We start from the raw sequence: 230,686 nt of genomic DNA, 5'->3' as shown, positions 1-230,686 counted from the left end.
CGTAACCGATGGTCGCCGGGCCGGTCTCGCCCTCGCCCAGGCCTTCGGTCACGGTCTTGGTGGTCACGGCCACGTCCGCGATGTACGCGAGCGGCGTGGTGTACAGCTCCACATGGCGGTTGAGTCCTGCGAAGTTGAAGAAGTCGAAGTTGGGGCGGTTCTGCGGCTTGGCGTAGCGCTTGCCGGCCTCCACGGAGGGGATGCCCGCGTTGTCGGAGCCGAAGAACGCCACGTTGCCCTCGTTGCCGATGGGCAGGGTGGACTGGTTGATGCGGTTGTCCACGGCCACGGTGAGCAGATTGTCTCCGGGCTGGATCTTGCCGGTCACGTCGAACTCGAACGGCAGGAAGCCACCCTTGTGGCTGCCGAGCTTCTCGCCGTTGAGGTACACATCCGCGGCGTGGGTGGCGGCGTCGAAGCGGAGCACCACGCGCTGGCCGGCGATGCTGCGCTCGGGCAGGCTGAACGTGCGCTGGTAGACCACCCAGCCGTACACGGCGTACAGATCGGTGAGGTCGTTCTGATCGTTGTAGGAGCCGGGCACGGCCATGGCGATGGGCTCGGGCAGCGCCTTGCCGGTCCACTCGGCCGGATAGTCGGTCTCACCTGCGGTCCTGAAGTCCCATACGCCGTCGAGGCTGAACACCAGGCGGGCATCGTTGGTCTGAGGGTAAAGCATGTCTGTTTTCCTCCCTGCATTGCTGACGGCTTTGTCTCTTACCCTCTAAGTATACACGCAACTTCGATCAGTTTTGCGCATTTTCCATCAGAAAGTGTCAGAATTTTTGGAAACCAGTTTCTGGAACGGTGCAGACGGTGCGCGATTACATCGTCAGCAGTCCGGCAGAACAGTGGCACGGCAATACGGTATGCCTGCAAAATGGGCGGATCCATTGCAGCAGAAGCCCGGAAGGCCCTTCACCGCAATGGATCCGCCCAATCTGCGCCCTTACATGCCACCAAGCGCCCGCGCCCGGCTATGCCCGCATGGCACGCCTCCGCTCGCGCCACAGACAGTAGCCGCCGAACCCGGCCAGCCACACGAGCCCGGCGATCGCGGAGCCGCGCGTATCCGCCGCGAGGAACAGCGTGGCGTAGATGAACACGAAGAACGCCACGGCCAGCGTGTTGGTCACCTTCCAAGCGGGCATCACGAAGCCGTCGGGGATGAAATCGGCCGAGCGGCGGTAGCGGCGGTGGGCCAGCATGGTGAGGATGTAGATGAAGATGAACACCGCGGAGGATGCGGAAGCGAACAGCACGAACAGGCTGGACACCTTCGGGAACGCGTTGATGACCGGGGAGAGCACGATCAGCCCTGCGGAGATGAGGATGGCTCGGGCCGGCACCTTTCGATCGGATACGGTGGCGATGCGGCGCACGCGCGGGTTGCTCGACTCGCCTGCCAGCTGGAACAGGTGGCGCCCGGCGGAGTAGAGCAGCGAGTTCAGTGCGGAGGACGCGGCGGTGATCACCACGAAGAACACGAGCGCGCTCGCCCAGTTGAGCCCCGCGTACTGGAACACCATGATGAACGGGGAGGCGAAGGAGCCGTCCGCATTGGGCTCGAACGTGCGCCACGGCACGATGAGCATGATCGCCAGCAGTGCGCCCACGTAGAAGATGAGCACGCGCACGATGATCTCGTTGATCGCCTTGGGCAGCACCTGCCGCGGGTTCTCCGTCTCGGAGACGGTCACGCCCACGAATTCGATCATCTGGTAGGCGAAGAACACCATCTGGAAGCTCATGAGGAGCGCCAGCCAGCCGTTGGGCGCCAGCGAAAAGCCGTCCGTCAGGTTCGCGAGCCCCGCCTGCCCGGCCGGTCCGGCGTGGTCCATGCCCTGAATGGTGACGGCCTGATAGTGGTAGCCGATCACCACCATGACCACCGCGGTGACGATCATGGCCACGATGAGCGTGATCTTGATCATGGAGAACCAGAACTCCACCTCGCCGAACACCTTCACGGCAATGAGGTTCACGGACGTGAGCACCACGAGGAAGCACAGCTCGATGAGCCACTTCCACGCGGTCAGGTCGATGCCGAATGTGTCGAAGAACGTGACGAAGTACGTGGAGACGGCGGTGATCTCCGTCATGCCGAGCAGCACGAGCGCCAGCCAGTACGTCCACCCGGCGAAGTGCCCCCAGCCCTTGCCCAGATACTTGGTGATGAAGTTGATGAAGGTGTGCTGGCTCGGATCCTTGTACATCATCTCGCCGATGGCGCGCATGAGCAGGAACATGATGGCCCCCACCACGATGTACACGAATACGATGGACGGGCCGGTCAGGCTGATCGACTTGCCGGAGCCGAGGAACAGGCCGGTACCGATGGTGCCGCCGATGGCGATGAACTGCACGTGCCGGTTGTTGAGGCCTCGGGCCATCTGGTTGGAGGCATCGAGCGCGGCGACGCTGCTCATTTGGGATTGGTTCTCTTCTTGCGTCTGCATAATGCGCCAATCCTACTCCAGCGCATGTGAACGTCCCGCCTCCCGGACCGATCCGTCTCACTCCACGGATTTGAGCGGGTCGGAGACACGCCACCGGTCCGTCAATGCGGCGTCATGCAAATGGGCATACAATCATGCATGTAAATATGCATGCTATCCGGAAGGAGACGCCATGTCGTCCGTCACCGTTCCCGTGGACACCATGGTGCCGATCAGCCGTTTCGGGCGCGGCACTGCCAGCGCCGAATTCGCGAAGGTCGGGGACAACAGGCCCGTGACCGTACTGCGTAACAACGAGCCGGTGTACTTCATCATCAACGAGCACGATTTCCGCCGCTACCGCGAACTTGAGGACGAAGTGCGCGAGCTGCGCAACGCGGAGGCGAGACGGCAGGTGGAACGCCGCGAATACACCCATGAGATGCACGACGTGGAGGAGCTGAAGGATTACTTCGATGCCCTCTAGGATCGAGCGCATCGAAACCGTTCGCGCCTTCGATCAGGATGTCAAGTCGCTCAAGCGCAGACATCGCGACCTCTCGCTCATGCTTGCGCCCATCCGGGCCATTGTGGACGGTGACAGGGAGGCACTTGTGCGATACCGCGACCATGCCCTCACCGGGGACTGGTCCGGCTATCGGGAGCTGCATGTCGCCGCCGACTGGCTGCTGGTGTATTTCATCGACGATGGTGGGCTCATCCTCGTACTGACCAGAACCAGCAGCCACGACGAACTGTATTCTGCGAAGACGCCGAGGAAACTCATCAAGGCATACAGGCAGTCGCCACGACGCCGGTTCCGATGATCCCCCAGCGCATGTGAACGGCCCGTCTCGCCGCCCGATCCGTCTCACTCCACGGATTTGAGCGAGCCGACCGGGTCGATGCGGTCGAGCACCGGATTGGTGAGCAGCTGCACGAGCAACGCGAACGCCAGCGTGGCCGCCGCGGCGATCACGTAGCTCAGCGGCTTGACACTCACCGCGAAATACAGTCCCGGCATGTTCAGCGCGGCCGTGAGCAGCCCGCCCACGAACCGGCCCAGCGGCAGGCCCACCGCCACGCCCATGAGCGTGAGCACGGTCATCTCCTTGTGCACGTACAGGTGCACCTCGCGGTCGAAGAAGCCGAGCACCTTGAGCGTGGCCATTTCGCGCACGCGCTCGGACACGTTCGTGTTGGCGAGCGTGAACAGCACCACGAGGGCGAGCAGACCGGCCAGCAGCGTGATGAGCGCCACCACCGCGCCCATGAGGTCGAACTTGAAGCTGCGTTCCAGATTGTCGCTGCTCATCGCCCGGAGCACGGACGGATCACTCTTCAGCCCGTCCACGTAAGCAATTCGCTCGTCGGCACTGCCGGACAGCGTGGCGTAGACGGCGTTCCACGTGAGCGGCACGACGGTCTGCGCATCAGTCTGCGCATCGGCCTGCGCGCTCACGGTGCCCTCGCCGCCCGCCTGCGCAGTGACGAACAGGCTGCGGTACAGGTCCTCGCTCACGTACACGTTCGTGCCGATGAGGTTGCGCGTCACGGCGGTCGCCTTGGTCTGCGCGTGCTTGCGCGAACCGTTGGTGAGCATGACCGCATCGCCGTCGCGGATGCCGAGCGCATTGGCCGCAGACTGCTCCACGATCACCCCGTCGTCGCCCAGCCGGACCGTGCCGCGGTCGCCGCCCGCCCGGTTCAGCGCCACCATGTCGTTCAGGCGCGCAAGGTCGCCCTCCGGCACCACCACGAGCTGGATCGCGTTGCTCTTGCCGCCCGCATCCGCCATCTGCCCGGTCTCCAGACGCGCGTTCAGGGTCTCGGTGGCCCGCCCGTCACGTTCGATCCGATGGCGCATGGCGTCCGCGTCGGCATCGTCGCCACCGGAGACGGACAGCAGATCGTAGCGGTACAGCTCGCCGTACTGCACGGGCGCGATCGTGTTGATGGTGTCGTTGATCGCCAGTCCGCACACGATGAGCGCCGTGCAGCCTGCCACGCCGAGCACCGTCATGACGAGCCGCGACTTGAAGCGGAAGATGTTGCGCGCAGCCACCTTGTTGAGGAAGCTCATACGGCTCCACAGCGGGCGGATGCGTTCGAGCAGAATGCGCGCGCCGGCCTTGGGCGCCTTGGGACGCATGAGCGTGGCAGGGGTCAGGCGCATCTCCCCGCGGCAGGCGACGGCGGTGGCGGCGAGCGCCCCGACCGCGAACAGCAGCAGGCCGAGCGTGCCCACCGTCCAGTCATACTCGAGTCGCACGTCCGGCACCATGTACATTTCGTCGATCACCAGCCGCAGGAACGCCGAAATGCCGAGGAACCCCACGAGCAGGCCCGCCCCGCCTCCGAGCAGGCAGGCGAGCAGCGCGAACAGTGCGTAGCGCATGGCGATGGCCACATTGCCGTAGCCGAGGCCCATGTAGGTGCCGATCAGCGCGCGATCCTCCTCCACCATGCGGGTCATGGTGGTGAACGCCATGAGCACGGCCACGAGCAGAAACACCACGGGGAACGCGCGGCCGATCGATTCGATGGAGGTCAGGTCCGAGTTCAGCGCGTTGAATCCGCCGATGCTGTCGCGCGTCTGCACATACCACTGGGCGGCGGCGATGTCGTCGATCTTCTGCTGCTGCCTGGCGAATTCGGAGTCCGCGTCCGCACGCTTGGCCTTGAGCTGTTCGCGTGCATCATCGAGCTGCCGCTGGCCGTCGGAAAGCTTCGTTTCGCCGTCCGTGAGCTGCTTGAACCCGACTTCGAGCTGCTGCTTGCCCGAGGTCACCTGGATGGCCTGCGCCTCGAGGGCGGCGGACTGCGTTTCCAGTTGGGTGGACTGGGCTTCCAGTTCGGCGGCCTGTTCGTTGAGCGTGGCCTGTCCGGATGCGGCCTCGCGTTCCTTGGCGCTCAGCTGGGCGTCCTGCTCATTGAGGGTCTTCTCGTTGGCGGCGATCGTCTCCAGCCCGGCCTTGGCCTGATCACGCTGGGCGGCGATCGTGGCGTACGCCTGATCGAGCTGTGTGCGGATGGTGGCCAGCGAGGTGACGTCGGAGGGGTTCTGGGGCACGCTGACGCCAACCCGTGCGAGCAGTGCGGCGAGGCGCTGCCATGTGGCCGCGTCGATCGCGCCTGGGTCCACGGAGGGCAGGCCGTCGAGCAAGGTGCGCACCTGATCGATCACGCCCAGCATCTGCTCGGCCTGCGCCAATCCTTGCTGCGCCTGGGTCTTGGATGCGTTCAGCTCACTGCGGCCGGCATCCAGCTGCGTGCGGGCCGCAGTGAGCTGGCGCTGCCCGTCATCCAGCTGCCGGCGGGCTTCGGCCAGTTGCTGACGGCCTGCGGCTATCTGCTGGCGACCGGACGCGATCTGCGAGCGCGCGGAGGCAATCTGCGTCTCCCCGTCATTGAGCTCGGTCTGCTTGGCTTCCAGCTGCGTGCGCGTGTCCGCGAGCGTTCGCTTGTTGGCGTCGAGGGTGGACTGTTGGCTGTCGAGCTGTTTGGAAGCGTCGTCGAGCTGCGTGTACGCGTCGGTTTTCGCGTCGTCCAGCTTGCGTTGCGCGGCATCCGCGATCGCCTGCCGGCGGGCCTGCTGGCGGTCGGTCTGCACCGCGGATTCGATGCGGTTGGTCACGGCCTTGACGGCGGCGTCGTACCGGTCGTCGAAGGTGTTGAGTGCGGCGGCCCCGGTCACCGTCAGGCTCACGGCCGTGTACACGTTGCCGGTCACGCCGGCGGAGGGGGCGTAGAAGTCGTAGTCGCTGGCGGCGGTGCTGCGGAAGTTGTTGCCGGCGTAGCCGGACGGGTTGCTCAGGTCCATCGGGTCGAGCACCGTGCCCGTGATGGTCAGGTCCGTGGGGAATGCCGGGGCGGATTCTCCGTCGATGCCGGAGGATGTGCCGTCCGCGTCGCCCGCCGTATCACGGCTCGCGGCCTTCACGGTGAGGCAATCGCCCACGGCGAGCTTGCTGTCCTTCAGGAACTTGTCCGTGACCGCGATTTCACCCGCGGCGGACGGCATGCGCCCGGCCTCCAATCGCGGCCGGTTCAGGCCCGCGGTGCCGAGTTCGCGGATCGTCGCGCTTTTCTCGCCGCCGTCCACCGCCACGGTCACGTCCTGCGAGCGCTCGGGCTGCACGGCCCGCACGCCGGAAACGCGCCGCAGCGCCGTCACGTCGTCGTCCGTAAGACCCAAGGTGGAGAGCACCTGCACATCCATGAGCCCCTGCGCGTCGTAGAAGCGGTCCGCCGCCAGGAAGGCGTCCCGGCAGCCGGCGTAGATGCCGGTGAGCACGGCCACGCCGAGCAGCGAGATGAGCGCGAGGGACAGGAAGCGCTTCCACGCCCGCCGCCAGCAGCGCCACGCGTCCCGCACAAAGGCGGATCCGAAAAGGCCGCCGCCCGTACCGTGCCGCGCATCCATCGCTGCCACCGTCCGATCTACCATTCGATGCTCGCCACCGGCGTGGGCGAGGCGTTGTCCTGCTGGGAAACCACGCGCCCGGACTTGAAGCGAATCACGCGGTCCGCCATGGGAGCGATGGCCGAGTTGTGGGTGATGATCATCACCGTCATACCCTCCCGCCGCGCAATGTCCTGCAGCAGGCCGAGCACCTCCTTGCCAGTCTGGTAGTCGAGCGCGCCGGTCGGCTCGTCGCACAGCAGCAGCTTCGGCTTTTTCGCGATCGCCCGCGCGATGGACACGCGCTGCTGCTCGCCGCCGCTCAGCTGCGCCGGGAAATTGTCCAGCCTGTCGGCCAGCCCCACCTTGGCGAGGGTCTCGGCCGGGTCGAAATGATCGGGGCAGATCTGGCTGGCCAGCTCCACGTTCTCCAGCGCGGTCAGGTTGGGCACCAGATTGTAGAACTGGAACACGAAGCCGATGTCCGTGCGCCGGTAGGCCACCAGATCGCGCTTGGACAGCCGCGAGACGTCCCTCCCGCCCACGGTGACCGTTCCGGACGTGACCGTATCCATGCCGCCCAGAATGTTCAACGCCGTGGTCTTGCCCGCACCCGACTGGCCGAGAATGATGGTGAGCCTGCCCTGATCGGCCGTGAAACTCGCGTCGTCCAGCGCACGGATGGCGGCGGATCCCGCGGCATACTCCTTGACCACGTGACTGAATTCGATGTACGCCATGTCCGCCTCCCATCCGCATCCGGCCATCCCTAAGACGCACGCAGTGCCAAATCCTGCTACACTTCTTAAGTGAACCAACACTCTGTTGGTTTCGCAACCGACAGTCGGTTTGCGAACTGTGGGTTTGCGCGCCGCATGCGCCAGGTAGCGCAAGCAGGAAAGGAATACCCATGGCCAAACCGCTCACCGAGAGCCGCCGGACCAGATACACGCGCCAGGCCATGAGCGACGCACTCATCGACATGCTGCACGACCACGCCCTCACCGAAATCAGCGTCACGGCACTGTGCGCACGCGCCGACGTGAACCGTTCCACGTTCTACGCGCATTACGATTCCGTCGAGGAGCTGCTGCGCGACATCGAGGACGACACCATGGCATGGGTCACCGGCATGCTCGACCGCATCACCGCCCGCCCCGACCCCGCAGACATCGAGCGCGACATCCTGCGCATCTGCCGGTACATCGCGGACAACCGCAGCCACCTGCAAATCCTCATGAGCCAGAAAGCCGGCGTCGACTTCCCCGAACGTCTCCTCGGGCTGATCTACGGGCGCAGGGCCGTAGCAGCGCGCATGGGCACCGACGCCGACGACCCCGCAGAACTCAACCGCCGCATGCACTTCGTCGTCTCCGGCAGCATCGGCCTGATCCGCCACTGGATGGACACCGACCTGCACGACTCCCCCGAAGCCATCGCACGCACGATCTACGGCATGACCACCCCCGCCGTCGCAGAGCGTCCGGCGCCGGGCGCGGCAACTCCCACGGCGGCCGCGGAGTGAGTGCCGGGCACGTCGACGCCATACCGAAGCCGTAGAATGCTGCTGTTGCGCAGGAGCGTCAACGGAAGACGAATACGGCAAAAGAGAAAAAGAAGAAGAAACATGACCACACATGAGACCGACGACGTGCCAGTGCCGGCCACGTTGCGCAAATCGCTGAAGAACCGCCATATCCAGCTCATCGCGCTCGGAGGGGCCATCGGCACCGGACTGTTCTACGGCTCGAGCGAATCGATCGCGCTGGCCGGACCGAGCATCCTGGTCGCCTACCTCATCGGCGGGCTCGCGATCTTCATGATCGTGCGCGCGCTTTCGGAAATGAGCGTGGAAGACCCGAAGGCCGGCGCCTTCAGCTACTACGCCACCCGCTACTGGTCCAAGCGCGCCGGCTTCATCTCCGGCTGGAACTACTGGTTCAACTACATCCTCGTGTCCATGGTGGAGCTTGCCGTGGTGGGCAAATTCGTGAACTACTGGTTCCCGACCATCCCGCAGTGGGCGTCCGCCGCGTTCTTCCTCGCGGTGATAGCCGCCGCGAACCTGCTGGGCGTGAGCAAGTTCGGCGAATTCGAATTCTGGTTCGCCATCATCAAGATCGTGGCCGTGATCGCCATGATCCTCGGCGGCCTCGTGGTGCTCGTCATGGGCGTCTCCACCGTCAGCGGCGTGACGCCGTCCTTCGCGAACTGGTTCACCGTGGGCGGCGGCTTCCTTCCCAACGGCTTCATGAGTCAAACGGCGGACGGCCAGTGGACCGGCCTGCTCATGGCGCTCGTGGTGGTCATGTTCAGCTTCGGCGGCACCGAGCTCATCGGCATCACCGCCGGCGAGACCGCGGATCCGCACCGCACCATCCCCAAGGCCACGAACGACATCATCTGGCGCATCCTCGTGTTCTACATCGGCGCGCTCGGCATCATCATGGCCGTGGTGCCGTGGAACACCATCGACGGCGAGACCAGCCCGTTCGTGCAGATCTTCGACTCGGTGGGCGTGCACGCGGCCGCCGGCATTCTCAACTTCGTGTGTCTCACCGCCGTCATGAGCGTGTACAACTCCGGCCTGTACGCCAACTCCCGCATGCTCTACTCGCTCGCCAAGCAGGGCAACGCGCCCGCCTACCTCGGCAAGCTCAACGCGCACGGCGTGCCGGTGGCCGGCGTGCTCACCTCCGCCGTCATCACCGCGCTCGCCGTGGTGGTGGTGTTCCTATGGCCCGACTTCGCATTCAACTACCTCATGTCCATCGCCACCATCGCCGGCGTGATCAACTGGACGATCATCATGATCACCGAAATGCACTTCCGCCGCATGGTCGCCGCCGGCAACGGACCGGGCGAACTTTCCGGACTCACGGGCGCCGAAGCACTGGACGCCCTGCACTTCAAACTGCCGTTCGCGCACGTCACCCCGTGGGCGGTGCTCGCGTTCCTGGCGCTTGTGGTGGTGCTCATGTGCTTCTCCGCGAGCTACCGCGTCGCTGTGATCGCGGGCGTGATCTGGCTGGCCGTGCTGTTCGTGGCCTCCCGGTTCGTGGACCGCAAGTAGCGCCGTTCCGCCCTGCGGCAGTGGTCAAACTTTCCAATCTGTGCGCGCTGTGACGCAGACTGGAAAGTTTGACCGCAAAACAGGGCATTCAGAGCGCTCAGAAGCGGTCATTCTTTCCAGTTTGCGGATTTCGCCTGCGGGGCGTTGTACGATCGGCGCTGATGGCACAGTCACAATCTCAGCTCCGCAATCCCCCGTCGCCGCCGGCTCCTCCGCGGCCCTCCGCACCCCGGTCATTCCCGACCATCGCATGGTCCGGCCCGGTGCGCACGCACTTCGTGACCCTCGCGGACCGCAGCGACCTGCTGTTCTATCTGGCCCTGCTGTCCCTGCCGATCGACGGCACGCGGCTCGGCTTCTACGCCCCGTTCTGGACGCCGATCGCCCCGTGGCTGTTCCTCGTCTACGCACTCGTCAACTGGCGCGAACTACCGAACGTCTACCGGCACTTCCGCGTCTGGTTCCTGTTTCCCGCGGCGCTGATCGTCCTGTCCGGGCTCGGCTGGGCGACCGTCGCCTTCCACCCGGTGGCGGCGACGGAAAGCTGGACGGCCGTAGCCGGCGCACTGGGCACGCTCGCCGCGATGGACATCGCCATTCGAGTCAAACGATTGCCATGGCAGGACGCCATACGCACGATTCTGGTCGCCTACTGGTCCGCATTCGCGGTGGGCGTGGCCGAATGGCTCGCCATTGCGCTCGACCTCGGTTCGGTGCGCTCCTACTTCGATCAGCTCATGTCCCGCTCCTACATCCCCTTCGAATCGCGCTGGGGCGGCGGGCGGCCGCAGTTCCTGTTCGCGGAGCCGAGCTACATCGGCATGCACCTGTTCGGCGTACTGCTGCCGCTCATGTGGCTCACGCGCAGCCTGGACCGCATCTACGTCAAGCGACTGCGGAACCTCATCGTCGTGTTCGCCGCCGGGTCGGTGCTCATGGGCGCGGGCGTACGCATCATCCTCGACTCGCTGATCGCGATCATCATCGTCATCGTGGAACGGGTGCGGTGGCGAGACCCGCAGGCACGGCAGCGCGGGCTGATCGGGCTGGCGGCCACGGCACTCGTCGGCGCGGTCAGCATCGCGATCAACGGGCGGCTGAACTCCATCGCGGCCAACGGCATGGAAGGAGATGGCTCGTTCTTCGCGCGCATCTGGCAGTCCCTCGGCCCCCTGTGCGGGCTCCTGCGTCACCCGATCTATCTGCTCACCGGCTACGGAGCGGGCAACATCGCGGACGCCACGCACAACGGGTCCGCCATGGCCATCGGCATCCTCGACGCCCTGCACCTCGACACGGGCAACCCGCGCACATGGTATGCGAGCATGACCTCGGACACCGTGTGGACCATGAGCGCCTACACGAGTTTCCTCACCGAATACGGGATCGCGGGACTGGCATTGCTCATCGCCCTGCTCGTGCGGCACATAGCCGACCGCAACGCGTGGAACAAAACCACCGTCTGCTGGTTCGTACTCGTGGCCTACCTGTACATCCAGTTCGAGGGGTACGCCTTCGCCGCCGTTCCGCTGCTCATCTGGGGCATCGCCATCCGCCACGGGCTCGATCCGGCGCCGGATGCGAGCCCGGCATCTGCATCCGCGTCCGGCCGGTGAGCCACAACCGACGCAACTAACCGAGCGACGGGTCCGGCGGGTCGGTGGGTCCGAAGTAGCCACCGCCCCCTTCTGTCACCCTATATCCCACGGTTATAACGGCCCACAGGCAACGGCGATAGCGCCGCCGGCCCCTGCACGTCAATCCTTTGGTACAGTTCCGTCCCATTGAGAGGGCATGCGCAAGCCTGCCCTCCGGAGCAGTTCCATGAGAGGAAAGAGGAAGAGGCCCCATCATGTTCGCATTCACCGCCAAGAAACTGATCGCCGCAGCGGCGGCCGCCGTCACCGTCATCTCGCTGACGGCCTGCGGCTCCGGCAACGACGGCTCCAACGCGTCCGGCTCCCAGAACGGCGGCGCAGACGTGCAGACCATCAACGTGGCCGGCGTGACCGGCAAGAAGCCCTACACCTTCGCCGACGGCGACAACTACACCGGCTACGACTTCGAACTGCTCAAGAAGATCGACGAAAAGCTGCCGCAGTACGAGTTCAAGTACACGGCGCTCGCCCAGGACGCCCTGCTCACCGGTCTGCAGAGTGGCAAGTACCAGCTCGGCACCTGCCACTTCTACGGCACCGCCGAGCGTTTCAACACCTTCGACTATTCGCAGAACCTCACCAGCCTGAGCGACGCGCGACTCATCATCCGCACCGACGAAACCGGCATCAACTCGCTGGAGGACCTCGCCAAGTCCGGCAAGCAGCTCGCCCCGATCCCCACCGACGACGCCCGCTACACGCTGATCAACCAGTACAACGAGTCGCACCCGGACAACAAGATCGAGTTCCAGGGCGCCACCGAAAAGTCCGCCACCGTGGCCGACACGCTCAAGGCCGTGGCCGCCGGCAAGTACGACGCCGCCATCTACCCGTACACCTCGTACCAGAGCATCAAGGACGACCTGAACCTCAACCTGCAGCTGACCGACTCCATCGGCCTGTTCCCCACCGTGTTCCTGTACAACAAGGGCGACAAGACCAAGCAGCTGCGTGAGGACGTGGACAAGGTCTTGAAGGAGTTCCGCGAAGACGGCACGCTGTCCGCCCTGTCCCAGCAGTGGTACGGCGAGGACGTGTTCAAGCTCAACGGCGCCGACAAGGTGGACAGTGTCATTTACTGGAAGTGACGTGCACCGGCCGGCATCGGCATGATTCCATGGTTCAGGCTCCGAAGTCCCTCCGCGGGCGTCGGAGCCTGAACTGCGCTTCGGAAGCGGAGAAGCAACAACGAAAGAGCGGCAATAACGGAGAGGAAGACGACGGTGAAGGTTTCGATCATCGGCGCGGGCAACACGGGGCTGGCACTGGCCGTGCATCTGCTGGCCCGGGGGCACGAGCCGCTGCTGTACACGCGCGACAGCGGGAAGGAGCAAACCTTCAACGCGCATGATCTGACGGTAACCGGCGAGCTGGCCGGCTCCTACCGCATCCCGACCACGACCGACATGGCAAGGATCGTCCGCCACGGCGAGGTGACGGTGGTCTGCACATGGGCCAATGCGCATCGATCCGTGTTCGAGGCTCTGTACGCCACGGCGGCGAGCGAGAGTCGGCCCGTGAACCTGCTGGTGTTCAACGGCAATTGGGGCGCCCTGGAGGCGCTGGACGTGCGCCGCAGCGCGAATCCGGACGGCGACGGCCCACGCGAGGCCTTCCGCGGCGACATCTGCGAGAGCGCCGGCATGCCGTACGTGGCCCTGCACGACGGGCTCACGCTGCACATCGGCGCGATCAAGACCTCCATCACCGTCGCCTCAGCGCTTGCAGGCCCTGCGGTGGATGGCCCCGCCCGCGCCCTGCTGGAGGACCTGTACGCACAGGTCGAATACGCCGGCTCGGTGTTCGAGACCTCGCTGTCCGCGCCGAACCCGATCATCCACGCCCCGGTGTGCCTGCTCAACATGACGAAGATCGAGCAGGGCGTCACGTTCCACATGCTCACGGACGGATTCACCGAGCGCACCGAGCGTCTGGTGGGGTGCATCGACCGCGAGCGGCACGCCCTGGCCCGGGCCCTCGGCGTCGCCTACACGCCGATCGTCCGGCAGCTCAACGGCTTCTGGGGCAGCGACTACCCCACGCTGCGGGAGCTGTTCCGCAGCAGTCCCGTCTACCGTGGGGTCCTGGGGCCTGCGTCCGTCGGGCATCGGTTCATTCAGGAGGACGTGCCGTACGGTGTGGCGCCGCTCGTCTCGCTCGGGCGTCTCCTTGGCGTGCCGACCCCGACCGACGCCATGCTGCTGGCCCTGTACAGCGACTATTTCGGCACGGCGTTCCACGGTCCGGCGTTCACGCGCGAGCTCATCGACGCCGTCTACCGGCCCGAGGCACGCCCCGTAGAAGCAGCATCAACCGCAGAAGCAAAGGATTCCCGATGATCGCAGTCACGAACATCACCAAAAGCTATGGCGACCACGCCATCCTCAAGTCCATCTCCTTCGATCAGCAGGATGGTGAGGTCGTCTCGCTGATCGGCCCCTCCGGCTCCGGCAAGACCACGCTGCTGCGGTGCATCAACTTCCTGGAGCGCGCCGACTCGGGCACGCTGGACATCGACGGCACGCACATCGACTTCGCGCACGCCACCCGCAAGGAGATCGCCCACGTGCGCTCCCTGACCGCCATGGTGTTCCAGTCGTACAACCTGTTCGCCAATCTGACCGCGCTGCAGAACGTGACGGAGGCGCTCATCTACGTCAAGAAGATGAAGAAGCGGGACGCGAACGAGCTGGCCATGGGTCTGCTGGATAAGGTGGGACTTGCGGACAAGCGCAACGCGTACCCGAAGGAGCTGTCCGGCGGTCAGAAGCAGCGCGTCGGCATCGCCCGGGCCCTCGCGGTGAGCCCGAAGCTGCTGCTCATGGACGAGCCGACCTCGGCGCTGGACCCGGAGCTGGTGGGCGAGGTGGAGCGCACCATCGAGAATCTGGCGGCGGAGGGGCAAACGCTGCTCATCGTCACCCACGAAATGGCGCTCGCCCGGCGCATCTCCTCGAAGACCGTCTTCATGGAGGACGGCGTGATCGTGGAGCAGGGCGCTCCCGAGCAGCTGTTCGACGACCCGCAACAGCAGCGCACCCGCGAGTTCCTGTCCCGCTACACGCTGGACGCCAGGCGTTAGGACCGCACGATGAACACGTATTTCAACGTTTCCGAGTTCCTCAACGCGTTCCCGCCGCTGCTCGCCAAACTGCCGTACACGCTGGGCATCGTGGCTGCGTCGTTCCTCATCGCCTGCGTGATCGGCACGCTACTCACCTGCCTGTACCGCACGCGCGTCAAGGCGCTGCAGGTGCTGGTCACCGCCTACGTTTGGCTGCTGCGCGGCACTCCGCTGCTGCTGCTCCTGTTCATCTCCTACTATGGCATCCCACTGCTGCTGCAGGCGTGGGGCGTGGAGTTCGACTCCTCGGACCCGCTGGTGTTCGCGCTCATCGCGTTCTCCATGAGCCTGTCCGCGTTCTTCGAGGAAATGATGCGCGCCGCGTTCGACGCGGTGGACGCCGGGCAGGTCGAAGCCGCCCAGTCGCTCGGACTGCCGCGGTTCCAGTACTACCGGCGCATCCTCATCCCGCAGGCGCTCATCAACAGCCTGCCGAACTTCGGCAACCTTCTGGTGACGGCCATCAAGCAATCCTCCATCCTGTTCACCATCGGCATCATGGACATGTACGAGCGGGCGAACACGCTGGCCGCGGACGACTTCGGCCTGTGGCAGCTGGAGATCTTCCTGGCGCTCATGCTCATCTACTGGGCCATCGCCGTGATCATCGACAAGGGACTGGACGCCCTGTACCGCGTCTCCCGCAAGAAGGTGGCCTGACATGACGTTCGACACCCAATACGCCATCGACCATTTCGGCGAGATCCTTGCCGCCGCGCCCGTCACCATCTGGGTCACGCTCGTGTCCGCGCTGCTCGGCGTGTTCGTCGGCGGGCTGCTGTCCGCCGTGCGCATCAAGGCCATCCCCGTGCTCAACACCATCGTCGGCCTGTTCGTCTCGCTCATCCGCTCCACACCCATCCTCGTCCAACTGTACGTGGTGTGCTACGGCCTGCCGCGCATCTCCGCACTCATTCAGCACGACCCGGCCGTGGCCGCGAACGTGACCATCTACCCGAACACCGTGGCGCTCGTCACGTTCACGCTGTATGCGAGCGCGTACTTCTGCGAGATCTTCAAATCCGCGTACTACACCGTGGACGAGGGGCAGCGCGAAGCCATCCGATCCTTCAATCTGCCGCCGTTCGTCGCCCTGCTGCGCATCATCGTGCCGCAGGCGGCCCTCAACGCGGTGCCGAACCTGTCGAATTCCACCATCGACATGCTGAAGAACACGTCCCTGCTTTACACCATTTCCGTCATGGACATCATGGCACGCGCCACCATCACGGCCTCCGTCACGTTCAAGTTCGTGGAGATCTACACGGATGCGCTGGTGGTGTACCTCATCATCGCCGTGGTGATGTTCGCCGTGTTCGCGCTCATCGAGCAGGTGCTCAAGCGCGTGGTGCGCACGCGGGCGTAGAGGTCTGCCCGGCATAGCTTCGTTGCGGAATTTGGTGGCGATTTGAGACGCAAAACCGTGCTGCAGTGTCTCGAATCGCCACCAATTCCGTTCGGCGGGGGCGCTTCATGGCAAGCGCAGGGAATATCTGCATACTTGCGAGTCCTCCATCGCCGTTGACACCGCGGGGCACCAACGCGGAGCACCGCGGACGCTCGGGTACAATGGGCGCTCGTTTGCTTGCCCACTGCCGTCATGGACGGCCGCATGACCGCGGAGGTTGCCATGGAGATGCTCGCCCTGATCCGCGACGTGCTGCACATCCTGCTGCGCCCGAATCCGGAAGAGGTGGCGCGCGAGACGGCACGGGAAGCGGCCCGGAAGGCGGCACGTACGGAAGTCCGGAAGCAGGCGGCGGACGCCCGGTCCGTGCAGACAGCAGGCGCATCGCCGCGAGGCAGGAGCACGGTGGAGAAACCGGCAAGTACCCGTAGGAAAGCCTCGGCGGCCGGACGCCGGTCACCGCGATCCGTCCGGCAGCAGCCGGAACAGAGCACCGCCGCTGCCCGACCGCAGCTGAAGGCTCATCGCAGGCCGTCGCAGGTCAAGCTGGAGGCTGCGCGCGCTGCGATCGGCCCTGTCGAAGGGCATGAGCTGAGCGACGAGCAGCTAGCGGCCATTGCGGGAGCGGGTCCCAACACGCTGGTGCTGGCCGGCGCCGGGACCGGCAAAACCACCACGATCACCGGCTATGCGGCCTGGCTGTTCGCCACGGGTCGCGCCACGCCGGAGGAGATTCTGGTACTGTCATTCACCCGGGCGTCCGCCGCGGAAATGGCCGAGCGCATCCGCCGGCAGACCGGGAAGAACGTGCATGCGGGCACGTTCCACGGTCTGGGTCTGGAAATCTGCAGAAAAGCGAACACGGAAGGCGGTCCTCGGCCGAAGGTGGCGGATGCCGCAGCACTGGACAAGGCGGTGAGGCAGGAGTTCGCCGCGCGGATCGCGGGCCCGGGCAACGAGCGGTACCGTCGGACCATGCTGGCGCTCATGCCGGAATCTGTGGCGGAGAAGTACCGCACATGGGCCACGTGGGGCAGTCCGGAACAAGGCCGGTCAAGCGCCGCGGGTATCGCCGCGACCGACCCCGCCGAGACGATCGATACCGCCGCCGCGATCACTCCGGAAGCCGCCCTTGCCCCGGCGTCCGGCCTTGACCCGCTTGCCGATCCCGCATTCGCCCAGTGCGCCGAGCATCTGCTCGCCGCCGCGCGGACGGTCATCGGGCATATGCGAGCCGGCGGACTCACCGTGACGGATCTGCGCCGGCGGAACCGCGGGCACACACGGGAGGAGCGCGAACATGCTCTCACCCGCGCCCGCATCGCCCGTTTCATCGACTTCGTGGCCCCGCTCCACGCCGCGTACCGGCGGTACCTTGCGGTCAACCATGCCATCGATTTCGCAGGCATGATCACGGAAGCGACCCGCTTGGTGCGCGAAGATCGCTACGCCAGCCCGTTCCGCTACATTCTGGTCGACGAGTATCAGGACATGTCCCGCCCGCGCTACGAGCTGCTCCGGGCCCTGCGCGAGCAGGCCGGGCAACACGGAAGGGATTGCAGCTTGTTCGCCGTGGGCGACGACTGGCAGTCGATCTACCGGTTCGCCGGCAGCGACGTGAGCCTGATCCTCGACTTCGACCGGCTGTGGCGCGATTGGGGGCCGACGCGTCTGTTCCGCATCACCGTCACGCGGCGGTTCCGCGGTGCGCTGATCGAGGCGAGCGGACGGTTCGTGATGGCGGACCCGAGCCTGTACGCCAAGCGGCTGCGCAGCGCGGATTCCGTCAGCGAACAATCCGGCGGCATGCATTCCGACGACGTAAACCCAGACGACGCGCATCCGGCAAACAGCGCGCATCCGGCAAACCCGGCGCATCCGGCGCGTTCCTCCGGCCGGGAGCGCCCGATCGGCGTGCTGTGCGGCAAGGGGCCGATCGGCGCCGACGAGCACGCGGAGATGCAGGCCCGGTTTGCGGCGGTAACCGCCCAGCTTGTCCGCCTGCCACGCAACGCTTCGGTGCTGCTGCTCGGCCGGTACGCCGATGATCTGGACCGCTTTCTGGCCGCCGACCGCGACCATGCGTTCGCCCCGCCACCCGGCAGCCCAGACGTCCTCGGGTTCCGCGACCGGCCGGACCTGCGCATCGAGTTCATGACCGTGCACAAGTCCAAGGGCCTGCAACGCGATTTCGTATTCCTGCTCGCCACGTCCGGCGGCGCGCACGGATTCCCCAGCGCCCTGCCGGACGAGCCGATCCTCGGGCTGCTGCTGCCGGCCGTGGAGCCGTTCCCGTACGCGGAGGAGCGCCGGCTGTTCTACGTGGCCATGACCCGCTGTGTGAAGCGGCTGTTTCTGGTGGTCGACCGCCGTCGTCCGTCGCGGTTCATCTACGAACTGCGCGATGGTGTCTGTCCCGCCGTGCCGGAACTGTCCGGCTTGTTCCGCGGCGTGAAGCTGCCGCCCCGATGCCCCGACTGCGGCGAGGCTCTCGTGCTGCGCGGTGCCGGAGCAGGCAGTGCGCACGGCAACCGCGGTGCCGAACCGCACGAATTCTACGGCTGCTCCAACTGGCCGGTCTGCCGCTACACCTGTTCCGCTGCCTGAACGCCGCACGCACTGCTGCCAGCCGTCTCCCGCGGTCCCGTCGCCGTTCCTGCGCCCGAGCGTATGATCGGAAGACGGAAGCGGCCGGCGCCAGCTGCACCGGCGACACCGTCCCACACGCGGAGCGAGGGGATGCCAACAATGAGCGAATGCATATTCTGCGCCATCGTCCACGGCGATGCGCCATGCCGGCTGATCGAGGAATCCGATCTGGCGTTGTGCTTCGTGTCCATTGACGATCGGCCCGACTACCACCTTCTGGTCGTGCCCAAACGTCATGCGGTCAACATCCTCGATTGCGATCCCCAATCCCTGCGGGCGGTGACCGAGCTGGCGCAGCGCGTCTCACGCCACTTGGTTGCGGACTGCGGGTTCGACGGGGTGGACCTGCTCAGTACCTCGTTCGCGGAAGCGCAATCGGTGCCTCATTTCCATGTGCATCTGCTGCCCCGCGCGCATGGCGACGGGTTGGACACATGGCCCGCCCTGCCCGAGCGCACAATCCCACTGGACGAAGCATGGCGTCGCATGCGCCGGCCCCGCGATGCCGAGCCCGATGCGCCGAACAGCCAGACAACTGATTAGAATAATGCCATGAGCACCACCGCCATCAACAACATCACATTCTCCACGACCGGCCTGCGGCAGGGATACGACACCGAGGCCGTAGACGATCTGCTGGACCGCATTTCCGATGCGCTCGACGGCAACGGCACCATGCGCGGCGAGGACGTGCGCCGCGAGCAATCGCAGTTGCCGACGGTGAGGCACGGCGGCTACAACATCACACAGGTGGACGAGGCCTTGGAACGCATCGCGAACGAGCTGGACAGCGGCCGTGCGCTCGGGCTCGGCTTGCAGCGAGTACTCCTGCTGCTGCAGGTGGCCGGCAGCGAGTACGTATCCGACTACGCGCGGGATGCAGCACGCGCACGGCTCCGTATGATCACCAAGGAGCAGTGGGGCACGCTGCTGCGTTAAGCGACGTACGGGAACCCTCGGCCCCGGCGTAACGGCCGGGCCCGAACACCGGCTGCCGGCGTCACCCCGTGAGATACTGGAATCGCTGGATCACAGAGGATCAGGCAGAAGATCAGGGGGGGTCATTATGTCTTCGAACGCTTTCACGCTACTCGCCGTCGGCGGCTTTTTCATGCTGCTGGGCCTGAATTTCGCGCTGGTCAGCCTGTTCGCCAAACGCCGCACGGAGGAGCGGCACGCACGTTGCACCGCGTCCGGGGAAGGACGGGTGACGCGGGTCGAGCGGGACGTTGACAACGGTACGGTCACATGGACCGCGCATATCGAGTATCAGGTCGACGGGCATGACTACGAGAAGCTGTCAACGTCCACGGGCAGGAGCCCGGCGCTGAGCGTCCCAGACCGGGTCGCCGTCGCCTACGACCCGCTCGAGCCCAAGACCGCCTATCTGCCGGATTACGACCGCACCGGGTCCCTCCACCGATTCCTGACCATATTCGGACTGCTGTTCGTGGGTCTAGGCATCGGCACGGCGGTGGGGGCGGCGTTCGCATAGACGGCGGAATTCCGCCGATGCAACCGCCGGTTGCGCCACGGTTGCGCACGATTCCGATCGCAATTGCGGTTGCGTTTCGCCATTGCAACCGCAAGATGGTGGCGGCGATGGCGATGCAGTGCCACAGTGGAATCATCGTTCAGACACGACAGCGCGGCAAACGCGACAACATGACAAGATGAAACCACCGGTTAGGGGGATGATGACGATGAGCTTCCGCACCAATCTGCAGACATTGAGGGCAAGGCGCAACATGACGCAGGAGCAGCTGGCCATGCTGCTCGGCGTCTCGCGGCAGGCGATCTCGAAATGGGAATCCGAAAAGGCGTATCCCGAGATGGACAAGCTGCTGGCGATCTGCGACCTGTTCGGCTGCACGCTCGACGATCTGGTGCTCGGCGACGTGAATCGGCCGGCGACGGCCACAGGGACGCCCGCCGCGGCCAACCCCAGTCCTCGCCTCACCGCCGACGGCAACGGCAACGAAACGCGCAGCGAGGCCGCCGCAACAACAACGCCCTTAGAAGTACGAGAGAGCGCACAGCCGAGCACACCGACCATCACCACAGCCCTGCCGAAGGACATCACCGGCTACGATGCCCACCGTCGCAGTTTCGCACTGCTGATCGCATCCGGCGTCGCGGCGATCATCGCGGGCGTCGGCGTCGCCAACCTCTTCGACTCGGAGCATTCGATCATCGGCGACAGCCCGCTCAACGACTTCCTCATGTTCGTCTGCATCGGCGTGGGCGTGATCGTCGGCTTGGCACTGCTTATTCCGGGCGGCATGGCGCACAGCGACTTCAGGCGCCGGCACCCGTACGTCGAGGACTTCTACACGGAAGACGACCGTTCCCGCGAGACGCGCATGACGGCGGTCGGCGTAGTGACGGGCATTGCGGAGATCCTGATCGGCATCGCGGTGTCCGAGTACGCGGACACGGTACTGGAGATCGGCGCCGGATGGCCGAACGCGGTCATGCTACTGCTGTCCGCGGCCGCGGTGTTCGGATTCGTCTACTGCGGCATGCGGCGCGCCATGCTGAACATCGACGGCTACAACAGGGAATCCGGACAGGAGCAACGCAAGCGCTCCGGGGACGCGTCGCGATCCGCAAAGCTGTCCGGGTCCCTGAGCGGCATTATCATGCTCATCGCCACGATCGTCGGCCTGACACTGCTGTTCCTCGTTCCCGGATCGCCGTTCTGGATGTCATGGGTGATCGGCGGCCTGCTGTGCGCCGTCACCGGCATCGTTGCCGGCCTGTTCAAGGATCGCTTCGACAAGTAGCAGCGAGAAGCTCACCGCGCCCCGCGCCTAGCCGTCAGGCGGCCTTGGTCGGGTCCTTCTGCAACGAGAGGAACACGAGCGCCACCACGAGCAGGATCGCGATGGACAGCACGCCGATCGACGCATTGCCGGTCAGCGAAGTCGTCGTGGCCACGAGGAACGTGCCGAGGATCGACGCGGTCTTGCCGAAGATGTCGTAGAAGCCGTAGTACTCGTTGGCGTGGTCCTTGGGAATGATCTTGCCGTAGTAGGAGCGCGACAGGGCCTGGATGCCGCCCTGGAACATGCCCACCAGAATCGCGAGGATCCAGAACTCGACGGCCGAACGCAGGAAGAACGCCGCGAAGAACACGATGCACATGTAGGCGATCACGGCCGCCACGATCATCGGCTTGCACCCGTAGCGGCCCGCCAGACGGCCGTAGAGGATCGCGCACGGGAAGGCCACGAATTGGGTGACCAGCAGGGCCACCACGAGCTGCGTGGAATCGATGCCGAGCTCGGTGCCGTACGACGTGCTCATGGAGATGACCGTATTCACCGCGTCGATGTAGAAGAAGAACGCGATCATGAACATCCACAGCGGCTTGTTGCGCACGATCCTGCCGAACGTGCCGCCCAGCTCGCGGAACGTGCCGCGCACGGCCTCGGCGGCATGCTCGCTCGTGGCCCGGTAGTGGACCTGACGGTAGCTGGTGATCAGCGGGACGGTGAACGCCACCCACCACACGGCGGTGATCACGAACGCGGCGCGCGTGCAGGCGGCGGTGGACCACTCGAACAGCGCCGGGCCGCCGAAGATGAGCGCGATGCAGGCGATGAACGGGATTGTGGAGCCCACGTAGCCCCAGCCGTAGCCGTGCGAGGAGACCTTGTCCATGCGCTCGTTGACGGTGGTGTCGATGAGCATGGAGTCGTAGAACGTGAGCGAGCCGTTGAGGCCGATCGTCGCCAGCACGTACACCACCAGGAACGGCAGCCACGTGAGGGGCAGGGCCATGCCGCAGCACATCACCACGCCGGTGCCGAAGAAGCCGAGGAAGAACTTGATCTTCATGCCCTGCACGTCCGCGATGGAGCCGAGCAGCGGCATGAGCAGCGCGATCACCAGTGAGGCGATGGTCTGCGCGTAGCCCCATGCGGACACGATGTTGCCGTCGTCCGGCATGAGGGACTTGGCGTAGATGGGCACGACGGCGGTGCTCAGCAGCACGAACGCGGAATTGCCCACGTCGTACACGATCCATTTCTTCTCGCGGGCCGTGAGCTTGGCGGAGGCGGGGGTCTGCCCGGATCCGGTGCCGGCTCCGGCATTGTTGGCATTACTGGACATGGGCGCTCCTGACGTTCAAACCACCTTTCATCCTAAAGTTCCGGCCCGGGCGGACGGGCCGATCGCGGTGAACAGCCGGTGAACTTCCGGACCGATTATCAAACCTCTCGTTGGCATTCCGCCGTTGCCGGGAGATACCCCCGCAAGTTTGCCGGAGACGGGCAGGACCGGCCGGATTTGCCTTTTCCCGAGATTCGCTGTATTATTGTGAAGTTGTGTGTTCAGCCAAGCGGCAAAACGCGTGTGCCGGGCACGAAAGACTTGGAACAGACAGATACAAGGGAGTCCACCATGGCAACTCGTTGCGCAGTGTGCGGCAAGGGCCCGCAGACCGGCTACACCGTTTCTCATTCGCATATCCGTAACAAGCGCACCTTCCGCCCGAACCTGCAGCCGGTGCACACCACCATCGATGGCGCCAACGTGCGCGTCAAGGTGTGCGTCAAGTGCCTGAAGGCCGGCAAGGTGCAGCGCGTGGCCGCGTGAGTCGCGCCCACTAAGCAATCACGTAGCGCAAAACCCCGGAACCGCATAGTCGGCTCCGGGGTTTTGCTTTGCCGGGATGCCGCCCGGGCGAGCAGCCGACCCGAACGGCATCAGGGCGAGGCCGTTCGTTAGGATAGTGGGCATGAGTGTTTCGCTGGATACCGCCGTGTCGTCGCTGATGACGAACCGTCGGCGCGTGGGCGCACTCAAGGCGTTGGGCGTGGTCACCGTGCGCGACGCGTTGACCTACTACCCGTTCCGCGTGACCGATCCGGTGCCGGTCCGCCCGATCCGCAACGCCACGATCGGCATGCCGGTCGCCTTCGCCGCCGCCGTCCGCTCCCTGCACGTAGTACCGATGAACGCGCGCCGGGGCTTCCGCCTGCAGGCCGTGGTCTCGGACGACGCCGGAACCGCCGCGCAGCTGGTGTTCTTCTCTTACAAGAAGCAGTACGTGGACTGGGTGAGCATGCGGCTGCGGCAGGGCGCGCGCGTGGTGGTGTCCGGCACACCGAGCGAGTTCAACGGGCAGCTGCAGTTCGCGCATCCGGAAATCCTCACGATCGCGCCGGAGCCCACGCCGGCCGCACAGCCGGGGCAGCCCGCCCAGCCATCGTCGCTCACCTTCGACGCCGACTCCGTGGAGCAGGCCCTGCGCCGCGTCTGCCGCCCCCGCCCGGTGTACCATGCCACGAGCCGCATTTCCTCGGAGCACATCCACGAGTCGATCATGGGCTTCCTGAACGCGCTGGAGTCGGGAGGCGGCGAGGCCATCCCGGACGTACTGCCCGAATCGGTGCGTGCGGCGGGCTGCTATCTGCACCGGGCCGAGGCGTTCCGGGCCGTGCACGACCCGGATACCGTGGAGGACTTCCACCGGGCCATCGCCACGCTGCGTTACGAGGAGGCGTTCGTCAGCCAGACCGCGCTGGTGAAGACCCGCCACGCCACGCAGCAGGTGAAGGCGTACGACTGCACGGCCGGCCAGCCGCTCGCGGAACGGTTCGTTGCCTCGCTGCCGTTCGAGCTGACCGGCGGGCAGCGGGCCGTGATCGACGACGTGACACGAGACATGTCCCGCGCATGGCCAATGCAGCGTCTGTTGCAGGGCGAGGTAGGTTCCGGCAAGACCGTGGTGGCCGTGGCCGCCATGCTCGCCGCCGCCGGAGCCGGGCATCAGGCGGTACTGGTGGCCCCCACGCAGGTGCTGGCCGAACAGCATACGGAGACGATCGGGAAGATGGTCGCCGCGATCGGCACCGACATCCCCGTCATTCTGCTCACGGGCGGCATGAAGCTCGCTGCCCGTCGCCGCGCCCTCGCCACGGTCGCCTCCGGCACGCCATGCATCGTAGTGGCCACGCACGCCGCGTTCTCCAAGACGTTCCAGGCGCCGGATCTGGCGCTCGTGGTGATCGACGAACAGCATCGGTTCGGTGTGGAGCAGCGCGAGACCCTGCGCCACCGGTACGACGTGGCCCCGCATCTGCTGGTCATGACCGCCACCCCGATCCCACGTACCGCCGCCATGACCTGGTTCGGCGATCTGGACCTTTCCTGGCTCACCGAGCTGCCGGGCGGGCGCAAGCCGATTCGCACGGTGGTGGTGCAGGAGGCGGACGGCGGCACGATGGCCCGCATGTTCGCCCATCTGCGAGCTCGAGTGGACGCCGGCGAGCGCGCGTACGTGGTCTGCGCGCGCATCGACGCGGACGATGATGCCGAGGCCGATCGCTCTGCGGACATGCCCGACCTGATCGACAACGGAACCGTGGGCGGCGAGGAGACCGAAGCCCGCCCGCCGTTGCATTCGGTGACGGAGATCGCCGAGCGTCTGGCGTCCCTGCCGCAGTTCCGCGGGCTGAGGCTCGCCACGCTCACCGGTCGCGACGACGACGAGACCAAGACCCGCGTCATGGCCGAATTCGCGGACGGCACCGCGCCCGTGCTGGTGGCAACCACGGTGATCGAGGTGGGCGTGGACGTGCCGCAGGCGAGCTGCATCGTGATCTTCGACGCGGACCGGTTCGGCCTCTCGCAGCTGCATCAGTTGCGCGGGCGCGTGGGCCGAGGCGGCACGAATTCGTGGGCGTTCCTCGTCTCGCGGGCGGAACCGGATTCGATCGCGGCCCAGCGGCTTGAGGTGATCCGGGGCACGCTGGACGGGGCGAAGATCGCGCAGGCCGATCTGGAGCTGCGCGGTGCCGGTGACGTGCTGGGGGATGCGCAGTCCGGCGGCAAGTCGAGCCTCAAGCTGCTGCGCGTCGTCAAGGACGCCAAGCTGATCGAACAGGCGCGCAGCGAGGCGGAGCGCGTGCTGGCGGCCGACCCGAAACTGGACGGTGAGCCGCAGCTGGCGGGCGCGGTGCTGGACTTTACGCGCGGCAACGCCGACTTCCTCACCTCCACGTGAGCGGAGTCCACGTGAGCGGGGCGTGTCAGAGCACGTACTCGCACCAGACGCACGAACCCCGACGCCCACGCTAGGCTAAAGTGGTCCGTATGCGCGTGATTTCAGGACGTTTCAAGGGATTCCAGCTGCCGACAGCCAAGACCGGCACCCGCCCGACCACCGACCGCACCAAGGAGGCGATCTTCTCGCATCTCGACTCGTGGGGCGTGCTTGACGGGGCCCGCGTGCTCGATCTGTTCGCCGGCACGGGAGCGCTCGGCATCGAGGCCCTCTCCCGCGGCGCCAAGGAGCTGACGGCGGTGGAGGCGGCGGGACCGGCGGCCGCGCTGCTCGGCAAAACGTTCGGCGCGATCAGGGCGTCCCGTGCGTGGGAACGGGACATGACCGCACGGGCGTTGCGTACCAAGGCGGAGTCCTTCGCCGCAAAGTACGCCGGTCCCGGCTTCGACCTGATCCTCATCGACCCGCCGTATGCTCTGGAAACCGAGGCATGCAACCGTCTGCTCGCGGACATCGCGGCGAACGGCGTGGCGGCACCGGGCGCAATCGTCATGTTCGAGCGGTCCACCCGTTCCGAACCGCTGACGCCCCCGGATGGCTGGGAGGTCGCCCAAGCCCGGGACTACGGCGAAACCGCCGTGACGTACTTCGAGCGCACGCAGTGAGCCAAGCCCGCCAAACCGGCCAAGCCCACCGTGCGCCGCGCCCCGCCGGGCAGCCGCGGTGCGCTGGTAGGCTGGAATGCAGTCTGAAATCCGAGAAACGAGGTATGCAATGACGAGCACGGACATCGGCATGATCGTGGCCTGCATCGTGCTGGCCCTGTGGGGCGCGGCGCTGCTGTTTTCCGCCGACTGGGTGTGGCGGCTGGCATGCAAGCTGACCGGCACCTACACGGATCCGAGCCGCGGCACGCTGCTGTTCGCGCGCATCTGCGGGTTCATCCTGTTCGTGATCGGCATCGGCGCCGTCACCACCAAGGTGCTGTAGAACGCCAGACCGTCCAGCCAGACCGGTCTCACAGCCAGTCGAGCGGCGGCTTCTTCGCGGGCGCGGGGAAGCGGCGGTCCAACACAGCCAGATCGTCGGGCGTGAGCTCAATGCTCGCCGCTTCCACGTTGAGGCGCATGTGCTCGCGGTTGCCGGTCTTGGGGATCGCCACGGTCAGCCCGTCGCGCATCACCCACGCGATCATGATCTGAAACACCGTGGCCTGATGCTCGCGCGCCACTGCTGCGAGCGTCGGATCGTCGCGCAGCCCGTAGGCGAACCGACCGCCTTGGGCAAGCGGGCTGTAGGCCATCATCGCCACGCCGTGTTCGCGCATCCACGGCTTGAGGCTCACTTCCACGCCGCGCGACTCCATGTGGTAGAGCACTTGGTTGACCATGCAGGCGTCTCCGCCCGGCACCTGCCACAGGCGTTCCATGTCGTCCACGTCGAAGTTGGACACGCCCCAGCGACGGATCAGCCCGTCCCGGCGCAGCTCCTCCATGCAGGCGACGGTTTCCTCGAGCGGTACCGCGCCGGGCCAGTGCAGCAGGTAGAGGTCCAGATAATCCGTGCCGAGCCGCTTGAGCGAGGCTTCGCAGCTGGCGCGCATGTTCCCGCGTCCGGCGTGCGACGGAATCACCTTGCTCACCAGATACAGATCGTCACGGTCCCGCCCGCGAATCGCCTCCCCCACCAGCGTTTCCGCGGCGCCGTCGCCGTACAGTTCGGCCGTGTCGATCAATGTCACGCCCAGATCGAGCCCTTCGTGCAGCGCGGCGATCTCCTCCTCGCGCGCATCCGGATCTTCCGCCATGTGCCAGGTCCCCATGCCCAGCATCGGCATCGTGCTGCCGTCGCGCAGCGTGACCGTGCGCAGCGGCGCCGCACCGCCGTACGTTCCATGAGTTCCCATATCAGCCCCCTTCATCGTCGTTGACCGGGTAACTCCCGCTTCCACTGTAGGCGCCTCCCCCGCCACCGGCGCGTCGGTTTCAGCGAACATTCAGCGACTTGCCATGAAACTTCCATGCCATCCGACGCGGACGCCACGCCGCCGTGCGATCGGGCCCGCTAGGATGGCAGGCATGGAACAAGCATTCGACATCGTGCTGCACTGGCTGCAGGTCAACGCGGGCAAGCTGCTGCTGCTCGTCATCGTCGTCGTGGCCGCGGCCGTCGCCTCGCGGCTGGTGAAGCGCTGGACGATCCGTCTGCTCAACAAGACGGACGTGCCCAGCGCGTCGATCTTTGCGAACATCCTGCGCGTGCTCATCTGGGTGATCGCCGCCTGCATGGTGCTGCAGCCGGTGTTCGGCATCAACCCCAGCACGATCGTCACCGCACTCGGCGTCGGCGGCGTGGCCATCTCCCTGGGCCTCAAGGATACGATCGCGAACGTGATCGGCGGGTTCGGTCTCATGATCGGCAAGGTGATCCAGCCGGGAGACGTGGTGACCGTGGCCGGTGCGACCGGCGTGGTGAAGGACATCACGTGGCGGCATACCATCGTGCGCGAGCGCAGCGGCAACGAGATGGTGATTCCGAATTCGGTGCTCAATACCAAGGAGCTGGAGAAGATGTCTCCCTCCAACGAATGCCTGGCCAAGGTGCCCTTCACCGCGAAGGCCGGCAGCGACCCGGCCGAGGTGAGCAGGCGGATCGTGGCCGTCGTGGCGGCGGCGACGGCGGAAATCACGGTGCCGGGCTCGCAGCCGGTGGTGAAGTTCCTCGGCTTCGACCCGTACGGCATGACCGGTCAGGTGTGGGCGTTCGCGCGAGACGGCGTGTATCTGTCCGCCGTGCAGGATGCCATCACGCGTGCGCTGGCGGATGCGGACTTTCTGGAGCAGCGGGCCGCGATCGGCGAGTGAATATCGCTTTGCCGCTTATCGCCACATGTCCGGGTATGTCCGGACACGGCCGAGGGCATGGCCGCGCACAGCCGGGTGTGCATTCTGCCGCGACTACCAGCGGCCGGCGATGGGCGTGCCGCAGTCGGGGCATACCGCGGAGTCGGAGCCTGACTGCCCGCTGAGCCGGTCGGAGACGATCCGATACCAGTCGCGTTCCACCAGAGCCGCCCCGCAGTTCGGGTTCGGGCAGTAGGTGGTGTCTCCTTCCGAGTAGTGCACGTTGCCGGTGTATACGTAGTTGAGGCCCTCGGCGTAGGCGATTTCGCGGGCGCGCAGCAGCGTGGCGAGCGGCGTGGGAGGTACGTCGCGCATCTTGTAGTCCGGGTGGAAGGCGGAGAAGTGCAGCGGCACGTCGGGACCGCAATGCTCGCGGATCCACGCGCATTCGGCGTGCAGTTGCGCGTCGTCGTCGTTGCGGCCGGGGATGAGCAAGGTGGTGAGTTCCACCCACACGCGGCCACCGTCCGGGGTGCGGGCGGTGTTGACGGCGTAGTCGATGGTGTCGAGCACGTCCTGCAGGTGCGTGCCGGTGACGGACCGGTAGAAGTCCTCGGTGAAGCCCTTGAGGTCGATGTTGGCCGCATCCATGGCGTCGTAAAACTCAGGACGCGCGGCGGCGCTCATGTACCCTGCGGTGACGGCGATCGGGTGGATACCCTTCTCACGGCAGGCGTCCGCCGTGTCGATCGCGTATTCGGCAAACACGATCGGATCGTTGTACGTGAAGGCGACCGACGCGACGCCCTCCCGCTGCGCCGAGGCGGCGATGTCGTCCGGTTCGGCCTCCACGGCCACGCGATCCCAGCTACGAGCGCGGGAGATGTCCCAGTTCTGGCAGAACCTGCACGCGGAGTTGCAGCCGGCGGTGCCGAAGCTCAGCACCCGGCTTCCAGGGTGGAAGTGGTTGAGCGGCTTCTTTTCCACCGGATCGATGGCGAAGCCGGAGGAACGGCCGTAGGTGTCGAGCTCGATGCGCCCCTCATGATTGGAGCGCACGAAGCAGAAGCCGCGCTGGCCTTCGCGCAACTTGCATTCGCGCGGGCAGAGGTCGCATTGCACGCGGCCGTCGTCCAGCGGGTGCTGCCAGCGGCCGAACGCGGGATGCATCACCCGTGCCGACTGCACCGATTGCGCCGGATGTTCCGCCATGGCCGCCTCCTTTCGCCCGTCGTGCCCGTCACGCGTGTCCGCGCCCGTTACCGGTACGCTCGAACAGTGTACCGCCGGGCTGCAATCTCCCCGTGTTTCCAGTCCAGATTCGAGGTCAGACCGGCCTTGGCCAGCAAGTGACCGACGAAGTCACGCGGCTCGGGCAGTTCGTCCCACACCTGCGGCAGGAACGTGGCTGCGTGGCCCACGCCGTCTTCCAGAATCAGCCCGTCGACGCCCGGTCTGAGCGTGCGTTCCAGCATGGCCCGCGAGCGCACATCCGGCATTGGTTCGGGCTGGCTCAGCACGGAGACCTCGAAGCGCAGCAGTGGGTATTCGTCCGGCCCGACCGGGTAGAAGCGCGGGTCGTGCACGGCCGCGTCCACGGCGTGTTCGGCCACGTCCCGGCCCAGTGGCTGCCGTGCGATGATCGACCCGATGCAGCCGCGCAACCGCCCGTTCTCGGTCAGCGTCACGAAGCTTGCGCCCGGCTCATCCAGCCACGCGTGCCGCCGGAGAATCTCCGCCGCCGATGGCCCGTCCACCGCAATGCCCAGATGCTCCGCCAGCGCCGTGCGCGCCAGCCGCAACAGCACGGAACCCTCGTGACGGCCCCCATGCCCGCCCTGCCCGGCGTCCGTCACCGCATCCGTGTCCGGATCCTGCACAGGCCGGACGTCCTGCGGCACCTCCCATAGCGCCCAGCTGGCATAGCCCACCACGCGCTGCCGGGGGTCGCACATCGCCGGCCGATCCTCGCCGGCCAGCGCCACCTCGCCGTCGTCGCCGGACGTGCAGCAGCCGAGGAATTCCAGCTCCGGACGCCATCCCGCGGGCGCAGCCGCAGACCCGTTCCCGCATGGACCCACAGACCCAGAGGAATCCGCAGATCCGGGAAAATCCACAGACTCGTCGGATTCACTGGGGACAGCGTGGGCACAGTGTGCACACGGCGTGCCCACGCTGTCCCCATCGGATTCGATGGCCCTTCCGCTTTCCGTGCGGGAGGTCCCGTCCGCAGGAGACGCCCCGCCACGGCAGGAATCCGCAGCCGCCTGCATCCGCACGATCGCATCCAGCAGCCCGTTGATCGGGTAGGCGCCGCACGCGCGGTCGGGGGCGATCGGATAGTCCAAGGCGGCGATGCGGCCGATCGTCTCGTCGTCGATGGCGCGGCCCACACGCTCGGGATGGTAATGCGACAGGTCGGAGCTGATCACGATCACGGTCTCCGGACCGCCCCACAGGGCGCGCAGCACGTCCGCCACCTCGCGGGGCGTGGCGTCGCCGGCGTTGAGCGGCACGATGGCGATGTCCGGCCCGAGCACCTTCTGCAGGAACGGCACCTGCACCTCCACCGCATGCTCCTGCTCGTGCGTCGGGTCGTTGACGATCAGCAGCCCGGCATCCAGCGCCGCCCGTTCGGCATCCACGTCCACGCGGACCGTGCCGAGCGGGGTGCGCCACGCGTCGGCGGAGCACATGGCCACCCCGCGCACGGGCACGCGATGGGTCGGGCCCACGATCACCGCGCGGCGGACAGTGCCGCAGCCGGCCGCCAGCAGCGAGTATGCCAAAGCGGCCGTGGCGCCGGAATACACGTAGCCGGCGTGGGGCACGATCACCGCCTTGGGCCACGGCGTGCGCGCATGCGCCTGCGTCTGCGGACCGCGACCGGCCTTGCGACGGGCCAGTGCGCGGGACGCATACGCCAGCTCGTCGTCGATCATGGCGTTCAGCCGCGCGGCATCCCCCGGGTAGAACGCGTCCGCCACCGCCGCCGGACGAATGCGCTGAAACTGCTCTTCGGCCATCGTTCCTCCTTCGGGCACGCAACCCCCGGGAACCTTCGCAGACGACTGAGGGGCGGGGTGCCGAGTCCTGACATCCACAGTACTCAGCGCCCGCCCCTCACGATCGGCATCCGAAGCGCCTTGGCGAAGATCGCTACCGCAGCACGCCCTCGATGAGACGCGTGATGAGCTCGGTATAGCTCACGCCGGTCGCCTCCCATGCCTTGGGATACATGGAGATGGGCGTGAAGCCGGGCATGGTGTTGATCTCGTTGATCATCACCTCGCCGCTCGGCGTCACGAAGGTATCCACGCGGCTCAGGCCGGCCAGATCGAGCGCCTTGAACGCCTTGACGGCCACCTCGCGCACGCGCTCGAGCGTTTCGGCGGGCAGGTTCGCCGGCACCTCCACGTGGGAGGCGGCGGAATCCGTGTACTTGGAGTCGAAGTCGTAGAACTGGTCGTCGCCGGCGTTGCGACGGTCGAGCACGATCTCGCCCGGCCAGCTGGCGGCAGGCTCGTCGGTGGCCCGGGGCGCCAGCACCGCGCATTCGATCTCGCGGGCGTCGATCCCCTGCTCCACCAGCACCTTCCAGTCATGCTTGCTGGCCTCGAACACGGCGGCGATCAGGGCGGCCGCGTCCCCGGCGCACTCCACCTTCGTCACGCCGAAGCTCGACCCGGCGCGTGACGGCTTCACGAACAGCGGGTAGGCCAGGCCGGCCGCCTCCACCTGTGCGAGCACGTCGTCCGCCTGCGGAGCGAACTCCTCGGCCGCGTCGAACAGGCGCGTGTCGAGCGTGATGCCCGGCGCGGTGGGAATGCCGGCCGCGTTGAGCACCACCTTGGTGAAATGCTTGTCCATGCAGGCCGCGGACGCGAACACGCCGCAGCCCACGTACGGCACGTTCATCATCTCCAGCAGGCCCTGCACGGTGCCGTCCTCGCCGTACGGACCGTGCAGCACCGGGAACACGGCGTCCACATGGCCGAGCGACACCGGGTCGCCGCCGTTCGGGTCGCCCGCGAAGAAGCCGTCCTGCCCGAGCGCCACGTCCAGCACCACCGGGCGGGAGCCGGGCGTCACCTCCACGCTCGGCAGCTCGGTGCCGTTGAGATCCCAGCCGCGCGGGTCCTCACCGTCCACGATCCACTTGCCGTCGCGCGTGATGCCCACCGGAATCGGCTCGAACTTCTCCGTGTCTATGGCCTTGAGCACGCCGGCCGTGGAAATGCAGGAGATCGGATGCTCGTCCGCACGGCCTCCGTACAACACCACAATCCGCTTCTTCGCCATCGTCGCTACTCCTCTACTCGTCTGTACTCGTGGTTCCGCTTGCGCTCGAAGGTTCAGGTTACTCCGCGGTGATTTCCGTGCCGAACAGTTCGCCCAGCATCTGCTCACAACTGATACCTTCATGCAGCACGTGGCTCATGGCGTACGCGAGCGGCGTGGGCACGTGCAGCTGATCGCCGAGCGCGACGACCGCATCCGTGGTGGGCACGCCCTCCGCCACGCCGTTGGATACCTTCGTGGCCTCCTCGACCGTGAGCCCCTTGCCCAGATTCGCGCCGAACGTGTAGTTGCGGCTCAGCGGGGAGCCGCACGTGGCGATCAGATCGCCCACGCCCGCGAGTCCCGCGAACGTCTTCGGGTCGGCGCCGGCGGCCTTGCCCAGCGCGGTGAGCTCGGCCAGTCCGCGCGTCTCGATCATCGCCGCCGTGTTCTCGCCGTACCCCGCGCCGCGGGCCATGCCCACGGCGAGCGCCACCACGTTCTTCAGGCTTCCGCACATCTCCAGGCCGATCACGTCGCTGGAGGTGAACGGGTGGAAATAGCTCGTGGAGCACGCGTTGGCCACCTTGGCGGCCGCATACGGATTCGTGGAGGCGACCACGGTGGCGCTGGGTTCGCGCGCGGCGATCTCCTTGCTCAGGTTCGGACCGGACACGGCCACGAAACGGTTCTCCGGCAGACCGAGCGATTCGCGCACCACCTCGTCCATGCGCTTGTTCGTGCCGCGCTCGATGCCCTTCATCAAGCTCACCACGATCGCCTTGCCGGGAATGAGGCCGCGGAATTCCGCGAGCGCCTTGCGCGCCGCCTGAGCCGCGATCGCCACGACGATGATCTCCGCATCCTTCACGGCCTCGGCGCGGTCGCCGGTGGCGGTCATCCTCTCGGGCAGCCGTTCCACGGAGGGCAGCCGGACGTCGTTGCGGTGCCGGTCGCGGATGCCCTCCACGATTTCCGGCTCGATCGCCCACATCGTCACGTCGTTGCCCGCGTCGGCCAACACCTGGCCGAACGTGGTGCCCCAAGCGCCTGCCCCAAGAACCGTCACATTCGTCATTACTGATCCAGCCCTCCTCGAACTGCCATACAACGGTCCAAGCCTACACTGTTCCGGCGGCCGCCGCAGGGTTCGCATCGGTTTGCCGGGCGGAAGGGGCGGGAGGGCGGAACTTCCGGGCACTCTCAGCGTCGGGCGTTCGGGGCCGCGTGGATGTCGATCGGCTTGCGGCTCATGGTGCGGTAGTCCCAGTAGCCCTCCGCGGGGAACCGTTCGCCGCGGATCTCCTCCAGCAGCACGTTGAGCCGGCGGAACACGCGGTCGGTCAGCTCGTTGACCTTGTCCGCCGGGGGCTCCTCGCCCCAATCGGCCATGTCGGAGAGCAGATCGCCGTATTCCAGCTGACGGTCGTAACACATCACCACGTTCTTGCGCGGCCACGGCCACCAGTGGTTGATGCTCGCCGCACCCCACGTGGCGGCGCAGAACAGCGGGACCTCGCGGCCGAGCCGCCGTGACGCCTCCAGCGCGATGTAGCCCACGCCCTCCTTGACGCTCATCACCCACTTCTGCGGGTCGCGCGTCACCGTGCCCTCGGGCCACACCGTGAGCGGGCGGCCGGAGGTGAGGATGCTGACCGACGTCTCCTCGATCGCCTTCGCCTTGCCGGCGTGCCGCTGGACCGGCTGCATGCCCACCAGCTGGAACCACTTGCCGATCACCGGCCATTTGGCCATCTCCGCCTTGGCCATGTAGCGCGGACGGCGGCCCATGTGGAACAGGGATGCCATGGGCACGAACACGTCGAACATCGTGACGTGCGAGGCGGCGGTGATGAACGGGCCGTCCTCGGGCACGTTGTCCAATCCCCAGGCGAGCGTCTTGCAGCTGGCGCGGAACACCACATCCACGCCGGTGAGCAGCCGTTTGGTGCCCTTGGGATGCTGCGCGTTGATCTCCGCCACGTTGGCCTTGCGATTCGGGCCGGTGGGGAAATCACGCATGGGGTCGACGAGCGTGTGTTCGCGGGCGAGCTTCGCCACCTGCTCGTCGCTCAGGGGCCTAACGGCCGAACGGGGGGACGGTTTTCCTTTGGATGCCATGCCACCCATTGTGCCTCAGCCGCCGTACCGCGGCGTCTCCGGGTCGGGCTGGCCGGATGCGTGCGGGCGGGTGCGTGCGGCGCCGTCTTCCCGAAATTGGATGCGATTCGAGACACAAACCACCCCTCCCATGTCTCAAATCGCCACCAATTCAGGGAGTGGGGGCTTATGGAGGCTACTTCGGACGCAAAAACAGCCCGCTGCGTCCGGAATAGCCACCAATCCGAGCAGCGGGGGCTACTTCGGATCCAAAACCCGGCTTTTGCGTCCGGAATAGCCACCGATCTGGGAATCGGAGGCTACTTCGGACGTGCAATACACCGCCACGACTTGGCACGGCACCAAGTGAGGCCAGCCAACGGGCCCGCCTCCGGCCCTGCAATTACAGACCGGCCCAACGGGCCGGCCCCAACACTGGCCGAGCCGCTGCCGCGACTCGGCGCGGGGCCTGTCGGAAGCCCACCGGGCTCCCGGCAGGCTGACCGCGACGCTAGTCGCGGTCAGCCAACGGCCCCGCCCATTCACCTTCTTCGGGTTCGCGGGCGGAGACGACCTTTTCTTCGGGCCAGTGCTTGGCGGGGATGGTCTTGGGCTTGAACGGGAAGCGTTCGGCGCGCATCTTCTCGTACGCGGCGATGTCATCCTCGTGCTGCAGCGTCAGATCAATGTCGTCGTAGCCGTTCATCAGACGCCAGCGCACGTAGTCGCCCACCTCGAACGGCAGGGTCACGTCGCCGCACGTCACCGTGCGATCCTCCAGCGACACGGTCATCTCGCGGCCGGGCTCCTCCTCCAAGAGCTTCCACAGCAGCTCGACGGACTCCTGCGGCATGATCGCCGCGAGCACGCCGTTCTTGGCAGTGTTGCCGTAGAAGATGTCCGCGAAGCTGGGGGCGATCACCACGCGGAAGCCGTAATCGTGCAGGGCCCACACCGCGTGCTCGCGCGAGGAGCCGATGCCGAATTCCGGACCTGCCACCAGAATCTGGCCCTTCGCGTATTCGGGCTGGTTGAGCACGAACTTCGGGTCGCGGCGCCACGCGTAGAACAGCGCGTCGTCGAAGCCCGTCTTGGTGACGCGCTTCAGGAACACGGCGGGGATGATCTGGTCGGTGTCGACGTTGGAGCGGCGCAGCGGCACGCCCACGCCGGTGATTTTCACGAGTTTTTCCATGATTGCTTTCTCTGGTCCTTACACGAACGGATTGAAGTCAACGGGCCCTGTCTTGCTGCCCGGCGCGGCTCACAGGTCGGCCGGCGACGAGATCGTGCCGCGGATGGCGGTGGCGGCGGCGACCTGCGGGGAGGCGAGGTGCGTGCGCGAGCCCTTGCCCTGACGGCCCTCGAAGTTGCGGTTCGACGTGGAGATCGAACGTTCGTCCGGCACGAGCTTGTCCGGGTTCATGCCCAGGCACATCGAGCAGCCGGCGTTGCGCCATTCCGCGCCGAAGTCCCGGAACACCTTGTCGAGCCCCTCCTTCTCCGCCTGCAGGCGCACGCGGGACGACGCCGGCACCACGAGCACGCGGTGGATCGACTTGGCCTTGTGGTGCCCCTTCATGATCGCGGCGGCGGCGCGCAGGTCGTCGATGCGCCCGTTGGTGCACGAGCCGATGAACACGGTGTCCACCGGGATGCTCTTGATGGGCATGCCGGGCTTCAGGTCCATGTACTTCAGGGCCCGCTCGGCGGCGGCGCGCTTGGTGGCGTCAGCAATGTCCTCCGGCACCGGCACGTTCGCGGTGATCGGCAGGCCCTGGCCGGGGTTGGTGCCCCAGGTGACGAACGGGCCGAGCTGCGTGGCGTCGATGTCCACCACCTTGTCGAACACCGCGTCGTCATCGGTCTTCAGCGTCTTCCAGTAGGCCACGGCCTTGTCCCACATATCGCCCTCGGGCGCATGCGGACGGCCCTTGAGGTACTCGAACGTGGTTTCGTCCGGGGCGATCATGCCGGCGCGGGCACCCGCCTCGATGGACATGTTGCACACCGTCATGCGCTCGTCCATGGTCATGTTGCGGATCGCCTCGCCGCGGTACTCGATCACGTGGCCCTGGCCGCCGCCGGTGCCGATCTTCGCGATGATGGCGAGGATCACGTCCTTGGCGGTCGCGTCCGCGGGCAGCTTGCCGTTGACGTTGATGGCCATGGTCTTGAACGGCTTGAGGGACAGGGTCTGCGTGGCCATCACATGCTCCACCTCGGAGGTGCCAATGCCGAACGCGAGCGCGCCGAACGCGCCGTGCGTGGACGTGTGGGAGTCGCCGCACACGATGGTCATGCCCGGCTGGGTGAGGCCCAGGATCGGCGCGAACGCGTGGACGATGCCCTGATCGGCGTCCCCGAGCGGGTGCAGGCGCACGCCGAACTCCTTGCAGTTCCTCTCCAGCGTGCTCAGCTGCAGGGCGCTGGTCTTGTCCGGGTTCGGACGGTCGATGTCCACCGTGGGGGTGTTGTGATCCTCCGTGGCGATGAGCTGGTCCACGTGGCGCGGCTTGCGTCCGGCCAGACGAAGACCCTCGAACGCCTGCGGGCTGGTGACCTCGTGCATGAGCATGAGGTCGATGTACAGCAGGTCGGGCGCACCGTCGCTGCCCTTGCGCACCAGATGATCGGCCCAGACCTTCTCGGCCAATGTCGTTCCCATACTGGGGACCTCCTCGAATTCTTTTTCCGCGCGAGGTATTGCCTTCGCGCACCTTGTGTGCTATATAGCGTATGGGCCGCATGCATGGGGAATGTTGCCCGTGGCCGGTATATGAGATGGCCGGCAGGCCAGATTGCAACGGATCGTTGAAATTCCAACGTTTTGGAAGCGTCCACATGGCGATATGACCGACCGCCTCAACCAAAAGGCGTATTTTCTCGCCAAATGGACATCGGCATCGATTTGCATTTCACATTATGAGATGGCAGAATGCTCCACATGACTTCCGAAGAGAGCGATGAGACCATGGCCGCAGGGCGTCCGGCCGTACAAGCGCGCCCCCAGCAGAACGCAACCGCCGCACCTGCCGCAACCGCCGCAGCGACCGCCGACGACGGCGAAATCCATTCCGGCGTCGGCGTCCTTGACAAAACCGTGAAGATTCTGGACGCATTGGAATCCGGTCCCTCCACGCTCGGCCAGCTCGTGGCCGCCACCGGTCTGGCACGCCCGACCGCCCACCGCCTGGCCATCGCCCTCGAACGCCACCGCTTCGTACTGCGCGACTCCCACGGCCGCTTCGTGCTCGGCTCCCGCTTCGCCGAACTGGCCGCCGCCGCCGGCGAGGACCGACTGCTCACCGCCGCCGGACCGATCCTGCGGACCCTGCTCGACCGCACCGGCGAATCCGCGCAGATTTACCGCCGTCAGGGCGACCAGCGCGTGTGCATCGCCGCCGTCGAGCGCGCCTCCGGTCTGCGCGATTCCATCCCCGTGGGCGCCATGCTGTCCATGCAGGCCGGCTCCGCTGCACAGATCCTGCTCGCGTGGGAGGATTCCGAGCGCATGCATCAGGGCCTGCGCCACGCCAAGTTCACGGCCACCAAGCTCGCCCAGGTACGCAAGCGCGGCTGGGCCGAGTCGGTCAACGAGCGCGAGGAGGGCGTGTGCTCCATCTCCTCGCCCATCCGCAATGCCTCCGGTCAGGTGATCGCCGCCATCTCCATCTCCGGGCCGACCGGCCGCATGGGCATGCAGCCCGGCCGCCACTACGCGCCGCTGGTCATGGCTGCGGGCAAGTACCTCACCGAGGCGCTCATCAAGGCCTCCACGATCGGCGCCATGTAGCTGCGCCCGCCCACCCAAGATCGCAAACTGGAAAGATTGACCACTTCCGAGGCCGTTTTGGACCTCCGTACGCGGTCATTCTTTCCAGTTTGCGAATTATGGGGCGCAGATTGGAAAGCTTGGCCGCGGAGCGCGCGAGGGCACGGGCGCAATCGCGTACGGACGGTCAGGGCGGAACCGCTACAGTAGTGGCATGACGTCTTTACTGGAGCATCCCCTCGGCGCGCAGGCCGGCAAACCCGGCGATCGCAGCGCCTTCCACTTCGAAACCATCACCCGCCTGCCATCCAGCGCGGACGGGCTGGGCCGCGACGGCGCGCGCTACGGCCGCACCGGCATCATCCACACCCCGCACGGGGACATCCGTACCCCCGCGTTCGTTCCCGTGGGCACGCAGGCCGCCATGAAGGCCGTACTGCCCGAGCAGATGAAGGAGCTGGGCGCGCAATGCCTGCTCGCCAACGCCTTCCACCTGTTCGAACGCCCCGGCGAGGACACGGTGGACGCGGCCGGCGGACTGGCCCGCTACATGAACTGGGACGGCCCCACGTACACGGACTCCGGCGGCTTCCAGGTGCTCTCGCTGGGCGCCGGGTTCAAGAAGACGCTCGCCATGGACGTGACGGGCCTCAAATCGGACGACGTGATCGCCGAGGGCAAGCAGCGCCTCGCATTCGTGGACGAGGACGGCGTGACGTTCCGCTCCCCGCTCAACGGCGACGAGCACCGGTTCTCCGCGGAAATCTCCATGGGCATCCAGCACAAGCTTGGTGCGGACATCATGTTCTCGTTCGACGAGCTGACCACGCTCATGAACACGCGTTCCTACCAGGAGCAGTCCGTGGAGCGCACCTTCCGCTGGGCGCAGCGCTGCGTGGCCGAGCACTTCCGGCTCACCGAAAGCCGGCTCGGCAAGCCGTATCAGGCGCTGTTCGGCGTGGTGCAGGGCGCCAACTACGAGGATCTGCGCCGGCGGGCGGCCTCGCAAATCGCCTCGCTCGACTTCGACGGCGTGGGCATAGGCGGCGCGATCGAAAAGCGCATCCTGGGCCAGACCTGCGCATGGATCTGCGACGAAATGCCGGAAAACCGCCCCCGCCACGTGCTGGGCATCGCCGCCGTGGACGACATCTTCGCCGCGGTGGAGAACGGCGGAGACACGTTCGACTGCGTGGCCCCCGCCCGCTGCGCCCGCAACGGAGCCGTCTTCACGCGCGACGGCCGGTGGAACATCAAGCGCGCCCAGTTCAAGAACGACTTCTCCCCCATCGAGGCCGACTGCGACTGCTACACGTGCCGCCACTATTCGCGCTCCTACGTGGATCACCTGCTGCGTGCCCGCGAATACAACGGGTTCACGCTCGCCACCATCCACAACGAGCGCTTCTTCGTACGGCTGCTGGACGAGATCCGCGCGTCCATCGACGGCGGCTACTTCGACGAGTACAAGCGCGAGACGCTGGCCCGGTTCTACGCCAACGGGTCGCGCGGCTGAGTGCGCGGCGGGGCGGGTTCCGATCTCGCAGATTGAGCGAATCAGATGCCGCAGAGGGTGCGACACGCCGAATTAGGCGCATCGGCAGCCCCGTGGTAAATTATCCATTTGTCTGCGAGTGTGGCGGAATGGTAGACGCGCTGTCTTCAGGTGGCAGTGAGTGTATGCTCGTGGGGGTTCAACTCCCCCCACTCGCACGCAGAGATGGAAGCCCCGGAGGTGCTGGAAATACAGCACCTCCGGGGTTTTCTTGTATGCAGCGGACGCAACGCCGGCCGCGATGGGCATGGTACCTGCGACGTTTGCAGTCATTGATGGCAGCCCGGCCTACCTGCATCCCGTCCCGTCTGCCCGATGCACTGCAGAATCCCGCAGAGCTCGGCCACGCAGCGGCAGCCAACAGCACGAAGACCATCAGTAATCCGCGAGAGACCGACGTTCTCGTAGAACGAGCCGATCGCGTAGAGAGCGTTCGCGTTCCAGCGACTCATTGAAGAGCTCACGACCGGAACGGCCAAGCGCGTGGACATTCGTCCGTCGCCAACCATGACTGCACCATGACCGGGCTGCACCCGCACCTTGGCCGGGCTGGAAGCACGATCGTTTTCGCTCATTCGGTCCAACCTGTGCCCTCAAATTCGCAAGTTGGACCGATCATGCGAAAAAACGGGCTCCCGGAGGCCGAAAAATCGCACGATCGGTCCAAGCTGTGATTCACGGGCCACAGATTGGACCGATCGAGCGAACCGAGGCCGCCCCACCCGCGCACCGTTCATTGCGGCGAAACGTCCGGCGCATACCGTGGGGCCATGACCGATATCGAGGATTTGCTTGGATCCACGCCCGTCGCCGCACTGGAACGGCTCATCATCGACGGGCAACTGAGCGCGGAGGAACTCACCCGCGCCGCACTGCACAAGGCGGAACGGCTCAACCCACGCCTCAACGCGTTCAGCGACATTCACCCGGACGAGGCGATCGCCGCAGCGCGCGCACTGGACGCCGACTACGTCCGCACCGGCACCGCCCGCGGCCCCCTGCACGGCATCCCGATCGCCATCAAGGACGAGAACGACGTGGCAGGCTACGTGACGGGCTACGGCGGCGCGGCATTCACGCATGTCGCCGCGCGCGACTCCGCGGTGGTGAGCCGGCTGCGCGGGGCGGGCGCGGTGATCATCGGCAAGACCCGCATGCCAGAGTTCGGCATCTGGCCGTGGACCGAGTCCAGCGCGAACGGGTACACGCGCAACCCGTGGAACACACTGCGTTCCACGGCCGGTTCCAGCGGCGGTTCGGCGGCGGCCGTGGCAGCGGGCATCGTTCCGTTCGCGATCGGCGGCGACGGCGGAGGCTCGATCCGCCTGCCATCCTCGTTCTGCGGCCTGTTCGGACTCAAGTGCCAGCGCGGGCGCGTGACGGCCAGTCCGAACGCGAACCTGTGGCAGTCGCTCGGCGTGATCGGCCCACTCGCACGATTCGTGGCGGACAGCGCGCTGGCATACGACGTGATCGCCGGCGGTCTGCCCTCGGACCCGTGGCCCGCCCCGCCTCTGGCCCGCCCGCTGTCCGACGCGGTGCGTGATGCCGTGCGCGGAGCCGATGCCGCGACCGATACGCCCGTTCCGCGTCTGCGCATCGCCGTCAGCGCGAAGAATCCCGCAGGAGGACCGACGGCGGACCGGGAAACGCTGGATGCGCTCAGGGCCACGGCGGACGCGCTGGCCTCGCTCGGCCACCATGTGGAGCGCGTGGACCCGAAGTACCCCACGATCACATACGAGTTCCTCGCGCAGACCGCCGCCGGCGTGGCCGAGGAGGCATCCCGCGCCGACCAGCCGCGGCTTCTCGAGTCCCGCACCCGCCGTCTGCTCGCCCTGACGCGCCCGCTGCGCCCGCTGAACGCCTCGGCCATCCGCCGCGGCATCGCCATGGGCAAGGCGTTCGACCGCACGTTCTTCGGCGAATACGATCTGCTGATCACCCCGACCACGCCCACGCCCGCCGTGCCGATCGGTCAGCTCGACGGCTGCGGTGCGATCGCCGCGTCGCTCAAGGCCATGGGAACCTCGTCCTACACGGCCATCTGGAACGTGCTCGGCAATCCGGCCGCCGCCGTTCCCACCGGCTTCAGCCGCGACGGACTGCCCCTGAGCGCGCAGATCATCGCCCCGCAGAACCGTGAGGACCGCATCCTCGCCATCGCCGCCCAGCTCGAACAGGCCCGCCCGTGGGCAGACCGCCGGCCGGAACTGTAGCGGGCGACGACAGGGCACGACGGAGCGGCGCGGACGAGACGGAGCGCGCGGAACGACAGGAGTTCGGAATGCGGCAACTCGGACGCCCAAGCCCAAATACGGGCTGCGCGGGCCGAAATCCGCAATTCGCAGCACTATCGGGTCGCAAATCGGCCGAAAAACGGCCCGATAGTGCTGCGAATCCGAGATTTCGGCCCGCGCAACCCGTCATTTCACCTCATTTCACCTCACGGCCGCACGGACCGTCATCTCGATGCGATACCCGGGCAGATGGGCTCCGACCGTGGCCCGCGGCGGGTATGGGGCGGTGAACATGCTCTGGTACACCTCATTGAATGCCGCGTAGTCATGGTCGATGTCGTCCAGAAACACCTGAACCTGCAGCACATGGTCCAGATCGGATCCCGCCTTGGCCAGAATCTCCTTGAGCCGCTCGATCGAGTACCGTGTCTGCTCGCGGATGCCTTCGCCGCGCACTTCCCCCGTTTCCGGGTCGTGCGGCGTGCATCCGGAGGTGAAGACGAAGCCTCCCGCGACGGTGGCGTGGCTGTATGCGGCTACGGTGCTGCCAACGTTGATGGTCGTGATTTCCATGATCGTTCCTTTCTTACCCTGACTGCGACGAACGACTGTGATATTCAGCGGCCGAGCACGGCCTTGAGGAACCGGCGTGTCCGCTCCTTGCTGGGGTTGGACATGATCCTGTCGGGATCGCCTTCCTCAAGGATGCCGCCGTCGCCCATGACCACGAGATGATCTGGGTGAGTTCTCCGAACCCGGGGAGATCCTGCTGACCACCGGTCTGAACATCCCGCAATGGCATGGAAGCGCCGAGATCGACGGTTCCGACGCAGACGCCGGGGGCGGCGATAGCGGCGAGCGCATCACGCCGACGGCCTACCGCAGACTGTGCCGGGATTACGTACAGAGCATGTTCGAGGCGGGCGTACTGGCGTGCGGATTCGGCGTGGGTGTGGAACACGACGCGGTTCCGCAGCCGCTCGTCGACGCGGACAGGCGCGAAGGACTGCCGCTGTTCGAGGTGCCGCTGGACATCCCTTTCCAAGCCATTGTCCGCGTCTCACCCCAGCACACGGTACCGGAAATCACGGAACGTGGCGGAGGATGCGTTGCGGCGATCCATGTCGATCACGTCAAGCCCGATGAAATTGCCGGTATAGCCGCCGGACAGGAACGTGACGTCCAGCGGTGCGAATCGGGTTTCGCCGGTGCCGTCACCGACCGTGAACCAAGCGCGATTGCCGTCGAGACGGACCGACAGTTTGTACCGACCTAAGCCAGACACCGGCACGACTTCCACCTGCGAGAATTCGCTGCGGACCGACTGCTGCAACACCGCGACAGGTCCGTATCCGTCACCGCCTCGCACCCCTTGGTCACTCGCGGTAATCATGAACAGCACGTAGTTGGCGTCGTTGAGGTACAAGGCCAGGCCGGCGAGCTTGAGGTATCCGACGGACGAAAGGTTCGGCTCATAGTCCATACAGACCGAGGCGGAACAGGAGAGCGCCGTCTGACGCGTGGCAACGAGGTGCTGGTCAAAGAACGATTGCGGCGACTGCCCGCCTCGGATGGTCAGCCCCGAATCGCTCATTCCGGTTCCGAAATCCAGCCATCGCGCATGCGGCATTTGGCGCAATGTGTTCCAACGGCTGGACTCCAGCGCCGGTCCGGCCAACGGGTCATCGAATCCCGGGGCGTTCAGCCCCACGAATGGATCTTCCACATCCAATGACGGGTCGGACGGCATCTCCGTCGGCCCGGCGCAATCCCCGACCTGCACCATCTCCAGCGGGTGGTGGCCGCCATGGGACAGCCGCAACCAATCGTCGTCGCTCCAGTGCACCGGCTGGATTGCCGTTTCACGGCCCAGGATCGAAAAGCCGCCATTGTCGTCGAACGGCCTGCTGCACAGGTACGCCATGTACCAATCGCCGCCCGGGGCCTCGACCAGCGACGCATGACCGGCGCACTGCAGCGGCAGGGACGGATCATCCGCGGCGGTGATGAGCGGCGTGTCCGGATCGACCTCGTATGGCCCCCACACGTCACGGCTTCGAGCCACGGTCTCCTGATGCCCCGCCTCGGTGCCGCCTTCCGCGGTGAGCAGGTAATACCAACCGTTGCGCTTATAGATCTGCGGCGCCTCGGTCTTGCGAGCGTCCGTGCCGGGGAAGATCACCCGCGCCTCGCCGACCAGATCAAGCGATTGCGGGTCGATTTCCTGCATCACGATGCCGGCCGACTTGTTGCGCGTCTCGAGACGGTAGTCCCAGATCGCGTTGAGGAAGTATGCGTGGCCGTCGTCGTCAAAGAACAGCGACGGGTCGAAGCCGGAACTGTTGACGTAGGTCGGCTCGCTCCACGGTCCGCGCAGCGAGGGGGCGGTGATGATGTAGTTGTCGCAGTCCTTGTACGGCACCCGGGTGGATCGCACGTTGGTGTATGCCACGTAGTATGTACCGTTCCGCCACGCAGCGAAGGGCCCCCAGATGGAGCATGCGGCGGGATTGCCCTGCAGAGAGGGTGAGACCGGACCGTCCAGCACGGAGGTTTCATACCGCCAGTGCGATAGGTCGTCCGAGGAATAGACGCGCAGACCGGGCAGCCATTCGAACGTGGAGACGATGATGCGATAACACTCGTCATCGCGGAAGATCACCGGATCCGGGGCGAAGCCGGGGATCACCGGATTGTGGATGAGCATGGGACACCTCACTGCTTGACGGCGCCGGCGGCAAGGCCGGACTGCCAGTACTTCTGCAGGAACAGGAACGCGATGATAAGCGGCACGATCGCCACCAACGAGCCGGTGAGGATCATGTTGTTCGGTACCACGTGATAGCTGGCGTCGCCAGCCATCTTCATCCACACGTTGAGGCCCACGGTGAGCGGGTAATCGTGCACATCATTGAGCATGATGAGCGGCAGGAAATAGTTGTTCCACACGCCCACGAGCGCAAACAACAGGGTGGTTACGAAGCCCGGGGAGAGCAGCGGGAAGGCGATCTTCCAGAAGATGGTCCACGTGTTGGCACCGTCGATGCGCGCGGCTTCCACGAGGGAGACCGGAATGGAGGTCTGCGCGTAGATGATCATGAGGTACAGGCCGAACGGGTTGCTCAGCTGCGGCAGGATCACGGCCCACGGCGTACCGGTCAGACCTATCTTCGAGTAGAGCAGAAACAGCGGCACAGTAATGACGGTGGCCGGAATGGACATGAAGATGAGAGTGATCCACAGCAGTGCCTTGCGACCGTGGAAACGCATGGTGGCGATCGCGTAACCGGCGAAGGTGGCGAACAGCGTAGCTCCGAGGCCGGCGACCACGGCGTACACCAGAGTGTTGAGCAGCCATCGCGGGTAGATGCCTTCCTCGAAGGTGAACGTATCCACGATGTTTTGGCGGAACGCCATGTTCTCGCCGAACCACATGCCGTTGGAGGTGTACAGTTCCCCGTTCGACTTGGTGGAGGAGAACACGAGCCAGACCAGCGGAATGAGACAGTAAACCACCATGAGCAGCATGACCACGTGGATGAGAACGTTCATGACCTTCTGCGTGGGCGTGAGCTCGACGGGGATGCCGGACTGTGCGGCCGCCTTCTTGCGCAGGCGCAGCCGGTGGTCCTTGGCGGCGAGCTTGGCGTCGCGGCGGCGAAGCGATGCGGAACGGTTTGCGGACGACATGTTACTTCTCCTCCCACTTGTTGCCCAGCGCCTTGACGACGGTGACGATGGCCATGGTGAACAGCCCGACCACGAGCGAGACGGCGGCTGCATAGTTCACATCCTGACCCTGGAATGCAAGACTGTAGGTGTACAGGTTCGGGGTGTAGTAGCTTGTGACCACCTCGGGTGCGATGGTTTGCATCATGCTCGGGGTGTTGAACAGCTGCAGCGCGTAGATGATGTTGAACAGCAGCGTCATGACCACCGAGGAGCGAATCTGCGGGATCTTGACGCTCCACGCGATGCGGAACTCGGTGGCGCCGTCCATGCGGGCGGATTCGTACAGCTCCTCGGGCAACGCGCGCAGCGACGAATAATAGATGAGGGTGTTGTAGCCCATGGACACCCAGGTGGAAATGTTGACGAAGGCGAAGACCATGAGCTCCGCGCTCATCATGTCCGGAGCCTCAGCGCCGAACAGGGCGAAGAACTGGCCGAACAGGCCGTAGTCGGTGCCGTAGATGTAGCTCCACATGAGGGCCGCGATCACGTTGGGCACCGCGTAGGGCAGGAACAGCAGAATGCGCGGCACAGCGACGTGGCGGATGCGCTGGGAATCGAGCATGAGTGCGGCCAGCAGCGACAGCGCCGTCATGAGCGGCACCTGAATCACACCGTACAGCAGCACGCGGCCAAAGCCGTTCCACAGCAACGGGTCCTTGATCGCGCGGAGGTAGTTGGAGAGCCCGGCGAAGGTTTCTCCGCCGATCATCCGCTGCTTGTACAGGCCCAGATAGAAGGCGTAGACCATCGGGATGATAGTGCCGCCGAGAAAGACGATCACGTACGGCAGACACCACAGCATGCCGATGTGCTGCATTTTCTCCTTGCGGGGCTTGACGGATGCAACCCCGGTCCCGGCACGAGCAGTTACGGAGACCATATGCGCTCCTTTCAATGACGTTCACGCGCTCCGTGTGAAAATGCCGGGCGGAGGGAAAGGAACGGTGCCCCGCCCGGCTTTTCATCATCGAGGGAAAAGGAAAGAACTCGCCGACCCGCCCTCGATGTACGGGCCGGCGAACGGCTGCCGCTACTGCGCATTTACCTTGAAGCCCTGATTCTCCGCGTAGGTCTTCAACGAGGACTGCCATGTGGAGAACGCGGAAAACATGTCGCCGCCCTTCTTCATCTGGGGCACCACGATGTCCTTGTAGTCGGTGGCGTACTGGGAGTTGAAGGGCAGGATGGACCAATCGGCGTTGATCTTCGCGGCGGAATCCATGTAGATGGCCGTGACTTTCTGGCCGAAGTAGTCGTTGTTCTCATTGCTGTAGGACGAATCCTGAAGGTAGGTATTGGAGGCGGAGAATAGGATCTGGCCGTCGCTGTTGCCGATCTTGACGGCTTCAGCGTCGGAACCTAGCCAATTGATGAAGGCGATGGCCGCGGCGCGCTTGTCCTCGGCGCAGGCAGTGGTGACCGCATACAGGGATCCGCCAATGGTCGCGGTTTTCACGGAACTCGCATTGCTGCCCCATGCGGGCGGCAGGCTGATCTTCACCTTGCCCTTGAGGTCGGGCTGCTGCTTCTCGTAGGTGGAACTCCTCCAGGCGCCGTCGATCTTCGTGGCCCAGCGGCCCTCCGCGAAGCCTCGGTTGTATTCGTCGGTCTTGGAAGCGACGGGTTCGAGCACGTCCTCGTCGATGAGCCGCTGGATGAACTCGGCGACCTCCTTGACCTTGTCGCTCATCATCGTCAGATCGACGTTTTCAAGCCCTTCGACCTTCCACATCGGCGCCTCGGCTTGACGCATGATCGCCGCCATATACCGCACGTCCGCCGTATCGATGTAGCCCATGTACTTGGTCGGATCCGCCTGATGCAGTTTGATGCCGGTCTGTTCGAACTCGTCCCAGGTCGTCGGGGTTTCGATGCCGTACTTGTCAAGCACGTCCGTGCGCGTATACATCACGATCGGCGCCATGTTGTCCGGGATGCCATACAGGCCGCCCGCCACGTGCACGTCGCTCCACGCCGCCTCGTTGTACAGGGAGCCCAGCTGCTTTTCGACACTGTCCTCCTTGAAGTTGAGCAGTGCGCCCGTCACCGCGTACTGCGGCAGGTAGTCGAACTCCAGCATGGTGATGTCGGGAATGTCCTTGCCAGCCTTGATGACGTTGGACAGCTTGGTGTAATGATCGGACGCCGCGCCGGTGCCGGTGAGATTGATCTTGATATGCGGATACTGCTTTTCGAACGCCTCGATGCGGGGCTTCACGGAATCGGCCTGCCACGTCCAGACGTCCAGGGTCACATCCTTGTCCGATTTCAGTGCGGCATTGATGTCCGACATCGTGATGCCGACGGACTTGGATCCGACTGCGTTGTCGCTGCCGCCATTACCGCTGCCGCATGCCGCCAGACCCATCACCATGGCTACGCAGGCCGCCAGCGCAGTGCCACGCCTGCCAATCGTCTTGAATTCCATCATTGAACCTTTCCGATAATCTCCATTGATTTCTTTTGCGGTATTTTCATATCGCTTACCGGTAAGTATAGAGATCGGCTTAGCGGTTAGTCAAAACCTCGCACTTGCTCCCCTAACTACCGTGGACAGGTATTCTTGTTGATTTTTCAAGCATTATAAGCAATCTGCAACATAAGCACAGAAGCGAACATCTTCAACCATTTTGCAACTTCTTTTCGGAAATCGAAAACTTGCGAGATATGCTTATCATCAAGATACGTTGTGAAGGCGCAAACTGTTTTCGAAAAGAGTGAATATGGTCAAGACGACTGCGGTCGAGGAAACATCATCGGACGGAAATGGCCGAACGACGCTGAGCGACATTGCACGGGCCGCGGGCGTCTCAGTCACCACCGTGTCCAAGGTGGTCAACGGAAAATCGGACGTAGCCCCCTCCACCCGCGAACGCATCGAGCAGACCATGGAACGGTTGGGCTATTTCAAGACGCACGTCAACACCCACGCTACCTCCCAGCTCATGGAAATCGCCTTTCAGCACCTCGATAACTCCTGGACCATTGACCTTCTGCAGGGAGCTGCGATGCAGACCCAGCCAGACGGCATTCGGCTGGTGCTCTCCATGCTGGGAGACTCCGATGAGCCCGTCACAACCTGGGTTGAGGAAGTGGTTGCACGCCGCCCGCTCGGCGTCATCGTCGTATTCTCAAAACCATCCGTGTCGCTGGCCAAGCGACTGGCCTCGCGGCAGATCCCATGCGTGTTCATCGACCCATGGGGCGCACCGATGTCCGGCATCATGTCCGTGCAGGCGGACAATTGGTCCGGGGGACTGCTTGCCACCAGGCATCTCATCGAACTCGGGCACCGGCGCATCGCCACCATCACCGGGCCGGAAAACACCATGTGCACTATCGCCAGACTCGACGGGTACCGGGCGGCGTTGCGCGAAGCCGACATCGAGATCGACCCCCAATTGGTGCGTCGCGGGCGCTTCCGCGTGTCGGACGGGGAACGGCTGGCGACCGAATTGCTGACCTCGCGCCACCGTCCCACCGCCATCTTCGCGCAAAGCGACTTCATCGCCATGGGCGTGTACCGTGCGGCCAAGCAGCTTGGTCTCACCATTCCCGAAGACCTGTCCGTCGTCGGTTTCGACGACATTCAGACCGCGGCTTACATGGGCCCGGCTCTGACGACCGTCCACCAGCCATTGAGCGAGATGGCAGCGGAAGCGGCACGAATGATCCTCTCCGCACATCGCGGGGAATCCACCGGCGACAGGGTCATCCTCCCGACTTCACTGGTCGAACGCGAAAGCACCTGTCCCCCCGCACAGTCGCAAAGGAGCGAATCATGACCGCGCGCACCCCCTCTCCCGTCACCGTAGACGACCTCACTCTCGAAGAGAAGGTCGCCCTCACTTCGGGCGCGGACGCCTGGCATCTGAACGGCGTACCGTCCAAAGGAATCCCGGGATACATGATCACTGACGGTCCGCACGGCCTGCGCAAGAAACGTTCTGGCAACAGCGCAGTCGGTCTGTATGACTCGGTTCCGGCAACCTGTTTTCCGCCCGCCGCCGGCCTTGCCAATTCATGGAACCCCGATCTGGCCCTCGCGGTCGGCTCGGCCATGGGCGAGGAAGCCCGGCAGGAGAAAGTCGCCGTGATCCTCGGACCCGGAGTGAACATCAAACGAAATCCGCTGGGCGGTCGCTGCTTCGAATACTGGTCCGAGGATCCCCTGCTCGCTGGGCGTCAGGTGGCCTCGCTTGTCGAAGGCATCCAATCGCAGGGCATCGGAACCGCATTGAAGCACTTCGCGGCGAACAATCAGGAAACCGACCGCATGCGCGTTTCCGTACGGGTCAGCGAGCGCGCGCTGCGCGAAATCTATCTGCCTGCATTCGAATATGTGATCCGGCACGCCAAACCATGGACGGTGATGTGCTCCTACAACCGGATCAACGGCACGTTCTCGTCCGAAAACCGCTGGCTGCTCACCGACGTACTGCGCGGAGAATGGAAATTCGACGGTTTGGTGATGAGCGATTGGGGTGCCGTGCACAACCGCGCCGCATCGCTGGGCGCGGGATTGAACTTGGAAATGCCTCCCAGCGCAACAGACGATGCCGTGATCGCCGCGGTGGGCGACCGAACGCTTGGCGAAGCGCAACTGGACAGTATGGCCGAAGGGGTGCTGCGGCTGCTGAGCAAGGTCGGTCATGCCATGGCAGACGACGGGTTCGCCTACGATCCGGACTCCCACCATGCCATCGCCCGCCGTGCCGCACGCGAATCGCTGACGCTGCTAAAGAATGAGGACGGTATCCTTCCTCTCAACGACGGCGACCGCATCGCGGTCATCGGTGAATTCGCGCGCACGCCACGCTATCAAGGCGGAGGATCCTCTCATATCAACCCCACCCGACTGACATCGTTCCTGGATGCCTTGAATGCGCGTGGGGACCGGGACCGCTGCACATTCTCCCCCGGCTTCACCTTGGACGACACCCCGCAAGATCCCGCCCTGACCGCAGAGGCGATCGCGGCCGCCCGAGGCATGGATAAGGTCCTCATGTTCCTTGGACTGCCGGAAGCGCAGGAATCGGAAGGATTCGACAGGATCAGCCTGAACCTGCCCAGCAAGCAGATCGAATTGCTGCAAGGCGTGGCAGCCGTCAATCCCAATGTCGTCGTCATACTGTCCAACGGTTCCATAGTGTCCGTTGCGGACTGGCAGGACCGAGCCAAGGGACTGGTCGAAGGATGGCTACTGGGACAGGCGGGTGGCGAGGCGACCGCCGACGTGCTGTTCGGAGACGCGGACGCCACCGGCCGTCTGCCTGAAACCATCCCCCTACGACTCGAAGACAATCCCTCCGCCATGAACTTCCCCGGCGGAGAAGGATCCGTGGACTACGGCGAGGGTGTTTTCGTCGGTTACCGGTATTACGACTCCTTCGATCGTGACGTGGCATATCCGTTCGGCTTCGGGCTATCCTACACGACGTTCTCGCTGACCGGATGGCATGCCGAAGCAACGGGTCCCACCAGTGCGACAGCGCGTGTTACGGTGACCAACACCGGTCCGCGTCCCGGTTCTCAGGTGGTTCAGATCTACGTCGTTCCCCCGCACCGGTCGGCAGCATCCCGTCCCATCCACGAGCTGCGAGCGTTCGGCAAGGTCAGTCTGGCCCCCGGAGAGAGCAAGGAACTGCACTTCGAGCTGGGAGACCGCGCCTTCGCCTACTGGTCCGAACGCTACCAGGACTGGCATGTGGAAACGGGCGACTACGGCGTTGAATTCGCAACCTCGTCGCGCGACATCACAGGCAGCGCTATCGTCACGCTGGACGGCGACGGAAAAGCCATGCCCCTGAACGCCCTGTCCACTGTCGAGGAATGGTCCGAAGACCCAGTCGGCGGACCGATTCTTCGCACCCATATAGCCGCGCTCGAAGCTGCCGGCGATTCCTTCTGGCCTGCCGACAGCATCAGCCGCCTCTTTTTCAACGCGATGCCGCTGAGCAACGCAGTCGCATCATTCACCGTATCAGGGCGACCTTTCATGAAAATCGTGCTGGAGCATTACGCATCGGCATCTGCGTCATCCCGTGGCCGCGCTGGGGAGTGACGGCAGTCGTCATCAGGCCGCCAATGCGCTGACGTCGCGCACGTCCGTCAAGTGGCGGTTCATCGCTTCCTTGGCGCGCGCGGCATCGTGTGCCTTCACGGCTTCCAGAATCAGACGGTGTCCAATGAGCGAGATGCGGCGCCCCGTCGCCGTGCGATGCGAACGCCCGCGGACCTGCTCGGTGCATTTGAAGGAAAATCGCAGCACGGTCAGCAGCAACGTGTTGCCGGTAGCATGGGCGAGCAACAGATGGAACTGGATGTCCAGCTTCATGGAGTCCTCCGCCCCGATCGTTTCGTCCGACTCCTTGCCCACGATGCTTTCCAGAGCGGCGATGTGCGTAGGCTTGGCACGTTCCGCGGCCAATGCGGCGATGCTCGGCTCCACCGATTCACGCAGCTCGGTGGCGTTGTTCAACGCCACATCCGTGGCCTCCAGCAAGGATGCGAGACGACGGGTGCTGGACATAGGGTCCAGCACGGTGCTGCCGCGTCCCTGAACGCGGTCCACGAGGTTCTTCGATTCCAGTTCGGCCAACGCCTCGCGCACCGAGGCGCGGGAGACGCCGAATCGCTCCGCCAGCCGCCGTTCGGCGGGAAGCCGTTTGCCGGGCTTCAGCGTACCGATCATGATGAGGTGCTCCAGATGCGCCGCCACCTGGGCTCCAATGCTGCGGTTGGTAAGTCTGGGAACCGGGATCATTGTTTCTTTCTCTGTACGCATGCCGTCATATTGGCACGCTGGTTTTACCACTTTGCGTCCGAGGGCGCCGATTGGTCTGTTACTTGTTTTGTATTGTCTCGGGGCATGGTTGACGTATGTCTCGGGGGATGGTTGACGGCATGTCTCGGGACATGGCTTACGCCTGTTCTGGGGCATCGGTGACGTCCGGCAATGGCCGGCGGCGCTGGTAGTCCCGGGCGGCGTCGAGCGCCTGGTCGGCGAGGAGCTCACCGGTGTCCGGGTCGATGGCCGTGACCACGCCATGGACCACCCTCAGTTCCACGACCCTGCCCGCGTTTCCCCTGCCGATGTTGACGGTGCGGCGGCAGCCGGCGACGATCCACGAGACGCAGCCGCGCCCGTCGGCCCTGCGGCGAACGGCCGGGACGGTCACATCGACGGCCGCCGGCCGTTCGCGTCCGGCCCGGTGTCCCTCCCCGTCGCGCCTAGCCTGCTCGCGCGCGGCGATCTCGGGATCGGGACCGGCCTTGCCCTTCGCCTCGTACGCCTGTCTCGGGGTGCGCCGGCCCAGCGCCCGGTGGGGCCTCTCCTCGTTGTACTCGCGGCGGAACTCGTCCAGCTGCGCGTTGAGTTCGTCGAGACCCCCGGCCAGGGGGCGGGCGATGAGCCATTGCTTGAGGGTGCGGTGCCAGCGTTCGATCTTGCCCTGCGTCTGGGGGTGGTAGGGGCTGCCGTTCTTCCGGCGCACGCCCATCAGCGCGAGCAGGCGCTCGAACGAGCCCGGCTCGGCCGAGTACAGGCGGGTCGTGTACGCGAGGCCGTTGTCGGTGAGCGTGGACGCGGGGATCCCGTATCCGGCGCACGCGTGGCGGAACGACTCCTCGATGGTCTTCGCGGTGACCGTCGCATACGCGTGCGAGTACAGGAGGAACCTGGAGTGGTCGTCGAGCCAGGAGACGATCAGCGCGTCCGCGCCGTCCGCGATCGGCCAGTGGGTGAAGTCCGACTGCCAGGTCTCGTTGGGCAGCGCGGCCTCGAACCTCGTGTACGAGGACTTCGGCCGCTTGGCCGGCTCGGGCCTGACCAGGCCCGCGTCCCTGAGGATCCGGTGGATCGTGGAGTTCGCCGGGGGCTTGACGCCCTCGCGCTCCAGCCGGGCGGCGATGGACTCCGGACCCGAGTCCAGACCGGCGGCGTCCAGTTCGCGCCGGATCGCCACGATGCGTTCGACGGTCCTCTCGTCGGTCCTGTTCGCGATCCGGTGCGCGCGGCGGGAGCGGGGCAGGAGCCCCGCCTCGCCCTCCCGCTCGTATCTGCGCTTCAGCTCGTGCGCCCACTGTCTGGCCACGCCGTGGCGGCGGGCGGCCTCGACGACCGGCATGCCCGCGAGGATCGCGTTGACGACGGCCTTGTTGCGCAGGAACTCGCTACGGGCCGCGGGACCATCATCATTGGAATGTACTGACCTGTTGCTGTGGCTGTGTATCCATACACCATCCAACACGCGGCAGGTGTCAACCATGCCCCAGGACATACGTCAACTATCCGCTCGAACTAGACAACTCAGCGGCACCCTGGTGGACGCGCTCTACCGCGAATACCGGCTCGAGCACGCCTGTCACTACCCCTCACGCCCGCTGCACCAGCTCTTCCGGTCGTTCCTTACCCTGTGCGAGGAGAACCAGTCCAACACCCAGTACATCTCGCAGAGGGGCGCGCTGATCGTCCACGAGATCTTCGCCTCGCTCTCCTACACCGCAGCCCCCTCGGAGCTGCGCCCGCGCAACGACTACGCCACGGCCGCGAAGACCTACATCGACCGGCACATCAAGGACGCCATGACCATGCAGGACGTGGCCGAGCACGTCGGCATCTCCACGGCGCACCTCAACCGCATCTTCCCCGAGCGCTACGGCGTCAGCGCCTTCAAGTACTACTCCACCGCGCGCATGGAACTCGCGTGCGCACTGCTGCGCAACACCAACATCCAGATCCGGGAAATCGCCCGGCAGCTGCACTTCGCGGACGAGCACTACTTCTCCAGCGCGTTCCGGAAGGCCATAGGCGTGGCACCGCGCGAGTACCGCAACATCTGCGCGGGAACGGCGGGAGCAGCGAACGTCGCGAGCGCCGACCCGGGCGACGCGGGAGCCACGGGAATGGGAACGGAATCGGGCGACGCGGATCGGGCGTGAGCACTGCGGATATGAGCACCGCGGACACGGGCACCGCGAGCCCACGAGTACGGGAGCGAAAACGGAGGCCGCCGCAACGGGAACGAGCGCAGCAAACATAAGCGCTTTGCCCGCCTGCTCAGACGCCGGAGCAGGTGGGCAAAGCGCGGGAGCGGATTCGGATGCGGGATCGGTGCAGGATTTGCCGGTACAGGCATAGACACGGGCACGGCGGGCGCAGGCGCAGGCCATGCCTCAACAGGCGCTAACGATCCTCCGCCATCTCCACGCGTCTCGATCCCGCCTTGCCCCGCGAGCGAATCCACCAATTGAGCACGGATCCGGCGGCCACCAGTAGCGCGCCGCACCAGAACGGCAGGGACAGCGAAAGCCCGAGCAGCACGGCGCTCGCGGCGGTGGACAGCACCGGCGTGGCGTAGGACGCCATGGCAAGCGTGGTCATGCTGCCGTGGAGAATGCCGTACCCCCAGCAGGCGTATCCGCCGGCGATGGCCGCCGAAGCGCACAGTACCGCCAGCCACGACTGCACGGGCGGCATCGCGGCAGGCCAGCCCTCGCCGGACGCGAAATGAATGACCCACAGGGCAACGGCCACCAGCGGGAAGAACACCGACGTACCGTCCATGCCCTTCGCCATGGCGGGCGTGAACACCGCATACACCGACCATGCGGACGCACCGGAGAACGCCAACAGGTACGGCAGCGGATTGTCGGCGACGTGCCCGGCGGCCAATCCCCAGTCCAGTCCGCTGTTGCCGCCCACGGCCAGCACCACGCCGGCGGCGGCCACGATCGCACCCGGCAGCACGCGCAGCACCGCACGGCCGCGGCCGCTCCCCTGTCCGGATTCCGCCCCACCGGATGTTCCTAGCTCGCTGGACTCGCCCGACTTTCCAGACTCCGCTCCGTCCGTCCCGTCTGACTTGCCGGCACCGAACACCGCGGCGGTCAACAGCACCATCATGGTCGGCCACAGGTAGTTGACCAGGCTGACCTCCACCGACGACTCCGCCGTGGACGCCAAGCCGACCGACAGGGAAATCGCCGACTCATAGAACACGAACAGTAGCCCACCGAAGACCAGATACCTTCGCGGGTATCGGCTCAGCGGCGCGGGCCGGTGGAACACGAACAGCAGCACCACGCCGCAGGTGTAAATGAGCGACGAGCCGAGTGTCGGGCCGAACCCGTCCGCCACCACGCGAACCAGACCGGTCATAAAGCTCCACAGGCCTATCGCCATAAGGCCCACCGCCGTGGCACGTATGGAAGGAGACTGCCACCACGACGGCCCTGCGCCCTGCAGTGCCGTTCGCCGCCGCTGCCGCTGCCGGTTCTGCCGCCGTTCATCCGCCATGGCACAGCCTCCCTCGCACATTTTCGTATTGATGACCAGTGTGGCGGGCGGGGGGCGACGCTAGGACGGCGCTATCTCGCTTCATGGGGAAGATTCTGCGGCTTGCAGCATGCTATCTGCGTTCGTGGGGTACTTCGGGCGGATGACGGAGCACGTGCCGTGCACCGGAACCGCGGAATTGCAATGGCCCGGGCTTTGGTGAGCGCCGGTTACGGGTCCCGAAGTACCCCACGAACGCAGATGGCATTCCGCAGGAACCGAAATTCACCCCACGAAGCGAGATAGCACCTTGCATGGGCCGGCTTCCCATCCCGTGCCGGCTGCCCATACCGTGCCGACGGTGCCCGACGGATGCGTCGCGGCGATGCAACGACACACTGCGCGCACGAGCCCGCCACGGCATGCCCGCAGCCTGACGCCCTCTCGACGCGCACATGGCACTGCCGCAATTCCGCGGTTTTGCATTGCGCGCATGCCGGGCAACGCACAGGCCAGACAAGCCATGCAACTTCTCGCCGAAAAACACGAATGCCGGGCGGCGTGCGATCGACACGCCGCCCGGCATTCGGTGATTGGCATTGTTTCCCGCCGCCCGCCGAACTAGTCAACGTAGGAAACGTAGAGCGGGCAGCGCAGAAAACACGCCGTAAATCAACCCTCGATGGCGATCTGGCGCTTGGCCTCAACCTGCGGCTGAGCCTGCATCTTCGGCACCTGCAGGCACAGGGTGCCGTTCTTGTAGCTGGCGTGAATGTCGGTTTCCTTCACGTCCTCGCCCACGTAGAAGCTACGCGAGCAAGAGCCGGCGTAACGTTCGCGACGCAGCCACTTGCCGTCCTGAGCCTTGTCATCGTGCTCGCTGTCACGATGCGCGGACACGGTCAGGTAGCCGTTCTGCAGTTCAAGGTTGATGTCGTCCTTCTTGAAGCCGGGCATATCGATGTCCACGTCGTAGCCATCCTTGGTTTCGCGCACATCGGTGCTCATCATGTTGTTCGCCAGAGCGGCCGCAGCCGAACCGTTGCCGTTGTCACGCCAACCCTCGAAGAACGGGTCGTCGAACAGATCGGAGAACATCGTGTCATTCATCAAAGCCGGAAACATTGCCATAATCCATACTCCCTAGTCAGGAGATGGAGCGGTTGGGCTCGACCGGCGCCTTCGCGGGCACCGACCTATCGTCGCCGTTCCCGGAACCCCTCCCGGGGCTCCATCGTTATCCTTGTCACTTCCCCCAACATTGCACGGCGCCGAGCATTCCGGGATTTTACCGAGAGTGAAATGCGTGGAAATGCGGCAGACCCGTCGCGAAACCTGCGCATCAGGCGGGCGGGAGGCCGCCGACCAAACTTTCCAATCTGCACGCTCCTCAGCGCAGATTGGAAAGAATGACCGCAAATCGGGCCCCTCGAGGGGCATGTTTGCGGTCAAACTTTCCAGTTTGCGGCGCGGCGGACAGTTGGCGCAGCGCGGCCAATGCGGAAGGTGACGGTCAGGAGGTCCGGGCATTGGCGCGCTTGAGCTCGTCGCGGATCTCCTCGAGCACGGCGAGCGTGCGTTCGGAGACGTCGGCATCGGCCGCTTCGGCGGCGCCGACCGTGGTCGCGGAGGTCTTGGCGGTTCCGGCGGTCTCGGCGGCGGCAGCGTTGCCGGCAGCCTCTACGGCACTGTCCGCGGCAGCCGCGTCGTCCGAGGTGGCGGCATCCTCGTCCAGCACGGAGGAGGTCATGTCGCGCAGCTTGTTGATCGGCAGAATCACGCAGAAGTACACTGCCACGCCGATGAGCAGGAAGTTGAGGATCGCGTTGAGGATGGATCCGAAGGAGATCACCGCGTTGTGCGGCAGCGTGATATTAAGGATGCCGGACATGTCCGGCTGCCCGCCGATGGCCGCGATGAGCGGGTTGATGAGGTTCGCGACGATGGCGTTGACCACGCCGGTAACCGCGGAGCCCATGACCACGCCGACGGCCATGTCGATCATGGAACCGCGGGAGATGAACTTCTTGAAGCCGCCGAACGGTCCCACGTCGGTGAGCACGGCGATTCTGCGCGCCGCAGTGGAAGCCGCCGCAGTGGCGCTGGAGGTCGCGGCCGATGCCGCCGCCGCTGTGGCCGCCGCAGTAGACGCAGTGGCGTCGCCGGCCATCGCCAGCACGGACGGGGCGTTCCCGGACTGACGGGACCGAGACTGGCGCATCCGCCGCACCCTGCGGGGTTCGCTGTCCGATTCGCGAGGTTCCCGTGCGGCACGCGCGCCGCCGGACCGTCCCCTGCCGTTCGCCGCATGATTGGCCATCGCGTCTCCTCTCCTCCCGGTTGCCGACTGCCTGCACGTGCACACCGCACCCGCCGTGCGCACCACAGCTCCCATTGTCCCAGACGTCCCGGCCCGGACCTGTCCATTCTTTCCAATCCGTGCTCGTCCCAGAGCAGATTGGAAAGTTTGACCGCGGATCAGGCCGTCAGAGGGCCATTTTCGCGGTCATTCTTTCCAGTTTGTGCCGTGGAAGATGCGGATTGGAAAGATTGGACGGAGCACGGCGGCACAGGCGCGGAAATGCGGGCGCGGGACTGCGGCGGCGCAGCGGCGCGGCAGGTGGCATACTGGGCAACATGAGCGAGAACAACAGGCATATTGCGTATTTCGCGGGCGGCTGCTTCTGGGGTTTGGAGCGCTATTTCCGGGCTGTGGACGGGGTGACCGGCACGACGGTCGGCTACGCGCAGTCGACCGTACCGAATCCGACCTACGAGCAGGTGTGTTCGGGCGCGACCGACGCGGCGGAGACCGTGAAGGTGGAGTTCGACCCGGACCGGGTGAGCCTGCGCACGCTGTCGCTGCTGTTCCTTGAAGTGATCGACCCGTTCAGTGTGGACGCGCAGGGGCCGGACCACGGGCGGCAGTACCGTACGGGCATGTTCTACGTGGACGACGGCGATGACGATGGCGATGGCGGCCAAGCCGGCAGCGGCGACAGTGCACGCGAGAGGGCCGGCGACCGAACCGGAGCCGGAGCCGAGGCATGCATGCAGGCAGACAGCCGATCCGGAGCAACGGAACAAGCCCGGCCCGCAACCCAGTGCCAGCCGGCAACGGCTAACGAGCCCTCCCCCGATGAGGAAGGCCACGCGGGCGCCGAAACCGCCACCGCCCGGGAAGCCACCACAGCCACCGCACTCTCGGGTCCGGTCGCCGCCGCAACCATCACCGAAGCCAGCGCTCCGGAAGCTGCCGCCACGGCCGCCGAAACCGCCCCTGCGCCGGAATCCGCTCCTGCCGCCACGGCCGTCAGCCCGACCGACGCCGTGACCGTCGAAACCGCCGCCACTGCAGTCATTGAGGCCACTGAGCCGGCCGACGCAACTGCCTCCACCGCCGAAGCCAGCGCCCCGGAAGCCACCGCCACGGCCGACCGCCCGGCATTGCGCAGCGTGGCCGCCCACGCCACCGGCAATGACCAGCGCGACACCTACGTGGCCGCGCTCGAGCAGCTCATCGACCGCGACCCGCGCCGCCCCGCCGTGCTGGTGGAGCCGCTGCGCAACTTCTACCCGGCCGAGGAGCGCCATCAGGACTATCTGGAGAAAAACCCCGGCGGTTACTGCCACATTCCGCTGGAGAAGATCGCGAACGTGCGCAGGCGTCAGCGGTACGTGGAGCGCATCTGGGACCTGACGCTCGAGCAGTTTGCGGTCACGCAGCGCGCGGCCACCGAACGCCCGTTCGTCAACGCGTACGACCATACCTTCGAGCCGGGCGTGTACGTGGATGTGGTGAGTGGCGAACCGCTGTTCCTGTCCACGGACAAGTTCGATTCCGGCTGCGGCTGGCCGGCGTTCTCCAAGCCGATCAGCGCCGATCTGCTCACCGAGCACGAGGATGACCGCATCCCGGGCCGTCCGCGCATTGAGGTGCGCACCGCGGACACGCAGATCCATCTGGGCCATGTGTTCGCCGACGGCCCGTCCGACCGCGGCGGATTGCGCTATTGCATGAATTCCGCCGCGTTGCGGTTCGTGCCGAAGAGCCGCATGGCCGAGGAAGGGTACGGCGATCTCATCGCGAAGCTGGAGGCCGGCGAGCGCTGATGGCCCGGCGGGCGCACGTACCGGGTCTGCTCACTGTGCAAAAGCACGACGCACAGTGAGCAAATCCCGTGGCGTGCGGCCCCGGTCACGCATAGCCACGGTCGCACGCGCGCAGCACACGCAGCACGCACGACCCAGCGTGCACCGCACGGCTCACATGGAGCGCGCGTTGTCGATGAGCGCCTGCTTGAGGTCTGCCTCGAGCTGGCGCATCTTGCCCTCGGCCGCCTCGCGATTGGCCTTGCCCTGCTTCTGGATCTGCACGGTGTCCTTGAGCGTGGCGATGAGCTCGTTGTTGATCTTCTCCAGCGTTTCGATCTCCACCACGGAGCGCTGGTTGGCCTTCTCCGCGTCCACCGCGCCCTGGTGCAGGGCGGTGGCGTTCTTCTGCAGGAGCTTGTTGGTCACGTCGTCCGCCTTGTTCTGCAGGTCGAGCGCCTTGCGCTGGTTGGACAGGCCGAGCGCGATGACCATCTGGCTCTTCCACACGGGGATGGTGGTGGAGATGGTGGTGTCGATCTTGTCCACGATGGTCTGGTCAGCGTTCTGGATGATCTTGATCTGCGGGGCGGTCTGCAGGGTGACCACGCTGATGCGGTCCAGATCGTCCAGTCGCTTGGCGAAGCGGTCGAGCTTGGACTTGAAGTCCTTGAGCACCTGCGCCTGCATCGGGTCGCCGGACTTGGCGGCCTCCGCCTCGAGGGCGGGCAGCTGGGTGGCGTTGAAGTCCGCGAGCGCCTTCTTGCCGGCGAGTACGGTGAGCTTGAGTTCGCGGTACTGCTGGGCGTTCTGGTCGTACATGGTGTTGTACATGGAGATGTCCGCCACGAGGCGTGCCTGCGCGGTTTCGAGCTTGGAGACGATGTCGTCGATCTGCGAGTCGACCTTCTGGTAGCGGCGGCGCAGCTTGTCGATGGAGACGGCCACCTGCCCGATGATCGGCAGCTTGCGGAAGCCGCCGAGTTCGGCCTCGTCGATGGTCACGAGCATGGTGCTCAGCAGTTCGCCGGCCTCGCCGGTGTCCTTGGAGCGCGTTTCGGAGAGGATTTCGTCGGCGAAGCTGCTGGTGGCGCGCTGCACGTCCTTGCCGTAGGAGGATTCGATGCCCTGCTGCGTGAGGTTGATGGACTGGGCCATCTGCGCGATCTGCTGCTGGTCCGCTTCGGGCAGCTTGGCGATCTGCTGGTCGGGGGTGAGCTTCGCGTCGGAGGCGGCCTGATCGGCGGTGGGGACGAGCGCCCCGGCGTTGGGGTCGGTGACGGCGGGCGCGGTGACGGCGTTCGCCGTGCCGGAGGCGGTGAGGTCTGCGAGGGTGATCTGCTGTGCCATGGTGTGGTTTCCTTTCGATGGCGGGTGACGGGGTTTGGCGTTGCGACTGTGACAGCGATTATGACAGCGCGGCGATGATGGCCTGCATGGCGTCGTTGTTGGGCAGTTCGCTCACGGCGTTGAGCTGGTCGGCGGCGGACGGCACGCCGAAGCGGCTGATGGAGTCCGTGCCCACGAAGTTGGAGGCACGGAAGCCGTGGCGCTCCCAGGCGAGCTTCTGCACGTCCGCGGACTTGAGCACGTCCATGAGCTTGCGGCCGTTGTCGTCGAGGGCGATGAGGGTGTGTGTGCTCCACACGGTGGGCGTGGGGTAGACGATCACCACGTCGTCCTTGATCTGCTGGTAGGCGTCCGGCTGGTTGACGGCCAGATCGAGAATCTGCGATTCGTAGCCGATCATCATGGGCTTGGAGCCGACGCCGAGGGTGAGGAACTGGTTGAAGCTGTCCTCCGAGCTGGTCTCCATCCATCCGGACTTGGAGAAGATGGCCTTGATCTTGTCCGCGTCGCGCTTGACGGAGTCGACGGTGGCGGGCTGGCCGCCGTTGAGCACGGTGGCCACGAGGGCCGCGTATTCGTTGCCGGAGTTGGATTGGACCGGGTCGGTGGAGTCGATGCGGAACTGCCCGTAGCCGGCCTTGTAGCCTACGTCGGCCCAGGATTTGTTGTTGACCAGCGCGTCCACGGCCTTGGCCATGTCCATGTGGTAGACCTCGCCGTTCTTGGTGACGAGCCCGCCGGAGATGAGCCCGTCCACCACGGCCTTGTGCGTGTAGAGCACGATGGGCGAGTTGAAGACGATGTCCGAATTGGAGGCGTTCACGCCCTTGGCCTTGCCGTATTCCACGGCGGCGCGAGAGGACGGGAACAGGTAGTCCATGCCGGTGCGGTCGGCGTCCATCATGGCCAGCGATCCGGCCTTGCGGTAGTTGATCTTGAGGCCCTGCGCGGCGGCGGCCTGCGCGAACTGGGGGTCGTCGAACAGACCGATCTTCTCGCCACCGAGGTATCCGTTGACCTCCGTCAGTTCCACGGGCGCGGCGGGCTTGGGGCGGGTCTGCTGCCAGACGGCGGCCCCGCCGAGCACGGCCACCACTACGATCAGCGCCACCAGGCCGATGATCTTCGATTTGCTGAGTTTCACTTCGTCTCCTCCGTCCCCTTCACGCCGTTGGCCATGCCCGTCTGCGCACCGGCATGTGCGCCTGCCGCGGCAGACTCCTCAAGGCTGTAGCCGTCCATGCGCGCGAGCCGTTCGATCGCCTCGGAGTCGGCCGCAATGCCGAGCGTCTTGGACGACACGGCCCGGGACAGCTCGCCGGCCGCGGCCTTCTCCAGCACCTGCAGCGCCTCGATGGTTTCCTGCCGGGCGCGCGCGAGCTGGTCGCCAGCCCCGGAACGTTCCACGTCCACGTAGGATTCGAGCAGCTTGGAGGTCTGCTCGCCGTAGACGGTGATGTAGTGGCGCAGCGTGTTCCATGCGCCCGGATCGGTGCCCACGTAGCGCACAAGGTCGCGTGTGGCCACGATGAAGTCGTTCGCCTCCGCCCGCACGGTCGGGTCCTGCACGTCCCGGAGGGTCCCTTCGATGAGCTTCAGTCTGGCGTTGGCGGCGTCGATCGCGTCCGCGGCCTTCTGCCCGTTGGGCAGTGCGGAGGCGAGCATCTTGCCGATCCTGCGTTCCGGTTCGGTCAGCGTGCTCACGCCCACGTAGCCGCTGGCGGCCGCGACCACCGCCACGACGAGGCCCGGCACCCCGCCGCCCGCGATCACGAAGCCGAGCGCGCCGAGCGCCAGCCCGGCAACGAATCCAAGTACCACGCTGAGCATCAGTTGTATCCCTTGACCTGGCGGAACACGGCGGCGAGGTCTCCGGAGCGGCCGTCGAACACCTTGGCGTTGGACAGTGCGGCGATCTCGTCGAGCTGGGTCGGGTCGGCGCTGCCGAACATGATGGAGAAGATCGGCACGTCGTTGCCGCGGCTGCGATAGTCGGTCTTGAACTGCTCCTGATTCTCGGTTTCGGACTGGCCGTCGGTCATGAGCACGATGGCCACGGTGTAGTCCGCCGCGTTGCTCGGCATCTGCTCGAAGGCCGCATCGAGCGCGGAGTAGATGTCGGTGCCGCCCACCGGGTTGCGGTCGGCCGCGTTGCTGAGCAGCAGGTGCGTGTCCTTGCCGGTGACCTTGAACGCCGGGGACGGGTTGGAGGAGAACGGGATAAAGACGTTGACGTCCTTGTCGGACGGTTCGATGCGCGAGGCCTTAGCCTGATCCGGGTCGAGCGCGGCGTTCAGGCCGTCAACCACGCCGTTCTTGCCGGCACCCTGCATGGAGCCGGAATAGTCCACCACCCAGATGGTGTAGCTGGGCTTGCGCAGCCCGGACTGGTAGATGCTCAGCGCCTGGTCGATCACGTCCGCGGCGGGCAGCGGGATGGTCTTGAGCACGCTGGCGTCCGTGCTGATGCCCCAGTCGGCCTTGAACGACTGCTGCACCTGCGCGTCCGAACCGTAGGTGAGCGTGCCGCCCAGTCCGGTGCGGCGGCCGGCCCGCTCGAATTCGAGTTTGGAGTCCTTGGAGCCGAGCGCCTGCTGGAACTTGGCGAACGCGTCGGCAAGGTTCTGCCCGCGGTCCACGTAGCCGAGCGGCGAGTCGGAGATGGCGATGCCGTCGGCCGGGTAGACGGCGAGCAGCGGGTCGTGGCCGGCCTGCGTGAGCTGCTTATTGGCCTGGATGACCAGCGATTCGTAGTTGACCATCGCGTCGAAGCGGTCCGGGTTGGCCACCACCATGTCCTTGAGCCAGTCCGAGGAACCGGAGGAGCGGTCCACGCCCTTGAGCAGCGCGGTGACCTTGGACTGCAGGTCGGCGTTCTGAAAGTCGGCCGCGGTGAGCGGTTCGGACTTGCCGGACAGGGCGGCCGCGAAGGCGAGGTACGCGGAGGCGCCGGAGTTCGACTGGGTGGCGGAGGTCATGGAGAACTTGAGCTTGCCGGCGGTCACCGCGTCGATGATGTCCGCGGTGGCGACGGCCTTGGTCTTGCCGGAGGAGTCCGCCCAGCCGAGGCCGACGGCCTTGGCCTTCTCGATGCCGAAGACGATGGGCGTGGTGGAGGTGCTCGTGGCGTTCTTGACGAGGTGTTTGGTGTCTCCCATGGAAATCCACATGGAGGAGGCGGGCCAGACGGCGTCGTAGTTTTCGCCGCCGTTTTCGAGGACGCTCATGATGTCGAGCGAGCCCATGTAGTTGAGTGTGACGGCCACGCCGGATTCGTCGGCGGCCTTCTGCACGGCCGCGGCGACTTCCTTGTTCTCCGAGCCGGATGCGATGTTGAGCGTGGCCGTGGCCTTGCCGCCCGCCGGCGTGAAGGTCTGGACCTTGTCGCCGTTCTGCGCGGTGTTCCCGCCGTTCGTGTTACCCGTGTTGCCCGTGACCGATGCCGAGCAGCCCGCCCCCGCGAGCATCATCGCCCCTGCCGCGAGCGCGGCCACCGCCTTGAGGATACGCTTTCCCATGGTGTTCATAGCCCCATTGTCGATCACCAGTGCTTCCTTGCGGAGTCGCCAAAATGAACGTCACGTGAACGTAAAGTGAATCTCCAAGGCCAGCAACGTAGTCGATCGTTTTACCTGCATTGTAGCGGAACGGTGGGCATCGGAACGGGCGCAGGGACGCGAACGGGGCCCGCCTACACGATCGTCAGCGCCGCGGTCAGGCCAAGCCGGCGTACAGGTCGCCGACCGAGAGGAACGTGTAACGGTCGTCATCGGCGTACTTCGCCGCGGTCGCCGGGCTGACGGGCTCCTTGGTGAACAGGATGAACCGCGTATCGTCCACGGGATATCCCGGCACCAATCCGGCCCTTCCGACGAGTTGCGCCACTTGCATTCGCCCAGCATGATCTGCCTCGTCTCCGGGTCGGCGGCGATGACGTCGATATCCGTCTGCTCCCGCGCCACGGGATTGGCGTCCCACGTACCCCCTATGCGACGCAAGGCAAGCGGATTCACCGGTTTGCGATTAACTGACTCACAGTTAGGAATATCACGAGTCACTTAACGGAAGGTGCGGACTGCGAAGTCTACTTGAAAAATACTGTTAAACTTATCAGGAGGGTTTTATCCCCTCTTCACAAGGTGTTTCAGCGACGAAACACTGGTTCGAGCAAATTCTTGTCACAACGAAGGATTTACATCATGAAAACAAGAAAAACCCACGCTTTCGCTTCTTTATCCGCTGTCAATGGCGGTCACGTGTTCCATTATTTGTACAAGTCCTAATTTCACCATATATGTCACAACCGTCCTGTGGCCATCAATGTTGATGGCCACAGGACAATAGCTCCACGGTAAGGCAACAATCATGGGAATCCGCAGGACTCTTATCGCCAGCAACGGCACAATATTCGCCGCCGCACTGGCCGCGGCTCTGACACTGGTGCTGTCCAGCTGCGCAATCGGACCGTCCGACGGCGGGAACGGCGGCGAACGGTTTATGGATGCCGGGATCGCATCCTGGTCGTCAGACGACGACCTAGTCAACCAGATCCTCGCCGACGGCAAGGTAAGCCACGCCGAGACCATACAGGCCATCGAAGCGCAATTCGCGTGCTACGAAAAACACGGACTGGCCGGCGAATACGGCTACAACCTCGACATAGAACCATGGACCCTGCCGGGCACCTACATAGGATTCAGCAAGGACAACCCCGAACGCACCAGCATGCCGGAACCATACCTGTCCGACCTCGACCTCCAAACCCAATGGCTGACCACCCCGGAAGGACGGCAATGGGCGGAACAGCAGAGCCAGCTCCTGGAGGACACGGCGGCCAAATGCGCGGTATTCAACAAGGTCGAAAGCGCGGTCACGTCGCAAACCGACCTCAACGAATACGCGCGCAGACAATACGACAGCAAGGCCGAATGCATCAGGGCGAACGCCCCCTCGTACGCCAGCCGCATCGACGACTCATGGGCCGCGGGCGACGACGGGCTGCGGCGCCTGAGCGAGGAGTTCCGCGACGACATGCTGGACTGGAACGGTTGGGACGACGGCTCCGAACTGTCCAAACTCTACGCCTGCACCCAGTTCAACGGGTCCGGGGAAATGAAGACCTTCGGCAATCCCATACCACGGCAATAAGCACAGCAAAAAAACACTCGCGGCACCGCGGTCCTGCGAGACGGACAGCCTACAGCGCGGCGGTGACCGGGTCGTCCAGGAAGTCGAGGATGCGGTCGAGGTAGGGCCGCAGCACGGCGTTGGGCATGCTGAACAGCTCGTGCAGCGAATTGGGCACGCGGACGAGCTCCACTTGGCAGCCGCCGTCGCGCACCAGCGAGGCGAAGCGGTCCTGCGGCTGGTTGAGCACCCAAATGTCCCGGTCGGCCTGGAACAGCAGGATCGGCGTCTCCACGTTCGCGCAGGCCTCCGGGCGGCTCACCGCGCGAGACAACCGCAGCGCCTGACGGACCCATTCGAAGGTGGCCGCGTTGGTCTGCCGGTGCTCGTCCTCGCAGCGCAGCTCGTGGAACCAGCGCACGCGGGCCTCGGAAGCCCCCTTGTGCTCACTCAGATCCAGATTGTTCGGGTCGAACGGCCCCTGCCCGAACACCACATGCCGGCTCAGGCCGAACGCGCACATGCCCTCGGCGAGCACGCGCGCCACCCCGTTCGGCATGCCGGTGGCGGGGGCGATCATGGGCGCGGACAGCACGGCCCGGTCGAACAGCGAGGGGTACTGCTCGAGCACCGCCGCGCCGATGCCGCCGCCCATCGAATGCGCGTACAGGTTGAGCGGGCTGCCGCCGGCGTACTGCTGGCCGATCGTCTCGGCGAAGGCGGCCAGATCGGACACATACCGCCGCCAGTCGTCGATCCACACCAGCGAACGGTCCTTCACGTCCCGCACGGACCGGCCGTGGCCGCGGTGCTCGAGCACGCACACCGAATAGCCGGCGAGCAGGAAGTACCACACCATCTCCGCGTACTTGGCGGCGAACTCGGTGAACCCGTGGCTGATCACGATCGCGCCGCGGAACGTGGCGTCCGCGCCCGCCACCCTGATCGCGTCGAACCGGGCGGCGTCGTAGCACACGTAGTGCAGCTTGCCGCCCGTGGGCGCCGGGCCGAGGCCCTTGGGCGACGGCGGGTCGAACCAGCCCTCGTCCCGGCACGCCTCAAGCGTCGGCAGCACCTTGGTGCGCATCTGGTTGCGGTAGTCGTTCTCGTCCACGAGCGTGATCTGCATGGCTCCAGACTAGCGCAGGGCATGCGCCGGCCACCCGGCCCGCGCTACCGCAGTCCGAACGCCTCGTACAGGAAGTCGCGCTGCAGGGTGAGCAGCCGCTCCGCCACGGTCTCGTCGTTGGTCATGTGCGTGATGCCCGTGAGCGGCAGGTAGGTGTGCGGCCGGCCCGCGGCCATGAGCGCCTGCGAAAGCCTGAGCGAGTGGGCGATGGTCACGTTGTCGTCCGCGAAGCCGTGGATGAGCATGAGCGGGCGGGCGAGCTTCGGCGCGTCCTGCACGATGCCGTTGCGCTCGTACACCTGCGGGTCGAGGCCCAGATAGCGCTCGGTGTAGTGCGTGTCGTACAGCGTCCAGTCGGTGGGCGGGGCGCCCGCGCAGCCGGCCTTGACCACGTCCGGGGCGTCCAGTACGGCCAGCGCGGACAGGAATCCGCCGTACGACCAGCCGATCATGCACACCTTGTCCAGATCGGCGTCCGCAGCCTCGGGCACGTCGGCGAGCGCGCGTACGGCCTCCACCTGGTCGGCGAGCGTGACGTCCTTCATATTCTCGAAGATCTCGCGGTCCCACTTCGGCCCGCGCCCGGTGGTGCCGCGGCCGTCCGCGGTGACCACGATGAATCCCTGATCGGCCCACCACTGCGACTCCCAGTAGTAGCCCTGCTGGAGCACCACCTGCTGGAATCCGGGGCCGCCGTAGGGCTTGAGCAGCACGGGCAGCTTGCCGCCGTTGGCCGCCTTGATGCGCTCGGCCGTCTCGCAGCCTTCGGACGGGCAGGTGATCGCCGTGTACAGGCGGTGCTCGCCCAGACGCACGAACACGGTGTTCGGCGCGAATCCGGGCGTGGCGGCCTCGTTGGCGATCCGTGCGCGGGCGGTTTCGCGGCCGGACCCGTCGGTGAGGATGTGGACCATCTCGCCCCTGGCGTCGGCCATGCCGCGCCCGGAGACGATCGAGCCGCGCACGCCGCGTTCCGCATGCCACACGCCGGGCCTGCGGGTGACGGGCATGACCGTGCCGTCGAACGCGATCGAGACCACGTCGAAGCTGCGGGCGTCGTGGTCGGCCGGGTCGGTCCAGCCGCCGGCCTCAGCCCCGGCGATCGGGCCGGTCAGGTCAGGTTCGCGCTGCGCCACGGCGAGCACGTCCCGGTCGGTCACGTCCAGCACCTGCCGCACGTTCCAGCCGGCCGGGGTGAACGCCTCGCCGTCCACGGTCAGGCGGTTGGTGTCCGCCGCCATGTCGTTGAGCGGGCAGACCAGACGGCCGTCCGGCGTCATGGCGGGCGTGCCGGCCACCAGATCGATCCACTGGTCGTTATGGTGGGTTTCGAGCACGGCGGTCTCTCCGGTGGACTGGTCCACGGACAGCACCTGATCGTTGCGCTGGCAACGGTCCTGCACGAGCACGATCGGGCCGCGGCCGGCGGGCCAACTCACGGAGGCCACGTACTCGTACGCATCGCGGTCCCAGCGGACCGGGTGGCCGCCGCCGAAGCCCGTGCAGCCGCCACGCTCGTCGAACAGCAGCTCGCCGACCGTCAGGTACACGTCCGCGTTCCGGGTGAGCGCACGCGGGTAGCGCCGCCCTTCGGCGGGACGGTCGGGGTGGGCGGGGTCGCTGATGTACCACATCGGCTCGTACTGCGCATCGAACATCTCGAACAGGATGTGCCGCGAATCGGGCCCCCACCAGAAGCCGTCGTAGCGGTCCATCTCCTCGCCGGCCACGAATTCCGCCAGGCCGATCTTCCACGTGTTCTCCACGTCATCGTCCTCGCCGCACACGCCGTAGACCGGACCGACCGAGTCGAGGCATGCGGGGGCGCCGTACAGGCCTTCGCTCAGCGCCGTCTCCATGGCGTCCGCCTCCACGAACACGCCGTCGTCCACGTCCCCCGCGGGCTCCTCGGCGTCCTCGTCGGGGTCCTCCGGCCAGGGGGCGATGTCCACCAGCATCAGATGCTCGCCGGTGGTGTACAGCACGTGCCGGCCGTCGGGACTGATGCGCGGGTTGAGCACCGGGCCGTATGTGCCGTCGGCCAGCGCGTTGACGCCCCGCTCGTCCACGCACAGCTGGCGGGTGCGCACGGTCGGCTCCTCGCCGGCCCCGTCACCGTCCTCGTCCACGATTTCGGTGAGGAACAGCTGCCCGTTGATCACGTACGTCACGCGCCGGCCTGCGGAGTCCACCGAGTAGCTCACGATGCCCGCGCCGCCCTCGCGCGCACGCTCGCGCCGGGCCCTCTCCTCCGCCGGAACGTCCTCGTTGTCCGCGTCGGCCAGCAGTTCGCGCGGATCGGCCAGCTTGGTCTCGTGGTGCTCGCCGGCCGAGTCGAACCAGCTGAGCCACAGGCTGGTGACCAGATCCTCCGGGCCGTCGGAGCGCAGGAACAGCGCGCGTTCGCCGTCACCCAGCAGCTTCGCGGACCGCGGCGCAGCCCCCGAGAACCGCAGCGTACGGGCGCGCTTGCGCGGGAAGTCACGGATCGCCGCCTGCATCGCCTCGCCCGCCGTGCCGGTCCCGTTCGTTTCGTGTACCTGATCGCCCATCGCGTCGCTCCTTAGTGCTCGAGACATGTCCGGGGCACGCCCGCAGCATGCCCGTTTCCGTTACGTCCACGCTATCACCCCGCGTCGCTCGCACTCCCCCGGCCGTCCGCGCGGCACGCCAATCCGGCGTGGAACCGGCCGCACTTTCGCGAACGGACAAAACTCCGGGGACAACGGCCCCACACGTCAAGGATTCATGCAAATCGCATGTTGTAACTTATGCAAATCGTCTAGTATAATTTATGTAAATCGTCTAGTATATTGTATGCAAATCGACTAGCACAAGGAGACGATCGGCATGATTCCAAGGGCTTTGGCGGGAAAACTCGCGCGCATGGCCGGCCAGTTCCCAGTCGTGACCGTAACCGGCCCTCGTCAATCCGGAAAATCCACACTGGTGCGCGACGTCTTCCCCCAATACCGCTATGTGTCGCTGGAGGACGAGGACATGCGATCGTTGGCCGCGGAAGATCCCCGCTCGTTCTTGGAACGATTCGATTCCCGAGTGATCATCGACGAGGCGCAACGGGTTCCCTCACTGTTTTCCTACATGCAGGGCATGGTGGATCGCCGCGGCGAACCGGGGCAGTATGTGCTGTCCGGCTCACAGAATTTCCTGCTGCTCAAGAGCATCTCCCAATCGTTGGCAGGCCGCGTGGCGATACTCCATCTGCTGCCGCTGTCCTATGAGGAGCTGGCCGGCAGTGAGTTCGCCCCGTCGTCGGTCAGCGAATTCCTGTTCAAGGGCGGTTACCCGCGTCTCAACACGATGGGCATAGCCCCGGAGGACTTCTTTCCGAATTACATCGCCACCTATGTCGACAGGGACGTCCGTGAGGAGCTGGGCGTCAAGAAGATATCCGGCTTCAACGCGCTGCTCACCTTATGCGCCACGCGGATCGGCGAAGTGCTGAACATCTCCAGTCTCGCCAACGACTGCGGCATCAGCACGGAAACGGCACGTGACTGGCTATCCATCCTTGAAGCCAGTTTCATCGTCTTTCGTCTGCCGCCCTACCACCGGAACTACGGCAAACGTCTCGTCAAATCCCCCAAACTGTATTTCTACGATACCGGTCTGGCCGCAAACTTGCTCGGGATCGAATCGGAAGACCAGATGTTTGCCAGCCAGCACCGGGGCAACCTTTATGAAAACGCGGTGATGGTCGAGCTCATCAAACGGTATCAGGCTTTGGGAAGAGAACCGCGGCTGTTCTACTGGAGGGACAGCAACAAAAAGGAAATCGACGCGATCCTCGAAAAGGGCGGCATGCCGCAGTACGCCGTGGAGATTAAGTCGTCCGCCACCTACAACGCGAAGGCATTCGCAATCCTCGAGGACATCGCTCCGCTCATGGGCCTGTCCCCGGAACGGAGGTTCGTGGTCTACGGCGGCACGGAAACCTTCCCGACCAGCCACGGTCAGGTCATCGGTCTCAAGGATCTTGGACGCCTCGTGCAATGACTGCAGCGGCACGGAACCGGCAACCGACCAAAATACGGGCTGAACGTCGCGAAATTCCGGATTCCAAGCGCCAAATGATCGCTCCAGCGATAGATTCGCGCTTGGCATTGCAGATTTCGCGACGTTCAGCCCGTATTTCGCCAGCCGTCCAGCCGACCAGCCAACCAGCCAGCCGGCTTCGGCTCAGTCCGCCCCGCTTCCGGAGCCCGAGCCGTTGCCCGTTCCGGATCCGGAGCCGTTTCCGGTTCCGGCGGACGACGAGGTCGGCGCCTTGGTGGTCACGGTCACGGTGGAGCCGGCGGTCACGCTGCCGGTCGGACTCACGGAAACCACGATCGCGTTGGAGGCCGTGGAACCCTGCACCTTCATCTGCAGGCCAGCCTCCTCAAGCATGGACTGGTATTCGGAAAGCGTGGTCGTGCCGGCGGAGAACGACGGCACCGCGGTCTTGCCCGCCTGCGTGGTGAGCGTGATCTCGGAACCGGATTCCGCGGTGGAGCCGGCGGACGGGGTCTGCCCGGTCACCTTGGCGCTGTCGTCGGAGGAGCCGCTGACGGTGATCTTGAAGCCGTTGAGCTCCTGCTTGGCCTGCGCGAGGGTGAGGCCCATCACGTTCGGCACGCTCACCTGCTTCCTGCCGGCGGAGACGAAGATCGTCACGGACTCGTCCTGCGCCACGTGCGTGCCGGCCGCGGGCGAGGTGCGGGTCACGGATCCCTGGGCCACGGTGTCGGACTCCTCGGTCTGGATGGACACCTTGAACTTCGGGTAGTTGCGCAGGTCGTTGGTCACGTCGGTCTGGGACTTGCCGGTCCAGTCGGGCATGGTCGTCATGCCGTTGGAGATGTACAGGGTGATGGCCGTTCCCTTGGCGGCGCTTTCGCCGGCCGCCGGGGAGGTGCGGGTCACCTTGTCCTTCTCCACGGTGGCGCTGTCCTCCGTCTTGTTGGACGGGCTGACGGTGAAGCCCGCCGTCTGGATCTTCGCTGCCGCCTCGTCCTGGTCGAGCCCCTCCAGGCCGGACGGCACGGTCTTGGTGGCCGGTCCGGCGGAGAACCACACCTTGACGCTGCTGCCCTCGGGCACCTGCGTGCCGGCGGGCGGATCCTGCTTGGTGAACGTGCCGGCGGGCTGGGAGGAGTCGGTGTCCTCCTGCACGTCCGGCTTGAGGTTCACGGCGGCCAGCGCGTTGCGCACCTGCGCCTCCGTCATGGAGGAGGTCAGCTGCGGGACGGCCACGTACTTCGTGGTGTCGCGGGTCATGTACCACCACGCGCCCGCCACGATGCCGGCGAGCACGAGCAGCCCCACCACGATGCCGATCACCGTGTTGCGCTTGCCCTTCTTCTTGGCGGCGTTGCGCTGGGCGACGCGCGTCTTGGGCAGCGTGTCCGTGGTGGCCGGGGACAGCGGTCCGGGCACGGATTCGAACTGGCCGGTCATCGGGTTGAACGCCTGCGTGGGCGCGCCCAGCGACTGCGTGGTGGCGGACGTGTCCGCGGCGGGCGGCATGGCCATGGTGGCGGTGCCGGTCGGCTGCGTCTCCGCGGCGGTCTCCTCCGCCTTGCGCGCCTTGATGTTGCTCAGGTCCGTGAGCGGGTTGAACGCGGCCGCCACGGGCATGCCGCCGTTCATGAAGGTCAGGATGTCGTTCTTGAACTCCGCGGCGGTGGCGTAGCGGTTCATGCGGTCCTTGGCCATGGCCTTGGCGCAGATCGAATCCCACATGGACGGCAGCCCGGGCACGAGCGTGCTGGGCGGCGTGGCCACTTCGGAGACGTGCTGGTAGGCGATCGCCACGGCCGAGTCGCCGGTGAACGGCGGCCGGCCGGTGAGCATCTCGTACAGCACGCAGCCGGCGGAGTACAGGTCGGAGCGGGCATCGACGCTCTCGCCGCGCGCCTGCTCGGGGGAAAGGTACTGCGCGGTGCCCACCACGCCCTGCGACTGGGTCATGGTGGCGGCGGAATCGTCCAGCGCACGGGCGATGCCAAAGTCCATCACCTTGACCATGCCCTGGTCGGAGATCATGATGTTGCCCGGCTTGATGTCCCGGTGGATGATGCCCATGCGGTGCGAGTAGTCGAGCGCGTTGAGCACGCCGAGCATCACCTGTTCGGCGTCGCGCTGGCTCAGCGGGCCGTTGGCCTTGATGATGTCGCGCAGCGTCTGACCCTGCACGTACTCCATGACGAGGTACGGCACGCGCTCGCTCTGCCCGCCGTCCGTGGCGAACACCTCGTCGCCCGAATCGTAGATGGACACGATGTTCGGGTTGTTCATCTTGGCGACCGACTGGGCCTCGCGGCTGAAGCGCGCCAGAAAGATGGAGTCGTTGGCGAGGTCGGACCGCATGATCTTCACGGCCACGGTGCGGTTCAGGCGGGTGTCCAGCGCCATGTAGACCTCGGCCATGCCGCCGTGGCCGATGACGTGATCGAGGCGGTAGCGGCCGTTCGCCAGTGTGTTGGGAGTGAGTGCGCTCATCGCGATACCTCCTGAGTGGTGTTCGACCCCGCTTCGCTCAGCAGCCTGGCGCCATGCGGGGCGCTGACCACCATGCGGGGAAGCTTCTTGCCCGCGCCGAGAATCATCTCGGTGTTGGGCGTTTCCTGATCAAGCAGACGACGTTCGATCTTCGCCAGCGTGCGTGCGACCATGAGTGCGTCGGTGGGACGATTCGCTGGATCCTTCTCCAGCATCGCCATGACGAAGTGCGCGAGCTGCGTGTCCACGGCGCTCGGCAGGGGCGGCACGGGTTCGTTGACGTGCGCGGCGGCAATGTCCACCGCGGTGGCTCCGGTGAACGGACGGTGACCGGCAAGGCCTTCGTACGCCACCACGCCCAGCGAGTAGATGTCGGACTGCGGGGTGGCCGTCAGTCCCTGCGCCTGTTCGGGGGAAATGTACTGTGCGGTGCCCACCACCATGCCGTCCTGGGTGATCTGCACCTGATTGGTGGAGTAGGAGACGCCGAAGTCGGTGATCTTCACCTCGCCGTTGTCGGACACCATGATGTTCGCCGGCTTCACGTCGCGGTGGATCACGCCATGGCTGTGCGCCACGAACAGGCCGCGGGCCGTCTGGATGAGGATCGGCAGCAGTTCCAGCGCGGGCATGGCTCCGCGTTCGCGGTAGATGTCCGCGAGGGATTTGCTCGGCACGTACTCCATGATGAGGAATCCGATGCCGTCGTGCTCGTAGTACTCAAACAGGGCGGCGATGTTCGGATGCGCCAGATTGGCGGAATTATGGGCTTCCGCGCGCAGACGCTTGAGCTTGGCCTCGGTGTCCTGCATGTCGCGGCGCAAGGCCTTGATGGCCACCGGACGGTCGAGCTGAATGTCGTAGCCCTTCCACACTTCGCCCATGCCGCCCTGCGCCAAGCGCCTGTCCAGACGATAGCGCCGGTGGATGAGCTGGCCTTCGACGAGTCTCATTTCAGCGCCTCCTGCATCACTTTCTTCATCACCGGGCCGGCGGTGCTCACGCCGAAACCCCTCACGTTGTGGACGACCACGGCCACCGCGATCTTCGGATTGTCCGCCGGGGCGAATCCGACGGTCCACCCGTCAATCCTCTCCCCGTTGCCGATCTGCGCGGTGCCGGTCTTGGCGGCCACGCCCTGACTGAGCTGCAGACTGGGCGCGTCCTGACTGACCACCGAAGCCATCATATCCTTCAGGGCGTTCGCCGTGTTTTGCGAGAACGCCTGGCTCATCACCGTCGGCTTGGTTTCCGAGATCACGCTCAGGTCCGCACCGCGCACGCGATCCACCAGCGTGGGCTTCATCACCTTGCCCCCGTTGGCCACCGCGGCCGCCACGAGCGCGTTCTGCAGCGGCGTGACCACCGTGTCCCCCTGCCCAATGGACGCGAGAGCAAGCTTGTCCGCGCCGGTGGTGTTCGGGAACTGCGAGGCGGTGGCGGAGACCGTCGTGTCTCCGGAGCCGGAGTCGTCCACCACGATCGGCTGGTCGAATCCGAGCTTCTGGGCCTGTTCGCCGATCGCCGCATTGCCGAGCTTGACGCCGAGCTGTGCGAACGCGGTGTTGCTGGACCACGTGAGCGCGTCCTTGAGGCTGATCTGCCCGTTGGAGCCGGCCGCCTGCGACGTGGTGTTGGTCAGGTTGGTGACCGTGCCGGGCAGCGTGTAGCTGGCACCGGCGGGAATCTGGGTGCCCGCTTGGTATTGGCCGGATTCGAGGGCCGCTGCCGCCACGACGATCTTGAACGTGGACCCGGGCGGATAATGCTCGCTGATCGTGCGGTTGAGCATGGGGTTGCCGTCCGCGTTCACGGCCGTCTGGTAGGCGCTGATCGCCTGCGTGCCGTCGTGCGAGGCGAGCGGATTGGGGTCGTAGCTGGGCGCGCTCACCATGGCCAGAATCCGCCCGGTGCTCGGCTCAATGGCCACGACCGCGCCTTCCCGGTCTCCCAACGCATCCATCGCCACCTTCTGCAGGGCCGGATTGATGGACGTTTCGATGCTGGCGCCCTTGGTTTCCGAACCGGTGAACAGCGAGCGGACGCGGTCGAGCCACAGGCTGTCCGACTGGCCGGAGAGCAGCGAGTTGCGCGAGGCCTCGATGCCGCGATCCGAGCGGCTGGTGATCGAATAGTAGCCGGTGACGGGCGCGTACAGGGTGCCATCCGAGTAGACGCGCTGGTACTTGAACGAGTCGGACACAGGGTTCGACTGGGCGATGACCGTGCCGTCCGAGGCGAGGATGGAGCCGCGCGGCATGCCGTATTCGGCGTATAGGCCGCGACGGTTGCGCGGGTCGGCGTTGAGATCGTCCGCCTTGAACGCCATGATCACCGTGCTGGACAGTCCCAGCACCACGAACAGCGTGATGACGGCCGTGAAGAGCTGGCGCAGCGACTTGTTCATGCGTTGCCTCCCTGCGTTCCCGCTCTCCTGCGTTCGTCCTCGATCATGTCGTCGTCCAGCCGGGGCTGGCGGTGGGTGTCCCGGTCGGGCTCCTCTGCGTCAGGCTCCCCGTCACCGGGCGCGACCGGCGCGACCGGCACGACCGACCGCGTGGCGATGACCTGCGTGGCCATGGCGTTCTGCGCCTCCTGCTTCCTCACCTGCTCGGCGCGCTCCTTGACCTCCTGCTCGCGCAGCACGGCCAGCGCCTCGTACTGGAAGGTTTCGGAAGTGGTGTCCGGCTGGGGCTTGTTCGCCGCGTTGGAGATGACGATGAGCAGCGAGAGCAGCAGCATGTTGGCCAGCAGGCTGGAGCCGCCGGCGGCCATGTACGGCATGGTGAGACCGGTGAGCGGGATGACGAGCGTGACACCGCCCACCACGGTGAACACCTGGAACGCCATGGTGAACACCAGTCCGGAGGCCAGCAGCTTGCCGAAACCGTCCTTGATTTTCATGGCCGTCACCATGCCCGTGGCGATGATGATGAGGTAAAGCATGAGCACGGCGAGTACGCCGGCCAGTCCCAGCTCCTCGCCCACGGAGGCGTAGATGAAGTCGGAGAAGCTCAGCGGCGTGATGTACGGGTGCCCCTGACCGAGTCCGGTGCCGCTTAGGCCGCCGGCGGCCAGTCCGAACACGCCCTTGGCAATCTGCTCGGAGCCGCCCACCGCGTTGTACACGTCCGGGTCGAACGGATGCAGCCACGCGTTGACGCGGTTGCCCACGTGGCTGAACACGGTGGAGGCGACCACCGCACCGGCCACGAACGCGCCGAGGCCGATGACGATCCAGCTCTTGCGGCCCGTGGCCACGTACAGCATGGACACGAACATGGCGAAGAACATGAGCGAGGTGCCCAGATCGCGCTGCAGCACCAGCACGCCCATGGACACCGCCCACACAATGATGATCGGGCCGAGGTCGCGGATGCGCGGCAGACGGAAGCCGAGCACCTTCCTGCCACCCACGGCAAGCTGGTCGCGATGGTCGAACAGGTAGGCGGCAAAGAAGAACGCGAGGAACAGCTTGGCGAATTCGGCCGGCTGCATGGTGTAGCCGCCGATCTTGATCCAAATGCGCGAACCGCCCTCCTCATGGCCCAGCACCGGCAGCATGGGGGCGAGCAGCAATGCCAGACCGACCACCATGCTCACGTAGGAGAAGCGGCGCAACACGCGGTAGTCCTTCAGCCCCACCACGAGCGCGCAGCTCAGGGCCAGTGCAACCATGAGCCAGATGAGCTGGCGCGAGGCGACGGACGTGTTCTGCGCCGCGTCGATGCGCGCGATGATCATGGTGCCGATGCCGGTGAGCAGGATCACGCACGGCACGAGCGTCTGGCTGCCGTACGGCTGGAACCGGGCGAGCAGCGCCCACATCACCACGAACATGGCCGCCACGCCCAGCAGGCGTACGGTGACATCCATGGGCATGTGGCCTTCGGTGCGCTGGAACATCTGGAAGAAGCCCAGGCCGACGATCGCAAACGAGAACAGCAGGAGCGCAAGTTGGCGCAGGCGGGTGCCGGTCATTGCTGGCTCACCTGCCCTGCGGACGGAGCCGGCGTCGCGGCAGACGTGCTCGGGCTGGCCGGGCTGCTGGCCGAATCGGACGGCGAAGGCGTTGACGACGGCGATGCGGCCGCCTGCTGCAGGTTCCGATTCTCCTCGCTGATGTAGCGCGCACGTTCGCGGGCCGCATCGAGGCTGTCCACGGCAATGCCCTGACGCAGCTGTTCACGCCAGTTCTCCGGCAGCTCGTCCAGACTCACGCTCGTGGTCTGCACCGCGTGCGAGAGCTTCAGGCCGAAGATGTCCGTGGGCACGCCCTGATAGATGGTCACCATGCCGTCCTGCTCGCCCAGATAATAGCGGGTCTGGCTCCAACGGTACGTGCCGTACACGCCAACGCCCGCCGCCACCAGCGCCAGCACCAGCAGCACGATCACGGCCACGCGTCCGCGGCGCCTGCGATTGCGGCGGAGGCGTGCACGCGCCCGGTGGTCGTGCTGAATGGCGTTGACCACGTCCGGATCGAACGGATCGTCGGTCATGCGGCCGTCACGCTTCATGATCACCGGAATCTCACCGGTGTCCGGCACCTGCATTTCGCCGGTTTCCGCACGGGTCTCCGAGGGCTGCGCCACGCGGCGCTCACCCGCTGCGGGTGCCCCGGCACCGGACGTATCGCCCGCATTGCCTGCATCGGCACGCTGCGCGTCCGGATCATCGCCGTGCTCCGCAGCCTGCACGAGCGCCGCGGCACGGCTGGCCGGCGAACTGCCCGAGTCCTTGAGCTTGGGAGCCGCCGCCACCGGCTTGTCCAAAATGTCGGCGATCGGCTCCAGACTCGCGCTGGCCGCCCCGCCGATGAGCGGGGTCTGGTGAGGCAGATCGAACGCGTTCGCGTCGAGCGCGAGGGTTGCATCGGCCACCACGGCGGTCACATTGTCCGTGCTGCCGGCCTTGAGCGCCATCTGCACGAGCTGCTGGGCGCATTCGTTCTGGTCGGCCACGGAGGCGAGCGTCTGCGCGATCGTCGAATCGGCGAGCACGCCGCACAGGCCGTCGGAGCACAGCAGCCAGCGGTCGGCGGGCTTGGCGGCGCGGATCATGATGTCCGGTCGCGGGTCGATGTCGAAGTCGCCGAGCACGCGCATCACCACGTTGCGCTGCGGGTGAGTCTTCGCCTCGGAAGGCGTGATGTGACCCGTGTCGATGAGATGCTGCACGTAGCTGTGGTCCTGCGTGACGTGCATGAGGTTGCCGTCGCGCAGCAGGTAGGCGCGCGAATCGCCGATGTGCGACATCACCCAGTAGCCGCCCACGAGCGCCACGGCGGTCACCGTCGTGCCCATGCCGGAGAGCTTGCGTTCGCGGCGCGCCTTGCCCACGATCGCGTCGTGCGCCGCCAGCACGGACGCCTCGAGCATGTCCGCCACGGCCTTCACGTCGCCGGTGGTGTCGTCGTGCTCGATGTGTGCCAGCGACCGGATGGCGATGGTGGATGCCGTGTCGCCGCCTGCATGGCCTCCCATACCGTCGCAGATGGCGATCAGGTGCTCGCCGGCGAACGACGAGTCCTGATTGTTGCTGCGCACGTAGCCCACGTCGGAAACGGTGGTGGAGTATAGGAAAAGCTGCGAGGAATCGGGCATGGGCGTCTACCTCAATTCCAGTGTGGTAGCGCCGATGCGCACGGGTACGCGGGCGGGAAGGATGGTGGGGGCTTCAATGCGCTGACCGGCAACCACGGTGCCGTTCATGGATCCGAGGTCCTCGATGGCCCACTGGCCGCTCGAGGGGTCCACGTACACGCGGGCGTGATGGCCGGAGACGAACTCGTCGTTGAGTACCACGGTGTTGGAGGCCGCACGGCCGATGGTGATCGCCTCGCCGCTCAACGGCACGGTCGCGCCGGCCAGCGGGCCATCGATTACGACCAGCAGGGCGGGAGCGCCCTTGGACGACTCCGCATCCGCGGCGGAAGCGGCGTTGTTGCGTGCGGAAACATGGCTGCGCGGTGCAGGCGCGGACGCCTGGGCCTCGGGCACGGGGGCCTCGGCGGCACGGCGGGCCGCACGCTCGCGCTTGCGACGCGAACGGGACGGCTTGGGACTGAACGCGGCGATGTCCCGGTGCAGGGACCGGACCGCGAGCCATACGAACGCCCACAGCAGTACGAGGAACCCGTACTTGAGGAGCGCGAACGTCAACTCGGTCATGATGGGACCTTAGCTAGCCCGTTGGGCCTTACTCCTGCTCCTGAGCGGAGGCCCAGTAGAGGATTCGCGTGCGTCCGATGGTGATGGTGTTGCCGTCGAGCAGCGTGGCGGCGGGCACCTGATGGCCCTCCACGTACGTGCCGTTCGTGGAGCCAAGGTCGCGCGCGATCACGCCCTTGTCGGTGATGTCGATTTCCAGATGCTTGCGGGAGATGCCCGGGTCGTCGATCACGATGTCGCAGTTGGAGCCGCGGCCCAGCGTGGTCTGCTGCGCGGTGAGCAGGTACTGGCGGCCGTTGATCTCCAGCACCGGGCAGTCCTTGGTTTCGCTCGGCGCGGTGACGGGCGCGGCGTTGCCCTGCACGGATTCGGAGGACAGGTGGAAGTCGCCCTTGGTCAGGCTCAGGTCCTCCTCGAAGATCACCACCACGGGGCCGATGAACGCGTAATGCTGGCTTTCCGCGTACTTGGTGAGGTTGTCGGCCAGTTCGTTGGCCATGGCCTCGCTACCCCAGGATTCGATGCGGTCGAAGTCGGGGGTGCTCAGCTTGAAGCGGTACTCGTTGGGCGCCACGGTCCGGTCGCGGCCGACGGGCATGGCCTGAGCGTCGATCTCGCGCTCGAGGGCGCTGGAGAGGTCGACGGGCTGGAGGTCCTTCGAGCCGAACTTCGCGAAGACGCCGTTGACCGTTCCTTCGACCTTCTTCTCAAAACGATCGAGAAAGCTCATGGTATTCCCTTTCTTCATACTGCCTTCAATGGTACGCGGCCCGGCGGCCCGGCGGCATTCCTCTTGTGAAACACTTGCAAGTATTCGGGGCGAAACAGGTGCGGAGCGGTGGTCTTTTCCCTGTTTTTGCCGTATCTCACCCATAATATCCCCGCGCCACGCCGGGCGAGCACCCCCTCGGTGGGGAAAGCTCACTGTTTTTACTCCGCCCGCGCCCGTTTCCGGCTGTGCCCGCCCGCACACACGCCCGTGCGCCCGCCCGTCCGTGCCAATCCGTCCGCGCCAATCCGTCCGCGCCAGTCCGTCCGCGCCAATCCGCGCGCCCGTGCCAATCCGCGTCCACGCCCGCATGCCCGTACCTGCCCGCGCCCATCCGCGCTCCCGTGTCCGTCCAATCTTTCCAATCCGCGCCCCGTTCGGCACAAACTGGAGCGTTTGACCACTATTTCGGCCCTCGGTGGCGTCATTTTCCGGTCAAAGTTTCCAATCTGCGCCGAGCGAGCCGCAGATTGGAACGATTGAACAGGCCGTGTGGAGAGTGCCGAAACTCGCTGGGACACGGGCCGTCATTCCGCCCGCTTCTCCCTGCCACATATCGCCGCCACGTATCGCCGCCAGATTTCGCACAATCGGTCCAACCTGCGCCCCTGTTTTCGCGGATTGGACCGATCATGCGATTTTTAGCCCTCAAACGGGCCGTTTTTTCGCGCAATCGGTCCAACCTGCAATTCGGAGCGCACAGGTTGGACCGATCGGACGAGACAGATCTCGGAAGAGAGCTCGCCGCTCCGTATCACTTCCGTATCGCTTCCGCATACTGAGCGACTCTGATGCCGGGCAGTCCGTGGCAAGTCCATGGCAAGTCCATGGCGCCCCGTAGCGAATGCACCGGGAACTCCGCGCAGTGAAATTGCTCGGTCCACGCACTTCATCCCGCCACACCGGGCAAATCCCGATTCTTGGCACCTCACAGAGGTCTCGCAGGCGCCGCGCCCCGCAACGATCCAAGTCCCGCAATGGCCCACAGCGCACTCCGCGAACCCAGCGCAGCGAATTCGCGCAACCTGCACGCCCCCGCGGCACACATACTGAACAAATCCGTTGTGAGCATATCCGCTGGAACATTCGCTCTGCATTGTTCCTTCCCGCCGCCCGACCCGAAGCGCTTCAGCCGGCCGGCGACGCTGTGCCCACGCTGTGCCCGCAGTGTGCCCACGCTGTCACCGGCATTGCAAACTGCTTCCCTCCGACAACGCAGCCGACAGCGCTGCAGCCGACGGCCGAGACCGGCCGCAACCCCACCGGCGCAGGCCGCATCCCACGGTGCAACATCAGAACTGCACCGGAAAACGGGCGGCGGCCCGAGCATGCTGCATGCCCGAACCGCCGCCCAAGGGGAAACAGAAGTAACGAAGTTACGTGAGGCTTATGGCTACTCCTTCCTGCCGCGGCGCGCCACGGTCATGGCGATGCCGGCAGCGACCAGTACGGCGGCCATCGCGGCAATGCCCAGCACGGAGACACCGGTTTGGGTCAGCTTGGACGGCTGCTTGGTCTGGGGGGACTGGTTCTTCTTCGCGGGCTGCTTGGACTGGTCGTCCGCAGTCTGGTCGGTCTTGCCCTGATCGCCCTTCGGCTGATCGGGCTGGCCCGGCTCAGTCGGCTCAGTCGGCTCAGTCGGCTCGGACGGCTCGGGCTGGCCCGGCTGCTGAGGCTGAGGCTGCGGCTGCGGCTGCGGCTGCGGCTCAGGCTGCACGGTGGCCTTGACCAGCGTGCCGGCGGTCTGCACCAGCGCGGCAGTGGCATTGGCAACGTCCTGCTGCGTGGCCTGCTCGTTGGCGAGCACGTCCTGAGCGGCCTTGAGGGCCTCGGCGAACGGCTTCCACGAATCGGCGGTGTAGTCCTTCTCAACCAGCTTGGAGGCCTGGTCAACGGCGGCCTTGAGGGCAGTCTTGTCCACGGCGGACGGCTGCGGCTGCGGTTCCGGCTGAGGCTCCGGAGACGGCTGGACCGTCTTCAGTGCGTTCTGCGCGGAAGCCAGTGCGGTCACGGCGGCGTCCACTTCCGTCTGGGTCGGCGCGGTTGCACCGCCCTTCTGGGCGCGGGCGAGCACGTCTTGAGCGGCCTTGAGCGCCTTTGCGAACTCGGCCCAGGTCTCCGGCGTATAGTCGGCCTGCTTGAGCGTCTTCGCACCGGCGATCACCGTGGCGAGCGCCTCGGTCCTGAGGTTGGCGACGAGCGCGCCCTGCGCCTTGATGAGCTTCGCGGCGGCGGCGTTCACCGTGGCCTGATCGGCCTTGGCATCGGCGTCGACCTTCTTGGCTTCGGCGAGCGCCTCAGCGAACGGCTTCCACGAATCGGCGGTGTAATCGGCTTCGGCCAGCTTGTCGGCGGCGGCGATGGCTGCCTTGAGCGCGGCGTGGTCGACTTCCGGTTCCGGCTTGGGCTCCGGCGTGACGGATTCGGCCTTGAGGCCGGTCCATGCGGAGACCAGCGTGGTCAGCGCTTCGGAAACCTGCTGCTGCGTGGCGTTCTGATCGGCCAACACGTCCTCGGCGGCGGCAAGAGCGTCGTTGAACGCCTTGACCGACTCGGCGGTGTACCCGTCGGTCTTCACGGCCTTCGCCGCGGCAACCACGGACTCGAGAGCGGTCTTGTCAACCGGAGTCGGCTCAGGTTCCGGAGCCGGAACCTTGACCAGCGCACCCTGGGCGGCAGACAGCGCCTTGGCGGCGGCGTTCACCGCGTCCTGAGTGGCATTCGCGTTGGCCAACACGTCCTTGGCATCCGCAAGAGCCGCAGCAAACGACTTCCACGAATCGGCCGTGTAATCAGACTTAACCAGCTTGTCGGCGGCCGCGACCACGGCCTCGAGCACGGTCTTGTCAACCGGAGTCGGCTCGGGTTCCGGAGCCGGATCCAGCGCACCCCAGGCGTCGAACAGCGCCGCCACGGCCGCGTTCACCGCGTCCTGCGTGGCGTTCTGATCGGCCAGCACGGCCTCGGCGGCAGCCAAAGCGTCGTTGAACGCCTTGACCGACTCGGCGGTGTACCCGTCAGTCTTCACGGCCTTCGCCGCGGCGACCACGGCATTGAGCGTGGTCTTGTCGGCCTTCTTCGCCACTGCCACCCACGAGATCACCGGCTTTTCGGTGCCGGCGCCCTCGTTGGTCAGCACGTACTCGACGGTGGCGGGCTCGTTCAGGGTGAAGGTGAGCGAGGCGTCCACCGGCGAGGCGGCTGCGGTCAGCGGTACGTTGCCCTTGGCGAGCTCCTTGCCGTTGGCGTTCACGGAGTGGTTCATGGTGCGGGAGGCCACGCTCGGCCAGAATTCCTTAAATCCGGCGGTGAGCGTGTAGGTGCCGGCCTCGAGCGGCAGACGGTAGATCTGCTTGGTGGTCGCCTGCCACAGGCCCGTGGCGTACTTGTCGCCCAGGGACTGCAGGCCGGCTTCGTACACGTTCGTGCCTTCGGCCACGTAGCCCCACTGGTCGGCGGAGTCGGAAGCCTGGTCGGACTTGTCGTTCTTCAGCGTCACGGCGCTCTTCACCGCAAGGTACTGCGGGGAGTCGGCGCCGTTGGTGCCGGAGTCGATGTAGTAGGTCAGGCCTTCCGGAATCACCTCGTAGTCGGCGGTCACGGCGGTGCCCGCGGCGTCACCGGTCAGGTGGATCGTCTGGTAGGCCTTGCGCTCGGCAGGAGCCTCACCCCAGGTGACCGGCACGTCCTTGCCGTCAATGCTGACGGTGGTGGGCAGCGCCCCCGTGGTGCTCACGGCACCCTGCAGGCCGAGGGTCTGGGGGACCTTGCGCACGTACACCATGGCGAGACGGGCGTTGTAGCCGGCGGTGCCGTTGGTGCCGAACTCGACGTTCGCCACGGTCTGGTCCTTCACCGTGACGGTGTGAGTGACGGCCGTGGCCTCGCCGTTGGACGTCACGTTCTGGCGCGCGCTCAGCTCGCTGCCGTCGGCGGCCGTGACCGCGGAGTACAGGTTGGTCTGCTGACCGTTGCGAGGAGCCTGCACAGTCACGATCTCGTAGCTGCCCTTGGGCAGGGTGAGGTGGTAGGTGACGGGTTGGTTGTAGTTCGCGCCAACGTAGGAGGATCCCCAGTCGCCGGCGTTGCCGGCGGCCACGATGTTCGCGTCGCTGGAGTAGCCCCAGGTCTTGCCCTCGTCCGTGCCGTTCCAGGTCTGGTCGGCCTGATCGTTGAGCAGGTCGGCGAACTGACTCTTCACGTTCGCGTACGCGGAGCCGGCGGTGGAATCGGCGGCGCCGGAGTCCACGAAGTAGACCAGATCGGTCGGTACCACGAGCACGTTCACGGTGAAGCGCTGGTAGAACTCGCCGATCTTGTCCTGGGTCAGGCCGGTCAGCGTGATCGTGCCGAACGCCTTCGGATCGGCGGCTGCCACCTTGGCGGCGGCTTCCGGATCGTCCCACTTGACGGCGTGGTTCTTGCCGTCGAAGTTCAGCGTCTCGGGCAGCTTGGCGCCTTCGCCCGTGAGGGTGACGGTGCCCAGATCCTTGACGTCCTCGCTCACGTGCACGTTGACGAGCGCGTTCTGCGCGGCGGCCAGACGGGCGGTCAGCGCGACGGCGCCCTCCGCATCCAGACCGTAGGTCTTCGCGTCGGCGAGCGCGGCTTCGGCGTCGGCGCGGACCGCGGCGAACGCAGCCCAGCCTGTCGGCTTGTAGTCGGCCTCCTGCAGGTCCTTCGCAGCGTCCACGCCGGCCTTGAGTGCCGTCACGTCTACCTTGGAGGAGTCCGCGTTGGCGGTGATCACGCTCACGGTGTCGATGTTGAACTGGTCGGCCGTGGCGGTTTCGATGCGCACGACGTGCTTGCCGTTCTTCAGGCCGCGCAGGGTGAACGAGGTCGGGTTGAGGTCGCTGGTCCACAGCGTGGGGGCGTTCGCGGCCACCTGCTGGCCATCCACGAACACGTTGAGCTTGGCCTTGCCGCCGGGGTTGTTGCCGTTGAGGTCAAGACCGGTGCCGGTGAACTCGTACTCCACGGCAGCGCCTTGACCGGTGCTGTTGGAGATGGTGCGCAGGTAGACGAACATGCCTTGGGCGTTGAAGTGGTTCCACTTGTCGTTGAACTTGAGGACCGGGGTGTCCACGTTGTCCCAGCTGGTCTGGTGCATGTCGTCGATCAGCGCCGTCGCGTACGGGGTGTAGCCGGGCACGGTGGTGACGGACAGGTCGTCGAACTGCACGTAGTTGTAGCTGGAGCCGAGCTGGATGCGGCCTGCGGCCTGCGCGGACGTGTCGGTGTAGGAGTAGACCTCCACGCCGTTGACGAGCACGGTGTACACGTTGCCGGCGGCCTTGACCGCGATGGTGTTCCACTGGCCTGCGCCGGCCTTCCAGTTGACGCCCGGAATGTCGTTCAGGCTGCCTTGGGCGATCACCCAGTTCAGGCGCTGGAACGACCAGGTGCCGTCCGGACGGACCTTGACCTCTCCGGAGGACAGATCGGTGCCTTGCGCGTTGCCGCCCTGCTGGCGCACGCCGATGCTGGCGTACTGGCCGGCGGCGTCCTGCTCGAAGCGGACCTTGACGGAGGCGGTGTAGTTCATCCAGCGGTTGTCGCCGATGGTGGTGCGCGGATCGCTGTCAACCCATGCGCCGCCCTTCTGGGTCGGCCCCACCTGCTGGCGCACCACGTGAGCGCCGTCGGACTGCTTGACGACCTCGAACGCGCCGTTGGTGTCGGTGGTGTAGCGCGGGGTCGCGCCCGTGTCGCCGCCGCGGGACTCGAGGTAGCCCTCGCCGGAGTCGACCAGTTTGCCGCTCTTCGGGTCAAGGGCGAGCACGTTGCCGTAGCCCTTGTACTCGAAGTCGTCGGCGTAGAGGTACTCGTCGTCGGTCACGCCCTGCTTGGCGCCGGTGGCGTCGGTGTCGAGCACGTCGCGCCCGCCGTTCTCGGCGGTGTACTCGGGCGAGGCCTTGGCCTTGCTCAGCGAGTCGCCCACCTTGCCGGAGTCGAGCGTGGTGGCGGTGAGGATGGACCACGGCTTGACGGTCACCGTGTAGGTGCCGTCCGCGTTGGGCTGGAGCTCCTCGCGCAGCTTGAGGTAGTTGGCCGCGTAGGATTCGCCCTGTCCCTTGTCCGCGGAGCGGGTCTCCCACAGCTCCATGGTCCGGTCCTGACCCAGGTCGAGATCCTCGGCCTTGATGTTGTAGGTCTTGGTGTACTTGCTGTCGTTGACGACGACGGTGGAGAAGTCCTTCTTGTCCGGGGCCGCCAGCGTGGTGTACGAATTGGCTCCGCCGCGGGACGCGTTGGCGCCGGTGCCCTTGCCCGGCGGGTTGCCGTCGGTCAGGTCGCTGCCGGAGGCCTGCGGGATGCCGCGCCAGATGCCGTTGGCGCTCGGGTTGGTCGGATCGGTCTCCCAGCCGGTCTTGGCGAACTCGGTGAAGTGCTGCAGCACGGCCACGCCGCCGTCGTAGTAGATCCAGCCGCTCCACGGGTCGCGTGCGTTCACGACCTCCTTGGAGGAGTACTGGAACCCTTCGTAGAAGGAACCGATGGCGGGCTGCCAGATGCTCAGCGTACGGCGGGAGTGGTTGAAGCCGGTGCTGATCCAGTTGGCCATCTCCAGGGCGCTGTAGATGCCGCCGAAGTCCGTGCCGTCGCCGGCGGTGGGCTCTCCGGAGTCGGAGTTCATGGTGTTGTTCGGGCGGTCGGCGGAGGCGGAGAACGTGGACTGCGCCTCGGAGTTCCATACTTCCTTGTCCGCCTCGTCGGCGAGCCGCTTGAACGTGTTGCGGTTGTCGTCGCCGGTGCTGTAGTGATAGCCGACGATGTCCACGTCCTTCATGAGCTGCGGGTCGGAGTACAGCCACTGCTGGCTGTTCCACAGGTAGGCCTCGTCGCCCAGAATGATGCGGATCCTGTGGAAGGCCTGCTTTTCGGCGTCGTCCTTCCACGCCGGAACGGGGTTGCCGTCCAGGTCCTTGGTGGTGGCCGCGTCGATGAAGCCGACGTCGTCCTTCTGCACGCGATCGGCGAAGTCCTTGACCCAGTCGGCGATTTCGTCGTAGTTCTTGTACCGCTCGTTCACGGCCGGGTTGACCACGTCCACCATGTAGCCGTATTCGCGGTAGACGGCCAGGATGGTGTTCTTGTACCACTTGTAGATGTTGTCCTGGCTGGTCTTGTCGCCGGCTTCGTTGTCGCCCACCCAGGCCGGGGAGCTCCAGCGCAGCAGGCTGACGTTGACGTTCGGGTTGACTTTCTTGGCGTCGGCGGCCAGCTGGAAGCCGGGCTCGCGGGCGACGTCCGGGTACTCATTGCGGTCACGCATGGTGGCGACGTTCGGACCGGTGGAGTTATTGCGGTCGTTGCCCATCTCCACCTTGACGGCGTTCATGATCGGGTGTTCGCCGCCGAACAGGAGCTGGATGAGCTCCCAGTACTTGTCCGGGTGCTGGGCCTTGTAGTCCATGAGCAGCGAGCTGGTCGCGTTGCCGCTCAGTGCACCGAATCCCTTGTAGGTCAGGCCGTTGCGGTTCTTGGCAGCGGCTTCCACGTCAGAGCCCTTGACCGTGACGTTCACCGGATCGGTGGGCGCCGCCACTGCCGCGGTGCCCGCGGTAACGAACGGGGTGAACATGGCCACCGCCGCCAACGCCATCGTGAGCTTCTGGGGAAGCCTGCGGCCGCCGCCGGTTTGCCCTTGTGCTTGTGTCATATCTTCCTGCTTCTCTTGTAGGAATCTGCGTCTTCGTTGCCGGCGACGTCACCGTCGTCGTGCCCTCGTCGGCATTGCGCCCGTAGAGTCTGCCCTCATTTCTCAAAACGTTTAATCCTTGGGACGCTCAGGATTTCCGCCATATTCTCCTGTCTTTTTGCCATCAGACCTTCGTCGGCCCTCCAGCGAATTCACATTTTAAACGTTTATAGACAAAAACGCAAATCCGCTCACATACGATCGGTTTTGATCACCCCGTCACTCCACGGCCGGCGCGGACTCGCGGCACACGACCCGATGCGCCACCGTCACCGATGCCGGAGCGGCCCTCCGCCCGTCCTGAATCTGCCCGACCAGCGAATCCACGGCCTGCTCCGCGACTTCGCGCAGGCCCACGTCCACCGACGCGACCGAGGGAATGTTGACCCTGTCCTGCTGCACGTTGTCGAAGCCGATCACGCGCACGTCCTGCGGCACCCGAAGCCCGTAATTGCTCAGCCGCCGGATCACGCCGAACGCCATCACATCGTTGCCAGTCACAATGCCGTCGAACCCCAACCGCGCACCGACCAGACCGCTCACGGCATTGGCACCGTCGTCCATGTCCCATATGAATGCGCTGCGCACCAGACGGTCATCGAACGCGATGCCCGCCTCGCGCAACGCCCACCGATACCCTTCCAAACGCTGCTGACCCACCATCTGATCGGCATCGGGCACGCGGGGTTCCGCGCCGATGAACGCGATGCGCCGGCATCCGGAACGCACCAAGTGCATCGTCGCATCGAACGCGGCGCGCACGTTGTCCGCCGAGAATGCGGGGCAGACCGGGGCGAACGGATGGGTGCCCACCATCACCAGCGGGTAATCGCCGTCAAGCAGCGTGACGTCCGAGCGCTTGAGCGTCGTCGGGGTTACGATCAGCCCGTCGGACATGCCGCTGCGCACGGCCTCCGCGCCTCCCGAGCGGCCCCTATGAAAGCCCGCAGACTCGACCATCACCCGGTAGCCATTGCGGTAGGCGGCGGCGATCACCCGCTCGGCGAACTCGGCGTAGTACGGCTGCTCCAAACTCGCCACCGTCAGGGTCAGCATGCCGGTGCGCCCGGTCTTGAGCGTGCGGGCGCTGGAATTGGCCACGTAGCCGAGCTTGTCGATCGCAGCCTGCACGCGCGCACGCGTGGAATCCTTCACGTACGGCCGGCCGCTCAGGTAATACGACACGGTGGCGATGGAAACGCCGGCCTCGCGGGCCACATCGTGCAGCGTGACCCTGCCGCTTCTGCGCTGTGCTGCCACGCCGCCTACTTCGCCACGTTGGGCTGGCGGCCGATGGACCGCTCCACCGCGTTGGCCTGCCCGCACACGGCAAGCCAGTTGGCCAGCAGACGGTAGCCGTCCTGCGTCATCACGGATTCGGGGTGGAACTGCACGGCGTACATGGGCTTGCCCTTCACGCGCAGGCCCTGCACTATGTGGTCGCCCTGCGTCCACGCGGTCAGCTCGAGCGTGTCCGGAATGGAATCCGGTTCCACTGCGAGCGAATGGTAGCGGGTGGCGGTCATCGGGTTGGCCACGCCGGCGAAGATCTCGTCGTCCACGTGTTCCACGGGGCTGGTCTTGCCGTGCATGATGGTGGGCGCGTGGCTCACCGTGGCGCCGTACACCTCCGCGAGCGCCTGCATGCCCAGGCACACGCCGAACATGGGCGTGCCCGTCTTGGCACACAGGCGGATCATGTCCTCGCTCGCGCCGGATTCAGCCGGGGCGCCGGGCCCGGGGCTGATGAGCACGCCGTCGTAACCGTCGATCACGCCGGGCCGGCCGGGGTCGATCGCGTCGTTGCGCACCACGTCCACGGTGGCGCCGAGGGTCTTCAGGTACCCGACGATCGTGTAGACGAACGAATCGTAGTTGTCGATGACGAGGATGCGCGCGGAATCAGTCATATGGCCACCTTAGCCGCGTTGGGGGACGCGCCCTGTCCGTCCCGCCCGCTTCTCGGACGGGCGACGGACGGACGCAGCCTCTACTCCACGGACACGTACGCGCTCATGAGCTGGAACATGGGCACGTTGGTCGCCAGCCATGGGAACACCCACTGGAATAGCGCCACGGCCCCCGCAAAGGCGAGGATGGCCACCAGCGCCACCTGGATCACGGCCGGTCCGGGCTGACGCCGCAGCAGCCACCCGTACAGGCTGGCGTCCGGGCGGGGCTGTTCGCCGTCACGGATGCGGCGCAGCGCCGGGTAGCGCCAGGCCACCAGCGCGGCCAGATAGATCACCACGTAGGCGACCATGACCCACGCGAGCACGTCGGTGAGCGAGCCGACCCGGGCGAACACGGACGGCGTCTCCTGCACGGCGAACTTCACCTGCCCGGACGAGTCGGTGGTGGCCAGTTCCTTCGGCACCCCGTCGGACACCTTGGCCCAGTATTCGAGTTCGCCCCAGCTGATCCACCGATGCGTGGCCGGCGTGGGGCTGTAGCGCGGCTCGCACGTGGTGAGCGTGATGTAGCGGTGGGTGGGCGTGGCCCCCACGTTGAACGGATCGGGCGAGACCACGTTCACGTCCTCCGGCACGGTGATCTTGTACTTGGTGTAGCGGTAGACGTACCAGTAGTCCTGCGTGCGGATGATGATCGGGTCGCCCTCCTGCAGCTGGTCCACGTATGCCAGCGGCTCGCCGTAGCCGCCGCGATGGCCGGCGATGGCGAAGTTGCCCACCTGTCCGGGCATCTGCGAGGTGGGGTAGTGGCCGAGGCCGTGCTTGGCGAGTTCCTCGGCGCCGATGCCTTCCACGATGTTGCGCTGCCAGTTCAAGCCGAAGCGCGGAATATACAGCTGCGCCATGAGGTCACCCTGCACCACGACGTTGGGCTGCAGCGGCGGATCGCCCTGCTGGGGCTGCGCCACCTTGGTTTCGCTGCCCGCGGCCGCCGGATCGGACCAGGAGACCGTCTCGCGCGTCTGGATCTGCGTGCGTTCGGCCACCACGCCGGTCCACCACAGCTGCCACGCGATGTACAGCGCGCAGACCGCTGCCAGCGTGAGCAGGATCTCGCCCACCACACCCAGGATGGAAAAGCCCACGCTCCGTTTGCGGGTGGGCAGAACGCCATGCCGTGCCATTACCGATTCGCTCCCGTCTCGCCGTTGCCGGCGTCGTTGGATTCCGCGGTTGCGGCCGGGCCCGGCGTAGCGGACGGCGGGACCGTCGCATACTTGAGCTGCTGCAACTGCGAAGAGGTTTTGGGGAAATCAAGTTGCTTGACGGTCTGCACCTTCCAGCCCAGACCGTAGACGCGCACGTAGTCCTTGTAGATGCGAATAGCCTCGGAGTCGTCGAGCGCCTTGAGCATGGCTGCAGAGGGGCCGATCGCAGAGACGGTGTACGGCGGCGCGTATTTCTTGTCCTCGAGTAGCAGGGTGTTGCCCACACAGCGCACGGCGGTGCTGGCCAATACGCGCTGATCCATGATCATCATGGCTTCCGCGCCCCCGTTCCACAGGGCGTTCACCACGGCTTCGATGTCCTGCTGATGGATCACGTAGGCGTCCACGTTCTTCGGATCGTTCGCCGCCTGCTCCCTCAAGGGCGAGTCGTCGAGGGTGACGGTGATGCCGGGGCCCGTGACGGCCTTGAGCATGGCACCTGCACCGGCGTCGTCGAGCGAGGAGGAGGACGAGGAGGACGTGGACCCGGACGGCGTGGAATCGTCCGTGGAGATGAGGCCCTGCAACGTATCGATCTGGCTGCTCAGGTCGTTGACCTCGGCGCTGAGCTGCTGCATGCGGTTCGTCTGCTCCTCCACGAGGCCCGCCGTATCGGAAGTGTCGTAGGTGGTGCGATTGGCGCGGACGTTAACCACGAGCAGGTAGCCGGTCATGGCGAGGATGAGCACCACGGCCACGGACGTGAGCCACGAATGCCTCACGCCGTGCCGCCCGGTCTTCCTGCGTGCCATCATGCCCCCGTATTGCCGTGTTCCGCCTGTTCGAGTCTAACCACTACTATGACTACTAGCCTACTGAAGGAGACAAGCACATGGCAGAGCAAGAACTGCGCGCAACTGACGCGGAGGCGCAGAAAGACTGGCAAAAGGACGCTTCCGATGAAGCCAAGGGCGAAAATGCGACGTCCGCGCAGAGCGATGCCGTGACGGAATCCAAGGGCAACGCCGCGAAGGATGACGAGTACGGCGTCTCCATGGACAAGGTCGAGGCGATCCTCAACGCCACGGCGGACAAGAAGACCCTGAACCCGCAGATGCAGCGCATGATGCAGCGTCAGGCGGAGAACACCAAGCGCGTGGAGGAGTCCATCAAGGGCACCAAGGCGAACCCGGGCTGGTTCGTGCCGCTGTTCTGCACGCTCATGATCATCGGTCTGATCTGGGCCGTGACCTACTACCTGACCACCAACTACCCGATTCCCGGCATCGGCGCCTGGAATCTGGCCATCGCGTTCGCGATCCTCATGGTCGGCTTCCTCATGACCATGTGGTGGCGCTGAGTCGCCATCCGGCCATCCGGACCGATCGCTTCGCCCGTCGCACGGCACCATGCCCGCGGCGGGCGTTGTCATATCCGGAGCCGACGGCGCCGGTTGCGGAAAGTCAGAGACGTTCGCGATTCGCCGGTGACAATGTGCCCACGCCGTGCCCACGCTGTACCCACGCTGTCACCGGCGAATCGTGCACGCCGTCATGAATCCGCGGGCCGCCAATGTCACGGAAGACGCCGAAAACGCAGAAATCACTAGATTTGGGCGGCGGACAACGTAGATCGCCCTAGATATGCGCATTGTCCCCATGTGGATAACTGTGCACAACATGGTGCGCCACGCTGTCAGGCCGCCAGAAATCCACAAGTTATCCACCGCATTTACCCCAGTTTCCCACCGTTTTACCGCCCATATCCACGCCTTATCCCCCAGTTATCCACAGACTTTCCCACATTCTGTGGATAATCACACGCGTGTAGTTTGGCCTGTATCGGCCCGCCTGCCAAACCGCCCGCGTCCGCCCGTCAGACCCATCCGCCCAGCGAAAGCGCCGCCAGCGGATTGCGCAGATCGCACGCCAGCACGATCGCCGCCACCGCCACGAAGACCGCCGCCCCGTAGATCGCCATGCGCACCCCGATCGACCGGCTCCTCAACGCCTTCGGGCCGTACATGAGCAGCAGCGCCAGCACGCCGCCGGTCACGAATCCGCCCGCATGCGCCTGCCAGGCGATGTTCGGCATCACAACCGGCATGGCGAAGCAGATCGCCATCCACACCAGCATCGAGCGGATGTCCGCCCCCGCACGCCGGTATGCCGCCAGCATCGCCGCGAACAGCCCGAACAGCGCACCGGATGCCCCGTACGACGCGGTCAGCCACCCCGAGCCGGACGGCGTCAGCGCGGCCACGACCATCAGCCCCATGCCTCCGCCCACGCCGGAGATGAGGTACAGCGCCAGGAACGGCCAGTGCCCCAGCAGCCGTTCCAGCAGCGGGCCGACCATCCACAGGGTGAGCATGTTGAACAAAATGTGCAACACGCCCGGCTCGTGCAGGAACATCGAGGTGAGGAACGTCCACGGGCGGCCCACGGAGGTCAGCGGGCTGAACATCCCCACGGACAGCATGGCGTTCAGGGCGTTCGGCGCAAGGAAGTGCAGCACGATCTCCACGGCCCACACCGCAGTGCACAGCGCGATGATCGCCTTGGTGACGACGGGGCCGCCGGAACGCCATTCGTAGGCGAGAGTACGACGGCTGAACGGTTGGAAACTCATACGATCACTGTAGCCGAAACGACACCGCCGGGACACGTTGTACGGCACGCCCCGCATCCGACACGCAACCGCCACAAACCACCTCCTATGATGGTGCTTAGCGTTGGCTTGAACGGACAGGCCATCGGGACATGTGAACATGTGAGAAAGGAGCCGTCATGGAGAACAAGTCCTCGAACGGTTGGAAGTTCTTTGCATTGCTCTTCGGCGCCCTGCTGGCCGCCATCGGAGCCCTGTACATCTACAAGCAGCAGAACCCGGACTACGATCCGTGGGAGGAGCCGTGGGAGAACAGCTCCTCGCCGGTCGACCTCGGCTTGGCCAAGGACGACGACAAGGATGAGGATGCCGACGCCGCGGACAAGCCCGCCGGCGAAGAGGCCTGATTCCGCCCGGCCCTTCCACCCCGCAATCGGCATTCGATTCCGATGGCCGAAAAGCCCCGCAGACGCGTGTGCGCCTCGGGGCTTTCGCATGCCACTTCGTACGCCGGGATTTGCGACCGCCGGATTTCCGCAGGTCGCGCAACTGGCGGCATGCGCTTACATCGTCGTGACATGCGCCCATACAATGAGAGGGGTCAACTGAAGTACAACGATTGACAAACGGGGAGAGAGCACAGTGCAAGTCTTTGAACTGATTCTATGCATTCTGGCGGCCGTCATCGTCTCCTCGTTCGTCAGCCGCTTCATTCCCCGCGTCTCCACGCCGCTCGTGCAGATCGCGCTGGGCCTCGCGGCCGCCTACCTGCCGTTCTTCCCGAACGTCGCGCTCGACCCGGAACTCTTCATGGTGCTGTTCATCGCCCCATTGCTCTACGAGGAGGCGCACAGCATCGACAAATCGGCCCTGCTCAAGCACATGAAACTCTCGCTGTCCCTGGCCATCGGGCTCGCGGCGGCCACCATGGCTGCGGTCGGCTTCGCGCTGCAGGCCGCATGGCCCGTCATCCCGCTGGCGGCCGCCCTGGCACTAGGCGCGGCGCTCGGCCCCACCGACGCCGTAGCCGTCAGCTCCCTGGGCCGCGAAGCCTCGCTGAGCATGCGCCAGACCGCCGTGCTCAAGGGCGAATCGCTGTTCAACGACGCCACCGGCATCGTGGGCTTCCAGTTCGCCATCGCTGCGGCCACCACCGGCACGTTCAAGCTTGGCGAGGCGCTGGGCGACTTCGTCGTCTCGTTCATCGGCGGCAGCGTGCTCGGCATCCTCATCGGCATCGTCACCAACTGGCTGTTCGAATCCATGCGGCGCCTTGGCTGGGAGAACACCACCACGCGCATCCTCATGGAGATGTTCCTGCCGTTCCTGCTATACATGAGCGCGGAGATGGTCCACGTCTCCGGCATTCTGTGCGTGGTGGCGTGCGGGCTCATCAGCCGCTTCGACCGTACCGGCGTGGGGCCCAACGTGGCGCGCGCGAACATCGTATCCACCAGCGTGTGGTCGGTCATCGCCTTCAGCCTCAACGGCACCGTGTTCATTCTGCTCGGCATGCAGCTGCCCCGGGCCATGTACACCTCCTGGCAGGATCCGACCATCAGCAACTGGACGCTCATCGGGCTCATCCTGCTCGTCTCCCTCGTGGTGGTGGGCATGCGCTTCGCATGGGTGGTGGGCATGCTGTGCCTTGCCAAGGACACCGAAACCGGCAAGCGCCGTCCCATCACCCGCGAGCGCCTGCGCAGTGCGGCCGTCATGACCCTGGGCGGTCCCAAGGGCACCATCACCCTGTCGCTGATGTTCACCATCCCCTACTGGATCGAGTACGGGGACGAATTCCCCATGCGCAGCGACCTCATCTTCATCGCATCCGGCGTGATCATCCTCACGCTGCTGCTCGCCAACTTCGGCCTGCCGCTGCTCGCCCCGAACCGGCACAAGGACTATTCGGCCGAGCACAACAAGATCACCATCGAAGTGCTGCGCCGCACCATCGAGGAGCTCGGCGAGAAGACCACGCCGGAGAACCGTCGAGCAGTCAACATGGTGGTTACCTCCTACACGCAGCGCATCACCCGCCTCCAGCAGCGGCTCGGCGGGCCGGATTCGCAGGACATCGACCGATTGCAGGCGCAGGCGCTCAAATGGGAACACGATTACATTGACATGCAGCGCAAGCGCATCCGCGCCCACGAGCCGGCTCCGGACGGCGGCGAGGAGATTGCCGAGGAGGCGTGCGACCAGCTGCTCGAACGCATCTCGCAGGCGCTGGAGCATCTGGGCAGCATCGATGAGCACGAAAGCCGTGCGCACGTGGCATGGCGGCACGTCCACCGCCGGTTCAGCTCAGCCACCCGCCGTGCGCACAGTCTTGCCAAACGCGTGGAGAACCGTCTGCGCAGCACCGCGCCGCTCATCAGCGACGACGAACTGTTCGCCCACACCCGTCGCCTGCAGGTGGCCGCGATCGACTACACCATCAACAAGCTGTACGGCGAACTCGGCTCCGGCCGCTTCAAGACGGAGAACGTGAGCGCCATGATCCTCGACTACCAGCGAGCCAAGGCCGCATTGCAGGCCCGGCCGAACGTGGGCTACAGCGCCCGCGCGCAGAATCAGGCCGAGGAGATCAAGAAGGAAAGCTACGCCATCGAGCTGCGCATCATTCAGGACATGGCCGACGAAGGCGAGATCTCCCGCGCCGAGGCAAGGAACCTCAGACGCAACGTGTACGTGATGCAAGTGGATGCGGATTCCGGGCTGTAGGCCCTCTCATCCGTATCCACCTGCATCCGTCGCGGCCGTAGTGGCCGCTCCCCTCGCCTACGGAAAGCCCACCGGGCTTCCCGCTTCACGGCTCAGCAGGTCAATGCGGATTCCGGGCTGTAGTGTACGTTTTCGTACGCGACCGTACAATTCACGCCATCTGGCACGGCCACGTGTACGTTTCCGTATGCGGACGTACAATTTACGCCATCTGGCCGGCCCATCTGTACGTTTTCATATCAACCCAGCCCGCATCGTCAACGGCACCGCCGGCCCCGGCTACATCACCCCGGAGGCGATGGCATTGGTGATGAGCCACTCGCGCACGTCGTTGAACTCGTCCAGGCTCACCGCGTGATCGAGCCCGCGGTAGCTCTTGGTGTTGAGCCACGTATGCTCCTCGAGCCACGCCGCGCACGCATACAGCTCGTACTTGGGCACCACGGACTCGTTCTTGCCGTAGCAGTAGTACACGGGCCGATCCAGATCGGTGAGCCGGTCGTCCGCTGGCGCAGTGCCGGGTACGCGGCCGGGGGCCAAGTAGCCGGAGAACGAAACCGCCGCCCGGTATCGCTCCGGGTTGAGGCGCAGCAGGTGCACGGCGATCGTACCGCCCTGGGAGAAGCCGATCGGCACCACGTCCCGCTCGGCCGGCACGTGGGAGGCCACCCAGTCGTCCACGGCCTTCGCAGCCGCGTACACGTCGTAGTCCATGTCGTCCCCGCTTACGACGGCATCATGGAACCACGCGTAGGCGCCGGGAATGTACGTGCCGCGAGGCTCCTCAAGCGTGTACGGTCCGCGCGGGGCAACGTAGTCGTTGAAGGGAGCGATCATCTGCACCAGATCCTCGGCGTCCTCCTCGTTGGCGCCCCAGCCGTGCAGGCTCAGGATCAGCGGACGATTGGGCGCAGCGGAGGCATCCCCGCGAGACATGAGCACGTGCTCGTCCGCTATGGAGAACGGCTCGCCGAACCGCCCCGGCACCGCTGCAGACTCACGGCCGATCAGACCCTCAACTTCGTTGTTCTCCTCACTCATACCAATCCACTATATTCAACGACGGGCGGCGCGCACTCCGCCGTCCGCACAGGGAACTATGACCTTCGTCACACCTCCGCCCGGCACAGCCCGGCACAGCCCGCCGCGGTCTCCGCCCGGCTCCCTGCACCCGGCTCCCCGCATCCGCCCCACCATCAACACTTCGCCGTTCTCCGTCGCCCATACGGCACCCTAAATGGACATCGCGCGCAACCATTGTCGTTCCCCTTCCCCGCCCGAAATGCCTAAAATAACGGCTGGGATAATCAGGATTCGTGAGGATGGAATATGACCAAGAACTCAATGACGCACGCGCCACGCAGCCGCCGTCTGATCGCGGCGATCGCCGCCGGTGCCACGCTGCTCACGCTGGGCGCGTTTCCCATGGGGGCCATGGCCGCGGACGATGCGACCAATGAGACGCAGATCGAGGACAAGGCGCTGACCGACGCGTTGCAGCACATTCAGGACACGAACGAGCAGATCAAGCAGGATCTCCAGACCCAGAAGGACCGTCTGGACGAGGTCCACAACAACATTCACGAGGACGCCGACGCCATCCGTCAGCATCACGAGCAGGTGTGGCAGGATCTCCAGAACGCGCGCGACGACGTCAAGCAGACCATCGAGACGGCGAACTCGGCCAAGCATCAGGCCGCGCAGAACATCCATGAGGACGTGCAGAACGGCATTGCGCACACGCAACAGGTGCTCAAGATTCTCCAGCAGTTCCACGACACGGTCACCAAGGACATCGACGACGCGTTCAAGAACCTGCAGGACGACTGGGAGCACGCGCAGAACAATCACGACGCCATGAAGGACGCGTTGCAGAAGGAGCACGACCGTCTGCAGGCCAACATCGACAAGGCCGTGGACCAGCTCGTCAAGGACCTCAACGACGCCGGCGAACACAGCGACCAGCTGCACGCGGCCATCCAGCAGATTCACGATGCGCTCAAGCAGGACATCGACAACGTGTTCGAACAGCTGGGCAAGGACCTCGATCAGGCCGGCAAGAACCACGACCAGTTCGTCTCCGACCTTCAGGAGGCGCATGACACGCTGACCGGCGCCGTGGACGACGCGCTCGCCACGCTGCACACCGTGCACGAGCTCGTGCACTCGGATGCGACCGACGCCAAGCAGCACATCAACGCCCTGCTCGCAGACCTCAGGACCGACCACGACGCCATCAAGCAGTCGCACGACGATTACATCGCCGCACGCCAGCAGTGGCACACCGACTTCACGCAGGCTCTGGCCGACGCGGCGAAGAACGCCGGAACCACGGTCACGCCGGCGGGCAGCACGGCCTCCGGAACGGCTTCCGACACGGCCTCCCCCGCCACCGCCTCCGGTGCCGACGATTCCGCCGCGGGCAACGGCTCGGCGTCCGGGTCCGGCTCCGACTCAACGAATTCCGCATCCGGCGACGATTCGCTCGCAGCCCGTCTGGCCGGCACGTCCGGCGACACGGACGAGCATTCGCAGCAGGCACTGGCCACCACCGGCGTGGCAATCTCCGGCATCTGCGCGCTGGCCCTTGCGCTGGCGGGCGTCGGCTACCTGTTCAAGCGCCGCGCCGCCGCCAAGCGCACGCACACGCACGCCGAGCGCTGACTCCGGCTCTGCCGCCGCTGCGCGCGCATAACGCGATCGGCCCAACCTGCGTCTCCGTTGTTGCAGGTTGGGCCGATCGTGCAATGATGCGATTCGTACCGCCGATCAGGCGAACCGATCAGGCGTAGATGTTGCGCGGGCGCATGTCTGCCGGCAGCCCCTCCAGCAGGTGGGTGACGGACCGGGACTCGAACACCGAGCGGATGCCGGCGGCCAGCAGCGGGGCCACGGACAGCACGGTCATGTTCGGCAAACGCTTCGATTCGGGCACCGGAACGGTGTCCATGAGCACGATCTCGCGCGCCCCGCACTGGGACAGGCGCTCCACGGCCGGGCCGGACAGCAGGCCGTGCGTGGCCACCAGCGTCACGGACTTGGCTCCCGCATTGCGCAGCGTGCGGACGGCCTCGCAGATGGTGCCGGCCGTGTCGATCATGTCGTCCACCACCACGCAGTCGCGGTCCAGCACATCGCCGATGATGCCGTGGGCCTCCGCATGGTTCGGGCGCGTGATGTCGCGGCTCTTGTGGATGAATGCGAGCGGCAGGTTACCCAGACGCGCGGCCCACTGCTCGGACACCTTGATGCGGCCGGCGTCCGGGGAAACGACGGTGGTGTTCTCCAAGGGCATGCTGCCGCGCACGTAGTCGAGCAGCACGGGCATGGCGGTCAGATGGTCCACGGGACCGTCGAAGAAGCCCTGCTCCTGGGCCGCGTGGAGGTCGACGGTCATGATGCGGTCCGCGCCGGCCGTACGGAACAAGTCGAACATAAGCCGGGCGGTGATGGGCTCGCGGCCCTGATGCTTCTTGTCCTGACGGGAATAGCCGAAGAACGGGGCGACAACGGTGATGGAACGGGCCGACGCACGCTTGAGGGCGTCGATCATGATGAGCTGTTCCATGATCCACTTGTTGATCGGGTCGGTGTGCGCCTGCAGCACGAACACGTCCTCGCCGCGCACCGGCTGGGCGAAGCGCACGTACATCTCACCGTTCGCGAAGTCGTACGCCGTGGTGGGGAACAGTTCCACGCCCAGGCAACGGGCGACCTCCTGAGCGAGCTCGGGATAGGCCCGGCCCGTCACCACCGCCAAACGCTTCTCGGGCACGCCTTCCAGGACTGCAGACATACGACCTCCGCTTCGATGTGTCTCGTTACCGCCTATTCACTATAGCCGTAGGTCCGGTCGGCGTACGGCCGCATTCACGAAGTTGCCGCGAACCCGTTCGATGCCGGTTCACCGTCCCACATGGTGGGAGGCGTGCCGGCGGGTCAGAGGCGGCCGATCAGGCGGCCCTACGCTTCTTGGTCGCCTGCATGGCCACGTACAGCGAGCGGATGAGCAGGAACGCCAGATAGGCGGCGAACAGGTACTGACCCGCCACCGGAGAGACCGCCCCGGCGATCCACGTGCCGAACGGCGTGATGCACGCCGCCACGATGCCAATGATCAGCCCGGCCTTGAAATGCACCATCTTGCGCCGCACGTTGGCCACGGTGGTGGTGATGGAGTTCGGGAACATGGCGAGCAGTGAGGTGCCGCGGGAGATCAGGTCGGATGCGCCGAACAGGATGGATAGCGACGGCACCGCGAGCGCGCCGCCGCCGATGCCCAGCAGCCCGGCCAGCACGCCGATCACCACGCCGAGCAGCACCAGGCAGATGCCGGTGACGACGGTCATGTCGATGGTGGAGACGCGTGAGGGCGTGAAGATGAGCTGGTTGACGATCACGAACACCAGAAAGGCCACGAACGCCCAGCGCAGCACGAGTTCCGGTAGCTTGGACAGCAGCCAGCTGCCGATCTGCCCGCCGAAGAACATGCCGCAGAACAGCAGCAGCGCGGCCAGCCAGTCGACGTTGCCGTTGAACGCGTAGGAGACCACGCCGGAGATGGACGTGGGGATGATGGCGAGCATGGACGTGGCCGCCGCATGCCGTTGGGTGAGCCCGAGCCAGACCAGCGCGGGCACGATGATGGTGCCTCCGCCGATGCCGAACAGGCCGGACAGGATGCCCACGAGCACACCCACCGCAACCAGCACCGCAATGCCGCGCGGCGATTCGTCCAGCTTGTTCTCCTCGTCAATCGCGCTCGTTGCCGCCGCGCTCTTCGCATTCTTTGCGCCCGTCACTTCCGCTTTCGCCTCCGCCATAATCTGGTCACCTCGCCAACTCGCGTTGCGTGTGTGATCGCGTGTTTGCCCGCACGCGCTCTGATCTTGCACGCTTGCTCTCTTACGCGCTCGATCATGCACGCTCGATCGCCAGCCTCAGTCTAGTCGCCGCCCGACCCTGCACGCGCGCGGAATATCGGGAATATCGGCATATCGGGAATATCGGGAATATCGCATGATCGGTCCAACCTGTGCCCCCTGATTCGCAGCTTGGACCGATCATGCGAAAAATCGCCCTCCGGAGGCCCGTTTTTTCGCATGATCGGTCCAACCTGCATTGCGGGGCGCACAGGTTGGACCGAATGGAAGAAAATTGCCGAATCGGACGGGCGCATGGCATACGGACCGACGGGTCGATCCGGGCCGAGGAAGTGCCGGGACGGTGAGGACGCCCGCAGCAGTGCCATGCCCGGCATAGCCAGCACACAAACCGTAAGAAAAGGAGCCTAAGGCACCGCAAAAGTTCCTATAGCCCCGAACTTGCCATCCCTACGGTCTCGCTCGTGACAGTGCCGATTCTCCCGACGCCCGGCCTTGGACCGTGCCGCCCCGGCGGTCCCGCTCGCGGCCCAAAAAGAGAGAACCCGGCAGGTGGGTGACCTGCCGGGCAGAGAAAGGAGAGAAGAAGGAAGATTCTATTGTCGGGGGCTGCGACCCCTGATCAGTGGATTGCTGCATTCCGCTGACATGGAACAGTATGGCAGGCCTACCTGAGCGCAGCAGTCATGTTTCCTGAAAGAAGTCTGACAATTCAGGCGAAGGACCGGCAACCGCACACGGCCGGGAATTGAGCGGACCTGCGGGCGCGGGGTACACTGAAAAGCGCAATCGTCACCGCGAAGGAGAACCATGCTGCTGTCCGACCATGACATTCTGGCCGCCCACGACGAGGGGCACATCTCGCTTGACCCGTGGACACCGGAAATGGTGCAGCCCGCGTCGATCGACGTGCGGCTCGACCGGTTCTTCCGCCTGTTCAACAATCACGCCTACACGTACGTGGATCCGGCCGAGAATCAGGGTGCGCTGACCGAGCAGTTCGAAGTGAAGCCGGACGAGCCATGGATCCTGCATCCGGGCGAATTCGCGCTCGGCTCCACGTGGGAGTACGTGAAGCTCGACGCCACCATCGCCGCACGTCTGGAAGGCAAGAGCTCGCTGGGCAGGCTCGGCATCCTCACGCACTCCACCGCCGGATTCATCGACCCGGGCTTCGAGGGGCACATCACGCTGGAGCTCAGCAACGTTTCCACGCTGCCGGTGAAGCTGTGGCCGGGCATGAAGATCGGCCAGATGTGCTTCTTCCAGCTGAGCTCGCCCGCCGAGCATCCGTACGGTTCCAAAGGCACGGGCTCGCACTATCAGGGCCAGCGCGGCCCCACCCCGAGCCGCTCCTACATCAACTTCTACAAGGCGGACGTGGACGACTGACCGCGTTGACTGGCGGGGCCTCCTCCTCCGCCGCCAACGCTCGCGGTTCCGTCTGGACTGGTCAAGCCGGTCAGAGTCAGGCCAGTCCGCCATTCAGACTGCCGCACCGTGCCGTCGAACCAGCCTGCGAGACGCGCCTGCGCGTCGCTTGTGCTGGGCCATCCGTCGTCACCCGTCCGCGTGGCGACCCTCACGTCCATGCGTGCCGCTCGCCCGCGCACCTCACCAACTATCCGGATTTTTCCGACGCGCAGTGCCACGCCCTTCCCTCCGTTAACCCTCCCGGATGCCTTCGCGCCCCATTTTGTAAATCTGTTACAAAACAGGTCTCGGACGGACCGGTTCGCGACCATCTTTGTAAATCTGTTACAAGATTTGCCTCGAACCGCACCGTTCAGCCCGCGCATGGATTTGCTCATGTACGGATTGGGCAGCGCAGCCCAGCAACCCAGACACGCACCCCAGTCGCATCACATTACGGGCTGTGCGGGCCGAAATTGCCGATTCGCAGCACTATCGGGTCGCAAATCGGGCGAAAAACGACCCGGAAGTGCTGCGAATTGCGGATTTCGGCCCGCACAGCCCGTAATTCGGAGCTCCACGGCATCGGGCGGCCGTACACTGCAATGCGAAACTGCCGGGCCAGCCCCGGGGGAAATCAGCCGGGGAAATCACCACGGATTAACCCCAAGCCGATTCCCTCGAGCCAACCCGAGAGCCAACCCGAGAGCCAGTCGGCTCAGCCCGCAATACCGCGGCGCTTATCCACCGCACGCAGCACGAGCTTGCGCAGCTCGGTGGCAATGAGCACGAACGCCGCCAAGCCGATGCATTCCAGCCAAGCCGTGAGTCCGAGCGGCGTGGTGCCAAACGCGGCGTTGAGGAACGGCACGTAGATCACCAGCAGCTGCAGGGCGATGGAGATGCCGATCGCACCCCACAGGTACTTGTTGGCGAACAAGCCCACGAAGGCGCTCTGCTTGGAGGAGCGGGAGGCCAGCGCGTTGAACAGCTGGGCGAACACAAGGATCGTGAAGCCCATGGTACGGGCCTCCACCATCTGCGCGTCGTGGCCGAGCGCGTCCACGGAGCGGTCGGTGAACAGGCCGCCGGCCAAATGCATGTCCATGCCGATGAGCGTGACGGCCGCCATGATGAGGCCCACGAAGATGATGTCTCCCCACATGTCCGCGTCGATCACACGGTCGGTGAGCTTGCGCGGCCTGCGGTTCATCACGTCCTCGGTCTGTGGGTCCACGCCCATGGCGAGCGCGGGAGCGGCGTCGGTGAGCAGGTTGATCCACAGCAGCTGCGTGGCAAGCAACGGCACGGTCACGCCTTCCACGCCGGGCTGGCTGATGCCCAGGAAGCCGGCGAGCATCACGCCGCCGAACACGGTGAGCACCTCGCCCACGTTGGAGCTCAGCAGGTAGCGCAGGAACTTGCGGATGTTGTCGAAGATGCCGCGACCCTCGCGCACGGCGGCCACGATGGTGCTGAAGTTGTCGTCCGCCAGAATCATCTTGGCGGATTCCTTGGTCACCTCGGTGCCGGTGATGCCCATGGCCACGCCGATGTCCGCGGTCTTGACGGCCGGGGCGTCGTTCACGCCGTCGCCGGTCATGGCCACGATGTTGCCCTGACGCTGCAGGGATTCGACGATCTTCAGCTTGTGCTCCGGGGCCACACGGGCGTAGACGGACACCTCGCCGGTGGCCTTGTCGAACGCGGCGTCGCCCTGCGCGGCGAGCTCGTCGAGCTGGTCGCCGGTCAGCGCCCTGCCGCCCTTGTCGATGATGCCCAGATCGGAGGCGATGCGCGCGGCGGTCAGCGGGTGGTCGCCGGTGATCATGACCGTGCGGATGCCGGCCCGGTGCGCTTCGGCCACGGAATCGCGGACTTCGGTGCGCGGCGGGTCGATGATGCCCACCATGCCGGCCCAGATGAGGTCGGATTCCACCACGTCGGACTGTTCGGCAATGTCCGTCACCTGTCCGGCGGCGTTCACGCGAATGCCGGGCACGGCGGCCAGCGAGTCGGTTTCGAGCGGACGGTACGCCTCGCCGAGAGTGCGGTACGCCTCGCCGGAGAGACGTTCCACGGTGGCGAGGATGGTCTGCCGGTCGCCCTCGGTGAGCGGGCGGATCTGACCGCCCACGGCGATGCGCGTGCAGTAGCCGAGCAGCACGTCCGGAGCGCCCTTGGCGAACACGGTGAGCCGGTCGCCGTCGGTGCCGTCCTTGGCGATGACGGACATGCGCTTGCGTTCCGAGGTGAACGGCACCTCGGCCACGCGGCTGAACCGGCCGTAGTCCTTGAGTGCCTTGATCTTGCGCGCGGCCACCACGAGCGCCACCTCGGTGGGGTCTCCCACGATCTCCCACTTGCCGTTCTCCTCGCGTAGGTCGCCATCGTTCGCCAGCGCGCCGGCAGCCACGGTGGTCACGGCTTCGATGCGCAGCGGGGAGTCGGCGGGCAGATCGTTGCCGTTCAGGTCCACCATCTGGCCCTTGGGCGCGTAGCCGGTGCCGGTCACCTGCACCTCGCCGGACGGGGTGACGATGCGTTCCACGGTCATCTCGTTGCGGGTGAGCGTGCCGGTCTTGTCCGAGCAGATGACGGACGCGGAGCCCAGCGTTTCCACGGAATGCAGCTTCTTGACGATCGCATGGTGCTTGGCCATGCGCTGCACGCCGAGCGCGAGCACCACGGTGAGAATGGCGGCCAGACCTTCCGGCACGGCGGCCACAGCGAGCGAGACGGCCAGCAGCAGCGAGTCGATCACGTCCTGCAGCGAGTGGAAGCCGCTCATCACGGCGAGGGCCACGAGCACCAGCACGGCGATGATGCACACCGCGATGCCGAGGATCTTGGCCACGCGGTCCATTTCCTTCTGCAGGGGGCTGTCGTCGTCCTCGGTCTTGGCGAGCATGTCCGCGATCTTGCCGACCTGCGTGTTCATGCCGGTGCCGGTCACGATCGCGCGGCCGGTGCCCTGCGTGACGGACGTGCCGTTGAAGATCATGTTGGCGCGGTCGCCGAGCGCCTTCGCGGCCGCCAGCGTGTCCGGCTTCTTGCCCACGGGCACGGATTCGCCCGTCAGGCTGGCCTCCGCGATGCGCAGCGATGCGGCGGCGAACAGACGGCCGTCCGCGGAGACGCTGTCTCCCTCGGCGAGCACGAGCACGTCGCCGGGCACCACGTCCGCGGTATTGATGCGCACGATCTTCCCGTCGCGCAGCACGCTGGTCTGGGGTGCGGCCATCTTGCTCAGCGCGTCGACGGCCTGCTCGGCCTTGGCTTCCTGAATGTAGCCGAGCACGGCGTTGAGGATCAGGATGAGGACGATCACGATCGCGTCGAACGGCAGCGCCTCGCCGCCTTCGCCGTGCGATCGCTCGATGAACCATGCGACCAGCGAGATGCCGGTCGCCACGAGCAGCAGGTAGACGAGCGGGTCCTGGAACTGCTGCAGGAACTTCTTCCATTTGGGTACGGGCGGCGCGCCGGCCAGCTGATTGGGGCCGAATTCCTCCAGTCGCCGCTTGGCTTCCGCAGCGCTCAGACCCACGTTCGGGTCCATGTTGAGCGCACGGGCAACGGCCGCCGCGTCGGTCAGCGACGGGTCGGCAAGGGTGGATTGATCGTTCAAGGCCTGGGCCATGATCGGTGCTCATTGCTCCTCGGTATGCCGCGGAGTATTCAACGTCGTGCGGTCTCGTTGCCGCTCGCGTTGCGCGGTTGTGGTCCGCGACGCATGTGCGCCGCGTTGACACCCATTATGGCATACATGGTTTACCCACCGGTGAACGACGGGGCCGCACCCTGTCGGGTTTGCCGTGATCGCCGGCCGCTCGCGCCGCGCGAATTCCCGGGGTGCTGGGACAATGGACGGCATGGCATTGAAGAAAGGACCGACCAAAGGGTCGGGTGGCAAGCATCGCAACAAGCTCAGGGGGCACGGTCCCACGCCCAAGGCGGAGGACCGCGTCTATCACAAGGCGTTCAAGGCGAAGAAGGTCGCGGAACGCCGCAAGGCCGCGGATCCGCGTCTGGCCGCGCGCCGCAGGGCCTCGAAGTTCATTTCGGATTCCGACGAGCTGGTCTACGGCCGCAACTCGGTGCTGGAGGCGCTGCGCGTAGGCGTGCCGAGCCTGCAGCTGTACCTCGCCGCGCGCATCGAGCATGACGACCGCACGCGCGAGATCGTCAAGCTGGCCGGCGCCTCCGGTCTGCACATTCTGGAGGCCGATCGCCTTGAGATGGATCGCATCGCGAGGTCCGGCAACCATCAGGGCGTGATCCTCAAGGTGCGGCAGTACGAGTACACGCCGCTCAACCAGCTTGTGGATCAGGCGGACCGCAAGGCCAAGGCCATGGAGGGCGTGGGCGGTCTGGCCCGCATGCAGGCGCGTCCCCTGTTCATTGCGCTGGACGGTGTGACCGACCCGCAGAACCTCGGCGCGGTGATCCGTTCCGCGGCGGCATTCGGCGCAAACGGCGTGATTCTGCCGGAACGCCGGTCCGCTTCGGTGACGGCCGCGGCGTGGAAGGTGTCCGCGGGCGCCGCGGCCCATCTGCCCGTCGCGCGCGTGGTGAACCTCACCAAGGCGTTGCAGTCGCTGCACGAGCGCGGCTACTATTCGGTCGGTCTGGACGGCGGCGGCAGCGCGCTGGTGGGCGAAACCGGCTTCGAGACCGACCCGCTCGTGGTGGTACTCGGCTCGGAGGGCAAGGGCCTGAGCCGTCTGGTGCGTGACCAGTGTGATGCGATCGCCGGCATTCCGATCAGTTCGGTGGTCGAATCGCTCAACGCGTCCGTGGCGGCCGGCATCAGCCTGTATGCCGTGGCCAACGCCCGTCGCAAGGCGGCCGAGCAGTAGACCTTGACTTCTTTGTGTAATGGGTTTGCTCAGGCTGTTCTGAACAGATCCATTACACAACTGGCCATATCCGGCTCATCCGGCCGTAGCGCGCAGATACTCCCTAAGGAAGGGAATGACGAAATCCACGTATCCGCGACCTGCGCCCTTGATGACATGGTCGTCAAGTAACCGTTGACGGTAAACATTGGCATAGTCCATGCTTTCCCCAATTCGCCGTGCAACGGCAGAAGTCGAAGAGGGCCCGTCATCTTGCGCCATGGCCTTCAGATAATCGACCGCACGCGCGGAAAGATGCTTCACAACCGGCGCACACACTCCTTCTCCGAGTTTGGCACGAGCCTGATCAATGCCATTACGAACATCCTCGGCAAGAATGGCGTTCCCCAGACCGTCGGTACGACGACGCGCCTGACGCCAAATGTGGTATCCGACCAGTTGAATCATGTACGGGTACCCTCCGGTGGCGTTGGTGGCCATGTCCAGAGCCGGATCATCGATCCGCACACCGGCCCCGCGGATCGTGTCCGCCAGTGCCTCACGGACATCGGGCAACGGCACATCGCCTAATTCCTTCATGGAAGCGCGCCGCAGGAAGGTCAGCACCTTCGCGTTCAGGAGGTCTGACGTCAATGACGGAAGGCCTGCGAAAACAAACGCGATCTCCGCATTGTCCCGCAGCATGTGCTGAACGGAGGTCGCTATAGCGGTCATGTCCTCCAACGAGGCATCCTGAGTCTCGTCGATGGTAATCAGCAGTCCTTTGTCTTTCCCTAAAGTGCGGAGACGCGCGCTCATTGCATCACGCAGCGTGGAAGGGCGTAATGCGGGCGTGACCGTCAGTTCGCCCAAGCTGATTCCCATAACCGACGGTTTAAGCGTGGCGTCGGCTATTCGCCCCGGCTTCGGCGCAATACGGTCGATGAGCCGCTCGCAAAGGCCCGACGACGCCGTTTCGTCAATGACGGTCCAGCCACGTTTTGAAGCAATATGGCCCAATTCCGTAAGCATAACGGTCTTGCCGCTGCCTCTTGCCCCGGTAACCAGCATCAACCTGTCCGGGGCGCCTGGCCCATCATCCAGTCCCTCCGAGAAATCGGCGCTTACCGCACCCCGCCCGATCAATACCGGCGGCATTACACCGGCGGTCGGTTTGAACGGATTGGCAGGAAAACTCATCGACACCCCCATCTCGTCCTGCAGTCCCAACTTCGCACCTGCATCAGCGTCATCGATAAGCACACATTATAGAACAAATAGAACAAATAGAACAGCCTCGACGAACCTGCTCAGTCTGCGTACGTCTCCGCCGCAGACTGAGCAGGTCCGATGGCTTGGGCCAAGCCGGCCCAACAACGGCTCAGTGGGACCAGACGGCGGCATCCGGATCGTCGTCCGGGTTGTAGCCGGCGTCCGGATCGTCCGGATCGTTGTAGGTGGACTCGTCGTCGATCACGCCGGCGTCGGCTTCGTCGTTGAGCTGTTCCATGGTCTTGGGATCGATCTTGTAGTTGGGCAGCACGGTGGCGATGTAGCTTTCCACCGCCTCGGCCATGGGCACGTCGTGGCCGGCCTTCTCCGCGAGGAACCAACGGTGGTCGAGCACCTCGTGGAAGAACTGCGCGGGCTCGATCTGCGAGCGGTATTCCTTGGGGATCATGCGTACGGTCGGCTCGAACACCTCACGCATCCAGTCCGTGGCCACGATCTCCAGATCCTCGCCCTCGCGCCACGTGGAGGCACGGTAGGCGTCCAGATCGTTGAGCAGACGGCGTGCCTGGTTCTCCTGCACGTCCAGACCGGTCAGGCGCAGCAGCTTGCGGGAGGCGTAGCCGGCGTCCACCACGCGCGGGCGCACAAGCACACGCTTGCCGTCCTCCGCGGTCTTCATTTCCAGCTCGTCCACGTCGAAGCCCAGATCGTTGAGCTTGTTGACGCGCTTCTCGATCTTCCACATCTCGTCGGGGCCGAACTTGTCGGTGTCGGTCAGCGTGCTCCACAGCGAGTGGTAGCGCTCCACGAGGCGGTTGCCCACCTCCACCTCGTCCACCTCGTCCGGCAGCAGCTTGCCGGAGCTCAGATCCATGAGTTCGCCGATGATGTTAGTGCGCGCCAGATCAATGTCGTATTCGCGCTGGCCATCCGTCAGCGCCGGGTGCAGGTCACCGGTTTCGGCGTCCACCAGCCACGCGGAGAACGCATAGGCGTCGCGCAGGAACAGCACGTTGGACAGGGAGACGTCGCCCCAGTAGAAGCCGGCCAGATGCAGGCGGACCATGAGCACGGCCAGCGCGTCGATGAGTCGCTCGGCGGTGTCGGTGCGCAGGTTGCGGGCGAACAGGGCGCGGTACGGCAGCGAGAACTTGAGGTGCTTGGTCACCAGAATGGCTTCGAGCGGTTCGCCGTCATGGTTGTGGCGTCCGGTGACGACGGCCACCGGGGACACGCACGGCAGTTCGAGCTTTTCGAGCCGGCGCAGCAGCTCGTACTCGCGCTCGGCCACCTGCCGGGTGATTTCCTTCATGGCGTAGACCTCGTTGCCCACGCGCACGAAGCGCACCACGTGGCGGGAGATGCCTCGCGGCAGGTTGGCAAGCAGCTCCTTGGGCCAGGTGGCCAGCGGCTGCTCCCAGGGCAGCGTGAACATCTTCGGGTTGGACACGGACGCGGTGATGGTCAGTGCCGTGGGTTCCGTGGCGGGGGACGCGTCCTCAGCTTTGACGGACGTGGCCTTGGCGGCTCGCGGATCGAGTTGGTTCAGATCGATTGCAGGGGTCATCATGCTCCTCATGATAAGAAAACCCCCGCACATCGATTGTGCGGGGGTCACTTTAACGAGGCGGATAGAGAGGAAGAGAGTCGCCTCGAAAAAGCCTTACTAGTTCAGACGCAGCTCGGTCGACGGAGCGAACAGGTGCATCTTGGCCGGGTCGATCTTGATCTTGACGACGTCGCCGACCTTCGGCAGCTGGCGCGGAGGAACGCGGACGGTGGTCAGCTTGTTCTGATCAGACATCAGCTGGGATTCCTCGAGGGCGGAGCCGTCGGTGATGATGTTGCCGTAGATGTAGCCATCGGAGCCCAGATCCTCGACGTTGACGACCTTCAGGGAGAAGGCGTTCGCGTCGGTGGAGGCGGCCAGGGAGGCATCCTCGGGACGGAAGCCGACGACGATCTCGCCGTTGTCCTCGGCGGTCAGCTTGGAGACGGCCTCGGTCGGCAGCTCGATGGTGTCCTCGCCGATCTTCGCGCGGCCGTTGACCACCGGGTGGGTGTTCAGGTTCATCGACGGGGAGCCGATGAAGCCGGCGACGAAGACGTTGGCCGGGCGATCGTACAGCTCGGTCGGGGCGCCGACCTGCTGCAGGATGCCGAGCTTGATGACGGCGATGCGGTCGCCCATCGTCAGGGCCTCGGTCTGATCGTGGGTCACGTACAGGGTGGTGACGCCGAGCTGACGCTGCAGGGCGGCAATCTGCGTACGGGTCTGCACACGGAGCTTGGCGTCCAGGTTGGACAGCGGCTCATCCATGAGGAAGACCTTCGGCTCGCGGACGATTGCACGGCCCATGGCCACGCGCTGACGCTGACCACCGGACAGAGCCTTCGGCTTGCGGTCCAGGTACTCGGTGAGGTCGAGGATCTCGGCGGCCTTCTCGACGCGCTTGCGGATCTCGTCCTTCGGGGTGCCGGCGATCTTCAGAGCGAAGCCCATGTTGTCGGCCACGGTCATGTGCGGGTACAGAGCGTAGTTCTGGAACACCATGGCGATGTCGCGGTCCTTGGGCTGCATGGTGGTGACATCCTTGCCACCGATGAGGATGCGGCCCTTGTTGACCTCTTCGAGGCCGGCGAGCATACGAAGCGTCGTAGACTTACCGCAGCCGGAGGGGCCAACCAGAACGAGGAACTCGCCGTCCTTGATATCCAGATTCAGATCATCCACCGAGGGCTTGTCGTTGCCCGGGTAGATTCGAGTAACGTGCTCGAATACCACTTCTGCCATAATTCATATCCTTTCATCGGCAGGTACGTGCCGAACGATCCGTAGTGAAGGGGTTTTCACTTGTGGTACCGCCACGAAACTCATCGGCAAAACTTCTTGACAACGCCTTCGTAGCAGTCTTGTTTTTCGGTGGTTCTCGAAGATAACTCTTCTTTGAGCCACCGCTAACTATACACGGTTCGCGTCACCGCGCAAGGCGTGTTGCCAAAATTTGTCACAATGGTTCAGCGAACGAACAAACCGTGCGTTGGGAGCACGCCGTGCCGCCGCAGTTCGGCCCGGGTGCGCAGATCGGCCGCCCGGCCGCACGCCACGTTCGCCGCGAACCGCACCGCACCGCGCAGGGCGTGCCCGTTGGCGATGTCCGCGAGTGCACGGGCCGCAGCCGGGGTCACCTTCCCTCCGGACAGTTTCGCCAACGCGCGCGGCGGCATGTTGAGGCGGAACAGCGCGCCCAGATCTGGCGTTCCGGTCCGCTCGCGCGCCCGGCGTTCCGCGCGGATCAGGTATGCCGCCCAGCAGCGGGCGATCGGACTGTGCGAGTCAATCCAGCTGGAGAACGGGTCGTTCTCGGTGAAGCGTCCGGCCGGCGCGGCGGGGTCCGTGACGCCCATATCACGCAGCGCCCGGGCGGTGTCGGCCCGCACCGCGGCGAGCCGGGGACGGGTCGCACAAGCGCTGCCGTTGCCGACGACCGCCGGAACCGGACCGCGCGCCGCCGTCGTGCCCCCTAGCGTTGCGCTACCACGGTCCGCCGCCTTCCCGTCGTCTCGTTCTTCACCGTTCTTCGCAGGACCGTCCTGCACTCCGCCATTCGGAATCGCGCCGCACGGCGGAACCGGGCCGCCGCCTTGCGCCACACAGCCCTGCACCGTGCCTTCCGCACCCAGCGTGACCGTCCCGGTCAGGCACGGGGTGACGCAATCGCGCCCGACCCACAGCGTCCACTCCCCCGGGTCCACGGCCCAGCGGCCGGCCGGGCATTCCCGGCCCGGTCTCCGTTCGGGCCGATCAGCCCCGGCTTGCCCGGCTTGTCCGGGCAGACCGATCTGTCCAGTCAGCTCGGCCTGCACGGTCCCGGCCTCCCAATGGCGGAACGTGTACCGGTCGAACGGGATCGTCACGCGCCGGGACTCCCCCGCTTCAAGACGTACTTTGACGAACCCCTTGAGCTCGCAGGCCACATACGCCGCAGTGCAGGCAGCCGTATCGCTGCACGGCCCGGAAACGTACAACTGCGCCACCTCCGCGCCGGCCCCGCCGCCCGTGTTGGTCAGCGTGAAACTCACGCCGTTGGCGTCGATCGCAAGGTCGGCATAGCGGAACGTGGTGTAGCTCAGCCCGAAGCCGAACGGGTAGCGCACGGGGATGCCGGCCGTGGTGTAATGCCGGTAGCCGACGAGCGGGCCTTCGGCGTAGACGGCATGCCGCCCGGAAGCCGGATAATGCCCGTATGTCGGGCAGTCCCGGTCTTGCAGCGGCCAGGTTTCCGCCAGCCTGCCGGACGGGTTGACCGCCCCGGACAGAATGCGCGCCACGGCCGCACCGCCCGCCTGACCGGCGAGCCCCGCGTATAGCACGGCCATGCAGCAGCCGCACGTCCCTTCGCCGTCATGTTCGCCGCGGCCCGCACGGTCTTCCCGCCCGTTTCGGCCTTCCAGCTCCGCACACTCGCCGCGTTCCTTGCGGCCGTCACGCCCGCCGCGGCCCGCATACCCCGCACGGTCGCCCGACACTTTGCGGTCACACGCATCCAGCCACGGCATCGCAACCGGGGAGCCGGCCGCCAGCACCACGATCAACGGCTTGCCGGCCCGCGAGCAGGCTTCCGTCAGCGCGTCCATGAGCGCCAGATGCGTGCCGGGCATGGCCAGCGACGCCCGGTCGAGCCCCTCGGCCTCGGTGCGGTCGTCCAGCCCGACGCACGCCACCACCGCGTCCACGTCCCCGCGCACGGCCAGCGCTCGCGCCCGTTCGAGCAGCCCCGCGGATGGCACGCCGTCGTGCCGGTAGCCGGGCGCATAGCCGGCAAGCTCGAGCCCGCGTTCTACCCTGATCGCCTCATACAGCGAGGTGACGCGCGTGGCGTTGACCTTCGAGGAGCCCGATCCCTGAAAGCGCGGGTGGGCGGCCATGTCCCCGATCAGCGCGATGCGCGTACCGGCCCGCAGCGGGAGAACTCCGCGTTCGTTGCGCAGCAGCACCATCGATTGCTCGGCCACCTCGCGGGCCAGATCGTCATGGCGGCCGATCATCGCCGCCGGCAGTCTGCCGTGCAAGTCCGGGCGCTCTGCAGCATATTCCGCACGCCCCGCACACTCCGCATGCTCTTCATGTTCCAATCGGTCCAACCTGTGCGCTCCGAATCGCAGGTTGGACCGATCATGCGAAAAAACGGCCGTTTTCGAGGCCAAAAATCGCACGATCGGTCCAATCTGCAACAATCCGGGCGCAGGTTGGACCGATTGGACAATTCGGCCCGGCCGGACCGCCGACTGGACCGGCTGCCGGGACTCCTGACGCTCCGGCCGGACCGTCCGCCGGGCGCAGAGGGCCACCTCACGGACCCGCTCGTTGAGATCGCGCTCACTCAGCCGCCCGGAACGCACGGCGGCCACGATCTCGCGCACCGATGCGAGCCCAGGGCACGGCATTTCCAGGGAGCCGCCCGCCGCCACGGCCCGCGCGGCGCTGTTCGAGGCGCCCCAGTCGGAGACGACCATGCCATCGAATCCCCATTCGCGGCGCAGAATGTCCGTGAGCAGATGCCGGTTCTCGTGCGCGTAGGTGCCGTTCACGCGGTTGTACGAACTCATGAGCGCCCACGGCCGGCCTTCCCGCACGGCTATCTCAAAGGCGGTGAGGTACAGTTCGCGCAGCGTGCGCTCGTCCACCACCGAGTCGGACGCCTGCCGCCGCAGTTCCTGCCCGTTCGCGGCGAAGTGCTTGGGGCACGCGGCCACGCCCTGCGACTGCACGCCGCGCACGAATCCGGCCCCCATGCGCCCGGCGAGCAGAGGATCCTCCGCATAGTATTCGAAATTCCGCCCGCACAGCGGACTGCGCTTGACGTTCAGCCCCGGCCCGAGCAGCACATTGACGCCTTGCGCGCGGGCCTCCTCTCCCAAGGCCCGGCCCATGCGTTCGGCGAGCGCGGGATCCCACGAGCAGGCCGCCACGGATGCCGTGGGAAAGCAGGTGGCCGGCAGGGAGCTGGCCGCCGCAGGATCGCCGGGGGCCGTCCCGTCCGTCACCTCGCGCGCTGAGCCCGTCGCCCGCGGAGTGCCGTCCGCCGTGCCGCCATCCGCAGAGCCGCCGCCCGTTTCGCGCCGCAATCCGTGCGGCCCGTCGCTCAGCGTCATCGCCGGCACTCCCGCCCGCGGCACGGCATGCGTGGTCCAGGAGGACGCGCCCGTCAGCAGGAGCGCCCGTTCAACAAGGGACAGCCGTTCGATCGGGACCCTCTGCGAATTCCGCAAGTTATGCACACATTCCATAGGTTCATTGTCGACCATCGGGAATGTCGCAACGCGCACACGGCACAATGGAAGGCATGAGTGATGTTGGCGTGTTGGATCTCGAACCCGGGGCGATGGTCGGCGGCTATACGCTGGTTTCGCGGCTGGGGGCCGGAGCCATGGGATCGGTGTGGCGCGTGCGCGACGACGGCGGGCAGATCTATGCCATGAAGATCCTGCGCGATTCGCTGAACGAGGACGATCTGCGCAGCAACGTGCCGGCCCGCGAGCGCCTGCGCCGCGAAGCCATGGCCATGCGGCGGATCCGCCATCAGGGCGTGTGCCAGATCGTGGACATGGAATTGGACGACGCAGTGGCGTTCATCGTGACCGAACTCATCGACGGCCGCAATCTCAAGGACGACGTGGCCACGAACGGCAGGTACGTGGGCGACGATCTGGAACGTCTGGCGGCCAAGCTCATCAACGCGGTGAAGGCCGTACACGCGGCGGGAATCGTACACCGGGACATCAAGCCGACCAACGTAATGGTGGCCGCGCGCGGACCGGTTCTGGTGGACTTCGGCATCGCCATGGGCGAGGGGGAAAGCCATGTGACGCGCACCGGGCTGGTGATGGGCACGCCGGGGTTCATCGCGCCGGAGATCATCGACGGGGCGGAATCCAACGAGGCGACCGACTGGTGGAGCACGGCGGCGGTGCTGGCGTTCGCGGCCACCGGGGCGCCCGTGTTCGGAACCAAGCCCATGATGACCGTGCTGGAGCGGGCCGCCTCCGGCAATGCGAACCTTGCGGGTCTGCCGGCACGCGCCACGGCCGCGTTCCGGTCCGCGCTCGACCCCCATCCGGACCGCCGCTGCACGCCGGACGAACTGCTCGAAGCCATTCGCCGCGACGCCATGGAGCCGGAACTGTGGCAGACGCCCGAGCCATCCAACCCATCCGTGCTGCTCACGCCGCCCATGCCGCCCGCGCAAGCCGCGCTGCCCGCTTCAGCTTCCGCGACGGCCGGAGCACGGACCGCAAACACAGACCCCGCTTCGCCGGAGACGCCAGAGACGCAGGAGACCGAGGGGGCGGAGGGGGCTCAGGTGGTGCACCCTTTTGGCGCAAACTTTTCGGCCGGTAGCTCGCCGATCGGAGGAGCGTCCGCATCCGGCACCCCGTCAGCTTCCGGTTCGGCCTTCCCCGGCCCGGTTGCGGTCAGCCTGCGCTCCGGCCGTCTGACGCCTCCGGAGCCGCCGATCGCCGAAACCCGGGCATTGCCGGATGCATCGGGTCCGACCGTGACGCTCATGCCGGCGGCCCCGCGCACGCCGGCCAATACGCTACCGGGCGATGCATCACCGTCAGACCGGACGATCGCAACCGGACCGGGCAGCGCTACGCCGTCACGCAGCGCCTTGCGGCCGACCGGCACGGCATCGCTGGCCGGCACATCGCTGCGGGACGACCCTCCCGCCGCCGGAGCTGGTGCCGCCCGCGAGGAGGACGCAGACAATCCGCGCACGCTCTGGGAGCGCAACCAGCCGTGGACTCCGGTGCAGCCGCCGCGGTTCGTGCCCTCGCCGAATCCGCCGGCCGCCACTGCGAGAACCTCCGCTTCAGGGATTGCCGCTTCCGGCACCGCCGCGCCGATCGGCCGCACAGTCGCATCCTCGTCGGCCGCCTCGCCGTGTGCCTCGCTGACGGCTCAGGCGGCAACCCCGGCTACGGTCCCCTCGTTCCTTGCTGATCAGTCATACCTCGCCGACCAGCCCTACTTTGCCGGCCCGTCGTCCCCCACGTCTCCGACGCACTCCGCTGACCGCCCGTACTCCTCCGTGAACCGACCGTCCTCCACGGGCCAGCCGTATTTCACGGAAGATGACTCCCCGGACGGCAGCGGCTCCCCGGACGACAGCACCAACCCCACCTCCCGCGGCCCGCGCTCCGACCTCGTCGTAGGCCTTGCGGTCAGCGCGCTGATCGTCATCGCAATCGTCGCCGCCCTGATCGGACTGTGACGGCCAATGCGCTCGTGCCATGCAGCGCACCCACCGGTCATCGCCTCCGCTATCGCCACAGCCCGCAAAGCCCCTCGCGGTCAGGCCCGCGCACGCCTTACCGCTCACCGCGAACGCCATCACAAGTTGTTCAGATAGCCCCGATACACTGGGGCGCGTCATTGCAAAAGGGGAGGAACATCCATGGCAAAGAACACGAACCGCCAGCGTACGCGCGCGCAGCGGGAGGCACAGCGCGCCTGGGACGCGAAGGTGCAGGCCGAGCAGGAGGCCAAGGAACGCCGCCAGCAAACCATTCTGGGCGCCACCGTGGTGGCCGTGATCATCGTGATCATTGCCGTGGTGGCCGGCGTGATCTGGTACAAGAACCGCCCGGTGGACACGTCCGCGCTCAAGAGCGAGGTGGACAAGGTGGCCGTCAAGCCGGCCAGCGCCACGGACGACTACGGGTTCCTGATCTCCAAGAACGGCATCAACAAGCCCGTGGAGGGCGTGCCCACCGTCGAGTTCTACATGGACTTCATCTGCCCCGGCTGCGGCAACATGGAGCGCAGCACGGGCGAGACCACCGCCAAGCTGGTGCAGGCCGGCCAGATCAATCTTGAGGTGCACCCCCTGTCGTTCATGGACCAGTACTCCACGGACAACTACTCCACGCGTGCGGCGAGTGCGGCGGTCAACGTCGCGGAGAAGGACCCGGAGCATCTGCTCGCCTTCATCTCCGCCATGTACGCCCAGGATTTCCAGCCCCAGGAGGGCTCAAACTACGTAGCTACGTCTGATGAGCAGATTCAGCAGCAGGCCATCAAGGCCGGCGTGAGCGAGGACGTGGCCGCAACCATCACCGAGGGCCAGTACGCCGACTGGCTCGCCGCGGAGACTCAGGTGACCATCAACCGCAAGGAGCTGGCGAACGTGTCCGGCCGGTACAAGGGTCAGGTGAGCACGCCGATCGTGACGGTCAACGGCACGTATTGGGATTGGCCCTCCGTGGACACCGGCACCACGCTGGCGCAGGGTCTGCTCAAGGCGATCGGTCTCGAGGAATCCCAGGTGGGCACTTCCACCATTCCGTCCGTGGGCGCAGACGGGAAGCCGCTCTATCCGGCGGCGTAACGCGGGGCATGGGGCGCATTCCGTTGAATTTCCAAGTATTTTCACGGCGTTGCTCGGCGGCTCGCAGGCTGTTCGTCAGGCATCTTGCGAGCCGCCGAGCCCCGGTCCGGCACCCGGAAGACACGCCCGACACCCCAGACGTGCATCGTTTTCAGTAAAGACGTGCATAATAGCGGTTGAGTCTTCCGGGACAGGCCGAGAAGCGTTGATTGGCGAATCCTCAGCAATGGGGATATGCTAGTCACTCGTTCGGCGCGTATGCGCTGGGCACGCCTCCTTAGCTCAGATGGCCAGAGCGGCCGCCTTGTAAGCGGCAGGTCGTCGGTTCGATCCCGACAGGAGGCTCGCATACCGATTGTGGTTTTCCGCCCGGTCGCGTAGAATTACGTACTGACGGAACGATCGCAAGCAGGGGATAATTCAATACTTCTCTTGTGTAAGTTATTCCAGGAGCCTTCCCCCAAACACGGCTTCTGGTTATTGGGCAGAGCATTCCCCCAACCAGCTCTGCCCCTAGGGGGCGGGACCATCCCCTTCTCTCCCGCCCCCTTTTTCTTTTCTGGCCATTCGCCGTCTGTGATGCTTCAGATCCCGTTCTTCCGGTTGTGCGCTGACTGCACAAGGCTGTCAATACAGGCGTGCGACGCATGTCGGCGCGCGCAACGCGCACGAATCGAGTCAGCGGCAACCAACGTACGCGACACACCCTGCCAACACACCCTGCCATCACACAAAAACTGAGCAAATCACGTGCGCGGCACCCCTTGGACGCCCTCGGACTTCGTCGCCACAATGAATCTGTTCAATCGCGGCCATGCGGGACATAGCCTGAGCAGATCCCATGCAGAACGCCCAGAAAAGCAGCGCACCGCAATGGATCCGCTCAATCCAAGCGCATGAGCCCGCAACCCGAGCGAATCCATCGCACAACAGACTCTAGACGCGGCGCAGGGGGGAAACTCACGCATCCCGTCCCCTCTTCGGCCCTTCTGCGCGCACGTTTTCGTATCGGCCGATACAATTTACGCCACATAGCCGCTCCCCACGTACGTTTTCATATCAGACGATACGTTTTACGCCATCCCCACGGCCTACGGCCTGCGCCGGGGCCAGCCAGACATCGGTGACCGCGCAAATCCCATGCAGAGAGCACGCCTCGGAAACCCCAGAAACCTCCCGCCGCGTAGAATCCGTTCAATCCACGACCGCGCGACCCACAAACTGAGCAAATCCATTGCGCAACAGCCGCAGCAGCCCGATCCGCGCGCCCCAAACCGCAAACTGGAAAGATTGACCGCTTGTAAACGTTTCAGAACGGTCGCAAAACGGTCAAACTTTCCAGTCTGCGAAATCGGGCGCGCAGATTGGGCGGATTGGACGGCTGGGCGGGCAGCACAGCCAAGCAGCCAAGCACAGCCAGAACAGCGCGCAATGTGCGGAATCAATAGAGGAACCGCCGCACGCACATACCGTCCGCAGGATTCGCCGCTACAATCGGCGGGGAGTATGGCTTTTGGGAGGTTGCATGGCACGTCGTTGGACACCTCGGCGGTTTGTGGCGCTGCGCCGCATACGCGTGACGGCGTGCGTGGCGGCGGTGGTCGTCGCCAGTGTACTGAGCTTTGGCATTGGAGCGCGCAAGTCCGTGGCGTTGGAGGTCAACGGGCAGACGCGCACGGTGACCACGTATGCCATGAGCGTCGACCGCCTGTTGCAGGAGCAGGGGGTGGACGTCAAGACCCATGATCTGGTCCAGTCCACGTCCAGTACGGATACGTTGCGCAATCACGACGTGGTGACCGTGCGTTCCGCCTATCAGACCACCATCGCCATCGACGGCACGGAAGTACCGTTCTGGACGGTGGCCACGAGCGCGGATCAGCTGCTCGGCTTCTTTGCCAGCAGCGAGGCGGACGCGGCCAAGGTGACCGTGAACATCAAGAACGTGTACAACCAGTTGACCGGCGGGTTCGTGATCAACCGCAACGGCCCGGTCACGGTCATTGCGGACGGCAAGACGTCCATCGCCCCGGACGGCAAGCTGCCGGCGGCGTCCATCCTCGACTCCAAGGGCATCACGCTCGGCAAGGAGGACCGCGTGAGCGTGGAGGAGGACGGCGGCACCACCGTGTTGCGCGTGCAGCGCGTAACGCATGGGGAGATCACCAAAACGGTGCCCATCCCCCATGGCACGCAGACCGTGATCGACGATTCCCTTGCGCCCGGCACCACCGCAGTGCGCCGGCAGGGCGAGGACGGCGAGAAGACCGAGACCTACAGCGTCACGTACGTGGACGGCAAGGCGGAAAGCGAAACGCTGACCGGCAGCACGGTAACTAAGGAGCCGATCGACACGGTCATTCTGGTGGGGCCGGAGCAGGCGCCCGAACCGGAGGCCACGCCCAGCGCGTCGCCGTCCGAGACGCCATCCGAGTCGGCCACGGAAGGCTCGACCGACGGCGACGGTCAGTCCGACTCTGCAACGCCGTCCGCACCGGCAACGCCAACCGCAACGCCCTCCCCCACCACGCAGGCGCCCACCACGGACACGCCCACCCAAGCGCCATCGACCGGCACGCCGACCGACCAGCCGAGCACAACGCCCGAACCCGAGCCGTCCGAACAGCCGAGCACGCCGGTCGAGACACCGAAGCCGACCACGCCCGTCCCCAGCACGCCGGCTCCGGCCCCGAGCACGAGCAATCCCCCGGCGACCGGCGGCGGCAACGGCGGCAACGATTCGGGCACCCCGCCCGACGGCCTCTCCCGCGAAGAACTGGAAACCTGGTACGAGAACCACAATCGCATCCCGCAGTCCGATGCCCGTCTATGGCACCCCACGGCGGCGCAAGCCAAGGCGTACGCCCGTGGCGCGGCGGCGCAACGCGGCTGGACCGGCGCCGACTGGGACGCGCTGGAGATCCTATGGACCAAGGAATCCAGCTGGCAGTGGTATGCGGACAACCCGACTTCCTCCGCGTACGGCATTCCGCAGGGTCTGCCCGGCTGGGACATGGGCTACGGCTGGCAGGACGACGGCGCGGTGCAGATCGACTGGGGTCTCAAGTACATCGCCCAGCGCTACGGCAGCCCGTCCGAGGCATGGGCCTACTGGCAGCGCAAGGGCTGGTACTAGCCCGGCAGCGGCAGACCGGCGGACGGTCGGCGGACGAGTCGGCGGCGCGGAGCGGAGTGCGACGATCGGCGGACGGAACCGGACCGGCGATCCGCAAGTCCGCCCGCACGACGGCGGAAAGCCCGCCCGGCGCACAGCGAACAGCCCCGTGACAGGCAGCCCGCCAGGCCCGCAGCGGAAGCCCGCGCAGCAGGCGGCCCACGCAACAGTACAACACAACAGAACATCGCCACAGACAGCACCCGCCGTACAGGAATGCGGCGGCGCATGGAACGCAACGGAGAACACATGGACACGCAGAACGCACTCGCCGAAACAGGGCAGTCCGGTCAGACAGCACAGCCCGGCCGGTTGGGCAACCCCGGTCAGGCTACCCGGCCCGGCGAGACAGCCCGGCCCGGCGAGCCCGCCCGCCCCGGCCATCTTCTGGGAGCCGCGGACATTCGCCGCATCGCGCAGGAGGCCGGCGTGAGCCCGACCAAGAAGTTCGGGCAGAACTTCGTGATCGACCCGGGAACCGTGCGGCGCATCGTGCGCGAGGCCGAGGTTACGGCCGCCACGCCGGTGATGGAGGTGGGCCCGGGTCTGGGATCGCTCACGCTGGCGATTCTGGAGACCGGGGCCGCCATGACCGCGGTGGAGATCGATCCCCCGCTGGCCGAGCGTCTGCCGCGTACCGTGGCCGAGTTCATGCCGGAGGCGTCTGACCGGCTCGCGGTGGTGCTGCATGACGCGCTGACCGTGCAGCCCGCGGACGTGCCGCAGTTCGCGGACGGCCGCCCGTTCCGCTTGGTGGCGAACCTGCCGTACAACGTGGCCACGCCGATCGTGCTGACCCTGCTGGAGCGGTTCCCCAACCTCGATTCCTTCCTGGTGATGGTGCAGAAGGAGGTGGCCGACCGCTTGGCCGCCGCCCCCGGTTCCAAGATCTACGGCACACCGAGCGTGAAGCTGGCCTGGTACGGCACGGCGGAACGCGCGGGAGTGATCGGCCGCAACGTGTTCTGGCCGGCGCCGAACGTGGATTCCGCGCTGGTGCGGTTCCGCCGCCATCCGGCGCATACGGCCGGTGCCGGCTACGATCCCGCCGAGCGCAAGGCCGTGTTCGCGCTGATCGACGCGGCGTTCGGTCAGCGGCGCAAGACCCTGCATGCGGCACTGAAGAAGCTGGTTCCGGCGGGTGCGTTCGAGGCGGCGGGCATCGATCCGACGCGGCGCGGAGAGACGCTGACCATCCGCGAGTTCGTGGCGTTGGCGCACGCCGCCGGCATGGCCGGTAAGATTGACGGTACCGGTAGCGCTGCCGTCACGGCTGACGGGCGATCTGCGCAGCCGACCAACGAATCCGTTGAATCCGCCGAATCCGCTCCGACCGCCAGCGAGGAGGGCACCGATGCATAGTCAGACGCACCACAGTACGGCGCACAGCGAACCGATCAGCGACCTGACCGCCGAACCACGCACCGCCGAACCGCACACCGCAGCCCATACCGTGGCCAGCGTAACCGTGGACTGCCCGGCCAAGACGAATCTGGTGCTGCGCGTGGGCGAAGCGCATGCCGAGTGGGGCGGCCGGCACGCGCTGGACACCATCTACTGCGGCGTGGGCGTAACCGACAGCGTGACCGTGACCCGCAAGCTGCCGGGCAGCGGCTTTTCGCTGGACCTCGCCGGTGCGCATCTGGGCGATCTGGCCCATACCGGCACGGACATGCGGCGCAATCATGCGGTGCTGGCCCTGTACGCGCTGGCGGAGGCGTGCGGGGAAAGCACGGACGTGGCGATCACGCTGGACAAGCGCATTCCGGTGGGTGCGGGGCTGGGCGGCGGCTCTGCGGATGCGGCCGGTACGCTGCTCGCACTGAACGTGCTGTGGGGGCTGGATTGGCCGGTGGAGCGTCTGGAGCCGATCGCCGCCTCGCTGGGGGCGGACATGCCGTTCTGCCTGCACGGCGGGTTTGCGCGCGGTTCCGGGTTCGGTCAGGCCATCGAGCCGTTGGAAGCCGATCATCCCGAGGTTCGGCGGCTGTATGACGCGGGATTCCGGAACCTGCTGCTGGTGGGCGCCTACGACGACGAGCTGCGTACGCCGGACGTGTACCGACGGTTCGATGAGATCGGTGCCGATCCCGCGCATGTGAACGATCTGGAGCGTGCCGCGGTGGACCTGCACCCGCGCTCGCAGCGGGCCATCGACGTGGCGCTGGCGGCCGGGGCCACGATGGCGTTCGTGTCCGGCTCGGGCCCGTCCGTGGTGGCCTGCGCGCCGAACGAGTCGGTACGCCGCAGGATTGCGGACTACTGGCGGCAGACGCGTTCCACGGATCGCATCATTGCGGCGGATGCCCCCGCCAGACCGCGGATCAGCGCAACCGTGGCCACGCCGCTGACGGTCAGCGCGAGACGGTAAGGTGTTGCAGAGATTGGCGGAAGGCAAACTATGACGGATTCACAGCATTACGACGAGCGCGAGGCCCGCAAGGCGTTCGTGCGCAACCGGCAGCGGCTCGTGTTCTCGATCGCGTCGGCGGTGCTGGTCGTGGCGATGGTCCTTGCGCTGCTTGTGTTCTACGGGGTGATCGGCAAGTCCCGCAAGGCCGACCAGACCAAACCGAACTTCGGCGTGGCCGCACCCTGCCTGCCCGCCGACTATGACGGCAAGCGCGTGGATCCGAGCCAGATTCACGTGCGCACGCTCAACGGCACGGGAGCGTTCGGTTTCGCCCGTGCGGTGCAGGACGAGCTGCAGAACCGCGGCTATGCCACGCAGGCCGTGGCCGACTACCCGTCCGATGACGTGGTGACCCGCACCACCATCTACTTCGGCAAGAACACCATTCCGGAGGCGTATACGCTCGGCTCGCTGTTCACCGACGCCGTGCTGCAGATGGATGACCGGCAGGACAAGCTGATCGACGTGGTGCTCGGCACCTCGTTCTACGACCTCAAGGACACCACCGACCCGTCCATTTCCGACGACAGCCCGCTCGGCAACATCTCCGGCTGCATTGCCGCCGACCAGATGCAGAACCTGCCCGCGGCCATTGAGCACGACGCCGTGAACTGACGGGGCGGCGCGGGCGGTGGGTCCGGGGCGCGGTGCGGTGGGGTCCGGGCCGTGGCTGGGGCTGCGTGCTGCGTCCGGTCCGCCGCAAATCGCACGATCGGTCCAACCTGTGCGCCCCAAAACGCAGCTTGGACCGATCATGCGAAAAAACAGCCGTTTTCGAGGCCAAAAATCGCACGATCGGTCCAACCTGCCAAAACACGGGTACAGATTGGACCGATCATGCGAATGATGAGGGCGCGAGCGGCCGGGCGCTGATTGAGCAAACTCCGTACGCAACGCTCCTCAGCGCCCACGCAGTACCATGGCAACCCAAGTTGTATTAACTATGGAAAAATGCTGTAGAATACATTTATTCATAGATAAAAATGCAGAACAGCACACTTTTCCATAGATAACCCTCCGGAGGGCATGATGCGCAGAAACCTACTGCCTGAGTTGGATGCCTGGGCGCATGAGCCTGAGCATAAGCCGCTGCTGCTTTGCGGAGCCCGGCAAACGGGGAAAACCTATCTGCTCAATGAGTTGGCTCGCACGTCATTCGCCAGAAACTGCGTTCGATTCGATCTGGAGCGGGACGGTCGAGCACGTCAGGCATTCGAGCCGGATCTCAATCCGGCTGCAATCGTCCGCCGTCTGTCCCAAGTGGCAGGAGCGAGCATAACGCCGGGCAGGACGCTGCTGATTCTTGACGAAATTCAGGCATCGAACCGCGCGCTGGCAGCGCTGAAGTATTTTCGGGAGGATATGCCGTCCCTCAGCGTGGCCGCAGCAGGCAGTCTGCTGGGCGTTGCCCTTAACCGTCAGGGCTTCAGCATGCCCGTGGGCAAGGTGCGCACGATCACGCTCCATCCCATGGGTTTCGACGAGTTTCTGGATGCAATCGGCGAAGGCTCCCTGATCGAGGGCATACGCGACTGCTATGCCCGTGGCGAGCAGTTCTATCTGCATGACGCCATGATCGAGCGATTCTGGCAGTATCTGCTCGTGGGAGGCATGCCGGAAGCGGTGCTGGAGTTCGCCGCCAACGGAGACTACGGCAAGGTCAAGGCAATTCAGATGGACATCGCCGACTTGTACGCGGCCGATATGGCCAAATACGCCACTCCCGAGGAAACCGCCCGCATCCGGCGGACGTGGGACAGCATTCCCGCTCAATTGGCGAAGGAAAACCGCAAATTCCAGTACAAGCTCGTGAGCACCGGCGGGCGGGCATCGGTGTATGCCACGGCCATTGCGTGGCTGACCGCCGCCGGTCTGGTGACGCGATGCGCACGTATAGCCAGCGGGCAGCTGCCTCTCGCCATGCATGAGGATGTCTCCGCATTCAAAATCTACATGTCCGACACCGGGCTGCTGTCCGCACGCTCGCAACTGGACGCTGCGGTCGCCATGGACCCCACATACCGAAACCGAATCGATCTCGGCGGCATCGTGGAGAACTACGTTGCGCAGGCGCTGACCGCCAATGGAATCCACCTACGCTACTGGACGAGCGGAAACACCGCGGAGGTGGATTTCGTGATTCAGCAGCGCGATGTCGCAACCGGCGTGCCCGTGGAGGTCAAATCGTCCAGCAATACGCGCTCACGCAGTCTATCCGTATACCGCAGCAAGTACGAGCCGTCCACATCCATCCGGTTGTCAACCAAGAATTTCGGCATCGACAACGGCATACGCAGCGTGCCGCTCTACGCGGCGTTCTGCATACACGGCTAAGCGCGCGGCGGGCAGCCACTCGGTCCGTGCGTCCGCCGCCCGCGTCCGGTCCGCCTGCGTCCGGTCCGCCGCAAATCGCATGATCGGTCCAACCTGTGCGCCCCAAAACGCAGCTTGGACCGATCATGCGAAAAAACAGCCGTTTTCGAGGCCAAAAATCGCACGATCGGTCCAACCTGCCAAAACACGGGTACAGATTGGACCGATCATGCGACGACCGAGGCAGACAGCCACGATCGGCAAACCTACTGGCCGTCCTGCATTCCCTCGATCGTGCGGCGCATCTGATGGTAGGCGCCATGCTCCCGCAGATAATCGCGCAGGTACGGCAGCTTGAAATCCACGTAGCCGTAAGACGACTGGTAGATGATGTCCTCCTTGATCAGCTGCGTGCGGTACACGTTCGCATACACGGCGTCCCGCTCCAGCCGCCTGGCGATTTCCGCGGTGGAAGACGGTCCATCGTCCTGAGCCATGGCCAGCAGATAGTCGCGCGACATGGCGGACAGCCCATCTACCGCCGGCCCGTGCACCATGTCCCCGAGCTTGACTTTCGCCTGTGCAATGCCGTGTCTGGCCGCCTCCATGGTGATGGCGTTCTCATTGGCATCCGGACCGGTTTCCGACGCGCGCCACGCCCAGTATCCAACGAGTTGAATCATGAACGGGTAGCCGTTGGTGGCACGGGCCAACATGGACAGCACCTGTTGCGTCGCCCGCTTGCCGTTGTCGGCTATCGTCTCGGCGAACGCATGCTGCACATCGCTCAGGGAGACATCACCAAGATGCTTGCGCTCGGCCCGGCGGAGGAATGTGAGCACGTCGTCGTTGATCACGTCTTCAACCATCGACGGCAAGCCCGCAAACACAAAGGCCACATTGCGGCGTTCTCGGATCAGATGCTGCACGGCCGTGGCCAGTGCCCGCATTTCCGCGATGCTCGATGCCTGAACCTCGTCGAGCGTGATGAGCACGCCACGGTGCTTGCGCTGCAACGCATCGAGACGCTCCGACATGGCCCGGCGAAAATCCAGCGCCCGCTCCCCCGGCGAAAACTGCACTGTGCCAAGATTCACCGATGCCCCTACCGGCAGGCCCGGGACGGATACGGAAGCCGTTGGCATGGTGATCGATGACAGGTGCGACTTGGATCCATCCCGCAGCGCGTTGATCAGACGCCCCAGAAAACCCGTTTCCGCCGTCTCGTCAATGACCAGCCATTCACGTTCCCGCGCGAGATCGCCAAGCGCATTAAGCATGACCGTCTTGCCGACTCCTCGCGCACCGGTGAGGTACATGAGCCGTCCGGGAGCTCCGACGCCATCGTCCAAGGCATACGAAAAATCCTCGATGTCCGCGGTACGGCCGACCAGTACGGGAGGAGTCATGCCTGCCGTCGGTTTGAATGGGTTGGGCATGGCCGGCCTCCTTGTATCGCCGATGTACTGTTGAGACCAGTGTAGGCCGATTTATAAAAGATATAAAAGATATAAAAAGTTATAAAATCTGCTGGCCGCTGGCTGACGAACGACTGACGCCTGACGGCCAATGGGAATTGCTTTGATCCGCTTCGTCCGGTTCCGCTCTGCTCTGGTCCGCTCCCTCCGTTTCGCTCCGGCGCTCAATCCTCCGCCTACTCGGAGTGCGCAGACTGAGCAGATTCCGTGCATAGCGGGGTCTAGAGAGCTTAGGAGAGCCTTGGCACAACCTGACGCGCCCGGCCACCCTCCCGACACAGCTGACCACCGCAATGGATTCGCTCCATCTGCATCCACAGGAGCCCACGGCAGCACGGGGAAGCCCGGCAGGCCCTGTCGCAAGCCAGCCCGGCAGTCACCCGCACCCGCCGCCCGCGCCCGCCGCAAATCGCACGATCGGTCCAACCTGTGCACCCCGAAACGCAGCTTGGACCGATCACGCGAAAAAACAGCCGTTTCCGAGCCCAAAAATCGCACGATCGGTCCAACCTGCCAAAACACGGGCACAGGTTGGACCGATCATGCGAATAAGGAAGCGAGCGAACCGCAGTCCTGCGAGCGGCGGCGCGCACCGCAACGGGAGAGACGGAGATCAGGCATCCTGGCCTTGCAGGTCTCGGTAGCGCTGTTCGAGACCCTCGCGCAGCACCCGGCTGTAGTTGATGCCGTGCTGTTCGCCGAAGGTGTCGAGCCATGCGGGGATGGTGACGTTTTTGCGCACCGACTTCTTGCCGTATTTCTCGGCGTAGGCGTCCATGTCCAGACTGACGAGGGTGACGACGGCGTCCGGCTCTTCCGGCTTCACGTCCGCAATGTTCGTGGCGTGCGGCTCATGGCGCCCCTCCTCGAGTTCGGTAAGCACCCATCCGCTGGCGGCATCCACGGCCATGTCCAACGCTTCGGAGAGGTTGCCTCCCCCGGTAACGAGACCGGGCATGTCCGGTGCAGTGACAACGTAACCGCCGCTGTGATCTCCATACGGCGTGAGAATAATCGGGTAGACGAGCTTCACTTGATTCTCCTTTCGTTGATTCCTGCTTGTTTCCAGATCGACTTGACGATGTACGGGTTTACGTCACCACGATGGTCGGGAACCGTAACCTTGCCAGATTTCCACGGATGTACATACTGACGGTGGCTACCCTTCTGGGCAATCTCACGCCAACCATCCGCCAAGAGTATCTTCTCGATCTCCTTGAATCTCATATCCTAACTATACGCATGATGCGCACAACAATCAAGAGCTCAGCCGTGACTCTTACGCTTCTGTCCATACACGGTAACTTTGCTCGCTGGATCCCGATACATAAGGCCGGGCGCTCCGCAGATTGCGGAACGTCCGGCCATTGTGGTTGCCATGCCGTCATACGGCGCCGAGATTCGCCTAATGCAGCGGATCGTCAATGTACGGCTTGAGGATCTTGTCGTAGGTCAGCTCCGCCATGGCGCGCGCACGTGCGTCGATCTCCTCGACGCCCCACGTACGGTGCTCGGTGCGGAACCGCTCCACCCAGCGATACTTCGACTGCGGATAGACCGTCTCGCGCTTCTTCTCATATGGCAGGTTGCTGGCTTTCCCGTTCAGGCTGGTTTCCAATGCAATCAAGTTGCCAACGGACAGCAACTTCGGCTCCGCGCCGGCATCCTGTTCCGGCAGAAGATGCTCCACCGACGAATCATCGGTGAAGATGGGGCGTTCCTCCAGGTACTCGTTGATCAGGTTCACCGCATACTTGGCGGGAATGTTGCTGCCGATTCGCTTGGTGCCGTTATACGCCAGCCGGATGTACGCGGCGATGAACGCCTCTCGGTCGGGCAAGAACTGCTGGAACTGGGAGAACAGGTATTCCTTCAGCACCTGCTTGGCATCGCCCTTCGTTTGGGCGCCGCGAAGCTGATATGCAAATTTGGCGTACAACGGTTCCAGCCGGTTCGCCGGCGAATGGCATATGGCCGTGTAGGCGAAGTGGAAGTATTCGATGGCCCGAGCGGTCCTGGCGAAGGTATCGCCACTGATCACGTCCTTCTTGCTCTTGCCTCCGTACCGATTGGCGTTGCACAGGGCAAGCAATCCGATCCGCGCCTGATCGATGTTGAAATTGGACAGCTCCCTCATGGCCTGCACCACCGGGTAGTATTCCTTGCGGTTGCCATAGTTTCCCAGCAGAGGATTCAGAATGTTGTGGTAGTTCCGCGCCTCATCCTTGAGCGTAACCAGAAAATCGATGTACGCCTGCTCATCCGCATCCTCGAACTCCTTGGCGAACTTGTCGTACAGCTGATTGATGCCTGTCTTCTTCCCGGAACGGGACTCCCAGTAATGGCGATAGAACGTGGCGAATCCGGCGGTTTCCGGACCTGCCTGCAGCGTCTCGCTGATGTCTTTCCATGCGTCCGCGGCCATATCGTTGGGACTGGTGGTCGGTACCTTCTCGAAGATCTTGTTCTTGATCAGGTCCAGACTGGCCAGATGCACGCCCTTGCCGTTGAGGATTTCGAAGATCAGATTGGCGGTGGTCCGATCCTGCATGCTGATCACGATAACGTTGGAGCCGAGCACCACGTCACGAATTGCCTTGAGAATGGTGAAATACAGTTCGTCGTTCTGGGGAAGATCCTCGGCGCCATTGATCAAACCAGACAGTTTCTGCGGTTTCAGCATCTTCTCGTATACCGAGTAGGCGTTCTTGATCGCCAATTCCTCTTCGCTGAGCGAATCATCGTCCTTGACCAGCACCGGCTGACGCTTTTCGGGCGGCGTTTGCACCACCTGCGCGAAATACGGGTAACTGGTCTTGGTTTCGATCACGGAGAACTGTTCGCCGTCGTTGTCTTCAGGCTCGATGTACCTGTTGAAGATCACCGCGGCGGCACTGCGGCAGCGCTTGATCAATGCCTGGTTGACCGGTTCCTGCTGTTCCAAAGATGTGGCTAAATCCCTCATGGCCGATGAGAGCGCAGACAAAAGGATAGTGATGGACGTGAGGCGCTGCTGCCCGTCGATGACTTCCAGTTTCTGATCGGAGCCATCGGCGTTGCTGGCAGATGCACCCTGCGCGTCCTTACCGCCGGTGAAGGTACCCATGAGCAACATAGTGCCAATGAAGTACGGCTTGGTATGTATGCTGCCTTCGTCATCGACGCTGATGCGGTTGCAGATATCCGTCAGGTATGTGGTGTTGTTCCTGTCATCCCAGCAATACGCACGCTGGAATCGAGGAATCACCAACTTGCGCCCCGAGTTGAGAATGCTGGAAACCTGATACGTTACCGGAGTGAATTCCATGTGTTCCCCCAATGATCGTCAATGTTAAGTACGGTGATGGATGGCAGTGAATACTTGCAAGTAGGAATGCAGCAAGTACAAGTGTGGGGGCCGACCGCGCTAACGGGTCAGCCCCCACTGAGTCAGTCATGGCGAACGGTCATGACTGGAGGATGATTCGCGATCTCACGCGCGCAGCAGGGCGTTGGCCTTGCGGCTCTTGAGGTACACGGTGCCGGCCGCGCCCGCGAGGAGCAGGCCGATCACGGTGAACATCGCGATGCCCGCGGCACCGGTGTGCGGCAATTCGACAATGCTCTTCACATTCGTAACGGTATACTGGAATTCAGGCGCACTATTATTGTCGCCCTGAGACACCAGCTTCCAGATATCGCCAGCCGGGGAACCGAAGCTCACTTCAGTAAGCGTATGATCACCCCACACACCTTCCTTATTCGCATCATCTGGCATCGTGGAACCATCCTTCTCATAGGTGGGAGTGATGGTGAAATTGAACGACGGCATCACAACACTCTGATATCCAGCCGGCGGAGCGATCTCAGTGACCGTGTAAGTGCCGGCATCAAGGCCATCCAAGCCCTCAATCATGCCGTTTTCATCCGACGTGAAGACGGTGGCGTCCTCCTTGTCTACAGCAAGCCACTTGAATTCCTCCTTGCCATCATAGCTCTTTTGCAGATACTGACGGCTCGGCCCCTGCACAACAAACTGAGCGCCAGCAAGCGGAGCGTCGGCGTCCTTAGAAATCTTCTTGAGCTGGAACTTGAACGTGTAGACGTTCACTTCGCCACCAGGAGTCGTAGTCTTGTCGCTCAAATCTTCGGAATTGTTCGAATACACCAGATCAACCTTGTTCGGATTGCCAGTTGCATTTCCGGGCGTGCTCACCACCGCATGGCTGTTAAGCGTAGCCTCGATGATGACAGTGACCTTTGCACCGCCATCAGCCAGCTCATTGACGTTATTCGTCTCGTTGACGTAGTTCGCCAGATCGATCGTGATCTTGGTGCCCGGCTTGCCATTAACATCGGATACCTGATTGTTAGGCTGCTGAGCAGCATATTCCACATCTTCGATACCGACCGAGTAATCGCCCTTACCGTCTGCGCCAACTTCCTGCAATGTAGTCGGAGCCATCTTTCCGGCACCAACCTTGACAGAGACTACCTTGTTGTACGTCAGGCCCTGACTCATCGTATCGATGATCTGGTAGATGCGACCGGGCTTGTCATAACCGGTATAGGTAGGCAGAGTGGACGTCAATTCATAAGTGACCGTATCGCCAATCGTGTAGTCAGGCTTGGTTTGCGGCTCATAACCATCACCAGCAGGCTTCACGACCTGCTTGTGAATCGGGAGCTTCTGGTTCTTGAGATTGATCTGGCCGTTGGACAGCTCCTGCGCTTTGCCATCGGCACCCTTGATCTTCAATGCGGTGCTTGCAACCATGCGAATGGAGTTCGTCCAATCGTTACCCGGTGCGGAAGTATCCACCACCAGATACAAACCGGGCTGCAGGTTTTCAAACGTCAGGGAGTTCGTCGCAGTCTGAGAAGCTCCACCGATAGTAGCGGCAGGGCTACCGAGCTTCGTGATGTCTAAATTCTCTGCGAAAAGACGAGTCAAACCTTCCCACGGAGCATCCGCGCTTTGATCCAGACGATTCATATGCTGAGCAGCCCAAGCCATGGCATCATCCGAACGATACGTCTTCGGAGTGCCATCAGCGTTCCACTCAGTAGCGTACTGATCATCCTTGGCATTATCCTTCGTCGCGATAGCCAAAGCCCGCTGAATCTCTGCATATTTCTGAGAAGACCAAGATGCATCTGTCGGGCGATTCGCAGTCTGTACTTCCACAGTGCCGGAATCCGAAACCGGCACATACCATGCCAGATCAAATGCAGCGAACGAATGGCCCTTCAGCTGATCCTGATCCGCAGCATTCAACGTCAGCGTAGTGCCACGGACCGGGAGCGTCCCATCATCGGCATCCGCCGCATTGGCGGCACCGACGCCGAATGCGAGGCCGCCGAACAGCGTGGCCGCGGCGGCGAGACCCGCCACGAGTTTCCTCATTTTCATGGGAATACCTTCTTCCTTCATTGTTTTTCCTTGTGTGATGCATTTCTGCAGTCGCGGAGGGAGGAGCGCGAACAACCTCGCTCCACGATCCGCAAATCCTCTACGCCCGGGTTCAGCGCGCCGCATGACGGCCTCTTCCCCCGAGACCCGCCGCCACGGGGCGAGACCCCACGGCAGCCACCATCGAAGCCATACGACGCCGACGCGCGTCAAGCCACGCGCCCGCGATGCCGCCCGCAACCAGGAACACCCCGCCCGCGGCCAGCCACGAACGCCCGGTCCCCCAGCCGCCCGTATGCGGCAGTGCGGTTACGATCTTGCGATTGCCGATCTCGTTTCTGTCAACCGGCTTGTCACCGATCTTGATCTGTACGCTGGTACCCGGCTGTTCAGCCGTAATCGTGAACGTGTACGTCTCCCCCGAGGCCACGTACCCGTCAGGCGCCTGCTCCTCAGCGAGCTCGTAGGTGCCGGCTGGCAGTCCCTGTACGGCAAACTTGCCCTCTGCCGGATCGGTGTCCCGCGGAGAAGCGAGTCCGTCCGTGGAAGGCTGGCACTGGTTGGCGTTCGTGCAGTCCGTCACCGGCCACTGCTTGCCCTGCACAGGCTGTCCCTGACCGTCGACCTGTTGAATGGTCCACTGCGATCCGCCCAGCAACGTAGACGTGGCGGCAGCATCGACTTTCTGCCACGTCACCGCGGTGGGCTTGTTCACAAAGTCCGCCACCGCAAGTGGATTGCCATTCACGTCGGTCCACTTGGGCGCATCGGCGGAGACCACAACCTGATACCAGACACCTTCTCCCGGCTTCCAGTAGCCGTCCGGCGCCTTCATCTCATGCAACCGGTACGTACCGTAAGGCAGGTTTTGCAACGTGAACTCACCGGCTCCACCGTTCGTGTCCTTCGTGTCGGGGCAAGCCGTCGTTTCAGTTCCGGTCACGCAGTCCGTAATCGCCGCGTAGTCGGTCATATCGGTTTCCTTGCCATCGGCCGCCACTTGAGTGAGCTTCCACGTACTACCGCTGATCTTTGCACCGTCCACTTCGCTGGTCTTGCCCCAGCTGATGCCGTTCGTCTGGGGACTGTTGCCGATGCGATTGCCATCAACCGGTGAACCATCCACGTACAACTTTGGTTCCTGCGGAACAGCATTGCCAGAGGGCGGTTCGATCGTGAACGTGTACGTCTTTGGGCCTAATACGTACCCAGTAGGCGCCTTCGATTCCTTCAGCGTGTACTTGCCCAGTTGGAGGTTCTCCACGCCGATCTGCCCGTCGCCGGGATTCGTGTCACCCATGCCGCCGTCATGGATCGTCACGGTCCATGTACCGGTCTTCTCGTCGTGCTGCCAGCATTCGTCGTCCGGCTTGGTCAAGCACCGGTAGGGGCGGAAATCCTCCACCATGTACGGCGATTCCGCCTGATGCTTGCTGAGCTCTTCATCCGTGATGGACAGCGTCCACGCGGAGCCCTTCAGCAACGTATCGGTCACTTTGTCATTCGAACCGGCGGCAGCCTTCTCCCAAGATACGTTGTATGGGGTGGAGAACGAGACCACGCCATTGGAGCCGAATCCGCCACCGGACAGGCGCGCCGCATTGCCTTCGATCAGGATCTGCGCATTGTTGAGTGCCTCTTGCTTGTTAGCGTCGGGCATGACTTCGGCCTTCAAGCCCACGCCGGTGGTGAACTTTGTGGTCGTCTGGTCAGAAAGCGAATTGGCGGCCTCCTGATGCGTAGTCGAATCTTTCACATACAGAAACAGCGTGGTGGATTCGGGATTAGTGGTCGAACTCTTGATCACTGGCTCATTGGTCGTAGCACCATCCGTATATCGCGGCGATTCATCATAGGGTTCCGCCTTAACGGCAATGATGCCATGATTGCCGCCTCCAGTCGTGGACGTCCAGTCGTCATAGAAGCCGCTGGCCTCAGCGACAGGTGTACCATCCTTGTACCACGTCACCGCCTTCTCAGTACGGTCAGTGAACCAAGTCGAGAGCAGCTTGAACGAGTTCGGCGGCATCGTTTTCTTATCCGCCCACTTCTTATATGGGTTCATGATCGCCAGATCCGCACCGGCCTCGGTTGGGAACCCTGCATTTGCGGGCAAGTTCTTGGTATTCGCATCAATGGACGCGTTCACGTTGTTGTCAAACAATGCGATATTGCCGCCCTCGGACGCGGTGGAGTTGCCGGACGGGCAGAACCACAGGCCACCGCCGAAATGCCCGGCCGTGTTCTTGGTGGATACGCTACGCCCCACGTACGTAGTGGAATTGATTTCCGTGTAGATTGCGCCGCCCAGATAACCCGATACGTTGTTGCGGAACGTACCGCCGGTCACATACGCCACCGACCCCTCTTCCAAGAACACCGCGCCACCAGCACCGCCGTTCCATATTTTCGCGATTCCGTCGGCGGTCACTTCCGGTGCGCTCACGGACGCATAGTTGCCCGTGAATACTGGCCTACTCACGGTCGGATTACCCTGTTCATCGTACGTAGTCACATTTGCGATGCGCAACGTACCCTTCGCCCAAATGGCTCCGCCGCCCGAATTCCATGACCATGCGGAAGCCTGATTAGCCTCGAACGTTACATTGCCCTGAATCGTCAGATCGCCAATAGAGTAAATTGCTCCGCCACCGGACTTGTTCTTCCAGCAGGGATCACCTCCCTGAATATCACCAGTTTTGCAACCGTCTGGCTTCTGGGCGTTGTTGCGGAACGTACCGCCGGATATGCTGGTCGTGCCTTTGACGTACAGGGCGCCACCGACACCGCCGTAGCGCGCACGATTACCCGTGAACGAACCGCCGTTGACCGTCAGTTTCATGCTATTGCCGTACAGGACACCGCCGCCTTCTAACGGCGCATGATTGGCATCATAGGCAAAACCGCGACTCTCGTTATCCGTGAATGAGCCACCGTTGACCGTCAGGGCTCCACCATCGGAGAAGAAGAACACACCACCGCTGCCATCAGTCTTGTTACGTTCAAAGGACCCGCCATTGACCGTGACGGTTCCTTTATTGGTGGTGATCAGCGAACCGTTGTTCTTGGACCACAGATCCCGGTATGTGCCGCTGTTAAAGATCAACGCACTGGTTGCATCAACCCAGATTGCGGAACCGCCACGAGCGGCCGCCGTCGCGTTCCCATCCCCCTGCAGTCCGGCATTCTCCCCGGCGGTCAATGTAATGTGTCTGCCTTCCACAACCTGGAGGGCTTCTATATCGCCTTGCGGCACATCGATCATGCCGGCCAAAGTGATCGTGGTATCCGTGCCGTCCGTCGGCGCAGCCGCCACGCATTGCGCCAGCGCATCCCACGCGGTCACGGCATTGCAGTCCGCGGCGGCGGGCGCGGGGGCAGCGGCATCGGCGGCCGGGGCGTTCTGCGCTGTCGGTTGGGCAGACGTCTGCGCGGCAGTCTGGCCCAGTTCCGCGGCATCAGTGCCGGAAGCATCCGTGGGCGTAGCAGTCGCGGTGTTCGCCGGCGAGGCGGACGCTGACTGCGACGCGGACGCACTGGGCGAGCTCATGGGCACGGCGGTGGGCTGACCGGCCCATGCGTAGCCGACCGTGCCCAGTCCCATGGCGAGTGCGACCAGTGAGGCCAACGGCCCGCGCCAACGCTTCCGCCCGCCATTCGACGTTGAATGCATACCTGTCACCCTGCTCCCAGCATTGATCGCTTCTGATCGCAACCAATCGTTTTTGTTAACATTTAGGGATACCCCCCCCCCGAAGACTTAGCAGTTGCACAAGTCCGATCTTCACTGGAATTTGAGGCGTGTCGCATCACCGTAGATCGAGAAGCATATTCCATGAAATCGATTTCTCGGGGACTGAATCCCCCCTTTGTATGATCATTTCACTATGTCTAAAACGTTTTAGAGCCGGCCGATCCTGCGCCCGCCTCGACGTTACAGCATTCAGCGCGACTATCGAACGGTTCGACACTTCGCCGCCGAGCCGCAATCCATGCAAGCGGCATCCATCGAACAGTTCGATAATCATCGACGGCGAACGATCCCCACCCCGCTCGTCCGTCGCATCACCCGGATCATCGGATGTGTTCGGCCAGCACCCATGCCGCATAAAGCGGGACGCTGCGCAGATCGCCCTCCACACCGAAGTTTCTCGCACTCAGTCTCACCGCATAGGCCGGGCGATACTTCGCACGGTACGCCACAAGACTGCGAGCCGTCACGTTGCCACCGGACTTGACTTCGATGGGGACCACGTTGCCATCGCGATCACGCACGATGAACTCCACCTCTCCGCGGTTCAGATTCCCCCAATAGTATGCGGGAATTCCGGCGGCCGTGAGCTGCTGCAACACATAGTTCTCGTTCAGCGCTCCCCGGAATGCCGCCGCCTTGTTGTCCGCCGGCATCAGGTCCGGCTCAGTCACATCGTAATCGCATGAGAGCAGGCCGGTGTCCGCCATATATACCTTGAATGCGGAAGGATCCTCGAATGCCTTGAGCGGTGCGATCGGCTCGCTCACTTGGGTAAGACGGGTGATGATGCCGGCCGAGACCAACCATGCCAAGGCTCCCTGATACGCACTGGAACGCCCGCCGGAACGGATCGTCTTGTACTGGAACTTGTGGTTTTCCTTGGCGAGCTGACGCGGAATGCTGTTCCACGCCTCAACGATGCGTTGGGTCTCCCTCGCCGACGAATATTTGGCCATGTCGGCCGTGTATGCGGTGACGATATTGCGTTGCAACGCGCGGGCGGACTGCAGCGATCCCTCGGCATCGACATATTCCCCGACAGGTTCCGGCATGCCGCCGACGAGCATATATTCACGGACCAGTTCCGTGGCCCTGCCATGGAGAACGAACGGACGGTCGGGATGCTCGTATGCATCGCGAATGCCGTCGGCAAGCCGATCCTCTCCCTTGGCCCACAGGTATTCCTCGAAATTCATCGGATGCAGGGTGAGCATATCCACCTTGCCGACGGGAAACGAATACCTGCTGCGGTTCACCTTGACGCCCAGCAGACTACCGGCCGCGATGACATGGTATTGCGGTGCGTCATCGCAGAAATACTTGAGGCTGGTTAGCGCCCGTTCGCACAGTTGAACCTCGTCCAGTACGATCAGCGTATGCCCGGGAACGATGTCCATGCGCAGAAGACCTTCCAGCCCACGCACGATATCCCCCGGTGCGATCGACTGTCCGAACACCGCCGCCGCTCGCTCGTCGCGGGAAAAATCCACATACGCCATGCCATCGAACGAACGCTCGGCGAAATGGGTAAGGGCGTACGTCTTGCCGACCTGCCGGGCGCCGAACAGCACCAACGGCTTGCGATGCGCGGCCTCACGCCACTGATCGAGCTTCGCATCAATGATCCTGCGCATGGGCAACCTCCGTGATGTTGTTAAAAGTGTACCATACATACACTTTTAACATGTTAAAAGTGTAAAAACATGCACTTTTCACAACATCGGCAGACGTCGGCAGACCGTCCGGACAAACTTTCGGGGGTATTTCGGCCCAGAACGCCGCAATTCCGCCATTCGGCCGGGAAATACCCCCGAAAGTTTGTCAAGAAGGCCGGGGCCTAGGCCTCCGCCTCTTCGCCGACCTCCGCATACCACCGCCGCAGCTCGGCCACGGCCACGTCATGCTCCACCGGGCCGTTATCCAGCCGGTACTCGAGCATGTGCTTGTACGCGCGGCCCACCATCGGCCCGGGCTCCAGCCCCAGCAGGTCCATGATCTCGTTGCCGTCCACATCCGGGCGGATCGCGTCGAAGTCCTCCTTCTCCTTGAGGTCCTTCACGCGCTGTTCCATCTCATCCATCGCGGAGGCGAAGATCTGCGCCTTGCGGCGGTTCTGCGTGGTGGCGTCCGCGCGGGTGAGGCGGTTGAGCCGCTCGTACAGGTGGCCGGCGTCCTTCACGTAGCGGCGCACGGCGGAATCGGTCCACGGTTCGTCCACGTAGCCGTGGAAACGCAGGTGCAGGTCCACCAGCTCGCTCACGTCGTCTATCACGTGATGGTCGAAGCGCAGGGCCTTGAGCCGCTTGCGCGTCATCTTGGCACCCACCGCGTCGTGATGGTGGAAGCTCACCTTGCCGCCCGGCTCGAACCGGCGGGTCTTCGGCTTGCCGATGTCGTGCATGAGCGCGGCCAGGCGCAGCGTGAGGTCCGGCGCGGGCACGGGACCGTCCGGGCCGGTCTCCAACGCCACGGCACGGTCCAGCACGATCATCGTGTGCTCGAACACATCCTTGTGACGGTGATGCTCGTCAATCTCCAGCTGCAGGGCCGGAATCTCCGGAAGCACGCGGTCCGCGAGCCCGGATTCCACCAGCGCCTCCACGCCGGCGCGCGGACGGTCGGACAGCAGTAGCTTGACAAGCTCGTCGCGCACGCGCTCGGCGGATACGATGTCGATGCGGTCGGCCATGCGGCAGATCGCCTCCGCGGTGTCCGGGGCGATGCGGAAGCCCAGCTGGGCCACGAACCGCACGGCGCGCATCATGCGCAGCGGATCGTCGTCGAACGACTGGGACGGGTCCACCGGGGTGCGCAACACGCCCTTGGCCAGATCGTTCGCGCCGCCGAACGGGTCCACGAACTCCAGATCCGGCACGCGCAGCGCCATCGCGTTGACGGTGAAATCGCGGCGGGACAGGTCGCCCTCCAGCGTGTCACCGTAGTTGACCTCCGGCTTGCGGGAATCCGGCTCGTACGTGTCGGACCGGTAGGTGGTCACCTCCACCTTCACCTCGGTGCCGTCCTCGCGCCGGCGCATGGCGCCCAGCGTGCCGAACTTGCGGCCCATGTCCCAGAAGCCGTCACGCCCCCAGCGGCGCAGGATCGGCTCAAACTGTTCGGGGCGTGCGGATGAGCAGAAATCCAGATCGTGGGACCGCCTATGCAACAGCAGATCACGCACCGGTCCGCCCACCAAGGCGAGCTCATACCCGTGTTCGGCGAACAATCGTCCCAATTCGATGGCCTCAGGCCAGACTTCGAAACCCACTCGATCCCTTTCACAGCCGTTTTTCTGTGCGCATACCAGCATACCGTTACCCCACCTGCACACAGAATTGAGTAAGGTGGAAGGCATGATCACGCCCGCAGACCTTGCACGCATGCTTTCGCGTGCCGCCGATGATGCGGGCGACCGTACCCAAATAGGCGCGCGCGGGCCCGAACAGCCCAGCACGCTGCTGTACAGCACCGCTTCCTCACAGACTACCCCGCAGCCCGTTCCCGCCCAGCTAGGAAAGCCGGAAAAGCCGGGCAACGGCGACGAGCCGCCCGCGGCAGGCAACACAGCCAACACGACCGGCGTGGATGCGGAGAGCATAGCCGAGCGCCTCGGTCTGGCGGACGCCGTGGAGGAGCTGGAGGCGATGATCGTCCTCGGCGAGGACGAGACGGAGGACGCCGGCCCGGACGGCAGCGGCACCGCCACGCCGAACAGCGCCCCCACCCCGCGCATGATGCCCCAGCGGCGCTCTCAGGACACGCCGGCCACGTTCGCCTCCCTGGACGCGCAGGAACTGCCGGTGGTGCGCGAATACTCCGCCGGCGGCCTGATCTTCGACGAGCGCGGCCGCGTGGCCATCATCGCCCGGCATTCGCGCTCCGGCCATCTTGAGTGGTGCCTGCCCAAGGGGCACATCGAGAAGGGTGAAACCCCCGAGCAGACGGCCGTGCGTGAGGTGCACGAGGAAACCGGCATTCTGGGCGAGGTGATCGAATCCATCGCCACCATCGACTACTGGTTCACGGGCACCAGCCAGCGCGTGCACAAGCTCGTCCACCATTACGCCCTGAAGCGCATCGGCGGCGAACTCACCGTCGAAGGCGATCCCGACCACGAAGCGGAAGACGCCATTTGGGTTGACTTCCGTGATCTAGACGACGTGCTGAGTTACCCCAACGAGCGAAAAATCGCTTGGCTGTACGCAAGGAAAACCAAGAAACAAGCATGAGACGACCATTCCCCGCCCCCAATCGCCGCCGCACAAGCCGCCTATGGTCGCTGATCGCGGCCATCGCCTTCGCCTTGCCCATGGCCCTTGCCGCGGCCGTCGCCGTAGCCGTTCCGCAGACCGCCCTGGCTGCTGACCCGGACGGCGGCACCTCCACGGGAACCGCAGCCACCGGCACCACGGCGGGCGACGCAACGAATGCCGCAGCGACGCCGACCCCCGTAACCCCCTGCGAAGCGGTGTGCGTCTCCGCCACTGCGCTCACCCCCGTAGTGACCGCCTCCTCCGGCTATGCGGCCACGGTGACCGTCACCAACGCCACCGCGCAGACCATTGCGCAGGCCACGCTCACCGTGGCCACCAACGCGCTGTACACATTCAGCTCCCGCGTGGACATGCAGGCATGGGCGGAGGGCGAGACGAACATTCCCACCCGGACCGTGCTCGGCACCGCAACCGTCACCAACCTTGCCGCCGGCTCGAGCACGCAGGCGCAGGTGACCGTGCCCGCGGATGCCGCACCCCTCAAGACCATCACCACGTGGGGCCCCAAACCGTTGCGCATCAGCCTCGACACGGGCGCCAAGGCCACCAACGCCTCGCTGTGCTCGTTCCTCACGCGCTCCACGGACGGGCTGCGCAGCGCGGAAACCCCGCCGCTCAAGATCGTCATGGCCATGCCGCTCACCGCCGGCTCATGGAACGTGGACCCCACCGTGTTCAAGGCGCTGGTCTCCGGAGACAGTTCCGCCAACACCGACGCCACAGCCATCGCCGCCTCGGACGACTCCCGCCGCAGCGACCAGTCGCAGCTGCTCTCCCAGCACCCGGATCTGCAGGCCGTAGCCGACCCGACCTATCTGGGCACGTTCGGCAACGCCATGCCCTCCACCGCGGCCACCATGCAGAACGGATTCTTCGACATCACCGCGGCCGGTACGCAGACCAGCGAAGCGTACGCGGCGGCCGGCATTACGGACGACGACTGGAAGGTCCCCTCGGACGATTCCATCGCATGGCAGGGGCGCGGCGCATGGACGCTGGACGCCCTCACCCGCGCGGCCCGGCAAGGCTACCGCACGGTGATCGCCAACGCGGACTTCGAATCCACGTCCACCGCGGCCGCCCACACCGGCGTGTACGCCGTGCCCACCGACGCGGGAACGGTGACCGTCCTGGCCTCGCAGACCACGCTGACCCGCCTTGCGCAAAGCCAGGCGTCCTCCGCCAACGCGGCAGCGGAAACGACCGAAGCCGGCCAGATGGCCCGGTTCATGGCGCAGAGCGCGTTCTACCAGATGGAGCAGCCGTACGCCGACCGCATTCTGCTGGTCACCTTCGGGGCGAACGCGGACTCGAGCCACATGGCACGCATGATGACCGCCATGGAGGAGGCGTCCTGGGTGTCGCTGACCGATCTGGGCGAACTGGCCACGGCGGACGCGTACCGCAGCGGCAACCAGGCCGTGCAGGCACTGCCCAAGGAGTCGGGGGTGGACGAGCAGACCGCGGCCGCCATGCGCAGCACGCTGGACGATCTGGCAGCGGCCCGCGTGGAAGTCAACCGATTCGCCACCAAGGTGCTCGTGGCCAATTCCACCGCCACAGACAGTCCTTCCTCCACCCCCAGCGCCAGCGCCGGCACCGCGGGCACGTCGGACACGCAGGCCCTGGCCCGTCAGGACGCTGCCACCACCGCCCGCCGCGGCACCGACGCAAGCTCATGGATCGACCGGCTCAGCACCGCCCAGCATCGACTTGCCACGCTCGCACTGGACGGCTCCGGCCTCAATCGCAATCTGGCCTCCCAATCCAAGGGTCTGAGCGACGAACTGTTCCAAGGCATTGCCATCTCCCCTTCCGAATCGATCAACGTGGTGAGCGAAACCGCGCAGATGCCGGTCACGGTGAGCAACAGCCACGACTACCCGGTGCACGTGACCGTCTCCTCCAAAACCGATTCCATGCAGATCGTCACCTCGCGCGAGGTGGACACCGTGGTACCCGCGCACGGCGAGGTGCAGGTCACGTTCGCCATCCGCGTGCTCACCTCCGGACGCGCCACCGCCCATCTGGCCCTGCACGACTCGGACGGTCAGGAGTTCGGCAGCGCGCATGAGACGCACATCTCCAGCCGTCTGCAAATGAGCGACATGAGCGGCATGGCCATCGTCGCACTGGCCTTGGTGCTGGGCCTGTGGGGCCTGTGGCGCCAGTTCCACCGAAAGAAGGACCCCGACGAATGAGTTCCGTAGGCCGTAACTCGATGATCATGGCGGTGGGCACGTTCGCCTCGCGCATCACCGGCCAGCTGAGGCAGATCCTGCTCGCCGCCGCCGTGGGCACCACCGGCATCGCCGCCATGGCGTACCAGACCGGCTCGCAGATTCCGCAGGTGGTGTTCAACCTCATCTCCGGTGGTATCTTCAACGCCGTGCTCGTGCCGCAGATCGTGCGCGCGCTCAAGGAGGAGGACGCCGAGGACCGCCTCAACAAGCTCATCACCGCAGCCGTCACGCTGCTCATAGCAGTCACGGGCCTGATGATGCTGCTCACCCCGTTCGTCACGCAACTGTACGTGAACTCCAGCTGGGACGATGAACAGCGCGCGCTGGCCAACGCATTCACCCTGTGGTGCATGCCGCAGATCTTCTTCTACGGCCTGTACACGGTGCTGGGGCAGATCCTCGCCGCCAAGGAACGCTTCGGCCTGTATGCGTGGAGTTCCGTGGGCGCCAACGTGATCAGCTGCGCCGGGTTCGGTGTGTTCATCTGGATGTTCGGCAACGCGGCCCGCCAGCCGGTGGGCTGGTGGACAGCGGACAAGATCGCCTTCACGGCCGGCACGTGGACGCTGGGCGTGGCATTTCAGGCGGTCATTCTGTTCCTGCCGCTCGTGCGCCTCGGATTCCGCTACCGGCCCAGTTGGGGGCTGCGTGGCATAGGCCTGCGTTCCATGGGCCGCGTGGCCGTGTGGAGCATGGCACTCGTGGTGCTCAACCTGCTCATGGGCATGGTCAACTCGCAGGTGCTCACCGGAGCGCCCACCATGGCCGGCGACCCGCACGGCGTGGCTGGCAACGCCTCCTACCAGTATGCGTATTCACTGCAGATCCTGCCGTATTCGCTCATCGCCGTCTCCATCGCCACGGCCATCTTCCCCAAGCTGTCCAGATCGATCAGCGAAGGCGATCTGGACACGGCCCGCAACGACCTGAGTTCCTCGCTGCGTTCCATGAGTCTGGTGATGATGTACTTCACCGTGGTGCTGGTGCTCATCCCCACGCCCATCACCATCGCGCTCGTGCCGTCCATCAGCTACAACGAGGTGCTGCTCATCGCGGGGCCGCTGATTGCCCTGTCGATCAATCTGGTTCCCGTCAGCTGCCTGCTGCTCATTCAGCGCACGTTCTACGCGTTCGAGGACGGCAAGCGTCCGTTCCTGTTCGCCCTGCTGCAGAACGGCGTGCAGATCGTGCTGCTGCTCGCCGCCATCGCCATCTTCCCTCCCAGCCAGTGGGCCATCATGGTGGCCCTGGCGGTGACGATCTCCTACTTCCCCACGCTGCCGGCCATCTACGTGATGTTGCGCAAGCGATTCGGCGGGCACCTGGACGGGCATCGCATAGCCGGCACGCTCGGCAAGTCGCTGGCGGCGGGCGCGGTCTCCTTTGCGGCGGGATGGGCGTGCCAATGGGCGCTGCAGCTCGTGCTGCCCCTGGATACGCCGGACATGCATGCCGCCCGGCGGTGGGTGCTGGCCGTGATCGTGTGCGCAGTGGTGGCCGTGGTGACGGCGGCGGTGTATCTTGCTGCGCTCAAGGTTCTGCGCGTGGAGGAACTGGCCTCATTGGGGGCGATCGTGGCGAGGTTGCGCAGCCGACTGCCCGGTGGCAAGCCGAGCGGTAACCCGACCGGTGGACGGGCCGGCAACCAGACCGGCAATCGGAACGGCCGAAAGCCCCGGACGGTGTCCAGCCGGACGGATGGGCGGGCGGATGCCCAGACGGGTGGGCGCACGGACACCCCCAACAGTAAAATGAACCGAGTGCATGAACAGTCTGCAACGGCTGTCGGGAACGAGGAAGAACAGGTATGATGACGCCGCAACCGGGTGATGTGCTGATCGACCGATACAAGCTCGTCAAGGCTTTGCGCCGCGAGCCCGGAATCGAGGCATGGCGTGCGAACGACCATGTGCTTGCGCGCGACTGCCAGCTGTTCATCGTCACGGACCCGGCGTCCGCCTCCAAGGTGAGTACGCTGGCCTCCGCTCTGGCGCTGGCCAAGAATCCCCGGTTCACCCCCGTGTTCCAGATGCATTCCGTGGACGACGTGGCCGTGCTCATCACCGATCTGGACGACGGCATCAGCCTGACCGACTACCTCAACGGACCGCACCGCGAGACGCTGAGCATCAACGCCATGCGCGTGATTCTGGGCGAAACCGCTCTGGCTCTGCAGATGCTGATCTCCCAGCAGCTGACCGACCGTGCCGTCACTACCGACGTGATCCGCCTGGACCCCAAGCACATCCGCATTGCGGACGCCCCCGTCAGCCCGGCCATGCTGGGGCCCCTCACCCACCCGGACGACCCGCAGGACACGGCCGAGGCGCTGGCCGTCCGTCAGCTCGCCGCCGTTCTGTACGCCATGCTGACGCGCGAACCGTATGCACCCGATCAGTCCTACCCGGCGGACAAGCTCATTGCCGTGCAAGACAAGCCGCATGATTTCTGGGTCATCTGCCAGCGCGGATTGGGACTGCCCAACCCGGACGGCTCCGCGCCCACGCCCATCTATACGCTCAACGAACTCATCGCACTGCTGGATTATTGGAAGCCGATTGCCGAACTGGGCGAGAACGACATCGTCTGGCCGCTGTCTGCCGGCGAGGCATCCATCGCCATCGGTCAGATCCGCGCAGTGGACCCGCAATCCCTGCTCACCTTGCCCGACGGCGTGATCAAGCGCCCGCAGGACCCGTCCCTCAAGACCAAGAAGCCCGTATGGGACGCCAACCAGCTGCTGTTCCCCGAGCGCGGCGAAGTCGAGATGATCAAGCCGCAGCATCACGGCGACGGCGACTTCCTTTCCGTGCTGGGAGACAACGCGGAATCCGTCATCCCCTCCTCGCACCCGACGCAGGCGGTGGACGTGTCCGCCATCCGTCCCATTCAGATCAAGGACATCGACATTGCCCCTCTGCCTCCGATGGCACCCATCGAACTGACGGGGTACGATCTGCCAGACGGCGAGCATGACGGGCGCGGCGAATCGCAGGTCGGGTCCGCCGGCAGCGCCCTTCACGATCGGTCTCATGATGCTGCCGGCAAGCTGGAGGGACTGGCTGGCACGGGCACAGGCACAGGCACGGAAGCAGCTCCCTCCTTCCCGCCGGCATCGTTCCCGCCCGCCGCACAGGCCGAAATAGGGACCGGCGTGGGGCGTGGCCATGGCGAACGCATCGGTGCGGCCGGCGGCGTTGATGTGCCGGACGATCCGTCGGTGCGCATACCGTCTTCGACCGTCGGTGTCGGTGATGGTGACACCGTGCGGGGTGCGGCCGGTGCCGTTTTTGGAACGCCCGCGGCGGCCGGGGCGGCCACAGGCAACGAATCCTTGGAGGAGACACGCCTTCAGGACCCGCTGCAGGTGGGTCAACCGTTGCGCCCGATCCATGTGGAGAGCGCGCCGCCGAGCTTTGTACCCGGCGAATACGGCGATCATCACGACAGTGCCTCGCGGGGTGCCGGCACTTCGGCGGCCGCGGGAACGAACGAGGACATCACCGACGACGCGAACTCCTACGTGTTCGGCAAAATCCGTACGCGCTCGTTCGCCATTGCGCTTGGTTCCATTGTGCTCATCATCGCGCTCGTGCTGTCCATGAACTATCTGGTGAAGAATTCCCTCGGCTCGCTCGGGTTCTCCGACCCGCAGCCCGGCCAATGGCCTACCGATCTTTCGAGCGCGCGGTTCCCCGGGCGCGTGGATGCCACGGAGACGGCTTCCAGCACGAGTTCGCCGAGCGATTCCGCCGCCTCTGCTGACTCCACGTCCACCGGTTCCACGTCTGCTGGCTCCACGGAGACGGTCGTCGATCACGAGGACCGCAACGTATCATCGGTGCCCACGCCGGCTCCCGTGCCCACGCCGACCAATACAACCGCGTACCCGATCGCATCGCAGAGCTTCCTCAACCGTCCGGCCGGACTCAACGGTCTGGGCAGGTATGTGAAGCTGGATGCACCTCATGACGTGTACCGCGTGGACTTCCAGCTGCGGCAGCCCAACGGCAGCGGTCAGATCTTCGTGAACTCGAACGCACAGACGCCCAATAACGGCGCTCCCGTGGCCAATTTCACGGTCGATGCTCAGGGCAACGCCTCCGTGACGTTCGACCAGCCCGTGAACACGCAGGAGATCATGATCTGGTTCCCGATCAACTCGCTGCCCACCGGCGGACGACTTAACTTCGCCAGCGTCAGCGTGTACTGACCGGCAGAGCGGGGTGACGACCGGGTCTGTTTGGTCCGGACCAAACGGACCGACGAACTAACCGGCGGACGGGAGCACCGGCATCAACCTGCCCGCCGATGATTCCTGTCCGCGAAATTCCCATTTCGTCGGCCGCAGGCTCTCGGTATGCTGGGTTTATGACTGACTTGACCGATACTGCAACCACTCTCGACGCCGTCATCATCGGCTCCGGCCCTGCCGGCTACACCGCCGCCATCTACCTTGGGCGCGCAGGCTACAAGCCCCTGATTATTACCGGGGCGCTTATGCCCGGTGGCCAGCTCACCAACACGTCCGAAGTGGAGAACTTCCCCGGTTTCCCGGACGGCGTGCTCGGACCCGAACTCATGACCCGCATGCAGGAGCAGGCCGAAAAATTCGGTGCCGAACTGCTGCATGACGACGTAATCTCTGTGGATCTTTCCGGCGAAGTGAAAACCATCACCTGCGATGGCGGCGACGTGCTGCATGCCCGCGCGGTGATTGTGGCCACCGGTTCGCAGTACCGCAAGCTCGGCGTGCCCGGCGAGGAGGAATTCTCCGGCCGCGGCGTGTCCTACTGCGCCACGTGCGACGGATTCTTCTTCAAGGACCAGCCGATCGTGGTGGTGGGCGGCGGTGACTCCGCCATGGAGGAAGCCCTGTTCCTCACGCGCTATGGATCGTCCGTCACGCTGGTGCATCGCCGCGACCAGTTCCGTGCGTCGCAGATCATGGTGGATCGCGTGATGGCCGACCCGAAGATCACCGTACTCACCAACAGCGTGGTCAATCGCGTGCTGCCGCTCTCCAGCGACGAGCATGACACCAATGAGGCACCTACCGCGGCGCCGGCAGCTGCAGCCACGAATCTACTGTCCATTCCCGGTCTCGCCAGTGCCGGAAGCACTCTCCCCTTGGGTGGCGCGAAGACCGGGGAGTCTTCCGCGGAATCCGACGGCGATAGTGATGGCGATGGCGGGAAGACCCCTGGCGAAGGCAACGGTCTGAAGCTGACGCTGTCTTCAGGCCCCACGCTCAGCATCCCCGGTCTGAGCAATGCGTCTGCCGCCGAACCCACCCACGCCGGTGCCGTCGAGCTGCGCAACACCGTGACCGGCGAACTCACCACGATTCCCGCGCGTGGTATTTTCGTGGCGATCGGCCATACGCCTTCCACCGGATTCCTCAAGGGACAGGTCGATCTGGATGCCGACGGCTACATCATCGTCGAGGGAGCGTCCACTCGGACTTCCACGCCCGGCGTATTCGCTGCTGGCGACGCCGTTGATCGTGTGTATCGTCAGGCCATCTCCGCGGCCGGCATGGGATGCCGCGCCGCCCTGGATGCTCAGGCTTACCTCGGCGAAGCCTGAGCCGACATCAATCAATCCGGCTTTACTTACCGGTCACTTCTTCGGCGCCTATGTTTCACGTGAAACATAGGCGCGACCATTGTTGTCATCCATCAGTCGTCATCTATCCACCCTCAATCGCCGTACCTCGCCTGTCAATGACCAGCCAGCAACCCGACCTGACGACGATCACGCGCATTCCTTCCGCCCAAGACTAACCCACAACCAACCCAAGATCCCATGCTGCCAGACGGCTGATGTTTCACGTGAAACATCAGAGTGTCAGCTTTAGCTATCGGATGCAGATTCATCGTCCTCGCAATCCTCATCGCTTATCGCCAAATCGTCACATCACAGCGGCCATACGCCCCTCGAACCTCCCGCCGAGTTCACAACTAGCTTCCGTCGTTATGCCATCAACGCTCTCCGCATGTTTCACGTGAAACACAGAAGCCACCTCATCATCGTTCATCGGCCAACACTCATCGGTCACCTTCCGATCCCGTGCCTCGTCTGCCAACGGCCAGCCAGCGACCTGGCCTGACGGCCTCCGACGTTTCTCCCGCTCATTGCATGCCCATGACCTGCCCACGGCCCATGCTGCCGATAGTTACTCATGTTTCACGTGAAACATCAGCCGTGTTCCTATCGAGGAGCCATCGGTCGCGAGTCAATCACCCCCTGTCTCCGGCCCCACAATTTCCGGCAGCCAATCGAGGACCAGCAGCTCAACCTGCCATGAGGATGTCTGTTTGGCTCAGGTCTCCCCCTAAGCTCACACTGCGCAACATGGACGCCAGCGATGGTGAATCAAGGGCTCCAATAACGCTGAAGGCCCGACACCGATGGAGCCGAGCCTTCAACGCGAAGAGAGGAAAAGGGAAGAGAAACAGGGATTCAATTATGCAGCAACCTTCCGGCTGCTGATATATAGTGAACCTCCCCAACCTCACATCTCCCCCGCGTTTCCCTGCGAGCTCTCTGTACTGTTTCTTGAAGTATCCTCTTGTCGTCCCGGCAAGAGGTGTTTCCCATAACTGGGGACACTATGCCCATGCCACACCCACGCTGTCACAAGCGGCTTGCTGTCACAAGCGGCTCGCCAGTCAAAGCGTAGCCGACTCATAGCAACAGGCGCATCCCTGCTTGCCGCGAGTAGCTGCCTGTTCACCGTAGGATAAATTCGGGAATGCCAGCCACCGGGAAGGGTTGGGAGTGATGCAAGGCAAAAGGCAGGAGCTCCGGGAGGAGTTCCGGAGACGGCTACGATAGGTCGGGCGACCGACCAAGCCAAACCGCTTCACTCCATGCATGCAAATGTAAGGAGTACCGATTATGGCAATGCTTCCGGCTTTGATGAACGATACGATGTTCTCTGATCTGTTCGATGACCCGTTCTTTGAGGGGTGGCGCACGACCGCCAACAACGGTTCGGCCGTCGCTTCCCCGATGAACATGATGAGTACCGATGTCCGCGAGACCGACCACGGCTACGACGTGGACATCGATATGCCGGGCTTCGACAAGAACGATATCACCCTTGAACTCAACAACGGTTACCTGACCGTGTCCGCCCGCAAGGACGAACACTCTGACGACAAGGCGCAGGACGGCAAGTGGATCCGTCGTGAACGCTACGTGGGCACCTGCTCTCGTAGCTTCTACGTCGGCGATCAGGTGAAGGAATCCGACATCCACGCCAGCTACACCAACGGCACGCTGCGCCTGTCCCTGCCGAAGATTGACGCGCAGCAGCAGGTCGAAGCCACGCATCGGATCGCCATCGAAGGCTGAACCACTCGCCCTGAACGGCGTCCAATGTTTTCAACCCCGTGAACAAGGATGACAGAATCCTTATTCACGGGGTTCGTTGTTTAACGGCCGATCGGCCCCTCACTCACCTCGGTCACAATCGTGGTGGTACCCGGTTCGATCGGCACCTTCACTGCGGGAACAACTGCATGAGGTGCCATAAGGTTGAGGTTCGGGCGCAGAGGGAACAGGTCAGTCTGCGAGCCGACCGGGGCTTGAACCGACCGCACCGAGCACATACCGCTGATACGGGCACGCCATGCGTTGTCGTCTTCACCGGCACGGCGATCGGATGGGACTGCGAAGCCGCAATCATAGGCCACGCAGGGGATGTCGGAATGAATCACATGTTCGCGTCGGTGACCGTTGCCATCGGCCGACGGCGTGATACGCGTCTCCACGTTGATACCCCGGCACGGCGACCAAGTGCATTTCAGCACCGTGCCATCCCAAGCGAATGCGTCCTTGGCAATGAAGCTACGGGTTACCACGCGCACATTCCTGCCGTCTGCGTCCCCACCATCATTGATGACGAATGCCAACGAACTGTCCGTACCAGCGTCGCGCAGTGTGCGTTCGGAGCGCGACATGGAAAAGCCATATTGCGTGGAGTAGCAGAACTTCGCATATTTGGACGCGTAGTGCGGGTTGGCACCGGCGGGCTGATGGCCGCATACGTAGAGAGTTGCCTCGCCGTGGTGCCGCTGAACTACAAGCTCTCCGCCAGGCGTAACCCGGTACAGACCATCCTCGCAGGGCAACGGTTCGTTAGGGAGTGCCCAGAACGGATCGTCCGCAGGCAGGCATAGCAACGCGAACGCCTTCATGGACCACAGCGGCGAACCTGGCGCGTTGTATTCCTCGGATTCAAACAATGTGGGGTAATGGTAGCCCACGGTGAGTACACCACCGTTATCACAGGTGGTAAGCCCGGCCCAGAATGCGAGATTGCGCGCCACAATGCCTTTGAGCACCCCCGGCGTGAACTGAGGCCCCAAATCCAGTTTGTGGCCGGCAGCAAAGGAGAAGAAGGCGCATTGGGCGAAACGGTACGTAAGTGAGCGGCCGTACGGGACCGACTCTCCACGATCGGAGAACAGGTTCACGAAGGTAGGCGCGAAGGTTTTGGCTCGCTCAAGGAATGCGGAAGCGAGAGATGGATATTCGCCTGCCGCATAGAGTGCGAACAGCGGACCATAGAAGTGGAAGGCATACGGATTGTAATAGTCGTAGCTGCCGTTGGTGTTGATGCCATCGTGGTACCAGCCTCCGCCCGCGTAGAATGAATCCAGCCGTTCCAGATTGCGCCGGATCAACTCGCCACTGTACGGCATGCCAAGCCGCTTCAGGGCAACGTTGACGATCACCGGGAAGAACAGCCAGTTGTTGTCCGGGCAAGCGGCCTCGGGACGGTTGACCAGATTGAGCCATGCAGCCACCTGCTCACGTTGGGATGGGGTGAGCGGATCCCACAGGACGTGCGGAGCAAGCATGATCGCATAGGCGACGGCCGGAACCTCCACGGACCGCTGATCGTGCGGACCGGGTGCACCCCAGTATTCAGGGTGGCTTGGATCGGTGCCATTGATCAGACCGGTCCTGTACGTATCTTCAAGCCATTCGCAATGGCCGCCACCCGCCCAGAAGGGACCAAGCCCCCACAGCGGACGCGCCCACGATTCCAATTCGGCTGCTTCATCCGGGTAGGCAGCCGAGAATCCACCCAAACGCAAACGGGCCTTGCCTTCGCTGAAGTGGCTTTTCAGCGGCTCCAGATAGTGCAGCATGATCGCCGCGAAATCACTACGAGTGACAGGGACGGGTTGGTGTTGCCGATGGTTCGGCTGGGAGATCGGCTGGACTGCTGGCATATCGGACTCCTTTGTTGCGATATTGTTGCGACTCAGTGGCTTGCCTGTTTGGCGGTTTGCCATTGAGGGGGAAACACTTCTGCCATCATAGGAGACCATATCGTCAACCAACTGTTATTGATGGAAGGTTATTGACAACAGCGTTGTAGCTATGCTGCTCGTCGCAAGGAACATCCTCTCCCCCAATTCCTTGGAGGAACACTCACTTCGCCGAACGTTCACTTCAACGACTGTTCGCCCCCAGTCGGCATCCCTGACCGATCAGTCCCCTCACCGGTGAGTCCCTCCCCTTCCCCGGTCGGCCTCTCTTCATCAGTCGGACTCTCTTCATCGGTCGGCCTTACTGATTCATTTCCTACCGCCTCACATCAACTCCTCTGGTGTTAACCTGCCTCGCCCGTGGTGAAGCCGCCATCTACCAATCGATACCGTTTCGTTGCACATCGAACGATATGCTGGAGGCAAGAACTGGTCGGAAAGAGGCAGATGAATGGGATCGGCAACACACAATCCGGACCGGCACAGCAATCCCGACAAGTACGCCCGCGATCCCGCAGTGCACCGGACCGGGACCGCCAATACAACTGCCGGCATGGTCGGCCACGTTGACGTACTCAACACTATCGCCGTGTCCGGCAATGAACATGCCCTATCACATGATCTGCCGCAGCAACCGGCATCACCGAAGACTACGATCCGGAATCCCGCTCGTACTGTTGCACGACGTGTCGCCCTGCCGCTTGCCCTTGTGCTTACCACATTGCTTGTACTGATTCCTGTGGCGGAGCAGATTGCCATCGGCGAACCGGGATGGCCGCCTCTGCACCCACCAATTCCCGTTCTTGTATACGGCGTGCTCATCGATCTCAGATGGATGTCCATCTTCGTCATTGGTGTTTGGATGATCTGGCTGCTGCTCCGTCTCGGTGAAAAGCCCGTTCATCGACTGCCAAAGGGAGTCCGCATGCTCGTCGCCACATTGGTGACGCTGCTGATGTTCACCGAATCGGGCATGTGCTTGCTATCACTGGCATTCGGTGCCGAACGATTGCATGTATTGTCTCCGGCAGGCCCCAATGGCTGCACGGTCATCGCCACTTACGGCAGTGCCATGTGGTCATCGAACGGCGATTTTCTCATTGTTCCTCGCGGGCACATCGTGCCCCTAAATACCGATGCCGGCTGGATGCACCGTGATGGATCAGCTAATGATCCATTCGGAGACCCAACATGGACTATCGAATGGAATGGCAACGCGGCCAGGCCCATGCCTGACAATCCTTATCTGGTGAGCACCTACCGCACGCCCGTACATTGCGAGTAATGGCTTTCGCTTCAACGGGCGGTACCTTTCTACATCCACATGTTTCACGTGAAACATCAGTGAGCGATGTCTCGTTTCGCACCTACCCGTTTCACGTGAAACATTGGCGAATCGGATCGGGCATCATGGCAGAAATGAGGACTGCCGATGCTGACATCACAGCACAAAGCCCCTGCTGTCCATAGCCACGGGAAAGCCGCGAATACCAACGAAGGGTGGTCACCAAGCGTTGTATTGCTCGTTTGGCGGCCACCCTTCGCATCGACACTTCGAACAGGACCGATCAGACCCAACCGTCGGACTTAGACGCATCAGGGTTCAGCAGCGCCATGATGCGGTCCATATCTTCCGGCGAGGAGAAAGTGATCTCAATACGACCGTGTTTGCGGGTCCCCTTGATGGCCACCTTGGTCTCGAAACGGTTTTCCAGACTTTGTTGCACTGCGGAACCGGCCCAAACGTTGTTGTGGCGCTGAGCCTTCGGCTTCTCGGCATCCTTCTCCGTCATCGTCATCATGGCAACGATCTCTTCGGTGGAACGCACCGAAAGTCCCTCACCGATGATTCGGATCGCCAGCTTTTCCATGTCCTCCACGGAATCCAATCCCAGCAGGGCTCGTGCATGACCCGCGGACAGCACACCGGAAGCCACTTTTTTCTGCACAGCTGCAGGCAATTGGAGTAGTCGAAGCATGTTGGCGATTTGCGGCCTCGACTTGGAAACCGACTTGGCCAGCTGCTCCTGCGTCAGACCGAATTCCTTGATCATCTGCTGGTAGGCAGCAGCCTCTTCCAACGGATTTAGTGCGACGCGATGAAGGTTCTCTAGCAACGCATCGCGCAGCATATCGTCATCCGACGTAGTCTTGACAATCGCCGGGATGGTCTTCAATCCTGCGATCTGAGAGGCGCGCCAACGCCGCTCCCCCATGATCAGCTCATAGGGGCTGTCCATGCGATCCGCAAAATTCAATGTGCCCGGCGTTTCATGCGAACCATCGGCATCGTCTTGCGGAGAGGAAGCGACCTGAGCTGCAGCAGCCTTCGCGGCCTGCGCAGCAACGATCTGCGACTTGGGACGCCGACGAACCACGATGGGCTGCAATACGCCGACTTCCTTGATGGAATCCGCCAATTCCATCAGATCGTCCTCATCGAAGATGGTCCGCGGTTGATGGACATTGGGACCGATGTCGACTAGGTTCAGTTCGGCCAGATAACCACCAGCAACAGGCTTCAGCGGCTCTTCCGTGGAGTCATTTGAGGACGGTGCTGCATCATATTCCTTCGATGTTTCACGTGAAACATCGTGTTTGCCATCGGACGGTTCACCATCCGACCCCGCGATGGACCCATGCGTATTGCCCGGCGCGATGGCGATATTACGGTTATCCACCGTCTCCAGCAAACGAGTAGCAACGGATGGTGTCGCCAATCCGGAAGTGGTGTCCTCCGAAGAGCCATCCCCTCCGAAGAACATATCCGCAGGGTGGGTCAGATCTCCCAAGGCGGGAACTGCCGCACGCTTGATGCGTCCGGACTTTACTGAATTTGCCCTGACCTCGCCGGTCGTTGCAGTAGCATGATTCCCGGCATCATGCTGAGCTTCAGACGACTTGCCTCTCTGCTGAGCCCTTGCTGATGTTTCACGTGAAACATCAGCAGCAGGCTTCTCCTGCTGATCCTTCTCCCGGTCTTCATCTTCCCCGGGCAGCGTGGGAAACAGCGCTCCAAGTCCCTTGCCCAAACGTGAACGCGATGCCATCACTCAGCCCTCATTTCTTCGTATCCTGGATAAGCTGCAAAGCTGCTTCGGACCGCTGAGCGATTTCCAAAGCCGCTTCCCTGTAGGCCACGGCACCTGCGCCGTGCGGATCATAGGCGATCACCGTCTGCCCGAAGCTTGGCGCCTCGGAAATTCTCACCGAGCGAGGAATGGTAGTGTCCAAAATGATCGTGGGATAATGCTTCTTGACCTCGTCATACACTTCCTTGCTCAACAGGGTACGACGGTCATACATGGTTACCAGAATGGTGGAAATCACCAGATGCTTGTTCAGCGTGGACTGCGCCAGCCCAATGGTATGAATCAACTGGCCAAGACCTTCAAGCGCGTAATATTCCGCCTGAATAGGAATCATCACCTCATGCGCTGCACACAGTGCATTCAACACCAGTAGACCAAGGCTCGGCGCGCAGTCGAAGAACACATAGTCATAATGGACGGCAGACTCGTTCAAGAATGTCTTGAGCGCGTCCTTGAGCAACGTATTGCGATGGGGCAGATCTGCCAATTCCAGTTCCGCACCACTGAGATCGATGGAGGAAGGAACAACTTCCAGCGTGGAAAAATCCGGGCACGGCAGTTTGATGTCCGCAATCCCCTTACGCCCTTCGATCACGTCGTACACCGAAGGCTGACCCGAACCATGCGGCACACCCAACGCTGTGGACGCATTGCCCTGAGGATCCATATCAATGACCAGTACACGGGCACCGGACTTGGCCAAGGCCGCGGCAACGTTCACTGTTGATGTGGTCTTACCCACCCCACCCTTTTGATTTGCTACGGCAATGAAACGCGTTTTCGATGGACGTGGGTAATGCGTACCATCCAATGCCTTGCTCCGATCATTCATCGAAGACATCTGCGCACCCAATGAGGAAGTCCCATCGGAAAAAATACGCTTGATCACATCATCGGCGGATTCAAGCTCATCATCCTCCGCCATCGACGATGTCACCTCGTTGTTCGCCTTCGCCACAGGTCCTCCTCGCTTACACACACAGTACGGTCAAGTCTTGTGGATTCACTGGACATTTAAGGGGATTTTCCGCTGATCACCAGACTGTGCACACCGCCGTGAATACCTGTGGATAAGTGTGGACAAATCAGCGACACATTGCCAAATCCAACTACTTTCCACATCGAATAAACCTTGAAATTGCAACGATTCCACACATTGCATATTTTTACTCCTTGTACCTGTGGATAAGTGAAGGCACTCTCCACAATTGTGGATAACTTCAGAGATTTTCCACAGCTCACACGGGAATCCACGACATGCCTCACGCCCTATATCCGCTTTCCGATTTGCACTATCATCTACGCGCCAGCAAAGTCTCCCGCACTTTAGAATTTCGCCGTACTCCCAGTTTTCCCTCAACTCGAGAGCACGGTAACACCCGACACAAGCGCTTAACCCCGAGGCACTGCGGTGCTTTGATCTTCTCCCGGATACAGCAACTCCAATCACGTGGAGCATACGCACGGAAGCGAACTCCTTGCACACCACACGGCAGACCAGTTCACCACTGCATTCCTACCGTCCCCGCCCCCGTGCACGTCATATTCACCATCAGCAACTGTCTTCAACACCCTGTTTCACGTGAAACATAGAAGGCGGGAAATGCACGCCCTGTCTCACCCTCAACTGCCACCCAAGCATGCAACGGCAACAGACAACCCGCAAGGTCATCCGGATCACGGCAGCATCATCTCTGCACAAGAATTCGTTAAAACAAACAGTGAAATGGCATGTCACATGCAACCAAACGGCCATAGACCGACGTGCTCCACTGCAAATGACGATCAGCCAGCATCAGCAGTCAATCATCCAACTGCACTGACACAGACATGTTGGGCGACGATGTTTCACGTGAAACACGACCACCGTGAGATGCAGACACTACCGCTACCATGCACAAACCAAGAAGAAGCAAACCGTCACGGTCAAATCACCAATACCATCGCCCTCACATCAAGCATCACACGGTTTCGACACAATAACAGGCCATTCGGCAATAATCTCACGCAGCAAAGAGACAGATGCATGCATTGTTTCACGTGAAACAATGCAACAGCACGATTGAGAGCAACCCCGCTAGCCATGAGCCCCAAACCCGCAGTGATGAAACGCGAGGCAGAATCGCCTTTCTTCACTGTTTCGGCAGCACACATTCCCAAAACCATTGAATCCTGAGCTTCAACCCCACTATCACCGCAACCACTCTCCAGCCGCCATCTTCACCGGCACTCCACCGACGGTTGATAGCTGACGGCTGTCAACCCACCGGCAGAGGGCAACCGCCTACTTGCCGTCCACTGCCCTCTGCCGGTCCCAACCCAAGGCCAGCCAGCGCCGCCCGGTCGCAGTCGCACCTACCGCTTGTCAACCAGCACCACGTGCGTAGGCTCGAGTCCCGGACCTACAGGCGCTTCCACCACGCGAGGATTCATGCCATGCGCCTTGGAGATCTCCTTGGCCGCCTTCTCAATTTCGGCCTGCGCGCTGCGCCCCTTGAGGGCAACCAGTCGCCCACCTGGAGCCAGAAGCGGCAACGTCCACCCGGACAGCTTGGTCATCGGCGCTACGGCACGGCAGGTCACCACGGTGAATCGCTCCGGCGTCACGCCCACACCCGAACCGACAGCGGCAACACCAGCCCCATGAAGAGAATCATTCTCATTTAAAGATTCACTGCCAAGCACTCCCCCGGCGCCAGCATAACCAGCATCAGCCGCAGCCTGAACGCCACCGCGTCCCCGCTGCACCGCTCCTCTGCCGCCGCGACGTCGCCTCGAACCGGTCCCGCCGGCCTTCTTTCCGGAACCGCCGGCCGACTGCTGCTTCAGCGCCGCAATGAGCTCCTCGGCACGGGCCCGGCGCACGGTCACATTCGTCAGCCCCATGAGTTCCACGCATTCGGACAGCCACTCGACGCGGCGCTCCATCGGTTCGATCAGCGTCACCGCGCAATCGGGCAGGCATGCGGCCACGACGAGCCCCGGAAATCCGCCGCCGGAACCGATGTCGGCGATGGAACGATGCGCGGGATCCACATCCGCTACGGCATCACGCACAAACGGCACAATGGCGGCGGAGTTGAGAATGTGACGCTCCCAGACGATCGGCACATCACGCGGACCGATCAGACCGCGCGGTTCGCCCTCGGCCATGAGCTTGCCATGGAACAGGGCCAGCGGTTCGTAGGCGTCACCGAGGACTTCGCGCACCACCGGGGAACCGTCAAGCTCATCGATTAGCGATTCCGATCCGTCCGCAACGGCGGCGTTCCCGGCCACGGCAGCGTCACTCATCGGCAGCTGCATCGTCCTGCACGACACCGGCCACCGGTGCATCGGTAACGGCATCGTCGGCAATGTCGTCAGCGTCATCGTCCGCGTCGTCCGCCATGGCGGAGTTCTTGAGATAGATAGTCACGTAGCGGTGCGGTTCCTCGCCGTGAGAGCGGGACTTGAAGCCCTCCTCGCGCACGACGTCATGCACGATCTTGCGCTCGAAGGAATTCATGGGCTTGAGGTCCACAGGCTCACCGTTCTCGCGCACCTCGTCGATCGCGTCCAGAGCCACGTCACGCAGGTGCTGGCGCTTGTGCTTGAGGAAGCCGTCCACATCCACAATGAGGTGGGAACGTTCGCCGGTCTTCTGCTGCACGGCCAGTCGGGTGAGTTGCTGCAGGGCGTCCACCACTTCGCCGTTGCGGCCGATCAGATGCTTAATGTCAGTATCGTCGTCGGCAACGATCTGCACCATGGGACGGCCGTTGCGCACACCCATCTCGATATCGCCATCGTAGTCGGCAATGTCCAGCAACCCTTCAAGGTAGTCCGCGGCGATGTCGGCTTCCTCGTTGAGCTGATCGATCGTTTTGGCATCATCCTGTACCATAATGTCTCCTTACCCAAGCTGGTAACAGTATTCCAGCCCGCGCCGACCGCGGCAACGTAGTCGGCGTGGCGGAAACGGACCGCCCCGAAGGGTTTGTCACTTCCTCTTCTTGCGGCGCGACGGCTGCTGGCGCTGGAACCCGGTCTCCGCCCTGCGCGCAGCGTCTTCCTTGGCCTTCTCGAGCGCCTCCTCCTCCAGGGAGGGTTCGCCGGCCTTGGCACGGCGGGCGTTCTCGCGCTTGTGGTCGCGGATCTCCTTCTCCTCGGCGGCCGGGGAGCCCGGGGTCGGGATGGCGTACATCTGGTACTGGGAGCGGATGAGGTTGCACACGTTGTTGGTGATCCAGTAGACCAGCACGGCGAACGGGAACATCACGCCGGAGAAGATGTACATGACCGGGAAGCCGAAGGCCATGGCCTTCTGCATGGTGTACATGGACCCCTGCATGGATGCCTTGGGCAGGTTCTTGCGCATGTTGTTGAACTGCAGCAGGAACAGCGTGAGGCACATGAGGGCAATGAAGATGCCCATGACGATCTTGCCGTGGACGTTCGCTTCCGTGAAACGCTGGGACAGTGTGACGCCGAACGCCATGGAGTTGGCGAAGTCCTCGGCGATGGGCCGGGTGAAGGCGCCGAGCGGCTCGCGCACGCCGTTGGCGATGTACGATACGGCGGACAGCGTGTACCACACGGACATGAAGGCGGGGCCCTGCACGATGGCGATGCCGCACGAGCCCATGGGGTTGGCGCCGTTCTCCTGGTAGAGCTTCATGGTTTCGCGGCTCATGGCCTCGCGGCTGGCCGGATCGTTCTTGCCCTTGTACTTGCGCTGGATCTTCATCAGCTCGGGCTGGATGGCCTGCGTTTTGCGCATGGACTTCATGGAATGCCACCACACGGGCAGAATGATGGCGTGCACCACGAGCACCAGGAACACGATGGACAGCGCCCATGCAATGCCGGGGCCGTCCTGGAATCCGATCAGGACAAGGAAGTCGTGGAAGAGCTTCATGATCCACGTCTGGAGCCACTCGATGGGTCGCAGGATGGTGTAGAAGAAGCCGAAGAAACCGCTGTCAAGCGTGAAGTTTTGGGAATCGTACATGATTGGTTAAGTCCTACTCCTTGGGTTCCCATGCCGATGGCGTGAGGCGCGGCTCTTCGTGGGCCTTGGACCATGAGAACCGGTAGAACGGTGAGAATTGCCGGGGAACGTCGTCGATGCCGCCGGGATTCCATGGCATGCATCGGGCGATGCGCATGACGGCGAGCAGGCCTCCCCTCAGTGCCCCGAACCGTTGGATGGCGGTGAGTGCATAGGCCGAACAGCTGGGATAGTACCGGCATCGCGGAGGGGAAAGCGGGGAGATCCAGCGTTGATACCACCGGATCATGGCACCGAAAACCCGTGCCGCGAACGTCGGAACGGCCTTGGCCATATTATTCATGCACCTTGGCGCTGCGTGAGGCAATCCTGCGGAACATGCCGCTGACCTGCTCCTCGAGCTGCGCGTATTCGGCGTGTGCGGCCGAGGGCTTGGCCCGCAGCACCACGTCGCAGGATTCCGGCAGCTGGTCCTCGTACCGGGCGGCCAACTGTCGGAACCGACGCTTCACGCCGTTGCGGGCAACCGCCTTGCCCACGGCCTTGGATACCGCCAGCCCCAAACGACGTTGCGGCCGAGCATCGGGTGACGAGGGAACGCGATAGTGCGCGACAATGTCCCTCGATCCAACCTTCGTGCGGGTTTTGAGCACCGCAACGAATTCCTGATGGCTCTTGAGCCGTTCCACGTTCAGGTCGACGGTTCCGAAGGCGATCAGGCGGACAGGGTCTTGCGGCCCTTGTTGCGGCGAGCGTTGATGACGGCGCGGCCGGAACGGGTGCGCATGCGGGCACGGAAGCCGTGCTTCATGTGACGGCGGCGGTTGTTGGGCTGGAATGTCCTCTTCATAGTTGTACTCCCGGGTCTTATTAAGCCATGCGTGCGCACGGCTTCTCTTGAAGTCAAGCTATACCAAATTACACACCTTGGGCGACACAGTCAAATGCGTAGCTTCGGAAACCGAGTTATCCACGGATTCCTTCACAATTGTGGATAACCCTCGGTCCACACCCGCCGCTCGGTGTCACGGCCGCAAAAAGCAGGTTATCCACAAATTACACACATGTTATTCACCGTGTTTTCGAGCGCAACACGCGAACGTTGTGGATAACTTCGCAAAAGACGTGTACATATGGTCTATTGTCTGTTTTGTTGATTCGCCCGCCGCGACCGAGAGAAACGAGGTGATCCCCCGATGGGCCAGACCACGCCTGACGCCGACACCCGGCGCATCTGGGGCACCGTGCTCCAGCTGCTGCAGCACAACGATTCGCTCACCCCGCGAGACAAGGGTTGGCTCGGGGACATTGAGCCGGAGGCGATGTTCGGCACGACGATCGTGCTGAGGGTCTCCAGCAAGGCGACGCAACAGGCGATCATGGACGTGCTCAACGCCCCGCTGCTCGAGGCACTCAACATGGTCACCGGCAAGGACATGTTCCCGGCCGTCAAGGTGGTTCCCGGCAGCAAGGGGCGCAAGGACCAGCCTCAGACGGAACCGCGACGCGACGCGTGGCCGGAGGTGCCCAGAGAGAACCCCCGCACGTTCGGCGAGCCCAAGCCGCAGCGGCCCAAGGAGACGGAGGCGACGCGGCTGCCCGAGCAGCCCAGCATCGCCGATCTGGCCGAATCCTACGCCAGCCAGACGATGGTCCAGCCCACGTTCGATACACCGAACTATCCGGCGAACGGACGGCGCATCGAGCGCGATCCGGGCACCCATCTCAACAAGAACGCCACGTTCGACACGTTCGTCCCCGGCGACTCGAACCGGTTCGCCCGCACGGTCGCCCTGGCCGTGGCGGAAGGCTCCGGCCGTGACTACAACCCGCTGTGCATCTACGGCGGCTCCGGGCTGGGCAAGACCCACCTGCTCAACGCCATCGGCAACTACGCGTTGGTCAAGGATCCGACCCTCAAGGTGCTGTACGTCACCAGCGAGGAGTTCACCAACGAGTTCATCTCCGCGCTGCAGAACTCCGCCCGCTCGCAGGGGCAGATCGCCGAGTTCAACCGCCGCTACCGCGAGGTAGACGTGCTGCTCATCGACGACATCCAGTTCCTCAGCGGCAAGACCGAGACGATGGAGCAGTTCTTCCACACGTTCAACGCGCTGCATCAGGCCAACAAGCGCATCGTGATCGCCTCCGACGTGGCGCCCAAGAACCTCAAGGGCTTCGAGTCCCGGCTCATCTCCCGCTTCGATTCCGGTCTGACCGTGGACGTCAAGCCGCCGGATTTGGAGACGCGCATCGCCATTCTGCGCATGATCGCCTCGCGCAACAACGTGGCCGTCCCCAACGACGTGCTCGATCTCATCGCGGAACGCTTCACCGAGAACATCCGCGAGCTCGAGGGCGCCCTGACCCGCGTCACTGCGGTCGCGAGCCTGAACAACCAGCCCGTGACGCGCGCCTTGGCGGAGCAGACGCTGCAGGACTTCTTCGCCACGGACGTGGAGATCAAGCCGACGGACATCATCACACAGGTGGCCAAGTACTTCCGCCTCACGTTCGACGACCTCGTGGGTCGCTCGCGCACCAAGAACATCGCCAACGCGAGGCAGATCGCCATGTATCTGGCCCGCGAGATGACCAGCATGTCCCTGTTCGACATCGGTCAGGTGTTCGGCGGACGCGACCACACCACCGTCCTGCATGCCTATCAGCGCATCAGCGACGAAATGCAGGAAAAGCGGGAGATCTACAACTACGTGATGGAGCTGACCGTCCGCCTCAAGCAGCATCCGAACAACTGATCCGTCGCCGGTTATCCACGGACACGGTGGGTAACCGGCACATCGTCATGTGACGGCGGTATTCCGTCCCTGCCCGACGTCGGGATGATATTCGGAAAAGTTATCCACAGAGTTGTGCACGAATGTGGGTAACAGCGGGGCATAAGCCGTGGAAAACGCCGAAGTAAGTTGTTCACAATATGTGAGCCAATCCACCGATTTTGTGGACAACTAGCACCCGCTTCGACAACGGTGGACAACTCGCCTACTTGTGCACAATCCCATCCGCATGTTATCCCCGGTGCACAAGACTGTGAACAACCGTTGTTCCGCCGAAAATCCGAGTTATGCACACCATCCACCGCCCTTATTATGACGATGATTTGAACTATGTACACTCACCATCTCCGTCACAGTCGCGCTCCGATCCGCCGGACGCCCGGACGGGCTCCGGCTAGAATGAAACACAGATCCGAACCGCCGAACAGGGAGCACCATGAAAGTCGAAATCAATTCCGCAGCACTCGCCGAGGCCGTAGCCTGGACCACTCGCGTCATCCCTGCACGCCCCGCAACGCCTATCCTCGCGGGCATTCGCCTCGAAGCCATCGACGGAACGCTGCAGCTGAGCGCCTTCGACTACGAGGTTTCCGCCCGCCACCACATCGAGGCCGGCGTGGACGAATCCGGCTCCGTGCTCGTGCAGGGCAAACTCCTCGCGGACATCACCAAGAGCCTGCCCGCGGAGAAGGCCTACCTCGCCACGGACGAGACGAAGATGACCATCTCCTCCGGCAAGTCCACGTTCACCCTGCAACTCATGCCCGACACCGAATACCCGGACCTGCCCATCGTGCCGGCCAAGCTCGGCCAGGTGGACGGCTCCACCTTTGCGCAGGCCGTCTCTCAGGCTACCGTGGCTGTTTCTCGCGAGGAGAACCGCCCCGTCCTCACAGGCGTGAAGATCACCTTCCAGGGCGACAAGGTCGTCATGACGGCCACGGACCGCTTCCGCCTGTCGCGCGCCACGTTCACGTGGACGCCGCAGAACGCGGACGTGGACACCGTCACGCTGGTGCGCGGTAGCCTGCTCAAGGACATCGCCCGCTCGCTGGACACCGCGCAGAACGTGGTGGTGGACTTCGACGAGGCCAATCCGACGCTTCTGGGCTTCGAGAACGCCGGCCGCGTCTCCACCTCGCAGCTCATCGACGGGGAGTTCCCCGCGGTGGACCGCCTCTTCGCGGACGACTACCCGATCCAGGCCGTCATCGACCGCCAGTTGCTCATCGACGCCATCAAGCGCGTCTCGCTCGTGGCGGAACGCAACGCCCCGATCCGCATGGCGTTCTCCGGGCAGGAGCTCACCCTGTCCGCAGGTGCGGTGGACGAGGCCCAGGCACTCGAGACCCTCGACGTGGACATGGACGGCGACGACATCACCGTCGCGTTCAACCCCTCGTATCTGGTGGAGGGTCTGGCGGCCATCACCGAACCGTTCGTGCGCATGAAGATGACCACCGCCGTCAAGGCCGTGGAATTCAACGGCCAGCAGGAGGCGGACTCCGACGAGTCGATGGACTACCGCTACCTGCTCGTGCCGATGCGCTTCAACGCCTGAACGTCCGGACGCACATTCCGCCTATCCAACCGCATACCGCCATGCACGTTTCCCGTCTCGCCCTTGACCACTACCGGTCTTGGGACTCCTGCGTACTGGATTTCGCGCCGGGGGTCAACATTCTGCAGGGCCGCAACGGGCTGGGCAAAACCAACATCGTGGAGGCCGTGGAGGTGCTGGCGACCGGCGGCAGCCATCGCACCTCGTCGTCCCTGCCCCTCGTGCAGCGTGGAGAGCGCGCCGCGACGATCCGGGCGAACGTGGAGGATTCCGGCAGGACCGTCACCTACGAGCTCACCGTCCCGGCGCGCGGCGCCAACCGGGCGCGCATCAACGGCGGACCGTCCGTCTACATGCGTGACATCCTCGGGCGCATCCCGTGCGTGACGTTCGCTCCGGAGGACCAGCGGCTCGTGGCCGGCGAACCCGCGGGGCGGCGCGGATTCCTCAATCAGGCCGGGGCGCTGCTGGAGGCCGGCTACTACGACCTCGCCCAGCGGTTCGCGCGGATCGGCCAGCAGCGCGGGGCGCTGCTCAAGCGGATCGCAGGGCGCGACGGGCGCGAACCCATCGACGCGGCGCTGAGCGGACTGGAGATATGGACCGGGCAGTTCATCGAGGCCGGCGTGGCGCTGACCCGCATGCGGGCCGAACTCGTGGAACGGCTCAGCGGTCCGTTTGCCGAGATCTACGCGCAGCTGACGACTGCGAACCGGCAGGCAGGCCAGCGGGCGAGGCTGGTCTATGAGCCGAGCTTCGACGAAGTATTGGCCTATGAGAGTCCGGAGGCGCATATCAGCGAGCATTTCCGGCGCATCTACCCGGGCGAGGCGTCCCGGGGAACGAATCTGCTGGGCCCGCAGCGCGACGATGTGACGGTGGAGCTGGAAGGCATGCCCGCTCGCGAGTATGCGTCGAACGGGGAGATGTGGACCATGGCGCTGGCGCTGAAGATGGCGCTGTTCCGGCTCGTGGGCGAGGCCGGAGCCAAGCCCGTGGTGATTCTGGACGATGTGTTCGCCCAGCTCGATGAGTCCCGGCGCGGGCAGATTCTCGACTTCGCGGCCGATCAGGACCAAGTGCTCATCACCGTGGCCGCCCGCAGCGACATTCCTGACGTGGGCGGTGCCGATGCGCACGTGATCGATGTGGCCGGACTGATCGGGGAACCGAACGGCGGGGAGGCAACGGCGGCATGACCCCTCCGATCGCGGAAAGCCTCGGACTGGATGCGCGCAAGCTGCCCGCGCAGGTGTTCGAGCGGTTCACGCACCGGCAGTTCTCCCGCCGGGCGCGCGAGGAACGGGCCGAGAAGGCATGGGAGAGCTTCGGCAAGCCGGGGCGTGACCCGAGCAGGCTCTCGTCCATAGCGGACGTGCTTGCCATCCGGGGCAACTGGGGGCCGCATCTGAAACTCGCCCAGCTGGAGAACCATTGGGATCAGGTGGTGGGCCCGGGCATCGCCGCGCATTCGTATCCCGCCGACTACAGCCACGGGGTGCTCACCATACGGACGCAGTCCACGGTGTGGGCCACGCAGCTGACCTATCTCATCCCCCAGCTGCGCTCGAAGATAGCCGAGCGGCTGGTTGGTTTGCCGATCGAACGAATCGTGGTCACCGGCCCCCGCGCAACCTCGTTCAGCCATGGGCGATATGGGCGTACAAGGCGCTGACGTCCCATTCTGCTGGTACCCTAGCCAAAGGTATGCAAACGCCCAGAAACGCCCGTTATTGGCGTTTTGGGACGGTAATGACGGCGCTGGAAGCCTCGGCACGGAGGCGAACGGCGTATGAAAGGAACTCTTCAGTGGCAGAACTCAATACTGGGGAAACACCGGATATGGAGTCCGACGAGCTGCAGGATTCGCAGCTGGACGATTCGCTGGCCCCGGAGCATTATGACGCTTCGGACCTCAAAGTGCTCGAAGGCCTGGAGGCCGTGCGCATCCGCCCGGGCATGTACATCGGCTCCACCGGTCCGCGCGGTCTGCACCATCTGGTCTACGAGATCGTCGACAACTCCGTCGACGAGGCGCTGGCCGGCTACGCCACCCACATCGAGGTGACGATCCTGCCGGGCAACGGCATCCGCGTGGTCGACGACGGCCGCGGCATCCCCGTCGACGAGGTGCCCGGCGAAGGCCTGTCCGGCGTGGAGACCGTCATGACCAAGCTGCATGCCGGCGGCAAGTTCGGCGGCGGCGGTTACGCGGTCTCCGGCGGCCTGCATGGCGTGGGCATCTCCGTGGTGAATGCCCTGTCCACCCGAGTGGACATTGAGGTGCGCCGCCAGGGCTTCCACTGGACGCAGACCTACCTCAACCAGAAGCCCACCGCGCGTCTGGCCAAGGGCCGGCCGATGGAGGACGGCGAGTCCACCGGCACGTCCGTGACCTTCTGGGCCGATCCGGCGATCTTCGAAACCACTGTGTACGACTTTGAGACGCTGCGCAGCCGCTTCCAGCAGATGGCCTTCCTCAACAAGGGCCTCAAGATCACCCTCACCGACGAACGCCAGCTCGACGAGGCAGGCGACGAGGTGGCCGGCGACGGCGACAACGTGGCCGAGGAACTCCACCAGACCGTCACGTACCAGTACGCCAACGGCATCAAGGACTACGTGGCCTATCTGGTCAGGAGCCGCAAGGCCACGCCGGTCGAGGAGGACGTGATCGACTTCGAGGCCGAGGACCTCAAGCTCGGCATCTCCGCGGAGATCGCCATGCAGTGGACCACCGCCTACTCCGAGGCCGTGCACACGTTCGCCAACACCATCTCCACCACCGAGGGCGGCACCCACGAGGAGGGCTTCCGCGCGGCGCTGACGGGCATGATCAATCGCTATGCGAGGGACAAGAACATCCTCAAGGACAAGGACGAGAACCTCTCCGGCGACGACGTGCGCGAAGGCCTCACCGCCGTGGTGTCCGTCAAGCTCACCACCCCGCAGTTCGAGGGCCAGACCAAGACGAAGCTGGGCAATTCCGAGGCGAAAACTTTCGTGCAGCGCGTGATGACCGAGAAACTGGGCGACTGGTTCGACGCGCACCCGAGCGAAGCCAAGATGATCATCCAGAAGGCCATGGAGGCGTCCCGCGCGCGCATTGCGGCCAAGAAGGCCCGTGAGAACACGCGGCGCAAGTCGATCTTCGAATCCGCCGGCATGCCGGACAAGCTCAAGGACTGCCAGTCGAACAACCCGGCCGAGTGCGAGCTGTTCATCGTGGAGGGCGACTCCGCAGGCGGCTCCGCCATTCAGGGGCGCAACCCGATCACGCAGGCGATCCTGCCGCTGCGAGGCAAGATCCTCAACACCGAGCGTGCCAGCCTCGACCGCATGATGAAATCCGATACCATCGAGTCGCTCATCACCGCGATCGGCGGCGGCTACGGCGAGGACTTCGACCTGAACAAGGTGCGCTACCACAAGGTGATCATCATGGCCGACGCTGATGTGGACGGCGCGCACATCGCCACGCTGAACCTCACGCTGTTCTTCCGCTACATGCGGCCCATGATCACCGCCGGCTACGTGTACGTGGCCATGCCGCCGCTGTACCGGCTCAAGTGGACCAAGGGACCGCACGACTTCGTCTACACGGACACCGAGCGCGACCGCAAGCTCGCCGAAGGCAAGGCCGCCGGCCGCCAGCTGCCCAAGGGCGAAGGCATCCAGCGCTACAAGGGTCTGGGTGAGATGACGTACCAGGAGCTGTGGGAGACCACCATGGACCCCGACCACCGCATCCTCAAGCAGATCCACATCGAGGACGCGGCCCAGGCCGACGAGACGTTCTCCATGCTCATGGGCGACGAGGTGGAGCCGCGCCGCCTGTTCATCCAGCGCAACGCGAAGGATGTGCGCTTCATCGACGCGTGACATCTCCGGGGCATGCCCCGCGATTCGTGATTCTTACGGAATAAAGGAAGTTTGTAAGTGGCAGACGAAACCAACAACAACGACGGCGAGATCTTCGACGGTCAGCCTACGCCGGACGGCTCCAGCGAACCGCTGAGCCCCCAGGAGGCCGACAAGACCGACTATGGCCTGCTCAAGGGCACGGCCATCGTCCAGCGCGACCTGCAGAAGGAGATGCGCGAGTCGTACCTCTCCTACGCCATGAGCGTGATCGTGGACCGCGCCCTGCCGGACGTGCGCGACGGCCTCAAGCCCGTGCACCGCCGCGTGGTCTACGCGATGTACGACGGCGGCTACCGTCCCGACCGCGGCTACAACAAGTGCGCCCGTGTGGTGGGCGAGGTCATGGGTAAGTACCACCCGCACGGCGACGCGGCCATCTACGACACCCTGGTGCGCATGGCCCAGTCGTGGTCGATGCGCTACCTCTTGGTGGACGGCCAGGGCAACTTCGGCTCCCCCGGCGACGACCCGGCCGCCGCCATGCGTTACACCGAATGCCGCATGGCCCCGCTTGCCATGGAGATGGTCAGGGACATCGACAAGGACACCGTCGACTTCATCCCCAACTACGACGGCAAGACGCAGGAGCCGACCGTGCTGCCCGCGCGCTTCCCGAACCTGCTGGTCAACGGCTCGTCCGGCATCGCCGTGGGCATGGCCACCAACATTCCCCCGCACAACATGCGCGAGGTGGCGGACGGCGTGCACTGGGCGCTCGACCACCCGGACGCCACCCGCGAGGAACTGCTCGCGGCGCTCCTGCAACGCATCAAGGGCCCCGACTTCCCCACCGGCGCGACGATCCTGGGCCACAAGGGCATTGAGCAGGCGTACCGCACCGGCCGCGGACTCATCACCATGCGAGCCGTGGTGAACACCGAGGAGATCAAGGGCCGCATGTGCCTGGTGGTCACCGAGCTGCCCTATCAGGTCAACCCCGACCGTCTGGTCGTTTCCATCCGCGAGGCCGTGCGCGACGGCAAGATCACCGGCATTGCGGACATGCGCGACGAGACCTCCGGCCGCACCGGTCAGCGCCTCGTGCTCGTGCTCAAGCGCGACGCCGTGCCGAAGGTGGTGCTCAACAACCTGTACAAGCATTCCCAGCTCCAGCAGACGTTCGGCGCGAACATGCTCGCCCTCGTGGACGGCGTGCCGCGCACGCTCAGCCTGGACGCGTTCATCCGCCACTGGGTGAAGCACCAGCTCGACGTGATCGCCCGCCGTACCGCGTACCTCAAGCGCGAGGCCGAGGAACGCGACCACATCCTGCAGGGCTACCTCAAGGCGCTCGACATGATCGACGAGGTGATCGCCCTCATCCGCGCCTCCAAGGACGTGGAGACCGCGCGCACGGGCCTCATGGAGCTGCTCGACGTGGACGGCGTGCAGGCCGACGCCATCCTGGCCATGCAGCTGCGCCGTCTGGCCGCCCTGGAACGCCAGAAGATCCTCGACGAGCACGAGGAGCTGCAGCGCAGGATCGCCGACTACGCGGACATCCTCGCCAAGCCGGAACGCCAGCGCAAGATCATCGGCGACGAGCTCGACGAGATCGTCACCAAGTACGGCGACGACCGCCGCACCAAGATCCTGCCGTTCAGCGGCGAGATGAACGTGGAGGATCTGATCGCCGAGGAGAACGTGGTCGTCACCGTCACGCACTCCGGGTTCATCAAGCGCACCAAGGCCGACGAATACCGCGCCCAGCACCGTGGCGGCAAGGGCGTCAAGGGCGCCAAGCTGCGCGAGGACGACGTGGTGGACCACTTCTTCCTTACCTCCACGCACAACTGGCTGCTGTTCTTCACGAACAAGGGCCGCGTGTACCGGCTCAAGGCGTACGAGCTGCCGGAGGGGTCGCGCGACTCCAAGGGCCAGCACGTGGCGAACCTGCTGCAGTTCGGCCCGGATGAGACCATCCAGACCGTGCTGTCCATCCCGAACTACGAGGTGGCCGAATATCTGGTGCTCGCCACCCGGTCCGGCAAGGTCAAGAAGACGCGTCTGGCGGAGTACGATTCGCCGCGCCAGGGCGGTCTGATCGCCGTACGCCTCACCGAGTCCGAGGACGGTTCGTGGACCGACGAGCTCGTGGGCGCCGCGCTGTGCAACTCCGCGGACGACATCATTCTCGTCTCCAAGCTCGGCATGAGCCTCAAGTTCCGCGCGGACGACGAGCAGCTGCGCCCCATGGGCCGCCAGACCGCCGGCGTGCAGGGCATGAAGTTCCGCGACGGCGACAGCCTGCTCGCCATGGACGTGGTGCCCGACAACTCCGATCAGGACCTGCTCGTGGTCACCAACGAGGGCTTCGCCAAGCGTACCGCCGTGGAGGAATACCGCCTGCAGGGGCGCAACGGCTTCGGCGTCAAGGCCGTGCAGCTGACCGAGGAGCGCGGCACGCTCGTGGGCGCGGTGATCGTCTCCGAGGACGACCAGGTGATGGCCATCATGAAGTCCGGCAAGGTGATCCGCTCCGACGTGGCCGAGGTCAAGCGCACCGGCCGTACCACGCAGGGCGTCACGCTCGCCAAGCCCGACAGGGGCGACGAGATCATCTCCATCGCGCGCAACGAGGAGAAGGACGACGAGAACGATGCCGCCGAGACGTCCGCGTCCGCGTCCGAGGACTCCGCGCAGGAGTCGTCGCAATCCGGTGAAGCCCCTGCGGATGCCGGCGACGCTGTGCAAGAGTAGTGGTAATCTGCCCTAAGACCGATCGCAAGGAGAAGCCATGACCGATGACATGAACGAGCCGGGCGCCGAGCTGCGCGCCGAGCATGTGGGGCGCGAGGCCCGTTCCGTGGCTTCCAACGAAGTGCCGGGCGTCGCCCACCGTGAGACGGGCAGCCGTCCGCGCCCGGCCGTGCCGCTGGCCTCCGCCCGACGTGCCGTGCCGCGGGCCCGCCGCATGAAGCTCTCGCTCACGCACGTGGACCCGTGGAGCGTGGCCAAGGTGTCGTTCCTGCTGGCCATCGCCGGGGCGATCATCCAGATCGTCGCCGTGGGACTCGTCTGGGCGCTGCTGGACGCCATGGGCCTGTTCGCCAAGATCACCACGATGATGTCCAGCACCGGCCTGAACTTCGACTTGGGCAGCGTGCTGCAGTTCGGCACGGTCATCAGCGCCGTGACCATCTTCTCGATCTTCGAGGTGGTGCTCATCATGGTGCTCGCCACCATCGGCGCGTTCCTGTACAACGTGGTGTGCGCCCTCGTGGGCGGCGTGCACGTGACGCTGGGCGATGACTGATATGACAGACGCAGGGATGGACGGGCAGACACCGTCCGCAACCGAACGGCCGTCGGATCCGGAAGCACCGGAATCGGCGGCCGTCGCCGTACCGGGGGCAAATTCGACGGAATCGGCCAAGGCGTCGGGAATCGGCGGCGTTGCCGGCTCGCCGGATGCGGGCAACTCGGCCGGTTCGGACAATGCCGACGGCACGGATGCGCCGAAGGCTGGCGAAGGAGCGCGCGTTGACCCGTGGCAGGACGACGACATCCTCGACGGCTACCAGCGGGCCACCGTGCACCTCGGGCCGGATCCGGAAGGCGCGGACGGACAGGCCGTGGCGACCTTCGTGCGCAAGGACCCCGCGAAACTGAGCATGGTCGAGCGCCTGCGCCGACTGAGGCTTCGCCTGCTCGGCAAGCCGCTGGCCATCATGTACCTGCACGGCTGGAACGACTATTTCTATCGTCGCCATGCCTCCGAATACTGGGAGTCGCTGGGCATCGCCTTCTACGCGGTGGATCTGCGGCGCTACGGGCGCAGCTACCGGCCCGGGGAGACGGCCGGGTACATCGAGAACCTGCACGACTACGCCGCCGAACTCAACGCCCTGCGCGATCGGATCGTGCTTGACATGGGCGAGAATGTGCGCATTCTGGGCATAGGGCATTCCGAGGGCGGGCTCATCATGTCGCTGTGGGTCAACGCCGAACGTCCGCACCACGTCCACGCGCTGGCGCTCAACTCCCCGTGGCTTGAGTTGCAGGGCAACACCATGTTCCGCCTCGTCACCACCCCGGTGCTCAAGGGCTTCCTGCTCGCCGGCGGCAAGACTCCCCTGCCGCTCAACGATCCCGGCTTCTACGGCCGCACCATCGACAAGGCCACCGGCGGCGAATGGGACTACCCTTCGTCCGCGGCGGCTTCGGGCGCGCAGTTCCAGCCCCGCGCCGGGTGGATGCAGGCCATCTTCAACGGGCAGGCCGAAGTGGCTTCCGGATTGGACATCCGCGTGCCGGTGCTCGTGTGCACGTCCGACCGCTCGATGATGCAGGGCACCTGGGACGAGGCGATGCGCGAATGCGACGTGGTGCTGGACGTGATCGCCATCCGGCAGGCGGCGCTGAAGCTGGGTGATCTGGTGACTGTGGCGCGCATCCGCGGCGGCATCCACGACCTGACCATGAGTCGGCCGGACGCGCGCCGTCGGTATTTCGGCATCGTGACCGCGTGGGCCGGGGAGACCGCGTGGCGAACGTTCCTGCTCGGCCCTGTGGTGCAGCGGGCGTTGCGGCGGCTGTAGCGGATCCGGATCGGTCTGCCCTCCGCCGCGTCACCGCATGGCGCACACCGTGAGGTAGACGGCCACCACGTGGCATGCGTAGCCGATCACCGTGCCCGTGTGGAACACCTCGTGGTAGCCGAACCAGCCGGGGACCGGGTTGGGTTTGCGCCACGCGAAGCAGATTGCGCCGGCGATGTAGGCCGCACCTCCCGCGGCGATGAGGATCGTAGCTGCGGGGCCCACCGCCGGGGCCGTCCACAGGAACGGCAGCAGCGTGACCGGGGCCAGACCGAGCACGATGTAGATCATGGTGAAGATCCAGTCATGGTCGCGGTACCAGATCACGTGGGCCACGGAGCCGATCAGTGCCGCCGACCAGATGACCGTGAGGTATGGCCAGCGGATGCGCCCGTTCAGCGCGAACAGGAACGGGGTGTTGGTGCCGGCGATGATGAGGAAGATGTTGCAGTAGTCGATCTGGCACAGAATGCCGTTCATGCGCGGACCCCAGTGGCCGATGTGCAGCAGCGCGCTGTTGCCGAACAGCAGCATGGCCGTCGCCCCGTACACCGCGCACGCGATCTTGACCGGACCCCACGGGGCCACGCAGATCAGCACGATAGACGCGGCCACGGCCAGCGGGAAGGTGACGAGATGCATCACGCCGCGCAGGCGGGGCTTGGCGATGTAGTCGCGCGCGGCCAGCTCGGGATGCCGGCGCAAGCGTTCCCTGCGCTGCGCCTCCTTGCGCGCCTCGGTGGCCCGGCGGACCCGTTCGCGCGCATGGGCGACCCGTTCGCGCACCTCGCGCTCGCGCTGCGTGTTGCGCTGTGAATCGCGCCGGAATCCGTTCGCATTCGTCATCGCCGTACTCATGCTTCCGATCGTACGCCGCGATGTTGGCCTTGGTCAGGGTGTTTGCTGTGAGGTTCCGAAGACCGGCTGTGCGGCTACCGGAGTGCTGCGTCCGTGAGTGTTGTGGGCTGATCCGCGGCATCCAACGTGTCCACCGCAAGGATCGTGCCGGCGAGGTCCGTGGTCACGCGCCGGCCGGTCGGCACGGTGAACGCGCGCACGCCGTCGACGGTACCGGTGGCCGTGCGCCCGTCGCTCGCGAGCCGGAACGTGCGGCCGTCCCACTCCTGCTCGTACTCCGTGGCATGCGTGCCACACGAGCCCCACAGCACCCGGTCGAACTGGATGTGCACGCCGTGCATGCGCGAAAGGTACTCGAGCACCGCCAGCAGGCACGGCCCGTAGGCGTCCTGCTCCCGGCCGGGGAATGCGGACGGGTACGGGCGGCCGGTGAACGGGTCGAACTGCTGCACGAACCTAGCCTCCAGGCCGATCGCCTCCATGAGCCTGCGACCGAGACGCGGGATGAGCCGCTGGAACCCGTAGCGTTCCAGAGCGCGGATGGCACGCTGGTAGGTGAGCGCCTCCGCCGCACCGCTCCAGTTGTTCGTGGGCACGTTGCGGAACAGCGGGTCGTTGACGGCCACGCTGGGCAGCGGCATGGCGGGCCAGAACTCCTGCGGATTGGTGAGGTGGTCGCCCACGAAGCGGGCGGCCATGGCGGGCGTGATGGCACCCCAGTACATGGTGCGCAGCGTGTTGTGCAGGAGCACCGGCATCACGTGGTGATGCCTGTCGCGGTCGAAGTAGGCGCCGCGCTCCTCCACCCACAGGTATTCGCGCATGCGGTCCAGCACCTGCCCGGCCCTGATCCGCCAGCGCACGGACTCCTCCTCCTGCCCGGCGATCGCGCAGATGCGGGCCAGCACGTCCCGCGAGGCGTACGAGTAGCCCATGACGTCCATGGAGGCGATCGGCACGGCCTCATAGCCCGTGGGCGGTTCGTCCGGGCGCCACTGGGTGGGGGCGTCGGCGAAGCGCATCGCATGGTCCTCGCCGGTGTCGAACTGGCACCAGAGCTCCAGACAGCCGTCGCCGTCCGAGTCGCGCACGGCCCACAGGTAGGCGTCGAAGCGTCTGAGCGCGTCGTACAGCGCGTGCAGGTAGTCGGGGTTCTTGCCGGTCAGGTAATACATGTTGAGCGCAGGCTCGGCGAAGCAGAAGCCCTGAAACTGGTTGAACTGCGGATCCACCGTGCCGTTCGTGCAGGCGATCGCTCCGGCCAGTCTGCCGTCCGCGCGCTGCGTCTCGATGAAGAACAGCTGGTTGTTGAGCCCGATTTCCGGATTGCGCTTGGCATACATCTCGCCGCCCATCGGCTGCGTCTCCAGCCAGATCTTCTCGTAGCCGCCGCCCTCCACCAATACCGGCCGCCCCGCGAAATCCCGGATGTTGCCGAGCGCCTTGGCCTCAGCCGCGTCGAACAGACGCTGCTCCAATTCGTCGTCCGTGGCGAACGTGACCCGTGACCGTGGCATATCTGGGCTCCTTTGCTCCGAATGTCCGGCGTACTCCACCGCCGTTGCGTTCCAGCGTACTGCCTCGGTGCCTCGGACCGCTCACGCGTTGGCGGCGGTTGCATGCGGGGCGGTGGCGTGCAATTGCGTCGTTGCCCCGCTATTTGTCTGATTGGTGCGTGGGCGGGGCATTGAGCGCGCTGAGATCCACGGTGAACGGCATGGAGGCGGGTAGGCGTTCGGGCTCGAGGAACATGCTCATGTACAGCGGCAGGTAGGTGACTGCCCCCTGCCGGTCTACGTTGCCCTTGCATAGCACGTAGGCCTGCTCCAGATGCCATTCGGGAACCGACAGGATCTTGCTGAGCGCATGGTGGCGGGTCCAGTCGTTGCCGGACTTCACTTCGATCGGCAGTATGCGCGTGCCGGACTGCACCACGAAATCCACCTCGCCGTATCGTTTGGAATCGAAATAGTACGTGGGAAAACCATGTGCCACGAGTTCCTGCGCGATCACGTTTTCCGCGATTTCGCCCATGTTCACGTCCAGATCGCCCTGCAGGATCGGCATCTGAACATTCTCCAGCGCCTCGGCGCACAGCAGACCCGTGTCCCCCATGAACAGCTTGAACAGACTGCGCTTGCGGTTGGCGGGCAGCGGGGGGACCGGCGCCTCAACGTTGTAGCAGGGTAGGGCCACGCCGGCATCCGCCAGCCACAGGAAACTGCTCGCATACCGATTCTGCCGGGCGTTCTTGCCGAGATCCGACAGCACGAAACGCCGGTTGCGATCATTGAGCTGGGAAGGTACGGCGTCAAAGATCGCACGGATCTTTGTCCTGTCCGCACTGTCCGCGTACTTGGCAATGTCCAGACGGTACAGGGCGAGGATGTCACGTTGCAGCTGGACGACTTGGGCGATGTCGTGCGTATCCACATACCGCTGCACGATCTCGGGCATGCCGCCCACCACCATGTAGACGGAGAACAGCCGCAGCATGGTTTCATGCACGGCCTCGCTGACGGGCGTGCATTGCTCGAAATGGTCGCGCAACAGATCGAAGGTGGCTTGCTGCACGCCGTTGGCTCGGCAGAATTCCATGAAATCCATGGGGTACATGCGGTGGCGTTCCTCGAAGCCGACCGGATAGGACTCAACGTCCGCAGTGCGCACGCCCAGCAGTGAACCCGTTTCCACATAGTCGAACCGACCGTCTTCCACCAGGAACTTGATGGCGGTACGGGCACGCGGGCACTCCTGAATCTCGTCGAGCAGCACCAGCGTCTTTCCCGGCTCGAGCGGTTTGCGCAGGTATGCCGTGAGATTGGCGATGATGGTTGCGGCGTCGAGTGCACCGGAGAAGATGTCGCCGGCATGCGGGTCGGTCAGGAAATTCAGCTCCGCAAACCGCTCGTAGCGCTGCCGCGCGAATTCGCGGACTGCCGTGGTCTTGCCGATCTGCCGGGCGCCGGTGAGCATCAGTGCCTTGCGGTGCGGAGCCTTGCTCCACGTATCCAGCGTCTTCATGATGGTGCGCTCAAGCATGGCGTTTCCTTTGCTCGTCACGTTTTTCCTAACATTTAGCATACCTGCTGTCACGTTTTTCGCAGGTTTTGAGGCATGTTCTGTCACGTTTTTCCTGCTTTTTGGGCGGTGTTTCGTAACGTTTTTCCGGATTGGCGGTTGCGCGGGCGGCGAGTGTGGCGTCGGCGCACGGTGCTCGTTATGCTCAACTTCTCAATTTTTTTGAGAAGTAAGCCGCATAACTTCTCAAATTCTTTGAGAAGTTGTACCCTTAATGCCAAGGACGATGCGATCGAAGGCAAGGCAAGGTGAGGTGATCCGATGGTTCCGGACAATCCGCGGGAATCGTACGCGATGCTGGTGCGCGAGGCCATGCTCTTCGAGCCTCCCGAGCCGCTGCGGCGCGAGGAAACGATCCGAAGGCTGGACGGGCCGGCCCTGTTCAACGTCGTGCACATCATCACCGGAGTGCGCCGATGCGGCAAGACCTTCTACCTGTTCCAGAAGATCCATGACCTTCTGGCATCCGGAGTGCCGCGTGACCGCATCCTGTACTTCAACTTCGCCGACGATCGCCTCAAGCCCATGCCTGCCACGGTGCTGGACGACATCGTCAACGAATACTGGCGGCAGTATCCGCACGCGCGGCGGGAAGGCGCCTATCTGTTCCTTGACGAAGTGCAGGAATGCGACAACTGGCAGGGGTTCTGCCAGCGTCTGGCGGAACATGAGCGGGTGACGCTGGTCATCACCGGATCGTCGTCCAAGCTGTCCAGCGACGAAATCGCCACGAACTTCCGCGGCCGTTCGCATCCGCACGAGATGCTGCCGCTGTCGTTCCGGGAATATTGCCGGTTTCAGGGGCTGGAGCCGCCGCGGGCCGACGGCTCCCCGGAAGCGTATTCCCCCCGGGAGATCACCGACTTCGAAGGCGCCTATGCACGGTACCTCACCGTCGGCGGATTCCCTGCCGTGCAACGCCTGGAGGAATCCGATCGCATCGAAACCCTTCAGGGGTACGTGCGCGATGTGGTGGCCAGAGACGTGGCCGAGCGGTTCGGCCGGGAGAACATCGCCATGGCATCCCAGACCGCGCTGTACCTGCTGCGCAACACCGCATGCGAACTGTCCGTCAACGAGCTGACGGAGGCGCTCAAGGCAGTGGGCTGGAAGGTGTACTGGGAGAAGGTCAATGCCCTGCTGAACCTGTTCAAACAGGCGTACCTGACATACGACCTGCACGAGTACCGGACCGTCCTCAAACCGAACAGCACCGATGTGCCCAAGGTGTACGCGGTCGATCAGGGCATGGCATACGCCGTGTCGAGAGCCAACCAGCAGGATCTCGGCAAGCGGCTGGAAACCGCGGTGTTCTGCGAACTCCACCGCCGCACGGTCGGCCGCAGAACCGAAACCGTCACGTCCTACACCATGCCCGGAACTAGGCGGGAGAAGATCGACTTCCTGGTCGGCGATGCGCTCGCCAGCGAACCCTACGCGCTGTATCAGGTGACGGCGGACATGACCGCCGCCAAAACGCGGAACCGTGAGATCGGGTCGCTGGAGGCTGTCATGCGTCGCACCGGCGTGGACCATGGCATAATCCTCACCCTGCACGACGAGGAAACCATACCGACGCCCGCCGGCAAGATCGCGGTGCTGCCGGCATGGAAGTGGGCGCTGCATGCGTGAGGCCAGACTGGTTGGGTGTTCCGTATTTGTGAGGTAACTTCACATCGAACTTCGCATCAACTTAACAATGTACGAAGTTGGTGCGAAGTTCGGTGTGAAGTTGATACGAAGTTAGTGCGAAGCTTGTTGCGGAGTCCAGCGTGAAGTCCAGCGTGAAGCTCGGAGAGATCGGCGCATGGGCGCTGCGTTACGCGCGCTGCATGCGTGAGGCCCGCCCATCGTCCAAAAGATGATGCCGCTCAGCCCCGGGATAAGCTGGGAGGCATGGAACGTGAAGGCGCCCGGAGCGCGGACGTGGATCGACAGGGTCGGCCGGATCGGCGGTTCGGCATAGGCATCGTGGACAACGACGCCATGGTGCTCGTCGCCCTGCGCGCGATTCTGCATCAGCGGCTGGATCCGCTCGGCATCGATATTCTCTGGTCGGTGAAAGGCGGCGAGGAAGCCGTACAGCGCTGCGTGGACGCACAAACCCGGCCCGATCTGGTGCTGGTGGACATGGGCATGGATGACGTGGACGGAGCGACCGTGTGTCGCCGGATCCGCATGCTGTCCGACCGGATCGCGCTGCTTGCCATGACCTCGTATTCGCTCAACCGGTACCGTGACGCCGCGATGAGGTCCGGGGCGCAGGCGTTGCTGGACAAGGCGGACACGGATGCGTTCGTGCGGCGGATCGTTGCCTGCGCGGAGGGGCGGCCGTACGTGGAGGACGGATTCCCGGCGCCGGCGCCTGCGCATCGGAAGCTGTGCTCCGGGCACTCTTCTGTACGCGGCGATCGGGAAGCGGCCGCGGACGGCAATGCGTTGCTGCGGGGACTGTCCGACAAGGAGATCGAGGTCATGGACTACTGCATTCAGGGCTACACCTCCCGCGAGGTGGCTGCCAGACTCGGTCTGACCGAATCGACGGTGAAGACGCACATCCGCCATGCCATCGCGAAACTGGGCGTGCGCAACAAGCTGCAGGCCGTGCAGCGGTGGACGGTATTGCGGGCCGCATCCGGATCGGGGCGCGCGCAATGACGTGGATCGCGCGCCTCGGATGTCCGGGCCGTCCCTACGCGGTGCCGCTCATCGCCGTCACCGTGCTGCTCACCGTCATCGACGGCGTGGCGAACCGGTCCATGTCCGCTCTGGTGCCCGTCATCACCTGCCTGTATGCGTTGCTCGTCATGGAAACCTACTGGTGGCCCGCGTTCGGCTCGCTCGGCATCGTCGCGCTCGCCGCCACCGCCGCGCTCACGCCGCGCATCGTTCTGCCCATGCCGGTGTGGAGCCTGTGGTTCGTGTACGGCATGCTCGCATACCGGCGCAAGCACGCGGCACTGGCGGTCACCCTGCTGCTGGGCGTGGCGGGCACGGCGGGCGGTGTGCTGCTGGGCCGGTACCCGCTGTGGAACATGGCCAGCATCGTGTCTCTGGACGGTTCGTTCTGCCTGGCCGCGCTCGCCGGATATGCGCTGGTGGAGCGCGGGAGGATCGAGGAGGCCAAGCGCGTCGCCGCGCAGAACGCGCGCATGAAACGGGACTTGGAGCTCGGCAGCCGCATCCACGATTCGGTGACGCAGGGGCTTACGGTCATCGCCCTCACGGCGGAGCGGGAGGCGACGGGGGCAGAAGCGGATACCGACGGGCGCAAGGCATGGGAGCTGGTGGCCCGGACGGCACGCGCCACGCTCGGGCAGTTGCGCGAGGTGATCGACATCCTCGGCGGCAAGCATGCGGATGCGGTGGATGTCCCGTCCGAAAATTCGGCTCCGGCAGCCCTGCGTGCGCTGGCCCACAGCGGCGACGATCGTCTGCATGCACTGGGGTTCGGTGGGCAGACGGTCGTGGAGACCGACTGGCCCGTCGGCGGCAACGCGGATGCGTGGCGGGAAGTGCTTGACCTGCTCGGCCAGCTGTATACCAACATCGCGGGGCATGCCGACCCGCACGGCGGCGACTATGCGCTGCGCGTATCCGTGACCGATGAACGCGTGACGATCGTGCAATCCAACGGCGTGGCCGCGGATTCCACCGGGAATGCGCCCGCCGCCGTGCCACATACGGGACGTGGATTGGCGCTGCATCGCAGGCGGGTGGCCGCGTTGGGCGGCACATTGCATACGAGTTTGGAGGACGGCGTGTGGGTGCTGTCCGCCATGGTGCCGCTGCGTGCGTCTATGGCGAGCATGGAGAAGGGACGATCATGACCGGTGCGATTGCGGAAAAGGATCCGTCTCCGGCCGGGCGTCGGTTCGGCCTGAGCAGCTTCGGATTGAAGATCGTCGGCTGCGTGTGCATGGTGTTCGGCAGCGTCGCCATGTATGTGCCGGGCGCCCCGGTGGCGTTCGCGTGGATCGGGCAGGCCGCGCTGCCGATCTTCCTGTACCAGGTCGGCTGGAGCTGCGAATATACGCGCAGTCGCCGGCGGTACCTGCTGCGGCTGTATGCGGCCAGCGTGGCGACGGGGTTCATACTGGCGGCATGGCCGTGGCCGGGACTGGGCGTGAACGTGTTTCCGGTGCTGCTGCACACGGCGATCGTCATCTGCATCCTATTGGAACCCGATGTGCGCAGGCGCATACGCTACGTGCTCCTGTACGTGGCGTGGCAGGTGGGTGCGTGCGTGCTGCTGTACGAGGGTGTGGCGCGGGCCGTTCGTCTGATTCCCGAACCGTATTATTCGCAGTGGTCCGCATCGTTTGATCTCGAACGATTTCTGCAAAGCCTGTTCGGCATGGTCCTGTTCATGGATTACGGGCTGTTCTACGTCGCCATTGGCGTGGGACTATGGCTGTGCCGTAAATCGCGGATACATCTGACCGTCACCATGGCGCTCATCGGTGTGACGAGCCTGTTGTTCTATTCCGAGGCCTACAGCGTGGCCATTCTGCAATTGCCGGGGCGTTTGCTGGGAATGAACTGGTATGAGGCGGCTCCGTTGAATCAGGCGCTGTATCTGATACTGTTCGCCGACCGGACGGTCTACACCTATCCCATGCAGGATCTGCCTGCGGGCAATTGGGAATGGATGATGGTCTTCGCGCTGCCGTTCCTGCTGCTGCATAATGGCCGTCGTGGGCGTGGCGGGCGCTGCGCCAAATGGTTCTTCTACGTGTTCTACCCTGTGCACGTCATGGTGCTGTTTGTGGTTGGTCGTCTGCTGGGCTATGGCATCGTCTTTTAGATGAGCGGCGATGGCGCTCGGATAGCATGCAGGCATGAAGACCATGAAGCGTTTCGGCGGGCCGGTGCTTGGCAGCGCATGTGTGCTGCTGGTCGTGATTGCGGCTGTTTTCGCAAGTACTGTTGACGGGCCCGGGCGATCTCCCGCAGATGCGGCGCCCGGGCCCTTCATCACAACGTCGGATCCCGTCTCCCCCGCCGCCATCCGTAGCAACCAACCGTTGACGATGCCCGAGCAATCCATGAGTCTCGCGCCGGTCAGGCAAGGCGTCAGACGCCGCACGGTCACGTTCCCCGTGTTTGCGTTCTCCGGACGCAGCGTGCCTCGCGGCAATGGGGATGCGCCGGTGCTGTGTTCCGCGAGACGATTCACCGGCAAACAGCGCTACGACGTGTTCGTGCGCAACGACGGCGATGGTGCCCTGACCGTGCGCGTATGGAAGATCACGCGCTCGTGGTGGGCGCTGAGCCATGTGATGGCCGGCGAGGTGCGCATCGAGGCACGTGGCGCGGCCGGATTCCGGGCGGCCGGCATGCAACCGCAGGAGGCATGGTATTTCACCGTGGTGGGTGACGGCGAATCGAGTGATTTCAGCGGGGATGTGCGGTAGCTTTCGGCCTTTGCGGGCGATTGCGCGGAACTGCGGGGAAGGAACTGCGAGGAAGGAGCGCATAATATGGACGGTCTGACACTCGCCGTCATGGCGGCTGCGTGCCTGATTGCGCAAGGTACGGCACTGTTCGTTCCCGCCGCTCCGGTTTGGCTCCATTGGGTCGGCCAGCTTGCCATGCCGTTATGCGTGTTTCTGGCGGGATGGGGCTTCGAGCATGCCGGCAACCGGACCGATTTCCTCATTCGCCTGCACATGGCCAGCGTGGTGACGGCAATCGTCCAAACGCTGCTGCACGTCGACGTCAATCCGTTCCCCGTGCTTGTGCAGATCGCGCTCATCATCGCGATCCTGTCCCTGCGCAACCGTCTCCGGCGGATCATCGGCCTTGCCGCGTATGCGCTGCGGCAGGTTGCGTGGTTCGTGCTGCTGGACGAAGCGTTTTCGCTCCACGCGCTTCCCGTGCTGTATGACTACCGGCATCTCGTCGTCGCGTTCTTCGGGCTCGTGCCCGCCGGGGACCATCGCGTATGCTGCATCGTGCTTGGCATACTGCTGTGGCGGTTCCGCCGTTCGCCGGCCGGCATCGCGTCGGTGATGACGGTGTGCTCCCTGCTCGCGCTCGTCATGGTGAACACGCGGCTCGGACTCGGCATGCTGTACCTGCCGTATCGCACGGGGGCGGCGGATCCCGCGATCGTGAGTCCCACGGAGACTGCGTGGTCAATCGCTCTGCAATATCTGGGTTTCGACCCGTTCGCCATGGACTCAGCGCCGTTCGGGCCACGATCCCCGTGGATGATGGTCTTCGCCCTGCCGTTCATGCTGGCCTATGATCGGCGGCGCGGCTGATCGTGCCATACTTGCAGTCGTGAGACTGATCTTCGGCTACATGATGCGGCATTGGGCGATGGCCCTGACCGCGGTGGCCTTCCTGTGCGTCGAGACCGTGTGCGACCTGCTGCAGCCCACGCTCATGTCGATGGTGGTGGACGACGGCGTGGCGAGCCGGAACGTGGATCGCGTGCTCGCATGGGGCGCGGTCATGCTTGCGGTGGCGGGCGTGGGGGCGATCGGCGCGGTGATGCGCAACATCTTCGCCTCCCGCGCCGCGCAGCTGGTGGGCCGGGACATCCGCTCGGACACGTACCGCAAGGTGATGTCGCTGAGCTGCGAGGAGGTGGACCGCCTGCAGCCGGCGGCGATCATCACGCGCATCACCAACGACGTGGTGCAGATCCAGAATTTCGCGCAGGGGCTCATGCGCGTCATGCTCAAGGCGCCCATCACCTGCATCGGCGCGATCGTGCTCATCGTGGTGCAGATCCCCGAACAGCTGCCGGTCGTGATCGCGCTGCTCGCCGCATCCGCCGTGCTCATCTGGCGCAACATGGCCGCCAGCTATCCGCGCTTTCTCACCGTGCAGAGGTCGCTCGACCGGCTCGGCACCGTGAGCCGCGAGTTCCTGCGCTCGGTGCGCGTGGTCAAGGCGTTCGGCATGCAACGCGAGGAGTCGCGCAAATTCGCCGACGCCGCCCGGTCGTTCGCCTCCTCGAACGTGGATGCGCAGCGGGTCAACGCAATCTATGGGCCCATGATCAACCTTGCGGTGAATCTGGGCGTGGTCGCACTGCTGTGGCTTTCGCGCACCACCGATCCGGCGCGGATCGGCACGCTCATGGCGTCCATGAACTACATGACGCAGGTGCTGTTCGCTCTGGGCCGCGTATCGATGATCCTCAACTCGGCCGTGCGCGCCGGGGCGTCGTCTCGGCGCATCCGGGAGATCCTCGACCAACAGGGCGAAGAGCCGGCCAAGACGCAAGCGGACGGCGGAACGGACGGCGGGAATGCCGATCCATGCGACGGCCTGCGCTTCGAGCATGTGACGTTCTCCTACGCGGACAGTTCGCGCCCCGCCCTGAAGGACGTGTCGTTCGATCTGCCCGAGGGAGGCACTCTCGGCGTGATCGGACCGACGGGCTCCGGCAAGTCGACGCTCGTGGCCCTCATCCCCCGCTTCTACCGGCCGCAGTCAGGCCGCATCCTGTGGAACGGCAGGAATGCTGACGCGATCGACGCCGAGGAGCTGCGCTCGCAGATCGCGCTCGTGACGCAGAAACCCATGCTGTTCACCGGGACCGTACGCTCGAACCTTGCGTGGGGCGATCCGCACGCCGGCCGGCAGCGGCTTGAAGCGGCGGCCCGCGAGGCGTGCGCGAGCGAGTTCATCGACGGGCTCCCCGACGGTTACGACGCGCGCGTGGGGCAGGGCGGCGTGAACCTTTCCGGCGGGCAGAAGCAGCGGCTGAGTCTGGCCCGAGCGCTGGTCCGCCGGCCCCGGCTGCTCATTCTGGATGATTGCACCAGCGCGCTCGACGCGATCACCGAACGTGACGTGCTCGCCAACCTGCATGCCATGGACGGCGTGACCGTGCTGCTCGTCTCGCAGCGCATCGCCACGGTTCGCCGGTGCGACCGGATCGCCGTGATGGACGACGGCCGGCTCGTGGGGCTGGGCACGCACGACGAACTGATGGCCGGCTGCGCACGGTACCGGGCCATCTACGATTCGCAGATCGGAGGCATGCGATGAGCGGTTTCAGCGCCGGTGCCGGCGGCCCGCGCCCCGGCCAGCCCCCGGTGATGGGCGGCGGCCTCGCCAGACGCGGTGCGGCCGTGGTCAAGCCCAAGGACATGCGCGGCACGCTGCGGCGGCTGTACGGCATCACGCGCGGGCATCGGCAGGGTCTGGAGGCGGTGTTCGCCCTGTCCGGGCTGAGTTCCGCATCCGCCGTACTGTCCCCGTTGCTCGTGGGCATGGTGGTCAACGCCATCGCGCGCGGCGATCCGATCGCGCTGTCCCTGAGCCTGCTCGCGGCGCTCTACCTGTGCGACTGGCTCGTGAACTTCGGCCAGCGCTACCTCATGGCCGCGGCCGGCCAGCGGATCGTGCTGCACCTGCGCACCTCGCTGTTCGACTCGCTCAACAGCCTGCCGCTGCGCTTCTTCGACCGTCACCAGCACGGCGAGCTCATGAGCCGGCTCACCAACGACGTAGACAACATCTCCACCACGATCTCCGACTCGCTCGCGCAGCTCATGGTCTATGCGTTCACGATCGTGGGCACGCTCGCCTGCATGCTGTGGCTCAGCCCTGCGCTGACCGCCGTGTCGCTGGTGTCCGTGGTGTTCGTCTTCCTGCTCACCAAGCTGATCACCACGCGCACCAGACCGCTGTACGCCAACCAGCAGCGGGTGCTCGGGCGGCTCGACGCGCACGTGGAGGAGACGGTCTCCGGGCTTGCGATGGTCAAGGCGTTCGGGCGCGAGGAACAGATGGTCTCCGACTTCGAGAAGGTCAACGACGAGCTCACCGAAACGGGCATCCGAGCGCAGACGTGGTCCGGCTACCTCATGCCGCTGTCCAACGTGATCAACAATCTGGGCTTCCTGCTCGTGGCGGTGGTCAGCGGTCTGCTGGCCGTGCGCGGGTCGATCGGCGTGGGCGTGATCGCCAGCTTCCTGCTGTACGTGCGGCAGTTCTCGCGGCCGTTCGTGGACATCGCGAACATCTACAACACGTTCCAAACCGCGGTGGCCGGCGCCGAACGCATGTTCCAGATCATGGACGAGGAGCCCGAGCCGGCGGACTCGCCGGATGCGCTGGACGTGCCGGAGGGGTTGCGCGGCGACATCGTCTTCGACCACGTCACCTTCGGCTACGATCCGGATCATCCGGTCATCCACGACCTGAGCCTGAAGATCCCCGCGGGCACGCGCGTCGCGTTCGTGGGGCAGACCGGCTCCGGCAAGACCACGCTCGTCAATCTGGTCGCTCGCTTCTACGACCCCGATGCCGGCCGGATCCTGCTCGACGGGCGCGATCTGCGCGACTACAGGCTTGCGGCCCTGCGCAATGTCTTCGGCACCGTGCTGCAGGACCCGGCGCTCTTCGAAGACACGGTCGCCGCGAACATCGCCTACGGATGCCCGCAAGCCACGGGCGAGCAGATCCGTGCGGCTGCGGAGGCGGCCGGCGCCGACCGGTTCATCGAACGACTGCCTGACGGGTACGAGACGGTGCTGGAAGCCGGCGGCGCGGCGCTGAGCCAGGGAGAACGCCAGCTGCTGACCATCGCCCGCGCGCTTCTGGCCGACGCACCGATCGTGATTCTCGACGAGGCCACGAGCTCCGTGGACACCGTTACCGAGGCCGCGATCCGCAACGCCATGCACGCCATGACCGCCGGCCGCACGAGCATCATCATCGCGCACCGGCTGTCCACCATCCGCGATTCGGACCTGATCGTGGTGATCGAACACGGGCGGATCGCCGAGCAGGGCACGCACGAGTCGCTCATGGCCGCGGGCGGGGTGTACGCGCGCATGGTGGCCGACCAGAACGGCCTGTGAGCTCGTCGGATTGCGCACTCGTGCCGGTGCGGGACGTGGGTGAGGTAACTTCGCACCAACTTCGTATCAACTTAACAATTTACGAAGTTGGTACGAAGTTCGGTGTGAAGCGCGGACGGCAACGAAAAACGGCGTGCGGAAACCGAGGGCATCGGTCTGCGCACGCCGTTGGCATGGCCCGGGCCGGTCAGTAAACCAGCCGGTCGGTCAGTCAATCCGACCGATCAGCGGATCACAGCACGCCCTGGGCGACCATCGCGTCGGCCACCTTGACAAAGCCCGCGATGTTCGCACCGGCCATGAGATCGCCCTCCTCGCCGTACTCCTTGGCGGCTGCCAGCGAGTTGGCGACGATCGACTCCATGATCGACTTGAGCTTGGCGTCGGTCTCCTCGAACGTCCAGCTCAGGCGGTAGCTGTTCTGGCTCATCTCCAGGCCGGAGACGGCCACGCCGCCGGCGTTCGCGGCCTTCGCCGGACCGTACAGCAGGCCGTTCTTCTGGTAGACCTCGATGGCCTCCGGCGTGGACGGCATGTTCGCGCCCTCGCACACCACCGTGCAGCCGTTCTTCACCAGCGCCTCGGCGGATTCGCCGTCGATCTCGTTCTGCGTGGCGCACGGCAACGCGATGTCGCACGGCACGGTCCACACGCCCTTGCAGCCCTCGTGGTACTCGGCGCCCGGCACGCGCTCGGCGTACTCCTTGATGCGGCCGCGGTGACCCAGCTTGATGTCCTTGACCACGTCGAGCTGGATGCCGTTCGGGTCGTACACGTAGCCGTTGGAATCGGAGGCGGTCACCACCTTCGCGCCCAGCGCCTGCGCCTTCTCGGTGGCGAAGATCGCCACGTTGCCGGAGCCGGAGACCACCACGGTCTTGCCCTCGAAGGAATCGTTGCGCAGCACGCGCAGCGCCTCGGCCGTGTAGTAGCACAGGCCGTAGCCGGTCGCCTCGGTGCGGGCCAGCGAGCCGCCGAACTCCAGACCCTTGCCGGTCAGCACGCCGGAATACTCGTCGCGGATGCGCTTGTACTGGCCGAACAGGTAGCCGATCTCGCGCGCGCCCACGTTGATGTCTCCGGCGGGAACGTCCGTGAACTGGCCGATGTGACGGCACAGCTCGGTCATGAACGCCTGGCAGAAGCGCATCACCTCGGCGTCCGACTTGCCCTTCGGGTCGAAGTCGGAGCCGCCCTTGCCGCCGCCCATCGGCAGCGTGGTCAGGCTGTTCTTGAGGATCTGCTCGAAGCCGAGGAACTTGATCACGCCCTCGTTCACGGTCGGATGGAAGCGCAGACCGCCCTTGTACGGGCCGATCGCGGAGTTGAACTGCACGCGGTAGCCGCGATTGACCTGCACCTTGCCGGAATCGTCCACCCAGGCCACGCGGAACTTGATCACGCGCTCCGGCTCCACCAGGCGCTCCAGCACGCCGTTCGCCTCGTATTCCGGGTGCTTCTCCACCACGGGCTGCAGGCTTTCCAGCACCTCGCGCACCGCCTGAAGGAACTCCGGCTGGTCGCCGTCGCGCTTCTCCACCTGTGCGTAGACCTTCTTGACGTACTCGTCAGTGAGCATGTGAACTCCCTCGATTGAGCAAATGAGACGCCTCTCATTGTAGGCAGAAGCCGTGGCGGTCGAAAGGGTGATGTCAGGAACGTTCCACATAGTAAGCGGGCATGCCAACGTGCTAACGGCCGAAACCCAAAGATCCTATGATGGCGGGCAACACCATAATGGATGAAGGGGAAAGAAGGCAATTATGGCAATCGGTCCGGTAAAAATCGGCATCGTCGGCTTGGGGCACGTGGGCGCCCACGTGGGCAACAGCCTGATTCTGCAAGGCGTCGCCGACGAAATCTACCTGTGCGACGTCAACCCGAAGAAACTCGCCGCCGAGGTGCAGGACCTCAACGACTCCTCCGTATTCGCGCCCCACCGCGTGCGCGTGTTCAACTGCGGCACCGACTACGAGAAGCTCGCCCAGTGCGACGTCATCGTCAACGCCGTGGGGCATGTCACCCTGTCCGCGGTGAGCCGCGATGGCGAACTGTACGCCACCGCGCGCATGGTCCGCACCTTCGTGGGGCGCATCGCAGCCGCGGGATTCCAAGGCTTCTGGGTCAGCGTCACCAACCCGAACGACGTGGTGGTGCGCGAGATCCACCGCCTGTCCGGATTGCCCGCCTCGCACGTCATGGGCACCGGCACCTGCCTGGACTCCGCGCGGCTCAGGGACGCCATCGCGCTCGCCACCAATGTGTCCCCTGAATCCGTCAACGCGTACATGATCGGCGAGCACGGGTTCAGCGAGATCGCCGTGTGGTCCAACGTGGCGTTCGCCGGCAAGCCGCTGGACGAGCTGGCGGCCGTCGACCCGGAGCGCTACGGGTTCGACAAGCCCAAGCTGTTCGAACAGGCGCTGCGCGGCGGCTACTGGTCGTACGCCGGCAAGCACTGCACCGAATACGCCATTGCCAACTCGGCCGTGCGCATCACGCGCGCGATCGTGCACGACGAGCACGTGGTCCTGCCGGTGTCCGCGCATCTGGACGGTCAGTACGGCCAGTCCGGGTTCTTCATCGGCGTGCCGGCGCTCATCAGCGCGCAGGGAGTGGAGGAGGTCTACGAACTGGATCTCACCGACGAGGAGCGCGAGGGCTTCCTCGAGTCGTGCGCCAAGGTGCGGGATAACTATGCCAAGCTCCCCGCCTTCCCGGTGGAGGACTCTCGTGCTGTGCCGGTGACGGTGCCGCCGGACCCGGAGCATGACGACGTGTATGCCAAGGGAGGCTATGTGGTGGTCGACAACGGCGAGGAGGTATATCCGGAATCGTCTGCGGAATAGGCTGAATCTTGCGGAATCCCCCGAACGGTCCGAACCAACCGTTCGGGGGCGCTTTTCCGAAGCACCATGCGCGAGTGGATAGGTGGACGCGCCCGTGGACAACCCGGTTTTCGCGTCCCCTTCCACACGCATCCACACCGACCCCTGGCAAATGGTGGATAAGCGTTATGCCGAGGGTACCGCTGTGGATAAGCTCGGAACCGTTCAAGTGGCAACGGAGGCGGCATGGAAAAGATTCTCGAACCGGTGGTGTTCCTGTGCATCATCCTGATCGGCTACGCATTCAAGCGGATCGGCTGGTTCAAGCAAAACGACTACCGGGTATTGCAGAAGATCGTGTTCAACCTCCTGTTGCCCGCCGCGGTGATCGTCTCGTTCATGGACAACTCGCACGACATGAACCTGCTGTGGGTGGCGCTGTTCGGTTTCTGCTGCTCGGTCATCCCCATCCTCACGATCTACTTCACCACGCGCAAGTCGCCGCTCGGAGACCGCGCGTTCGAGATGCTCAACGGTTCCGGCTTCAACATCGGCTGCTTCGCCTTGCCCGTCGTGCAGGCGCTCATGGGACCGTCCGCCGCGGTGGCGGTGGTGATGTTCGACATCGGCAATTCGGTGATGATGTCCGCCGGCATGAACGCGGTGACCACGCAGCTGCTGCACATCGACGACACGCATCCCCTGACGCCCGAGGAACAGGCCCGGCCGATCGGCCCGCACAAGCCGCGCAAGATTATGGACAAGGACGCCCGCCGGTTGCAGCGCCGCGCGAACTTCCGGCGCATCGCCCGCAACTTCTACTCCTCGGCCGCGTTCATGACGTACATGCTCATGCTGCTCGTGCTGCTGAGCGGCTTCACCATGCCCGAGTGGATTGGCACCACGCTGCGGCCGCTGTCCAACGCGAATGCCTTCTGCTCGATGATGATGGTGGGCATGCTCATGGATGTGCCGCAAGGCCGGGACGACGTGCGCCGCGTGGCCACGGTGTTCGGCTGGCGCTGGCTGTTCGCGGTGCTCTTCGCCGTCGCGGCATGGTTCATCCTGCCGGTCGACCCGACCGTGCGCAAGGCCGTGATCTTCGCCTGCTTCGCGCCGGTGGGCGTGTTCTCCACGCTGTTCACCGACCGTGTGCTCGGCAACGCTCGTCTGGCCGGCCTGTGCCTGGCGTTCACGGCCATCATGGGGCTGATCGCCATGACGGCCATCAATCTGCTGCTGGTAGTGTGACGTGCGTGGAGCGGATGACATGCGTGACGTGTCCGTGATTCGCCGGCATATGACGGTGACCGGCCGCGTGCAGGGCGTGGGCTACCGGTATGCGGTGGTGACGGCCGCCCTGCGCATAGGCGTGAGCGGCTGGGTGCGCAACTGCTACGACGGGTCCGTGGAATGCGAGGCGCAGGGGACGCGCGAGCAACTGGACCGTCTGGTGGCGGCGCTGCGGGAGGGCTCGCCGTGGAGTCGCGTGGCGGGCATTGCTGCGGAGGATGTGCCGGCGCTTGACGGCCCGCAGCCGCAGTTCACCGTGCGGCGGTAGGCGCGTCGGCCGTGGCCGGATGCGCGCGATCGGTCCAACCTAGGCCGCCTCTGATGCAGGTTGGACCGATCGCGTGAAAAAACGGCCGTTTTCGGAGCTAAAAATCGCATGATCGGTCCAACCTGCGAATGTGAGTGCACAGGTTGGACCGATCATGCAAAAAGCCCGGAGCCTGACGGTTCCGGGCTTTTCTGCGCCATTGCGACGCGTACGTGGAGCATGCCGGGTTCGAACCGGCGACCCTCTGCTTGCAAAGCAGATGCGCTACCAGCTGCGCCAATGCCCCGTGGTATTTCCGATTGTACAGAAAAAAAGAGCGGCCACACTGAGCCGCCGCAATTTTTCCGTGGGCCCGGGAGGATTTGAACCTCCGACCTCATCCTTATCAGGGATGCGCTCTAACCACCTGAGCTACGGGCCCGATCCATGCGCACTTCAAAAGCGCACAATCGTTTAGTTTACCAAGGCGAAGGTATCTGTCAAATATGGGTTAACCATCGGCGTGTTGCTTGGAATGCCGCCGATTCTCGGGCCACAATATGGGTGTGACAGGCAAAACACCATCGCCGACGGTACTGGACATGGCCGGGGTGCGCGTGCATCTGACGCGCAAACCGATCAAGAACCTGTACCTGCGCGTCAAGCCGCCGGACGGGCGTGTGGAGATCTCCGCGCCTATGCGCATGGGGTTGCCGCGGATCGAAGCGTTCGTGGCCGAGCGACGCGAGTGGATCGGCGATCAGCAGCGCAAGGTCCGAGCGGCGCGTGAGAGAACCCTTGCGGACGGCGGCCAAGGGAACGGCGATCAAGGCAACGTGGCAGATGTTGGTGCTGCCGTTACATGGACCGACGAGCGCAAACGGCAGGCCGCCGCCGCGGTCGATGCGCAGCTGCCCGCCCTGCTGGCCCGCTGGACGCCCATCATCGGTCGGGCGCCCTCGCACGTCACCCTGCGCGTGATGCGGTCGCGCTGGGGTTCCTGTACGCCGGCGACGGGCCGGATACGGCTCAACCTGCAGCTCGGCCTCATGGAGCCGCGGTTTCTGGAGTATGTGCTCGTGCACGAGATGACGCATCTGTGGGCCAGCGGGCACGGCGAGAAGTTCCAGCGGTTGATGAGCTCCTACCTGCCGAACTGGAGGGAACTGCGGCGGGAGCTCAACAAACGCGTGGTGCTATAGGGCGCGATTGCGGCGCGCGATTGCGGTGCGCGACCGCGATCAGGCCACGTGGGAGCGCAGGAACCACTGGAACTTCTCCAGTTCCTGCACGTGGTCCTGCACGATGTTGGAGGAGACCAGATCAAGCTCGTCCAGCTCGGCGATGGCCTTGCGGTCGTCGGCGATGAACGCGTCGTAGTACTCGATCAGCGCGTTGATGTAGTCGGTGGTGGAGCCGCGGCCGGCAAGGTCGAAGTCCTTCCACGTGCGGTTGCGGACGATCGCCTCGGGACGGCCGTCCGGCGAGCCGCCCAGGGTGGCGATGCGCTCGGCGGTCTCATCGGCCTGGGCGAGCACGACCTCGACCTGCGGGTCGAGCATCTCGTGCACGGCAATGAAGTTCGGGCCGGTCACGTTCCAGTGCGCGTGCTTGAGCACGAGCGCGGCCTCCTGCTCCTGGCTCAGGCGGTTCTGCAGAATCGCCACGGCCTTCTCGCTGGCGGCCTCGTCCAGTCCGGGGACGGTGAATGCAAGCGTCATGATGCGCTCCTTCCATGTGCGGCGTGCCGCACCGATCGCGGACGCCTCGTACGCCCCAGTCTAGAAGCATCCGGGCACAGCCCCGCAGCCGGTACGGCCTGGGCTACTTCCCGCGCGTGTCGGCCACAGCGGCCTTGGCGTTCGCGTCCGGCTTGGCCCCGGCAGCCGCATCGTTCGCATCGGCTGCGCCCGCGCCGGTGTTCTTGCGCACCTCGATGGTCTCGATGCGCCGGCCGTCCACCTTGGTGACGACCATGTCGTATCCGTCGTCGGTGTGTAGCACGTCGCCCACTGCGCCCATCTTGCCGGTGTGGGCGAGGAAGTACCCGGCCACGGTCTCGTACGGGCCGTCCTCGAGCTCTATGCCCGTCAGGTCCGCGAAGTCCTCGATCGTCATGCCGCCGTCCAGCTTGGCCACGCCGTTGACGAACACTGTGCGGCCCTTGCTTTCCGGGCCGCGCTCCTCGGGAAGGTCGTATTCGTCGCGGATGTCGCCCACGAGCTCCTCGGTCATATCCTCCAGTGTGACGATGCCGTCCGTGCCGCCGTATTCGTCGATCACCACGGCCAGGTGGATGCCGCGGCGGCGCAGCAGCGACAGACTCGGCAGCAGCTTGGAGGTGCCGGGCAGGGAGATGCCCTCGCGCGTCACGTCGCGCACGGTCTTGGCGTTCGGGTCGCGCACGTCGAGCAGGTCGCGCACGTGGACGAAGCCGAGCACGTCGTCGAAGTCCTTGCCGGTGACCGGGTAGCGCGAGTACGGCATGGAACGCACGTAGGCGGCCGCTTCCTCGATGCTTTGGTTGCCGTCGAGGAACACCACGTCGGCGCGCGGTCGCATCACCTCGGCCACGATCGTCTCGGAAGCGTCGAACACGTCGTCGAGAATGGTCCGCTCGTCCTTGCCGAGGTTGGAGTTGGAGTTGACGAGCACGCGCAGCTCGTCGTCGGACACCTCGGATTCGGTCTCGTTCGGGTCGAAACCGAGCAGTCGCACGATGCCGTTCGTGTTCTTGCCGATCAGCCAGATGATCGGGCTGCAGATCCTGGCGAAGATGTCGATCGCTGGCACCACGGCGCGGGCGATCTGCTCGGTGCGCTGCATGGCGATGCGCTTGGGCACCATCTCGGAGATCACGATCGAGCAGTAGGAGATGATGAGCGTGAGGGTGATGGTGGTCAGCGGCGCGGCGATGTTGGTCGGCACGCCCCAGCTCTCCACCACGGGCACGATGAACGGGGAGATGGATGATTCGCCGAACGATGCGGACAGGAAGCCGCACAGCGTCACGCCGATCTGCACGGTGGACAGGAACGTGTTCGGGTCGCGGGCGATCTTGGCCACGCGGGCGCCCCTCGCGTCCTCCTGCTCCATCTGGTCGACCTGGGAGCCGCGCAGGCTCACCAGCGCCAGTTCCGTGCCGGCGAACACGGAACCGAGCAGCAGGAAGACGAAGATCAGCAGGACATTCAAACCAAGTGACATGCCACCACCATAAGCGATCGGCACGTCAATCCGCCGCGGACGTTGCAGGGCTTTGCAGCGCAGGGCTTTGCAGCGCAGGGCTCAGAAGCTCAACACCTCGACCTTGCCGGTGGCGAGCTGGTAGCGCGCGCCCACGATCATGAGCCGGTCGTGCGCCAAGGCGTCCTGAATCACCTCGGAGCGGGTGACGAGCTCCTCGATGGTGTGCGCCACGTGTACGCGCTCGAAGTCGTCGTGCTCGTCCAGCTCGGCCTCGCGCGCCTGCCACACGGACATGCCGACCGTGCGCAGGATGATCGACTCGGCGCTGGCGATCCGCTCGTCGAGGTCGGCCATCTGGTCCGCGGCCTCGAGCGAGCCGGCCGGATCCTCGGTGGCGGAGGCGATCAGCGCGTCCAGCTCGTCCGCCGCCGCGTCGATCGCGCCGCAGCCCTCGTGGCCCAGCACCACGAGCAGGCTCACGTGCAGGTGGGACACTGCGTATTCGAGCGAGGCGAGGACCGCGTCGTCGATGATCTGCCCGGCCGTGCGCACGGTGAACAGGTCGCCGAGGCCCGCGTCGAACACGATCTCCGGGGGCACGCGCGAATCCGAACAGGCGAGCACCGCCGCGTCCGGGTTCTGCCGGTCGATCAGCGTTTCGCGGGTGGTGGCGTCCTGCCACGGGTGCTCCGGCTTGCCCTCCACGAACCGTCGGTTGCCTGCCAGCATGCGGCTCCACGTGGCGTTCGCCGTGGTGTCCTGATCGTCGTTCGTGGCGTTCGTCTGATCGTCCTCGGCCATTGATGCTCCCGTCGCTCGGTGACTTTCGTATCCACCGGCCATCTTACGGCCTGAGCGCGGCATGTGATGTTTCTCACCCTGCGCTTTCAGCATGCTTTCAGACTGGCGGGCTGCGGTCAGGATACGATGAAGGCGGATGAAATCGCATCCGATGAAAGGAACGATGATGACTCTTCTGCAGCATGAAATCACCGATTTCAAGGTTCAAGCCTTCCAGGACAACGCATTCCACGAGGTGACCAAGGAGGACGTGCTCGGCCACTGGTCCGTGTTCTTCTTCTACCCGGCCGACTTCACCTTCGTGTGCCCGACCGAGCTCGAGGATCTGGCCAACAAGTACGAGGACTTCAAGAAGATCGGTTGCGAGATCTACTCCGTCTCCTGCGACACGCACTTCGTGCACAAGGCGTGGCATGACGCCAGCGAGAAGATCGCCAAGATCCAGTACCCGATGCTCGCCGATCCGACCGCCCTGCTCGCCCGCGACCTCGACACCTACAACGAGGCCGACGGCATGGCCGAGCGCGGCGACTTCATCGTCAGCCCCGAGGGCAAGGTCGTGGCCTACGAGGTCATCAGCTCCAACGTGGGCCGCAACGCCGACGAGCTGCTGCGCCGCGTGCAGGCCTCCCAGTTCGTGTACGAGCACGGCGATCAGGTCTGCCCGGCCAGCTGGACCCCGGGCGACGAGACCATCGAGCCGAGCCTCGACCTGGTCGGCCAGCTCTGATCGCGCGATCGGCGAAACGGTAATACTTTGACGGCGTGGGCTCCCTCCGCAGAGGGGGCCCGCTCGTTTTTTCGGAAAGGATCCAAGACATGCCCAACAGCGATTTGTATGACGTGATCGTGATCGGCGGCGGCCCGGCCGGCCTCACCGCGGGCCTGTACCTCGCCCGCGCCCGCTACCGCGTGCTCGTGCTGGAGAAGGACGACTTCGGCGGGCAGATCACCATCACCAACGAAGTGGTGAACTATCCGGGCGTCGGCCGCACCACCGGCCGTGCGCTCACCCGCACCATGCGCGAACAGGCCAAGGACTTCGGCGCCGAATTCCTCACCGCCGAGGCCACCGGTCTGGACGTGGACGGCGACGTGAAGGTGGTCCATACCTCGCGCGGCGATCTCAAGACGTTCGGCATCCTCATCGCCACCGGCGCAAGCCCCCGCAAGATCGGTTTCTCGGGCGAGTCCGAGTACGCGGGCCGCGGCGTGGCCTACTGCGCCACGTGCGACGGCGAGTTCTTCACCGGCAAGGAAGTGCTGGTGGTGGGCGGCGGATTCGCGGCCGCCGAGGAATCCGTGTTCCTCACCAAGTACGCCAGCAAGGTGACCGTGCTTGTGCGCGAGAACGATTTCACGTGCGACGCCGCCGTGGCCGCCGAAGCCAAGAACAACCCGAAGATCGAGGTGCGCTACGGCGTGGAGCTCAAGGGCGTCACGGCCGGCCAGGGCGGCCTGCGCGAGGCGACGATACTCGAGCGCGCGTCGGGCGAGACCGAGACGTGGAAGCCCGCGGACGGCGGCACGTTCGGCGTGTTCGTGTTCGCCGGCTACGTGCCCGCCACCGAACTGGTGCGCGGCGTGGTGGAGCTCGACGATCACGGCTACGTGGTGACGCACGGCTATCTGGAGACCTCCGTGCCGGGCGTGTACGCGGCCGGTGACCTGCGCGTCAAGAACCTGCGTCAGGTGGTCACCGCCACCGCGGACGGGGCCATCGCCGCCGTGGAGCTGGAGCGCTACGCCAAGCAGATGAGCGAGAAGACCGGACTCGTGCCGCCGCGCCCCACCGCCACCGCGTACGAGCAGGCGGAAGCGGCCGCGGCCTCGTCCCCGGCGGCCTCCGCGGCCGGCACCACGCCCGCCCCGGCGCCCGTCCGTCGCAGCGAGGATGCGGCCGCCGCCAAGGCGCAGCAGGCCAGGAAGCCCGGCGAACTGTTCTCCGATGCGATCAAGCAGCAGCTGGCCCTCGTGTTCGGCCGCATGGCCCGTCCCGTCACGCTCTCGCTCGAGCTGGACGGCACCCCGCTTTCCGCGGAATTGCAGGGCTTCGTGGGCGAGATCGCGAAGCTGTCCGGCGGCAAGGTGCTCGTGGAGGCTTCTTCGGACGGCGCCCAGCTGGACGAATCCGGCCGCGCCGAGTTCGACCCGGCCGGCGTGCTGCCCGGCGCCCGCCCGTGCGTGCGCATCTGCGTCCCCGGCGCAGACGGCAAGCCGGAACCCACCGGCCTCGCCTTCCACGGCGTCCCCTCCGGCCACGAGTTCAACTCGTTCGTGCTGGGACTGTACAACGCCGTCGGCCCGGGCCAGCCCCTCGATGACGACCTGCGCGAGCGCGCCGCCGCCATCGCCGAGCCGACCGACGTGATGATTCTTGTTTCGCTGACCTGCACCATGTGCCCGGAGACGGTCCTCGCGTCCCAGCGCATCGCGTCGCTCAACCCGAACGTGCGCGCCGAGGCCTACGACGTCTCGCACTTCCCCGAGCTCAAGGACCAGTACGGTGCGATGAGCGTGCCGTGCATTGTCATCGACCGCGGCGGCGATCAGGGCGGTCAGAAGGTCGAGTTCGGCAAGAAGTCCATCGCCCAGATGCTCGACCTGCTCGGCGCGTAAGGCATTGGGAGCGGGCGTTTCTGCCCAATCTGCGTCCGAATTTTGCGAGATTGGGCAGAAACGTCATCTGACGGGCCGATCAAGGGCTCCAGGATGACGTTCCTGTCCAATCCCTGCAAAATCCTCGCGCAGAATGGGTAGGAACGGACGCGGTGACGTTGTATCGGATTTCGTTGTCCGAAAAAGTCGTTGGGGATGACGCCACATGCGTTCGGATGACTAGTCCGAGCTCGACGCTCTTATCCATGATGCCCGTCCCGATAGCCGACTATGTACTTTGTCCAGCCTCGCGGTGAACACGTCGACCATGGCGCTCTGAATCTTATTTATGGCTCTAAAAGCTCACAGCAACGAGGAGAGCTCTCTCATACTGTGCTGCGGGACGCCGAGCGGGAAAAGGAAAGGCCTCCGCGATAGTGCGGAGGCCTTGCTGTACCGCGGTGGTTCCGCGCGCGCTACGCTACAGCGCGGAAACACCGCTACGTTTGCGTGGTTGGAAGTCCACCGGACTTCTAACCCGTTTGCCACGGCGGTAAGCCGCGGCAAACGACGCAAACGTCAGCCCGTGTTCTGCAGGCCGGCGGCGACGCCCGAAACGGTGCACAGGATCAGGTAGATGAACCCGGCCTGCTGGTCCTTGCTGAGCTCTTCCTTGTCCACCTTCTTGCGCAGCGAACGCAGGGCGAGCATCTGGGTGACCGACAGCGCATCCACGTACGGAGAGCGGATGCGGATGGCCTGACCGAGCACGTGACGGTGCTGCAGCGGCCACTTGTCTCCCACGATGGCCAGAACCCACTTGCGGGTGAGCTCCATCTCGGTGAGCACCTTCTCGTTGAGATCCTCGCGGTCGCCGAGCGAAAGGTACATCTTGGCGATGCGCTCGTCGGTCTTCGCGATCGACATCTCAATGTTGTCGATGAAGGTGGAGAACAGCGGCCACTCCTCGTACGCCTCGCGCATGGTCTTCAGGTCGCCGAACTGCTCGCACGCGGTGCCCAGACCGTACCAGGCGGCCAGATTGATGCGCGCCTGCGCCCAGGAGAAGATCCATGGAATGGTACGCAGATCGTCCAGCGACTTGGCGCCCAGACCGCGCTTGGCCGGACGGGAGCCGATCGGCAGCAGGCCGATCTCCGTCAGCGGCGTCACGGTGGAGAACCACGGCGCGAAGTCCGGCGTGTTGAGCAGGTCAAGGAACCGTTCGTGCGACGCCTCGTCCAGCTTGGCGGCCATGTCCGCGTATTTGTGGGTCATCTCGGTGTTGCGCTTCTCCACGCTCGGCGCGGACTGCAGCAGCGTGGCCGCAGCAACCGACTCGACGTGGCGCACGGCCAGCACCGGGTTGCCGTAGCGGGCGAAGATGACCTCGCCCTGCTCGGTGAGTTTGAAGCGGCACTTCACGGAGCCGACCGGCTGGGCCAGCACCGCACGGTTCGCCGGGCCGCCGCCACGACCCACGGCACCGCCGCGGCCATGGAACAGCGTCAGGTCGATGTCGTGCGACTCGGCCCACTTGGCGATGCGCTCCTGCGCGGAATGCAGCGCCAGCGTGGCGGACGTCGGGCCCGCATCCTTCGAGGAATCCGAGTAGCCGAGCATGACCTCCAGCTTGTTGCCGGTGGCCTTGAGCCGCGCCTGAACCTCGGGGATCTTGATCATTTCCTCAAGCACGTTCACCGAGTTCTGCAGATCCTCCAGCTGCTCGAACAGCGGGATCACGTCGATCGTCGGCACGTCCTCCGGGTGCGCAAACGCCAGACGGTTCAGCTCGAACACGTCCTTGATGTTCTGCGCGCTCTTCGTGAAGGAGATGATGTAGCGGCGGGCGGCCTTGATGCCGTTGCGCTTCTGGATGGAACCCAGCGCGCGGAAGGTGTCCAGCACCTCGTGCGTCATGGGCTGCAGTTCGCCGCGTTCGCCGTGCAGGCCGTGCTCGCGGATGTCCGCGAGGGCGCGCGCATGCACCACGGAATGCTGGCGGAACTCCATCTCCACCATGTGGAAGCCGAACGTCTCCGCCTGCCAGATCAGGTCCTGCAGGGGGCCGTACGCGCTGCGCTTTGCACCGGCTGCGGCCAGCGAATGCTGCACCACCTTCAGGTCGGCGATGAAATCGTCGGCCGTGTGGTACATCAGGTCCGCGTCGCGCAGGATCGTGTAGTGCAGGCGGTCGGCGATCACCAGCATCACGGCCCGGTGCAGCTCCTTGGTGGAGATCAGCGCGGCCTTGTCGGTCAGACGCTCGCTCATCTCCTTCTGGTGGCTCCACAGGCTCTTGAGCTCCATGCTCGGCGGCGTGGTCTCCGCCTCCATGGTCAGGTTCTTGCCCACCGTGCGCGTGGCCTCCTCAAGGGCGGCCAGCATGTGGTCGCTGAACTTGCGGGCCACCTGACGGCTCACCTTCGCGGTCACGTTCGGGTTGCCGTCGCGGTCGGAACCGATCCAGCTGCCCGGGTGGAAGAACGCGGGGCACACCGGCTCCACGAGGCCGGCCTTGTCGCCCAGCACCCAATCGTCGAAACGGCGGTACACCTTCGGGATCGTGTGGAACAGCGTGTTGTCGAAGATGTCGAGGATCGTGTCCGCCTCCTCGACCGGGGTCGGCTTCTTCAGCGCGATCGGCGAAGTGCGGAACAGCGCATCGATCTCGTTGTAGAGACGGCGGCAGTTCTCCTTCTTGTCCGTGCCGCCGAGCAGCCTGTGCTGCTCCAGCAGTTCGGAGATGCGGCGGATCTTGCCTTCGACGGCCTTGCGGCGGGCCTCGGTCGGATGCGCGGTGAACACCGGGTGGAACTCCAGGCGGTTGAGCAGGTCGCGGGCCTTGGCCGGGCCCATCTCCTGCAGCAACTGGTGGTAGGCCAGCGTCATCTCGTTGATCGGATCGACCGCCTCGTCCTCGCTCACGCTGGCCTCGCGGCTGTGCAGCACGGAGACGCGATAGTTCTCCTCGCACAGGTTGGCCAGATGGAAATACGTGGCGAACGCACGCGCCAGTAGCTGGGCGTCGTGAAGGTTCATCGCGTCGATCGTCTTCACGGCCTCGGCCAGCCCGTCCTCATCGGGATTCGGATCGGTCATGCCGCCGAAGTGCTCGGCGCTCGCCTCCACCGCGTAGGCGCGGACGGTGTCGAACTTGGCGAGCAGATCCTTGTCGAACTCACCAAGCACATCCCTCAGAATGCGCAGGCACAGATCCATGTCCTGCTTGAGGGATTCGGGCAGATCATGCTCTTCCGGGCCCTTCTTGCCCGTGCCGGACGTCAGGATGCTGGCGTCCGCGGCATTGATCTGTTGATCGTTAGCTGTCATCAGACCTCCTTTACCGGGCCTCCGGTTGCTCGTCAACCGTCCTTCCGCGGCTCCTCCGCGGTTGTATGGGGACGGACGTACCAAGCCCAAAGCCTTAAGCCCGATTGGCTAGTGGCCACCATTCTATGCGCGAAATCGACGTTTGTATTACGAGCGGCTGGATAGTGAGCACGGCCGGGCGGCAATCCGGGGCGGTGGCCCGGCGGCGGAATCTCGCTACATGGGGGTACATATGGCAGTGTGAGTTTCCTGAGGAAGAACAAGTCCGCAGCATCCGCCGATTCCACTCAGCCCAAGTCTGCACAGCCCAAGCCGGCGCAGCCGGGGGGAGCCACCGCCGTGCGCAAGTTCCACACCCACTCCATCCCGCTGGACATGGAAGACATCGTCCGTGACTGGGACAAGCCGATCGTGGACGCGGGCATCGCCGCCAAGGCAAGCGTGATCGTGCGCGTCGGCACCCTCGACCTCGGCGCCGGCACCGGAAGCTTCCGCGTGCGCGAAATGATGCACCGCATCGCCTACCCGCTGGGCGTGCACGTGCGCGCCGACGTCAACCTGACCGACATCGAAGCCACCTGCACCGACGGGCACAACCGCATCACCGAAGTCATCGACCTGCCCACCACGGGCGTCAACACCGAGCGTATCTGGCTGCTCGAGCACTTCGCCGACTGGTTCGCCGTGAACCTCGGCAAAAGCTCCATGTACCACGTGCAGTCCAAGCTGTCCGAAGGCGTGGTACAGCACCTCGACGAGCGCGATGCCTCCCAGTACTCCGCGGACCTGTCCAAGAAGATCCGCGAGGAGCTCAAAGCCGCGGCCCAGGGCGGGGAGGCCTCCGAGGACCCGGTGCTTGAAGCCATGGAACTCGCCCAGCGCGTGAACAGCCTCAAAAGCGAGGCCTCCGCGGCACATGCCGAAGTCGAAGCGGAAGCCTCGCTCGGCGACGACAGCGAGGAAGCCCACCGCCTCCTTGCCGACGACCTGCCCGTCGTGCCGGTGGAAAGCCGCACCAGCGACGAGGAACGCTTCGATCAGGAGGAGGTCTTCTCCGGAGACAGCGACGCCGTGCGCGACCGGGTCGCGGCCCGGGTCGCCGCGCGCATGGCCGACCGGGACGAAAAGCGGCGTCGCCTGTTCGAGGAGGACGGCTACATCGACCCCGCATCCGGCTCCTCCGCCAACAAGGCGGGGCGTGTGCACCGCCCACCGGAAGGCGAATACGCCGCGCACTTCGACCACGTGGGGGCCAAACCCAAAACCGAGCGGCACGAAGGCATCACGGTCCGGCAGGCCCACGAGCGCCTCGACCTGATCGAACGTCGCAAGCCCCTGTACCAGCCGTGGTTCTCCGGACTCGCCTCGGCCATCGCTTGCGCGTCCTTCGTGTTCCTGCTCGGCGGCGGACCCTACGACATGATCGGCGCATTCGTGGGCGCCGGACTCGGCCAGTGGCTGCGGCGCCGGCTCTTCGCCCACCACCTCAACCAGTTCTTCGTCACCTTCGTCTGCGTGGCCGCCGCCGCGCTCGCCTGCACCGGCACGCTGCGGCTTGTCGGCCTGCTCGACCCGGTGGCCCTCTCGCACGACACGGCCTACATCGGCGCGATGCTGTTCGTCATCCCCGGATTCCCGCTCATCACGGGCGGGCTCGACATGGCGAAGATCGACTTCCCGTCCGGCATCCAACGCATCACCTATGTGCTGTGCATCATTCTCATGGCCACGCTCGCCGGCTGGATGGTCGCGGCGATCGTGCATCTCAATCCGGAAGGGTTCGAGCCGCTCGGCCTCAACCCGTGGGTCAACGGGTGCCTGCGTTTCGTGTTCGCATTCCTTGGCGTATGGGGCTTCTCCGTGCTGTTCAATTCCCCGCAGCGCATGTGCCTGGTCGCGGCGATCATCGGCGCCGTCACCGACACCCTGCGTCTGGAACTCACCGATTTCGGGGTGCCGCCGGAAGCCGCCACGTTCATCGGGGCCTTTCTTTCCGGCATTCTCGCCTTCGTGTGGCGTTCGTCGGTGCGCCACGGCTGGCTGCCGCCGCACCTCGGCTACCCGCGCATCTGCCTGACCGTGCCGTCGATCGTCATCATGGTTCCGGGCATGTACATGTACCGCGCGATGTTCTACTTGGGCGGCTTCGACACCATCAATGCGTTGGACTGGGCCTTCCGGGCCTTCATGGTGATCCTGTGCCTGCCGGTCGGGCTGGCGATGGCCCGCGTGGTCACCGACAAGTCCTGGCGTTACGACGTGTGAGCGACCGCCGCTCCGGTGCCCATGTCTGGCGTCCGTCCGCCTTCGCGGACGGACGCTTTGCTTTGGGCCTGAGGCTCCGGCGCGGACCGCCGGCCTTGCGGCGGGGACAACTTCCGGGCGCCATATGCGGTTCCGCGTGGTCCCATGCGGTTCCGCGAAAGGTTATCTGCGTTCGTGGGGTAGATTGAGGGAATTGCAGGCAGCCATCTGCGTTCGTGGGGGACTTCCTTGCGGACATAAGCTCCGACTGACGCCAGTTCCGGCGCCATTCCCGCGGAAAAAGGTTACCGCCGCGTCGTGGAAGTCCCCCACGAGAGCAGATGCCTCTTCGCAAAGTCTGAAATGTACCCCACGAACGCAGATACCTTGGGCGGTGTGACGTTCTGACGGTTTAAGCAGACGTTTGGCGGCGCCCGCGCAGCGCGTCAGGCCCTTTCAACCCACCGCGCCCTCCAGAATCGCTTGTCCACGCGCTCCCAGATTGGCTTCTTCGCAAGTCTCCGGGCATCGCAGATCTGCTGCGTGGTCAGTCGCGCGCACAGCGGCACGGGAACACCCAGAACGTCTTCGCATCGGGTGGCCACGCGTTGCGCCAGATTCTCCTCCGCTTGAACGTCCCGCAGATCCAACAGCGTCACCTTGATATAGATCCAGCCCAGCATTTCCAACGCTTCCCGGCGCTTGTCGTCCTGCAATACCTGCGCGCTGCTGAACCGGTGGTAGCCGCCGTCGTATTCGATGGCGATGCGCAGTTCCGGGTACGCCATGTCCACAAAGACGAGTCGTCCGGACGGCAGACGCACCGGATAATTGATCTGCAGCGGCGGAAGGCCATATTTCAGCAGGGCCAGACGGGTGCGCGTCTCCTGAGAGGAATCGGTGCCTTCCCGCATCAGTGCAAGAGCCTTCCTGCAATTGCGGCTTCCCTCGAATCGCCCGTCCGTCACGTTGAGCGCCGCATTGAGGAAGGAGACGAAATCGGTGAGTTCCGCACGGACGAGGCGACGGTTGCGGCGCATCATCGAATCACCGAGAACAATGAGCTCGTCCAAGGCCAGAATGGCGGCATAATGCGCCCACGTGCATGCGGGCGTGGTGCATTCGACGGCTCGGTTAACGGTAGCGGTGGTGAGCGGACCGTTCCAACTGAGAAAGCGGACTCCCTTGATGCGGCTTTTGTCGGCCGGGCTGCCCACCACCACATCCATGTCCGTGCGTCGGCGTTCGGACTCCGGTTCGATGGGCTTCTCGATGGCAAGCAGTTCCAGCGCGTCGGACCGGGCGAAGACCAGACGCCGCTTGCTGCGCTGCTGCAGTGCCGCGCAGGCTTCGAGCCGCCGGCGTTTGAGTTCGGTGAGCGATTCGAGCGAATACGATTCCGTGTTCATGCCTCCGACGCTAGCCGCATTGCGCGGGCCGGGGAAGGTGCGCCACCGCCGCTGTGGATAAGTGCATAATTCGTGTCGCGGTGCATAACTGGCCGCCGCCACGCTGTCCCGGACTTTGGTCTATCCGCCGGCACTGCCGACCCACTCGGCCAATATGCGGAACGAATGGTGAGACGATCCGCCGCCGACGCGTGTTCGTACCTATACATTGGAAAGCCCAACGGGGCGTGCGCGGCGCGGAAAGCTACAGAGCGGGAGAGTCATGATGGTTTCGGCGGATTTCTGGGTGTTTGTGGCCATGGTGGTGTATTTCGCGGCCATGCTGTCCATCGGCTTCTTCTACTCGAAGCGCTCGAATTCCTCCGCCAAGCAGTACTTCGCCGGCGGTCGCGGCGTGGGCCCGTGGCTCACCGCACTGTCCGCGGAGGCGTCCGACATGAGCGGTTGGCTGCTCATGGGCCTGCCCGGCGTGGCGTACTTCACCGGTCTGGCAGATCCGATGTGGACCGCGCTGGGTCTGGCGCTCGGCACGTACCTCAACTGGCGGCTGGTGGCGCGCCGTCTGCGCCGCTACTCGGTGATCGCCGGGGATGCGATCACCATCCCGGACTTTTTCGCCAAGCGCTTCCATGACGACAGGTCGCTGATCTCCACCATTGCGGCGCTGATCATTCTGGTGTTCTTCTGCGTGTATGTGGGCAGCTGCTTCGTGACCGTCGGCAAGCTGTTCACCACGCTGTTCGGCTTCGACTACCACCTGACGATGGTCCTCGGTGCGGCGGTGGTGTTCGTGTATACCATCGTGGGCGGCTACCTGTCGGTGGTGGCCACGGATTTCGTGCAGGGCGTGCTCATGTTCTTCGCGCTCGCCGTGGTGTTCGTCGGGTCGGTCGCGGGCGCGGGCGGCGTGGAGAACACGGCGGAGTTCCTCGAGAGCATTCCGGGCTTCCTGTCCGGCGATCAGGTGGCGTCTCCGGCGCTCAACGAGTTGGGCGAGCAGATGGTGCGCGAGGGACAGGCGGTGTTCGGCGCGCCGAAGGACTACGGCATCATCACGATCGTGTCCATGCTGGCGTGGGGCTTGGGGTATTTCGGCATGCCGCAGGTGCTGGTGCGGTTCCTGTCGATTCGCAGCGTGGGCGAGATCCGCAAGTCGCGCATCATCGCCACGTCGTGGTGCGTGGCGTCGCTGGCGTGCGCGATCGCGATCGGTCTGGTGGGGCGCGCGATGATGCCCACGCAGTTCCTTACGGAGACCGCGGCGGAGAGCGTGTTCATCGTGGCCGCGCAGACGCTGCTGCCGAGCTTCGTGTGCGGCGTGGTGGTGTCCGGCATCTTCGCCGCGTCGATGAGCTCGAGTTCGTCGTACATGATCATCGGCGCGTCCGCGATGGGCGAGAACATCTTCCGCGGCCTGCTGCATCGCAAGGCGTCCGACCGGCAGGTGATGATCGTGGCGCGTGTGACGCTGCTGGTCATGTTCCTGTTCGGCGTGCTGGTGGCGTACGACCAGAATTCCTCGATCTTCCAAGTGGTGTCGTACGCGTGGGCCGGCTTGGGCGCATCGTTCGGCCCGCTGATGCTGTGCTCGCTGTACTGGCGGCGCACGAACCGGCCTGGTGCCGTCGCGGGCATGCTGACCGGCACGGTTGCGGTACTGGTGTGGCATAACGTCGTAAAGCCCTTGGGCGGCGTATTTGCGATCTACGAGTTGCTGCCCGCGTTCCTGCTGTCGCTGCTGGCCATCGTGGCGGTGTCGCTGCTGACCGCTCCCCCGTCGGATGCCATGCTCAAGGAATTCGACCATTACCTGACCGCTCCGGACGACGCTCTGGTGGATCACGAGCTGCTGACTGCGGAGACGATGGCGTCGAAGCACCCGGCGGTGTGAACGGCGGTGTGAGCGGGCGGTTCGGCATACGCCCGGTGCCGGGCGGAGGCATACCGGTGCACGGGGTTGCCGGGCATGACGTGCTGCGAGGTGCATCGGGCCGCTGGTCCTGTCGGAGCGCGCGTGAGGCATAAGGCGCGATGATTCCGCGGTGACAGCGTGGGCACAGCGTGGGCGTATCTGACCCATGCCGTGCCCACGCTGTCACCGGCATTTTGCCGGTCTTTGCCGTTGCGCCGCGGGCCGCGGGCTGGATTTCCCCGGTCGCAGGGCGGTTTGATCGCCTCGCGGTTGCGGGGCGGGCCGCTAGCATGGGGCGAAGGGCCGGCGAGTCCGGCAGCCGGGCGTCGGACGGACAAAGAATCGGGCGGGCAAGGAGTGCGTATGGCTGGATATGCAATCGAACGTGTGATGATTCGTAATGTGCGGTTTCCCGGCGAAGTTGGGGCGCTGCACGACGTGCTGATCGACGGCGTGACGGTCGCCGCCGTCGGCCCGGCCGGTTCCCTGAACGATTCCGCGGCGAAGGATTCCGCAGCGAAGAGCTCGGCGGCCGTCACCCCGCACGCGGGAACGGCCGTGCGGGACGTGGACGCCGACGGCCGCTGGCTGATCCCCGGCCTGTGGGATTGCCACACGCATTTCACGCAATGGTCGGCCACGTTCGGCCGTCTTGACCTGCTTGCGGCCCGCAGCGCCGGCGAGGCGATGGCCATGCTGCGCGACTATCTGGCGGCCCGCCGCAAGGCCGGTACGCTGGACCCGAACGTGTTCGTGGTGGGCATGCGGTTCCGTCATTCCCTGTGGTCGGATGCGGACCAGCCCACGCTGGCGGCGATCGACGAGGCGGCGGGCGACCAGCCGGTGGCGCTCTCCAGCGCGGACATGCACTGCGGGTGGGTGAATTCCGCCGCGGCCCAACGGCTTGGCGTGCATGTGGGCGACTCCGGTCTGGTGGGTGAATTGGAATGGTTTGATGCATACTGCCGCTTGGACAACGCGCCCGGGGCTGCGGAGGAATCGCTGAGGCTGCTGCGACGTGCCGAACAGGACGCGGCCTCCAAGGGCGTGGTGGGCATCCGCGATTACGAGATGGCGGAGAACATCGATTCGTGGACGCGCCGGTTCGCGCTCGGCATCGACGGACTGCGCGTGGAGGCGGGCGTGTACCCGGAGCGTCTGCAGGCCGCCATCGACGCGGGCTGGCATACCGGCAGCGAACTGCCCGGCTCCCACGGACTGGGCCGCGTGGGCGCCATGAAGCTCATCTCCGACGGTTCGCTCAACACCCGTTCCGCCTACTGCTCCACGCCGTATTCGGGCATCGAACCGCCCACGTACGGCATGCTGAGCTATTCGCCTGAGCAGATCGAGACCTACATGCGTCTGGCCACGGAGCACGGGTTCCGCATCGCCTGCCATGCCATCGGCGACGAAGCGAACACGATCGTGCTCAACGCGGCGGCCGCCACCGGGGCGTGCGGGTCGATCGAACACGCTCAGATGCTCAAGACCGCCGATATCCCGCGCTTCGCCGAGCTGGGTCTCACGGCCAGCATCCAACCCCAGCATGCCATGGACGACCGCGATGTGATCGCCCGCTTCTGGGCGCAGCCGGCCGGCATTCCCTATGCATTCCGGTCCCTGCACGATGCCGGCGTGGCCTTGCGCATGGGCTCCGACGCGCCGGTCGCCCCGCTCGACCCGTGGCTGGCGATCTCCGCCGCCGTGTTCGGCACGGAAAGCTCCGACCGCGAGCCGTTCCAGCCCGAACAGTGTCTGGACGTGCGCACCGCGCTGGTTGCTTCCACCGCCGTCGGCCGCGACCGCCCGGCGTCCGGAGATCTGGCCGATCTGGTGCTGCTTGACCGTGATCCATACGCTGTCGCCACGCCGGAGGAGATGCGCGCGATGCCGTCGGTCGTGGCCGCGACCATGCTCGCCGGCCGCTGGACGTTCAGCCGGCTGTAGGCTTTGGGGGCGGCGGCGGTACCCAAGCGTGGATCGTGCGCGCCTCAAATTGCAGGTTGGACCGATCATGCAATCGCTCAGCCCGCACAATGCCAAACAAAAGGGCTCCCTCATGGCGAGGGAGCCCGGCGGCCGTTTGAGCCTCGGTGCGGCTCAGTACTTCATGCCCATGGCTTCGCGCACCTGCTCGAGGGTTTCCTCGGCGATCGCATTGGCGCGCCTGTTGCCGTCCTCGAGAATGTCGCGCACGGTATCCATGTCCTTGGCGAGTTCGGCGCGGCGCTCGCGGTGCGGGGCCAGGAACTCGTTGACGGAATCGATCACGTACTTCTTCAGCGCGCCGGCGCCCGCATCGCCGATCTCCTCGGCAATGTCCTTCGGATCGCGGCCGGTCACGAGCCCGGCGGTGGTCAGCAGCGCGGAGACCTGCGGGCGGGCGATCGGGTCGAACGTGATGCGGCGCTCGGAGTCGGTCGGGCTCTTCTTGATGAGCTTCGCGGTCTCCTCCGCGGTGGCGCCCAGCATGATCGAGTTGCCGTACGACTTGCTCATCTTGCGGCCGTCGAGACCGGGGATCTCCGGCGCGTCGGACAGGATGGCGGCCGGCTCCGGGAACACGGGGTGCTTCTTGGCGTAGCGCTCGTTGAAGCGGCGGGCGATGGTGCGCGTGATCTCCACGTGCGGCAGGTTGTCCTTGCCGATCGGCACCACGTTGGCCTTGCAGAACAGGATGTCGCACGCCTGATGCACCGGGTAGGTGAGCAGCAGACCGGTCAGGGCGTGGCCGGACGCCTCCATCTCGGACTTCACGGTCGGGTTGCGGTGCAGTTCGGCTTCGGTCACCAGCGAGAGGAACGGCAGCATGAGCTGGTTCTCGGCGGGCACGGCGGAGTGCGTGAAGATCATGGTCTTCTTCGGGTCGATGCCGGCGGCCATGTAGTCGAGCACCAGATTGAGCACGTTGTCCTGGATGTGCTCGGTGGTGTCGCGGTCGGTGATCACCTGATAGTCGGCGATGATGATGTTCGTGTTCACACCGCGGTTCTGCATGGCCACGCGCTCCTTGATGGAGCCGAAGTAGTGGCCCAGATGCAGACGGCCGGTGGGACGGTCGCCGGTGAGCATGGTGAACTTGCCCGGTTCCGCCTCCAGCTTGGCGAGCGTCGCGTCGGATCGCTTCTTCGCCGCCAGGAAGCTTGCGCTCATTTCGTTTCCAGCCGCCGTCAGCTGGGTTTCGGCCTGCTCGTCAGTCATCGCCTGTCCCTTGGTTTTGTGTAAGAACGGTACAAAAGTTCGCTTTTATGGTAAAAGTTCAAGAAGACAACATAACAAGTGGTATCCTCTTCTGTGATGAATTGATCGAAACTCGAGAATCGTAAAGTCAGGGGATCAACATGGGTCGCGGACGTCAGAAAGCAAAGCAGCAGAAAATTGCCCGTAAGCTCAAGTACCTGACAACCGATACCGATTACGACGAGCTCGCCAAGGAGCTCAATTCGCAGGAGGTCGGCACCGGTTCGTTCGACCCGTTCGCGGACGTGGAGGAAGCCGAACAGGAGCGCGCCGCGGAGCACGCGGATGCCACTCCGGAAGCCCACGACACTCCCGAAACCGCGGATGATCTGGACGAGTATGCCAAGTGGGCCGCGGAGGCCGCAGCCAAGGCGACGAGCGGCGAGATGCCGAAGGTCGTCAAGGCCGTGCCGAAGCCGCACAAGCCCATTCCCATGCCCATGCCGAGCGCGTTGAAGCCCAAGAAGGCCTGAGCGCGCCCGTTTCCGTGCGTGCCGCGTTCGGTGCATTCCGTAGGTTGCACTTTCTGGACGTGCAGGCCGTTGCGGTGTGCCTGTGATCACGCAAATACGGGCTGCGCGGGCCGATTTTGGCGATTCGCAGCACTATCGGGTCGCAATTCGGCCTGTTTTGCGGCCCGATAGTGCTGCGAAGAGCGGATTTCGGCCCGCGTAGCCCGTATTTCACGATTTCATGCGGGTGTCTGCTGTTTCGCCCGCCGTCCCGCCGTCACAGCGGCAGCAGGTCGCTCAGATCGTCTCGCTCGCCCACGGCGCTGATGCGCCCGGCGTCCTTCTCCTCCGCCCACGAGGTCACGCCCGTGGCGAGGCGCAGCCATACGTCCGGTTCGAGCTCGATTACGTCCGGCGGCGTGAGGTTGTGCGGATCGGAGGCAGGTCCCTCCAGAATCTTGATTGCACCCCACGGGGCCACGCGCACCTCCACGCCCTCGCCCGGCGCGCGGCGCTCGAGCATGAACAGCGAGAAGCGCACGGCCATCGCCCACACGGGCCGGGGCAGATCGGGCTTCAGCGCGAGCCGCGCGGCTGTCGGGACGTTGGGGATGCCGGAGGAGACCTCCGCGATGGCGGTACCGCCGGCAGCCGTGCGTGTCGTGCTGCCGTTTGCGATGCCGCTGCCGTTCGCGTCGCAGTCGGGGCTGCCGTCCGTGCCGCCTGCCAGCGCCTGCAACGCCGCCTTCGCCGCATCGCGCCACTGCGCGTACGCCGTCCGTCCCTTGTCCAGATCCTGCTGCCGTAACACTGCCATGCCTGCAATTGTGCCGGCATTGCGCGACCGGCCCGTTCCCGGCATCGTCTAGACTACGTACTTACATCGATCTATATGTCGGAAATGGCATATCGGCCGGGCTTGCGAACCCCTTCCCGCATCGAGGCGGATGCGGTTTGGGACGGAACGTTACGCAGTGTTCATTCCATCGTTTGCCTGCCGACACCTCCATGAGGGCATAATGGAAAGTGGAACATATTGCAACGAAAGAGAGTCATCTCATGACCGAAATCACTGCACCCAAGTCGCCTGTCACGACTGCCGAGTTCACCGAAGGCATTCGCGAGCAGCTCAAGTACGGACAGGGCGTGACCCCCGAGCAGGCCACTCCCGCCGATGTCTACGTAGCTTCTTCCCTCGTCGTCCGTCACTACCTGCAGGACGCCTGGTTCAAGACCCAGCAGGACATGGTCAACGGCCACACCAAGGCCGTGGGCTACCTGAGCGCCGAGTTCCTCATCGGCAAGCAGCTGCGCAACGCCCTGCTCAACGCCGGCATGCTGGATCAGTTCGACGAGGCCGTCGAGGGCCTGGGCTTCGACCCGCAGGCCGTTGTGGACTCCGAGTACGAGCCGGCCCTCGGCAACGGCGGCCTCGGCCGTCTGGCCGCCTGCTACGTCGACTCCCTCGCTTCCCTGGGTGTTCCGGCGTTCGGCTATGGCATCCAGTACCGTTACGGCATCTTCCGTCAGGAGTTCGACGAGCAGGGCCGTCAGATCGAGAAGCCCGAATACTGGCTCGCCAACGAGGAGCCGTGGGGCCACACCGACTACAACCGCTCCCAGAGGGTCTCCTTCGGCGGCGACGTGGTGGAGAAGGACGGCAAGAAGATCTGGAAGCCGGCTTGGTCCGTGCGCGCCGTCCCGGTCGACTACATGGTCCCCGGCTACGAGTCCGGCCGCGTGAACACGCTGCGCCTGTGGTCCGCCCGCTCCTACGACGAGTTCGATCTGCTCACCTTCAACAAGTCCGAGTACCTGGACGCCGTCAAGCCGAAGGTTGAGGCCGAGAACATCTCCAAGATCCTCTACCCGGAGGATTCCACCCCGCAGGGCAAGCGCCTGCGCCTCGAGCAGCAGTACTTCTTCGTGGCCGCGTCCATCAAGGACGTCATCCGCGTGTTCTACCCCGGTCAGGACAAGCCGGACCTGACCACCCTGCCGGAGAAGATCACCTTCCAGCTCAACGACACCCACCCGGTGATCGGCATCCCGGAGCTCATGCGCGTGCTGATCGACGAGTACGGCTACGACTGGGACACCGCGTGGAGCATCACCACCAAGACCTTCAACTACACCTGCCACACCCTGCTGCCGGAGGCCCTTGAGGTCTGGCCGGCCAAGCTGATCGGCGAGCTGCTGCCGCGTCACCTTGAGATCATCAAGGAGATCAACGATCACTTCCTCGAGGAGCTCAAGGCCAAGACCCGCGACAAGGAAAAGATCGAGCGCATGCGCATCCTCACCAACGAGGAGAACCCGAAGGTGCGCATGGCCTACCTCGCCACCGCCGGCGGCTCCCACGTCAACGGCGTGGCCGAGCTGCACTCCCAGCTGCTCAAGGACGTCACGCTGCGCGACTTCTCCGACCTGTACCCGGACAAGTTCTCCAACGTGACCAACGGCGTCACCCCGCGTCGCTTCATCCGTCTCGCCAACCCGCGCCTGTCGAACCTCATCACCGAGGGCCTCGGCACCGACCGCTGGCTGAGCGACCTCGAGTTGCTCAAGGGCCTCGAGCCGCTGGCCCAGGACGACGAGTTCGTCAAGAAGTTCGCCGCCGTCAAGCAGGCCAACAAGGAGGACTTCGCCGCCTACGCCAAGCGTGAGTACGGCTTCGATCTCGACCCGAACACCATGTTCAACTCGATGATCAAGCGTCTGCACGAGTACAAGCGCCAGAGCCTGAAGATCCTCGCCCTCATCGCCAAGTACGCGGACATCAAGTCCGGCAAGGTTTCCGTGGACGACGTCCTGCCGCGCACGGTCATCTTCGGCGCCAAGTCCGCCCCCGGCTACTACCTGGCCAAGCTGACCATCCAGCTCATCAACAACGTGGCCCGCGTGGTCAACAACGACCCGGACATCAAGGGCAAGCTGCACGTCTACTTCCCGTGGAACTACAACGTGCGTCTGGCCCAGCATCTCATTCCCGCCACCGAGCTTGACGAGCAGATCTCGCAGGCCGGCAAGGAAGCCTCCGGCACCGGCAACATGAAGTTCGCCCTCAACGGCGCGCTCACCGTCGGCACTCTGGACGGCGCCAACGTGGAGATCCGCGAGCACGTGGGCGCGGAGAACTTCTTCCTCTTCGGCATGACCGTTGACGAGGTCGAGGCCCTCTACGCGCAGGGCTACCACCCGGCCGTGTACTACGAGCGCGACCCGCGCCTGAAGGCTGCCATCGATATGGTTGCCGACGGCACCTTCTCCAACGGCGACCGCAACACCTACGCGCCGCTCGTGGCCGACTGGCTGACCAAGGACTGGTTCATGACGCTCGCGGACTTCACCGCCTACTGCGACATCCAGTCCGACATCGAGGCCCTGTACCGCCAGCCGCTCGAGTGGAACCGCAAGGCCCTGCTCAACGTGGCCAACTCCGGCTACTTCAGCTCCGACCGCGCCATCCAGGACTACCTGGACAACATCTGGCACACCGGCTCCCTCGGCAAGCTCGCGTGATTGCGGAGCGTCGCCTGCGTTGCGGGAGACTCGACGTACCTTCGTCTCCCGCGCCTTGGCGCCGCACACGCAATCCCGCTCGCTATGATGCTGAAGCGTTGAAATAGCCCGATCGGCCCGACCTGCGTTTTCGAATATGCAGGTCGGGCCGATCGCGTTTTCCGTATGATCGGCCCAATCCGCGCTGCGAGGGGTCTAGGTCGGGTCGATGCTGATCGTGCAAAAAGGTTGTCGGCAGTCTGGCTGGTGGTAGCGTGGCAGGCATGATGAACGCTTCTCCCGCCACGAACGCCGCTGCCATGCGGGAGGCCCTTGAACTGGCTTCGTGCGCGGCGCAGACCGGTGACGTACCGGTCGGGGCGATCGTACTGGACGCTTCCGGCACGGTGATCGGCCGCGGATGCAACACGCGCGAACGGGACGGCGATCCGCTCGCCCACGCGGAGATTCTCGCCATGCGCGAGGCTGCCCGCACGCTCGGCAGCTGGAACCTCGCCGACTGCACGCTCGCGGTCACTTTGGAGCCGTGCCCGATGTGCGCCGGTGCCTGCTTGCAGACCCACGTGGGCCGCATCGTCTTCGGCGCGTGGGACGCCAAGCTCGGTGCATGCGGCTCGGTGTGGGACATTCCGCGCGATCCGCACATCGGTCACACGCCGGAGGTCCACGGCGGCGTGATGGAAGCCGACTGCGCCCGGTTGCTCGCGGATTTCTTCGCCGACCGGCGGTAAGGCGGACGGCGGTGAGGTTGCCGGCGGTGGGGCAGCCGGCGGTTGGATATTCCCTCGGCGGCCGCGCCCAATCGGCCTCGAATTTGTTGCAATGGGCAAGAAACGCGCCCGGGCAAGACAAGTAAGGCGTCTGATCCGTACGATGGGAGGCAACGGCGGCTGCGCAGGGCGGTCGGCTGTGCAGAGCGACACCGAGCCATGCCGCACTGCACCGCTCTGCGTCGCACCGCCAGACCTAGCCACTCAGCCTAGCCACTCAGTCCAGCAATCCAACCGAGCCGTCCCGCCCGGATGCCCGACTCAGCCACCTGACCAAACTGGCCGACCGGGTCATCCGCGTCGGCCGATCGACGAAGGAGTCCGCATGACCGCAATCAGCTCCGCAACCAACCCTGCAACCCCGGTGGCCGTCCGTTTCGACGGCACTGCGCATGACGGTACGCCCGTCACCGCCGTCTACCTTGCAGACCCGCAGGCGAACGCGGCTCTCGGATTGGTGTTCCACGGCAACGATCTGCCGCGCATCGTCCACTGGGGGCAGCCGCTCGCCGCGCCGGAAACCCTGACGGCCGCGTACGACGCTCTCAACCCGCAGCGCGTCTCCGGTGCCCTGGATTTCACACCGTGGCCGTCCGTGCTGCCCACGCAGGCGGAAAGCTGGATCGGCGAGCCGCGTCTTGTGCTGCGCCGAGGAGGCATCGAGATCTTTCCCAAGTTCACCGTGGCCGGCATCGAACTGTCCGGTTCGGATAGCGCGAACGGCCCGTCCGCCGCGTCCGCCGCGCCCGGAACCGTCCCCGCCACCGTGGACTACGATCCCGCGATCGGCCCCGAATCCGTGGCTGACGTGTCCGGCCGCACCCGCACCACCGGGCCGTCTGCCGTGCCGGGCGTGATCGTGCATGCCGAGGATGCGCAACTCGGCGTCGGGCTCGACTGGCAGGCGCAGATCGTCCCCGGCGGACTCGTACGCCAGCGGGCCATGGTTCGCAACCTGTTCGGCGCGGACGGTCTGCCCGGCCATGAGCCGCTCGAGATCGGCAAGATGGAACTCGGCTTCCCCGTGCCCGCCGCGGCCGCCGAAATCCTCACCACTACCGGGCACCACCTGCGCGAACGCTCCCCGCAGCGTCAGCCGTTCACCGTCGGTCGCTTCGCCAAGCCGCAGCTCGCCGGCCGCCCCGACTACGACGCCAGCCTGCTGCTCACCGCCGGCGTCCCCGGCTTCGACTTCACGCATGGCGAGGCGTACGCGGTGCACGTGGCGTGGAGCGGCAACTCGGTGCTGTCCGCCGAGCGCCTGCCGTACACGCAGGGACTCATCGGCGGCGGCGAAGCGCTTGCCGGCGGGGAGGTCACGCTCGCCGGCGTCTCTGCGGCAGCTCCGGCCGGCGAACGGTACGAAACCCCATGGCTCTACGGTTCCTTCGGCAACGGCCTCAACGAGATCGCCTCCCGTTTCCACGAATACGTGCGTTCCCGCCACCCCCGCCTGTTCTCGCGCGGTCGGCCGGTCATCCTCAACACGTGGGAGGCCGTCTACTTCAACCACGACTTCGACACCTTGAAGGCGCTCGCGGACAAGGCCGCCGCGTCCGGCGTGGATCGGTTCGTGGTGGACGACGGCTGGTTCGGCTCCCGCCGCGACGATACGTCCGGTCTCGGTGATTGGCAGGTCTCGCAGGACGTGTGGCCGGATGGTCCCAAGTCCCTGAAGGCGCTCGCCGACTACGTGCACGGGCTGGGCATGCAGTTCGGACTGTGGTTCGAGCCGGAAATGGTCAACCCCGATTCGGACACCGCCCGCGCCCACCCCGACTGGATCCTCGCGCCCGCGCCCGGCCGCCTGCCCATGCAGGGCCGCAGCCAGCAGGTGCTCGACCTGACCAATCCGGCCGCGTTCGACTACATCTTCGGCTGCATGGACGGACTGGTGGGCGAGCTCGGCATCGACTACATCAAGTGGGACCACAACAAGCTCGTCACCGAAGCCGTTTCGCCGTTGACCGGCCGCCCGGCCGTGCACGCGCAGACGCTTGCCGTGTACCGCATTTTCCGCGATCTGATCCGCAGCCATCCGGGGCTGGAGATCGAAAGCTGCTCGTCCGGCGGTGGGCGCGTGGACCTGGGCATCCTCGAATACGCGAGCCGCATCTGGGCGTCCGACTGCGTGGACCCGGTGGAACGTGCGGACATCCAGCGCTATACGTCGCTGCTCGTGCCGCCCGCGATGATCGGCGAGCACGTGGGCGCATCCCCTGCGCACTCCACCCACCGCGCCACCAGTCAGGAACTGCGCATGGCCATGGCGTTCTTCGGACACATGGGCATCGAATGGAACCTGCTCAAGGAGCCGGAGAGCGCGCTGGAGGAGCTCGCCTCCTGGGTGCGTGAGTTCAAGCGCCACCGCGACTGGTTCGCCGTCGACACCGTCGTGCACGGGGACGCCGTCGACCCGGCCGTCCGCCTCGACGGCATGGTCAAGCCCGACCGTTCCGCCGCTGTCTACCGTTTCACGCAGCTGACCACCGGCCAGACCTACCCGGCAGCCCCCGTCCGGCTGCCCGGCCTCGACCCAACCCGCGTCTACCGTGTCACCCCGCTCGGTCCGTGCCTCGCGCTGGCCGACTCCGCCAACCCCGCGGGCATAGCCAACGGGCAGAGCGCGCTCGGTTGGTGGACTGCGGACGGTGTGCGTATGACCGGCGAAGCGCTGGAACGCTACGGACTGCGCCCGCCGTCGCTGCATCCGGCGCAGGCAGTGCTGTTCAAGGTCGAGGCGGAGACCGCCGATGGCGTCGCCGACTGACGGCGTGCCTGACCATTCGCGGCGCATTTGGAGTGCGATGACCGGAGCTATCTGCGTTCGTGGGGAAGTTTTCGGCTCTTGCGAAGAGCTATCTGCGTTCGTGGGGTACTTGGCGGACGCCCAAGCAGGGAATCACATACGGCAATTGGCGGAATTCCGCGAATCGACTTGCCGGTTTCGCGCGAATGCGCGGATGAGAGTTCCCCACGAATGCAGATAGCTTCTCGCAGGCGGGAAGATCCTCCCCGTGAGTGCAGATAACCCTTCGAAGGAACCGCACTTTCCATGGTCTCGTTTGCCGTTCGTCTTGCCGGCCGCCCAGCGCTCCCAGCCGCCGGACAACATCGCGAATCGCACGTCGGGCACCTGACTGGGACGGTGTTCCCGGATGTCTCGACGGGTCGATTTCATTTCCGTGGCGGCTAGCGGTGTACCCTCTCCGGTCACCAGCACCTTGACCGGCATGGTGAGGTTCGAGATCAGCCCGATCAGCGTGCCCAGCCGGTATGCCTCGTATCCATGGCAATCGCCGTAGCTCGCCGTGCCCTATCCCGCCCCGCCAAAATCGAACCGGTTCGATACGATGGTGGGTGTTACAGCCCGTCGGTAGGAACGGGCAACGACCAAAGGAGCTCACAGTCATGACCACATCCCAGCGCATCGCCATGCCGCCCACGGTCCGCACCAACGGAGCCACACCGAACCCGTGGTGGTCCAATGCCGTGGTCTACCAGATCTACCCGCGCTCCTTCCAGGACACCAACGGCGACGGTTTCGGCGACATCCCGGGCATCACGTCCCGGCTCGACTACCTCGCCGACCTTGGCGTGGACGTGCTGTGGCTCAGCCCGGTTTACAGGTCCCCGCAGGACGACAACGGCTACGACATCTCCGACTACCGGGACATCGACCCGATGTTCGGCACGCTCGCGGACATGGACGAACTCATCGCCAAGGCCCATCGGCTCGGTATCAGGATCGTGATGGATCTGGTGGTCAACCACACGTCCGACGAGCACGCGTGGTTCCAGTCCTCGCGCAACGCCGACGATCCGCACGCCGACTGGTACTGGTGGCGTCCCGCCCGCCCCGGCCACGAACCCGGCACGCCCGGCGCCGAGCCGAACCGGTGGGGCTCTTACTTCGGCGGCTCCGCGTGGCAGTACGATCCGAAGCGCGGCGAATACTATCTCCACCAGTTCTCCAGAAAGCAGCCCGATCTCAACTGGGAGAACCCCGCCGTGCGCCGCGCGGTGTACGACATGATGAACTGGTGGCTCGACCGCGGTGTGGACGGCTTCCGCATGGACGTGATCACCCTAATCTCCAAGCGCACCGACAAGAACGGCAGGCTTCCCGGCGAGGACGGTTCGCGGATCCCCGATCTGCCCGTGGGCGAGGAAGGCTACTCCAGCCCGAACCCGTTCTGCGCTGACGGCCCGCGGCAGGACGAGTTCCTCGCCGAGATGCGCCGTGAGGTGTTCGCCGGTCGCACTGGATTCCTCACCGTGGGCGAGGCGCCCGGCATCACCGCCGCACGCAACGAGCACATCACCGACCCGGACAACGGCGAGTTGGACATGCTGTTCCTCTTCGAGCACGTGGACTTCGACTGCGACGGTGTCAAATGGAAGCCGCTGCCGCTGGACCTGCCGGCGTTCAAGCGCATCATGGCCGGCTACCAGACCGCCGTGGCGGACCGCGGGTGGGCGAGTCTATTCACCGGCAATCACGATCAGCCGCGCGTGGTCTCCCGCTGGGGCGACGATTCCACCGAGGAATCGCGCGTCGCCTCCGCCAAGGCATGGGGGCTTGCGCTGCACATGCACCGTGGCACCCCGTACGTCTATCAGGGCGAGGAGCTGGGCATGACCAACGCGCACTTCACGTCGCTGTCCCAGTACCGTGATCTCGAGTCGCTCAACGCCTACCGTCAGCGCGCCGAGGAGACCCGCGTGCAAAGCGCCGAGTCGATGATGGACGGTCTGGCCGCCCGCAGCCGCGACAATGCCCGCACTCCCATGCAGTGGGATGATTCGCGCTACGCCGGTTTCACCGCGCCGGACGCCACGAACGAGCCGTGGATCGCTGTCAATCCGAACCACGCCACGGTCAACGCTGCCGAGCAGATGCATGACCCCGATTCCGTGCATGCCTTCTACAAGCGGCTGATCGCCCTGCGCCACGAGGATCCCGTGGTCGCCGCCGGAGACTGGACGCTGCTTGCCCCGGACGACCCGCAGGTGTACGCCTTCACGCGCGCTCTGGGCGATCGCAACGCGGGCATGCGGCACCGCCTGCTCGCCGTCGTGAACCTGTCCAAGGAACCCGCTGATATGCCCGCCGACGTTGCCGCGCTGCTGCGGAACGCGCTCGGTTCCGACGCCGCTGCCGGGCCGGAAGCCGACGCCCCGGACGTCTCGCGCATCCTCATCGCCACGGGCCCCGAATCCGAGGCCGTCACTGCGCTCGCCGCCGGCCGTCTGGCACCCTGGCAGGGATTCGTGGTCCGCTTGGCGTGATCGGTGGATGTGTGGGGTGCGACGGGTTGCGGTGGCCGGATCGCGGCGAGCAGGTCGCGGCAGCGGCTGACGGGCGGACGAGCCGTTCTCCGGGCTGCCGGAGCTGGATCTATGCGGCTTGTGGAGACTGCGCGGTCTGCCCCGTCAGCCAGTCGAGCGCGTTGATCACGTCTACTCCGCTGGATTCGCCCAATCCGAACGAATCCAGCGTCAGGATCATGCGGCGGCCAGTTGCATCGCCCAACCGGCTGAACGGTTCGAATTCGCGGGCGCGCGTTCGCGGGTCCAGTATGCTGGCGCTGACCTGAATGAACAGCCGTTCGCGGGTCATGTCTTGGCGTAGACGGGTGGCTACGAAGTCGATCTCCAGATCGTCCATCTTGCCGACCTGCGCGTTGTAGCCACGGACTTTGAGCTCGTTGTACACGACGTTCTCCAGCAGTGGACCGAGGTCACCTTCTGGGTAGCCGAGCAGCATGTTCCGTATGCCAAGGTCGGCGGGGTAGTACTTGTTCAGTCCCTGAAGGTAGTCGCCGCCCTTCACGTTGATTCTTTGGGCTCGATAGAACAGGAAGGCATCCGTGAGGCCGGAGATATACCGTTCGATGGTCTCGTTCGTGGCCGGTCTGCGCGCGCTTCTGAGGCGATGCTCGATCTTGGCGACGGAGACCGGGGAGCCGGCGGTGTCTGCGAGATAGCGGGCCACGTCGTTGAATGCCATCGGGTTGCGGATCTGCAGGTGCTGGGCGATGTCGCGTACGAGAACCGTGTTGTATATGCCGGATAGAACGGTGCTGGCTAGGGCTTGGTCCGTTCCTTGATCGACGACCGGTGGCAATCCGCCGTACCTTAGGTAGCGGGTGAACGCTGCGGTGCGATCGGTCGCGGCCGTGTAGTCGAGGAATTCGGCGAACGACAGTGGGAACACGCTGATCTCGACGTACCGGCCGGACAGCAGCGTCGAGAGCTGGCTGGACAGCAGATGCGCGTTCGAACCGGTCAGGTAGATGTCGGCATCCGTGTCGATGCGTAGTGCATTGACGGCTTTTTCCCAACCGTTCACCAACTGCACCTCGTCAAGCAGCACGTAATGGCGACCGTTGCCATTGATGTGATCGGTAATGTGCCGGTACAGCCGTTCCGGGGTGAAGTCCGCGTATGTGAACGATTCGAGGTTGACCGTAATGATGTGATCGGGGGCGGTGCCTTCGCCGATGAGCTGCCGGGCCAGCAGTGCAAGCAGCGAGGACTTACCGCAGCGCCGCATGCCCGTGACGACCTTGATCAGTCCGTTGTCCCGTGACGCCAGCAATTTGTCCAGATACATGGGGCGTGGTTTGAGTTCGATCATGGTTCTTCCCCTCCTTTTAAGCTGGTGCTGTCACTCATCCCGGAACCAGCATCGGGTGAACTTTTACTAGTATACCCGGAAAAGTATGACTGATTGACTGACTTTGCCGAGTATGATCGGCAAAGTCGGCCTGTGATGCTGGGTTCTCAGGCGCTCGGCGTGTCGACTTTTGGTGTTTAACACTTGAATGTATTATTGCTATTAACAAATTCAAGACTTGAGCAAAGTTGCTTGAGGCCACGGGAGATGCGGTGTTGCGACTCGCGGAGGAACGAATCGGAGATGTGGTGGCATGAGTTATGCTGCTGAGTTTGCGTCGTTGGTGAGGAACCGGGGGAAGCATGATTCGTATACGGACAACAGGCCCGCGTATGCGTTCCTTGCCCCGTGGATCGTGGGTGCGGTGTGCCTGTCGTTGTTGCCGATGGTCGTGTCGGTGTACCTGTCGTTCACGAAGTACAACATGCTCACGAGCCCGAGGTTCATCGGGGTGCAGAATTTCGCGAACCTCATGAAGGACACCAGGTATCTGCATTCCCTGCAGGTGACGTTCACGTACGTGATCGTCTCGGTCCCGCTCCAGCTGCTCGCGGCGCTGGCCCTGGCGGTGGTGCTGGACCGTGGCATGCGGGGGCTCACGTTCTACCGTTCGGCGTTCTATCTGCCTTCGATGATGGGTGGTTCGGTTGCTATCGCGGTGTTGTGGAAGATGGTGTTCGGTGCGGACGGTCTGTTCAACCGGTTCATGAACGTGTTCGGTTTGGGTTTGTCGCAGTCGTGGGTGGCGAATCCGGCGACGGCGAACTGGACGCTGATCGTGCTGCATATCTGGCAGTTCGGTAGCCCGATGGTGATCTTCCTGGCGGGCCTGCGTCAGATCCCGCGTGAACTGTACGAGGCGGCCTCGGTGGATGGTGCGGGCAGGTGGCGGCAGTTCGTGTCGATCACGCTGCCGATGCTGTCTCCGATCGTGTTCTTCAACCTGGTCATGTCGATCATCAACAGTTTCCAGACGTTCACGCAGGCGTTCATCGTGTCGGGCGGCACGGGCGGCCCGTCGGATTCGACGCTGTTCTATACGCTGTATCTGTATACGCAGGGGTTCGGTCAGATGAAGATGGGGTACGCGGCGGCGATGGCGTGGATCCTGGTGCTGATCGTGGCGGTGTTCACGCTGGTGAACTTCGCCGTGTCGAGGTACTGGGTCCACTACGACGACTGAGTCGGTACGGGAATGCTTGCTAGGGAAAGGTGTGATTGTGATGAGTGATGCAACCGCTTCGAATGTTTCCTCCAACGTGGGGGTCGCGGGCGTGAACGCGTCGGATCCGGAGATCGCGAAGGCGCCGGTGGTCGAGCGCCGGGACGAGGGGCGTGCGCGCCGGGTGGTCTTGCAGGTGGTCAAGCAGGTGGTGGTGCTGGTGTTCGCGCTGCTGATGCTGTACCCGATCCTGTGGATGGTCGCGAGCTCGCTGCGTCGGCCGGACGAGATCTTCACGAACATGGGTTTGTGGGTGTCGGACCCGTTGTGGAGCAACTATTCGGACGGGTGGAACGCGCTGACGTACCCGTTCACCCGGTATTTCCTGAACTCGCTGCTGATCGTGTGCTTCGCGATCGTGGGCAACATCGTGACGTGTTCGATGGCGGCGTACGCGTTCGCCAGGTTGAACTTCCGGTTCCGGGGGCTCATGTTCGGGTTCATGCTGTTGATGCTGATGGTGCCGATCCATGTGGTGATCATCCCGCAGTACATCATCTGGAACAACCTGGGTCTGGTGAACACGTTCGTGCCGTTGGTGCTGCCGAAGTTTTTGGCGATGGACGGGTTCTTCACGTTCCTGTTCTACCAGTTCGTGCGCGGGCTTCCCAGGGATTTGGACGAGGCGGCGAAGATCGACGGTGCGGGTCATGCGAGGATCTTCTTCCAGGTGCTGCTGCCGTTGATGAAGCCTGCGATCGGTACGACCGCGGTGTTCACGTTCATGTGGACGTGGAACGATTTCTTCAGCCAGCTGATCTACCTGACCAAGCCGCGCATGTACACGGTGCCGATCGCCCTGCGTACGTTCATCGACGCGCAGTCCCAGTCCTCGTACGGGCCCATGTTCGCGATGTCGGTCCTGTCGATCATTCCGTTGTTCATCGTGTTCTGCTTCGGCCAGAAATACCTCGTCGAAGGCATCGCCACCACCGGCGGAAAGTAAACACCGGCCGGCGTTTGTACTTATTCCTTAATCCCCTATCCCCCCAAAAAAACAAGAGAAAGAGATAACCTCATGAACACAAAGAAGTGGCATATGGCAGTCCCCGCAGCGATCGCTGCAATGACCATGGCGTTGGCCGGCTGCGGAGGCAATTCGGCAGGTGGCTCCGATGGCACAGTCGCCGCCAGTGACGGCAACGTCGAGCTTACTTTGAACTGGTGGGGTTCGGACAAGCGCATCAAGCTTACCGAGGAAGCCGTCGCCGGATTTGAAAAGGCTCATCCGAACATTAAGGTCAACCTGCAGTACACCGACTGGTCCGGCTACTGGGACAAGCTTGCTACCTCCATTGCGGGTGGAGACATGCCCGATATCGTACAGATGGATGAACTGTACCTCGCCTCCTACGCTTCTCAGGGCTCCCTGTACGATTTGGGCAAGACCTCCGAATTCTTGGATCTCAGTCAGATGGACACCTCGCTCAAGGGCATGGGACAAGTTGACGGCGTGCAGTATGCTGCCCCCATTTCCTCGACGCCGCTGGGCATCGTGGTCAACATGGACATTGTCGAGAAGCTGGGGCTCACCCTGCCGGACACCTCCAAGTGGACGTGGGACGACATGCTTGACTTCTCCAAGCAGGTGGTCCAGAAATCCAATGGCGAGATCATCGGCATCATGCCTGGTATGGCGCTCCAACTGTGGGCCCGCATGAATGGTGAGTCGCTGTATTCCAACGGTAAGGTCAGCATCTCCGAAGCGACTTTGGCTGAGTATCTTCAGCAGGCCTACGACTGGACTCATGGCGACGATCCGATTTCTGGTCAGCCGGATGCATGGTCGGAGAACTTGACTGCTACCACCGATCAAACCGCATTCGCCACCGGCAGGGAGGCAATGATTTTCGCGCAGGCCACCCAAACCACTGTATATGCCAACTCTGCTGGTACTACGAATATGAAGCTGGTCGAAATGCCCAGTTACGGTAAGAACGACAAGTACGGCTACCTCAAGCCCGGCATGTACTGGGCTATGTCTTCCAAGACTGAACATCCGGCCGAGGCCGCCATGCTGATTGACTACCTCATCAACAACGAAGAGGCCGGCAAGATCCTCGGCACCGAGCGTGGTCTGCCATCCAACAACAAGATCCGCGCTTCTCTTGCTGCGGAGGCGTCCGGCACGGACAAGCAGGCTTTAGACTTCCAGGACGTCGTGGCCGACACGCTTGGCGATGCTCCCTCCATCACGCCGAATGGCGCATCCGACACTGATAACGTCGCCAAGCGCTACATGCAGAATGTGGTCTTCGAGAAGATCTCCTCGGCTGACGCCGCTAAGGCGATGATCGAGGAAATCCAAAATAACATCAATTCCGCGGCCTGATACGGGTCATTGGTTTTGCCCGCACAGGACGCCGGTTCCGTGCGGGCAAAACTGCATTGAATGATGAACAACAGTGAAAGGTGCATCAGATGCAGATCAACAGTGTGCGTGAATTGGCTAAATGTCGCCGCTTCATGCATGATCGCATTCTTCCGTTGATCGACCGGACGGTGGTCCGTTGTGAGGTCGGCGTGTTTCATAATGCTGGCGAGCCTGAACCGTTCGGCGATTTCATCCGTCGAGCGAATGCCGGTGAGGTCCAATTCGAACCCGCACGGTTCGGCGAGACGTGGGGCACCACGTGGGGAACTACTTGGTTCAAAGTCTCCGGAACGGTGCCTGTCGAGGTCTTGGCTTCCGGGGAACCGTTGGAACTGGTCGCGGATCTCGGCTGGTCCGACGTATTCGTGGGCGGGCAGGGTGAGGGACTCGTCTATACGCCGGACGCAACTATTCTCAAGGGTTTGCATCCCAAGAACACGTGGGTGCGCGTGCGCGGCGAAGGTGCTCGCAAGGATCTGATCGGCAAGGATGGGTCGTTCCTCTTCTACATCGAAGCCGCGTATAATCCTCAGCTCGACCGTCTGCCGGCATTGAAGACAGATCTCGGTTACGGCCCAACTGGCAAGGCGGACGTACATTATCCGTTGCGTCGACTCGACCTGTGCGTTTTTGATGAGGAACAGTGGAACTACTGGCTGGATTTGGACGTGGTTTGTTCGCTGCTGGAGCAGCTGGAAGCCGATTCCATGCGTTATTGGCGGCTGATGAAGGCTATGCAGCGTTCGCTGAACCTGTATGACAGCGCGCATCCCGAAACCGTGGCTGAAGCCCGTGAAGCTCTACGACAGGTGCTGTCCAAGCATGCTGCCGATTCCACGTTGCACGAGCATGCCGTAGGTCATGCGCATATCGACTCCGCTTGGCTGTGGCCCAAGCGCGAAACTCGCCGCAAAGTAGCGCGTACTGTGTCAAACGCACTGGCGCTCATGGACCAGCATCCGGACTATATCTTCGCCATGAGTTCGGCGCAGCAGTACGCGTGGCTTGAGCAAGATCATCCCGACGTGTTTGCTCGCATGCTCGAGCGCATCAAGGAGGGACGCTTTGTCCCGGCCGGCGGCATGTGGGTGGAATCGGACGGCATGATGCCGTGGGGTGAATCCCTGATCCGCCAGATCTCCTTCGGCCGCCGTTATTTCCGCGAGAAGCTGGGCGTGGAGCCCAAAGGCGTGTGGCTACCGGACAGCTTCGGTTATAACGCTGCATGGCCGCAGATTGCCCGTCGGGCCGGCTATGAGTGGTTCATGACCCAGAAGCTCGTGTTTAACGACACTACCAAGTTCCCGCACCACTCTTTTATGTGGACCGGCATCGACGGCACGGAGATTTTCACGCATTTCCCGCCGACGGATACTTATGCCGCCGAGATGAAAATCAAGGAACTGCGATATGCCGAACGCAACATGAAGGATAAGGAACTCACCGATCAAGCGCTGTTGCTGTACGGCTATGGTGACGGCGGCGGCGGTCCGACCCGTGAGATGACCGCCAAAATCGACCGCATGCACAATCTGGAAGGTATCCCGACCGTCGAATACGACACCCCGGATGCGTTCTTTGACAAAGCCCGTACGGAGATGCTTGCCGAGGCGGGTGATGAAATGCCTCGCTGGAAGGGTGAGCTGTACCTTGAGTTGCACCGTGCCACGCTTACCTCGCAACAGGACATGAAGCGCGGATGTCGGCATGAGGAGAGCCTATTGCGCCTGTGCGAGTACTACGCGACATTCGCTGCGCTAGTGAATCCTGCATATCGGTATCCGACGGCAAAGCTGAATGCTTTGTGGAAGACGCTGCTGCTCAATCAGTTCCATGACATTCTGCCAGGTTCTTCGATTTCCTGGGTACATAAAGAGGCACGTGAGGACTATCGCAAGGCCGAACGGGAATTGACGTCCCTGATTCAGGAGGCGTGCCGTGCGCTTTCCGCCGCTGATCCCAATGCGGATCTGCTACCGCAGTCGAAACTCAGCCAAACCGATTATGGTTCTCACGGGGCGTGGCGTGCATGGAGTACGGTCGCTGTTCCTGAGACCGCCGGAGGCAAATCTGTCGGTGTAGAGGTCAACGGGAATGGCTATGTGCTGGACAATGGTCTGCTGCGCGTGACGATCGATGCCGATGGCACGATTCCATCGTTGGTCGATCTTGCTGCGGAACGTGAATTGGTGGCTGACGGCGAATGTTTGGGGCGCTATGAGTTGCTCAAGAACCAGCCGTCTCGCTATGACGCTTGGGAGATTGAACGTGACGCCTTCCTTTCTCCTCGCGATGGTGCCTCGGATGCCCGTTTAACGGCGGAAACCTTATCTGACGGCTCTGCGCGCGTCATAGTCGAGGAGCGCTTGGGCGAAGCCTCGCAGGTGACCACAACCGTCACTTTGCCAGTCGGCGCCAAACGGCTCGAATACGCCGCCCACGTCAACTGGTTGGAAAGCGAGCGTTTCCTCAAGGTGGAATATCCGCTGGCCATCAACGCGAATACGGCTACATACGAGTGCCAGTACGGCACTGTGGATCGTCCGATCGAGAAGAATCGTGGTAGCGACGAGGCACAGTACGAATCGTGCACACACCGTTTCATCCATGTGTCTGATCGCGATTATGGCATCGGCATCGCGAATGCATCCACTTATGGTGCAAGCGTGTTCCCGTTGGAATCCGAATCTCGCGGCGGTCGTTCCCGTGGCGTATCCGTCGGCATCTCGCTGTTGTCTGCTCCGGTGTACCCTGATCCGGACACGGATCGTGGCGAACACGACTTTGCGTGGACGATTCGCGTAGATGCCGGCGTCGATGATATGTTGCATGAAGCCGGTGCGTTGAATGCCCCGGTCATCGATGGTCTGGCCGCCTGTAAGCCGTTGGTCAGACTCGATTGCATGCGCGGCGAGGCTGTGATCGACTGGGTCAAGCTCGCGGATGACGGTAGCGGCGATGTGATCGTACGTCTGTATGAGCCGGTGGGCGCTCGCGCTCAGGTCCGTCTGCATACCGGAGATCCATTGCGCGGTGCTACGGTCAGGGAGACCGATGTGCTGGAACGCGATGCTTTGGCTGAAAATCTGCCGCGTGCGCTGCGACAGCCATGTGCATTGGACGGTGCTGAACTGAGTTTCGCTCCGTATCAGATCGCCACTCTACGCATTACATGTGGGGGCGAAAAGTAGTCGTGAACAAAGAAATTCGCTTTTTTGAATCATTCACTCCGCTGCCCGATGCCGCCGCATTCGCCGCGCGGCTGCAGCGGGCCATTGACGAGTGTGCGGCGTCCGGGGGCGGGCGGGTTGCGCTCGGTCGTCCCGGCGTGTACCTGTGCGACGGGCTGGAGCTGAGGGGCGGTGTGGAGCTGTTCCTGGGCGAGGGCGTTACGCTCAGGGCCAGTGGCGACGAGGCGACGTACCGCCGCCGTCCCGGTCCGTTCGAGCTCAATGCGAACGAGACGCCGATCTGCGCGTTCCTCTACGCCAAGGACTGCGAGAACGTGCGCATCGCCGGTCCGGGTGCGATCGACGGGAACTACGAGCAGTTCATCCTGCCCGATCAGGGCGACGAGCCGCACCTCAAGTTCTACGCCTATCCGCGTCCGATGACCGTCTACCTCGAGCACTGCACGGGAAGCCGCATCAGTGACGTGACGGTGTGCAACGCCCCGTTCTGGACCATCCACTTGGTCGGCTGCGACCATCCTCACCGGCGACGACGGCATCTGCCCCAAATGCACCGAGGAGACCGCCCGGTACGGCGACTGCGTCAACCTGTGGGTGCGTTTTTTTTTTTTTTTATCGCAGAGTTCCGCGATCAAGTTCGGCAGCAGCAGCTTCGGCAACTTCGAGAACTGCTCGTTCGAACGCATCGAAATCCGCAATTCCAACCGCGC

163 protein-coding genes, 4 tRNA genes and 3 pseudogenes (1 of these 170 cut by a window edge) are annotated in these 230,686 nt (G+C 64.6%); 87 read left to right on the top strand and 83 right to left on the bottom strand.

Annotated features, from left to right (window positions below; genetic code table 11):
- Both uidA and AC1AZA_RS05090 read right to left on the bottom strand, forming a co-directional pair.
- Positions 1 to 679: the 5' portion of a beta-glucuronidase gene (gene uidA / locus AC1AZA_RS05095; RefSeq protein WP_476513663.1), read on the bottom strand. 1,172 nt of this gene lie to the left of the window's left edge; the window shows 679 of its 1,851 coding nt (coding positions 1-679); it begins with the start codon at positions 677 to 679; its stop codon lies off the left edge, out of view.
- Between the two features lie 298 nt (positions 680 to 977).
- Positions 978 to 2,459, bottom strand: a complete 1,482-nt coding sequence (locus tag AC1AZA_RS05090; protein ID WP_476513662.1) for an amino acid permease — start codon at positions 2,457 to 2,459, stop codon at positions 978 to 980.
- Positions 2,460 to 2,631: 172 nt separating this feature from the next.
- On the opposite strand from AC1AZA_RS05090, the gene AC1AZA_RS05085 reads away from it, so the two are divergent.
- Positions 2,632 to 2,925: a prevent-host-death family protein gene (locus tag AC1AZA_RS05085; RefSeq protein WP_476513661.1), complete on the top strand. Its 294-nt coding sequence runs from the start codon at positions 2,632 to 2,634 to the stop codon at positions 2,923 to 2,925.
- Positions 2,915 to 3,265: a type II toxin-antitoxin system YafQ family toxin gene (locus AC1AZA_RS05080; protein WP_476513660.1), complete on the top strand. Its 351-nt coding sequence runs from the start codon at positions 2,915 to 2,917 to the stop codon at positions 3,263 to 3,265. The genes AC1AZA_RS05085 and AC1AZA_RS05080 overlap by 11 nt, the downstream gene beginning before the upstream one ends.
- A 44-nt stretch (positions 3,266 to 3,309) precedes the next feature.
- Here the strand turns inward: AC1AZA_RS05080 and AC1AZA_RS05075 are convergent, their stop codons facing one another.
- Positions 3,310 to 6,864 (bottom strand): FtsX-like permease family protein, encoded by a 3,555-nt coding sequence (locus tag AC1AZA_RS05075; RefSeq protein ID WP_476513762.1) that lies wholly within the window; start codon positions 6,862 to 6,864, stop codon positions 3,310 to 3,312.
- Between the two features lie 17 nt (positions 6,865 to 6,881).
- On the bottom strand, positions 6,882 to 7,583 hold the full coding sequence (locus AC1AZA_RS05070; RefSeq protein ID WP_476513659.1) for an ABC transporter ATP-binding protein: 702 nt from the start codon (positions 7,581 to 7,583) through the stop codon (positions 6,882 to 6,884).
- Between the two features lie 170 nt (positions 7,584 to 7,753).
- Between AC1AZA_RS05070 and AC1AZA_RS05065 the strand changes: the two genes are divergently transcribed.
- From AC1AZA_RS05065 to AC1AZA_RS05005, 13 genes are all read left to right on the top strand, one after another.
- On the top strand, positions 7,754 to 8,368 hold the full coding sequence (locus tag AC1AZA_RS05065) for a TetR/AcrR family transcriptional regulator (protein ID WP_476513658.1): 615 nt from the start codon (positions 7,754 to 7,756) through the stop codon (positions 8,366 to 8,368).
- Positions 8,369 to 8,470: 102 nt separating this feature from the next.
- A complete protein-coding gene (locus tag AC1AZA_RS05060) occupies positions 8,471 to 9,916 on the top strand; it encodes an amino acid permease (protein WP_476513657.1) in 1,446 nt (481 codons plus the stop codon).
- 161 nt (positions 9,917 to 10,077) lie between these two features.
- On the top strand, positions 10,078 to 11,532 hold the full coding sequence (locus tag AC1AZA_RS05055) for a hypothetical protein (RefSeq protein ID WP_476513656.1): 1,455 nt from the start codon (positions 10,078 to 10,080) through the stop codon (positions 11,530 to 11,532).
- 236 nt (positions 11,533 to 11,768) lie between these two features.
- Positions 11,769 to 12,662 carry a transporter substrate-binding domain-containing protein gene (locus AC1AZA_RS05050; protein WP_476513655.1) on the top strand — a complete coding sequence of 298 codons (894 nt, stop codon included), beginning with the start codon at positions 11,769 to 11,771 and terminating at the stop codon, positions 12,660 to 12,662.
- A gap of 135 nt (positions 12,663 to 12,797) precedes the next feature.
- A complete protein-coding gene (locus AC1AZA_RS05045) occupies positions 12,798 to 13,913 on the top strand; it encodes an NAD/NADP octopine/nopaline dehydrogenase family protein (protein WP_476513654.1) in 1,116 nt (371 codons plus the stop codon).
- Positions 13,910 to 14,656 (top strand): amino acid ABC transporter ATP-binding protein, encoded by a 747-nt coding sequence (locus tag AC1AZA_RS05040; RefSeq protein ID WP_476513653.1) that lies wholly within the window; start codon positions 13,910 to 13,912, stop codon positions 14,654 to 14,656. Before AC1AZA_RS05045 ends, AC1AZA_RS05040 begins: the two co-directional genes overlap by 4 nt.
- A gap of 9 nt (positions 14,657 to 14,665) precedes the next feature.
- Positions 14,666 to 15,358 carry an amino acid ABC transporter permease gene (locus AC1AZA_RS05035; protein ID WP_476513652.1) on the top strand — a complete coding sequence of 231 codons (693 nt, stop codon included), beginning with the start codon at positions 14,666 to 14,668 and terminating at the stop codon, positions 15,356 to 15,358.
- Position 15,359: 1 nt separating this feature from the next.
- On the top strand, positions 15,360 to 16,064 hold the full coding sequence (locus AC1AZA_RS05030) for an amino acid ABC transporter permease (RefSeq protein ID WP_476513651.1): 705 nt from the start codon (positions 15,360 to 15,362) through the stop codon (positions 16,062 to 16,064).
- 246 nt (positions 16,065 to 16,310) lie between these two features.
- Entirely contained in the window at positions 16,311 to 18,713 is a 2,403-nt protein-coding gene (locus tag AC1AZA_RS05025) for a UvrD-helicase domain-containing protein (protein WP_476513650.1), read from the top strand.
- 132 nt (positions 18,714 to 18,845) lie between these two features.
- Positions 18,846 to 19,298 carry an HIT family protein gene (locus AC1AZA_RS05020; protein ID WP_476513649.1) on the top strand — a complete coding sequence of 151 codons (453 nt, stop codon included), beginning with the start codon at positions 18,846 to 18,848 and terminating at the stop codon, positions 19,296 to 19,298.
- A 9-nt stretch (positions 19,299 to 19,307) separates the two neighbouring features.
- A complete protein-coding gene (locus tag AC1AZA_RS05015) occupies positions 19,308 to 19,694 on the top strand; it encodes a DivIVA domain-containing protein (protein ID WP_476513648.1) in 387 nt (128 codons plus the stop codon).
- Positions 19,695 to 19,821: 127 nt separating this feature from the next.
- Complete coding sequence (locus tag AC1AZA_RS05010; protein WP_476513647.1) at positions 19,822 to 20,250, top strand: DUF3592 domain-containing protein; 429 nt, start codon at positions 19,822 to 19,824, stop codon at positions 20,248 to 20,250.
- Between the two features lie 208 nt (positions 20,251 to 20,458).
- Positions 20,459 to 21,541, top strand: a complete 1,083-nt coding sequence (locus AC1AZA_RS05005) for a helix-turn-helix transcriptional regulator (RefSeq protein WP_476513646.1) — start codon at positions 20,459 to 20,461, stop codon at positions 21,539 to 21,541.
- Positions 21,542 to 21,575: 34 nt separating this feature from the next.
- Here the strand turns inward: AC1AZA_RS05005 and AC1AZA_RS05000 are convergent, their stop codons facing one another.
- Complete coding sequence (locus AC1AZA_RS05000) at positions 21,576 to 22,874, bottom strand: MFS transporter (protein WP_476513645.1); 1,299 nt, start codon at positions 22,872 to 22,874, stop codon at positions 21,576 to 21,578.
- Between the two features lie 291 nt (positions 22,875 to 23,165).
- Between AC1AZA_RS05000 and rpmB the strand changes: the two genes are divergently transcribed.
- The 4 genes from rpmB (at position 23,166) to AC1AZA_RS04980 (ending at position 26,763) form a co-directional block, all read left to right on the top strand.
- A complete protein-coding gene (gene rpmB, locus AC1AZA_RS04995) occupies positions 23,166 to 23,360 on the top strand; it encodes a 50S ribosomal protein L28 (protein ID WP_476513644.1) in 195 nt (64 codons plus the stop codon).
- A 142-nt stretch (positions 23,361 to 23,502) separates the two neighbouring features.
- Complete coding sequence (locus tag AC1AZA_RS04990; RefSeq protein WP_476513643.1) at positions 23,503 to 25,773, top strand: ATP-dependent DNA helicase RecG; 2,271 nt, start codon at positions 23,503 to 23,505, stop codon at positions 25,771 to 25,773.
- 89 nt (positions 25,774 to 25,862) lie between these two features.
- Positions 25,863 to 26,438 carry a 16S rRNA (guanine(966)-N(2))-methyltransferase RsmD gene (rsmD, locus tag AC1AZA_RS04985; protein WP_476513642.1) on the top strand — a complete coding sequence of 192 codons (576 nt, stop codon included), beginning with the start codon at positions 25,863 to 25,865 and terminating at the stop codon, positions 26,436 to 26,438.
- A 109-nt stretch (positions 26,439 to 26,547) separates the two neighbouring features.
- The gene (locus tag AC1AZA_RS04980) at positions 26,548 to 26,763 is read left to right on the top strand and encodes a hypothetical protein (RefSeq protein ID WP_476513641.1); all 216 of its coding nucleotides are present in this window, start codon (positions 26,548 to 26,550) and stop codon (positions 26,761 to 26,763) included.
- Positions 26,764 to 26,791: 28 nt separating this feature from the next.
- Here the strand turns inward: AC1AZA_RS04980 and AC1AZA_RS04975 are convergent, their stop codons facing one another.
- The gene (locus tag AC1AZA_RS04975; RefSeq protein ID WP_476513640.1) at positions 26,792 to 27,679 is read right to left on the bottom strand and encodes an aldo/keto reductase; all 888 of its coding nucleotides are present in this window, start codon (positions 27,677 to 27,679) and stop codon (positions 26,792 to 26,794) included.
- 172 nt (positions 27,680 to 27,851) lie between these two features.
- Between AC1AZA_RS04975 and AC1AZA_RS04970 the strand changes: the two genes are divergently transcribed.
- Positions 27,852 to 28,637 carry a mechanosensitive ion channel family protein gene (locus AC1AZA_RS04970; RefSeq protein WP_476513639.1) on the top strand — a complete coding sequence of 262 codons (786 nt, stop codon included), beginning with the start codon at positions 27,852 to 27,854 and terminating at the stop codon, positions 28,635 to 28,637.
- A gap of 93 nt (positions 28,638 to 28,730) precedes the next feature.
- Here the strand turns inward: AC1AZA_RS04970 and amrS are convergent, their stop codons facing one another.
- From amrS to leuC, 7 genes are all read right to left on the bottom strand, one after another.
- Positions 28,731 to 29,828 (bottom strand): AmmeMemoRadiSam system radical SAM enzyme, encoded by a 1,098-nt coding sequence (gene amrS, locus AC1AZA_RS04965; RefSeq protein WP_476513638.1) that lies wholly within the window; start codon positions 29,826 to 29,828, stop codon positions 28,731 to 28,733.
- 47 nt (positions 29,829 to 29,875) lie between these two features.
- A complete protein-coding gene (gene amrB, locus AC1AZA_RS04960) occupies positions 29,876 to 31,642 on the bottom strand; it encodes an AmmeMemoRadiSam system protein B (RefSeq protein ID WP_476513637.1) in 1,767 nt (588 codons plus the stop codon).
- Between the two features lie 133 nt (positions 31,643 to 31,775).
- A complete protein-coding gene (locus AC1AZA_RS04955; RefSeq protein WP_476513636.1) occupies positions 31,776 to 32,918 on the bottom strand; it encodes a D-alanine--D-alanine ligase family protein in 1,143 nt (380 codons plus the stop codon).
- A gap of 58 nt (positions 32,919 to 32,976) precedes the next feature.
- Positions 32,977 to 33,975, bottom strand: coding sequence for an NAD(P)H-dependent glycerol-3-phosphate dehydrogenase (locus AC1AZA_RS04950; protein ID WP_476513635.1), 999 nt, complete (start codon positions 33,973 to 33,975; stop codon positions 32,977 to 32,979).
- A 125-nt stretch (positions 33,976 to 34,100) separates the two neighbouring features.
- The gene (locus tag AC1AZA_RS04945; protein ID WP_476513634.1) at positions 34,101 to 35,018 is read right to left on the bottom strand and encodes a lysophospholipid acyltransferase family protein; all 918 of its coding nucleotides are present in this window, start codon (positions 35,016 to 35,018) and stop codon (positions 34,101 to 34,103) included.
- 490 nt (positions 35,019 to 35,508) lie between these two features.
- Positions 35,509 to 36,192 (bottom strand): 3-isopropylmalate dehydratase small subunit, encoded by a 684-nt coding sequence (leuD, locus tag AC1AZA_RS04940; protein WP_476513633.1) that lies wholly within the window; start codon positions 36,190 to 36,192, stop codon positions 35,509 to 35,511.
- A 69-nt stretch (positions 36,193 to 36,261) separates the two neighbouring features.
- Positions 36,262 to 37,665: a 3-isopropylmalate dehydratase large subunit gene (leuC, locus tag AC1AZA_RS04935; RefSeq protein WP_476513632.1), complete on the bottom strand. Its 1,404-nt coding sequence runs from the start codon at positions 37,663 to 37,665 to the stop codon at positions 36,262 to 36,264.
- A gap of 306 nt (positions 37,666 to 37,971) precedes the next feature.
- Here leuC and AC1AZA_RS04930 point away from each other — a divergent pair, with 306 nt between their 5' ends.
- From AC1AZA_RS04930 to AC1AZA_RS04920, 3 genes are all read left to right on the top strand, one after another.
- A complete protein-coding gene (locus tag AC1AZA_RS04930; RefSeq protein ID WP_476513761.1) occupies positions 37,972 to 38,793 on the top strand; it encodes an IclR family transcriptional regulator in 822 nt (273 codons plus the stop codon).
- Positions 38,794 to 38,986: 193 nt separating this feature from the next.
- Complete coding sequence (tgt, locus tag AC1AZA_RS04925) at positions 38,987 to 40,288, top strand: tRNA guanosine(34) transglycosylase Tgt (RefSeq protein WP_476513631.1); 1,302 nt, start codon at positions 38,987 to 38,989, stop codon at positions 40,286 to 40,288.
- A 114-nt stretch (positions 40,289 to 40,402) separates the two neighbouring features.
- A tRNA-Leu gene (locus AC1AZA_RS04920) sits at positions 40,403 to 40,485 on the top strand.
- A gap of 111 nt (positions 40,486 to 40,596) precedes the next feature.
- Here the strand turns inward: AC1AZA_RS04920 and AC1AZA_RS04915 are convergent.
- Positions 40,597 to 40,902, bottom strand: a complete 306-nt coding sequence (locus AC1AZA_RS04915; protein WP_476513630.1) for a hypothetical protein — start codon at positions 40,900 to 40,902, stop codon at positions 40,597 to 40,599.
- 195 nt (positions 40,903 to 41,097) lie between these two features.
- On the opposite strand from AC1AZA_RS04915, the gene AC1AZA_RS04910 reads away from it, so the two are divergent.
- Positions 41,098 to 42,546 (top strand): amidase family protein, encoded by a 1,449-nt coding sequence (locus tag AC1AZA_RS04910; RefSeq protein WP_476513629.1) that lies wholly within the window; start codon positions 41,098 to 41,100, stop codon positions 42,544 to 42,546.
- 222 nt (positions 42,547 to 42,768) lie between these two features.
- On the opposite strand, the gene AC1AZA_RS04905 is transcribed toward AC1AZA_RS04910, so the two are convergent.
- The 5 genes from AC1AZA_RS04905 to AC1AZA_RS04885 all read right to left on the bottom strand — a co-directional run bounded on the left by AC1AZA_RS04905 (position 42,769) and on the right by AC1AZA_RS04885 (position 48,733).
- On the bottom strand, positions 42,769 to 43,140 hold the full coding sequence (locus tag AC1AZA_RS04905; RefSeq protein ID WP_476513628.1) for a RidA family protein: 372 nt from the start codon (positions 43,138 to 43,140) through the stop codon (positions 42,769 to 42,771).
- A gap of 487 nt (positions 43,141 to 43,627) precedes the next feature.
- Positions 43,628 to 45,274, bottom strand: a complete 1,647-nt coding sequence (locus AC1AZA_RS04900) for a family 43 glycosylhydrolase (RefSeq protein WP_476513627.1) — start codon at positions 45,272 to 45,274, stop codon at positions 43,628 to 43,630.
- An 8-nt stretch (positions 45,275 to 45,282) separates the two neighbouring features.
- Positions 45,283 to 46,257 (bottom strand): carbohydrate ABC transporter permease, encoded by a 975-nt coding sequence (locus tag AC1AZA_RS04895; protein WP_476513626.1) that lies wholly within the window; start codon positions 46,255 to 46,257, stop codon positions 45,283 to 45,285.
- Between the two features lies 1 nt (position 46,258).
- Positions 46,259 to 47,182 (bottom strand): carbohydrate ABC transporter permease, encoded by a 924-nt coding sequence (locus AC1AZA_RS04890; RefSeq protein WP_476513625.1) that lies wholly within the window; start codon positions 47,180 to 47,182, stop codon positions 46,259 to 46,261.
- A 150-nt stretch (positions 47,183 to 47,332) separates the two neighbouring features.
- Entirely contained in the window at positions 47,333 to 48,733 is a 1,401-nt protein-coding gene (locus AC1AZA_RS04885; protein ID WP_476513624.1) for an ABC transporter substrate-binding protein, read from the bottom strand.
- Positions 48,734 to 49,025: 292 nt separating this feature from the next.
- Between AC1AZA_RS04885 and AC1AZA_RS04880 the strand changes: the two genes are divergently transcribed.
- The gene (locus tag AC1AZA_RS04880; protein ID WP_476513623.1) at positions 49,026 to 50,087 is read left to right on the top strand and encodes a LacI family DNA-binding transcriptional regulator; all 1,062 of its coding nucleotides are present in this window, start codon (positions 49,026 to 49,028) and stop codon (positions 50,085 to 50,087) included.
- Positions 50,084 to 52,366, top strand: coding sequence for a glycoside hydrolase family 3 C-terminal domain-containing protein (locus tag AC1AZA_RS04875; protein ID WP_476513622.1), 2,283 nt, complete (start codon positions 50,084 to 50,086; stop codon positions 52,364 to 52,366). Before AC1AZA_RS04880 ends, AC1AZA_RS04875 begins: the two co-directional genes overlap by 4 nt.
- Before the next feature lie 12 nt (positions 52,367 to 52,378).
- Here the strand turns inward: AC1AZA_RS04875 and AC1AZA_RS04870 are convergent, their stop codons facing one another.
- Positions 52,379 to 53,023 (bottom strand): FadR/GntR family transcriptional regulator, encoded by a 645-nt coding sequence (locus AC1AZA_RS04870; RefSeq protein ID WP_476513621.1) that lies wholly within the window; start codon positions 53,021 to 53,023, stop codon positions 52,379 to 52,381.
- A gap of 202 nt (positions 53,024 to 53,225) precedes the next feature.
- Positions 53,226 to 54,572 carry an IS481 family transposase gene (locus tag AC1AZA_RS04865; RefSeq protein WP_476513620.1) on the bottom strand — a complete coding sequence of 449 codons (1,347 nt, stop codon included), beginning with the start codon at positions 54,570 to 54,572 and terminating at the stop codon, positions 53,226 to 53,228.
- Here AC1AZA_RS04865 and AC1AZA_RS04860 point away from each other — a divergent pair.
- Positions 54,571 to 55,245: a helix-turn-helix transcriptional regulator gene (locus tag AC1AZA_RS04860; protein WP_476513619.1), complete on the top strand. Its 675-nt coding sequence runs from the start codon at positions 54,571 to 54,573 to the stop codon at positions 55,243 to 55,245. The two genes, AC1AZA_RS04865 and AC1AZA_RS04860, sit on opposite strands and share 2 nt — an antisense overlap.
- A gap of 244 nt (positions 55,246 to 55,489) precedes the next feature.
- On the opposite strand, the gene AC1AZA_RS04855 is transcribed toward AC1AZA_RS04860, so the two are convergent.
- From AC1AZA_RS04855 to mscL, 3 genes are all read right to left on the bottom strand, one after another.
- On the bottom strand, positions 55,490 to 56,602 hold the full coding sequence (locus AC1AZA_RS04855) for a drug/metabolite transporter permease (RefSeq protein ID WP_476513618.1): 1,113 nt from the start codon (positions 56,600 to 56,602) through the stop codon (positions 55,490 to 55,492).
- 651 nt (positions 56,603 to 57,253) lie between these two features.
- Entirely contained in the window at positions 57,254 to 57,712 is a 459-nt protein-coding gene (locus AC1AZA_RS04850) for an Hsp20/alpha crystallin family protein (RefSeq protein WP_476513617.1), read from the bottom strand.
- Positions 57,713 to 58,094: 382 nt separating this feature from the next.
- Positions 58,095 to 58,751: a large conductance mechanosensitive channel protein MscL gene (gene mscL / locus AC1AZA_RS04845; protein WP_476513760.1), complete on the bottom strand. Its 657-nt coding sequence runs from the start codon at positions 58,749 to 58,751 to the stop codon at positions 58,095 to 58,097.
- A gap of 467 nt (positions 58,752 to 59,218) precedes the next feature.
- On the opposite strand from mscL, the pseudogene msrA reads away from it, so the two are divergent.
- Together msrA and msrB are read left to right on the top strand one after the other, a co-directional pair.
- A pseudogene (gene msrA / locus AC1AZA_RS04840) lies at positions 59,219 to 59,539 on the top strand (peptide-methionine (S)-S-oxide reductase MsrA); the annotation flags it as partial.
- Positions 59,540 to 60,064: 525 nt separating this feature from the next.
- Positions 60,065 to 60,694, top strand: a pseudogene (msrB, locus tag AC1AZA_RS04835) (peptide-methionine (R)-S-oxide reductase MsrB); the annotation flags it as partial.
- Positions 60,695 to 60,847: 153 nt separating this feature from the next.
- Here the strand turns inward: msrB and AC1AZA_RS04830 are convergent.
- From AC1AZA_RS04830 to AC1AZA_RS04810, 5 genes are all read right to left on the bottom strand, one after another.
- Positions 60,848 to 62,023 carry a toxic anion resistance protein gene (locus AC1AZA_RS04830; protein WP_476513616.1) on the bottom strand — a complete coding sequence of 392 codons (1,176 nt, stop codon included), beginning with the start codon at positions 62,021 to 62,023 and terminating at the stop codon, positions 60,848 to 60,850.
- A 58-nt stretch (positions 62,024 to 62,081) separates the two neighbouring features.
- The gene (locus AC1AZA_RS04825) at positions 62,082 to 63,167 is read right to left on the bottom strand and encodes a hypothetical protein (protein WP_476513615.1); all 1,086 of its coding nucleotides are present in this window, start codon (positions 63,165 to 63,167) and stop codon (positions 62,082 to 62,084) included.
- Positions 63,164 to 63,853, bottom strand: a complete 690-nt coding sequence (locus tag AC1AZA_RS04820; RefSeq protein ID WP_476513614.1) for a hypothetical protein — start codon at positions 63,851 to 63,853, stop codon at positions 63,164 to 63,166. The genes AC1AZA_RS04825 and AC1AZA_RS04820 overlap by 4 nt, the downstream gene beginning before the upstream one ends.
- Positions 63,853 to 65,541, bottom strand: a complete 1,689-nt coding sequence (locus AC1AZA_RS04815; RefSeq protein WP_476513613.1) for a VWA domain-containing protein — start codon at positions 65,539 to 65,541, stop codon at positions 63,853 to 63,855. The genes AC1AZA_RS04820 and AC1AZA_RS04815 overlap by 1 nt, the downstream gene beginning before the upstream one ends.
- 196 nt (positions 65,542 to 65,737) lie before the next feature.
- On the bottom strand, positions 65,738 to 65,914 hold the full coding sequence (locus tag AC1AZA_RS04810) for a hypothetical protein (RefSeq protein ID WP_476513768.1): 177 nt from the start codon (positions 65,912 to 65,914) through the stop codon (positions 65,738 to 65,740).
- Positions 65,915 to 66,388: 474 nt separating this feature from the next.
- Between AC1AZA_RS04810 and AC1AZA_RS04805 the strand changes: the two genes are divergently transcribed.
- Complete coding sequence (locus AC1AZA_RS04805) at positions 66,389 to 67,171, top strand: hypothetical protein (RefSeq protein ID WP_476513612.1); 783 nt, start codon at positions 66,389 to 66,391, stop codon at positions 67,169 to 67,171.
- A gap of 49 nt (positions 67,172 to 67,220) precedes the next feature.
- Here the strand turns inward: AC1AZA_RS04805 and AC1AZA_RS04800 are convergent, their stop codons facing one another.
- Together AC1AZA_RS04800 and AC1AZA_RS04795 are read right to left on the bottom strand one after the other, a co-directional pair.
- The gene (locus AC1AZA_RS04800) at positions 67,221 to 68,279 is read right to left on the bottom strand and encodes an alpha/beta fold hydrolase (RefSeq protein ID WP_476513611.1); all 1,059 of its coding nucleotides are present in this window, start codon (positions 68,277 to 68,279) and stop codon (positions 67,221 to 67,223) included.
- Positions 68,280 to 68,323: 44 nt separating this feature from the next.
- Entirely contained in the window at positions 68,324 to 70,831 is a 2,508-nt protein-coding gene (locus AC1AZA_RS04795; protein WP_476513610.1) for an alpha/beta fold hydrolase, read from the bottom strand.
- Between the two features lie 298 nt (positions 70,832 to 71,129).
- On the opposite strand from AC1AZA_RS04795, the gene AC1AZA_RS04790 reads away from it, so the two are divergent.
- Positions 71,130 to 72,296 carry an ATP-binding protein gene (locus AC1AZA_RS04790; RefSeq protein WP_476513609.1) on the top strand — a complete coding sequence of 389 codons (1,167 nt, stop codon included), beginning with the start codon at positions 71,130 to 71,132 and terminating at the stop codon, positions 72,294 to 72,296.
- Positions 72,297 to 72,479: 183 nt separating this feature from the next.
- On the opposite strand, the gene pknB is transcribed toward AC1AZA_RS04790, so the two are convergent.
- From pknB to AC1AZA_RS04730, 12 genes are all read right to left on the bottom strand, one after another.
- Positions 72,480 to 74,783: a Stk1 family PASTA domain-containing Ser/Thr kinase gene (gene pknB / locus AC1AZA_RS04785; protein ID WP_476513608.1), complete on the bottom strand. Its 2,304-nt coding sequence runs from the start codon at positions 74,781 to 74,783 to the stop codon at positions 72,480 to 72,482.
- Positions 74,780 to 75,736: a serine/threonine-protein kinase gene (locus tag AC1AZA_RS04780; RefSeq protein ID WP_476513607.1), complete on the bottom strand. Its 957-nt coding sequence runs from the start codon at positions 75,734 to 75,736 to the stop codon at positions 74,780 to 74,782. The genes pknB and AC1AZA_RS04780 overlap by 4 nt, the downstream gene beginning before the upstream one ends.
- Positions 75,733 to 77,190 (bottom strand): peptidoglycan D,D-transpeptidase FtsI family protein, encoded by a 1,458-nt coding sequence (locus AC1AZA_RS04775; protein ID WP_476513606.1) that lies wholly within the window; start codon positions 77,188 to 77,190, stop codon positions 75,733 to 75,735. Before AC1AZA_RS04775 ends, AC1AZA_RS04780 begins: the two co-directional genes overlap by 4 nt.
- Positions 77,187 to 78,764, bottom strand: a complete 1,578-nt coding sequence (locus AC1AZA_RS04770; protein ID WP_476513605.1) for an FtsW/RodA/SpoVE family cell cycle protein — start codon at positions 78,762 to 78,764, stop codon at positions 77,187 to 77,189. Before AC1AZA_RS04770 ends, AC1AZA_RS04775 begins: the two co-directional genes overlap by 4 nt.
- Positions 78,761 to 80,389: a PP2C family protein-serine/threonine phosphatase gene (locus AC1AZA_RS04765; RefSeq protein WP_476513604.1), complete on the bottom strand. Its 1,629-nt coding sequence runs from the start codon at positions 80,387 to 80,389 to the stop codon at positions 78,761 to 78,763. The genes AC1AZA_RS04770 and AC1AZA_RS04765 overlap by 4 nt, the downstream gene beginning before the upstream one ends.
- A gap of 6 nt (positions 80,390 to 80,395) precedes the next feature.
- The gene (locus AC1AZA_RS04760) at positions 80,396 to 80,956 is read right to left on the bottom strand and encodes an FHA domain-containing protein FhaB/FipA (RefSeq protein WP_476513603.1); all 561 of its coding nucleotides are present in this window, start codon (positions 80,954 to 80,956) and stop codon (positions 80,396 to 80,398) included.
- Positions 80,957 to 80,984: 28 nt separating this feature from the next.
- Positions 80,985 to 81,686 carry an FhaA domain-containing protein gene (locus AC1AZA_RS04755; protein ID WP_476513602.1) on the bottom strand — a complete coding sequence of 234 codons (702 nt, stop codon included), beginning with the start codon at positions 81,684 to 81,686 and terminating at the stop codon, positions 80,985 to 80,987.
- Positions 81,687 to 83,118: 1,432 nt separating this feature from the next.
- A complete protein-coding gene (locus tag AC1AZA_RS04750; RefSeq protein WP_476513601.1) occupies positions 83,119 to 89,391 on the bottom strand; it encodes a 3-keto-alpha-glucoside-1,2-lyase-like domain-containing protein in 6,273 nt (2,090 codons plus the stop codon).
- A 258-nt stretch (positions 89,392 to 89,649) separates the two neighbouring features.
- On the bottom strand, positions 89,650 to 90,690 hold the full coding sequence (locus tag AC1AZA_RS04745) for a LacI family DNA-binding transcriptional regulator (protein ID WP_476513600.1): 1,041 nt from the start codon (positions 90,688 to 90,690) through the stop codon (positions 89,650 to 89,652).
- Positions 90,691 to 90,695: 5 nt separating this feature from the next.
- Positions 90,696 to 91,340 carry an anthranilate synthase component II gene (locus tag AC1AZA_RS04740; RefSeq protein WP_476513599.1) on the bottom strand — a complete coding sequence of 215 codons (645 nt, stop codon included), beginning with the start codon at positions 91,338 to 91,340 and terminating at the stop codon, positions 90,696 to 90,698.
- An 80-nt stretch (positions 91,341 to 91,420) separates the two neighbouring features.
- The gene (locus tag AC1AZA_RS04735) at positions 91,421 to 92,488 is read right to left on the bottom strand and encodes a class E sortase (protein WP_476513598.1); all 1,068 of its coding nucleotides are present in this window, start codon (positions 92,486 to 92,488) and stop codon (positions 91,421 to 91,423) included.
- A 38-nt stretch (positions 92,489 to 92,526) separates the two neighbouring features.
- Positions 92,527 to 93,366 carry a DUF881 domain-containing protein gene (locus AC1AZA_RS04730; protein ID WP_476513597.1) on the bottom strand — a complete coding sequence of 280 codons (840 nt, stop codon included), beginning with the start codon at positions 93,364 to 93,366 and terminating at the stop codon, positions 92,527 to 92,529.
- 77 nt (positions 93,367 to 93,443) lie between these two features.
- Here AC1AZA_RS04730 and crgA point away from each other — a divergent pair, with 77 nt between their 5' ends.
- A complete protein-coding gene (gene crgA, locus AC1AZA_RS04725) occupies positions 93,444 to 93,911 on the top strand; it encodes a cell division protein CrgA (RefSeq protein WP_476513596.1) in 468 nt (155 codons plus the stop codon).
- Between the two features lie 515 nt (positions 93,912 to 94,426).
- Here crgA and AC1AZA_RS04720 read toward each other — a convergent pair.
- Entirely contained in the window at positions 94,427 to 95,182 is a 756-nt protein-coding gene (locus tag AC1AZA_RS04720) for a rhomboid family intramembrane serine protease (RefSeq protein WP_476513595.1), read from the bottom strand.
- Positions 95,183 to 95,340: 158 nt separating this feature from the next.
- On the opposite strand from AC1AZA_RS04720, the gene AC1AZA_RS04715 reads away from it, so the two are divergent.
- Together AC1AZA_RS04715 and AC1AZA_RS04710 are read left to right on the top strand one after the other, a co-directional pair.
- The gene (locus AC1AZA_RS04715) at positions 95,341 to 95,568 is read left to right on the top strand and encodes a hypothetical protein (RefSeq protein ID WP_476513594.1); all 228 of its coding nucleotides are present in this window, start codon (positions 95,341 to 95,343) and stop codon (positions 95,566 to 95,568) included.
- Between the two features lie 235 nt (positions 95,569 to 95,803).
- On the top strand, positions 95,804 to 97,888 hold the full coding sequence (locus tag AC1AZA_RS04710) for a cation:proton antiporter (RefSeq protein ID WP_476513593.1): 2,085 nt from the start codon (positions 95,804 to 95,806) through the stop codon (positions 97,886 to 97,888).
- Positions 97,889 to 98,167: 279 nt separating this feature from the next.
- Here the strand turns inward: AC1AZA_RS04710 and AC1AZA_RS04705 are convergent, their stop codons facing one another.
- On the bottom strand, positions 98,168 to 98,929 hold the full coding sequence (locus AC1AZA_RS04705) for an alpha/beta hydrolase (RefSeq protein ID WP_476513592.1): 762 nt from the start codon (positions 98,927 to 98,929) through the stop codon (positions 98,168 to 98,170).
- Between the two features lie 288 nt (positions 98,930 to 99,217).
- On the opposite strand from AC1AZA_RS04705, the gene AC1AZA_RS04700 reads away from it, so the two are divergent.
- The gene (locus AC1AZA_RS04700) at positions 99,218 to 100,552 is read left to right on the top strand and encodes a hypothetical protein (protein WP_476513591.1); all 1,335 of its coding nucleotides are present in this window, start codon (positions 99,218 to 99,220) and stop codon (positions 100,550 to 100,552) included.
- Between the two features lie 118 nt (positions 100,553 to 100,670).
- On the opposite strand, the gene AC1AZA_RS04695 is transcribed toward AC1AZA_RS04700, so the two are convergent.
- Entirely contained in the window at positions 100,671 to 101,684 is a 1,014-nt protein-coding gene (locus AC1AZA_RS04695; RefSeq protein WP_476513590.1) for a ribose-phosphate diphosphokinase, read from the bottom strand.
- Positions 101,685 to 101,841: 157 nt separating this feature from the next.
- The gene (locus tag AC1AZA_RS04690) at positions 101,842 to 102,711 is read right to left on the bottom strand and encodes a sulfite exporter TauE/SafE family protein (protein WP_476513589.1); all 870 of its coding nucleotides are present in this window, start codon (positions 102,709 to 102,711) and stop codon (positions 101,842 to 101,844) included.
- Between the two features lie 870 nt (positions 102,712 to 103,581).
- On the opposite strand from AC1AZA_RS04690, the gene dcd reads away from it, so the two are divergent.
- The gene (gene dcd / locus AC1AZA_RS04685) at positions 103,582 to 104,163 is read left to right on the top strand and encodes a dCTP deaminase (protein WP_476513588.1); all 582 of its coding nucleotides are present in this window, start codon (positions 103,582 to 103,584) and stop codon (positions 104,161 to 104,163) included.
- A gap of 739 nt (positions 104,164 to 104,902) precedes the next feature.
- Here the strand turns inward: dcd and AC1AZA_RS04680 are convergent.
- Entirely contained in the window at positions 104,903 to 107,827 is a 2,925-nt protein-coding gene (locus tag AC1AZA_RS04680; RefSeq protein WP_476513587.1) for a cation-translocating P-type ATPase, read from the bottom strand.
- 232 nt (positions 107,828 to 108,059) lie between these two features.
- Here AC1AZA_RS04680 and rlmB point away from each other — a divergent pair, with 232 nt between their 5' ends.
- The gene (rlmB, locus tag AC1AZA_RS04675; protein ID WP_476513586.1) at positions 108,060 to 109,046 is read left to right on the top strand and encodes a 23S rRNA (guanosine(2251)-2'-O)-methyltransferase RlmB; all 987 of its coding nucleotides are present in this window, start codon (positions 108,060 to 108,062) and stop codon (positions 109,044 to 109,046) included.
- A gap of 75 nt (positions 109,047 to 109,121) precedes the next feature.
- On the opposite strand, the gene AC1AZA_RS04670 is transcribed toward rlmB, so the two are convergent.
- The 4 genes from AC1AZA_RS04670 to AC1AZA_RS04655 form a co-directional block, all read right to left on the bottom strand.
- Positions 109,122 to 110,288, bottom strand: coding sequence for an ATP-binding protein (locus AC1AZA_RS04670; protein ID WP_476513585.1), 1,167 nt, complete (start codon positions 110,286 to 110,288; stop codon positions 109,122 to 109,124).
- A gap of 118 nt (positions 110,289 to 110,406) precedes the next feature.
- Positions 110,407 to 111,825 carry a DUF4032 domain-containing protein gene (locus AC1AZA_RS04665; RefSeq protein ID WP_476513759.1) on the bottom strand — a complete coding sequence of 473 codons (1,419 nt, stop codon included), beginning with the start codon at positions 111,823 to 111,825 and terminating at the stop codon, positions 110,407 to 110,409.
- 99 nt (positions 111,826 to 111,924) lie between these two features.
- A complete protein-coding gene (locus AC1AZA_RS04660; protein WP_476513584.1) occupies positions 111,925 to 113,052 on the bottom strand; it encodes an ABC transporter ATP-binding protein in 1,128 nt (375 codons plus the stop codon).
- A 224-nt stretch (positions 113,053 to 113,276) separates the two neighbouring features.
- Entirely contained in the window at positions 113,277 to 116,531 is a 3,255-nt protein-coding gene (locus tag AC1AZA_RS04655) for a glycoside hydrolase family 3 C-terminal domain-containing protein (protein WP_476513583.1), read from the bottom strand.
- 65 nt (positions 116,532 to 116,596) lie between these two features.
- On the opposite strand from AC1AZA_RS04655, the gene AC1AZA_RS04650 reads away from it, so the two are divergent.
- From AC1AZA_RS04650 to AC1AZA_RS04615, 8 genes and pseudogenes are all read left to right on the top strand, one after another.
- A complete protein-coding gene (locus AC1AZA_RS04650) occupies positions 116,597 to 118,537 on the top strand; it encodes a serine/threonine-protein kinase (protein ID WP_476513582.1) in 1,941 nt (646 codons plus the stop codon).
- Between the two features lie 183 nt (positions 118,538 to 118,720).
- A complete protein-coding gene (locus AC1AZA_RS04645; RefSeq protein ID WP_476513581.1) occupies positions 118,721 to 119,653 on the top strand; it encodes a DsbA family protein in 933 nt (310 codons plus the stop codon).
- 271 nt (positions 119,654 to 119,924) lie between these two features.
- A tRNA-Thr gene (locus AC1AZA_RS04640) sits at positions 119,925 to 119,998 on the top strand.
- A 1,180-nt stretch (positions 119,999 to 121,178) separates the two neighbouring features.
- A complete protein-coding gene (locus AC1AZA_RS04635) occupies positions 121,179 to 122,789 on the top strand; it encodes an aggregation-promoting factor C-terminal-like domain-containing protein (protein ID WP_476513580.1) in 1,611 nt (536 codons plus the stop codon).
- Positions 122,790 to 123,077: 288 nt separating this feature from the next.
- Positions 123,078 to 124,076 (top strand): annotated as a pseudogene (gene rsmA, locus AC1AZA_RS04630) (16S rRNA (adenine(1518)-N(6)/adenine(1519)-N(6))-dimethyltransferase RsmA); the annotation flags it as partial.
- 148 nt (positions 124,077 to 124,224) lie between these two features.
- On the top strand, positions 124,225 to 125,199 hold the full coding sequence (locus tag AC1AZA_RS04625) for a 4-(cytidine 5'-diphospho)-2-C-methyl-D-erythritol kinase (protein WP_476513758.1): 975 nt from the start codon (positions 124,225 to 124,227) through the stop codon (positions 125,197 to 125,199).
- A 30-nt stretch (positions 125,200 to 125,229) separates the two neighbouring features.
- The gene (locus AC1AZA_RS04620; protein ID WP_476513579.1) at positions 125,230 to 125,856 is read left to right on the top strand and encodes a LytR C-terminal domain-containing protein; all 627 of its coding nucleotides are present in this window, start codon (positions 125,230 to 125,232) and stop codon (positions 125,854 to 125,856) included.
- Positions 125,857 to 126,267: 411 nt separating this feature from the next.
- On the top strand, positions 126,268 to 127,575 hold the full coding sequence (locus AC1AZA_RS04615; RefSeq protein WP_476513578.1) for an ATP-binding protein: 1,308 nt from the start codon (positions 126,268 to 126,270) through the stop codon (positions 127,573 to 127,575).
- A 245-nt stretch (positions 127,576 to 127,820) separates the two neighbouring features.
- Here AC1AZA_RS04615 and AC1AZA_RS04610 read toward each other — a convergent pair whose 3' ends face one another.
- The 8 genes from AC1AZA_RS04610 to AC1AZA_RS04575 form a co-directional block, all read right to left on the bottom strand.
- Entirely contained in the window at positions 127,821 to 128,993 is a 1,173-nt protein-coding gene (locus AC1AZA_RS04610) for an ATP-binding protein (protein ID WP_476513577.1), read from the bottom strand.
- Positions 128,994 to 129,645: 652 nt separating this feature from the next.
- A complete protein-coding gene (locus AC1AZA_RS04605; RefSeq protein ID WP_476513576.1) occupies positions 129,646 to 130,065 on the bottom strand; it encodes a type II toxin-antitoxin system HicB family antitoxin in 420 nt (139 codons plus the stop codon).
- Positions 130,062 to 130,259: a type II toxin-antitoxin system HicA family toxin gene (locus AC1AZA_RS04600; protein WP_476513575.1), complete on the bottom strand. Its 198-nt coding sequence runs from the start codon at positions 130,257 to 130,259 to the stop codon at positions 130,062 to 130,064. Before AC1AZA_RS04600 ends, AC1AZA_RS04605 begins: the two co-directional genes overlap by 4 nt.
- A 178-nt stretch (positions 130,260 to 130,437) precedes the next feature.
- A complete protein-coding gene (locus AC1AZA_RS04595) occupies positions 130,438 to 132,339 on the bottom strand; it encodes a DUF262 domain-containing protein (protein ID WP_476513574.1) in 1,902 nt (633 codons plus the stop codon).
- Positions 132,340 to 132,504: 165 nt separating this feature from the next.
- The gene (locus AC1AZA_RS04590) at positions 132,505 to 134,445 is read right to left on the bottom strand and encodes a SpaA isopeptide-forming pilin-related protein (protein ID WP_476513573.1); all 1,941 of its coding nucleotides are present in this window, start codon (positions 134,443 to 134,445) and stop codon (positions 132,505 to 132,507) included.
- Between the two features lie 91 nt (positions 134,446 to 134,536).
- Positions 134,537 to 137,770 (bottom strand): MSCRAMM family protein, encoded by a 3,234-nt coding sequence (locus tag AC1AZA_RS04585; protein WP_476513572.1) that lies wholly within the window; start codon positions 137,768 to 137,770, stop codon positions 134,537 to 134,539.
- A 728-nt stretch (positions 137,771 to 138,498) separates the two neighbouring features.
- A complete protein-coding gene (locus AC1AZA_RS04580) occupies positions 138,499 to 139,851 on the bottom strand; it encodes an ATP-binding protein (protein ID WP_476513571.1) in 1,353 nt (450 codons plus the stop codon).
- Positions 139,852 to 140,015: 164 nt separating this feature from the next.
- Positions 140,016 to 141,446 carry a CCA tRNA nucleotidyltransferase gene (locus AC1AZA_RS04575; protein ID WP_476513570.1) on the bottom strand — a complete coding sequence of 477 codons (1,431 nt, stop codon included), beginning with the start codon at positions 141,444 to 141,446 and terminating at the stop codon, positions 140,016 to 140,018.
- Between the two features lie 85 nt (positions 141,447 to 141,531).
- On the opposite strand from AC1AZA_RS04575, the gene AC1AZA_RS04570 reads away from it, so the two are divergent.
- The 6 genes from AC1AZA_RS04570 (at position 141,532) to AC1AZA_RS04545 (ending at position 152,057) form a co-directional block, all read left to right on the top strand.
- Complete coding sequence (locus tag AC1AZA_RS04570) at positions 141,532 to 142,407, top strand: NUDIX hydrolase (protein ID WP_476513569.1); 876 nt, start codon at positions 141,532 to 141,534, stop codon at positions 142,405 to 142,407.
- Complete coding sequence (locus AC1AZA_RS04565; protein ID WP_476513568.1) at positions 142,404 to 144,653, top strand: DUF6049 family protein; 2,250 nt, start codon at positions 142,404 to 142,406, stop codon at positions 144,651 to 144,653. The genes AC1AZA_RS04570 and AC1AZA_RS04565 overlap by 4 nt, the downstream gene beginning before the upstream one ends.
- Entirely contained in the window at positions 144,650 to 146,506 is a 1,857-nt protein-coding gene (gene murJ / locus AC1AZA_RS04560; RefSeq protein ID WP_476513567.1) for a murein biosynthesis integral membrane protein MurJ, read from the top strand. Before AC1AZA_RS04565 ends, murJ begins: the two co-directional genes overlap by 4 nt.
- Positions 146,503 to 148,908 carry a protein kinase family protein gene (locus AC1AZA_RS04555; protein WP_476513566.1) on the top strand — a complete coding sequence of 802 codons (2,406 nt, stop codon included), beginning with the start codon at positions 146,503 to 146,505 and terminating at the stop codon, positions 148,906 to 148,908. The genes murJ and AC1AZA_RS04555 overlap by 4 nt, the downstream gene beginning before the upstream one ends.
- A gap of 158 nt (positions 148,909 to 149,066) precedes the next feature.
- The gene (locus AC1AZA_RS04550) at positions 149,067 to 150,284 is read left to right on the top strand and encodes an NAD(P)/FAD-dependent oxidoreductase (RefSeq protein ID WP_476513565.1); all 1,218 of its coding nucleotides are present in this window, start codon (positions 149,067 to 149,069) and stop codon (positions 150,282 to 150,284) included.
- Between the two features lie 1,314 nt (positions 150,285 to 151,598).
- The gene (locus AC1AZA_RS04545; RefSeq protein WP_476513564.1) at positions 151,599 to 152,057 is read left to right on the top strand and encodes an Hsp20/alpha crystallin family protein; all 459 of its coding nucleotides are present in this window, start codon (positions 151,599 to 151,601) and stop codon (positions 152,055 to 152,057) included.
- 80 nt (positions 152,058 to 152,137) lie between these two features.
- On the opposite strand, the gene AC1AZA_RS04540 is transcribed toward AC1AZA_RS04545, so the two are convergent.
- Positions 152,138 to 153,946: a DUF2264 domain-containing protein gene (locus AC1AZA_RS04540; protein WP_476513563.1), complete on the bottom strand. Its 1,809-nt coding sequence runs from the start codon at positions 153,944 to 153,946 to the stop codon at positions 152,138 to 152,140.
- A gap of 490 nt (positions 153,947 to 154,436) precedes the next feature.
- On the opposite strand from AC1AZA_RS04540, the gene AC1AZA_RS04535 reads away from it, so the two are divergent.
- Positions 154,437 to 155,270, top strand: coding sequence for a hypothetical protein (locus AC1AZA_RS04535; protein WP_476513562.1), 834 nt, complete (start codon positions 154,437 to 154,439; stop codon positions 155,268 to 155,270).
- Positions 155,271 to 155,553: 283 nt separating this feature from the next.
- Here the strand turns inward: AC1AZA_RS04535 and AC1AZA_RS04530 are convergent, their stop codons facing one another.
- The 8 genes from AC1AZA_RS04530 to rpmH all read right to left on the bottom strand — a co-directional run bounded on the left by AC1AZA_RS04530 (position 155,554) and on the right by rpmH (position 162,920).
- Positions 155,554 to 157,035 (bottom strand): ParB/RepB/Spo0J family partition protein, encoded by a 1,482-nt coding sequence (locus AC1AZA_RS04530; protein WP_476513561.1) that lies wholly within the window; start codon positions 157,033 to 157,035, stop codon positions 155,554 to 155,556.
- A 10-nt stretch (positions 157,036 to 157,045) separates the two neighbouring features.
- Entirely contained in the window at positions 157,046 to 158,014 is a 969-nt protein-coding gene (locus AC1AZA_RS04525; RefSeq protein ID WP_476513757.1) for a ParA family protein, read from the bottom strand.
- Positions 158,015 to 159,432: 1,418 nt separating this feature from the next.
- Positions 159,433 to 160,371: a 16S rRNA (guanine(527)-N(7))-methyltransferase RsmG gene (locus AC1AZA_RS04520; protein WP_476513560.1), complete on the bottom strand. Its 939-nt coding sequence runs from the start codon at positions 160,369 to 160,371 to the stop codon at positions 159,433 to 159,435.
- Positions 160,364 to 160,963 (bottom strand): Jag family protein, encoded by a 600-nt coding sequence (locus AC1AZA_RS04515; RefSeq protein WP_476513559.1) that lies wholly within the window; start codon positions 160,961 to 160,963, stop codon positions 160,364 to 160,366. The genes AC1AZA_RS04520 and AC1AZA_RS04515 overlap by 8 nt, the downstream gene beginning before the upstream one ends.
- A gap of 96 nt (positions 160,964 to 161,059) precedes the next feature.
- Positions 161,060 to 162,070 (bottom strand): membrane protein insertase YidC, encoded by a 1,011-nt coding sequence (gene yidC / locus AC1AZA_RS04510; protein WP_476513558.1) that lies wholly within the window; start codon positions 162,068 to 162,070, stop codon positions 161,060 to 161,062.
- Between the two features lie 13 nt (positions 162,071 to 162,083).
- Positions 162,084 to 162,404: a membrane protein insertion efficiency factor YidD gene (gene yidD, locus AC1AZA_RS04505; protein WP_476513557.1), complete on the bottom strand. Its 321-nt coding sequence runs from the start codon at positions 162,402 to 162,404 to the stop codon at positions 162,084 to 162,086.
- 1 nt (position 162,405) lies between these two features.
- On the bottom strand, positions 162,406 to 162,759 hold the full coding sequence (rnpA, locus tag AC1AZA_RS04500; RefSeq protein WP_476513556.1) for a ribonuclease P protein component: 354 nt from the start codon (positions 162,757 to 162,759) through the stop codon (positions 162,406 to 162,408).
- 26 nt (positions 162,760 to 162,785) lie between these two features.
- On the bottom strand, positions 162,786 to 162,920 hold the full coding sequence (rpmH, locus tag AC1AZA_RS04495) for a 50S ribosomal protein L34 (RefSeq protein ID WP_476513555.1): 135 nt from the start codon (positions 162,918 to 162,920) through the stop codon (positions 162,786 to 162,788).
- A 346-nt stretch (positions 162,921 to 163,266) separates the two neighbouring features.
- Between rpmH and dnaA the strand changes: the two genes are divergently transcribed.
- The 8 genes from dnaA to AC1AZA_RS04455 all read left to right on the top strand — a co-directional run bounded on the left by dnaA (position 163,267) and on the right by AC1AZA_RS04455 (position 174,894).
- Positions 163,267 to 164,829, top strand: a complete 1,563-nt coding sequence (gene dnaA, locus AC1AZA_RS04490; RefSeq protein ID WP_476513554.1) for a chromosomal replication initiator protein DnaA — start codon at positions 163,267 to 163,269, stop codon at positions 164,827 to 164,829.
- 475 nt (positions 164,830 to 165,304) lie between these two features.
- Positions 165,305 to 166,429: a DNA polymerase III subunit beta gene (dnaN, locus tag AC1AZA_RS04485; RefSeq protein WP_476513553.1), complete on the top strand. Its 1,125-nt coding sequence runs from the start codon at positions 165,305 to 165,307 to the stop codon at positions 166,427 to 166,429.
- A gap of 41 nt (positions 166,430 to 166,470) precedes the next feature.
- Complete coding sequence (gene recF, locus AC1AZA_RS04480) at positions 166,471 to 167,628, top strand: DNA replication/repair protein RecF (protein WP_476513552.1); 1,158 nt, start codon at positions 166,471 to 166,473, stop codon at positions 167,626 to 167,628.
- Positions 167,625 to 168,104, top strand: coding sequence for a DciA family protein (locus tag AC1AZA_RS04475; RefSeq protein ID WP_476513551.1), 480 nt, complete (start codon positions 167,625 to 167,627; stop codon positions 168,102 to 168,104). The genes recF and AC1AZA_RS04475 overlap by 4 nt, the downstream gene beginning before the upstream one ends.
- 167 nt (positions 168,105 to 168,271) lie before the next feature.
- Positions 168,272 to 170,311, top strand: coding sequence for a DNA topoisomerase (ATP-hydrolyzing) subunit B (gyrB, locus tag AC1AZA_RS04470; protein WP_476513756.1), 2,040 nt, complete (start codon positions 168,272 to 168,274; stop codon positions 170,309 to 170,311).
- Between the two features lie 57 nt (positions 170,312 to 170,368).
- Positions 170,369 to 173,053 (top strand): DNA gyrase subunit A, encoded by a 2,685-nt coding sequence (gene gyrA / locus AC1AZA_RS04465; protein WP_476513550.1) that lies wholly within the window; start codon positions 170,369 to 170,371, stop codon positions 173,051 to 173,053.
- Positions 173,054 to 173,090: 37 nt separating this feature from the next.
- On the top strand, positions 173,091 to 173,609 hold the full coding sequence (locus AC1AZA_RS04460) for a DUF3566 domain-containing protein (RefSeq protein WP_476513549.1): 519 nt from the start codon (positions 173,091 to 173,093) through the stop codon (positions 173,607 to 173,609).
- A gap of 1 nt (position 173,610) precedes the next feature.
- Positions 173,611 to 174,894 carry an alpha/beta hydrolase gene (locus tag AC1AZA_RS04455; RefSeq protein WP_476513548.1) on the top strand — a complete coding sequence of 428 codons (1,284 nt, stop codon included), beginning with the start codon at positions 173,611 to 173,613 and terminating at the stop codon, positions 174,892 to 174,894.
- 30 nt (positions 174,895 to 174,924) lie between these two features.
- On the opposite strand, the gene trhA is transcribed toward AC1AZA_RS04455, so the two are convergent.
- The 3 genes from trhA to AC1AZA_RS04440 all read right to left on the bottom strand — a co-directional run bounded on the left by trhA (position 174,925) and on the right by AC1AZA_RS04440 (position 178,794).
- The gene (trhA, locus tag AC1AZA_RS04450; protein ID WP_476513547.1) at positions 174,925 to 175,752 is read right to left on the bottom strand and encodes a PAQR family membrane homeostasis protein TrhA; all 828 of its coding nucleotides are present in this window, start codon (positions 175,750 to 175,752) and stop codon (positions 174,925 to 174,927) included.
- Between the two features lie 74 nt (positions 175,753 to 175,826).
- On the bottom strand, positions 175,827 to 177,269 hold the full coding sequence (locus tag AC1AZA_RS04445) for an MGH1-like glycoside hydrolase domain-containing protein (RefSeq protein WP_476513546.1): 1,443 nt from the start codon (positions 177,267 to 177,269) through the stop codon (positions 175,827 to 175,829).
- Between the two features lie 139 nt (positions 177,270 to 177,408).
- Positions 177,409 to 178,794 (bottom strand): ATP-binding protein, encoded by a 1,386-nt coding sequence (locus tag AC1AZA_RS04440; RefSeq protein WP_476513545.1) that lies wholly within the window; start codon positions 178,792 to 178,794, stop codon positions 177,409 to 177,411.
- Between the two features lie 300 nt (positions 178,795 to 179,094).
- On the opposite strand from AC1AZA_RS04440, the gene AC1AZA_RS04435 reads away from it, so the two are divergent.
- The 8 genes from AC1AZA_RS04435 (at position 179,095) to AC1AZA_RS04400 (ending at position 188,666) form a co-directional block, all read left to right on the top strand.
- The gene (locus tag AC1AZA_RS04435) at positions 179,095 to 180,465 is read left to right on the top strand and encodes an ATP-binding protein (protein WP_476513544.1); all 1,371 of its coding nucleotides are present in this window, start codon (positions 179,095 to 179,097) and stop codon (positions 180,463 to 180,465) included.
- A gap of 264 nt (positions 180,466 to 180,729) precedes the next feature.
- Positions 180,730 to 181,491 (top strand): LuxR C-terminal-related transcriptional regulator, encoded by a 762-nt coding sequence (locus AC1AZA_RS04430; protein WP_476513543.1) that lies wholly within the window; start codon positions 180,730 to 180,732, stop codon positions 181,489 to 181,491.
- Entirely contained in the window at positions 181,488 to 182,663 is a 1,176-nt protein-coding gene (locus AC1AZA_RS04425) for a sensor histidine kinase (protein WP_476513542.1), read from the top strand. Before AC1AZA_RS04430 ends, AC1AZA_RS04425 begins: the two co-directional genes overlap by 4 nt.
- Entirely contained in the window at positions 182,660 to 183,640 is a 981-nt protein-coding gene (locus AC1AZA_RS04420) for a hypothetical protein (protein ID WP_476513541.1), read from the top strand. Before AC1AZA_RS04425 ends, AC1AZA_RS04420 begins: the two co-directional genes overlap by 4 nt.
- Positions 183,641 to 183,866: 226 nt before the next feature.
- Positions 183,867 to 184,250, top strand: a complete 384-nt coding sequence (locus AC1AZA_RS04415; RefSeq protein ID WP_476513540.1) for a hypothetical protein — start codon at positions 183,867 to 183,869, stop codon at positions 184,248 to 184,250.
- Positions 184,251 to 184,316: 66 nt separating this feature from the next.
- On the top strand, positions 184,317 to 185,102 hold the full coding sequence (locus tag AC1AZA_RS04410; RefSeq protein WP_476513539.1) for a hypothetical protein: 786 nt from the start codon (positions 184,317 to 184,319) through the stop codon (positions 185,100 to 185,102).
- Between the two features lie 19 nt (positions 185,103 to 185,121).
- Positions 185,122 to 186,846 carry an ABC transporter ATP-binding protein gene (locus tag AC1AZA_RS04405; RefSeq protein ID WP_476513538.1) on the top strand — a complete coding sequence of 575 codons (1,725 nt, stop codon included), beginning with the start codon at positions 185,122 to 185,124 and terminating at the stop codon, positions 186,844 to 186,846.
- Complete coding sequence (locus AC1AZA_RS04400; protein ID WP_476513537.1) at positions 186,843 to 188,666, top strand: ABC transporter ATP-binding protein; 1,824 nt, start codon at positions 186,843 to 186,845, stop codon at positions 188,664 to 188,666. Before AC1AZA_RS04405 ends, AC1AZA_RS04400 begins: the two co-directional genes overlap by 4 nt.
- A 232-nt stretch (positions 188,667 to 188,898) precedes the next feature.
- Here AC1AZA_RS04400 and gdhA read toward each other — a convergent pair whose 3' ends face one another.
- A complete protein-coding gene (gene gdhA / locus AC1AZA_RS04395) occupies positions 188,899 to 190,245 on the bottom strand; it encodes an NADP-specific glutamate dehydrogenase (protein ID WP_476513536.1) in 1,347 nt (448 codons plus the stop codon).
- 184 nt (positions 190,246 to 190,429) lie between these two features.
- Here gdhA and AC1AZA_RS04390 point away from each other — a divergent pair, with 184 nt between their 5' ends.
- The 3 genes from AC1AZA_RS04390 to AC1AZA_RS04380 all read left to right on the top strand — a co-directional run bounded on the left by AC1AZA_RS04390 (position 190,430) and on the right by AC1AZA_RS04380 (position 193,055).
- Positions 190,430 to 191,515 carry an L-lactate dehydrogenase gene (locus AC1AZA_RS04390; protein WP_476513535.1) on the top strand — a complete coding sequence of 362 codons (1,086 nt, stop codon included), beginning with the start codon at positions 190,430 to 190,432 and terminating at the stop codon, positions 191,513 to 191,515.
- A 225-nt stretch (positions 191,516 to 191,740) separates the two neighbouring features.
- The gene (locus tag AC1AZA_RS04385) at positions 191,741 to 192,745 is read left to right on the top strand and encodes an AEC family transporter (protein ID WP_476513534.1); all 1,005 of its coding nucleotides are present in this window, start codon (positions 191,741 to 191,743) and stop codon (positions 192,743 to 192,745) included.
- Positions 192,746 to 192,764: 19 nt separating this feature from the next.
- Entirely contained in the window at positions 192,765 to 193,055 is a 291-nt protein-coding gene (locus tag AC1AZA_RS04380) for an acylphosphatase (RefSeq protein WP_476513533.1), read from the top strand.
- A gap of 213 nt (positions 193,056 to 193,268) precedes the next feature.
- On the opposite strand, the gene AC1AZA_RS04375 is transcribed toward AC1AZA_RS04380, so the two are convergent.
- Positions 193,269 to 193,341, bottom strand: a tRNA-Ala gene (locus AC1AZA_RS04375).
- Positions 193,342 to 193,402: 61 nt separating this feature from the next.
- Positions 193,403 to 193,476 (bottom strand) — tRNA-Ile (locus AC1AZA_RS04370).
- Positions 193,477 to 193,594: 118 nt separating this feature from the next.
- On the opposite strand from AC1AZA_RS04370, the gene AC1AZA_RS04365 reads away from it, so the two are divergent.
- Positions 193,595 to 194,236: a M48 family metallopeptidase gene (locus tag AC1AZA_RS04365; RefSeq protein WP_476513532.1), complete on the top strand. Its 642-nt coding sequence runs from the start codon at positions 193,595 to 193,597 to the stop codon at positions 194,234 to 194,236.
- A gap of 39 nt (positions 194,237 to 194,275) precedes the next feature.
- Here the strand turns inward: AC1AZA_RS04365 and AC1AZA_RS04360 are convergent, their stop codons facing one another.
- The 3 genes from AC1AZA_RS04360 to AC1AZA_RS04350 all read right to left on the bottom strand — a co-directional run bounded on the left by AC1AZA_RS04360 (position 194,276) and on the right by AC1AZA_RS04350 (position 197,024).
- Positions 194,276 to 194,755, bottom strand: a complete 480-nt coding sequence (locus tag AC1AZA_RS04360; RefSeq protein WP_476513531.1) for a Dps family protein — start codon at positions 194,753 to 194,755, stop codon at positions 194,276 to 194,278.
- Positions 194,756 to 194,858: 103 nt separating this feature from the next.
- Positions 194,859 to 196,241: a hemolysin family protein gene (locus AC1AZA_RS04355; RefSeq protein WP_476513530.1), complete on the bottom strand. Its 1,383-nt coding sequence runs from the start codon at positions 196,239 to 196,241 to the stop codon at positions 194,859 to 194,861.
- An 81-nt stretch (positions 196,242 to 196,322) separates the two neighbouring features.
- Positions 196,323 to 197,024 carry a carbonic anhydrase gene (locus tag AC1AZA_RS04350; protein WP_476513529.1) on the bottom strand — a complete coding sequence of 234 codons (702 nt, stop codon included), beginning with the start codon at positions 197,022 to 197,024 and terminating at the stop codon, positions 196,323 to 196,325.
- A gap of 166 nt (positions 197,025 to 197,190) precedes the next feature.
- Between AC1AZA_RS04350 and ahpC the strand changes: the two genes are divergently transcribed.
- On the top strand, positions 197,191 to 197,754 hold the full coding sequence (ahpC, locus tag AC1AZA_RS04345) for an alkyl hydroperoxide reductase subunit C (RefSeq protein ID WP_476513528.1): 564 nt from the start codon (positions 197,191 to 197,193) through the stop codon (positions 197,752 to 197,754).
- A gap of 89 nt (positions 197,755 to 197,843) precedes the next feature.
- A complete protein-coding gene (locus tag AC1AZA_RS04340; RefSeq protein ID WP_476513527.1) occupies positions 197,844 to 199,643 on the top strand; it encodes an FAD-dependent oxidoreductase in 1,800 nt (599 codons plus the stop codon).
- Between the two features lie 558 nt (positions 199,644 to 200,201).
- On the opposite strand, the gene AC1AZA_RS04335 is transcribed toward AC1AZA_RS04340, so the two are convergent.
- A complete protein-coding gene (locus AC1AZA_RS04335) occupies positions 200,202 to 202,955 on the bottom strand; it encodes a phosphoenolpyruvate carboxylase (protein WP_476513526.1) in 2,754 nt (917 codons plus the stop codon).
- Positions 202,956 to 203,330: 375 nt separating this feature from the next.
- Between AC1AZA_RS04335 and AC1AZA_RS04330 the strand changes: the two genes are divergently transcribed.
- A complete protein-coding gene (locus AC1AZA_RS04330) occupies positions 203,331 to 205,220 on the top strand; it encodes a threonine/serine exporter family protein (RefSeq protein WP_476513755.1) in 1,890 nt (629 codons plus the stop codon).
- A 425-nt stretch (positions 205,221 to 205,645) separates the two neighbouring features.
- On the opposite strand, the gene AC1AZA_RS04325 is transcribed toward AC1AZA_RS04330, so the two are convergent.
- Positions 205,646 to 206,608, bottom strand: coding sequence for a hypothetical protein (locus tag AC1AZA_RS04325; RefSeq protein WP_476513525.1), 963 nt, complete (start codon positions 206,606 to 206,608; stop codon positions 205,646 to 205,648).
- Positions 206,609 to 206,873: 265 nt separating this feature from the next.
- On the opposite strand from AC1AZA_RS04325, the gene AC1AZA_RS04320 reads away from it, so the two are divergent.
- Together AC1AZA_RS04320 and AC1AZA_RS04315 are read left to right on the top strand one after the other, a co-directional pair.
- Positions 206,874 to 208,499, top strand: a complete 1,626-nt coding sequence (locus AC1AZA_RS04320; RefSeq protein ID WP_476513754.1) for a sodium/proline symporter — start codon at positions 206,874 to 206,876, stop codon at positions 208,497 to 208,499.
- A 384-nt stretch (positions 208,500 to 208,883) separates the two neighbouring features.
- The gene (locus AC1AZA_RS04315; protein WP_476513524.1) at positions 208,884 to 210,470 is read left to right on the top strand and encodes an amidohydrolase; all 1,587 of its coding nucleotides are present in this window, start codon (positions 208,884 to 208,886) and stop codon (positions 210,468 to 210,470) included.
- A gap of 153 nt (positions 210,471 to 210,623) precedes the next feature.
- Here AC1AZA_RS04315 and trpS read toward each other — a convergent pair whose 3' ends face one another.
- A complete protein-coding gene (gene trpS, locus AC1AZA_RS04310) occupies positions 210,624 to 211,724 on the bottom strand; it encodes a tryptophan--tRNA ligase (protein WP_476513523.1) in 1,101 nt (366 codons plus the stop codon).
- Positions 211,725 to 211,864: 140 nt separating this feature from the next.
- Between trpS and AC1AZA_RS04305 the strand changes: the two genes are divergently transcribed.
- Positions 211,865 to 212,236, top strand: coding sequence for a DUF3073 domain-containing protein (locus AC1AZA_RS04305; protein ID WP_476513522.1), 372 nt, complete (start codon positions 211,865 to 211,867; stop codon positions 212,234 to 212,236).
- Positions 212,237 to 212,492: 256 nt separating this feature from the next.
- On the opposite strand, the gene AC1AZA_RS04300 is transcribed toward AC1AZA_RS04305, so the two are convergent.
- A complete protein-coding gene (locus tag AC1AZA_RS04300) occupies positions 212,493 to 213,032 on the bottom strand; it encodes a sterol carrier family protein (RefSeq protein ID WP_476513521.1) in 540 nt (179 codons plus the stop codon).
- A gap of 242 nt (positions 213,033 to 213,274) precedes the next feature.
- On the opposite strand from AC1AZA_RS04300, the gene AC1AZA_RS04295 reads away from it, so the two are divergent.
- The 4 genes from AC1AZA_RS04295 to AC1AZA_RS04280 all read left to right on the top strand — a co-directional run bounded on the left by AC1AZA_RS04295 (position 213,275) and on the right by AC1AZA_RS04280 (position 221,799).
- Entirely contained in the window at positions 213,275 to 215,737 is a 2,463-nt protein-coding gene (locus tag AC1AZA_RS04295; protein ID WP_476513520.1) for a glycogen/starch/alpha-glucan phosphorylase, read from the top strand.
- A gap of 263 nt (positions 215,738 to 216,000) precedes the next feature.
- Positions 216,001 to 216,468 carry a nucleoside deaminase gene (locus AC1AZA_RS04290; protein ID WP_476513519.1) on the top strand — a complete coding sequence of 156 codons (468 nt, stop codon included), beginning with the start codon at positions 216,001 to 216,003 and terminating at the stop codon, positions 216,466 to 216,468.
- A gap of 364 nt (positions 216,469 to 216,832) precedes the next feature.
- Positions 216,833 to 219,277, top strand: coding sequence for an alpha-galactosidase (locus tag AC1AZA_RS04285; RefSeq protein ID WP_476513518.1), 2,445 nt, complete (start codon positions 216,833 to 216,835; stop codon positions 219,275 to 219,277).
- A gap of 641 nt (positions 219,278 to 219,918) precedes the next feature.
- Positions 219,919 to 221,799 carry an alpha-glucosidase gene (locus AC1AZA_RS04280; protein ID WP_476513517.1) on the top strand — a complete coding sequence of 627 codons (1,881 nt, stop codon included), beginning with the start codon at positions 219,919 to 219,921 and terminating at the stop codon, positions 221,797 to 221,799.
- A gap of 109 nt (positions 221,800 to 221,908) precedes the next feature.
- Here AC1AZA_RS04280 and AC1AZA_RS04275 read toward each other — a convergent pair whose 3' ends face one another.
- A complete protein-coding gene (locus AC1AZA_RS04275) occupies positions 221,909 to 223,150 on the bottom strand; it encodes an ATP-binding protein (protein ID WP_476513516.1) in 1,242 nt (413 codons plus the stop codon).
- Between the two features lie 292 nt (positions 223,151 to 223,442).
- On the opposite strand from AC1AZA_RS04275, the gene AC1AZA_RS04270 reads away from it, so the two are divergent.
- The 5 genes from AC1AZA_RS04270 to AC1AZA_RS04250 form a co-directional block, all read left to right on the top strand.
- Positions 223,443 to 224,372: a carbohydrate ABC transporter permease gene (locus tag AC1AZA_RS04270; RefSeq protein WP_476513515.1), complete on the top strand. Its 930-nt coding sequence runs from the start codon at positions 223,443 to 223,445 to the stop codon at positions 224,370 to 224,372.
- 40 nt (positions 224,373 to 224,412) lie between these two features.
- A complete protein-coding gene (locus tag AC1AZA_RS04265) occupies positions 224,413 to 225,357 on the top strand; it encodes a carbohydrate ABC transporter permease (RefSeq protein WP_476513514.1) in 945 nt (314 codons plus the stop codon).
- Between the two features lie 72 nt (positions 225,358 to 225,429).
- Positions 225,430 to 226,743 (top strand): ABC transporter substrate-binding protein, encoded by a 1,314-nt coding sequence (locus tag AC1AZA_RS04260; protein ID WP_476513513.1) that lies wholly within the window; start codon positions 225,430 to 225,432, stop codon positions 226,741 to 226,743.
- Positions 226,744 to 226,832: 89 nt separating this feature from the next.
- Entirely contained in the window at positions 226,833 to 229,976 is a 3,144-nt protein-coding gene (locus AC1AZA_RS04255) for an alpha-mannosidase (RefSeq protein WP_476513512.1), read from the top strand.
- 2 nt (positions 229,977 to 229,978) lie between these two features.
- A partial coding sequence (locus AC1AZA_RS04250; RefSeq protein ID WP_476513511.1) for a glycoside hydrolase family protein occupies positions 229,979 to 230,686 on the top strand: 708 nt, incomplete at its 3' end.

Source organism: Bifidobacterium sp. LH_389, assembly GCF_056357235.1.
Note: the sequence above shows the minus strand (reverse complement) of the source record. Positions and strands in the feature narration are given on the sequence as shown.

Excerpts from the sequence above, each read along its gene's own strand:
- AC1AZA_RS05090 (WP_476513662.1), bottom strand. The coding sequence starts at position 2,459 with ATGCAGACGCAAGAAGAGAACCAATCCCAAATGAGCAGCGTCGCCGCG.
- AC1AZA_RS05085 (WP_476513661.1), top strand. The coding sequence starts at position 2,632 with ATGTCGTCCGTCACCGTTCCCGTGGACACCATGGTGCCGATCAGCCGT.
- AC1AZA_RS05080 (WP_476513660.1), top strand. The coding sequence starts at position 2,915 with ATGCCCTCTAGGATCGAGCGCATCGAAACCGTTCGCGCCTTCGATCAG.
- AC1AZA_RS05075 (WP_476513762.1), bottom strand. The coding sequence starts at position 6,864 with ATGGATGCGCGGCACGGTACGGGCGGCGGCCTTTTCGGATCCGCCTTT.
- AC1AZA_RS05070 (WP_476513659.1), bottom strand. The coding sequence starts at position 7,583 with ATGGCGTACATCGAATTCAGTCACGTGGTCAAGGAGTATGCCGCGGGA.
- AC1AZA_RS05065 (WP_476513658.1), top strand. The coding sequence starts at position 7,754 with ATGGCCAAACCGCTCACCGAGAGCCGCCGGACCAGATACACGCGCCAG.
- AC1AZA_RS05060 (WP_476513657.1), top strand. The coding sequence starts at position 8,471 with ATGACCACACATGAGACCGACGACGTGCCAGTGCCGGCCACGTTGCGC.
- AC1AZA_RS05055 (WP_476513656.1), top strand. The coding sequence starts at position 10,078 with ATGGCACAGTCACAATCTCAGCTCCGCAATCCCCCGTCGCCGCCGGCT.
- AC1AZA_RS05050 (WP_476513655.1), top strand. The coding sequence starts at position 11,769 with ATGTTCGCATTCACCGCCAAGAAACTGATCGCCGCAGCGGCGGCCGCC.
- AC1AZA_RS05040 (WP_476513653.1), top strand. The coding sequence starts at position 13,910 with ATGATCGCAGTCACGAACATCACCAAAAGCTATGGCGACCACGCCATC.
- AC1AZA_RS05035 (WP_476513652.1), top strand. The coding sequence starts at position 14,666 with ATGAACACGTATTTCAACGTTTCCGAGTTCCTCAACGCGTTCCCGCCG.
- AC1AZA_RS05030 (WP_476513651.1), top strand. The coding sequence starts at position 15,360 with ATGACGTTCGACACCCAATACGCCATCGACCATTTCGGCGAGATCCTT.
- AC1AZA_RS05025 (WP_476513650.1), top strand. The coding sequence starts at position 16,311 with ATGACCGCGGAGGTTGCCATGGAGATGCTCGCCCTGATCCGCGACGTG.
- AC1AZA_RS05020 (WP_476513649.1), top strand. The coding sequence starts at position 18,846 with ATGCCAACAATGAGCGAATGCATATTCTGCGCCATCGTCCACGGCGAT.
- AC1AZA_RS05015 (WP_476513648.1), top strand. The coding sequence starts at position 19,308 with ATGAGCACCACCGCCATCAACAACATCACATTCTCCACGACCGGCCTG.
- AC1AZA_RS05010 (WP_476513647.1), top strand. The coding sequence starts at position 19,822 with ATGTCTTCGAACGCTTTCACGCTACTCGCCGTCGGCGGCTTTTTCATG.
- AC1AZA_RS05005 (WP_476513646.1), top strand. The coding sequence starts at position 20,459 with ATGAGCTTCCGCACCAATCTGCAGACATTGAGGGCAAGGCGCAACATG.
- AC1AZA_RS05000 (WP_476513645.1), bottom strand. The coding sequence starts at position 22,874 with ATGTCCAGTAATGCCAACAATGCCGGAGCCGGCACCGGATCCGGGCAG.
- rpmB (WP_476513644.1), top strand. The coding sequence starts at position 23,166 with ATGGCAACTCGTTGCGCAGTGTGCGGCAAGGGCCCGCAGACCGGCTAC.
- AC1AZA_RS04990 (WP_476513643.1), top strand. The coding sequence starts at position 23,503 with ATGAGTGTTTCGCTGGATACCGCCGTGTCGTCGCTGATGACGAACCGT.
- rsmD (WP_476513642.1), top strand. The coding sequence starts at position 25,863 with ATGCGCGTGATTTCAGGACGTTTCAAGGGATTCCAGCTGCCGACAGCC.
- AC1AZA_RS04980 (WP_476513641.1), top strand. The coding sequence starts at position 26,548 with ATGACGAGCACGGACATCGGCATGATCGTGGCCTGCATCGTGCTGGCC.
- AC1AZA_RS04975 (WP_476513640.1), bottom strand. The coding sequence starts at position 27,679 with ATGGGAACTCATGGAACGTACGGCGGTGCGGCGCCGCTGCGCACGGTC.
- AC1AZA_RS04970 (WP_476513639.1), top strand. The coding sequence starts at position 27,852 with ATGGAACAAGCATTCGACATCGTGCTGCACTGGCTGCAGGTCAACGCG.
- amrS (WP_476513638.1), bottom strand. The coding sequence starts at position 29,828 with ATGGCGGAACATCCGGCGCAATCGGTGCAGTCGGCACGGGTGATGCAT.
- amrB (WP_476513637.1), bottom strand. The coding sequence starts at position 31,642 with ATGGCCGAAGAGCAGTTTCAGCGCATTCGTCCGGCGGCGGTGGCGGAC.
- AC1AZA_RS04955 (WP_476513636.1), bottom strand. The coding sequence starts at position 32,918 with ATGGCGAAGAAGCGGATTGTGGTGTTGTACGGAGGCCGTGCGGACGAG.
- AC1AZA_RS04950 (WP_476513635.1), bottom strand. The coding sequence starts at position 33,975 with ATGACGAATGTGACGGTTCTTGGGGCAGGCGCTTGGGGCACCACGTTC.
- AC1AZA_RS04945 (WP_476513634.1), bottom strand. The coding sequence starts at position 35,018 with ATGGCATCCAAAGGAAAACCGTCCCCCCGTTCGGCCGTTAGGCCCCTG.
- leuD (WP_476513633.1), bottom strand. The coding sequence starts at position 36,192 with ATGGAAAAACTCGTGAAAATCACCGGCGTGGGCGTGCCGCTGCGCCGC.
- leuC (WP_476513632.1), bottom strand. The coding sequence starts at position 37,665 with ATGGGAACGACATTGGCCGAGAAGGTCTGGGCCGATCATCTGGTGCGC.
- AC1AZA_RS04930 (WP_476513761.1), top strand. The coding sequence starts at position 37,972 with ATGGCCGCAGGGCGTCCGGCCGTACAAGCGCGCCCCCAGCAGAACGCA.
- tgt (WP_476513631.1), top strand. The coding sequence starts at position 38,987 with ATGACGTCTTTACTGGAGCATCCCCTCGGCGCGCAGGCCGGCAAACCC.
- AC1AZA_RS04915 (WP_476513630.1), bottom strand. The coding sequence starts at position 40,902 with ATGAGCGAAAACGATCGTGCTTCCAGCCCGGCCAAGGTGCGGGTGCAG.
- AC1AZA_RS04910 (WP_476513629.1), top strand. The coding sequence starts at position 41,098 with ATGACCGATATCGAGGATTTGCTTGGATCCACGCCCGTCGCCGCACTG.
- AC1AZA_RS04905 (WP_476513628.1), bottom strand. The coding sequence starts at position 43,140 with ATGGAAATCACGACCATCAACGTTGGCAGCACCGTAGCCGCATACAGC.
- AC1AZA_RS04900 (WP_476513627.1), bottom strand. The coding sequence starts at position 45,274 with ATGCTCATCCACAATCCGGTGATCCCCGGCTTCGCCCCGGATCCGGTG.
- AC1AZA_RS04895 (WP_476513626.1), bottom strand. The coding sequence starts at position 46,257 with ATGTCGTCCGCAAACCGTTCCGCATCGCTTCGCCGCCGCGACGCCAAG.
- AC1AZA_RS04890 (WP_476513625.1), bottom strand. The coding sequence starts at position 47,182 with ATGGTCTCCGTAACTGCTCGTGCCGGGACCGGGGTTGCATCCGTCAAG.
- AC1AZA_RS04885 (WP_476513624.1), bottom strand. The coding sequence starts at position 48,733 with ATGATGGAATTCAAGACGATTGGCAGGCGTGGCACTGCGCTGGCGGCC.
- AC1AZA_RS04880 (WP_476513623.1), top strand. The coding sequence starts at position 49,026 with ATGGTCAAGACGACTGCGGTCGAGGAAACATCATCGGACGGAAATGGC.
- AC1AZA_RS04875 (WP_476513622.1), top strand. The coding sequence starts at position 50,084 with ATGACCGCGCGCACCCCCTCTCCCGTCACCGTAGACGACCTCACTCTC.
- AC1AZA_RS04860 (WP_476513619.1), top strand. The coding sequence starts at position 54,571 with ATGCCCCAGGACATACGTCAACTATCCGCTCGAACTAGACAACTCAGC.
- AC1AZA_RS04865 (WP_476513620.1), bottom strand. The coding sequence starts at position 54,572 with ATGGTTGACACCTGCCGCGTGTTGGATGGTGTATGGATACACAGCCAC.
- AC1AZA_RS04855 (WP_476513618.1), bottom strand. The coding sequence starts at position 56,602 with ATGGCGGATGAACGGCGGCAGAACCGGCAGCGGCAGCGGCGGCGAACG.
- AC1AZA_RS04850 (WP_476513617.1), bottom strand. The coding sequence starts at position 57,712 with ATGGCAATGTTTCCGGCTTTGATGAATGACACGATGTTCTCCGATCTG.
- mscL (WP_476513760.1), bottom strand. The coding sequence starts at position 58,751 with ATGGCCGGCGACGCCACTGCGTCTACTGCGGCGGCCACAGCGGCGGCG.
- AC1AZA_RS04830 (WP_476513616.1), bottom strand. The coding sequence starts at position 62,023 with ATGGCACAGCAGATCACCCTCGCAGACCTCACCGCCTCCGGCACGGCG.
- AC1AZA_RS04820 (WP_476513614.1), bottom strand. The coding sequence starts at position 63,853 with ATGCTCAGCGTGGTACTTGGATTCGTTGCCGGGCTGGCGCTCGGCGCG.
- AC1AZA_RS04815 (WP_476513613.1), bottom strand. The coding sequence starts at position 65,541 with ATGGGAAAGCGTATCCTCAAGGCGGTGGCCGCGCTCGCGGCAGGGGCG.
- AC1AZA_RS04810 (WP_476513768.1), bottom strand. The coding sequence starts at position 65,914 with ATGCAAGTGGCGCAACTCGTCGGAAGGGCCGGATTGGTGCCGGGATAT.
- AC1AZA_RS04805 (WP_476513612.1), top strand. The coding sequence starts at position 66,389 with ATGGGAATCCGCAGGACTCTTATCGCCAGCAACGGCACAATATTCGCC.
- AC1AZA_RS04800 (WP_476513611.1), bottom strand. The coding sequence starts at position 68,279 with ATGCAGATCACGCTCGTGGACGAGAACGACTACCGCAACCAGATGCGC.
- AC1AZA_RS04795 (WP_476513610.1), bottom strand. The coding sequence starts at position 70,831 with ATGGGCGATCAGGTACACGAAACGAACGGGACCGGCACGGCGGGCGAG.
- AC1AZA_RS04790 (WP_476513609.1), top strand. The coding sequence starts at position 71,130 with ATGATTCCAAGGGCTTTGGCGGGAAAACTCGCGCGCATGGCCGGCCAG.
- pknB (WP_476513608.1), bottom strand. The coding sequence starts at position 74,783 with ATGAGCGCACTCACTCCCAACACACTGGCGAACGGCCGCTACCGCCTC.
- AC1AZA_RS04780 (WP_476513607.1), bottom strand. The coding sequence starts at position 75,736 with ATGAGACTCGTCGAAGGCCAGCTCATCCACCGGCGCTATCGTCTGGAC.
- AC1AZA_RS04775 (WP_476513606.1), bottom strand. The coding sequence starts at position 77,190 with ATGAACAAGTCGCTGCGCCAGCTCTTCACGGCCGTCATCACGCTGTTC.
- AC1AZA_RS04770 (WP_476513605.1), bottom strand. The coding sequence starts at position 78,764 with ATGACCGGCACCCGCCTGCGCCAACTTGCGCTCCTGCTGTTCTCGTTT.
- AC1AZA_RS04765 (WP_476513604.1), bottom strand. The coding sequence starts at position 80,389 with ATGCCCGATTCCTCGCAGCTTTTCCTATACTCCACCACCGTTTCCGAC.
- AC1AZA_RS04760 (WP_476513603.1), bottom strand. The coding sequence starts at position 80,956 with ATGACCGAGTTGACGTTCGCGCTCCTCAAGTACGGGTTCCTCGTACTG.
- AC1AZA_RS04755 (WP_476513602.1), bottom strand. The coding sequence starts at position 81,686 with ATGAGCTTTCTCGATCGTTTTGAGAAGAAGGTCGAAGGAACGGTCAAC.
- AC1AZA_RS04750 (WP_476513601.1), bottom strand. The coding sequence starts at position 89,391 with ATGACACAAGCACAAGGGCAAACCGGCGGCGGCCGCAGGCTTCCCCAG.
- AC1AZA_RS04740 (WP_476513599.1), bottom strand. The coding sequence starts at position 91,340 with ATGACTGATTCCGCGCGCATCCTCGTCATCGACAACTACGATTCGTTC.
- AC1AZA_RS04730 (WP_476513597.1), bottom strand. The coding sequence starts at position 93,366 with ATGATGGCACGCAGGAAGACCGGGCGGCACGGCGTGAGGCATTCGTGG.
- crgA (WP_476513596.1), top strand. The coding sequence starts at position 93,444 with ATGGCAGAGCAAGAACTGCGCGCAACTGACGCGGAGGCGCAGAAAGAC.
- AC1AZA_RS04720 (WP_476513595.1), bottom strand. The coding sequence starts at position 95,182 with ATGAGTTTCCAACCGTTCAGCCGTCGTACTCTCGCCTACGAATGGCGT.
- AC1AZA_RS04715 (WP_476513594.1), top strand. The coding sequence starts at position 95,341 with ATGGAGAACAAGTCCTCGAACGGTTGGAAGTTCTTTGCATTGCTCTTC.
- AC1AZA_RS04705 (WP_476513592.1), bottom strand. The coding sequence starts at position 98,929 with ATGAGTGAGGAGAACAACGAAGTTGAGGGTCTGATCGGCCGTGAGTCT.
- AC1AZA_RS04700 (WP_476513591.1), top strand. The coding sequence starts at position 99,218 with ATGACCAAGAACTCAATGACGCACGCGCCACGCAGCCGCCGTCTGATC.
- AC1AZA_RS04695 (WP_476513590.1), bottom strand. The coding sequence starts at position 101,684 with ATGTCTGCAGTCCTGGAAGGCGTGCCCGAGAAGCGTTTGGCGGTGGTG.
- AC1AZA_RS04690 (WP_476513589.1), bottom strand. The coding sequence starts at position 102,711 with ATGGCGGAGGCGAAAGCGGAAGTGACGGGCGCAAAGAATGCGAAGAGC.
- dcd (WP_476513588.1), top strand. The coding sequence starts at position 103,582 with ATGCTGCTGTCCGACCATGACATTCTGGCCGCCCACGACGAGGGGCAC.
- AC1AZA_RS04680 (WP_476513587.1), bottom strand. The coding sequence starts at position 107,827 with ATGGCCCAGGCCTTGAACGATCAATCCACCCTTGCCGACCCGTCGCTG.
- rlmB (WP_476513586.1), top strand. The coding sequence starts at position 108,060 with ATGGCATTGAAGAAAGGACCGACCAAAGGGTCGGGTGGCAAGCATCGC.
- AC1AZA_RS04665 (WP_476513759.1), bottom strand. The coding sequence starts at position 111,825 with ATGACCCCTGCAATCGATCTGAACCAACTCGATCCGCGAGCCGCCAAG.
- AC1AZA_RS04660 (WP_476513584.1), bottom strand. The coding sequence starts at position 113,052 with ATGGCAGAAGTGGTATTCGAGCACGTTACTCGAATCTACCCGGGCAAC.
- AC1AZA_RS04650 (WP_476513582.1), top strand. The coding sequence starts at position 116,597 with ATGGAAGGCATGAGTGATGTTGGCGTGTTGGATCTCGAACCCGGGGCG.
- AC1AZA_RS04645 (WP_476513581.1), top strand. The coding sequence starts at position 118,721 with ATGGCAAAGAACACGAACCGCCAGCGTACGCGCGCGCAGCGGGAGGCA.
- AC1AZA_RS04635 (WP_476513580.1), top strand. The coding sequence starts at position 121,179 with ATGGCACGTCGTTGGACACCTCGGCGGTTTGTGGCGCTGCGCCGCATA.
- AC1AZA_RS04620 (WP_476513579.1), top strand. The coding sequence starts at position 125,230 with ATGACGGATTCACAGCATTACGACGAGCGCGAGGCCCGCAAGGCGTTC.
- AC1AZA_RS04615 (WP_476513578.1), top strand. The coding sequence starts at position 126,268 with ATGATGCGCAGAAACCTACTGCCTGAGTTGGATGCCTGGGCGCATGAG.
- AC1AZA_RS04610 (WP_476513577.1), bottom strand. The coding sequence starts at position 128,993 with ATGCCCAACCCATTCAAACCGACGGCAGGCATGACTCCTCCCGTACTG.
- AC1AZA_RS04600 (WP_476513575.1), bottom strand. The coding sequence starts at position 130,259 with ATGAGATTCAAGGAGATCGAGAAGATACTCTTGGCGGATGGTTGGCGT.
- AC1AZA_RS04595 (WP_476513574.1), bottom strand. The coding sequence starts at position 132,339 with ATGGAATTCACTCCGGTAACGTATCAGGTTTCCAGCATTCTCAACTCG.
- AC1AZA_RS04590 (WP_476513573.1), bottom strand. The coding sequence starts at position 134,445 with ATGAAGGAAGAAGGTATTCCCATGAAAATGAGGAAACTCGTGGCGGGT.
- AC1AZA_RS04580 (WP_476513571.1), bottom strand. The coding sequence starts at position 139,851 with ATGTATGGTACACTTTTAACAACATCACGGAGGTTGCCCATGCGCAGG.
- AC1AZA_RS04570 (WP_476513569.1), top strand. The coding sequence starts at position 141,532 with ATGATCACGCCCGCAGACCTTGCACGCATGCTTTCGCGTGCCGCCGAT.
- AC1AZA_RS04565 (WP_476513568.1), top strand. The coding sequence starts at position 142,404 with ATGAGACGACCATTCCCCGCCCCCAATCGCCGCCGCACAAGCCGCCTA.
- murJ (WP_476513567.1), top strand. The coding sequence starts at position 144,650 with ATGAGTTCCGTAGGCCGTAACTCGATGATCATGGCGGTGGGCACGTTC.
- AC1AZA_RS04555 (WP_476513566.1), top strand. The coding sequence starts at position 146,503 with ATGATGACGCCGCAACCGGGTGATGTGCTGATCGACCGATACAAGCTC.
- AC1AZA_RS04550 (WP_476513565.1), top strand. The coding sequence starts at position 149,067 with ATGACTGACTTGACCGATACTGCAACCACTCTCGACGCCGTCATCATC.
- AC1AZA_RS04545 (WP_476513564.1), top strand. The coding sequence starts at position 151,599 with ATGGCAATGCTTCCGGCTTTGATGAACGATACGATGTTCTCTGATCTG.
- AC1AZA_RS04540 (WP_476513563.1), bottom strand. The coding sequence starts at position 153,946 with ATGCCAGCAGTCCAGCCGATCTCCCAGCCGAACCATCGGCAACACCAA.
- AC1AZA_RS04535 (WP_476513562.1), top strand. The coding sequence starts at position 154,437 with ATGGGATCGGCAACACACAATCCGGACCGGCACAGCAATCCCGACAAG.
- AC1AZA_RS04530 (WP_476513561.1), bottom strand. The coding sequence starts at position 157,035 with ATGGCATCGCGTTCACGTTTGGGCAAGGGACTTGGAGCGCTGTTTCCC.
- AC1AZA_RS04520 (WP_476513560.1), bottom strand. The coding sequence starts at position 160,371 with ATGAGTGACGCTGCCGTGGCCGGGAACGCCGCCGTTGCGGACGGATCG.
- AC1AZA_RS04515 (WP_476513559.1), bottom strand. The coding sequence starts at position 160,963 with ATGGTACAGGATGATGCCAAAACGATCGATCAGCTCAACGAGGAAGCC.
- yidC (WP_476513558.1), bottom strand. The coding sequence starts at position 162,070 with ATGTACGATTCCCAAAACTTCACGCTTGACAGCGGTTTCTTCGGCTTC.
- yidD (WP_476513557.1), bottom strand. The coding sequence starts at position 162,404 with ATGGCCAAGGCCGTTCCGACGTTCGCGGCACGGGTTTTCGGTGCCATG.
- rpmH (WP_476513555.1), bottom strand. The coding sequence starts at position 162,920 with ATGAAGAGGACATTCCAGCCCAACAACCGCCGCCGTCACATGAAGCAC.
- dnaA (WP_476513554.1), top strand. The coding sequence starts at position 163,267 with ATGGGCCAGACCACGCCTGACGCCGACACCCGGCGCATCTGGGGCACC.
- dnaN (WP_476513553.1), top strand. The coding sequence starts at position 165,305 with ATGAAAGTCGAAATCAATTCCGCAGCACTCGCCGAGGCCGTAGCCTGG.
- recF (WP_476513552.1), top strand. The coding sequence starts at position 166,471 with ATGCACGTTTCCCGTCTCGCCCTTGACCACTACCGGTCTTGGGACTCC.
- AC1AZA_RS04475 (WP_476513551.1), top strand. The coding sequence starts at position 167,625 with ATGACCCCTCCGATCGCGGAAAGCCTCGGACTGGATGCGCGCAAGCTG.
- gyrB (WP_476513756.1), top strand. The coding sequence starts at position 168,272 with ATGGAGTCCGACGAGCTGCAGGATTCGCAGCTGGACGATTCGCTGGCC.
- AC1AZA_RS04460 (WP_476513549.1), top strand. The coding sequence starts at position 173,091 with ATGACCGATGACATGAACGAGCCGGGCGCCGAGCTGCGCGCCGAGCAT.
- AC1AZA_RS04455 (WP_476513548.1), top strand. The coding sequence starts at position 173,611 with ATGACAGACGCAGGGATGGACGGGCAGACACCGTCCGCAACCGAACGG.
- trhA (WP_476513547.1), bottom strand. The coding sequence starts at position 175,752 with ATGAGTACGGCGATGACGAATGCGAACGGATTCCGGCGCGATTCACAG.
- AC1AZA_RS04445 (WP_476513546.1), bottom strand. The coding sequence starts at position 177,269 with ATGCCACGGTCACGGGTCACGTTCGCCACGGACGACGAATTGGAGCAG.
- AC1AZA_RS04440 (WP_476513545.1), bottom strand. The coding sequence starts at position 178,794 with ATGCTTGAGCGCACCATCATGAAGACGCTGGATACGTGGAGCAAGGCT.
- AC1AZA_RS04435 (WP_476513544.1), top strand. The coding sequence starts at position 179,095 with ATGGTTCCGGACAATCCGCGGGAATCGTACGCGATGCTGGTGCGCGAG.
- AC1AZA_RS04430 (WP_476513543.1), top strand. The coding sequence starts at position 180,730 with ATGGAACGTGAAGGCGCCCGGAGCGCGGACGTGGATCGACAGGGTCGG.
- AC1AZA_RS04425 (WP_476513542.1), top strand. The coding sequence starts at position 181,488 with ATGACGTGGATCGCGCGCCTCGGATGTCCGGGCCGTCCCTACGCGGTG.
- AC1AZA_RS04420 (WP_476513541.1), top strand. The coding sequence starts at position 182,660 with ATGACCGGTGCGATTGCGGAAAAGGATCCGTCTCCGGCCGGGCGTCGG.
- AC1AZA_RS04415 (WP_476513540.1), top strand. The coding sequence starts at position 183,867 with ATGCCCGAGCAATCCATGAGTCTCGCGCCGGTCAGGCAAGGCGTCAGA.
- AC1AZA_RS04410 (WP_476513539.1), top strand. The coding sequence starts at position 184,317 with ATGGACGGTCTGACACTCGCCGTCATGGCGGCTGCGTGCCTGATTGCG.
- AC1AZA_RS04400 (WP_476513537.1), top strand. The coding sequence starts at position 186,843 with ATGAGCGGTTTCAGCGCCGGTGCCGGCGGCCCGCGCCCCGGCCAGCCC.
- gdhA (WP_476513536.1), bottom strand. The coding sequence starts at position 190,245 with ATGCTCACTGACGAGTACGTCAAGAAGGTCTACGCACAGGTGGAGAAG.
- AC1AZA_RS04390 (WP_476513535.1), top strand. The coding sequence starts at position 190,430 with ATGGCAATCGGTCCGGTAAAAATCGGCATCGTCGGCTTGGGGCACGTG.
- AC1AZA_RS04385 (WP_476513534.1), top strand. The coding sequence starts at position 191,741 with ATGGAAAAGATTCTCGAACCGGTGGTGTTCCTGTGCATCATCCTGATC.
- AC1AZA_RS04380 (WP_476513533.1), top strand. The coding sequence starts at position 192,765 with ATGCGTGACGTGTCCGTGATTCGCCGGCATATGACGGTGACCGGCCGC.
- AC1AZA_RS04365 (WP_476513532.1), top strand. The coding sequence starts at position 193,595 with ATGGGTGTGACAGGCAAAACACCATCGCCGACGGTACTGGACATGGCC.
- AC1AZA_RS04360 (WP_476513531.1), bottom strand. The coding sequence starts at position 194,755 with ATGACGCTTGCATTCACCGTCCCCGGACTGGACGAGGCCGCCAGCGAG.
- AC1AZA_RS04355 (WP_476513530.1), bottom strand. The coding sequence starts at position 196,241 with ATGTCACTTGGTTTGAATGTCCTGCTGATCTTCGTCTTCCTGCTGCTC.
- AC1AZA_RS04350 (WP_476513529.1), bottom strand. The coding sequence starts at position 197,024 with ATGGCCGAGGACGATCAGACGAACGCCACGAACGACGATCAGGACACC.
- ahpC (WP_476513528.1), top strand. The coding sequence starts at position 197,191 with ATGACTCTTCTGCAGCATGAAATCACCGATTTCAAGGTTCAAGCCTTC.
- AC1AZA_RS04340 (WP_476513527.1), top strand. The coding sequence starts at position 197,844 with ATGCCCAACAGCGATTTGTATGACGTGATCGTGATCGGCGGCGGCCCG.
- AC1AZA_RS04335 (WP_476513526.1), bottom strand. The coding sequence starts at position 202,955 with ATGACAGCTAACGATCAACAGATCAATGCCGCGGACGCCAGCATCCTG.
- AC1AZA_RS04330 (WP_476513755.1), top strand. The coding sequence starts at position 203,331 with ATGGAAGACATCGTCCGTGACTGGGACAAGCCGATCGTGGACGCGGGC.
- AC1AZA_RS04325 (WP_476513525.1), bottom strand. The coding sequence starts at position 206,608 with ATGAACACGGAATCGTATTCGCTCGAATCGCTCACCGAACTCAAACGC.
- AC1AZA_RS04320 (WP_476513754.1), top strand. The coding sequence starts at position 206,874 with ATGGTTTCGGCGGATTTCTGGGTGTTTGTGGCCATGGTGGTGTATTTC.
- AC1AZA_RS04315 (WP_476513524.1), top strand. The coding sequence starts at position 208,884 with ATGGCTGGATATGCAATCGAACGTGTGATGATTCGTAATGTGCGGTTT.
- trpS (WP_476513523.1), bottom strand. The coding sequence starts at position 211,724 with ATGACTGACGAGCAGGCCGAAACCCAGCTGACGGCGGCTGGAAACGAA.
- AC1AZA_RS04305 (WP_476513522.1), top strand. The coding sequence starts at position 211,865 with ATGGGTCGCGGACGTCAGAAAGCAAAGCAGCAGAAAATTGCCCGTAAG.
- AC1AZA_RS04300 (WP_476513521.1), bottom strand. The coding sequence starts at position 213,032 with ATGGCAGTGTTACGGCAGCAGGATCTGGACAAGGGACGGACGGCGTAC.
- AC1AZA_RS04295 (WP_476513520.1), top strand. The coding sequence starts at position 213,275 with ATGACCGAAATCACTGCACCCAAGTCGCCTGTCACGACTGCCGAGTTC.
- AC1AZA_RS04290 (WP_476513519.1), top strand. The coding sequence starts at position 216,001 with ATGATGAACGCTTCTCCCGCCACGAACGCCGCTGCCATGCGGGAGGCC.
- AC1AZA_RS04285 (WP_476513518.1), top strand. The coding sequence starts at position 216,833 with ATGACCGCAATCAGCTCCGCAACCAACCCTGCAACCCCGGTGGCCGTC.
- AC1AZA_RS04280 (WP_476513517.1), top strand. The coding sequence starts at position 219,919 with ATGACCACATCCCAGCGCATCGCCATGCCGCCCACGGTCCGCACCAAC.
- AC1AZA_RS04275 (WP_476513516.1), bottom strand. The coding sequence starts at position 223,150 with ATGATCGAACTCAAACCACGCCCCATGTATCTGGACAAATTGCTGGCG.
- AC1AZA_RS04270 (WP_476513515.1), top strand. The coding sequence starts at position 223,443 with ATGAGTTATGCTGCTGAGTTTGCGTCGTTGGTGAGGAACCGGGGGAAG.
- AC1AZA_RS04265 (WP_476513514.1), top strand. The coding sequence starts at position 224,413 with ATGAGTGATGCAACCGCTTCGAATGTTTCCTCCAACGTGGGGGTCGCG.
- AC1AZA_RS04260 (WP_476513513.1), top strand. The coding sequence starts at position 225,430 with ATGAACACAAAGAAGTGGCATATGGCAGTCCCCGCAGCGATCGCTGCA.
- AC1AZA_RS04255 (WP_476513512.1), top strand. The coding sequence starts at position 226,833 with ATGCAGATCAACAGTGTGCGTGAATTGGCTAAATGTCGCCGCTTCATG.